At 75.1% G+C, this 228,131-nt stretch carries 198 protein-coding genes and 30 pseudogenes (2 of these 228 only partly in view); 112 read left to right on the forward strand and 116 right to left on the reverse strand.

Annotated elements, in window-relative coordinates; genetic code table 11:
• A protein-coding gene (locus REH70_RS02880) for a cation transporter (RefSeq protein WP_310752057.1) crosses the window boundary here: on the forward strand, window positions 1-119 show its 3' portion. Its footprint begins 943 nt before the window's first position; the window shows 119 of its 1,062 coding nt (coding positions 944-1,062); its start codon lies beyond the left edge, outside the window; it ends in the stop codon at window positions 117-119.
• Here the strand turns inward: REH70_RS02880 and REH70_RS02885 are convergent.
• Together REH70_RS02885 and REH70_RS02890 are read right to left on the reverse strand one after the other, a co-directional pair.
• The gene (locus REH70_RS02885; RefSeq protein WP_310752060.1) at window positions 79-1,002 is read right to left on the reverse strand and encodes an alpha/beta fold hydrolase; all 924 of its coding nucleotides are present in this window, start codon (window positions 1,000-1,002) and stop codon (window positions 79-81) included. The genes REH70_RS02880 and REH70_RS02885 overlap by 41 nt on opposite strands.
• Window positions 1,003-1,016: 14 nt before the next feature.
• Complete coding sequence (locus tag REH70_RS02890; RefSeq protein WP_310752063.1) at window positions 1,017-1,382, reverse strand: hypothetical protein; 366 nt, start codon at window positions 1,380-1,382, stop codon at window positions 1,017-1,019.
• 54 nt (window positions 1,383-1,436) lie between these two features.
• On the opposite strand from REH70_RS02890, the pseudogene REH70_RS02895 reads away from it, so the two are divergent.
• A pseudogene (locus tag REH70_RS02895) lies at window positions 1,437-1,547 on the forward strand (ArsR family transcriptional regulator); the annotation flags it as partial.
• Window positions 1,548-1,561: 14 nt separating this feature from the next.
• Here REH70_RS02895 and REH70_RS02900 read toward each other — a convergent pair.
• Complete coding sequence (locus REH70_RS02900; RefSeq protein WP_310752065.1) at window positions 1,562-3,019, reverse strand: glycoside hydrolase family 43 protein; 1,458 nt, start codon at window positions 3,017-3,019, stop codon at window positions 1,562-1,564.
• Between the two features lie 144 nt (window positions 3,020-3,163).
• Here REH70_RS02900 and REH70_RS02905 point away from each other — a divergent pair, with 144 nt between their 5' ends.
• Together REH70_RS02905 and REH70_RS02910 are read left to right on the forward strand one after the other, a co-directional pair.
• Window positions 3,164-3,637, forward strand: coding sequence for a hypothetical protein (locus REH70_RS02905; RefSeq protein ID WP_310752068.1), 474 nt, complete (start codon window positions 3,164-3,166; stop codon window positions 3,635-3,637).
• A complete protein-coding gene (locus tag REH70_RS02910; protein WP_310752071.1) occupies window positions 3,601-4,032 on the forward strand; it encodes a VOC family protein in 432 nt (143 codons plus the stop codon). The genes REH70_RS02905 and REH70_RS02910 overlap by 37 nt, the downstream gene beginning before the upstream one ends.
• A 20-nt stretch (window positions 4,033-4,052) precedes the next feature.
• Here the strand turns inward: REH70_RS02910 and REH70_RS02915 are convergent, their stop codons facing one another.
• Window positions 4,053-4,523, reverse strand: a complete 471-nt coding sequence (locus tag REH70_RS02915; RefSeq protein ID WP_310752073.1) for a GatB/YqeY domain-containing protein — start codon at window positions 4,521-4,523, stop codon at window positions 4,053-4,055.
• A 134-nt stretch (window positions 4,524-4,657) separates the two neighbouring features.
• On the opposite strand from REH70_RS02915, the gene REH70_RS02920 reads away from it, so the two are divergent.
• A complete protein-coding gene (locus REH70_RS02920) occupies window positions 4,658-5,599 on the forward strand; it encodes an alpha/beta hydrolase (protein WP_310752076.1) in 942 nt (313 codons plus the stop codon).
• Between the two features lie 21 nt (window positions 5,600-5,620).
• Here the strand turns inward: REH70_RS02920 and dinB are convergent, their stop codons facing one another.
• Window positions 5,621-6,877: a DNA polymerase IV gene (gene dinB, locus REH70_RS02925; protein WP_310752079.1), complete on the reverse strand. Its 1,257-nt coding sequence runs from the start codon at window positions 6,875-6,877 to the stop codon at window positions 5,621-5,623.
• Window positions 6,878-6,957: 80 nt separating this feature from the next.
• Between dinB and REH70_RS02930 the strand changes: the two genes are divergently transcribed.
• Entirely contained in the window at window positions 6,958-7,086 is a 129-nt protein-coding gene (locus tag REH70_RS02930; RefSeq protein ID WP_310752083.1) for a hypothetical protein, read from the forward strand.
• A 28-nt stretch (window positions 7,087-7,114) separates the two neighbouring features.
• Here REH70_RS02930 and REH70_RS02940 read toward each other — a convergent pair.
• Window positions 7,115-8,898, reverse strand: a pseudogene (locus REH70_RS02940) (SpoIIE family protein phosphatase).
• Window positions 8,899-8,942: 44 nt separating this feature from the next.
• Window positions 8,943-10,435, reverse strand: a pseudogene (locus REH70_RS02945) (aldehyde dehydrogenase family protein).
• A 128-nt stretch (window positions 10,436-10,563) separates the two neighbouring features.
• Between REH70_RS02945 and REH70_RS02950 the strand changes: the two are divergent.
• From REH70_RS02950 to REH70_RS02995, 10 genes and pseudogenes are all read left to right on the forward strand, one after another.
• Window positions 10,564-12,240, forward strand: a complete 1,677-nt coding sequence (locus tag REH70_RS02950) for a carbamoyltransferase C-terminal domain-containing protein (RefSeq protein ID WP_310752089.1) — start codon at window positions 10,564-10,566, stop codon at window positions 12,238-12,240.
• A complete protein-coding gene (locus REH70_RS02955) occupies window positions 12,237-13,814 on the forward strand; it encodes an HAD-IIIA family hydrolase (RefSeq protein ID WP_310752092.1) in 1,578 nt (525 codons plus the stop codon). The genes REH70_RS02950 and REH70_RS02955 overlap by 4 nt, the downstream gene beginning before the upstream one ends.
• Window positions 13,811-14,863, forward strand: coding sequence for a glycosyltransferase family 9 protein (locus REH70_RS02960; RefSeq protein WP_310752094.1), 1,053 nt, complete (start codon window positions 13,811-13,813; stop codon window positions 14,861-14,863). The genes REH70_RS02955 and REH70_RS02960 overlap by 4 nt, the downstream gene beginning before the upstream one ends.
• Entirely contained in the window at window positions 14,860-15,843 is a 984-nt protein-coding gene (locus tag REH70_RS02965; RefSeq protein WP_310752096.1) for a glycosyltransferase family 4 protein, read from the forward strand. Before REH70_RS02960 ends, REH70_RS02965 begins: the two co-directional genes overlap by 4 nt.
• An 8-nt stretch (window positions 15,844-15,851) precedes the next feature.
• Window positions 15,852-16,376: pseudogene (locus REH70_RS02970) on the forward strand (glycosyltransferase); the annotation flags it as partial.
• Between the two features lie 41 nt (window positions 16,377-16,417).
• Complete coding sequence (locus REH70_RS02975) at window positions 16,418-17,134, forward strand: glycosyltransferase (RefSeq protein ID WP_396134664.1); 717 nt, start codon at window positions 16,418-16,420, stop codon at window positions 17,132-17,134.
• Window positions 17,131-17,799, forward strand: a complete 669-nt coding sequence (locus REH70_RS02980; protein WP_310752102.1) for an SIS domain-containing protein — start codon at window positions 17,131-17,133, stop codon at window positions 17,797-17,799. Before REH70_RS02975 ends, REH70_RS02980 begins: the two co-directional genes overlap by 4 nt.
• The gene (locus tag REH70_RS02985; protein ID WP_310752105.1) at window positions 17,796-19,313 is read left to right on the forward strand and encodes a PfkB family carbohydrate kinase; all 1,518 of its coding nucleotides are present in this window, start codon (window positions 17,796-17,798) and stop codon (window positions 19,311-19,313) included. The genes REH70_RS02980 and REH70_RS02985 overlap by 4 nt, the downstream gene beginning before the upstream one ends.
• Before the next feature lie 69 nt (window positions 19,314-19,382).
• Entirely contained in the window at window positions 19,383-20,099 is a 717-nt protein-coding gene (locus REH70_RS02990) for an SDR family oxidoreductase (RefSeq protein ID WP_310752108.1), read from the forward strand.
• Window positions 20,096-21,088, forward strand: coding sequence for a glycosyltransferase family 9 protein (locus tag REH70_RS02995; protein ID WP_310752111.1), 993 nt, complete (start codon window positions 20,096-20,098; stop codon window positions 21,086-21,088). The genes REH70_RS02990 and REH70_RS02995 overlap by 4 nt, the downstream gene beginning before the upstream one ends.
• Window positions 21,089-21,150: 62 nt before the next feature.
• Here REH70_RS02995 and REH70_RS03000 read toward each other — a convergent pair whose 3' ends face one another.
• The 3 genes from REH70_RS03000 to REH70_RS03010 form a co-directional block, all read right to left on the reverse strand.
• Window positions 21,151-21,993 carry an alpha/beta hydrolase gene (locus REH70_RS03000; RefSeq protein WP_310752113.1) on the reverse strand — a complete coding sequence of 281 codons (843 nt, stop codon included), beginning with the start codon at window positions 21,991-21,993 and terminating at the stop codon, window positions 21,151-21,153.
• A gap of 455 nt (window positions 21,994-22,448) precedes the next feature.
• Window positions 22,449-23,291, reverse strand: a complete 843-nt coding sequence (locus REH70_RS03005) for an aminoglycoside phosphotransferase family protein (RefSeq protein WP_310752116.1) — start codon at window positions 23,289-23,291, stop codon at window positions 22,449-22,451.
• Window positions 23,288-24,103 (reverse strand): Nif3-like dinuclear metal center hexameric protein, encoded by an 816-nt coding sequence (locus REH70_RS03010; protein ID WP_310752119.1) that lies wholly within the window; start codon window positions 24,101-24,103, stop codon window positions 23,288-23,290. Before REH70_RS03010 ends, REH70_RS03005 begins: the two co-directional genes overlap by 4 nt.
• 398 nt (window positions 24,104-24,501) lie before the next feature.
• Here REH70_RS03010 and REH70_RS03015 point away from each other — a divergent pair, with 398 nt between their 5' ends.
• The 3 genes from REH70_RS03015 to REH70_RS03025 are packed head-to-tail and all read left to right on the forward strand — an operon-like array spanning window position 24,502 to window position 25,561.
• Complete coding sequence (locus tag REH70_RS03015) at window positions 24,502-24,867, forward strand: YciI family protein (protein WP_310752123.1); 366 nt, start codon at window positions 24,502-24,504, stop codon at window positions 24,865-24,867.
• A 44-nt stretch (window positions 24,868-24,911) separates the two neighbouring features.
• A complete protein-coding gene (locus tag REH70_RS03020) occupies window positions 24,912-25,202 on the forward strand; it encodes a DUF4287 domain-containing protein (protein WP_310752124.1) in 291 nt (96 codons plus the stop codon).
• Complete coding sequence (locus REH70_RS03025) at window positions 25,199-25,561, forward strand: cupin domain-containing protein (RefSeq protein WP_310752127.1); 363 nt, start codon at window positions 25,199-25,201, stop codon at window positions 25,559-25,561. The genes REH70_RS03020 and REH70_RS03025 overlap by 4 nt, the downstream gene beginning before the upstream one ends.
• 361 nt (window positions 25,562-25,922) lie before the next feature.
• Here the strand turns inward: REH70_RS03025 and REH70_RS03030 are convergent.
• From REH70_RS03030 to REH70_RS03040, 3 genes and pseudogenes are all read right to left on the reverse strand, one after another.
• Window positions 25,923-26,923, reverse strand: a pseudogene (locus tag REH70_RS03030) (UDP-glucuronic acid decarboxylase family protein).
• Between the two features lie 34 nt (window positions 26,924-26,957).
• Complete coding sequence (locus REH70_RS03035) at window positions 26,958-27,218, reverse strand: hypothetical protein (RefSeq protein WP_310752129.1); 261 nt, start codon at window positions 27,216-27,218, stop codon at window positions 26,958-26,960.
• Entirely contained in the window at window positions 27,212-27,856 is a 645-nt protein-coding gene (locus tag REH70_RS03040) for a glycosyltransferase (protein ID WP_310752131.1), read from the reverse strand. The genes REH70_RS03035 and REH70_RS03040 overlap by 7 nt, the downstream gene beginning before the upstream one ends.
• A 234-nt stretch (window positions 27,857-28,090) precedes the next feature.
• Between REH70_RS03040 and REH70_RS03045 the strand changes: the two genes are divergently transcribed.
• Window positions 28,091-29,311 carry an AGE family epimerase/isomerase gene (locus tag REH70_RS03045; RefSeq protein WP_310752133.1) on the forward strand — a complete coding sequence of 407 codons (1,221 nt, stop codon included), beginning with the start codon at window positions 28,091-28,093 and terminating at the stop codon, window positions 29,309-29,311.
• Window positions 29,312-29,338: 27 nt separating this feature from the next.
• On the opposite strand, the gene REH70_RS03050 is transcribed toward REH70_RS03045, so the two are convergent.
• Together REH70_RS03050 and REH70_RS03055 are read right to left on the reverse strand one after the other, a co-directional pair.
• Window positions 29,339-30,070 carry an MEDS domain-containing protein gene (locus REH70_RS03050; protein ID WP_310752136.1) on the reverse strand — a complete coding sequence of 244 codons (732 nt, stop codon included), beginning with the start codon at window positions 30,068-30,070 and terminating at the stop codon, window positions 29,339-29,341.
• Between the two features lie 88 nt (window positions 30,071-30,158).
• Window positions 30,159-30,365, reverse strand: coding sequence for a hypothetical protein (locus REH70_RS03055; protein WP_310752138.1), 207 nt, complete (start codon window positions 30,363-30,365; stop codon window positions 30,159-30,161).
• A gap of 478 nt (window positions 30,366-30,843) precedes the next feature.
• Between REH70_RS03055 and REH70_RS03060 the strand changes: the two genes are divergently transcribed.
• On the forward strand, window positions 30,844-31,920 hold the full coding sequence (locus tag REH70_RS03060) for an NADH:flavin oxidoreductase/NADH oxidase (RefSeq protein WP_310752141.1): 1,077 nt from the start codon (window positions 30,844-30,846) through the stop codon (window positions 31,918-31,920).
• 94 nt (window positions 31,921-32,014) lie between these two features.
• Here REH70_RS03060 and REH70_RS03065 read toward each other — a convergent pair whose 3' ends face one another.
• A complete protein-coding gene (locus REH70_RS03065) occupies window positions 32,015-33,001 on the reverse strand; it encodes a glycoside hydrolase family 2 TIM barrel-domain containing protein (RefSeq protein ID WP_310752144.1) in 987 nt (328 codons plus the stop codon).
• 325 nt (window positions 33,002-33,326) lie between these two features.
• Between REH70_RS03065 and REH70_RS20300 the strand changes: the two genes are divergently transcribed.
• From REH70_RS20300 to REH70_RS03090, 5 genes are all read left to right on the forward strand, one after another.
• Window positions 33,327-33,539, forward strand: coding sequence for a PadR family transcriptional regulator (locus REH70_RS20300; RefSeq protein ID WP_396134718.1), 213 nt, complete (start codon window positions 33,327-33,329; stop codon window positions 33,537-33,539).
• Complete coding sequence (locus REH70_RS03075) at window positions 33,536-34,351, forward strand: hypothetical protein (RefSeq protein ID WP_310752147.1); 816 nt, start codon at window positions 33,536-33,538, stop codon at window positions 34,349-34,351. Before REH70_RS20300 ends, REH70_RS03075 begins: the two co-directional genes overlap by 4 nt.
• A 98-nt stretch (window positions 34,352-34,449) precedes the next feature.
• A complete protein-coding gene (locus REH70_RS03080) occupies window positions 34,450-35,289 on the forward strand; it encodes an SDR family NAD(P)-dependent oxidoreductase (protein ID WP_310752150.1) in 840 nt (279 codons plus the stop codon).
• Between the two features lie 139 nt (window positions 35,290-35,428).
• Window positions 35,429-36,139: a copper resistance protein CopC gene (locus REH70_RS03085; RefSeq protein ID WP_310754114.1), complete on the forward strand. Its 711-nt coding sequence runs from the start codon at window positions 35,429-35,431 to the stop codon at window positions 36,137-36,139.
• Window positions 36,140-36,167: 28 nt separating this feature from the next.
• Entirely contained in the window at window positions 36,168-37,163 is a 996-nt protein-coding gene (locus REH70_RS03090; RefSeq protein ID WP_310752153.1) for an EamA family transporter, read from the forward strand.
• On the opposite strand, the gene REH70_RS03095 is transcribed toward REH70_RS03090, so the two are convergent.
• The 3 genes from REH70_RS03095 to REH70_RS03105 are packed head-to-tail and all read right to left on the reverse strand — an operon-like array spanning window position 37,160 to window position 38,792.
• On the reverse strand, window positions 37,160-37,771 hold the full coding sequence (locus tag REH70_RS03095) for an NYN domain-containing protein (RefSeq protein WP_396134665.1): 612 nt from the start codon (window positions 37,769-37,771) through the stop codon (window positions 37,160-37,162). The genes REH70_RS03090 and REH70_RS03095 overlap by 4 nt on opposite strands.
• A gap of 3 nt (window positions 37,772-37,774) precedes the next feature.
• Entirely contained in the window at window positions 37,775-38,212 is a 438-nt protein-coding gene (locus REH70_RS03100; protein ID WP_310752159.1) for a VOC family protein, read from the reverse strand.
• Between the two features lies 1 nt (window position 38,213).
• Window positions 38,214-38,792, reverse strand: coding sequence for a DinB family protein (locus REH70_RS03105; RefSeq protein WP_310752161.1), 579 nt, complete (start codon window positions 38,790-38,792; stop codon window positions 38,214-38,216).
• Between the two features lie 96 nt (window positions 38,793-38,888).
• On the opposite strand from REH70_RS03105, the pseudogene REH70_RS03110 reads away from it, so the two are divergent.
• From REH70_RS03110 to REH70_RS03125, 4 genes and pseudogenes are all read left to right on the forward strand, one after another.
• Window positions 38,889-39,452, forward strand: a pseudogene (locus REH70_RS03110) (helix-turn-helix transcriptional regulator); the annotation flags it as partial.
• A gap of 86 nt (window positions 39,453-39,538) precedes the next feature.
• Window positions 39,539-39,817 carry a WYL domain-containing protein gene (locus REH70_RS03115; protein WP_310754116.1) on the forward strand — a complete coding sequence of 93 codons (279 nt, stop codon included), beginning with the start codon at window positions 39,539-39,541 and terminating at the stop codon, window positions 39,815-39,817.
• Window positions 39,818-39,932: 115 nt separating this feature from the next.
• Window positions 39,933-40,304, forward strand: a pseudogene (locus REH70_RS03120) (PadR family transcriptional regulator); the annotation flags it as partial.
• Window positions 40,301-41,335: a hypothetical protein gene (locus REH70_RS03125; protein WP_310752163.1), complete on the forward strand. Its 1,035-nt coding sequence runs from the start codon at window positions 40,301-40,303 to the stop codon at window positions 41,333-41,335. The pseudogene REH70_RS03120 and the gene REH70_RS03125, both read left to right, overlap by 4 nt.
• A 46-nt stretch (window positions 41,336-41,381) precedes the next feature.
• Here the strand turns inward: REH70_RS03125 and REH70_RS03130 are convergent, their stop codons facing one another.
• The 3 genes from REH70_RS03130 to REH70_RS03140 all read right to left on the reverse strand — a co-directional run bounded on the left by REH70_RS03130 (window position 41,382) and on the right by REH70_RS03140 (window position 43,692).
• Window positions 41,382-41,735 carry a GntR family transcriptional regulator gene (locus tag REH70_RS03130; RefSeq protein WP_310752166.1) on the reverse strand — a complete coding sequence of 118 codons (354 nt, stop codon included), beginning with the start codon at window positions 41,733-41,735 and terminating at the stop codon, window positions 41,382-41,384.
• A complete protein-coding gene (locus REH70_RS03135) occupies window positions 41,732-42,454 on the reverse strand; it encodes a hypothetical protein (protein ID WP_310752168.1) in 723 nt (240 codons plus the stop codon). Before REH70_RS03135 ends, REH70_RS03130 begins: the two co-directional genes overlap by 4 nt.
• A gap of 350 nt (window positions 42,455-42,804) precedes the next feature.
• A complete protein-coding gene (locus REH70_RS03140; protein ID WP_310752171.1) occupies window positions 42,805-43,692 on the reverse strand; it encodes a serine/threonine-protein kinase in 888 nt (295 codons plus the stop codon).
• A gap of 270 nt (window positions 43,693-43,962) precedes the next feature.
• Here REH70_RS03140 and REH70_RS03145 point away from each other — a divergent pair, with 270 nt between their 5' ends.
• Together REH70_RS03145 and hemQ are read left to right on the forward strand one after the other, a co-directional pair.
• Window positions 43,963-45,162, forward strand: a complete 1,200-nt coding sequence (locus REH70_RS03145; protein WP_310752174.1) for a ferrochelatase — start codon at window positions 43,963-43,965, stop codon at window positions 45,160-45,162.
• Complete coding sequence (gene hemQ / locus REH70_RS03150) at window positions 45,159-45,950, forward strand: hydrogen peroxide-dependent heme synthase (RefSeq protein WP_310752177.1); 792 nt, start codon at window positions 45,159-45,161, stop codon at window positions 45,948-45,950. Before REH70_RS03145 ends, hemQ begins: the two co-directional genes overlap by 4 nt.
• Before the next feature lie 61 nt (window positions 45,951-46,011).
• Here the strand turns inward: hemQ and REH70_RS03155 are convergent, their stop codons facing one another.
• On the reverse strand, window positions 46,012-46,674 hold the full coding sequence (locus tag REH70_RS03155) for a GyrI-like domain-containing protein (RefSeq protein WP_310752179.1): 663 nt from the start codon (window positions 46,672-46,674) through the stop codon (window positions 46,012-46,014).
• 66 nt (window positions 46,675-46,740) lie between these two features.
• Here REH70_RS03155 and REH70_RS03160 point away from each other — a divergent pair.
• From REH70_RS03160 to REH70_RS03170, 3 genes and pseudogenes are all read left to right on the forward strand, one after another.
• Window positions 46,741-47,458 (forward strand): annotated as a pseudogene (locus REH70_RS03160) (MSMEG_4193 family putative phosphomutase).
• 10 nt (window positions 47,459-47,468) lie between these two features.
• The gene (locus tag REH70_RS03165; RefSeq protein ID WP_310752182.1) at window positions 47,469-48,023 is read left to right on the forward strand and encodes a DUF3090 domain-containing protein; all 555 of its coding nucleotides are present in this window, start codon (window positions 47,469-47,471) and stop codon (window positions 48,021-48,023) included.
• Window positions 48,024-48,088: 65 nt separating this feature from the next.
• Window positions 48,089-48,825: pseudogene (locus REH70_RS03170) on the forward strand (SCO1664 family protein).
• 16 nt (window positions 48,826-48,841) lie between these two features.
• On the opposite strand, the gene REH70_RS03175 reads toward REH70_RS03170, so the two are convergent.
• The 6 genes and pseudogenes from REH70_RS03175 to REH70_RS20305 form a co-directional block, all read right to left on the reverse strand.
• The gene (locus REH70_RS03175; protein ID WP_310752185.1) at window positions 48,842-49,411 is read right to left on the reverse strand and encodes an alpha/beta fold hydrolase; all 570 of its coding nucleotides are present in this window, start codon (window positions 49,409-49,411) and stop codon (window positions 48,842-48,844) included.
• Window positions 49,408-49,626 (reverse strand): hypothetical protein, encoded by a 219-nt coding sequence (locus REH70_RS03180; RefSeq protein WP_310752187.1) that lies wholly within the window; start codon window positions 49,624-49,626, stop codon window positions 49,408-49,410. The genes REH70_RS03175 and REH70_RS03180 overlap by 4 nt, the downstream gene beginning before the upstream one ends.
• Window positions 49,627-49,756: 130 nt before the next feature.
• Window positions 49,757-50,145, reverse strand: a pseudogene (locus REH70_RS03185) (VOC family protein).
• Window positions 50,142-50,432: a metalloregulator ArsR/SmtB family transcription factor gene (locus REH70_RS03190; protein ID WP_310752190.1), complete on the reverse strand. Its 291-nt coding sequence runs from the start codon at window positions 50,430-50,432 to the stop codon at window positions 50,142-50,144. The pseudogene REH70_RS03185 and the gene REH70_RS03190 overlap by 4 nt, the downstream one beginning before the upstream one ends.
• Window positions 50,433-50,487: 55 nt before the next feature.
• Window positions 50,488-51,591 (reverse strand): LLM class flavin-dependent oxidoreductase, encoded by a 1,104-nt coding sequence (locus tag REH70_RS03195; RefSeq protein ID WP_310752194.1) that lies wholly within the window; start codon window positions 51,589-51,591, stop codon window positions 50,488-50,490.
• Window positions 51,592-51,823: 232 nt separating this feature from the next.
• Window positions 51,824-52,617: pseudogene (locus REH70_RS20305) on the reverse strand (aldo/keto reductase).
• Window positions 52,618-52,712: 95 nt separating this feature from the next.
• Between REH70_RS20305 and REH70_RS03210 the strand changes: the two are divergent.
• From REH70_RS03210 to REH70_RS03225, 4 genes and pseudogenes are all read left to right on the forward strand, one after another.
• A pseudogene (locus REH70_RS03210) lies at window positions 52,713-53,930 on the forward strand (proline dehydrogenase family protein); the annotation flags it as partial.
• Between the two features lie 416 nt (window positions 53,931-54,346).
• On the forward strand, window positions 54,347-56,014 hold the full coding sequence (locus REH70_RS03215; RefSeq protein WP_310752199.1) for an aldehyde dehydrogenase family protein: 1,668 nt from the start codon (window positions 54,347-54,349) through the stop codon (window positions 56,012-56,014).
• Window positions 56,015-56,858: 844 nt separating this feature from the next.
• Window positions 56,859-57,647 (forward strand): hypothetical protein, encoded by a 789-nt coding sequence (locus tag REH70_RS03220; RefSeq protein WP_310752201.1) that lies wholly within the window; start codon window positions 56,859-56,861, stop codon window positions 57,645-57,647.
• 359 nt (window positions 57,648-58,006) lie between these two features.
• On the forward strand, window positions 58,007-58,867 hold the full coding sequence (locus REH70_RS03225; protein WP_310752203.1) for a hypothetical protein: 861 nt from the start codon (window positions 58,007-58,009) through the stop codon (window positions 58,865-58,867).
• Window positions 58,868-59,075: 208 nt separating this feature from the next.
• Here REH70_RS03225 and REH70_RS03230 read toward each other — a convergent pair whose 3' ends face one another.
• The 7 genes from REH70_RS03230 to REH70_RS03260 form a co-directional block, all read right to left on the reverse strand.
• A complete protein-coding gene (locus REH70_RS03230; RefSeq protein WP_310752205.1) occupies window positions 59,076-59,606 on the reverse strand; it encodes a TspO/MBR family protein in 531 nt (176 codons plus the stop codon).
• 83 nt (window positions 59,607-59,689) lie between these two features.
• Complete coding sequence (locus REH70_RS03235) at window positions 59,690-60,691, reverse strand: LacI family DNA-binding transcriptional regulator (protein WP_310752207.1); 1,002 nt, start codon at window positions 60,689-60,691, stop codon at window positions 59,690-59,692.
• 306 nt (window positions 60,692-60,997) lie between these two features.
• Window positions 60,998-62,545 carry a GH1 family beta-glucosidase gene (locus tag REH70_RS03240; protein WP_310752209.1) on the reverse strand — a complete coding sequence of 516 codons (1,548 nt, stop codon included), beginning with the start codon at window positions 62,543-62,545 and terminating at the stop codon, window positions 60,998-61,000.
• Entirely contained in the window at window positions 62,542-63,453 is a 912-nt protein-coding gene (locus REH70_RS03245; protein ID WP_310752211.1) for a carbohydrate ABC transporter permease, read from the reverse strand. The genes REH70_RS03240 and REH70_RS03245 overlap by 4 nt, the downstream gene beginning before the upstream one ends.
• Window positions 63,450-64,454: a sugar ABC transporter permease gene (locus REH70_RS03250; RefSeq protein ID WP_310752213.1), complete on the reverse strand. Its 1,005-nt coding sequence runs from the start codon at window positions 64,452-64,454 to the stop codon at window positions 63,450-63,452. The genes REH70_RS03245 and REH70_RS03250 overlap by 4 nt, the downstream gene beginning before the upstream one ends.
• Window positions 64,455-64,601: 147 nt before the next feature.
• Complete coding sequence (locus tag REH70_RS03255; protein WP_310752215.1) at window positions 64,602-65,927, reverse strand: ABC transporter substrate-binding protein; 1,326 nt, start codon at window positions 65,925-65,927, stop codon at window positions 64,602-64,604.
• A 334-nt stretch (window positions 65,928-66,261) separates the two neighbouring features.
• Window positions 66,262-66,762 carry a DUF2505 domain-containing protein gene (locus REH70_RS03260; RefSeq protein ID WP_310752217.1) on the reverse strand — a complete coding sequence of 167 codons (501 nt, stop codon included), beginning with the start codon at window positions 66,760-66,762 and terminating at the stop codon, window positions 66,262-66,264.
• A 138-nt stretch (window positions 66,763-66,900) separates the two neighbouring features.
• Here REH70_RS03260 and REH70_RS03265 point away from each other — a divergent pair.
• A pseudogene (locus tag REH70_RS03265) lies at window positions 66,901-68,363 on the forward strand (sensor histidine kinase).
• 40 nt (window positions 68,364-68,403) lie between these two features.
• Here REH70_RS03265 and REH70_RS03270 read toward each other — a convergent pair.
• The gene (locus REH70_RS03270) at window positions 68,404-68,652 is read right to left on the reverse strand and encodes a WhiB family transcriptional regulator (protein ID WP_146906877.1); all 249 of its coding nucleotides are present in this window, start codon (window positions 68,650-68,652) and stop codon (window positions 68,404-68,406) included.
• A gap of 382 nt (window positions 68,653-69,034) precedes the next feature.
• Between REH70_RS03270 and REH70_RS03275 the strand changes: the two genes are divergently transcribed.
• Entirely contained in the window at window positions 69,035-69,382 is a 348-nt protein-coding gene (locus tag REH70_RS03275; protein WP_310752220.1) for a hypothetical protein, read from the forward strand.
• Here REH70_RS03275 and REH70_RS03280 read toward each other — a convergent pair.
• The 6 genes and pseudogenes from REH70_RS03280 to REH70_RS03310 form a co-directional block, all read right to left on the reverse strand.
• Window positions 69,376-72,764: pseudogene (locus REH70_RS03280) on the reverse strand (FtsK/SpoIIIE domain-containing protein). The gene REH70_RS03275 and the pseudogene REH70_RS03280 overlap by 7 nt on opposite strands.
• A gap of 344 nt (window positions 72,765-73,108) precedes the next feature.
• Window positions 73,109-76,414, reverse strand: coding sequence for an FtsX-like permease family protein (locus REH70_RS03290; RefSeq protein WP_310752224.1), 3,306 nt, complete (start codon window positions 76,412-76,414; stop codon window positions 73,109-73,111).
• A complete protein-coding gene (locus REH70_RS03295; protein WP_310752226.1) occupies window positions 76,414-77,268 on the reverse strand; it encodes an ABC transporter ATP-binding protein in 855 nt (284 codons plus the stop codon). The genes REH70_RS03290 and REH70_RS03295 overlap by 1 nt, the downstream gene beginning before the upstream one ends.
• A 135-nt stretch (window positions 77,269-77,403) precedes the next feature.
• Window positions 77,404-78,141, reverse strand: a complete 738-nt coding sequence (locus REH70_RS03300; protein ID WP_310752228.1) for a response regulator transcription factor — start codon at window positions 78,139-78,141, stop codon at window positions 77,404-77,406.
• 98 nt (window positions 78,142-78,239) lie between these two features.
• Window positions 78,240-78,587: a sensor histidine kinase gene (locus tag REH70_RS03305; protein ID WP_396134719.1), complete on the reverse strand. Its 348-nt coding sequence runs from the start codon at window positions 78,585-78,587 to the stop codon at window positions 78,240-78,242.
• Window positions 78,536-79,132, reverse strand: a complete 597-nt coding sequence (locus REH70_RS03310) for a histidine kinase dimerization/phosphoacceptor domain-containing protein (protein ID WP_310752232.1) — start codon at window positions 79,130-79,132, stop codon at window positions 78,536-78,538. The genes REH70_RS03305 and REH70_RS03310 overlap by 52 nt, the downstream gene beginning before the upstream one ends.
• Before the next feature lie 516 nt (window positions 79,133-79,648).
• Here REH70_RS03310 and REH70_RS03315 point away from each other — a divergent pair.
• Both REH70_RS03315 and REH70_RS03320 read left to right on the forward strand, forming a co-directional pair.
• Entirely contained in the window at window positions 79,649-80,341 is a 693-nt protein-coding gene (locus REH70_RS03315) for a response regulator transcription factor (RefSeq protein WP_310752234.1), read from the forward strand.
• A gap of 3 nt (window positions 80,342-80,344) precedes the next feature.
• Window positions 80,345-81,676, forward strand: coding sequence for an ATP-binding protein (locus tag REH70_RS03320; protein WP_310752236.1), 1,332 nt, complete (start codon window positions 80,345-80,347; stop codon window positions 81,674-81,676).
• A 30-nt stretch (window positions 81,677-81,706) separates the two neighbouring features.
• On the opposite strand, the pseudogene REH70_RS03325 reads toward REH70_RS03320, so the two are convergent.
• Window positions 81,707-82,060 (reverse strand): annotated as a pseudogene (locus REH70_RS03325) (GtrA family protein); the annotation flags it as partial.
• A gap of 227 nt (window positions 82,061-82,287) precedes the next feature.
• Here REH70_RS03325 and REH70_RS03330 point away from each other — a divergent pair.
• Window positions 82,288-83,541 carry a 5-(carboxyamino)imidazole ribonucleotide synthase gene (locus REH70_RS03330; RefSeq protein WP_396134666.1) on the forward strand — a complete coding sequence of 418 codons (1,254 nt, stop codon included), beginning with the start codon at window positions 82,288-82,290 and terminating at the stop codon, window positions 83,539-83,541.
• Window positions 83,538-84,041: pseudogene (gene purE, locus REH70_RS03335) on the forward strand (5-(carboxyamino)imidazole ribonucleotide mutase); the annotation flags it as partial. The gene REH70_RS03330 and the pseudogene purE, both read left to right, overlap by 4 nt.
• A gap of 45 nt (window positions 84,042-84,086) precedes the next feature.
• On the opposite strand, the gene REH70_RS03340 reads toward purE, so the two are convergent.
• The 3 genes from REH70_RS03340 to REH70_RS03350 form a co-directional block, all read right to left on the reverse strand.
• Window positions 84,087-84,731, reverse strand: a complete 645-nt coding sequence (locus REH70_RS03340) for a DedA family protein (protein ID WP_310754121.1) — start codon at window positions 84,729-84,731, stop codon at window positions 84,087-84,089.
• A gap of 91 nt (window positions 84,732-84,822) precedes the next feature.
• Window positions 84,823-85,083, reverse strand: coding sequence for a helix-turn-helix transcriptional regulator (locus tag REH70_RS03345; RefSeq protein ID WP_310752237.1), 261 nt, complete (start codon window positions 85,081-85,083; stop codon window positions 84,823-84,825).
• Entirely contained in the window at window positions 85,080-85,760 is a 681-nt protein-coding gene (locus REH70_RS03350) for a DUF2975 domain-containing protein (RefSeq protein ID WP_310752240.1), read from the reverse strand. The genes REH70_RS03345 and REH70_RS03350 overlap by 4 nt, the downstream gene beginning before the upstream one ends.
• A 124-nt stretch (window positions 85,761-85,884) precedes the next feature.
• Here REH70_RS03350 and REH70_RS03355 point away from each other — a divergent pair, with 124 nt between their 5' ends.
• Window positions 85,885-87,111 carry an acyltransferase gene (locus REH70_RS03355; RefSeq protein ID WP_310752242.1) on the forward strand — a complete coding sequence of 409 codons (1,227 nt, stop codon included), beginning with the start codon at window positions 85,885-85,887 and terminating at the stop codon, window positions 87,109-87,111.
• On the opposite strand, the gene REH70_RS03360 is transcribed toward REH70_RS03355, so the two are convergent.
• From REH70_RS03360 to rfbB, 3 genes are all read right to left on the reverse strand, one after another.
• Window positions 87,059-87,985, reverse strand: coding sequence for an LCP family protein (locus tag REH70_RS03360; protein ID WP_310752244.1), 927 nt, complete (start codon window positions 87,983-87,985; stop codon window positions 87,059-87,061). The genes REH70_RS03355 and REH70_RS03360 overlap by 53 nt on opposite strands.
• 599 nt (window positions 87,986-88,584) lie before the next feature.
• Window positions 88,585-89,721 (reverse strand): LCP family protein, encoded by a 1,137-nt coding sequence (locus tag REH70_RS03365; RefSeq protein WP_310752246.1) that lies wholly within the window; start codon window positions 89,719-89,721, stop codon window positions 88,585-88,587.
• Window positions 89,722-89,889: 168 nt separating this feature from the next.
• Window positions 89,890-90,885: a dTDP-glucose 4,6-dehydratase gene (gene rfbB, locus REH70_RS03370; protein ID WP_310752248.1), complete on the reverse strand. Its 996-nt coding sequence runs from the start codon at window positions 90,883-90,885 to the stop codon at window positions 89,890-89,892.
• Window positions 90,886-91,106: 221 nt separating this feature from the next.
• On the opposite strand from rfbB, the gene REH70_RS03375 reads away from it, so the two are divergent.
• Both REH70_RS03375 and REH70_RS03380 read left to right on the forward strand, forming a co-directional pair.
• A complete protein-coding gene (locus REH70_RS03375; protein WP_310752250.1) occupies window positions 91,107-91,742 on the forward strand; it encodes a hypothetical protein in 636 nt (211 codons plus the stop codon).
• A 107-nt stretch (window positions 91,743-91,849) separates the two neighbouring features.
• Window positions 91,850-93,094, forward strand: a complete 1,245-nt coding sequence (locus REH70_RS03380; RefSeq protein ID WP_310754123.1) for a DUF4214 domain-containing protein — start codon at window positions 91,850-91,852, stop codon at window positions 93,092-93,094.
• A 38-nt stretch (window positions 93,095-93,132) separates the two neighbouring features.
• On the opposite strand, the gene REH70_RS03385 is transcribed toward REH70_RS03380, so the two are convergent.
• From REH70_RS03385 to REH70_RS03405, 5 genes are read right to left on the reverse strand one after another with little or no spacing between them, the layout of a single operon-like run.
• Entirely contained in the window at window positions 93,133-94,590 is a 1,458-nt protein-coding gene (locus REH70_RS03385) for a hypothetical protein (RefSeq protein ID WP_310752252.1), read from the reverse strand.
• Window positions 94,518-95,237, reverse strand: coding sequence for a hypothetical protein (locus REH70_RS03390; protein WP_310752254.1), 720 nt, complete (start codon window positions 95,235-95,237; stop codon window positions 94,518-94,520). The genes REH70_RS03385 and REH70_RS03390 overlap by 73 nt, the downstream gene beginning before the upstream one ends.
• Complete coding sequence (locus tag REH70_RS03395; RefSeq protein WP_310752256.1) at window positions 95,209-95,601, reverse strand: Wzt carbohydrate-binding domain-containing protein; 393 nt, start codon at window positions 95,599-95,601, stop codon at window positions 95,209-95,211. The genes REH70_RS03390 and REH70_RS03395 overlap by 29 nt, the downstream gene beginning before the upstream one ends.
• Window positions 95,559-96,434 carry an ABC transporter ATP-binding protein gene (locus tag REH70_RS03400; RefSeq protein ID WP_310752258.1) on the reverse strand — a complete coding sequence of 292 codons (876 nt, stop codon included), beginning with the start codon at window positions 96,432-96,434 and terminating at the stop codon, window positions 95,559-95,561. Before REH70_RS03400 ends, REH70_RS03395 begins: the two co-directional genes overlap by 43 nt.
• Complete coding sequence (locus REH70_RS03405) at window positions 96,434-97,336, reverse strand: ABC transporter permease (RefSeq protein ID WP_310752260.1); 903 nt, start codon at window positions 97,334-97,336, stop codon at window positions 96,434-96,436. Before REH70_RS03405 ends, REH70_RS03400 begins: the two co-directional genes overlap by 1 nt.
• 664 nt (window positions 97,337-98,000) lie before the next feature.
• On the opposite strand from REH70_RS03405, the gene REH70_RS03410 reads away from it, so the two are divergent.
• Window positions 98,001-98,951: a SpoIID/LytB domain-containing protein gene (locus tag REH70_RS03410; protein WP_310752262.1), complete on the forward strand. Its 951-nt coding sequence runs from the start codon at window positions 98,001-98,003 to the stop codon at window positions 98,949-98,951.
• Window positions 98,912-99,448, forward strand: coding sequence for a DUF4214 domain-containing protein (locus REH70_RS03415; RefSeq protein ID WP_310752264.1), 537 nt, complete (start codon window positions 98,912-98,914; stop codon window positions 99,446-99,448). Before REH70_RS03410 ends, REH70_RS03415 begins: the two co-directional genes overlap by 40 nt.
• Window positions 99,449-99,516: 68 nt before the next feature.
• On the opposite strand, the gene REH70_RS03420 is transcribed toward REH70_RS03415, so the two are convergent.
• The 5 genes from REH70_RS03420 to REH70_RS03440 all read right to left on the reverse strand — a co-directional run bounded on the left by REH70_RS03420 (window position 99,517) and on the right by REH70_RS03440 (window position 103,593).
• Entirely contained in the window at window positions 99,517-100,047 is a 531-nt protein-coding gene (locus REH70_RS03420; protein ID WP_310752266.1) for a glycosyltransferase, read from the reverse strand.
• Window positions 99,977-101,053 (reverse strand): hypothetical protein, encoded by a 1,077-nt coding sequence (locus REH70_RS03425; RefSeq protein ID WP_310752268.1) that lies wholly within the window; start codon window positions 101,051-101,053, stop codon window positions 99,977-99,979. The genes REH70_RS03420 and REH70_RS03425 overlap by 71 nt, the downstream gene beginning before the upstream one ends.
• Complete coding sequence (locus tag REH70_RS03430; protein ID WP_310752270.1) at window positions 101,050-102,000, reverse strand: glycosyltransferase family 1 protein; 951 nt, start codon at window positions 101,998-102,000, stop codon at window positions 101,050-101,052. The genes REH70_RS03425 and REH70_RS03430 overlap by 4 nt, the downstream gene beginning before the upstream one ends.
• A gap of 148 nt (window positions 102,001-102,148) precedes the next feature.
• Window positions 102,149-102,634: a hypothetical protein gene (locus REH70_RS03435; protein ID WP_310752272.1), complete on the reverse strand. Its 486-nt coding sequence runs from the start codon at window positions 102,632-102,634 to the stop codon at window positions 102,149-102,151.
• On the reverse strand, window positions 102,631-103,593 hold the full coding sequence (locus tag REH70_RS03440) for an FkbM family methyltransferase (protein ID WP_310752274.1): 963 nt from the start codon (window positions 103,591-103,593) through the stop codon (window positions 102,631-102,633). Before REH70_RS03440 ends, REH70_RS03435 begins: the two co-directional genes overlap by 4 nt.
• Before the next feature lie 117 nt (window positions 103,594-103,710).
• Here REH70_RS03440 and REH70_RS03445 point away from each other — a divergent pair, with 117 nt between their 5' ends.
• Window positions 103,711-104,697, forward strand: a complete 987-nt coding sequence (locus REH70_RS03445; RefSeq protein ID WP_310752276.1) for a GDP-mannose 4,6-dehydratase — start codon at window positions 103,711-103,713, stop codon at window positions 104,695-104,697.
• 4 nt (window positions 104,698-104,701) lie between these two features.
• Window positions 104,702-106,330: pseudogene (locus REH70_RS20310) on the forward strand (GDP-mannose 4,6-dehydratase); the annotation flags it as partial.
• 1,638 nt (window positions 106,331-107,968) lie between these two features.
• Here the strand turns inward: REH70_RS20310 and REH70_RS20315 are convergent.
• Complete coding sequence (locus REH70_RS20315; protein WP_396134720.1) at window positions 107,969-109,138, reverse strand: glycosyltransferase; 1,170 nt, start codon at window positions 109,136-109,138, stop codon at window positions 107,969-107,971.
• Between the two features lie 808 nt (window positions 109,139-109,946).
• Between REH70_RS20315 and REH70_RS03455 the strand changes: the two genes are divergently transcribed.
• Window positions 109,947-110,834 (forward strand): hypothetical protein, encoded by an 888-nt coding sequence (locus REH70_RS03455; RefSeq protein WP_310752280.1) that lies wholly within the window; start codon window positions 109,947-109,949, stop codon window positions 110,832-110,834.
• 74 nt (window positions 110,835-110,908) lie between these two features.
• A complete protein-coding gene (locus tag REH70_RS03460) occupies window positions 110,909-112,072 on the forward strand; it encodes a glycosyltransferase family 2 protein (protein ID WP_310752281.1) in 1,164 nt (387 codons plus the stop codon).
• Here the strand turns inward: REH70_RS03460 and REH70_RS03465 are convergent.
• Window positions 112,060-113,130, reverse strand: a complete 1,071-nt coding sequence (locus REH70_RS03465) for a glycosyltransferase (protein WP_310752283.1) — start codon at window positions 113,128-113,130, stop codon at window positions 112,060-112,062. The two genes, REH70_RS03460 and REH70_RS03465, sit on opposite strands and share 13 nt — an antisense overlap.
• A gap of 78 nt (window positions 113,131-113,208) precedes the next feature.
• On the reverse strand, window positions 113,209-114,309 hold the full coding sequence (locus tag REH70_RS03470; protein ID WP_310752284.1) for a glycosyltransferase family 1 protein: 1,101 nt from the start codon (window positions 114,307-114,309) through the stop codon (window positions 113,209-113,211).
• 140 nt (window positions 114,310-114,449) lie between these two features.
• Between REH70_RS03470 and REH70_RS03475 the strand changes: the two genes are divergently transcribed.
• Together REH70_RS03475 and REH70_RS03480 are read left to right on the forward strand one after the other, a co-directional pair.
• On the forward strand, window positions 114,450-115,589 hold the full coding sequence (locus REH70_RS03475) for a hypothetical protein (protein WP_310752286.1): 1,140 nt from the start codon (window positions 114,450-114,452) through the stop codon (window positions 115,587-115,589).
• Window positions 115,478-116,911, forward strand: coding sequence for a DUF4214 domain-containing protein (locus tag REH70_RS03480; protein ID WP_310752288.1), 1,434 nt, complete (start codon window positions 115,478-115,480; stop codon window positions 116,909-116,911). Before REH70_RS03475 ends, REH70_RS03480 begins: the two co-directional genes overlap by 112 nt.
• Before the next feature lie 6 nt (window positions 116,912-116,917).
• Here the strand turns inward: REH70_RS03480 and REH70_RS03485 are convergent, their stop codons facing one another.
• Complete coding sequence (locus tag REH70_RS03485; protein WP_310752290.1) at window positions 116,918-117,796, reverse strand: lysylphosphatidylglycerol synthase domain-containing protein; 879 nt, start codon at window positions 117,794-117,796, stop codon at window positions 116,918-116,920.
• Between the two features lie 895 nt (window positions 117,797-118,691).
• On the opposite strand from REH70_RS03485, the gene REH70_RS03490 reads away from it, so the two are divergent.
• From REH70_RS03490 to REH70_RS03505, 4 genes are all read left to right on the forward strand, one after another.
• A complete protein-coding gene (locus tag REH70_RS03490; RefSeq protein ID WP_310752292.1) occupies window positions 118,692-119,198 on the forward strand; it encodes a glycosyltransferase in 507 nt (168 codons plus the stop codon).
• Between the two features lie 43 nt (window positions 119,199-119,241).
• Window positions 119,242-120,369: a glycosyltransferase family 1 protein gene (locus tag REH70_RS03495; RefSeq protein WP_310752293.1), complete on the forward strand. Its 1,128-nt coding sequence runs from the start codon at window positions 119,242-119,244 to the stop codon at window positions 120,367-120,369.
• Between the two features lie 175 nt (window positions 120,370-120,544).
• Entirely contained in the window at window positions 120,545-121,876 is a 1,332-nt protein-coding gene (locus tag REH70_RS03500) for a DUF2142 domain-containing protein (RefSeq protein WP_310752295.1), read from the forward strand.
• Window positions 121,864-122,124 carry a hypothetical protein gene (locus tag REH70_RS03505; protein ID WP_310752296.1) on the forward strand — a complete coding sequence of 87 codons (261 nt, stop codon included), beginning with the start codon at window positions 121,864-121,866 and terminating at the stop codon, window positions 122,122-122,124. Before REH70_RS03500 ends, REH70_RS03505 begins: the two co-directional genes overlap by 13 nt.
• Before the next feature lie 70 nt (window positions 122,125-122,194).
• Here REH70_RS03505 and REH70_RS03510 read toward each other — a convergent pair whose 3' ends face one another.
• The 4 genes and pseudogenes from REH70_RS03510 to REH70_RS03525 all read right to left on the reverse strand — a co-directional run bounded on the left by REH70_RS03510 (window position 122,195) and on the right by REH70_RS03525 (window position 124,429).
• The gene (locus REH70_RS03510) at window positions 122,195-122,572 is read right to left on the reverse strand and encodes a GtrA family protein (protein WP_310754125.1); all 378 of its coding nucleotides are present in this window, start codon (window positions 122,570-122,572) and stop codon (window positions 122,195-122,197) included.
• Window positions 122,573-122,608: 36 nt separating this feature from the next.
• Window positions 122,609-123,004: a DUF2304 domain-containing protein gene (locus REH70_RS03515; RefSeq protein WP_310752298.1), complete on the reverse strand. Its 396-nt coding sequence runs from the start codon at window positions 123,002-123,004 to the stop codon at window positions 122,609-122,611.
• Complete coding sequence (locus REH70_RS03520) at window positions 123,001-123,738, reverse strand: glycosyltransferase family 2 protein (protein ID WP_310754126.1); 738 nt, start codon at window positions 123,736-123,738, stop codon at window positions 123,001-123,003. Before REH70_RS03520 ends, REH70_RS03515 begins: the two co-directional genes overlap by 4 nt.
• Window positions 123,739-123,809: 71 nt before the next feature.
• Window positions 123,810-124,429: pseudogene (locus REH70_RS03525) on the reverse strand (dTDP-4-dehydrorhamnose 3,5-epimerase family protein).
• Window positions 124,430-124,530: 101 nt separating this feature from the next.
• Between REH70_RS03525 and rfbD the strand changes: the two are divergent.
• Complete coding sequence (gene rfbD, locus REH70_RS03530) at window positions 124,531-125,382, forward strand: dTDP-4-dehydrorhamnose reductase (protein ID WP_310752300.1); 852 nt, start codon at window positions 124,531-124,533, stop codon at window positions 125,380-125,382.
• Window positions 125,383-125,400: 18 nt separating this feature from the next.
• Here the strand turns inward: rfbD and rfbA are convergent, their stop codons facing one another.
• Window positions 125,401-126,285 (reverse strand): glucose-1-phosphate thymidylyltransferase RfbA, encoded by an 885-nt coding sequence (gene rfbA, locus REH70_RS03535; RefSeq protein ID WP_310752303.1) that lies wholly within the window; start codon window positions 126,283-126,285, stop codon window positions 125,401-125,403.
• Window positions 126,286-126,415: 130 nt separating this feature from the next.
• On the opposite strand from rfbA, the gene manA reads away from it, so the two are divergent.
• Together manA and REH70_RS20320 are read left to right on the forward strand one after the other, a co-directional pair.
• The gene (gene manA / locus REH70_RS03540) at window positions 126,416-127,606 is read left to right on the forward strand and encodes a mannose-6-phosphate isomerase, class I (RefSeq protein ID WP_396134668.1); all 1,191 of its coding nucleotides are present in this window, start codon (window positions 126,416-126,418) and stop codon (window positions 127,604-127,606) included.
• A 334-nt stretch (window positions 127,607-127,940) separates the two neighbouring features.
• Window positions 127,941-128,375 (forward strand): class I SAM-dependent methyltransferase, encoded by a 435-nt coding sequence (locus REH70_RS20320; protein WP_396134721.1) that lies wholly within the window; start codon window positions 127,941-127,943, stop codon window positions 128,373-128,375.
• Between the two features lie 290 nt (window positions 128,376-128,665).
• Here REH70_RS20320 and REH70_RS20325 read toward each other — a convergent pair.
• Window positions 128,666-129,379 (reverse strand): annotated as a pseudogene (locus REH70_RS20325) (TIGR03089 family protein); the annotation flags it as partial.
• Window positions 129,380-129,530: 151 nt separating this feature from the next.
• On the opposite strand from REH70_RS20325, the gene REH70_RS03550 reads away from it, so the two are divergent.
• From REH70_RS03550 to REH70_RS20330, 4 genes and pseudogenes are all read left to right on the forward strand, one after another.
• Window positions 129,531-129,857, forward strand: a complete 327-nt coding sequence (locus REH70_RS03550; protein WP_310752307.1) for a WhiB family transcriptional regulator — start codon at window positions 129,531-129,533, stop codon at window positions 129,855-129,857.
• Window positions 129,858-129,890: 33 nt separating this feature from the next.
• Entirely contained in the window at window positions 129,891-131,003 is a 1,113-nt protein-coding gene (locus REH70_RS03555) for a glycosyltransferase (protein WP_310752309.1), read from the forward strand.
• Between the two features lie 1,689 nt (window positions 131,004-132,692).
• On the forward strand, window positions 132,693-133,649 hold the full coding sequence (locus REH70_RS03560; RefSeq protein WP_310752311.1) for a hypothetical protein: 957 nt from the start codon (window positions 132,693-132,695) through the stop codon (window positions 133,647-133,649).
• Window positions 133,646-135,318: pseudogene (locus REH70_RS20330) on the forward strand (DUF5719 family protein). Before REH70_RS03560 ends, REH70_RS20330 begins: the two are co-directional and overlap by 4 nt.
• A 104-nt stretch (window positions 135,319-135,422) precedes the next feature.
• On the opposite strand, the pseudogene REH70_RS20335 reads toward REH70_RS20330, so the two are convergent.
• A pseudogene (locus tag REH70_RS20335) lies at window positions 135,423-136,190 on the reverse strand (glycosyltransferase family 2 protein); the annotation flags it as partial.
• Between the two features lie 11 nt (window positions 136,191-136,201).
• The gene (locus REH70_RS03575; protein WP_310752318.1) at window positions 136,202-136,480 is read right to left on the reverse strand and encodes a metallopeptidase family protein; all 279 of its coding nucleotides are present in this window, start codon (window positions 136,478-136,480) and stop codon (window positions 136,202-136,204) included.
• Between the two features lie 309 nt (window positions 136,481-136,789).
• Here REH70_RS03575 and REH70_RS03580 point away from each other — a divergent pair, with 309 nt between their 5' ends.
• The 5 genes from REH70_RS03580 to REH70_RS03600 all read left to right on the forward strand — a co-directional run bounded on the left by REH70_RS03580 (window position 136,790) and on the right by REH70_RS03600 (window position 140,441).
• Entirely contained in the window at window positions 136,790-137,155 is a 366-nt protein-coding gene (locus REH70_RS03580; RefSeq protein ID WP_310752319.1) for a DUF3499 domain-containing protein, read from the forward strand.
• Window positions 137,156-137,165: 10 nt separating this feature from the next.
• Complete coding sequence (locus tag REH70_RS03585; protein WP_310752321.1) at window positions 137,166-137,516, forward strand: hypothetical protein; 351 nt, start codon at window positions 137,166-137,168, stop codon at window positions 137,514-137,516.
• Between the two features lie 80 nt (window positions 137,517-137,596).
• Window positions 137,597-139,156, forward strand: coding sequence for a phosphomannomutase/phosphoglucomutase (locus REH70_RS03590; protein ID WP_310752323.1), 1,560 nt, complete (start codon window positions 137,597-137,599; stop codon window positions 139,154-139,156).
• The gene (locus REH70_RS03595) at window positions 139,153-139,371 is read left to right on the forward strand and encodes a hypothetical protein (protein ID WP_310752325.1); all 219 of its coding nucleotides are present in this window, start codon (window positions 139,153-139,155) and stop codon (window positions 139,369-139,371) included. Before REH70_RS03590 ends, REH70_RS03595 begins: the two co-directional genes overlap by 4 nt.
• A gap of 122 nt (window positions 139,372-139,493) precedes the next feature.
• The gene (locus REH70_RS03600) at window positions 139,494-140,441 is read left to right on the forward strand and encodes a DUF808 domain-containing protein (RefSeq protein WP_310754128.1); all 948 of its coding nucleotides are present in this window, start codon (window positions 139,494-139,496) and stop codon (window positions 140,439-140,441) included.
• 64 nt (window positions 140,442-140,505) lie between these two features.
• Here REH70_RS03600 and REH70_RS03605 read toward each other — a convergent pair.
• From REH70_RS03605 to glmS, 10 genes and pseudogenes are all read right to left on the reverse strand, one after another.
• Window positions 140,506-142,138 (reverse strand): annotated as a pseudogene (locus tag REH70_RS03605) (ABC-F family ATP-binding cassette domain-containing protein).
• 93 nt (window positions 142,139-142,231) lie between these two features.
• On the reverse strand, window positions 142,232-143,239 hold the full coding sequence (locus REH70_RS03610; RefSeq protein ID WP_310752327.1) for an endo alpha-1,4 polygalactosaminidase: 1,008 nt from the start codon (window positions 143,237-143,239) through the stop codon (window positions 142,232-142,234).
• Entirely contained in the window at window positions 143,236-143,946 is a 711-nt protein-coding gene (locus tag REH70_RS03615) for a spherulation-specific family 4 protein (RefSeq protein WP_310752328.1), read from the reverse strand. Before REH70_RS03615 ends, REH70_RS03610 begins: the two co-directional genes overlap by 4 nt.
• The gene (locus REH70_RS03620) at window positions 143,943-144,722 is read right to left on the reverse strand and encodes a hypothetical protein (RefSeq protein ID WP_310752331.1); all 780 of its coding nucleotides are present in this window, start codon (window positions 144,720-144,722) and stop codon (window positions 143,943-143,945) included. The genes REH70_RS03615 and REH70_RS03620 overlap by 4 nt, the downstream gene beginning before the upstream one ends.
• Window positions 144,653-145,015: a hypothetical protein gene (locus REH70_RS03625; protein WP_310752333.1), complete on the reverse strand. Its 363-nt coding sequence runs from the start codon at window positions 145,013-145,015 to the stop codon at window positions 144,653-144,655. The genes REH70_RS03620 and REH70_RS03625 overlap by 70 nt, the downstream gene beginning before the upstream one ends.
• Entirely contained in the window at window positions 144,976-145,458 is a 483-nt protein-coding gene (locus REH70_RS03630; RefSeq protein ID WP_310752335.1) for a hypothetical protein, read from the reverse strand. The genes REH70_RS03625 and REH70_RS03630 overlap by 40 nt, the downstream gene beginning before the upstream one ends.
• Window positions 145,455-145,760, reverse strand: a complete 306-nt coding sequence (locus tag REH70_RS03635; RefSeq protein WP_310752337.1) for a hypothetical protein — start codon at window positions 145,758-145,760, stop codon at window positions 145,455-145,457. Before REH70_RS03635 ends, REH70_RS03630 begins: the two co-directional genes overlap by 4 nt.
• Before the next feature lie 50 nt (window positions 145,761-145,810).
• Window positions 145,811-146,953 (reverse strand): annotated as a pseudogene (pelF, locus tag REH70_RS20340) (GT4 family glycosyltransferase PelF); the annotation flags it as partial.
• Window positions 146,950-147,972 (reverse strand): UDP-glucose 4-epimerase GalE, encoded by a 1,023-nt coding sequence (galE, locus tag REH70_RS03650; RefSeq protein WP_310752343.1) that lies wholly within the window; start codon window positions 147,970-147,972, stop codon window positions 146,950-146,952. The pseudogene pelF and the gene galE, both read right to left, overlap by 4 nt.
• A 46-nt stretch (window positions 147,973-148,018) precedes the next feature.
• The gene (glmS, locus tag REH70_RS03655) at window positions 148,019-149,806 is read right to left on the reverse strand and encodes a glutamine--fructose-6-phosphate transaminase (isomerizing) (protein WP_310752345.1); all 1,788 of its coding nucleotides are present in this window, start codon (window positions 149,804-149,806) and stop codon (window positions 148,019-148,021) included.
• Window positions 149,807-150,085: 279 nt separating this feature from the next.
• Here glmS and REH70_RS03660 point away from each other — a divergent pair, with 279 nt between their 5' ends.
• From REH70_RS03660 to ahcY, 4 genes and pseudogenes are all read left to right on the forward strand, one after another.
• Window positions 150,086-150,475, forward strand: a complete 390-nt coding sequence (locus REH70_RS03660; RefSeq protein WP_310752347.1) for a hypothetical protein — start codon at window positions 150,086-150,088, stop codon at window positions 150,473-150,475.
• Window positions 150,472-150,702 carry a hypothetical protein gene (locus tag REH70_RS03665; protein ID WP_310752350.1) on the forward strand — a complete coding sequence of 77 codons (231 nt, stop codon included), beginning with the start codon at window positions 150,472-150,474 and terminating at the stop codon, window positions 150,700-150,702. Before REH70_RS03660 ends, REH70_RS03665 begins: the two co-directional genes overlap by 4 nt.
• A gap of 95 nt (window positions 150,703-150,797) precedes the next feature.
• The gene (locus REH70_RS03670) at window positions 150,798-155,117 is read left to right on the forward strand and encodes an Ig-like domain-containing protein (RefSeq protein WP_310752352.1); all 4,320 of its coding nucleotides are present in this window, start codon (window positions 150,798-150,800) and stop codon (window positions 155,115-155,117) included.
• 286 nt (window positions 155,118-155,403) lie between these two features.
• A pseudogene (gene ahcY / locus REH70_RS03675) lies at window positions 155,404-156,875 on the forward strand (adenosylhomocysteinase).
• A 100-nt stretch (window positions 156,876-156,975) separates the two neighbouring features.
• On the opposite strand, the gene REH70_RS03680 reads toward ahcY, so the two are convergent.
• Window positions 156,976-157,794: an RDD family protein gene (locus REH70_RS03680; protein WP_310752354.1), complete on the reverse strand. Its 819-nt coding sequence runs from the start codon at window positions 157,792-157,794 to the stop codon at window positions 156,976-156,978.
• Window positions 157,795-157,911: 117 nt separating this feature from the next.
• Between REH70_RS03680 and REH70_RS03685 the strand changes: the two genes are divergently transcribed.
• The gene (locus REH70_RS03685; RefSeq protein ID WP_310752356.1) at window positions 157,912-158,901 is read left to right on the forward strand and encodes a stage II sporulation protein M; all 990 of its coding nucleotides are present in this window, start codon (window positions 157,912-157,914) and stop codon (window positions 158,899-158,901) included.
• 3,101 nt (window positions 158,902-162,002) lie between these two features.
• On the opposite strand, the gene REH70_RS03690 is transcribed toward REH70_RS03685, so the two are convergent.
• A complete protein-coding gene (locus REH70_RS03690; protein WP_310752358.1) occupies window positions 162,003-163,016 on the reverse strand; it encodes a hypothetical protein in 1,014 nt (337 codons plus the stop codon).
• 542 nt (window positions 163,017-163,558) lie between these two features.
• Between REH70_RS03690 and REH70_RS03695 the strand changes: the two genes are divergently transcribed.
• The 3 genes from REH70_RS03695 (at window position 163,559) to REH70_RS03705 (ending at window position 169,015) form a co-directional block, all read left to right on the forward strand.
• The gene (locus REH70_RS03695) at window positions 163,559-164,980 is read left to right on the forward strand and encodes an IniB N-terminal domain-containing protein (protein ID WP_310752360.1); all 1,422 of its coding nucleotides are present in this window, start codon (window positions 163,559-163,561) and stop codon (window positions 164,978-164,980) included.
• Window positions 164,981-165,093: 113 nt separating this feature from the next.
• The gene (locus tag REH70_RS03700; protein ID WP_310752362.1) at window positions 165,094-166,941 is read left to right on the forward strand and encodes a dynamin family protein; all 1,848 of its coding nucleotides are present in this window, start codon (window positions 165,094-165,096) and stop codon (window positions 166,939-166,941) included.
• Between the two features lie 34 nt (window positions 166,942-166,975).
• Window positions 166,976-169,015, forward strand: coding sequence for a dynamin family protein (locus REH70_RS03705; protein WP_310752364.1), 2,040 nt, complete (start codon window positions 166,976-166,978; stop codon window positions 169,013-169,015).
• Window positions 169,016-169,090: 75 nt separating this feature from the next.
• Here REH70_RS03705 and REH70_RS03710 read toward each other — a convergent pair whose 3' ends face one another.
• The 6 genes and pseudogenes from REH70_RS03710 to REH70_RS03735 all read right to left on the reverse strand — a co-directional run bounded on the left by REH70_RS03710 (window position 169,091) and on the right by REH70_RS03735 (window position 175,561).
• Window positions 169,091-169,813, reverse strand: coding sequence for a hypothetical protein (locus REH70_RS03710; protein WP_310752366.1), 723 nt, complete (start codon window positions 169,811-169,813; stop codon window positions 169,091-169,093).
• Between the two features lie 74 nt (window positions 169,814-169,887).
• The gene (locus tag REH70_RS03715; RefSeq protein WP_310754129.1) at window positions 169,888-171,180 is read right to left on the reverse strand and encodes a DUF58 domain-containing protein; all 1,293 of its coding nucleotides are present in this window, start codon (window positions 171,178-171,180) and stop codon (window positions 169,888-169,890) included.
• 27 nt (window positions 171,181-171,207) lie between these two features.
• Window positions 171,208-172,299 (reverse strand): annotated as a pseudogene (locus tag REH70_RS03720) (AAA family ATPase); the annotation flags it as partial.
• Entirely contained in the window at window positions 172,296-173,564 is a 1,269-nt protein-coding gene (locus REH70_RS03725; protein ID WP_310752368.1) for a DUF4350 domain-containing protein, read from the reverse strand. The gene REH70_RS03725 and the pseudogene REH70_RS03720, both read right to left, overlap by 4 nt.
• The gene (locus REH70_RS03730; RefSeq protein ID WP_310752370.1) at window positions 173,561-174,202 is read right to left on the reverse strand and encodes a DUF4129 domain-containing protein; all 642 of its coding nucleotides are present in this window, start codon (window positions 174,200-174,202) and stop codon (window positions 173,561-173,563) included. Before REH70_RS03730 ends, REH70_RS03725 begins: the two co-directional genes overlap by 4 nt.
• Before the next feature lie 9 nt (window positions 174,203-174,211).
• Window positions 174,212-175,561 (reverse strand): glycerophosphoryl diester phosphodiesterase membrane domain-containing protein, encoded by a 1,350-nt coding sequence (locus tag REH70_RS03735; protein WP_310752371.1) that lies wholly within the window; start codon window positions 175,559-175,561, stop codon window positions 174,212-174,214.
• A 197-nt stretch (window positions 175,562-175,758) separates the two neighbouring features.
• On the opposite strand from REH70_RS03735, the gene mtrA reads away from it, so the two are divergent.
• The 9 genes and pseudogenes from mtrA to secA all read left to right on the forward strand — a co-directional run bounded on the left by mtrA (window position 175,759) and on the right by secA (window position 185,980).
• Entirely contained in the window at window positions 175,759-176,442 is a 684-nt protein-coding gene (mtrA, locus tag REH70_RS03740) for an MtrAB system response regulator MtrA (protein WP_310752373.1), read from the forward strand.
• On the forward strand, window positions 176,439-177,770 hold the full coding sequence (locus REH70_RS03745) for a HAMP domain-containing protein (RefSeq protein ID WP_310752375.1): 1,332 nt from the start codon (window positions 176,439-176,441) through the stop codon (window positions 177,768-177,770). Before mtrA ends, REH70_RS03745 begins: the two co-directional genes overlap by 4 nt.
• A complete protein-coding gene (locus tag REH70_RS03750) occupies window positions 177,677-177,943 on the forward strand; it encodes a sensor histidine kinase (RefSeq protein WP_310752378.1) in 267 nt (88 codons plus the stop codon). The genes REH70_RS03745 and REH70_RS03750 overlap by 94 nt, the downstream gene beginning before the upstream one ends.
• Window positions 177,907-178,101 carry a hypothetical protein gene (locus REH70_RS03755; protein ID WP_310754496.1) on the forward strand — a complete coding sequence of 65 codons (195 nt, stop codon included), beginning with the start codon at window positions 177,907-177,909 and terminating at the stop codon, window positions 178,099-178,101. The genes REH70_RS03750 and REH70_RS03755 overlap by 37 nt, the downstream gene beginning before the upstream one ends.
• A gap of 511 nt (window positions 178,102-178,612) precedes the next feature.
• Window positions 178,613-179,799: pseudogene (locus tag REH70_RS03760) on the forward strand (LpqB family beta-propeller domain-containing protein).
• Between the two features lie 191 nt (window positions 179,800-179,990).
• Window positions 179,991-180,842 (forward strand): phosphoribosyltransferase family protein, encoded by an 852-nt coding sequence (locus REH70_RS03765; protein ID WP_310752380.1) that lies wholly within the window; start codon window positions 179,991-179,993, stop codon window positions 180,840-180,842.
• A 158-nt stretch (window positions 180,843-181,000) separates the two neighbouring features.
• Window positions 181,001-181,648 (forward strand): ribosome hibernation-promoting factor, HPF/YfiA family, encoded by a 648-nt coding sequence (gene hpf, locus REH70_RS03770; protein ID WP_310752382.1) that lies wholly within the window; start codon window positions 181,001-181,003, stop codon window positions 181,646-181,648.
• Window positions 181,649-181,687: 39 nt separating this feature from the next.
• Window positions 181,688-183,091: a DNA glycosylase AlkZ-like family protein gene (locus REH70_RS03775; RefSeq protein ID WP_310752384.1), complete on the forward strand. Its 1,404-nt coding sequence runs from the start codon at window positions 181,688-181,690 to the stop codon at window positions 183,089-183,091.
• 18 nt (window positions 183,092-183,109) lie between these two features.
• Window positions 183,110-185,980 (forward strand): preprotein translocase subunit SecA, encoded by a 2,871-nt coding sequence (gene secA, locus REH70_RS03780; protein WP_310752387.1) that lies wholly within the window; start codon window positions 183,110-183,112, stop codon window positions 185,978-185,980.
• 160 nt (window positions 185,981-186,140) lie between these two features.
• Here the strand turns inward: secA and REH70_RS03785 are convergent, their stop codons facing one another.
• Both REH70_RS03785 and REH70_RS03790 read right to left on the reverse strand, forming a co-directional pair.
• Window positions 186,141-186,836, reverse strand: a complete 696-nt coding sequence (locus REH70_RS03785) for an Rv3235 family protein (RefSeq protein WP_310752389.1) — start codon at window positions 186,834-186,836, stop codon at window positions 186,141-186,143.
• Window positions 186,833-187,978, reverse strand: a complete 1,146-nt coding sequence (locus REH70_RS03790; RefSeq protein WP_310752391.1) for a LysM domain-containing protein — start codon at window positions 187,976-187,978, stop codon at window positions 186,833-186,835. The genes REH70_RS03785 and REH70_RS03790 overlap by 4 nt, the downstream gene beginning before the upstream one ends.
• Window positions 187,979-188,199: 221 nt before the next feature.
• Here REH70_RS03790 and REH70_RS03795 point away from each other — a divergent pair, with 221 nt between their 5' ends.
• Both REH70_RS03795 and REH70_RS03800 read left to right on the forward strand, forming a co-directional pair.
• Entirely contained in the window at window positions 188,200-188,352 is a 153-nt protein-coding gene (locus REH70_RS03795; protein ID WP_310752393.1) for a hypothetical protein, read from the forward strand.
• Complete coding sequence (locus REH70_RS03800) at window positions 188,349-188,738, forward strand: hypothetical protein (RefSeq protein WP_310752395.1); 390 nt, start codon at window positions 188,349-188,351, stop codon at window positions 188,736-188,738. The genes REH70_RS03795 and REH70_RS03800 overlap by 4 nt, the downstream gene beginning before the upstream one ends.
• 8 nt (window positions 188,739-188,746) lie before the next feature.
• Here REH70_RS03800 and REH70_RS03805 read toward each other — a convergent pair whose 3' ends face one another.
• Window positions 188,747-188,992 (reverse strand): helix-turn-helix domain-containing protein, encoded by a 246-nt coding sequence (locus REH70_RS03805; protein ID WP_310752398.1) that lies wholly within the window; start codon window positions 188,990-188,992, stop codon window positions 188,747-188,749.
• Between the two features lie 243 nt (window positions 188,993-189,235).
• On the opposite strand from REH70_RS03805, the gene REH70_RS03810 reads away from it, so the two are divergent.
• A complete protein-coding gene (locus tag REH70_RS03810; protein WP_310752400.1) occupies window positions 189,236-189,892 on the forward strand; it encodes a hypothetical protein in 657 nt (218 codons plus the stop codon).
• Window positions 189,893-189,930: 38 nt separating this feature from the next.
• Here the strand turns inward: REH70_RS03810 and REH70_RS03815 are convergent, their stop codons facing one another.
• Entirely contained in the window at window positions 189,931-190,380 is a 450-nt protein-coding gene (locus tag REH70_RS03815; protein ID WP_310752402.1) for a hypothetical protein, read from the reverse strand.
• A 254-nt stretch (window positions 190,381-190,634) separates the two neighbouring features.
• Between REH70_RS03815 and REH70_RS03820 the strand changes: the two genes are divergently transcribed.
• Genes REH70_RS03820 through REH70_RS03830 form a run of 3 tightly spaced genes read left to right on the forward strand, consistent with a single transcriptional unit; the run spans window position 190,635 to window position 191,853 of the window.
• The gene (locus tag REH70_RS03820; RefSeq protein ID WP_310752404.1) at window positions 190,635-190,985 is read left to right on the forward strand and encodes a hypothetical protein; all 351 of its coding nucleotides are present in this window, start codon (window positions 190,635-190,637) and stop codon (window positions 190,983-190,985) included.
• A gap of 20 nt (window positions 190,986-191,005) precedes the next feature.
• Window positions 191,006-191,380, forward strand: a complete 375-nt coding sequence (locus REH70_RS03825; RefSeq protein WP_310752406.1) for a hypothetical protein — start codon at window positions 191,006-191,008, stop codon at window positions 191,378-191,380.
• A 17-nt stretch (window positions 191,381-191,397) separates the two neighbouring features.
• Window positions 191,398-191,853 (forward strand): DUF6912 family protein, encoded by a 456-nt coding sequence (locus REH70_RS03830; RefSeq protein ID WP_310752408.1) that lies wholly within the window; start codon window positions 191,398-191,400, stop codon window positions 191,851-191,853.
• Between the two features lie 64 nt (window positions 191,854-191,917).
• On the opposite strand, the gene hisN is transcribed toward REH70_RS03830, so the two are convergent.
• From hisN to REH70_RS03855, 5 genes and pseudogenes are all read right to left on the reverse strand, one after another.
• Window positions 191,918-192,718 carry a histidinol-phosphatase gene (gene hisN / locus REH70_RS03835; protein WP_310752410.1) on the reverse strand — a complete coding sequence of 267 codons (801 nt, stop codon included), beginning with the start codon at window positions 192,716-192,718 and terminating at the stop codon, window positions 191,918-191,920.
• 82 nt (window positions 192,719-192,800) lie between these two features.
• Window positions 192,801-193,966, reverse strand: a pseudogene (locus REH70_RS03840) (ribosome small subunit-dependent GTPase A).
• 19 nt (window positions 193,967-193,985) lie between these two features.
• A complete protein-coding gene (aroA, locus tag REH70_RS03845) occupies window positions 193,986-195,302 on the reverse strand; it encodes a 3-phosphoshikimate 1-carboxyvinyltransferase (protein ID WP_310752414.1) in 1,317 nt (438 codons plus the stop codon).
• 9 nt (window positions 195,303-195,311) lie between these two features.
• Window positions 195,312-196,076: a hypothetical protein gene (locus REH70_RS03850; protein WP_310752417.1), complete on the reverse strand. Its 765-nt coding sequence runs from the start codon at window positions 196,074-196,076 to the stop codon at window positions 195,312-195,314.
• A complete protein-coding gene (locus REH70_RS03855) occupies window positions 196,049-196,285 on the reverse strand; it encodes a hypothetical protein (RefSeq protein WP_310752419.1) in 237 nt (78 codons plus the stop codon). Before REH70_RS03855 ends, REH70_RS03850 begins: the two co-directional genes overlap by 28 nt.
• A gap of 205 nt (window positions 196,286-196,490) precedes the next feature.
• Here REH70_RS03855 and REH70_RS03860 point away from each other — a divergent pair, with 205 nt between their 5' ends.
• Window positions 196,491-197,171, forward strand: a complete 681-nt coding sequence (locus REH70_RS03860) for a sigma-70 family RNA polymerase sigma factor (RefSeq protein WP_310752421.1) — start codon at window positions 196,491-196,493, stop codon at window positions 197,169-197,171.
• Window positions 197,168-197,449 carry a mycothiol system anti-sigma-R factor gene (gene rsrA, locus REH70_RS03865; RefSeq protein WP_310752423.1) on the forward strand — a complete coding sequence of 94 codons (282 nt, stop codon included), beginning with the start codon at window positions 197,168-197,170 and terminating at the stop codon, window positions 197,447-197,449. The genes REH70_RS03860 and rsrA overlap by 4 nt, the downstream gene beginning before the upstream one ends.
• A 115-nt stretch (window positions 197,450-197,564) precedes the next feature.
• On the opposite strand, the gene REH70_RS20345 is transcribed toward rsrA, so the two are convergent.
• On the reverse strand, window positions 197,565-197,639 hold the full coding sequence (locus tag REH70_RS20345; protein WP_374109490.1) for a 50S ribosomal protein bL37: 75 nt from the start codon (window positions 197,637-197,639) through the stop codon (window positions 197,565-197,567).
• Window positions 197,640-197,793: 154 nt separating this feature from the next.
• Between REH70_RS20345 and REH70_RS03870 the strand changes: the two genes are divergently transcribed.
• Window positions 197,794-198,891, forward strand: a complete 1,098-nt coding sequence (locus REH70_RS03870; protein ID WP_310752425.1) for a PilT/PilU family type 4a pilus ATPase — start codon at window positions 197,794-197,796, stop codon at window positions 198,889-198,891.
• A gap of 9 nt (window positions 198,892-198,900) precedes the next feature.
• On the opposite strand, the gene REH70_RS03875 is transcribed toward REH70_RS03870, so the two are convergent.
• The 6 genes and pseudogenes from REH70_RS03875 to REH70_RS03900 all read right to left on the reverse strand — a co-directional run bounded on the left by REH70_RS03875 (window position 198,901) and on the right by REH70_RS03900 (window position 207,641).
• Entirely contained in the window at window positions 198,901-199,485 is a 585-nt protein-coding gene (locus REH70_RS03875) for a GDSL-type esterase/lipase family protein (protein ID WP_396134722.1), read from the reverse strand.
• Window positions 199,486-199,718: 233 nt separating this feature from the next.
• A pseudogene (locus REH70_RS03880) lies at window positions 199,719-203,614 on the reverse strand (multifunctional oxoglutarate decarboxylase/oxoglutarate dehydrogenase thiamine pyrophosphate-binding subunit/dihydrolipoyllysine-residue succinyltransferase subunit).
• Between the two features lie 244 nt (window positions 203,615-203,858).
• Complete coding sequence (locus REH70_RS03885) at window positions 203,859-204,680, reverse strand: ABC transporter permease (protein WP_310752428.1); 822 nt, start codon at window positions 204,678-204,680, stop codon at window positions 203,859-203,861.
• Window positions 204,680-205,747 carry an ABC transporter ATP-binding protein gene (locus tag REH70_RS03890; RefSeq protein ID WP_310752429.1) on the reverse strand — a complete coding sequence of 356 codons (1,068 nt, stop codon included), beginning with the start codon at window positions 205,745-205,747 and terminating at the stop codon, window positions 204,680-204,682. Before REH70_RS03890 ends, REH70_RS03885 begins: the two co-directional genes overlap by 1 nt.
• Window positions 205,744-206,907, reverse strand: coding sequence for a sensor histidine kinase (locus tag REH70_RS03895; RefSeq protein WP_396134673.1), 1,164 nt, complete (start codon window positions 206,905-206,907; stop codon window positions 205,744-205,746). The genes REH70_RS03890 and REH70_RS03895 overlap by 4 nt, the downstream gene beginning before the upstream one ends.
• Window positions 206,908-206,909: 2 nt before the next feature.
• Window positions 206,910-207,641 (reverse strand): response regulator transcription factor, encoded by a 732-nt coding sequence (locus REH70_RS03900; protein ID WP_310752430.1) that lies wholly within the window; start codon window positions 207,639-207,641, stop codon window positions 206,910-206,912.
• 199 nt (window positions 207,642-207,840) lie between these two features.
• On the opposite strand from REH70_RS03900, the gene REH70_RS03905 reads away from it, so the two are divergent.
• Window positions 207,841-209,154 (forward strand): hemolysin family protein, encoded by a 1,314-nt coding sequence (locus REH70_RS03905; protein WP_310752432.1) that lies wholly within the window; start codon window positions 207,841-207,843, stop codon window positions 209,152-209,154.
• The gene (locus REH70_RS03910) at window positions 209,151-210,221 is read left to right on the forward strand and encodes a hemolysin family protein (protein WP_310752434.1); all 1,071 of its coding nucleotides are present in this window, start codon (window positions 209,151-209,153) and stop codon (window positions 210,219-210,221) included. Before REH70_RS03905 ends, REH70_RS03910 begins: the two co-directional genes overlap by 4 nt.
• A gap of 1,123 nt (window positions 210,222-211,344) precedes the next feature.
• On the opposite strand, the gene REH70_RS03915 is transcribed toward REH70_RS03910, so the two are convergent.
• Entirely contained in the window at window positions 211,345-212,256 is a 912-nt protein-coding gene (locus tag REH70_RS03915) for an aldose 1-epimerase family protein (RefSeq protein ID WP_310752436.1), read from the reverse strand.
• An 80-nt stretch (window positions 212,257-212,336) separates the two neighbouring features.
• On the opposite strand from REH70_RS03915, the gene yidD reads away from it, so the two are divergent.
• Window positions 212,337-212,615, forward strand: coding sequence for a membrane protein insertion efficiency factor YidD (gene yidD, locus REH70_RS03920; protein ID WP_310752438.1), 279 nt, complete (start codon window positions 212,337-212,339; stop codon window positions 212,613-212,615).
• A 28-nt stretch (window positions 212,616-212,643) separates the two neighbouring features.
• Here yidD and REH70_RS03925 read toward each other — a convergent pair whose 3' ends face one another.
• A complete protein-coding gene (locus REH70_RS03925; RefSeq protein WP_310752440.1) occupies window positions 212,644-213,084 on the reverse strand; it encodes a diacylglycerol kinase family protein in 441 nt (146 codons plus the stop codon).
• Between the two features lie 117 nt (window positions 213,085-213,201).
• Between REH70_RS03925 and REH70_RS03930 the strand changes: the two genes are divergently transcribed.
• The 5 genes from REH70_RS03930 (at window position 213,202) to REH70_RS03950 (ending at window position 216,704) form a co-directional block, all read left to right on the forward strand.
• Window positions 213,202-214,428 (forward strand): ATPase, T2SS/T4P/T4SS family, encoded by a 1,227-nt coding sequence (locus REH70_RS03930; RefSeq protein ID WP_310752442.1) that lies wholly within the window; start codon window positions 213,202-213,204, stop codon window positions 214,426-214,428.
• A 13-nt stretch (window positions 214,429-214,441) separates the two neighbouring features.
• A complete protein-coding gene (locus REH70_RS03935) occupies window positions 214,442-215,302 on the forward strand; it encodes a type II secretion system F family protein (protein ID WP_310752444.1) in 861 nt (286 codons plus the stop codon).
• Window positions 215,299-215,706 carry a hypothetical protein gene (locus REH70_RS03940; RefSeq protein WP_310752446.1) on the forward strand — a complete coding sequence of 136 codons (408 nt, stop codon included), beginning with the start codon at window positions 215,299-215,301 and terminating at the stop codon, window positions 215,704-215,706. Before REH70_RS03935 ends, REH70_RS03940 begins: the two co-directional genes overlap by 4 nt.
• Entirely contained in the window at window positions 215,631-216,230 is a 600-nt protein-coding gene (locus REH70_RS03945) for a type II secretion system F family protein (RefSeq protein ID WP_310752448.1), read from the forward strand. Before REH70_RS03940 ends, REH70_RS03945 begins: the two co-directional genes overlap by 76 nt.
• 288 nt (window positions 216,231-216,518) lie before the next feature.
• Window positions 216,519-216,704, forward strand: a complete 186-nt coding sequence (locus tag REH70_RS03950; protein ID WP_310754133.1) for a hypothetical protein — start codon at window positions 216,519-216,521, stop codon at window positions 216,702-216,704.
• On the opposite strand, the gene REH70_RS03955 is transcribed toward REH70_RS03950, so the two are convergent.
• Window positions 216,685-216,861: a hypothetical protein gene (locus REH70_RS03955; protein WP_310754498.1), complete on the reverse strand. Its 177-nt coding sequence runs from the start codon at window positions 216,859-216,861 to the stop codon at window positions 216,685-216,687. The two genes, REH70_RS03950 and REH70_RS03955, sit on opposite strands and share 20 nt — an antisense overlap.
• Here REH70_RS03955 and REH70_RS03960 point away from each other — a divergent pair.
• The 6 genes and pseudogenes from REH70_RS03960 (at window position 216,784) to REH70_RS03985 (ending at window position 222,723) form a co-directional block, all read left to right on the forward strand.
• Window positions 216,784-217,133 (forward strand): annotated as a pseudogene (locus tag REH70_RS03960) (TadE family protein). The gene REH70_RS03955 and the pseudogene REH70_RS03960 overlap by 78 nt on opposite strands.
• Window positions 217,130-217,687, forward strand: coding sequence for a pilus assembly protein (locus REH70_RS03965; RefSeq protein ID WP_310752450.1), 558 nt, complete (start codon window positions 217,130-217,132; stop codon window positions 217,685-217,687). The pseudogene REH70_RS03960 and the gene REH70_RS03965 overlap by 4 nt, the downstream one beginning before the upstream one ends.
• The gene (locus REH70_RS03970) at window positions 217,684-218,205 is read left to right on the forward strand and encodes a pilus assembly protein TadG-related protein (protein ID WP_310752452.1); all 522 of its coding nucleotides are present in this window, start codon (window positions 217,684-217,686) and stop codon (window positions 218,203-218,205) included. Before REH70_RS03965 ends, REH70_RS03970 begins: the two co-directional genes overlap by 4 nt.
• A 149-nt stretch (window positions 218,206-218,354) precedes the next feature.
• The gene (locus tag REH70_RS03975; RefSeq protein WP_310752454.1) at window positions 218,355-220,727 is read left to right on the forward strand and encodes an FAD-binding and (Fe-S)-binding domain-containing protein; all 2,373 of its coding nucleotides are present in this window, start codon (window positions 218,355-218,357) and stop codon (window positions 220,725-220,727) included.
• Entirely contained in the window at window positions 220,676-221,296 is a 621-nt protein-coding gene (locus REH70_RS03980; RefSeq protein ID WP_310752457.1) for a (Fe-S)-binding protein, read from the forward strand. Before REH70_RS03975 ends, REH70_RS03980 begins: the two co-directional genes overlap by 52 nt.
• 35 nt (window positions 221,297-221,331) lie before the next feature.
• Window positions 221,332-222,723 carry a threonine/serine exporter family protein gene (locus REH70_RS03985; protein ID WP_310752467.1) on the forward strand — a complete coding sequence of 464 codons (1,392 nt, stop codon included), beginning with the start codon at window positions 221,332-221,334 and terminating at the stop codon, window positions 222,721-222,723.
• On the opposite strand, the gene REH70_RS03990 is transcribed toward REH70_RS03985, so the two are convergent.
• The 7 genes and pseudogenes from REH70_RS03990 to REH70_RS04015 all read right to left on the reverse strand — a co-directional run.
• On the reverse strand, window positions 222,665-223,108 hold the full coding sequence (locus tag REH70_RS03990; protein ID WP_310752470.1) for a Rid family hydrolase: 444 nt from the start codon (window positions 223,106-223,108) through the stop codon (window positions 222,665-222,667). The two genes, REH70_RS03985 and REH70_RS03990, sit on opposite strands and share 59 nt — an antisense overlap.
• The gene (locus REH70_RS03995; protein ID WP_310752471.1) at window positions 223,105-224,808 is read right to left on the reverse strand and encodes an amidohydrolase family protein; all 1,704 of its coding nucleotides are present in this window, start codon (window positions 224,806-224,808) and stop codon (window positions 223,105-223,107) included. The genes REH70_RS03990 and REH70_RS03995 overlap by 4 nt, the downstream gene beginning before the upstream one ends.
• 2 nt (window positions 224,809-224,810) lie before the next feature.
• A complete protein-coding gene (locus REH70_RS04000; RefSeq protein ID WP_310752473.1) occupies window positions 224,811-225,029 on the reverse strand; it encodes a hypothetical protein in 219 nt (72 codons plus the stop codon).
• A 77-nt stretch (window positions 225,030-225,106) separates the two neighbouring features.
• Window positions 225,107-225,637, reverse strand: a pseudogene (locus tag REH70_RS20350) (amino acid deaminase); the annotation flags it as partial.
• Window positions 225,634-226,140 (reverse strand): hypothetical protein, encoded by a 507-nt coding sequence (locus REH70_RS04005; RefSeq protein WP_310752476.1) that lies wholly within the window; start codon window positions 226,138-226,140, stop codon window positions 225,634-225,636. The pseudogene REH70_RS20350 and the gene REH70_RS04005, both read right to left, overlap by 4 nt.
• The gene (locus REH70_RS04010; RefSeq protein WP_310752478.1) at window positions 226,137-227,348 is read right to left on the reverse strand and encodes a DUF1343 domain-containing protein; all 1,212 of its coding nucleotides are present in this window, start codon (window positions 227,346-227,348) and stop codon (window positions 226,137-226,139) included. Before REH70_RS04010 ends, REH70_RS04005 begins: the two co-directional genes overlap by 4 nt.
• Before the next feature lie 11 nt (window positions 227,349-227,359).
• Window positions 227,360-228,131, reverse strand: the 3' portion of a protein-coding gene (locus REH70_RS04015; protein ID WP_310752480.1) for a MurR/RpiR family transcriptional regulator. It continues 95 nt past the right edge of the window; only the last 772 of its 867 coding nucleotides appear in the window; its start codon lies beyond the right edge, outside the window; the stop codon is at window positions 227,360-227,362.

The following is a 228,131-nucleotide window of genomic DNA, read 5'->3' on the forward strand; positions in this document are numbered from 1 at the left end:
CGGACGAGTTCCTGCCCGGCCTGGCGGGCGGGCGTGTGAGCCCGGCCGGGCAGGCCGGCGACGGTGGACGACCCGAGGTCAGCCGACCCGCGCCACCTGCGCGGCGGCCCACCGCGTGACCAGCCCGACCACCCGCGGGTCGAGGGGCTCGCGCACCTCGCGGCGGTAACGGCTCATGGACGCGGGTCCGTCCTGCCGGCGCAGCAGGTGGCTGACGTCCGGCACCACGTGGGTCTCGACCGGTCCGGGCACTGTCCGGGCGACGGTCTCGAGGTCCGCCGCGTCGACCTGCAGGTCCTTGCCCCCGGTCACGGCGAGGACCGGGACCGTGATGCGCGCGAGGTCGTCACGCGGGTCGTACGCCATGAACTCCCGCGACCACCGCGCGTTGATGCGCGCGCCGTCGACCCGGGCGACGTCGGTCGTGGTCGCCCTGATCCGGGCGTGGTTCTTCGCGACGCGGGCGACGAGATCCGTGCGCAGCAGGCGCAGCAGCGCGCGGACCGGCGCGGGCAGGGTGGGTGCGATCTGCGCGGCCTGCCACAGCAGCAGCTCCTCGCCGCGGGTGGCGGACGGGCTGAGCAGGACGACACCGGTCGGCGGGGTCCCGGCTGCGGCCAGGGCCCCCGCGATGAGCGCTCCCTCGCTGTGCCCGACGACGAGCACCGTCGTGGGGTCGACACCCGGCGCCGCGGTGAGGGTGGCGAGCGCGCGGGCGGCGTCGGCGATGTTGTCGTGCAGGCCGGCGGCGCGCCAGTCACCCGTGCTGGCCCCGACCCCGCGCTTGTCGTAGCGGAAGGTGGCGAAGCCCGCGTCGTGCAACGCGTGGGCGAGGTGCCGGGTGATGCCCAGCGGCATCCGCTGGTGGTTCGAGTCCCGGTCGACGGGTCCCGACCCCGGGACGAGCAGCACGGCTGGCGCGGGGCCGTCGCCGTCGGGGCTGGTGAGGGTGCCGGCGAGCGTGTGGTCGCCGGAGCGGAAGGTGACGGTGGTCTCGCGCATCGGTGTCCTCCTCGTCAGGGGCGGGCGGAGTCGGGGGCGGCGGCACGCAGACGCGCGGCGACGGCGTCGGTGTCCTCGACGGCGAGCAGCAGGTCGGACCAGCGCTCGCCGGCGAGCGTGACGCGGAGCGCGGGACGGCGTCCGTGCACGGCCACCAACGACCTCCCGGTGCGGGAGCGCCAGGTGCCGATCAGGCGGATCCTCGGCAGGCCCAGCCCCGGGGACCGGATGCCCCGCGCGGCCGCGGCGCCGTCGGGCACGACCTCGATTTGCCGGACCGATGCGAGCGGCACCTGCTGGTCCCGCACGAGGCCGGCGATCTTCTCGCGAGTCGTGAAGGTGACGTCCAGGACGTCGTCGTGGAGAGTGATCGTCGTCATGATCGGTAGCATTATCGCAACTGATACCAGTGTCAAGAGTGAGAATGGTGGCGGATGAAGGCGACGGACGTGCTGCTGCACCCGGTGCGGCTGCGCATCGCCCAGGCGTTCCTGGGGGAGCGGGCGCTGACCACGGGTGACCTGCGCGCGGAGCTCCCGGACGTCGCGGCCGCGACCCTCTACCGCCAGGTCAGCGCGCTCGTCGACGGCGGTGTCCTGGAGGTCGCCGAGGAGAACAGGGTCCGGGGCGCGGTCGAGCGGACGTACCGCCTGCGCGCGGGGGCGGCCTCCGTGGACGCCGACGGCGCCACCACGATGACCGTGGAGGAGCACCGGCAGGGGTTCCTCACCTTCGTCGCCGCGCTGCTCGGCGACTTCGACCGGTACCTGGACCGCGACGACGCCCCCGACCTGGCGCGGGACGGCGTCGGGTACCGCCAGGTGGCGCTGCACCTGGGCGACGACGAGCTGCGCGAGCTCCTCGCTGACCTCGCGGCGGTGGTCGCCCCGCGTCTCGAGCACGGCCCGGGGGCGGGGCGCACCCGCCGGCTGCTCACCACCGTGCTCATGCCGGGGGATGCCGGCGCTGCCCCGCCCTCGCGGTGACCCGGGAGGGGCGACGGGCGTCGCCCCGCCCGCGGGTCAGCCGGCGTGGACGGTGCGGATCCGGCCGTCGGCGTCGTGGTGCAGCTCGACGACCTTGACGGTGCGCAGGTGCGTGCGCCCCCGGACCGCTCGGAGTCGTGGAAGAACAGGTACCAGCGGCCCTCGAGCTCGACGATCGAGTGCTGCGTGGTCCAGCCGCTCACCGGGGTGAGCACGGTGCCCACGTAGGTGAACGGTCCGTACGGGCTGTCGCCCGTCGCGTAGCCGATGAGGTGCGTGTCGCCGGTGGACCAGGACAGCACGTACCGGTCGTCGTGCTTGTGGACCCAGGCGCCCTCGAAGAACCGCCGGTCGTGGTCGCCGGCCCGCAGCGGTACGCCGTCCTCGTCGAGGATCACGACCTCGCGCGTGGCCCCCGCCAGGTGACGCATGCCGGCGTCGAGGCGCGCGACGCGCGGACCGAGGGCCGGCTCGTCGTCGGCGGGCTCGCCGTGGGCGTCGTCGTACCGGTCGTCGCGGTACTTGTGCAGCTGCCCGCCCCAGATGCCGCCGAAGTACAGATAGTGCGCGCCGTCGTCGTCGGCCAGGAGGGCCGGGTCGATGGAGTAGGTGCCGGGGATCGGCTCGGGGTCCGGGGTGAACGGGCCCTCGGGCTGGTCGCCCACGGCGACGCCGATGCGGAACAGCCCCTCGGCCGTCTTGGCCGGGAAGTAGAAGAAGTAGCGCTCACCCGAGCGGGTCGCGTCCGGCGCCCACATCTGCCGCTCGGCCCACGGGACGTCGCGGACGTGCAGGGCGACGCCGTGGTCGGTCACCGGGGCGCCGGGACGCTCCATCGACAGGACGTGGTAGTCCTCCATCGCGAAGTGGTCGCCGTCGTCGCCCGCGGTGACGCCCGAGTCGATGTCGTGCGACGGGTACACGTACAGCCGGCCGTCGAAGACCCGGGCCGAGGGGTCGGCGGTGTACATGTGCGTCACGAGGGGCTGCGCGGTGGCGATGCTCCCCGCGGCGTCGTGGATCGTCGTCATGGGGGAGGTGCCTCGTGCTCGCTCGGTGGGGGAACGGCCAGGCTACCGAGTCGTCGGCTGCTCGCTGGTCGCACAGATGGTTGACGATGCAACTATATGCGCGTACGGTGGTAGTTGCATCGTCAACTAACTGGAGGCTCGACCATGACGACGACCACAGCGACCGGCATCCTCTCCGCCGGCACCGCCATGGAGGGCGTGACCCTGCACGTCGAGGACCTCCCCGCGCAGGCGGCGTACTACCGCGAGGCCCTCGGCCTGGTGACGCTCGAGGAGGGTGACGGGACGATCGCGCTCGGCCGACCGGGCAGCACCGTGGTGGTGCTCCGGCACACCCCGGGCTGCCCCGCCCGGCCCGCAGCGGCGCCGGCCTGTTCCACACCGCGGTCCTGTTCGCCACGCCGACCGACCTCGCCGCGGCCGTCCTCACCGCGGCCCGCCACCCGCGCTCGCGGTACGTCGGCAGCGCCGACCACCTCGTCAGCGAGGCGTTCTACTTCACCGATCCCGAGGGCAACGGGATCGAGCTGTACACCGACCGGCCGCGCTCGCAGTGGGAGCACCGCGACGGTCAGATCACCATGGCGTCGCTCCCGCTCGACGCCCGGACGTACCTGAGCACCCACCTGACCGAGGACGCGGTCGACGCGATGACCGGCACCCGCGCGACGGTCGGGCACGTGCACCTGCAGGTCGGCGACCTCGCCGCGGCGGAGCGCTTCTACGTCGACGCACTCGGCTTCCGGACCACCCTGCGTGCGCCCGGTGCGCTGTTCGTCAGCGCCGGTGGGTACCACCACCACCTCGCGGTCAACACCTGGAACAGCCTGGGCGCCGGTCCGCGTGCTTCGACGCTGGGGCTCGGTGAGGTCGCGATCACCGTCCCCACCCGCGAGGAGGTCGACGCGGTCGCCGCGCGCCTGCGGGAGCGCGGCCTCGCCGTGGCCGACGACGGCGCGACCGTGCGCACGCAGGACCCGTGGCTCAACAGCATCGCGGTCACCGTCGGCTGACGGCGTCCCGCTCGGCGCCGTCAGCCGGCGGCGGGGCCGCTGAGTGCGGCGCGCACGCGGCCGGAGAGCTGCTTGCCGTCGACCCGTCCGAGGCCGGACGCAGCGGCGGTGGCCGCCTTCATGACCGCCCCCATGTCCTTCATGGTGGACGCGCCGGTGGAGGCGATGGCGTCGGCGACGACCGCGTCGAGCTGTGCCTCGGTGACGGCGGCCGGCAGGTAGGTCTCCACGAGGTCGGCCTCGGCGGTCTCGTTCGCGGCGCGGTCGTCGGCGCCGGCCCCGGCGTAGATGCCGGCGGTGTCGCGGCGCTTCTTCACCTCGGACGCCAGCACGGCCTGCACCTCGTCGTCGCTGAGCTCGCGCGCGGCCGTCCCGGACTTCTCCGCCGCCCGGACGGCGGCGATGACCTGCCGCAGCGTGTTGGTCCGGAACGCGTCCCGGGCCTTCATCGACGTGGTCAGGTCGGCGGTGAGTCTCTCCAGGGTGGTCATGGCTCCAGCGTGCCCTATCCGGGGGTGTCGGTCCGCCGACCGATGAGTCCGCACGCCCGCCGCGGTCCACCCCGGCGTCCGACCGCGGAGCACCGGGACGGACGACCAGGAACGGACGACCGATGGAGCCCGCGATGACGACCGACCACGCCACCACCACCCCCAGGACCGTGACCGCGCCCGCCGTCCACCGCGTGGACGTGCCCGGCGGGCAGCTGCACGTCGAGGTGCGCGGTGCCGGCCCGCTGCTGCTCGTCGTCGGTCAGCCCATGACGAGCGAGCCCTTCGCGCCGCTGGCCGACGCGCTCGCCGCCGACCGGACGGTCGTCACCTACGACCCCCGGGGCCTGGGTCGCAGCACCGTCGCCGACCCCACGCTCCCGGTGACCCCCGAGCGGCAGGCCGACGACCTCGCGCGCGTCGTCGAGGTGCTGGGCGGCGGACCGGCCGACGTGCTCGGCAGCAGCGGCGGTGCGGTCACCGCCCTGGCCCTGGCGGCGCGTCATCCCGGGCTCGTGGGCGTCGTCGTCGCGCACGAGCCGCCGGTCACCGAGCTGCTGCCGGACGCCGCGTGGGTGCGCGCCGTGGTGGACGGGATCGAGGACGCCTACCGGCGCGACGGCGCCGCCGCGGCGTGGGGCCTCTTCGTGGCGCTGGTCATGCACGACGGTCCGGTGCCGGCCGACGGGGTGTCCCCGGTGGCATGGCCGCCGCCGGGTGCGGGTCCCGAGGTCGACCCCGCCGCACCGGGTGGCGCGACGTCGGGGGACGCGCCCGACGACGGGTCGGCGGCGCCGCGCGGGCAGGAGGGTGAGGACAGGATGTTCTTCCTGCGCATGCTCAAGCCCTTCACGCGCTGGGTCCCGCCGACGGACGCACTCCGCGGGCCGCGACCGCGCGTGGTCGTGGCGGTCGGGGAGGACTCCGCGCAGCAGGTCGCCGCTCGTTCGGCCCGTGCGCTCGCCGACGCGCTGGGGACGGCGCCGGCGGTCTTCCCGGGTGACCACGGCGGGTTCATGCCCGATCCGGTGGGCTTCGCCGACGCCGTGCGCCGCGAGGTCGCCCGCATGCGCTGAGGGTGCCGCCGGGTGGCGGCCTCACAGGTCGTGCTCCGCGAGCTCCCGGAACGCGTCCGGCACGGCGCCCTCGCGGCCGAGCATCGCCGGCAGGTAGCCGACGGCGTCGCCGCCGAAGCGGGTGCGGATCCGGTCCATCGACCCGTCGACCGCGCGCCTCGCGGCCCCCGTCGAGGAGCCGGGGCGCCACGGCTCGTGCGGCGCGAGATCGAGCTCCAGCTGGATCGCGCGCTGGTCGGCGAGGTGGGACACCGACACCGCGAGCAGCGTGATCTCGGTGCCCGGGGCGTCGTCGATGGCCGACCACACGAGGCTCTCGGCGACCTCGGTGAGCGTCAGCGTGGTCGCGACCGGTGCGCTGAGGGTCCGGGAGCGGGTCACCGAGCGCATGCCGGCGAACCGCACCCGGACCGTGACGGTGCGGCCGGCGCGGTCCTGGGCGCGCATCCGGCGCGAGACCCGGTCCGCGAGGTGGGCCAGCACCGCGCGCACCTCCGCGCGCTCGGGGGCACGCCGACCCAGGGCGGACTGCGCGCCCACCGACCTCGCCCGGTGGGCGGTCGCGACGCGGCGCGGGTCCTCGTCGTGCGCCATCGCGCTGAGCTTGCGGCCGACGGCCTCGCCGAGGATCCGCTCCACCGCCGCTGACGGCGTCTGCGCCAGCTGCCCGATCGTGCGGATGCCGCGGTCGGCGAGGCGCTGGGTGTTCACCGGTCCCACGCCCCAGATGAGCCCGACCGGCAGCGGGTCGAGGAACTCGCGCTCGGTGCCCGGGGCGACGACGACGAGCCCGTCCGGCTTGGCGACCTGCGAGGCGATCTTCGCCAGGTGCTTGGTGCGGGCCGCGCCGACCGAGATCGGCAGGCCGACCTGCTCGCGCACGCGCCGCCGGATCAGTGCGCCGATCACGTCCGGCGGGCCGAACAGATGGGTCGCCCCCGAGACGTCGCAGAACGCCTCGTCGATCGAGATGCGCTCCACGATCGGCGTGATGTCGGCCAGGACGGCCATCACGGCGTCGCCGAGCCGCTGGTACTCGCCGAAGTGCCCGCGGACGAACCTCAGCTCGGGGCACAGCCGCGCGGCCCGCCACCCCGGCATCCCACCCTGCACACCGCGCGCCTTGGCCTCGTAGGACGCGGCGAGGACGACGCCGCCGGTCGGCCCGCCGCCCACGGCGATGGGGCGACCGCGCAGCGCGGGGTCGAGCAGCTGCTCGACCGACGCGTAGAAGGCGTCCAGGTCGGCATGCAGGATCGTCGCGCCACCGTCGGGCATGCGCACCAGCCTAGTCGAACACGTGTTCGAATCGCCAGGGTGTGGTGCGGGCCGCGCCACGCGCCCCCGGTGACGCGGACTTGGCCGCCGACCCGGCCACCGGTATTGGCCCGGGTGGCGCCCCGATGGACGACGACGCCCCGGCGGGGGACGTCGACGCCACCGCGGGCGGTGACGCGTCCGCCGACGAGCCCGGCGCCGGCGGGTAGGAGGCTGGCGAGTAGGAGCAGGGGCCCGTCAGGCCCGGGACGGTCCGGCGTCGGGCGGGCGGGGCTGGTCCTCGGGGTGGAAGCGCACCCCGAGCACGGCGACGTCGTCGTGCCGGGTGTGCCCGGTGAGGTCCGCGACGAGCACGTCGACCAAGTCGTCGAGGGGGACGGTCGCGTGCCGGGCGAGGGCGGCCCGCAGGGTCTCGAGGCCGTCCGCCAGGTGCCGGTCGCGCCGCTCGACGAGGCCGTCGGTGTAGAGCAGGAGCGTCGAGCCCTGTTCCACGAGGTGCTCGTGGTCGACCCGGACGGTGTCCGGCTGGACACCGAGGAGCGGCCCGTTCTCGATGGTGAGGAGCTCCGCCGTGCCGTCCGCGTGCAGCAGGGCCGCGGGCAGGTGCCCCGCGCTCGCCCAGCGCAGCCGCCGCAGGCCCGCGGCGGCCTCGGCGGCGCTCTGCTCGACCGTCACGAGCAGGCAGCTGGTGAGCACGTCGACGCCGAGTCCCGCCAGGGTCCGGTCCAGCCGGGTGAGGATCTCGGCGGGGAGGTGCCGTGCTCCCAGGCGAGCGCGCGCAGGATCGTGCGGACCTGACCCATGGCCGCAGCGGCGCCGATGTCGTGCCCGGTGACGTCCCCGATGACGAGCGCGGTGGCGCCCGAGGGGAGCAGGAGCGCGTCGTACCAGTCGCCGCCCACCTTCTCGTCCCGGGCGGCGGGGACGTACCGCGCGCGCAGCTCGAGGTGATCGGGCTCCGGCAGCGGCGTCAGCATCGCCTCCTGGAGCACGAGTGCCGCGTGCCGCCGCTCGGCGTACAGCCGGGCGTTGTCCAGCGCCATGCCGGCGCGCGCGGCGACCTCGCGGGCGAGGTCGAGCTCCTCGGGGTCCACGGGGCCGTGTCCACGTCCCGGTACAGGCTGAGCAGCCCCGCGACGCGGCCGCGGGCGAGACAGCGGGATGGTCACCATGGACGCCGCGCGGAGCCGCCTCAGCAGGTCGGACACGCAGGGGTCGTCGACGATCGTGCGCGCGATGAGGTCGACCGAGGCCTCGTCGCCGGCGCCGAGGGTGACCAGGGTGCCGGTGTCGATCGACTGCAGCGCGGGTGCTGCGGGCGTCAGGGCGGTGATCCGGGCCCGTGCGTACGCCTCGGCGAGCGTCTGGCGTTCGGGATCGTGGTGCGCGACCGCCATGTCGTGCAGACCGTGGTCGTCGACGAGGCTGACGATCCCCCAGTGCCCCAGCCGGGGCACGACCAGGCGGGCGAGGCGCCGGACGCCCTCCTCCGCGTCGAGGGTCGCCGTGAGCGCCTCGGTGACCTCGGTCAGGAGGCCCACGTCGGTGCGGACGGCGGCGGCACTCGTCGCCGCGGCACCCGGGACCGCGGCCGGCACGCGCTTGACCTCGGTGACGTCGGCGAAGACCACGTCGAGCCCGGTCGCGACCGGCTCGACCTCGATGCGGTACCAGCGGTCGTGCGGCGGGTAGTACTGGACGAACATCGCCGGCTCGCCGGTCTCGAGGCAGCGCCGGTAGACGGTCTCGAGCTCGGTGCCCCGGCTGGCGGGGAACAGGTCCCACTGCGTGCGGCCCAGCAGCTGTGCGCGCGGCACCCCGAGCAGTCGCTCCGCCGCGGCGTTGACGTGCGACATGCGCACCTCGGTGTCGAAGCTGATGGCGGCGACCGGGATCAGGTCGAGCAGCCGGGCCGCATGGGCCTGGCCGGCCTGACCGGGCGTGCCGTCGCCGGCTGGCCCGGTCGGAGCGACGTGGGACACGGGACCCCCTGGCAGTGGAGCGCCGCGGTCGCCGCTCACCTGCCCGCGAGCATAGGCGCTGCCGCCGGCCGGCGACCGTGTCGTCAGGCGCGCGGAGCGGGCTCCAGGTGGACCGCCTTGAGGACCGTCATCGCGGCGAGCAGGTCGGGGCCGTAGCCGGCGCCCGCGCCGCTGGACCGGCGCGGGTCGGCCGAGCCGCCGGGCGCGCCGCCGAACACCGCGTTGACCTTGACGGTGCCGACCTCGAGCTCGTCGGCGGCGCGCAGCGCGTGCGCCATGTCGGGGGTGAGCACGGTCGCGGCCAGGCCGTAGCGCCCCGAGCCGGCCAGTGCCAGGCCGTCGTCGAACGACGCCACGCGGGCGATCGCCGCGACCGGCCCGAACGTCTCCTCGGTCATGAGGTCGACGTCCGGCGGGCACCCGTCCAGGACCGTCGGGGGTACCAGGAGCCGGCCCGGTCCAGCGGGGAACCACCCGTCCGGCATCGTGCGCCCGCCGCGACGGCCTCGCGCACGTGCCGGTCGACGACGGCGAGCTGGTCGGCGTCGACCAGCGGGCCCAGCCCCGTGGCGGCGTCCGTGGGGTCGCCCACCGTCATGCCCGCCGCGATCTCGACCAGCGCGTCGACGACGGCGTCCGCGACGTCGTCGTGCAGGTAGACCCGCTCGACCGAGGTGCACAGCTGGCCGCTGTTGACGAACGCCCCGGTCGCGATCTGCTGCGCGGCCCACACCGGGTCCACCCCGGCGTCCACGAGGATCGGGTCCTTGCCGCCGTTCTCGAGCAGCACGCGCCCGCCGCGCGCGCCGACGGTCGTGGCGATGCGGCGGCCGGTCGCCGACGACCCGACCTGGGCGACCAGCGCGACGCGCTCGTCCGCCACGAGGGCGGCGCCCGTCTCGCCGTCGCCGGTGAGGACCTGCAGGACCCCCGGCGGCAGCGCCTCGGCGATCAGCCGGGCCATCTCCCAGCCGGGCGCGGCGCTGCGCTCGGACGGCTTGTGGACGACCGTGTTGCCGGTGACGAGCGCGGCGGCGAGCAGGCCGGCGGCCGCGGGGAGCGGGTCGTTCCACGGGGTGATGACCGCGACCACGCCGTGCGGCTCGCGCCGGACGACGTCCAGCGCGCCGGAGGCGCCGGCCAGGCTGCGCCCGGTGGGGCCGAGCCCGGTGACGGCGGCCTCCTCGAACAGCGACGCCGCGACGTGGGCGGACTCCGTCGACTGGCTGAGCAGACGCCCCGTGCTCGCCGTCAGCGTCGCCCCGAGCCGGTCGGCAGCGGCGGTGATCGCGGTCGCCGCGGCCCGCAGGGCGGCCGCGCGCTCGGACGGGGCGGTGCGCCGCCAGGCGTCCCTTGCCTCCCAGGCCGCCGTCACGGCGGCGTCGACCTCGGTCGCCGTCGCGGGGACGACGACGACGCCGGGCCCGCCGGTCACCGGGTCGGTGCGGTGCAGCTCGCGGTCACCGGTGGCCGCCACGACGCGGCCCCCGATGAGGTGCTGCGCCACGCGCACGGATGTCGCCGGAGGGTGGCCGTCGGTTGCGGCGCGGGTGGTGCCGAGGTCGGTCTGCGTCATCTGCCCATCCTGTCCGACAAGTGGGAACGGAACCACTTCAGGATGCGCGTGCGGGCGATGGCCGCCAGGGTGGCAGTCGGGCGATCACGCCCCTCTGCTCCCGGCCACGTGAGGAAGGTCCTGCCACCATGCGGGTGCTCGGCGTCAACGCGATCTACCACGACCCGTCCGCAGCGCTCGTGGTCGACGGCGAGGTGGTGGCGGCCGCGGAGGAGGAGCGCTTCAGCCGGCGGAAGAAGGGCAAGCGACCGGTGCCGTTCGCGGCGTGGGAGCTGCCCGAGCTCGCGATGCGCTGGTGCCTCGCCGAGGCCGGGCTCGAACCCGGCGACATCGACGCCGTCGCGTACTCGTTCGACCCCGCGCTGACGAAGCCCGCCGACGAGCTCGGCCTGCACGACCCGTGGGACCACCTGCGGATCACCTACGCCCAGCGCGCGCCAGGGTTCATCGCCACCGCCCTGCCCGGCCTCGACCCGGCCGCCGTCCAGTACGTGCCGCACCACGTCGCGCACGCCGCCTCGGCAGCGCTCGCCTCGCCGCACCGCAGCAGCAGCGTCCTCGTGCTCGACGGCCGTGGTGAGCGGGCCTCGCACCTGTCCGGTCGGTACCAGGAGGGCAAGCTCGAGATCCTCGCCCAGCAGGAGCTCCCGCACTCCCTCGGCCTGGTCTACGAGTCGCTCACCGAGCACCTGGGCTTCCTGCGGTCCAGCGACGAGTACAAGGTCATGGCTCTGGCGTCCTACGGCAAGCCGCGGTTCCTCGAAGAGCTGCGCGAGGTCATCCGGGCCACCGACGACGGCGGCTTCCAGGCCGAGGCACCCGACTGGTCGCGGTGGGCGCCCCCGCGGTCGGCCGACGCGACGCTCAGCGAGGAGTCGTGGCGCGGCCCGCACGCCGACCTCGCCTGCTCGGTGCAGCAGCGCCTCGAGGAGGTCCTCGTGGACCTCGCCACCTGGATCCACGCCCAGACCGGGGACCGCGTGCTGACGATGGCCGGTGGGACGGCGCTGAACTGCGTCGCGAACTCACGGATCTACCGCGAGTCCCCGTTCGAGGAGGTCTGGGTGCAGCCCGCGGCCGGGGACGCCGGGACCGCGCTGGGTGCGGCGCTCCAGGTCACCGCCGACGGCGGACAGGTGCCCGACCCCATGCCCGGTGCCGACCTGGGCCGCGAGTGGTCCGACGACGAGCTCGCCGCGTGGCTGCGCTCGGCCGCCGTGCCGTTCACCACGCCGGACGACCTGGGCGACGAGGTGGCCGAGATCCTGTCCCGCAACGGCGTCATCGCGTGGTTCGACGGGCGCAGCGAGTTCGGCCCGCGGGCGCTCGGCCACCGGTCGCTGCTCGCCCACCCCGGCCACGCGAAGAACCTCGAGCGCCTCAACGACGTCAAGGGCCGCGAGCAGTTCCGGCCGGTGGCGCCCATGGTCCTGCTCGAGGACGCGGCGGAGATCTTCCACGACGGCCCGATGCCCAGCCCCTACATGCTCTTCGTGCACCGGGTCGACCCCGCGTGGCGCGACCGCATCCCGGCGGCCGTGCACGTCGACGGCACCGCCCGGATCCAGACCGTCGACCCGGCCCGCCAGGTGCGGCTGGGGGCGACCCTCGAGGCGTTCCGCGCCCGCACCGGGCTGCCGGTGGTCATCAACACGAGCCTCAACACCGCCGGGCGGCCCATGGTCGACGACCCGCGGGACGCGCTCGAGCTGTTCGGGTCCGCGCCGGTCGACGCGCTCGTGCTCGGGCCGCACCTGGTCCGCCGGGCGCAGATGTTCGGCGGCGTCGCGGGGGACAGCCGGTGACGCCTGAACCCGTCTACGCCGTCGTGCTGCCGTCCATCGGGCGGCCCTCGCTCGGCGTGACGCTGCGCAGCCTCGCCGCCCAGGTCACGGACGCCGACGTGCCCGGCCCGGTCGAGGTCGTGGTCGCGGACGACCGTCCGCTCACCGCGACCGAGGCGCTGGACCCCGCCGAGATCGTCCCCGACGCGCCGTGGCCGGTGCGGGTCGTCCGCACCGGCGGGCGCGGCCCGGCCGCCGCGCGCAACGCCGGCTGGCGCTCGGTCCGGGCGCCGTGGGTCGCCTTCCTCGACGACGACGTCGTCGTCCCCGACGGCTGGGCGAAGGGCCTGGTCGCGGACCTGCGGGCCGCGGCGCCCACGGTCGGCGGCGTGCAGGGCCGGATCGAGGTCCCGCTGCCGGCCCACCGGCGCCCCACCGACTGGGAGCGCAACACCGCGGGGCTCGAGGGCGCGTTGTGGGCGACGGCCGACATGGCGTACCGCCGTGACGCCCTCGTGGCGGTCCACGGCTTCGACGAGCGCTTCCCGCGGGCGTACCGCGAGGACGCCGACCTCGCACTGCGCGTCCGCCGCGCGGGCTGGGAGCTGGTGCGGGGGACCCGCACCATCACCCACCCCGTCCGCCCGGCCGACGACCGCGTCAGCGTGCGCGTCCAGGCCGGCACCGCCGACGACGCCCTCATGCGCGCCCTGCACGGCGCCGCCTGGCGCGACGTGGCCGAGACCGGCCGGGGCCGGTTCCGCTGGCACGTCGCGACGGTCGCCGGTGCGGCCGCCGCCGTCGTCGGGACGCTGACCGGGCGCCGCCGCGTCGCCACGTGCGGCGCCCTGCTGTGGTCCGCGCTCACCGTGGACTTCGCGCGCCGTCGCATCGCCCCCGGGCCCCGACCTGGCGAGGACGGGTGGGCCGCCGAGTGGCGCCGGATGGCGTGGACGAGCGCGGTCATCCCCGTGGTCGCCGTCCGGCACCGGCTGCGCGGCGCCCTCGCGCACCGCGGCGGGGCGCCGGCCTGGCCGCCGCCGCTGCGCGCGGTGCTGTTCGACCGCGACGGCACGCTCGTGCACGACGTCCCCTACAACGGTGATCCCGCGCTCGTGCGGACCGTGGACGGCGCCCGCGAGGCGCTCGACGCGGTCCGCGCCGCGGGCCTGCGCACGGGGCTGGTGACCAACCAGTCCGGCATCGGCCGCGGCCTGCTGACCCGCGCGGACGCCGAGGCGGTCCACAACCGGCTGTCCGCCGAGCTCGGCCCGCTCGACACCGTCCAGCTGTGCCCGCACACCGACGACGACGGCTGCGCGTGCCGTAAGCCCGGGCCCGGCATGGTGCTGGCCGCCGCTGCCGCGCTCGGCGTCGCGCCGTCCGAGTGCGCCGTCGTCGGGGACATCGGGGCCGACGTCGGCGCGGCCGTCGCCGCGGGTGCACGCGCGGTCCTGGTCCCGACCGCTCAGACCCGGCCCGAGGAGGTCGTCGACGCCGAGGCCACCGCGCCCGACCTCGCCGGTGCGCTGCGCCTGCTCGGTGTGCCGGTGCCCGCGGGCGCGGCGGTGGGCCTGAGCGGGACCGCACGGTGACCGTGCCGGTCGACCGGCCGCTCGGGCGGGTCCTCGCGGTCCGCGCCGACAACGACGGCGACGTCCTGCTCACCGGGCCCGCGGTCCGCGCGCTCGCGGCGTCCGCGGACCGGGTCGACCTCCTGGTGTCCCCGGCGGGGCGCGCGGCGGCCGAGCAGTTGCCCGGCGTCGGCGACGTCCTCGTCTTCGACGCCCCGTGGAGCGGGTTCGTCCCGCCGCCGGTGGACGCCGCGGCGGTGCACGCGCTCGTCGCGGAGCTCGCCGAGCGGCGGTACGACCGCTGCGTCGTGTTCACCTCGTTCCACCAGAGCCCACTGCCGATGGCGCTGCTGGCCCGGCTCGCGGGCATCGGGCACGTCGCGGCGACCAGCGTGGACTACCCGGGCTCGCTGCTCGACGTCCGCCACCGCCGCCCCGACGGCCTGCACGAGGTCGAGGCCGCGCTGGACCTCGCCCGCGCCGCCGGTGGTGCGCCGGGCGCCGGCGACGACGGCCGCCTCGCCCTGCGCCGCCCCCTGCCGGACGTCGACCACCTCGCGCTGCCCGACGGCGCCGTCGTCCTGCACCCCGGCGCGTCCGTCCCGGCTCGCGGCCTGACGCCCGAGCACGCCGGCGCGGTCGCGCGTGCGCTCGTCGACGCCGGCCGCCCCGTGCTCGTCACCGGCGGACCCGGCGAGCGCGACCTCACCGCCGCCGTCGCCGCCGCCTCGGGTGCGCGCGACCTCGGCGGGCGCACGTCGTTCGCCGAGCTCGCCGCGGTCCTCGCACGCGCCGCGTGCGTCGTCGTCGGCAACACCGGGCCCGCGCACCTCGCCGCCGCGGTCGGGACCCCGGTCGTCTCGCTGTTCTCCCCGGTCGTGCCGGCCGAGCGGTGGGCGCCGTACGGCGTGCCGACCGTGCTCCTCGGCGACCAGGGCGCGCCGTGCCGCGGGACCCGCGCGCGCGAGTGCCCGGTGGCCGGTCACCCGTGCCTGTCGTCCGTGGCGCCGTCCGAGGTGGTCCACGCCGTCGAGGCGCTGACCGCCCGTCCCGTGGAGGTGGGGGCATGAAGGTCCTGGTGTGGCACGTGCACGGCTCGTGGATGACGTCGTTCGTGCAGGGCGTCGATCAGTACCTGATCCCCGTCGTCCCGGATCGCGGACCGCAGGGCCGGGGCCGGGCGCGCACGTGGGACTGGCCGGCCGCCGCGCGCGAGGTGACGCCGGAGGCGCTGCGGGACGAGGAGGTCGACGTCGTCGTCCTCCAGCGACCCGAGGACCTCGAGCTGCTCGAGCGCTGGACCGGGCGCCGCGCGGGCGTCGACCTGCCCGCGGTCTACGTCGAGCACAACACCCCGGCCGGGCACGCCGCCGCCACGCGGCACCCGCTCGCCGACCGGACCGACATCCCGATCGCCCACGTGACCTGGTTCAACGCGGTCATGTGGGACTGCGGCGTGGCCCCGACGACCGTCGTCGAGCACGGCATCGTCGACCCCGGCTACCGGTACACCGGCGAGCGCGCGCGGCTCGGCATCGTGGTCAACGAGCCGGTGCGCCGCTGGCGCGTGACCGGCACCGACCTGCTGCTCGAGGTCGCCGGGCACGTGCCCGCCGACGTCTACGGCATGGGCATGACCGCGCTGCGCGACGCCGCCGACGACGTCGCCCGGCGCGGGCACGCCGCCCCCGACCTCGCGCTGCACGACGACGTCCCGCAGGACGCCATGCACAGCCTGCTCGCGCGCGACCGCGTCTACCTCCACCCCTACCGGTGGACCAGCCTGGGGCTGTCGATGCTCGAGGCGATGGCGCTCGGCCTGCCGGTGCTCGGCCTGGAGACGACCGAGGCGCACCGGGCGGTGCCGGCGGAGGCCGGGCTGCTGACCAACGACGTCGACGCGCTGATCGCCACCGCGCGCCGCTGGGTCGCCGACCCCGACGAGGCCCGCGAGCGCGGGCTCGCCGCGCGCGAGCACGTCCTGCGTCGCTACGGGCTCGGGCGCTTCGTGGCCGACTGGCACGCGCTGCTCGAGGAGGTGGCGCGATGAGGATCGCGATGGTCTCGGAGCACGCGAGCCCGCTGGCCGCGCTCGGCGGGGTCGACGCGGGCGGGCAGAACGTGCACGTCGCCGCGCTCGCGACCGCGCTCGGCGCGCTCGGGCACGACGTCGCCGTCTACACGCGCCGGGACGCCCCCGACCTGCCGGAGCGGGTCGCGATGGCCCCCGGCGTGGAGGTCGTGCACGTGCCGGCGGGTCCGGCGCGTGTGGTCCCCAAGGACGACCTGCTGCCGTGGATGGGCGACTTCGGCCGGTGGCTCGTGACCGACTGGGAGCGCCACGGATCGCCCGACGTCGTCCACGCCCACTTCTGGATGTCCGGCCTCGCCGCGGTGGAGGCGGCCCGCGCGCTGCCCGAGCCGGTCCCGGTGGTGCAGACGTTCCACGCGCTCGGGTCGGTCAAGCGCCGCCACCAGGGCGACCGGGACACGAGCCCGGCCGGTCGCGTGGAGACCGAGGCGACCCTCGCGCGGTCGGTCGACCTCGTGGTCGCGACGTGCTCGGACGAGGTCGCCGAGCTGCGCGCGCTCGGTGTGCCGGCGTCGCGGGTGCGGGTCGTGCCGTGCGGTGTCGACCTCGAGCACTTCCGGCCCGAGGCCGACCCCGCCGACGCGGCGGTGGAGTCCGGGGGTTCGGGAGCGCGCCGGCCGCCCCAGACGCCCCGCAGCGGTACCGCCTGCTATCTCTCGGCCGGCTGGTCGAGCGCAAGGGCGTGGCCACCGTGGTCGAGGCGCTCCCGTCGCTGCCCGACGCCGAGCTCGTCATCGCGGGCGGGCCCGGCGCCGACGAGGTCGCCGCCGACCCCGAGGCGCGCCGGCTGCACGAGCTCGCGACCCGCCTCGGCGTCGTGCACCGGGTGCGCTTCGTCGGCAGCGTGCCGCGCGCCGACGTGCCGGCGCTCGTGCGCAGAGCGGACGTCGTGGTGGCGACCCCCTGGTACGAGCCGTTCGGGATCGTGCCGCTCGAGGCCGCCGCGTGCGGTCGTCCCCTCGTGGGGACCGCGGTCGGCGGGCTGCTGGACAGCGTCGAGGACGGTGTCACGGGCCTGCTCGTCCCGCCGCGCGACCCGGTCGCGCTCGCGGACGCGCTGGGGCGGCTGCTGGCCGACCCCGGGCTGCGGACCTCGCTCGGTGCGGCCGCCCGGCGCCGGGCGCTGGACAGGTACGGCTGGGACCGCGTGGCCGACCGGACGGTCGCCGCGTACGCGGCGGTCGGGGCCGGTGCCCGCGTCGGCCCCGACATCGGCGGCATGGTCGCCGGGAAGGTGAGTGCGCGATGAGCTGGATCGACGACCACGCCGACGAGGTGGGCGCGGCGCTGACCGGGCTGCGCGCCGACGGCCCGCGGATCGAGCGGTGGGGACGTGACCTCGCCGTGTCCCTGTGCGCGGGCGCCCGGCTGCTCGCGGTCGGCAACGGTGGCAGCGCGGCCGAGGCCCAGCACCTGACCGCGGAGCTCGTCGGCCGGTTCCTCGCCGACCGTCGCCCGCTGTCCGCGATCGCGCTGTGCGCGGAGACCTCGAGCCTCACCGCGATCGTCAACGACTACGGGATCGAGGAGATGTTCGCGCGACAGGTCGAGGCGCACGGGCGCCCCGGTGACGTGCTCGTCGTCCTGTCGACGTCCGGGCGCAGCCCCAATGTGCTGCGCGCCGCCGAGCGCGGCCGCGCCGGAGGGCTCACCGTGCTGGGGCTGACCGGCCCGGGGCCGAACCCGCTGCTCGCGCTGTGCGACGACGCGGTCGCGATCGACGCACCGTCGACCGCGGCGGTCCAGGCGCTGCACCTCGTCGCGGTGCACGCGCTGTGCGCCGCGGTCGACGCGCACCTCGCCGCGGTGGCGTCGTCCGGCACGTCGTCCAGCACAGCCGTCCACGGCGGTGCCGACGCCGACGTCGCCGCGGGGGTCGCCGACCTGCCGGCCCACGCCGAGGTCGGCGCATGAGCCGCCCGCACGTCGTCGTCGTCGGCGACGTCGTCCTGGACCGCGACGTGGACGGGCGCACCGACCGGCTGTGCCCGGACGCGCCCGTCCCGGTGCTCGACGTCACCGAACGGCGCGAGAGCCCGGGCGGTGCAGGCCTGACCGCGCTGCTCGTCGCGGCGTCCGGCGCCCGGGTGACCCTGGTCGCCCCGGTCGCCGACGACGACGCCGGGCGGTCCCTGACCGCCGACCTCACCGCGCACCTCGACCTCGTCCCGCTCGGCCACGCCGGGGCGACGCGGCGCAAGATCCGTGTGCGCAGCGCCGGGCAGTCCCTCGTGCGCATCGACGACGGCGGCCCCGGGACGCCCACGGACGTGTCCGCCGAGCGGCTGCGCGAGGTGCTCGCCGGCGCCGACGTCGTCCTCGTGTCCGACTACGGCGCCGGCACCACGCGCGACGCGACGGTGCGCGCAGCGCTGACCGAGGCCGCCCGCGACCGCCCGCTCCTCTGGGACCCGCACCCGCGAGGTGGCGGCCCCGTGCCCGGGACCACCCTGGTGACGCCCAACCTCGCCGAGGCGCGCCGCGCCGTCGCGGACGCCCCGAGCGCGGCCGACACCCCGACGGACGCGCTGGCCGGCACGGTCCGCGCGGTGTGGGACGTCCACGCGGTGTGCGTCACCGCGGGCGCGACCGGGGCGTTCCTCGCCGCCCGCGGCGCCGAGGCGGTGTTCGTCCCCGCCCCGACGGTGACCGGCGGGGACCCGTGCGGCGCGGGGGACCGGTTCGCGGCGACCGCCGCGGTCGTCGTCGCGCGCGGCGGCACCCTCGTGGCCGCGGTCGAGCGCGCCGTGGCAGACGCGTCCGCGTGGGTCGCCGACGGCGGGGCCGAGGGGTTCCGACGGCGGGACGGCGTCGCGGACCGGAGCGGCGCCCCCGAGCGTGCCGCCGGGGGCGACGCGACGGCCCCGACCGACCCGACCGACCCGACCGACCCGACCGACCCGACCGGGTCCACCGGCCCGGCCGACGCCGGCGGTGCGGACGCCGTCCCGGACCCGCTGCGCCCGGTCGCGCCGGAGGACCTCGGCCGGCTCGGCGCACGGCTGCGCGCCGGCGGCCGCACGGTCGTGGCGACCGGCGGGTGCTTCGACATCGTCCACGCCGGGCACGTCGCGACCCTGCAGGCCGCCCGCCGGCTCGGGGACTCGCTCGTCGTGCTCATCAACTCCGACGCGTCGGTCCGGCGGCTCAAGGGCCCGTCGCGCCCGGTCGTGACCGCCGCCGACCGCGCCCGCGTGCTCGAGGCGTTCGACTGCGTCGACGCCGTCGTCGTCTTCGACGAGGACGACCCCCGCGCCGCCCTCGACCGGCTGCAGCCCGACGTCTGGGCCAAGGGCGGTGACTACGGCGGGACGGAGCTGCCGGAGGCCGCCGTCGTGCGGGAGCACGGCGGCCGCGTCGTGATGCTGCCCTACCTCGGCGGCCGGTCGACGACGTCGATCATCGAGCGCTCCACCCGCTCGGCCTGACCCCCTCCAGCACGACCCCTCCACCACGACCTTGCTCACCACGACCTGATCCACCACGAAGGGACTCCCATGACGCAGGACATCACCCCGTCCGTCACGCTCCGCGAGGTCGGCACGGTGTTCATCACCGGCGGCTCGAGCGGCCTCGGTGCGGCGGTGGTCGACGCCGTCGCGGCCGCGGGCGGGACGCCGGCCGTGCTCGACCGGGTGCCCCCGCGCGACGGCGTGCCGTACGTCGAGTGCGACCTCGCGGACTCCGCCGCGACGGCCGCCGCCGTCGAGCAGCTGGTCGAGCTCGTCGGCCCGCCGGACGCCGTGGTCACCGCGGGCGGCACCGACGCGTGCGGCCCGCTGCTGGAGATCGACACGGAGACGTGGGAGCGCGTCGTGCGGGTCAACCTGTTCGGGACCGTCGCGGTCGTCCGCGCCGCCCTGCCGCACCTGGAGCGCGTGCGCGGCACCGTCGTGACCGTCGGGTCGACGCTGTCGCTGCGCGGGATGAGCGACGCGACCGCGTACAGCGCGTCGAAGTACGGCGTGCGCGGCTTCTCGCACGCGCTCGCGGCAGAGCTCAAGGGGCGGGTCGGCGTCACGCTGCTCATCCCCGGCGGCATGCGGACCGCGTTCTTCGACGGTCGCACGGAGCAGTACAAGCCGGGACCGGACGCCGACCTCAACGATCCCGCGAACACCGCGGCGACGGTCGTGCTGGCGCTCCGTCAGCCGGTCGGGTCGGAGATCCGCGAGATGCTCGTCATGGCGTCGGGCGAGTCGTCCTGGCCGTGACCGGCAGCCCTCCCGACGGCGCGGGGCACGTCCTCGTCCTGCGCGCCCTGGGGCTCGGTGACGCCCTCACCGGCGTCGCCGCGCTCCGGGGCGTGCGCCGGGCGTGGCCGGACCGCCGCGTCGTCCTCGCCGCGCCCGCCGGCGTCGGTGGGTGGCTGCGGGACCTCGGCGTGGTCGACGACGTCCTGCCGACGTCCGGCCTCGAACCGCTGCGGTGGGACGGCACCGGGCACGTCGCGGTCAACCTGCACGGACGGGGTCCGCAGAGCCATCGCGTGCTCGCCGCGACCCGTCCCGACCGGCTCGTCGCGTTCGCCTCGCCCGAGGCCGGGCACGACGACGGGCCGGTGTGGCGTCCGGACGAGCACGAGGTCGAGCGCTGGTGCCGCCTGGTCACCGCGGCGGGTGGACCGTGCGGACCGGCGGACCTGCGGCTCACGGTGCCGCCCGCCACGGACCCGGCGGACGCGGCGGACGCGCGGCACCCCGCGGACGCCGGGGAGGTGCTGCTGCACCCCGGTGCCGCGTCGGGCTCGCGCCGGTGGCCGGTCGAGCGGTTCGCCGCGGTCGCCAGGCGGCTCGTCGCGGACGGTGCGCGGGTGGTGGTGACCGGCGGACCCGCGGAGCGTGACCTCGCGGCCGCCGTCGTCGTCGGGCTGCCGCCCGACCGGGCCCGATCGACCGCGGGTGAGCTCGACCTGCCCGGTCTCGCGGCCCTCGTCGCCGGGACGCGGCTGGTGGTCTGCGGCGACACCGGCGTCGCGCACGTGGCCACCGCGGTCCGGACGCCGTCGGTCCTGCTGTTCGGCCCGACGCCGCCGCGGTGGTGGGGCCCGGCGATCGACCTCGACCGGCATGCCGTGCTCTGGCACGGCGACCCGGACCGGCCCGGGGACCCGCACGGCGACGCGGTCGACCCCGCGCTGGCAGCGGTCACGGTGGACGAGGTCGTGGACGCCGTGGTGAACCTTCTAGGGGCCGTGGCCTGAAAGCGACCTGGCCCCGCGCAGGCGCCCGGAGCCTGTCGGCCCGTCAGTCCCGTCAGCCCCCGTCAGCCCTGCACCGTCGGGGCTGCGGGATCGGTGTCGAGGAACGTCGTGACGGCGTCGAGGACCATCGTCGTGCGGCTCAGGCCGAAAAAATGGGTCGTGCCCGGGAAGACGGCGAGCTGGGAGGCCGGGACGCCCACGAAGTCGCCGTTGACGTCCCCGCCGCGCAGCCGCAGGAACCGGACGGCGTGCTCGAGCCGGACCATGTCGCAGTCGCCGACGGTGATGAGCGTGGGTGCGGCGATCCCGCGGATGTCGTCGTCCGACCACCCGGGGAAGCCCTCGTCGAAGTGGCCGATCTTGGTCAGCAGGTCCTGCAGCCGGTCCGGATGCGGTGACTTGGCGCGGTACGCCTCCTCCATCGGTGTCCCGGCGATCATGTCGACGGTCAGGTCGGCGACGGCGTCGGTGTTCTCGCCGCGGTCCCCGTCGGGGTGGAACGAGACGGACGAGACCACGAGCCGCCGCACGAGCTCGGGACGGTCGACGGCCAGCCGGAGCGCGACGGCTCCACCGATGCTGAAGCCGAACACGTCGACCTGCGCGAGGCCGAGATGCCCGAGCAGGCCCACGACGTCCGACGCGAGCCCGTGCGCGGTGAGCGGCCGGTCTACGTCGTGGGTGCGTCCGTGCCCCTGGAAGTCCGCCGCGACGACCTGCCGGTCCCGCGACAGGTGCGGCAGCAGCGCGCCGAACTGCTGGTCGATGTCGAACAGGCCCCCGTGCAGCAGCAGCAACGGCGTGCCGCCGGCTCCGTGGACCTCGTAGTACATCCGCATGCCGTTCACCGGGGCGTACCCGGTCGTCGGGTGCTGCGGCGTCGTCGTGCTGGTCGGCTGGGTCATGGTGACCTCCTCGTTCGGCTGACGGGTAGACGCTCGACCGCGCCGAACTCATCGGTGGTGTCACCGGGTGCGTGCGGGTCGGTCTCCCGCTGGACCGTCGCCGAAGCGGCCTCGTAGGTTCGAAGGATGGACGACATCCGTCAGCGTGTGCCCTCGTCACCCTTCTCCGCACCACCGGGACACGCGGTGCGCAAGGTCCAGGGCGTCGCCCTGGTCCTCTACGCGATCGCTCTCGTGCTGCACCTCACCGACCGGTCGTCGTCGGCGGTGTGGTTCACGGTGGCAGGACTCGTCCTGTTCCTGGGCGCGGCGGTGTGGGCGTACCGGCACCGACGCGAGCTCCGCAGCGAGGCGAGCGGGGGGCGCAGCGAGGCGAGCGGGGGGCGCAGCGAGGCGAGCGGGGGCCCGGCCGGCGGCGTTGACCTCCACGGCTCCGACGCAGGGCCGGACGGATGTCAGCTCCCGTCCAGCACGTCCGCGATCATGCGGTGCCCTTGCTGCTCGAACTGCTCGTCGCCGACCAGGTACGCCCAGACCGCCGTCCCGATCGCCTCGCGCAGCCGGTCGCGCCGCCAGGACCCCGGAGTGCGGGGATCGTCGCCGAGGCCCTCGAGGAAGTCGAGCAGTAGCTGGGGGCGCCCACGGAACTGCTGTGCATCGAGCCGTGCCAGGTCGGTGGCGGCGGGTCGCCAGTCGGCGCGGCCGAAGTCGATGACGGCCACCCGGCCCTGATCGACGATCCAGTTCCGCGGCTGCCAGTCGCCGTGTGTCGGTGTCAGGGGACGCGGTGGGACGGGGACGGCCAGCTCGGCGCGCAGTCGCTGCGCGATGTCGTGGGGGATGCGGTGATCGCGGTCGAGCCAGGTCAGCGCCTTGGCGTCCACCCGCCGCTCGTAGTCGTCGCCGGGCCTGGTGCCCTGGGCGTGGAGGAGGGCGAGCGCGCGCCCCGCCCGCCGGTAGGTGTCCGGCTCGGCCTCGGCTGGGGTGCCCTCGACGAGGACGCCGGGCAGGTACGTCGTCGCGAGCAGTCGCAGGGCGGGGTCGGCGTGGACCATGCGTGGCGCCAGTCCACGTGCGGCCAGCGGCTCGACCACGGTGGAGTGGGCGACGATCTCGCGGTCCATGTGGTGGTCGCCGGGGACGCCGGCCTTGACGATGTAGTGCCGATCGTCGGACCGCAGGTGCAGGACCGCTCGGCCGACAGGGTCCCAGCTGTGGTCAGCGACCAGCGTGGCGCGCGGGAACCATCCGGCGACGACGGCCCGCTGCGCAGGCCCGAGCCGGGGCAGCGACGTCACGACGACGAGGCCGCGACCGTCCGGAAGGGGTCAGCGGCCGCGACGAGCTCGACCGGGACCTCGGGCACGAGCCCCGCGAGCCAGCGACCGGCCTCGGCCATGCCCTCCTGCTCCGACGGCACATGCCCGACGACGACGACCCCGGCGCACACGCCCGCGGTGACCGCGTCGGCGGCGTACTCGCCCGTCTCCCACTCGTGGCCCTCACCCAGGACGATGACGTCGACGTCCGGCCGGGCGAGCATGTGCCGGTTCCGCTCGAACCCCTGGAACCCCGGCTGCAGGCCCACGGCCGAGACGGGCGTGCGCGGGTCACCGACGTAGCGCAGCGCACGAGCGTCCAGCGACCGGGCGACGTGCGCGGCCAGCGCGCCGAGCGTCGTCCGCGGCAGGTCGTAGATCCCCGGTGCGTCCGCACGCTCGGAGCCGAGCCAACCGAGCGCCCGTGCGATGCCGGTCAGGATGCCGTCCGGCCGGCGGTCGTGCCACGCGTCGTGCAGGTGCAGGACGACGAGGCCGTGGTCGGCGACGAACGCCGACTTCGCCGCGTACACCGGGTCGTCCTCCGTGGCGAGCACCGCGTCCGAGGCGCCCTGGTGGTCGAAGTAGAGCGGCTCGTGGGTGACGACGAGGTCGAGCCCCCGCTCGGCGGCGCGGTGCAGCACGTCGAGGGTCGCCATGACCGTCACGGCGACGCCCCGGATCGGGGCATCCGGGTCGCCGGCGAGGAATCCGTCCACCGTGCTCGCGCGCGCCGGCACGCCCACGTGCGCAGCGATCCGGTCCACGACCAGCCGGGCAGTCACCGTCATGGCGGCACCCTAACCGCGCAGGACGGCGACCTGCGCGCTGCTCCAGAGCGCGCTCCCGGGCAGGGTGGGCCGGTAGCGCCTCACCGCCGACGGAACCCGGGAGACGCGACAGGCGACAGGTCGCGCGCCTGTGTCGCACCCGCATCGACCCCTCGCGTGAGCGGCCTCTCCGCCCGCCGACCTCCGGCGCGGGCCGCCACGTCGTCGCTCGCGCCGCGACGGTCCGGACCGCACAGCAACGAAGGCGGCAGAAGCAGCCTCCGGGCATCGCCATGAACGAGTGTCGACGACCGAAAACTCGGGTCACTCGCTCCGGTGATCACGTCACGAGGCGATGAGTATGGGTGGCCTTCCGTGTCTGATGTCTTGTACCGATGACAACGCGCAAGGAGCTTCCCGTGCCGCAGTACTTCCTCACCGTCCCGCACGACTCCGCAGATGAGCCCACGATGGACTCGATGCGGGAGATGGACCCCGGGGCGCTCGAGTCGCTCGTCGCCGCCGTCGACGCCCTCAACGCGGAGCTGACCTCGTCGGGTGCGCTCGTGCACGCGGGCGGGCTGATGCCCCCGTCGACGGCCGTGACGGTCGACGCGTCCGGGGAGATCCCGGTGCGGACGCGCGCCCCGTTCGTCGAGGCACCGGGGTACGTCGGCGGATTCTGGATCCTCGACGTCGCCGACGAGGACGCCGCCGTCGGCTGGGCCGAGCGCGCGTCCGCGGTGCTGTCCTCGCGCATCGAGGTCCGCGCGCTCCAGGGCTGAGAGACCCACCGTTCCCAACCGCACCCACGACCCCCGGAGGACCCATGTCCGCACAGGCGTACCTCGACACCGTGGAAGCCCGCACCGGCCTGACCCCGCGCGAGCTCGTCGCCCGCGCCGCCGAGGCCGGGTTCTCCGGCCCGGGCGTCGCACCCGCCAAGGTCGGCGCATGGTTCAAGGAGACCTACGGCCTCGGGCACGGCCACGCGATGACGATGGCGCAGGTCGTCAAGCAGCTCGACCGCATCGACGTCCGCAACGAGGGCGTCACCGAGCCCCCGACGGGCAGCATCGGCCGCCTGTGGCTCGACGGCGCGGCGACCCGGCCGTCATGACGGACCCGCCACGCGCCCGGGTCGTCCCCGCCGACGCGCTGCGCCCGCCGGGCAGCCGCACGCTGCGTTTCGAGGGCCGCGACCACGGCTCGGGCATCAGCTTCTACCTCGTGACCAATGACGCCGGCCAGGGACCGGGCCTGCACCGCCACCCGTACACGGAGACGTGGACCGTCCTGGAGGGGACGGCGACGATCTTCATGGGAGAGGAGCAGGTCGTCGCCCGCGCCGGGGACACCGCGGTCGTCCAGCCGGGCACGTGGCACGGCTTCACGAACACAGGCGACGGCGTTCTGCGGATCATGTGCATCCATGCCTCCCCGGTGTTCGTGCAGGAGGACCACGTCCTGCCGGCCTGACGTCGGCCAGGCTGATCGGGCAGGGAACGAGCGTCACGACTCGTCGACGTCCCACGTCGTACCGGCGCGCTGGGTGCGCCTGCCGGCGGGGGTGAGGACCCGCACAGCATGTGGTCCGACGTTGCGGGCAGAGCCGTCGATGACCGCGACGCCACTGCGTTCCGGCAAGCCAAGGACCCACGTGCTGGTGCTGGCATGCCCACTGGCGCAGCCCGGCGTCGTGGGTCTGCCTCGGCGGCACCCGGGGACACCGTGGCGGTCGTCCTGCGCGGCGAGCGCTCGCAGCGGACGGTGTCCGCCGTGGTCGCCGGCGGCGACCACGCGATCTGGGTCGACGACGCGACCTCCGTGCGGCTCGCCGTCAGCGCGAGCCAGCCACCACCGCCGCGGGCTCGGCCGAAGCGTCCCGTTCGCCGGTCGCGGCGGTCTCCGCCGGTGCCGTCGCGAGCGCCTCGCGGAACCAGTCGACCGTGCGGCCGAGGCCCTCGCGCCAGTCGACCTGCGCCGACCAGCCGAGCAGCGTCTGCGCCCGGGTGGTGTCCGGACGCCGGACGGTCGGGTCGTCCACCGGCCGGTCGACGAAGGTGATCGTGGAGGTCGAGCCGGTCGCCGCGAGGACGTCCTGGGCGATCTGCAGGACCGTGCGCTCGGAGGGGTTGCCGATGTTGACCGGCCCGGGGTCGGCCGTCGCGGCCAGCGCGAGGATGCCGCGCACGAGGTCGTCGACGTAGCAGACCGAGCGGGTCTGGCTGCCGTCGCCGGCCACGGTCAGCGGCTCCCCGGCGAGCGCCTGCCGGATGAACGTCGGGATGGCGCGGCCGTCGTACGGCCGCATCCGCGGGCCGTAGGTGTTGAAGATGCGGACGATCGCGGTGTCGACGCCGTGGGTGGACCGGTACGCAGTCGTCAGGGCCTCGGCGTACCGCTTCGCCTCGTCGTACACCCCGCGCGGCCCGATCGGGTTGACGTGCCCCCAGTAGTCCTCGCGCTGCGGGTGCTCCTGCGGGTCGCCGTACACCTCGGACGTCGACGCGAGGAGGAAGCGCGCCCCTTCTCCTTCGCCAGGCCGAGGGCGTGACCGGTCCCGATCGAGCCGACCTTGAGGGTGTGGATCGGCAGCTGGAGGTAGTCCACCGGCGACGCCGGCGAGGCGAAGTGCAGCACGAGGTCGACGTCCCCGGGCACGTGGATGAAGTCGGTGACGTCGCACCGCACGAGCTGGAAGCGCGGGTCCGGCAGCAGGTGCGCGACGTTCGCGGGCGACCCCGTCAGGAAGTTGTCCAGGCAGACGACCTCGGACCCGCGGGCCAGCAGCTCGGTGCACAGGTGGCTGCCGAGGAACCCGGCCCCTCCGGTGACCACGACACGGCGGGGGTGGGTGCGGCGGGCGTCTGCGTCACGTGGGCTCCTGGGCCGTCGTCGGGGTTCGGTGGGACGGGGACGTCACGGGTGGCCCCGGAGCGGGGCCGGGTGCCCGTGCCAGCAGGTCGAGGTCCGCCAGCACCGCCGGCGGCAGCACCCGACGCCGCCGCAGCGCACCGGGAAGGCGCGGCACGGCGTCGAGCACTCCGCGACGCGAGGGGCCGTCGGCCCGCGCCGCCGCGGCGACCCGGGCGACCACCTGCGGCCACGGCAGCCGCATGGCGCCGCTCAGCACCCTCGAGCGCACCATGGCGCGCCGCCGTGCGTCGGGGGACTGGCGGCGGGGGAGGGGTGGTGGTGCACGACGGCGTCGTCCAGGTAGGCCAGCGACCACCCCGCCGCGGTGAGGTCCCACGAGAGCCGCTCCTCCTCGCCGGGGAAGCGGATCACGTCGTCGAACCCGCCGACGGCGAGGAACGCGTCCCGGCGCACCATCGCCGCGCACGCCATGAATCCCAGGATGCGCGGGCCCGGCAGGTCGTCGGCGCGCGGCAGCGGGCTGTCGGCGAGGAGCGCGCAGAAGGGGTCGAGCCGTTGGTCGGGGCCGACGAGCGTGCGGACGTCCACCAGCGCGAGGCGCGGGGTCCGCGCGAGGGCGTCCGCCGCGGTGCGCAAGGAGCCGGGGGCCCACCACGAGTCGTCGTCGGCGAAGGCCACGAACGGGGTGCGGGCACGTCGGACGCCGAGGGTGCGCCCCGCGGCGCCCGCGTTGCGCCCCAGCTCGAGCACGTCGACGTGCGGGTGCGCGTCCCGCACGGCCTGCGCGGTGCCGTCCGTCGAGCCGTTGTCCACGAGCACCACCGGGGCGCGGTGCCGGCCGAGGCTCGCGAGGAGCTCGTCGCGGCGGTTGCGGCTGGCGACCACGATCGTCACCCGGGGGTCCTCCGGCGTCCTGCCCGGCGCGTGGTCGGGGCAGGGGGCATCCATGGGGCAAGTCCTATCGCACATCGGCGCTGGTGGCGCACCGATCGCCCGGTCGCGGACGGGTCGACGCGGCGCGGGGGTCGCGTCTACGCTGGCGGCGGCCACGACGGCGGGCCTCGTCACCACCCGGTGCGCCGGCCGGTGGGCTGCGCCCGTCCGAGACACCTGTGGAGGTAGGCCCGCATGATCCCGGGAGACACCGAGTACCTCGCCGCGCAGCGCGCGGACCTGCTGCGCTTCGCCCGGGGGTCGCGCCACGACCTGGGCTTCGGCTGGCTCGACGAGGCAGGCGAGCTGGACCCGTCGCGGCCGGTCGAGCTGTGGATCACCTGCCGGATGACGCACGTGTTCGCGCTCGGTCTGCTCGCGGACGAGCCGCCGGCGCCGGGCGGCCCCGACCGTGCCGCGCTGCGCGCGCTCGTGGAGCACGGGGTCGCGGCCCTGCGCGGCCCGCTGCGGGACGCCGAGCACGGCGGGTGGTACGCCGCCGTCGGTGCCGACGGGCCCACGGACCCCACCAAGCAGGCGTACGGGCACTCCTTCGTCGTGCTCGCCGCGACGTCCGCGGTGGTCGCAGGCGTCGACGGCGCACGCGAGCTGCTCACGGAGGCCCTGGCCGTCCAGGACGCCCGGTTCTGGGACGAGCGCGCCGGGCTCGTCGTCGAGGAGTGGGACCGTACCTGGACCACGCTCGACGGCTACCGCGGCATCAACGCGAACATGCACACCGTCGAGGCGTACCTCGCCGCGGGTGACGTCACGGGCGACTCGATCTGGCACCGGCGCGCGGGGCGGATCGCCGGGACCGTCGAAGGCTGGGCCCGGGACAACGACTGGCGCATCCCCGAGCACTTCGACGCGGACTGGAACCCGCTGCTCGAGCACCATCACGACCAGCCCGCCCACCCGTTCCGGCCGTACGGCGCGACCGTGGGGCACGGGCTGGAGTGGGCGCGGCTGCTCGTGGCGGTCGACGCGACGCTCGCCGAGCCGCCGGCCGACCTCGTGGAGGCCGCTGTCTCGCTCTACGACCGCGCGGTCGGCGACGGCTGGGCCGCCGACGGCGCCGACGGATTCGTGTACACGACGGACTGGTCCGGCCGTCCGGTCGTGCGCGCCCGCATGCACTGGGTGCTCGCCGAGGCGGTGAGCACGGCCGACGTCCTGCTCCGCACCACCGGCGGTGGCCGCTTCGCCGACGACGCCGCCCGCTGGTGGGCCTATGCCGACCGCTCCCTGGTGGACCACGAGCGCGGCTCGTGGCACCACGAGCTGGACGCGTCGAACACCCCGTCGGCCGAGACGTGGCCGGGCAAGCCGGACGTCTACCACGCCTACCAGGCGGCGCTGCTGCCGAGGCTGCCGGTCACGCCGTCCTTCGCGACCGCGCTCGCCGCTCGCTGACGCGCGTGCCCGCGGCGTCGCGCGGCGTCACCGGCGGTCGGCGTCGCGCTCGTGAGCGCGCGTGACGAGGTCGCGGTCCGCGGGGTCCACGTGGTCGGTGGCGTAGGCGCACAGCAGCCGGAACCGGACCCGCTCCTGGAGGTCCGTCCACAGCCGCGCGAGCTGGAGAGCTCCGACGGAGTCGCCGCCGGCCCACAGCACGTCGACCATCTCGCCGAAGATGCGTAGCGGGGCGGCCGCGGCGTGGTCGCGGACCAGGGACCCGACGGTCCGGTCGAACAGGTCGGCGTCGGGCAGCCCGCCCCGCACGAACTGCTCCAGGGTGGCGGCCGCGTCGAGCTCGACGAGGCGGCCCTCGCCGAGCGATGCGGTCAGGCCGCGCACGGTCAGGCGGCGGCGCAGCGCCGCGCGGTGCTCCGGGGTCGCGATCACCAGGCCCGCGCCACCGGCCGCCCAGCCGGCGACCAGGTAGTCCTCGACGGAATCGAGCAGGTGGTCGTCGTCGTCGTAGAGCAGCGCGCCGGGCGTCCGCTGCATGTCGTCGGCGAGCACGGCGCGTCGGGCGGACGGGGAGGCACGCGGCGTCGGGGGACCAGGGAGCTGCGCACGGCGCTCGTCCTGCCAGCCGCACGACGAGCACCGGATGAGCCAGGCACCGGTCTCCGTCCGGATGCCGCGCAGCGCCCACGGGCGGCGGCACACGGGGCACGCATGGGCGGCGACCCGGCGTCGGGCGGCATGCGCGGGGCGGCGCTGCATCACGCCAGTGTCACCCATGGGTGCGCCGGGTCCAAGCAAACAGCGAGCAAAACGCCGGGCACGGCCACGCCGTCGGCCATGGGTCCGGTCAGGCCGAGATCGCGTAGCTGTCGCGGGTGACCGACGACGCCCCCGCGGATCGCGCGGGTGCCGGGGCGTCGTCGAGCAGCGCGACGAGCATCCCCTCGGTGTCGTCGTCCTCGACCAGGACGAACCCGCGGGCGCCGCACGGGCACAGCAGCTCAAGGTCGCCGTCGTCGAAGTAGGTGCAGGTGTGCAGGCGCGTGGTGACCATGGATCCGACGGTAACCGCGGCCACCCACACGCCCGCGCCGCCACGCCCGGCGCGTCCGCTCCGGGGGCCGGCGGAATATTTGTGGGACCTGTCGCCTTGATTCCCTCAGACTGCCTGCGTGCCCGCCGATGGGTGGGGTGTCGCGGCGAAGGCCGCGGCGCAGAGCAGTTCCCCGGTCTGCGTGGTGGTGCCAGCATCCCACCGCGAATGGATCGGCCCGGTCGTGCCGCGCACCTCTCGTGAGGGGTGGACGGGTACGGGTCGGGTGGCACGTCACCGACAGTCCCCAAGCAGGCCGGGGACGGTTCAAGCCGCGCGAGACAAGGACAAGCGGGCGCGGTGGGTGGTGACGCAGACGATGCTGGCGACTTCGGCGGCGGCCCGGTGACCTCATGGCGAGGACACCGGGCCGTCGCTCGTCCCGGTCCCCGCCGACCACCAGGGAATGGTCGCGACCCGCACCCGTGTTGGCCGGTGCGTGACCTCGAGACTCTTCAGCCCCCTCACCCTGCGCGGCACCACGTTCGCCAACCGGGTGTGGCTCGCGCCGATGTGCCAGTACTCCGCGACCGACGGCCTGCCGAACGACTGGCACCACGTCCACCTGGCCTCCCGCGCGGTCGGCGGCTTCGGCCTCGTCATCGCGGAGGCGACGGCCGTGGTCCCCGAGGGGCGGATCACTCCGCAGGACACCGGGCTGTGGAACGACGCCCAGGTCGCTGCCTGGCGCCGCATCACCGACTCCGTCCACGCCGCGGGCTCGCTCGCCGGCGTCCAGCTCGCGCACGCGGGCCGGAAGGCGTCCACGTACCGTCCGTGGTCCCCGACCCAGGGCACCGTCCCCGCCGACGACGGCGGCTGGCCCACCGTCGCGCCGTCCGCCGTCGCCTTCCCCGGGTACGACGTGCCGGCCGCGATGACGGTCGAGCAGGTGCAGCAGGTGCCCCGTGACTTCGCCGCCGCCGCGCGGCGGGCGCACGAGGCCGGCTTCGACGTGGTCGAGGTGCACGCGGCCCACGGGTACCTGCTGCACGAGTTCCTCTCGCCGCTGTCCAACGAGCGCACCGACGAGTACGGCGGGTCGCTGGAGAACCGCGCGCGACTGCTCGTCGAGACCGTCGACGCCGTCCGCGGCACCTGGCCGGACGACCGGCCGCTGCTCGTGCGCTTCTCCGCGACCGACTGGGTCGAGGGCGGCCTGACCGTCGACGAGGTCACCGAGGTCGCGAAGGACCTCGCCGGGCACGGCGTGGACCTCGTCGACATCTCGACCGGCGGGAACGTGCACGCGAGCATCCCGGTGGGGCCCGGCTACCAGGTGCCGGCCGCGCGAGCCGTGCGTGCGGGCTCGGGCCTGCCGGTCGCCGCCGTCGGCCTCATCGAGTCGCCGCAGCACGCCGAGGGCATCCTCGTCGACGAGGCCGCGGACGTCGTCCTGCTCGGCCGCGCCGCGCTGCGCGAGCCCTACTGGCCGCGGCGGGCCGCGCACGAGCTCGGCGTCCCGGTCACCGCGGTCGCGTGGCCCCCGCAGTACGACCGCGGCGCCTGGCGCTGACCCGTCGCCGGCCCGGCCCGCCGGTCGCCCCCGGGCCGGGCCGGCCGTCCGAGCCGGTCGCCCGAGCAGGCCGTCCGAGCTGGGCGACCGCCGGTCACTCCCGCGGGTCGGTCGTGCCCGGCGTGTAGTCGCCGTAGGAGAACTCGGTGATCGCGTCGCCCGGGACGGCCGCCGCGGCACGCGTGGTGACCGCCCGGATCTGCTCGACGGGCGCCTTCGGCGAGCGGTCCGCCGTCAGCAGCCCGTTGCGCTCCTGCTGGGTGTCGGTGAGCTGGGTCCAGCAGAAGCCGACGACCGCGGGGCTGTCCAGCAGGGCGGTGACCAGGTCCGTGTACCCGCGCACGAGGCCCTCGGCGTCCGGCACCCCGCCGTAGCCCCGCCAGCCGCTGCCGTCGACGTCGAGCGAGATGCCGCCGAACTCGCTGATCAGCACCGGCCGGTCCGCGCGCTCGGCGCCCGGCAGCAGGACCACGCGGTAGCCGGGCTGGGTGCGGGCGAGCGTGTGCTCGAGGGCCTCCCACGAGCCGTACCGGTGACGCAGGACGGCGCCGCGCGACGTGTAGTCGTGCACCGTGATGACGTCGGTGACGGGCTGCTCCCAGCCGTCGTTGCCGATGACGAGGCGGTCGGGGTCGACCGCCTTGGTCAGGTGGTACAGCGCACGGACGAGGTCCTGCTGCGCCGGTGAGCGCTCGAGCGCCGGGACGCCCCAGCTCTCGTTGACCGGCACCCACGCGACGACGCAGGGATGGCTGGCATCGCGCTCGAGGACCTCGAGCCACTCGCGGGTCAACCGCGAGATGGTCATGGGGGAGAACTCGTACGCCGCCGGCATCTCCGCCCACACCACCAGGCCGAGCCGGTCGCACCACGCGAGGAACCGCGGGTCCTCGACCTTCTGGTGCAGGCGGACGCCGTTGAAGCCGAGGTCCTTGACCAGCTGCACCTCCCGCCGCAACGCGTCGGAATCGGGCGCGGCGAGGTGGGACTCGGGCCAGAACCCCTGGGACAGGACGAGCCGCAGGAAGTACGGGCGCCCGTTGAGCAGCAGGTGGGACCACGAGCGGCTGCGGCGGCGCATGTTCGTCTCGCCGCTCCGGTGGGGGGACGACGGCCCGCACGTGCCGGGGTTCTGACGCGCGGCGGATCCGTGGCGCCCCCGTGGTGACTAGTCAGCCTGGCAAGGTAGACAGCCTGACTAGGTAGCCGTACTGTCTACCTCATGAACGAGACCTCCCCCTGGCCGGGGGACTGGCTCCGCGGCGTGCTCGAGGTGTGCGTGCTGCGGGTGCTGGCCGACGGCCCGACCTACGGCTACGCGATCGGCGCCCGGCTCGCCGACGCCGGCCTCGGCGCCCTCAAGGGGCACCCTCTACCCCCTGCTCGCCCGCTTCGAGACGGCCGGGCTGGTCGCGGTCGAGTGGCGGGCCGGCGAGGGCGGGCCCGGCCGGAAGTACTACGCCCTCACCGACGACGGCACCCGTGCGTGGCACGCGCAGGCGACCCGCTGGGCCTCCTTCGCGCGACTCACCACCGACCTGGTCACCTCGACCCCGGCCGCGACCGACACGCACGCCACCACGGGACCGAAGCCGGTCCGGAACGGAGCACGACCATGACGCACCCCACCTCGCAGCGCACGGACCGTCGCGTGCGGTCGTGGCCGCTCACCATGGCGCCCGTCTCCGCCCAGCTCGCCCCGGAGGTGGACCCCCGGTGGGCCGAGGACTTCATCCTCGAGCTGCGGATGCTCGACGTGCCGGGCCGGGCCATCGGCGACGCTCTCGTCGAGGTCGGCTCCCACTGCGCCGAGAGCGGCGAGACCGCGCAGGACGCGTTCGGGGACCCGGTCGCCTACGCGCGCAGCCTCGACCTGCCGAACGTCCCCTTCACCCGTGCCGACCTGGGACCGATCCTGCCGTGGGTGCTCCAGCCGATCGGGCTGCTCCTGGCGGTGGGATCGGCGTCGACCCTGCGGACGGGCGAGCCGGTCGAGATCACCACCGGCCTCCTCGCCGTCGCCACCGTGCTGGTGGTCGCCGTCGTCGCGCTGCTGAGGTGGTTCACCCCGTTCGTCCGCTTCGTCGTCCGGCGCCCGGTCGTCACCTGGGCGGTGCTCATGGCGCACTTCGCCCTGCTCGTCGTGCTCTTCCTGGTGCTCCGCGGCGTGGTGGCGACCGTGCCCGGCTCCCTCGCCCTCGGGACGGGGGTCCTCCTGCTCGCGGTCGGCACGGTCTGGGAGCTCGTGCACCTGCGCAGCGAGGCCGGCGACGACGACCCGGTCACGGCGACCGTTGACGCACCCGGGGCGCGTGCCGACGAGCGTCGGCGTACCCGCTGGGGGATGACCGCGCTGCGGTACGGCGGTGCCCTCATCGCGCCGATCGCGGCCGTGGTGCTGGTCGCGGTCGACGTGCTGCTGCTCGGCTGAGCCGGTCGCCTGAGCCGGCCGCTTGAGTCGGCCGCCTGAGTGAGCCGGCTGAGCCGGTCGGCCGAGCCGGACGGCGTCGTCGCGGGCAGCATGGACCCATGACGACCCCCTCCTCCGCTCCGCCCGTCCCACCCGTCGAGCCGCGCGTCGCCCTGGTCACCGGGGCGGGGCGCGGCATCGGCCGTGAGCTCGCCGTCGGCCTTGCCGACGCCGGCTACGCCGTCGGCCTCGTCGCCCGCAGCCGGGGCCCGCTCGAGGAGGTCGCGGCCCGGTGCGCGCAGTCCGGGGTCCGCACCGCCGTGGCGACCGCGGACCTCGCCGTGCCCGACGACGCCCGGCGCGCCGTCGCCGAGATCGAGGCCGCGCTCGGTGCCCCCGGCCTGGTGGTCAACAACGCCGGCGTCATCGAGCAGCGCGAGGTGCCGTTCGGCGAGGACGACCCGGACGACGTCTGGCGCGTCATCGAGACCAACGTGCGCGGTCCGCTCCTGGTCACCCACGCCACCCTGCCGGGGATGATCGCCCGCGGCGGCGGCCGCGTCGTCAACATCAACAGCGGGTCCGGGCACCGGGTGGCCGGCTCGTACACCGGCTACGGGATCAGCAAGGGTGCGCTCGCCCGGTTCACCGCGCTGCTCGACCACCAGTACCGCGACGCCGGGGTGCGCACGCTCGACCTCGCGCCCGGCGTCGTCGTCACCGACATGACGCAGGGCATGCCCGTGCACGACGACCGGACCGACTGGACGGACCCGGCGGACGTCGTCGCGCTGCTCCTCGGGTTCGCCGAGGGGCGGCTCGACGCGCTGTCCGGGCGGTTCGTGCGCGCCGGGACCGACACGGTGGAGTCGCTGCTCGAGCACGCGGACGCGATCCTGGCCGCGGACGCCCGGCTGCTGCGCCTCGCGCCGTACGGGCCGGGGGACCCGGTCGCCTGACGGGACGCCCGAGCCGTGGCCCGACGAGCCCCCGCGGCGGGTCGGCGCCAGCGGCGGATCGTTGCCAGCGGCGGATCGGTGCCCGCGGCGGCGGCGTCGGCGGCACGGGCGGACGCGACCTACGCTGGACGGCGTGACGATGCTCCCGGCCCCGCCCGCACCGATCCCCGCCGCGTACCCGTCCGGCTCCCGCGCACCCGTGCGGTGGACGGCGCGTGCCGCCGTCGCGGCCCTGCTCGGCGTGCTCGCCCTCGCGGGCCTGTCCGGGCCGGCGGCCGCGCACGACACCCTCACCGGGTCGACGCCCGCCGACGGCGCCAGCGTCGACGTGCCGCCCGCCGCGGTGGAGCTGACGTTCAGCAGCGCGCCGCTCGCCCTGGGCACCGAGGTGCAGGTCACCGGGCCGGACGGCGCCGTCGTGAGCGTGGGTGACCCGCAGCTCGGGGACGACACGGTGACCCAGCCGCTCACCGACGGGCTCCCGGCCGGGCAGTACGCCGTCGCCTGGCGCGTCACGTCCGCCGACGGTCACCCCATCTCCGGTGAGCTCGCCTTCACCGCGGCCGCCGCCGCGCCCGCCGCGCCCGCCGTACCCGCCGAGCCGGCGCCGACGACCACCGAGCCCGCCCCCGAGAACACGGCCGACGCCACCCCCGACGCGCCGGAGCCGTCCGCGACCGAGCCGCAGGACGCGCCCGGGGACGTCCTGCCGGAGGCCGACGCCGAGGTCGAGGAGGACGGCGAGGGCGGGGTGGCGCCGTGGGTCATCGGCGTCGCGATCGCCCTCGTGCTCGGCGGCGTCGCGGCCTGGGCGGTGCGTCGCCGTCCGGGCACGTCCGACCGGGCCTGAGCCGGCCGGCGACCGGCACCGAGCCGCGATGCCCACCCGCGACCGGCTGCTCGCGGGGGTCGTGGCCCTCGTCTGGGGGCTGAACTTCCTCGCGATCCACGCGTCCCTCGAGCAGTTCCCGCCGTACTTCCTCGTGTTCCTCCGCTTCGCGCTCCTCGCGGTGCCGACCCTGCTCCTCGTGCGGCGCCCGGCCGTCCCGTGGCGCTGGCTCGTCGGCTACGGCCTGGGGTTCGGCGTGCTGCAGTTCGTGTTCCTCTTCCTCGCGCTCACGGCGGGCATGCCGGTCGGGCTCGCGTCGCTCGTGCTGCAGTCCTCGGCGCCGTTCACCGTCCTCCTCGCGGGCCTGCTTCTGCGCGAGCGGATCACCGCGCGGCAGGGGGTCGGCATCGCGCTGGCCGTCGCGGGCCTCGGCGCGATCGTCGTCCACCGCGCCGGGCTCGACGGCGGTGCGGCGCTGCTCCCGGTCGTCCTCACGCTCGCCGGCGGGCTGGGCTGGGCGCTGGGCAACCTCTGCAACCGCCAGGCGCAGACCGACCGGCCGTTCGCCCTCATGCTGTGGATGACGGTGATCCCGCCGGTCCCGATGCTCGTCGTCGCGCTGGTGCTCGAGGGGCCGGACCGGATCGGCGCGTCGCTCACCACGCTCGGGACGCGGCAGGGCCTCCTCGCGGTCGCCGGGCTCGCGTTCACCGTGCTGATCGCGACCCTCATCGGCTCCGGCATCTGGACCGCCCTCATGAACCGCCACCCGTCGAGCACGGTGGCACCGTTCTCCATGCTCGTGCCGGTCGTCGGCATCCTGTCGGCGTGGGTCGTGCTGCGTGAGCCGACGGAGCCGGTCGAGCTCGCCGCGGGCGTCGTCGTCGTCGGCGGGGTGCTGCTCGCGAGCCGGCCGGCAGCCGGACGGCGCGGCGCGGCGGCAGGGCCGGACGACGTCGTCGTCGTCGCCCAGCCGGCCCCCGCGGAACCGGTCGCGCCGGCCCGCCCGGTCGAGGTGTCCCCGCCGGCGCGGACCTCGCCCTAGAGGTAGCGCAGCGGGTCGAACTCGGTGAGCGGGATGATCCGCAGGCGCGGCAGCTGCACGTTGAACGCCTTGACGTCGCCCTCGAGGTCGTACAGGTGCAGCCCGCGCTCGGTGAGCTGGGTGAGGCCGCTGGAGGTGAACTCGCGGAAGGCGAGCAGCCCGACGCGGCGGTCGTCGTCGTCGAGGAGACGGGCGACGTCGGCGGCGAAGTCGCCGTCGTGGCTCGCGAGGAGCACGTCACCGGCGCGGTCGGCGAGCGCGGCGAGCGTGCGCTGGATGCCGATGTCGACGACCTTCTCGTACGACTCGCCGGACAGCGGGATGGGCTGGAAGCCGATCGCCATGAGGGCCTGGACGAACGACATCGGCATGGTGCCCGACGACGCGTTGAGGAAGAACAGCCCCTTGACCGGCTGGTCCCACGTGCGGTGGGCGAAGTCGAGGATCCGCTCCCAGCGCGGGCGCTGCTCCGGGGTCGGGCGGCCCTGGAGGATCGCGGAGCCCAGGGTCGCGTCGATGTTCTCGCCGTCGACCAGGACGTAGGTGGTGCGCGGGCTGGCGGTGTCGACGGTCACGCCGGTCAGCCTAGGGGTGCGGGCGCCGCGCATGCCTCAGTCCAGGCAGAACTCGTTGCCCTCGGGATCGGCCATGACGAGGTGGCCGGCGTCGGACGGCGGACCGGGCTCCTGCCGTCGCAGCCGGGTCGCGCCGTGGGCGACGAGCCGATCGGCCTCCGCCTCGAGCGCCGCCATCCGCGCGTCACCGGTCAGCCCGGGCGCGGCGCGCACGTCGAGGTGGACCCGGTTCTTCACCTCCTTGCCCTCCGGCACGCGCTGGAAGTAGAGCCGCGGTCCGCGGCCGTCCGAGTCCACCACCGCCGAGGCGTCGTTGTGACGCTCGGGCGGCACCCCCATCGCCGTCAGGGCGGCCTCCCAGGACTCGAACCCCGCGGGTGGGTCCTGCACCCGGTAGCCGAGCGCCAGCGCCCAGAAGGTCGCCAGGCCCGCGGGGTCGGCGCAGTCGAACGTCACCTGGATCTCCTGAGCCATCTCACGGTCCTTCCGTCAGGGGGCGGGTCTGCCGGTACAGGTCGCGGAGCAAGGACACCTCGGCGAGGTGGTGGATGAGCTCGCGGTGGATGTGCAGGACGAGCATCGCGAGCGGCTCGTCGGCGAAATCCCCTTCCGCGGGGCCGCACGGCCGGGCCAGACCTGCTTCGCCGAGGGACTCGACGCCTGACAGCCAGACGGCGTACTGCTCGTCGAGCTGGCCCAGCGCGGCGTCCGCGGTCGCCGCGTAGTCCCACGCGAAGTAGTCGGTCGGCGCACCGGCGAAGTGCGCGGCGTTGCGCACCGCCAGCACCCCGACGATCACGTGACCCAGCCGCCAGGCGATCGTCGTCAGCGGCGGCGGGTCGGGCTCGGGCATCGCGAAGTCGATCGTCATCGCGCCCGACCCGGCCTGCACGGGTGCGGTGCCGGTCCCGCGCGGCCGGACGCTCCAGCACCCGGGAGCGGGTTCCCAGGCGTACTCGTCGTCGGTGAGCCCGACGAGCCGGGGCCGGACGGCGTTCGTCCAGTGCCAGTCGATCTGGTCACGGAGCAGGGGGTTCCATCCGAGTTCTGCCATGCGACCACTGTCGCGGTGGTCGCGGACAGCTCTGTTCCGTGATGTCCGGCGGCGTGCTTCGATGCGCAGGTGGCCGTCGAGGAGACCGTCGAGCGGGTGCTGCGGCTGCTCGCGCTGCTGCAGCGCCGCCCGTCCTGGACCGCGGCCGAGCTCGCGGTCGAGCTGGGCGTCACCGACAGGTGTGTGCGCCGGGACGTGGCCCGGCTGCGGGCGGTCGGCTACCCCGTGCGCGCGACGGCCGGGGTGGGCGGCGGCTATGCGCTCGGCGCCGGGACCCGGCTCCCGCCGCTCCTGCTCGACGACGAGGAGGCGATCGCGACCGCGGTGTCGCTGCGGCTCGCATCCGGGGGCACCGTCACGGGGGCCGCGGAGGCCGCCCTGCGGGCGCTGACCAAGCTCGACGCCGTCATGCCGCCCCGCCTGCGCGCCGAGGTGCGCGCGGTGCACGGCGCGACCGAGACGCTCGTCGGGCCCGGCGTCGAGATCGACGCCGACCTCCTGGTCACGCTGGCGCGCGCATGCCGCGACGGCGTCCGGGTGCGCTTCCGCTACACCGGCCGCGGCGCCCAGGAGAGCGAACGGACCGTGGAGCCGGTGCGCATGGTGACGACCGGACGCCGCTGGTACCTGATGGCGCGCGACGTCGACCGGGACGACTGGCGCACCTTCCGGCTCGACCGGATGCGCGCCGCGACCGCCACCACCTGGCGGTTCACCCCCGCGACCACCCCGACCCGGTCGCCTTCGTGCAGCGGGCCGTCACCGAGGCGCCGTACCGGCACCTCGCGCGCGTCCGGCTGCGCGCCCCGGCCGACCACGTCCGCGCGCTCGTGCCGCCGCAGGTGGGCCGGGTCGAGGACGACGGCGACGGGTGGTGCGTGCTCCTCGTCGGTGGGGATGACCTCGACAGCCTCGCTCTGCACGTCGCCGGGCTCGGCCTCGAGGCGCAGGTGGTGGACCCGCCGCAGCTGCGCGACGCGGCCCGCCGGCTCGCCCGGCGCGCCGCGGCGATGGGGGAGGGCTGAGGCGCGACTAGTTGTATGTCTGACTAGTCGCTGCGACGATAAGACGGTGACGGGCGACGAGTGGGTGCCGGAGTGGCAGCGCGGCGTGCTCGCGACGTGCGCCCTGGCCGTGCTGTCCCAGGGCGGTGCCCACGGGTACGCGGTCGCGCAACGGCTCCAGGCGGCCGGAATCGGACCGGTCAAGGGCGGCGCGCTCTACCCCGTGCTCAACCGGCTGGAGCAGGAGGGCGCGCTGACCTCGACGTGGCAGGAGGGTCAGGGCGGGCCCGGGCGCAAGGTCTTCACGCTCACCGACCAGGGCCGCACCCGCCTGGGCGCGCTGCGCGAGGGCTGGGGGCCGTTCGCCGCCGCCGTCGCGACGGTCCTGCTGCCACCCGCGGTCCTGCTGCCTCCCGGGGGCGACGCACGGCGAGCCGCCGGTCCGACCGACGAGCCCGACGCGTCCACCCGGGACCCCGACGCCGCACCCGTGAGGAGAGCACCGTGAGCACACCGGTCGACCGGCAGTGGCCGAGCGCCCAGGACCAGGCGTGGGCGGACCGGGTGCTGTGGCGCGTCGTCGTGCGCGAGGGCGCCCCGGCCGCGGTCGCCGACGTCGTCCTGGCGGAGGCCCGCGCGGCGTGCCGGGAGGCGGGGCGCCCCGCGGTCGAGCTGTTCGGGGACGCCGACGCCTACGCCGCCGCCGTCGCGCGCGACCGGGTCCCGGAAGGGGACCGCGCCGGGCTGGACCTGGACGGCTCGTCCCCCCGCGACGGGTGGACGCTGTGGCTCCTCACCACGGGGTGGACGGTGAGCGTGCTGGGCGTGGTCCTGCTGGTGGTCGACGGGTGGAGCGTCACGGTCACCGGGTGGGGGCTCGCCGTGGTCGCGGCCACCGTCGGCCTGGGCACCGGAGCGCTGTGGGGCCACCTGGAGCGCGGGGCCGGCCGGGTGCGGCGCGGCTGGGTCTGGTGGGGCGCCGGGATCGCCGCGCTCGTCGCCGCTCTGGGCGTCGGCACCCTGGTCGACGACCGTCCTGCCGTGGCGGAGCTGCCGACACCGCTGCTACTCGTGGCCGGGGTGGTCCTCGTCGTGGTGGGCTTCGCGCGCCCGGAGAGTCGCCCGGAGCCGGAGGTGCGGCCCACCTCCGTCACGCCGCAGCAGTGGTTCGACGGGCTGGCCGGACTGCTGCGGGGGCGCTACCACCTGCCCCGCGCGGAGGTGGCGCGTCAGGTGTCGGACGCGCGCGCCCACTGGCTGGACGCCGGCAGCGACCACCCCGGCGACGAGTTCGGGACGGCCGCCGCGTACGCCCTGCGCCTCATGGAGGGCTCGCCGCTGCCCCGGCAAGGGCGACGACGCCAGCGGGCATGGCTGTACACGGCGGCCACGGTGTTCTGGTGCGCGATGGTGCTCGACGCGGTGCTCACCGCGGGGATCGGGTGGCGCCTGGCGTGGACGGGCGCCGGACTCGCGGTGGTCGCTGCCGCGGCGGCGACGGAGTGGCGGGCGGTGCGCCGGGGCGACGCCCCGGTGTGAGCACGACGGCCGCCCGCGGCAGCGGCGCGGGTCGCCGCGGTGGCCGTCACCCGAAGGCGTCGCGGACCATCCGCAGGGCGCCGTCGACGTCGAACCCGAGCTCGCGCAGCCGGCGCGCGTACTGCTGCGCGGCCAGGGCGCCCTCCCGGTCCCGGTCGCGCCCGCGGGTGGCCACGAACGTCCCGTGCCGACCACGCGTCTGCACGACCCCGGCCTGCTCGAGCTCGCGGTAGGCGCGAGCGACGGTGTTCACCGCGAGCCCGAGGTCGCCGGCCAGGCGACGGACGGTGGGGAGTCGGTGCTCGGGGGCGAGGGTGCCGTCGGCGACGAGCTCCTCGATCTGCCGCTGCACCTGCTCGTACGGCGGCACGTGGGACGCGGGGTCGACGACGAGCATCATGCGCGTGTCCGCGCATCGAGGGCGTCCGCGTCGACCCGGTGGCCCGGCCCGACCGGCCCGACCGGCTCGCCCGGCTCGACCGGCTCGACGGGCTCGACGGTCAGCGGCCACAGCCGCCGACGGAAGTGCCGGTGCGGCTCGAGGATCGCGCTGACCAGCACCATGAGCATCCCGCCGCCGAGGATCACGGCGACGATCCCGCCCACGAGCCCGACCGCCGGGTTGCCGGGCCAGCCGCCCACGAGTCCGTCGCTCACCACGGAGAGCAGGGCGACCGGCAGGGCGAGGCCGATGGCGAGCGCCGCGCCGAGCATGTCCCGCAGGGTGCTCGCCCGCAGGGCGTCGTCCCACGCGAGCTCGAGGGTCGTGGTGGCTACCTGGGGGCGGTCCAGCAGCCGCGCGGCGGCGACCTCGTAGACCGCCATGACCGGCCCGGGCACGACGGCGGTCGCCACGACGAGCGCCCACGGCAGGGGGCCGACGTCGAACCCGGAGCCCGGAGCCGCGGCGATCACCACGGCGGCCGCGAGGGCCGCACCGGCGAGCACCCACGCGCCCCAGCGCTCGTGCCGGGCCACGTAGTCGCTGTGGACCGGGGTCGACGCGCGCGCGATCCGCGCGCCCGGACCGCTGGGTCGGGCGACCTCGCGCCACGCGGCGACCCCCTGACCGAGGGCCTGCCCGACGGCGGCGACCACCAGGGCGACGAGCCCACCCACCGCGAGCTCCTCCGGTCGGACGACGACGAGCCATCCCCGAGGAGGGCCAGACCGGTCAGGGCGCCTGCGGCACCGGCCCGGCGCCGACCGGCGAGCCGCCGGGCGACCGCCGCCTCGAGCTCGGCCGGCAGTGCGAGGTCGACCCGACGCGCGTAGCGGTGCGCCGCCCGTGCCGGGTGGTGCCCGGTGAGCAGTGCGCCGACGGCGGCCGCGGCGAAGAACGCGATGAAGAGGAGGGTGAGGGTCACGGCGTCTCCCGTGGTTGTCGCAACATTGTACTTAACGTAGCACGACAAACCTGCGACAAACGTGAGACGGGAAAGGGCGGCCCCCGACCCGGGTTCCTCGGTCTACCCGGCCTGCTCGACCTCGGCGCGCCGCAACGTCCGCAGGCGGTCCGCCACCGCCGCCGGCGTCGGGCGGGCGGCCGGCTCCGGGGAGAGCATCGCGGTCAGGAGAGCGGCCCAGCCGCGGCCCAGGCTGCGGGGCACCTCGACCGGCTCGATGAGGCGCGCCAGCGAGGAGGTCAGCGGTGCACCCGAGTAGGCGCGCTCCCCGGTGAGCGCCTCGAGCAGCACGAGACCGAGCGAGTAGACGTCCGACGCCGGCCCGAGCGGCTGCCCCAGGGCCTGCTCGGGGCTCAGGTAGCTGGCCGTCCCGAGCGTCGCCTCGGTCGGCCGGGCGTCGGGGTGGGCGGAGCCGCGCGCGGACTGGGCGATCCCGAAGTCGGCGAGCTTCACCGTGATCACCGGCGCCTCGGGGTCACCGCTGAGCGTCGTGTCGTCCGTGATGAGCACATTGGCGGGCTTGATGTCCCGGTGCACGACGCCGGCCGCGTGCGCGTGCCCGAGCGCATCGGCGAGCTGTCGGCCGACGTCCGCAGCCTCCCGTGCGCCCAGCGGTCCCTCGGCGATCCGTTGCTGGAGGGTCGGGCCGTCGACGAGCTCCATGACGAGGAAGGCGAGCGGCTCCTCACGCGGCCCGGTGTCCGCGCCGACGTCGTACAGCGTGACGAGGCTCGGGTGGGACAGGCCGGCGAGCACGCGCGCCTCGTCGGCGTAGCGCCGGATGTCCCGTGCGCCCGCGTCGGCGAGGGAGAAGATCTTGAGCGCGACGGGCCGACGCAGCCGGTCGTCGGTGCCGCGGAAGACGTCGCCCATCCCTCCGCTGCCGAGGTGGCTCTCGAGCCGGAAGCGGTGGCCGAGGGTCGCGCCGACGAGCACGGCACTGTCCTCCATGGCCGGTCCTCCAGGTTGTGCGACGGCCGTCGGTGACCGTGCTCGATCGCTCGGGTGAGTCGACTCGCGACCCCGGGTGCTCCGATCGACGCTAGGAGCCGACGGTCATCGACGCACCTCGGCTCGCCGAGGACCACCCGTCTGCGCGAGTTCGCCGGCGGTGAGGGAAACCGGGACGGTGGCCGGTCCGACCGTCGATGTCGACAACATCACGCGGGGGAGGGCGCTCCCACGCCTGGCGGTGTCGGTGGTCGGTGCGAGAATCGGTGCGTGTCCTCACCGACTGCGCCGCTGACGCCCAGCCCCTACGACGCCCTGCTGCTGTTCTCGTTCGGCGGGCCGAACGAGCCCGACGACGTGCTGCCGTTCCTGCGGAACGTCACCCGGGGCAAGAACATCCCCGAGGAGCGACTGGTCGCCGTCGGCGAGCACTACTACCACTTCGGTGGTCGCAGCCCGATCAACGAGCAGAACCTCGCGCTCCTGGCCGCGCTGCGGGCCGAGCTCGAGCGGCGCGGCGTCGACCTGCCGATCGCGTGGGGCAACCGCAACTGGGAGCCCTACACGACGCAGGCCCTCGCCGAGCTGCGGGACGCCGGGGCGACCCGGGTGCTCGCCGTCGTGACCAGCGCCTACGGCTCCTACTCGGGCTGCCGCCAGTACCGCGAGAACCTCGCCGCGGCGCTCGTCGATCTCGGCGCCACCACGCCGACCGGGGACGACGGCAGCGCGGGCCTGGTGGTGGACAAGCTGCGCCACTACTTCAACCACCCTGGCTTCGTGCGGGCGAACGCCGACGCCGTCGTCGAGGCGTACACCCAGCTGGCCGAGAAGACGGGCGACGACGTCGCCACGCTCGCGGGGTCCGCCCCGCTGGTGTTCGTCACCCACTCCATCCCGGACACGATGGAGGAGGCGTCGGGCGCGCAGCGCCCGAGCTACCGCACGCAGCACCTCGACGTCGGCGGCCTCATCGCCGCCGAGGTGGGCGAGCGGCTCGGGGCGCCGGTCGGGTGGAGCCTCGCGTTCTGCTCGCGGTCCGGCCCGCCGAGCCAGCCGTGGCTCGAGCCGGACATCAACGACGTGCTCGGCGAGCTGCACGAGGCGGGCACCCGCAGCGTCGTGATGTCGCCGATCGGCTTCATCTCCGACCACATGGAGGTCGCGTACGACCTCGACACCGAGGCGATGGAGACCGCGGGCGAGCTCGGCATGACGGCCGTGCGCGCCGGCACCGTCTCGACCCGGGCGCCGTTCGTCGAGGGCCTCGTCGACATGGTGCTCGAGCGCGCAGCCGCCGAGCGGGGCGAGGAGGTGGAGGCCGTGACCGTCGGGTCGCTCGGCGCCTGGCCGAGCCCGTGCCGCCCCGGCTGCTGCCGGCTGCGCGCCGGTGAGGACTCCGGCGTCCCCGCGGCGTGCGGCTCCGACCCGGTGGCCACGGTGGACGCCGCGACGGCGGTGGCCCGATGAGCGCCGCCGACCAGCGTCCCGGGGCGGGCTCGCCTGCCGCCGACCCGTCCGGTGCGGCGTCGTCCGTCGCTCCCGTCGGTGGGCACGCGCCCGACGTCGCCGACGACGTCAACAACCGCATCCGCTACGCGATGTGGTCCGTCTTCTCCCTCGAGGTCCCGCTGCCCGCCGACGACGCCGAGCGACTCGCCGTCGTCGTCCAGGCCGAGACGGCGATCGCCGAGGCCGGTGGCGACCTCGTCGTGCGCGGCTGGTACGACGTGGCCGGGCTGCGCGCGGACGCCGACCTCATGGTGTGGTGGCACGGCGAGACGGTCGAGGCCGTCCAGGGCGCCTACCAGCGGCTGCGCCGCAGCCCGATGGGCCGGTACCTCATGCCGGTGTGGTCCGTCGTCGCGCTGCACCGCCCCGCCGAGTTCAACCGCGGGCACGTCCCGGCGTTCCTGGCCGGCGAGCCGCCGCGCGACTACCTGTCGGTGTACCCGTTCGTGCGCTCGTACGACTGGTACGTCCTGCCCGAGGACGAGCGCCGGACCATGCTCATCGAGCACGGCCAGGCCGCGCGCGACTACCCGGACGTGCGCGCCAACACGCTCTCGGCGTTCGCGCTGGGCGACTACGAGTGGATCCTGGCGTTCGAGGCCGACGAGCTGCACCGCATCGTCGACCTCATGCGCGAGCTGCGGGCCACCGAGGCGCGTCGGCACGTGCGCGAGGAGATCCCGTTCTACACCGGACCGCGCGTGACGCTGCGGGAGTGGGCGGACAAGCAGCCGGTCGAGGACTGACGCCTCGGTCGGTCGCGCCCGCCTCGGTCGCGCCCGCCTCGGTCGGCCCGCCCCGGCGCAGTCAGTCGCGCTCGTCCCGGTCGGGCCCGCCCGCCCCGGTCGGGCCCGGCGGGTCCGTCCGTCGCACCGGTTGGCGCAGGATCGTCCGGAGCCGCTCCGGGGCGGTCCGGCGGGGGTCGGTCAGGTAGACCTCGTGGTGCCGGGCGGTCGGCTCCAGGCCGTGGGCGGGGAGGAACCGGTCGTGCAGGTCGGCGAGGACCGGGCCCTCGTCGTCGAAGGGCCCGACGTGCAGCGTCTGCACGCACAGCCCCTCGTCGAGCGTGTCGAGGCGGACTCGGTCGAGCGCCAGGTGGGGATGCCGGGCGGCGACCCCGGCCCGCGCCGCCGCCACGTGCTCGGCGCCGAGCCAGTCCGGCGCCAGCAGCATGAGGGTCCAGTCCCACGCGGACTTGTCCCGACGGGTCGTGAACGCGGCCATGTCCTGCGCCGACCACAGGGCCTCGAGCGGCGGGACGACGTAGTCGCGGCCGAGGTCGCGGCTGGCGAACTTCAGCGTGTACGCGATCGGGTACAGCACGCCCAGCGCCTCCGCGTACGCCGGGGTGGTGTTCGGGTCCCCGTGCCCGTCGACCATGACGTACTGCAGCGGTGGCACCTCGACCAGCCGGATCTGCCCCCGACGTGCCGCGTAGCAGTCCATGTCCTTCCTGACGTCGGTCCTCATGGGCACCGATGCTCCTCCCGCCCGGGGTGGCGACGTCAATGCTCCGTCCGTGCCTAGGCTCCGGGCATGGCCACCGTCATCCTCGTCCGGCACGGGCGCACCACCGCCAACGCGACCGGCGTCCTCGCGGGGCGCACCGCCGGGGTCAAGCTCGACGCGGTCGGGCGCGAGCAGGCGACGCGCACCGCGGAGCGACTCGCCGTCGTGCCGCTCGTCGCGGTGGTCTCCAGCCCGCTCGAACGCTGCCGGCAGACGGCGCGCGTCATCCTCGCGCGCCAGTCCGGCACGCCGGTGACGCAGGTGGAGTCCGCGCTCACCGAATGCGACTACGGGCAGTGGCAGGGAGGACGCTCGCCGAGCTCGCGCGCGAGCCGATGTGGTCGGTGGTGCAGACCCAGCCGTCGGCGGCGGTGTTCCCGGGGGCGAGTCGTTGGCCGCGATGCACGCCCGGGCGTCCGCAGCGGTCCGGCGGCACGACGCCGCGGTCGAGGCCCAGCACGGACCGCGGGCGGTGTGGGCGGCGGTCACCCACGGCGACATCATCAAGTCCGTGCTCGCCGACGCCCTCGGCATGCACCTCGACCTCTTCCAGCGCCTCAACGTCAATCCCGCCTCGGTGTCGATCGTCCGGTACGGGAGCAGCCGGCCCGACGTGGTGATGACGAACTCCGACGCGGGAGACCTCTCGTGGCTGCGGGCGGTCGCCCCCGTCGGTGACGCGGCGGTCGGCGGGGGTGCGGGCTCCGAGCCCGTCGATCAGCGGACCGACGCGACCCGCTCGTAAAGTGGGGGGCATGCCGACCCTCGTCCATGAGTTCGACTGGCCCGACCGCGTCGTCGTCGGCACCGTCGGTCGCCCCGGGGCGCGCACCTTCTACCTCCAGGTGCGCACCGGGTCCCGGACCGCCAGCGTCGCCCTGGAGAAGGAGCAGTCCGCCCTCCTCGCCGCGAAGATCGACGAGCTGCTGGACGAGCTGAGCACCCAGGGCGGCGCCACCGTCCCCGCGGACATCCCGGCCGAGCTCGTCGACGACGACCCGCTGGACCAGCCCGTCGAGGAGCAGTTCCGCACCGGCGCGATCCGCCTGGGCTGGGACCCGCGGACCGCGCAGGTGGTCATCGAGGCGTTCCCGTTCGTGGCCGCCGACGACGAGGACGACGACGCGGACGACGCCGCGGACGACCCCGGCCCGAGCGAGGTGCTGCTCGTCCGCATCCCGGTCGGCACCGCACGGGCGTTCGCGCACCGCACCCGCCAGGTCGTCCGCTCCGGGCGGCCGGCGTGCCCGCTGTGCGGGCAGCCGGTGGATCCCGACGGTCACGTGTGCGCGCTGCCCGAGGACCTGTGACCGCTCGGGGTCGCGCCGGTGACCTCGGCGGCGACCTCGACGGGGACGCGCCGGACGACGCCGAGCTGAAGATCGTCGGACGCATCCGGGTCGCGTCCAACGCGACCTTCCTCGGCCGGATCGGCGAGACGGCGGTCGTCTACAAGCCGGTGGCCGGCGAGCGTCCGCTGTGGGACTTCCCGGACGGGACCCTCGCGGCGCGGGAGGTCGCGGCGTACGCGGTCTCCGAGGCGCTGGGCTGGGGTGTCGTCCCGCGCACGTGGTTGCGCGACGGGCCGCTGGGTCCGGGCATGGTGCAGCTGTGGCAGGAGGCGGACGCCGAGCAGGACGCCGTCGACGTCGTCCCGGCGGACGCCGTGCCGGACGCGGGCTGGCGCGCCGTCGTCGAGGGAGCGGACGAGGGCGGGCGACCGGTCGCGCTCATCCATGAGGACTCTGCAGCCCTGCGGCGCATGGCCGTGTTCGACGTCGTGGTCAACAACGCCGACCGCAAGGGCGGGCACGTGCTGCCCATGTCCGGCGGCGGCCGCTTCGGCGTGGACCACGGCGTCACGTTCCACGTCGAGCCGAAGCTGCGCACCGTCCTGTGGGGTTGGGTCGGTGAGCCGTTGACCGACGACGAGCTCGCCGCGGTGCGCGGGGTCCGCGCGGCGCTCGACGGCGACCTGGGGGACGGCTCCGCGCGCTGCTGAGCGCCCCGGAGGTCGACGCCCTGAGGGCGAGGTGCGACCGGCTCCTCACCGAGCGGTGCTTCCCGGCGCCGGAGGGCGACATGCCCGCGGTGCCCTGGCCGTTGTTCTGAGGCGGCTCGCCGGCGGTCACCGGTGGGTGAGCAGGCGGTCCAGCACCTCGGTGAGGCCCGACAGCACGGACACGTGCCCGTGTCCGGGTCGTCGCCACAGCTCGGCACCGGGGACCGCGGCGGCGAGGCGATCGGCGTGCGTGGCGGGGACCATGCGGTCGTCGGCCCCGTGGACGAGCAGGACCGGTGCCCGGACGGTGGTGAGGTCGACGCCCCACGGGGTGACGAAGGCGACGTCGTCGTCCACCAGCCCGACGGCGCCGTCGGCGGCCGCCGCGTCGGTGCCGAGCGCCGCCCACGGGCCGTCGAGTGCGGCCCAGTCCGCGGCCGTGAAGACCGCCGGGTCGAAGGTCTCGGTCCGCGCGTAGCGCTCGCGTGCGTCCCGGCCTTCTATCGCGGACCGCAGGGCGCCCGGTGCGGCCATGCCGGCGAACCACGCGTCGGTGCCGTCGAAGGGTGCGGGTGACGCGACGGTCGCGGCGGCGAGCACCCGACCGCCCAGGAGCGCGGCGCAGGCGAGGGCGTGCGGGCCCCCACCGGACGCGCCGAGGACGGCGAAACGGTCCACTCCCAGGGCGTCGGTCACCGCGGCGACGTCCGCGGCGGCGGACGCCACGTCGCGCGCCGGCTGAGGGTGGAGCCGCCGTAGCCCGGGCGGGCGTAGGTGATGAGACGGATGGCGCGCTGCGCCGCCGGCGCGAGGAGCGGAGGCAGCAGCGCGCCGGTGTGCGGCGAGCCGTGGTGCCAGACGACAGTGAGCCTGGCGCCCGCGGCCGGGCGCGCGTCGTACGCGTCGAGCACCCGGCCGTCGGGGTGGGGACGACGACGCGTGCGCTCATGGGCACTCCAGAGGGTCGTCTCGCGCGGGCTGTGCCGGTGGTAGCCGGTGGTGGCCGCCGGTGGCCGGTCTCGCGCCACCGCGGCCGGGACGCTACTTCATGGCGGCGATCTGGATGAGGTTGCCGCAGGTGTCGTCGAGGACGGCGGTGACCACCGGCCCGAGGTCGGTCGCCTCCTGGGTGAACCGCACGCCCAGCGCCTTGAGCCGCTCGACCTCGGCCGGCACGTCGTCGACGGCGAACGCGGTGAACGGGATGCCGTCCGCGGCGAGCGCGTCGCGGAACGGACCGGCCGCCGGGTGTCCGGTGGGCTCGAGCAGCAGCTCGACGCCGTCCGGGTCGGCGGGGAGACCACGGTGAGCCAGCGGGCGTCGCCGGCGGGCACGTCGGTCTTGAGGACGAAGCCCAGCTTCTCGGTGTAGAAGGCGAGCGCCTTGGCCTGGTCGTCGACGAACACGCTGGTCAGGTGGATGCGGATCATGGCAGCTCCTGTCGGTCGGAGGGCCACCGGTCGGCGATCGTGCGCAGCGGACCGGTGTCCAGGTGGTGGAACTTGTACCGACCCTCCCGCCGGGTGCGCACCAGGCCGGCCCCCTCGAGCACCGCGAGGTGCTGCGAGATCGCCTGCCGGGACGACGACACGCCGTGCTTCATGGTCAGTCGGCCGCAGATCTCGAACAGCGTCTGCCCGTCCTTCTCGGTCAGCTCGTCCATGATCGTGCGCCGCGTGGCGTCGCTGAGGGCCCGGAACAGGTCGTCGGCATCCACGGGACCGTTATAGGCAAGGTGTCACTTGCATGTCAAGAGGTGCGCACGACGGTCGTCAGACCCAGGCGGTCCGTAGGCGCTCGAGCGTGTCGATGCGCGTGGCGATGTCGTGGGTCGTGGCCGTGACGAGCAGCTCGTCGGCGCGGGTCCGGTCGACCAGCCCCTGCAGCTCGGTGACGGCCTGCTCGGTCGTGGTGGCGACCTGGGTGCCGGGTAGCTGGGCGAGGACGGCCTCGAGCGGCCCGCCCTCCACCCCGGCGAGCACCTCCGCCGCCGTCGCCGGGTCGGTGATGGGGGCCAGACGCCCGGTCCGCAGGCTCAGCGACATGACCTTGCTCGGTCCGGCGAGGTAGCGGGCCTCGTCGTCGGAGTCCGCGAGGATGACCGACGCGCTGATCATCGCGTGCGGGGCGGCCAGCTGCGCGGACGGCCGGAACTCCGCGCGGTAGGCGGCCATCGCCTCCATGGTCTGGGTGGCCCCGAAGTGGTGGGCGTAGGCGAACCGGATGCCGAGGGCGGCGGCGAGCCGGGCGCTGAACGTGCTCGAGCCGAGCAGCCACACCTGCGGCGTCGACCCCTGCGCGGGGGTCGCGGAGAAGCGGCGCACGAACGGCGACGGCGGCCGTCCGGTGTCCTCCTCGTGCTGCTGGCCCAGCAGCCCGAGGACGTCGAGCAGCTCGCGGGGGAAGTCCTCGGCGCCGAGGCCATCGGTCGTGCGGCGCAGCGCGGCCGCCGTCGCGGGGTCGGTGCCCGGCGCGCGCCCGATGCCGAGGTCGATGCGCCCCGGGTGCAGCGCCTCGAGCATCGCGAACTGCTCGCCGACGACCAGCGGGGGGTGGTTGGGCAGCATGACGCCGCCCGAGCCGACCCGGATGCGGTCGGTGGACGCGGCGAGGTGCGCGATCAGCACGGCCGGCGACGTCGACGCCACCGCGGGCATGTTGTGGTGCTCCGCGACCCAGAAGCGGTCGTACCCCAGGCGGTCCGCGGCGCGGGCGAGCTCGGTCGTCGCCAGCAGCGCGTCCCGGCTCGTGGCGTCGTCGCTCACGGTGGAGAGGTCGAGCACCGACAGCGGCACCCGGGTGCGCTCGCTCGGGTCGGACGGGGCAGGGGTGGGGGCGAGCGTGGGGGCAGGGGCGGTCGGGGCGTCGGTGGTCACACCGGGGGCAACAGCCCGGGTGGCCCGTGCCTTCCCGGGTGGCCTGTGTCTTCCCCGGCGCGGCGGTGGCGGTGCCCACCTCCGCGCAGCGGGTTCGGATGCGGTGGGCCGCCTCGGCGACCCGCCGGGCGCCACCCTGTGGACGACGGACGCCGGCACCCCGCGCGTGGTGGCGCGGGGTGCCGGCGTCGGGCACCGCGGGGGCGGGACGGGCCCACCCCGGGGAGCGAGATCAGGCGACGGTGGTCAGGGCGTCGATCCGCGCGACCTCGTCCTCGGTGAGCGTGAAGTTCACGGCCCCGAGGTTGGCGTCGATCCGCTCGGGCGTCACGGACTTCGGGATGACGACGACGCCGTGCTCGATGTGCCAGCGCAGCACCACGAGCGACGCGCTGACGTCGTGCGCGGCGGCGATCTCGGTGAGCGTCGGGTCCTCGAGGTTCGTCCGCTTGAACGGGCTGTAGCCCTCGAGGGCCACGCCGCGCTCGGCGTGGGCCGCGACCAGGTCGGCGTCGAAGTCGGACGGGCTCCACGGGATCTGGTTGATCGCCGGTGCCTCACCGGTCGCCGCGATCAGCTCGTCGATCTGCTCGATCGAGTAGTTCGAGACGCCGATGGCACGCACGAGGCCCTCGTCGCGAGCGGCGATGAACTGCTTCCAGGTCTCCGGGGTGGCCTCCTTGTTCGGCGGCCAGTGCACGAGCCACAGGTCCAGCTGCTCGACGGCGAGGTCGCGCAGCGACGCCTCGAGCGTCTCGCGCTCGCGGCCCGCGTTACTCGGGGGAGCTTCGTGGTGAGGAAGACCTCGCCGCGCGGAACGCCCGACGACGCCAGCCCGCGGCCGACGAGCGCCTCGTTGCCGTAGGCGGTCGCGGTGTCGATGTGCCGGTAGCCGGCCTGCAGGGCGTGGTGGACGGCGCGCTCGGCGTCGTCGCCCTCGGACTGCCAGGTGCCCAGGCCGAGCAGCGGGATGTCCGCGCCGCGAAGCGCGAGGGTGGGTGTGGTGGGGATCGTCATGGTCCCCATCGTCACCCCGCGCGGGGGTGCGGTCGAATCGAATCGACCAGGGGTGGTCGGCTGGAGACCGCCCGCGTGTCAGACCCGGGCGGCACGATGGGTCCATGGCCACCACGACCGGGCCCGCGCTGGACGCCACGCTGACCGACGCCGCCGTCGACCTCGCCGACCGGTGGGTCGTCGCGACCACCGGCGGTCAGACCCGCGCGGAGCGGCGCACGACCGGTCGCCTGGCCGCGCTGGTCGCCGACCCGGCCGGGCTCGAGCTGGCGGTGCGCTTCGTCGACCGCGTCGCGCGCCCCGAGGACCTCGGTGTCGCCGCGCGCGAGCTGGGCGCCCTCGCCCGGACGGCGTCGGCCGCGCGCGGGTTCCTCGGTCCGGCGGACCTCGCGCTGCTGCGCGTCGGCGCCGTCGTCGCGCCGGTGCTGCCCCGCGTCGTCGTGCCCGCCGCCCGGCTGCGGCTGCGGCAGCTCGTCGGGCACCTCGTGGCCGACGCCGGCCGGGGGCTCGGCCGGCACATCGCCGCCGCGCGGGCGGACGGCTTCCGCCTCAACCTCAACCTGCTCGGCGAGGCCGTCCTCGGCGAGGCCGAGGCGACCGCGCGGCTGGAGCGGATCACCGCGCTCGTGCGCCGGCCCGACGTCGACTACGTCTCGGTCAAGGTGTCCGCCGTGGCGAGCCAGTTGTCCGCGTGGGACACCGCGGCCAGCCGGGACCGCGTCGTGGAGCGACTGCGGCCGCTGTACCGGACGGCCGCCGCGCACGGCACGTTCCTCAACCTCGACATGGAGGAGTACCGGGACCTCGAGCTCACCCTCGGGGTGTTCGAGCGGCTCGTCCTGGACCCCGATCTGCTGGGCGCCGAGGCGGGGATCGTCCTGCAGGCCTACCTCCCCGACTCGCTGCCTGCCCTGGACCGGCTCACCGACCTCGCCGCGCGGCGCCGCGCCGCGGGCGGTGCCCGGATCAAGGTGCGGCTGGTCAAGGGCGCGAACCTCGCGATGGAGCAGGTCGAGGCGCAGCTGCACGGCTGGCCGCAGGCGCCGCTGCCCACGAAGGCCGACGTCGACGCGCACTACGTCCGGCTGCTCGACCGTGCGCTGCGACCGGAGCGCACGCGTGACGTGCGGATCGGCGTCGCGAGCCACAACCTGTTCCACGTCGCCCTCGCGCACCTGCTCGCCGAGCGGCGCGGTGTCGGCGAGGCGGTCGACGTCGAGATGCTCCAGGGCATGGCGCCCGCGCAGGCGCGCGCGGTGCGCGACACCGTCGGTGACGTGCTCCTGTACACCCCGGTCGTCGCGCGGGCCGACTTCGACGTCGCGATCTCCTACCTCGTGCGGCGGCTGGAGGAGAACGCGGCGCCCCAGAACTACCTGCACGCGCTCTTCGCACCGAGCGAGGACGTCGTCCCGTCGCCTGCTCCGGGGCCGCACCGGCCCGTGATCCCGCTGCGCCGGTCGCGGGCGACGTCGGCCGTGGTGCGTCGGCGGGTCTCGACGCCCAGCGCGCGGCGTTCCGGGCGGCTGTCCGGGACAGCGGCCGGCCGCCTCCCGCGCCGCGGCGCGTGCCCCGCCCCGACCCGGTCGACCCGGTGGCCGGTGAGCCGTTCCGCAACACCCCGGACACCGACCCGGCCGTCGCCGCCTCCCGGGGCTGGGCCGACGACGTCGTCCACCGAGCGGTCGACGTCGGACCGGTGCCCGTGGTCAGGACGCCGGCCGAGGTCGACGCCGCGGTGGCCCGCGCCCTGGCCGTCGCCCCGACGTGGGCCGCGACCGAGCCCGACACCCGGGCGGCGATGCTGCGCCGTGCTGCGGTGCGACTCGAGGACGCACGCGGGGACCTGGTCGCGACGATGGTCGCCGAGGCCGGCAAGACCGTGGGCGAGGCCGACCCCGAGGTCAGCGAGGCGGTCGACTTCGCGCGCTACTACGCCGAGCGTGCCGCCGACCTCGCCGACGGCCGCGTCCCCGGAGCACGGTTCCACCCCGAGGGGCTGACCGTCGTCACCCCGCCATGGAACTTCCCGGTGGCGATCCCGGTCGGGTCGGTGCTCGCCGCGCTCGGGGCCGGGTCGCCCGTGCTCGCCAAGCCGGCCCCACCCACCCCGCGCTGTCTCGCCGTCGCCGCTGCGGCGATCCACCGCGCGATGGACGACGTCGGCGTCCCGCGCGACGTCCTGCAGGTGCTGCAGGCGCCGGAGGACGACGTCGGCCGGCGCCTCGTGACCCACCCGGCCGTCGCCCGCGTGCTCCTCACCGGGTCGATCGAGACCGCGCGGCTGTTCAGCGGCTGGCGGCCGGACCTCGAGGTCCTCGCGGAGACGTCCGGGAAGAACGCGCTGGTCGTGACGCCGTCGGCGGACCTCGACCTCGCGGTGGCGGACGCCGTGCGCTCGGCCTTCGGGCACGCGGGGCAGAAGTGCTCGGCCGCCTCGCTGCTGGTCCTGGTCGGGTCGGTCGGCCGGTCGCCGCGGTTCGCCCGTCAGCTCGTCGATGCGGTCCGGTCTTTGCGCACCGGGTGGCCGACCGACCTCGCCACGACCGTCGGCCCGCTCACCGAGCCCGCGTCCGGCAAGCTCCTGCGCGCGCTGACGGCGCTCGAGCCGGGGGAGCGGTGGGTCGTCCGGCCACGGCGGCTGGACGACGACGGGCGGCTGTGGACCCCCGGGGTCAAGGACGGCGTCGCGCCGGGGTCGTGGTTCCACCACACCGAGGTGTTCGGGCCCGTGCTCGGGATCATGCGCGCCGACAGCCTGGACGAGGCGCTCGACCTGCAGAACGCGGTCGCGTTCGGGCTCACCGGTGGGCTGCACTCGCTCGACGAGGCGGAGATCGAGCGGTGGTTGGCCCGGGTGCAGGTCGGCAACGCGTACGTCAACCGCCACATCACCGGCGCCGTCGTGCAGCGGCAGCCGTTCGGCGGGTGGAAGGCGTCCGTCGTCGGGCCGGGCGCGAAGGCAGGCGGCCCGCACTACGTCGCCGGGCTCGGCCGCTGGTCCGACGGCCCCGACGTCCCCGCCGACGACGACGGCTGGCTCGCCTGGGCCGATGCGGACGACGCGCGATGGTGGGCCGAGCGCGGTGCCGTCGAGCACGACCCGAGCGGGCTGACGGTCGAGTCGAACGTGCTGCGGTACCGGCCGGTGGACGCGCTGACGGTGCGGGTGGGCAGTGGTGCGCGCGAGCGGGAGGTCACCCGGGTGCTGCGGGCCGCGGCGCGTGCGGGGGTGCCGGTGCGCGTGAGCAGGGCGCCCGGGGTGGCGGGGGTCGACGCGGCGGTGGAAGAGGACGACGCCGCATTCGCCGCCCGTGTGCGTGACGGTGGGGTGCGGGGCCGCATCCGGGTCGTCGGACCGGTCGGGGGCTCCGTGCAGCGGCGCGGACACGCGTCGGTGAGGTGACCGTGCTCGACGCGCCCGTCCTCGCGAGCGCGGAGCGGGAGATGCTCACGGTGGTCCGGGAGCAGTCCGTGAGCCGGACGCTGCATCGTTTCGGGCACCTGCCGCCGGGGTGAGGGGGTGGAGCCTGCGTTCTCGGGGGGACTGGGCGGCAGCACGGTGTGCTCCGCTGTCGGGTACGGCTCGGCACGGTCGGGTACGGCTCGGCACGGTCGGGTAGGGCTCGGCTGGGCGGTCACCGGTTTCGATCACGCGAGGCGACGCCATACCGCGTGCCGCCTTCGGAGGTCGTGGCGGGCTCCGGGGGTGTCTGGTCTTCAATCGCGCCGAGGGGCCGGGTTCACGTCGACGTGAGCAGGAGCGGTGACAGTTGCACCGTCATCGGTACGACCCGCGTTGGGCGGGCAGCTCGCAATGGGGCTGGACCGGTGGGATCCCTCGTCCAGGACAGCAGACGTCTCGTCGTCCGTGCGCCCGATGTCGGCGGCAAGCGCCTGACGGTTCTCCATCCACAACGTCGGCCCACCCCCACCGCGTGTCAGACCCCGGCGGTAGAATTCGAACAGATGTTCGAAGCAAGGAGGTGGCGGCGATGACGACAGACACCGCTCGTGGCCCGCGCTCAGGCCTCACTGCCGGACGAGCTCTCGCATCCGTCCGCGACTCCGCCCCCACGCGCGATGTAGCGCCCAACGGCAACGGTGTCCTTCACGGTGCTGCACCGTCCACGGGCGCCGCCGTCTCGGCCGGTGACGGTCCATCTCCGGACTGCACTGTCTCGGCCCGCGCCGGTGCATCCACCGGCGTCGCCGCGTCGGAACGTGCCGGTTCGTCCACGGACGCCGCCGTGCGCACCGGTGCAACCGGTTCCTTCGACGAAGGTCTGCCCACCAGCGCCGACGCACTGGCCTCGGCCGGTGCGGTGGCCCGGTCTATGGAGGCGCTGGCCTCGGGGCGGTCCTTGGTGTCGGTGATGACGGCGTTGACCGGGCAGGTCGCCGGCGCGGCGGGGTGGACGGGCGAGGACCGGTCGGTGTTGTTGGCGGACCTGGACCGGGTGATCGACGGGCTGAGCGTGGTGCGCGGCGCTGTGCTGGTGGCTGATCGGGATGCCGGGGCGTGGCGCGGTGCCGGGGACCGGTCGTTCGAGGCGGCGCGCGGGCGCACCTGCGGTGTGGGTGTCCGGGCGGCGGGGGCGCAGGTGCGGCAGGCCGAGCAGCTGGACGCCGCCCCGGCGGCCGCGGCGGCGGTGACCGCGGGGCTGATCACGATCGGGCACGCCGCGGTGCTGGGGAAGGTCGCCGCGACCGGCACCGCGGTGCAACGCCAGGCGCTGGCGGACCCGGCGGTGCAGGAGGCCTTGGTCGAGGTGGCGCAGCGGCAGGACGCCGGAACGTTCCAGATCACCGTGGACCGGTGGGCCGCGACCGTGGACCCGGACGGGTTGGAACGCGACCACCAGGCCCGGCGCGCCGAGCGGTACCTGCACCTGACCCACGCCTCGACCGGGACGTTCCTCAAGGGTCGCCTGGACACGATCGCCGGGCACCGGCTGGCCTTGGCGTTGGAGGCGCTGACCCTCGCCCGGCGCAGGACGACGACCGTGGCCCGGGCGAGCGCTGCGCGGACGCGCTGACGGAGATGGCGGGGCGGGTCCTGGCGTCGGCGGACACCAAGCCCGGTGGGCATGTGCCGGCGCAGATCACGATGGTCATGACCCCCGAGACGTGGGCGGCAGCACGGGCCGAACGCGACCGGCGCCGCCACGCACCACAGCCCGCCACCACGGGCGCGGGCGCGGGCACCGGCGTGGGCGCAGACACGTTCGCCGGCACGGCCACGGGCACCGGCACCGGCACAGGCACCGACAGGGGCACAGGCGCGGGCACCGGTGGCGCCGGAACTGGCACGGGCACCGTGGACACCGGCGATGCGCCCTCGGGCGCGGGGGCTTCCGCCGGCGACTCGGTCACCCCATCGGCCACGACCGCCCCGGTGAGCTACCCGCCGGCGACCCTGGAGGACGGCACCCCCGTCCCGGTCACCGAGCTCGCCGCGGCGATGTGCGACTGCGACATCACCAGGGTCGTCATCGACGCCCACGGCGAGCTGCTGGACCTGGGTCGCACCCAGCGGTTGTTCACCGGGGCGCTGCGCAAGGCGATCATCGCCCGCGACCGAGAGTGCGGGTGGCCCTCGTGCCACGCACCGGGCCGGTGGTGCGAGATCCACCACATCGCCTGGTGGGACCGCGACGACGGGCCCACCTCTGCCGACAACGGCGTCCCCCTGTGCTCGTTCCACCACCACGAGACCCACCGACGCGACCTCACCATCACCCGCGTGCCCGCCGCTCCGCCGGTGGCTGCGACGGCGTTGAGCCGGCCGCCGGGTGAAGGACCGCCCCGCCCCGGTTCCCCACGCTGGGCGGGCGCTGCACCACCCCGGGCCGGCGCTGCATCACCCGGTGCTCCACCCTGCGCCGGCGCCGCACCGGCCGGTCCTCCACCCTGCGCCGGTGCCGCACCGGCCGGTCCTCCACCCTGCGCCGGTGCCGCTCCGCCGAGACCGCTCGCACGGGTGACCTACGAGTTCCGCGACCGCACCGGACGACTCGTCGGCGCGCACAACGGCGCCGCCAAGTCTGGCCCGGAGCTCGTACGAGCCGACGCCGCCTCGCCTCCCGTCGCGCGGCCCGAGCCGCCCGCCGACCCGCCACTTGCCCCCTGGGCGAGCGCGCCGACGAGGTCCTCAGCGGTGCCAAAGCACGAGTCGGAAGCGGACATCGAGTGGACGACCGACCCGTTCACGGGCGCGAGAGTGCCCTCCTTCTACCTCGGGACGGCACCGTCATGAGCAGACGGGTGAGGAGGCGGTGTCCCCGGCGGCCGCACCCGTTCGCACCCGGTCGGGGTTCGTCGCGGTCGAGGCGCGCACGCCGTCGAGGACGCGGACGAGTGCGACCGCCGCGTCGCGAGGCAGAGGGTCGGGTCACCGGCCGACCGGGAAGCGGCCGGTACGCGGACGGTGCGGGGCGCGGGGCGGGGCGGGGGAGGGCGGGGGATCAGGGTGTGTTGCGGAACCAGATGTTCTCGGTCAGCGCCGTGGCGAAGACGTTCCAGGCGAGGTACGGGACGAGGACGGCTGCGGCGGCACGGTCGTGCCGACCGACCGTGCGGATGAGGGAGATCGTCGACGCGTCGAGCGCGAGCGCCTCACCGACCGCGAGCCCCGGGCGCTCGGCGCGGAAGAAGGCCCAGGTCCAGCCTGCGTTGAGCGCGAGGTTGGTGCCGAGCGTCGTCGCGATGTCCGCTCGTCGGCTGGCGGGTGCCCGGTTCAGGGCGCGCGTCGACGACCAGGCGATCGCGCCGTACAGCGCCGTCCACACGATCGGGAACGCGGCCTGGGGTGGGTACCAGGACGGCTTGTCGAGCGAGCGGAACCACGGGCTGTTCGCCCGCACCCCGGCCGAGCCGGCTGCGGCAGCCGCAGCGACCGCAGCGCCGACGAGCACAGCGTGTCGGCGGCGCGGCCGCGCTCGGAGGCGGCGGCGTTCGGTGGTCGCGTCGGGCCTGACGTCCAGTGCGAGGTCCATGGCGAGCACGCTACGCCGGACGGCGGTGCTCGCCACCCGCGGGAGTCAGCCGGACTGCCGCACGACGAGCTCCGGGGAGAAGATCACCGGCTCGGTCGGGAGAGGGACCCGGCGAGCTGGTCGACCAGCATCTGCCCGGCCCGGCGAGCCATCGCGACGACCGGGTTCGTGATCGTGGTCAAGGGCGGCTTGGTGGACTCAGCGACGCCCAGGTTGTCGTACCCCACGACGGCGACGTCGTCGGGCACGGTCAGGCCGCGCTCGGCGAGCACGCTCAGGGCGCCGACCGCCATGAGGTCGGAGGCGGCGAACAGCGCGTCGATGTCCGGGTGGCGGTCCAGCAGCTCGGTGGCGGCGGCGGCGCCGCCGGCGACGGTGAAGTCGCCGGTGGCGACCGCGTCGTCGGGCAGCCCGGCCGCTCGGAGCGCGTCGTGCCAGCCGACGAGGCGGTCGAGACCCGCGGCCATGTCCTGCGGGCCGGCAAGGGTCCCGATGCGTCGGCGGCCATGCGACACGAGGTGCTCGGTGGCGATCCGGCCGCCGAGCCGGTTGTCGAGGTCGACGTGGCGGACCTCGCGGTCGCCCTCCAGCGGGCGACCGACGAAGACGTGGGGCAGATGCGAGTCGGCCAGCGCGCGGTCGAGGGCGTTGTCCTGGTGGTGGGACACGACGATCGCGCCGTCCACGTGCCCGTTGCGCAGGTACCGGGTGGCCCGGGCGTTGTCACCGGGACGGACGATGAGCAGCACCAGCTGCAGGTCCGTGGGTGCCAGCGCGCCGGAGAGCCCGTTGAGCGTTCCGGCGAAGAAGGGATCGGTGAGCACCCGCTCGTCGGGTTCGGGGACGACGAGCGCCACCGAGTCGCTGCGGCGCGTGACCAGGGACCGCGCGGCCCGGTTCGGGGTGAATCCGAGCTGGGCGATCGCGGCGTCGACGGACGCCTGGGCCTCCGGGGACACCCGAAGGCCACCGTTGATCGCACGCGACGCGGTCGACCGGGAGACCCCGGCGAGCTCGGCGACCTCCTCGAGCGTGGGTGCTCCGGCGCGCCGCCGGGGCGAGGTGGTGACCGTGCTGTCGGCCATGGCCGCCACCTCCGGGTCGGGCGCTGGACCGGACGTCCTGCGGGTGATCGCGAGGATACCGAAGCGCTGCGGGACGCCGTTCCTCGCGTCGGCCGTGGTCGGTCCGGTGGGTGAGCTGATGAGGGGTGCTGCGGTGAGCGGGTTGGGTGGGATCGATCCCGTGGGTGGGCTGATGGGTGGCGCTGCGGTGAGCGATCCGGGTGGGGTCGGTCCGGTGGATGAGTCGAGCGGGGCCGCACCCGTACGCCCGACGACGGACGGGAGGGGGCGGCACGTCGGCCGTGGTCGAGCACCGCCCCGCCCCCGTCAGTTCGACCCGGCAAGCACGGACGGCTCCGCGGGGCCGGACAGCCCGGGCAGCCCGGGCACGTGGGGAAGCGAAGCGAGCGACGGCAGCGCGTTGTCCCGGGCGACCTCCGCGTACCAGCGAGCACTCGCCTTGGGGGTGCGCTCGAGGGTGTCGTAGTCGACCCGCACGATGCCGAACCGCTTGTGGTAGCCCCACGCCCACTCGTAGTTGTCCATGAGGGACCACGCGAAGTAGCCGCGGACGTCGGCGCCCTCGTCGATCGCGGCGTGCACCGCGCGCAGGTGCAGGTCGAAGAAGCGCAGGCGCTCGTCGTCCTGCACGAAGCCCGTGGTGTCCGGGACGTCGTCGTAGGCGGCGCCGTTCTCCGTGACGTACAGCGCGACGCCGGCCGGGCCGGTGTAGTCGCGCTGCAGGCGCAGCAGCAACCGGGTGAGGCCCTCGGGCTGGACCTCCCAGTCCATCGACGTGACCGGCAGTCCGCGGGGGTGGTTGTGCACGCCGTCGGCCGCCGGGTACGGGCTGGACGTGGCCCGCGCGACCGGTGCGGCTCCCTGCCGCGCGCCCGGCGCGGGCTGCGAACCGACGACCTCGCCGTGGTAGTAGTTCACGCCGAGCGCGTCGATGGGGGCCGAGATGAGGGCGAGGTCCCCGTCGCGGACGTGATCCAGCAGCCCGTACGGGGCGACGTCCGCAAGGAGATCCTCGGGGTACTCCCCGCGGATGATCGGGTCGAGGAAGATCCGGTTGAACTGCGCGTCGATGCGTCGGGCGGCGTCGACGTCGGCCGGGTCCTGGGGGTCGGCGGGGTCGGCGACGGTGAAGTTGAGGGTGATGCCCAGGTCGAGGTCGGCATCGCGCGACCGCAGCGTCTCGACGGCCAGCCCGTGGGCGAGGAGCAGGTGGTGAGCCGCGGCCAGCCCGTCCTCGCGGCTCTGCCGCCCGGGGGCGTGGATCCCGCCGGTGTAGCCGAGGAACGCCGAGCACCACGGCTCGTTCAGCGTGGTCCACACGCCGACCCGGTCACCGAGGGCGTCGTGCATCGTGGCGGCGTACTCGGCGAAGTGGTAGGCGGTGTCGCGGTTGGCCCAGCCGCCGCGGTCCTCGAGGGCTTGGGGGAGGTCCCAGTGGTACAGCGTGAGCCACGGCGCGATGCCGGCCTCGAGCAGCTCGTCGACGAGCCGGGAGTAGAAGTCCAGCCCTGCGGCGTTGGGCGCGCCGCCGTCGGGGCGCACGCGGGCCCACGAGGTGGAGAACCGGTAGGAGCCGAGGTGGAGGCCCCGCATGAGCGCGACGTCGTCACGGAACCGATCGTAGTGGCCGCACGCGACCTCGCCGTCGTGGGCGTCGAGGACGGCGCCCGGCACGCGGGCGAAGGTGTCCCAGATGGAGTCGGTCCGACCGTCGCGGTGAGCCGCGCCCTCGACCTGGTAGGCCGCGGTCGCCGCGCCCCACAGGAAGCCGGGCGGGAAGGTCAGCGGGCCCGGGTCGAGCCGGACGCCGGGGCCGACCAGGAGGTCCGGCGTGGTCGCCGTGGTGGTGATCATCCCTTGACCGCTCCTTGCATGATTCCGGTCACGAGCTGCTTGCCCGCGACGATGAAGACGAGGATCAGCGGGATCGTCGAGGCGACGACGCCGGCCATGATCAACGAGTAGTCCTGGAAGTACGAGGCCTGCAGCAGCTGCAGCGCCACGGGGAGCGTCGGGTTGCTGGGGCCCAGGACGATGAAGGGCCAGAAGAAGTTGGTCCAGGACCCGACGAAGGTGAACAGCGCGAGCATCGCCGCGGCGGGCCGCGCGGCCGGCATGGCCACGTGCCAGAACGTGCGGATCATCGAGCAGCCGTCGACGCGGGCCGCCTCGATGAGTTCGTACGGCAGCGCCGACTCGAGGTACTGCGTCATCCAGAACACCCCGAACGCGGTGACCATCCCCGGGATGATCACGGCCGCGAGCTTGCCGGTGAGGTTCAGCTCGGACATCACGATGAACAGCGGGACGATGCCGAGCTGGGTCGGGACGGCCATGGTCGCGATGACGAAGACGAGCAGCGGGCCGCGACCGCGGAACCGCAGCTTGGCGAACGAGAACCCGGCGAGGGTGGAGAACACCACGACCGACAGCGCGGTCACCACCGAGACGATGACGCTGTTGATCAGCGCCGGCCAGAACCGGATGTCCGAGTTGATGACCCGGCCGATGTTGGTGAAGAAGTTGCCCTCGGGCAGCAGCGCGGGGATCGGGTTCTGCGCGATCGTCACGGCGTCCGACGACGCCAGCAGGATCGCGTAGTAGATGGGGTAGGCGCCGATGGCGAGCACCAGGCCGAGGAGGCCGTAGGTGACCCACCCCGGACGGCGGTTGGCTCCGCCGTCCAGACCGCGCTTGCGGGCGGCGGCGCGCGCGGCGCCCGCCCCGGCGGTCTGGGCGATCATGGGGACCGAGGTGGTCATCGCTTGCCTCCTGACGTGACCGGCTTGGGCGCCGAGGACGCCGACGAGATCCGGCGGGTGATGGCGAAGTTGATGAGTCCGATGACCACGATGATGAGGAACAGGATCCAGGCGACCGCGGCCGCCTTGCCGAAGCTCTTCTGCGAGCCCCACCCGAGCTCGTACAGGTACATGGTCACGGTCATCCACTGGCGGTCGGAGCCGCCCTGGCCGAGCTGGTCGAACATGCGCGGCTCGTCGAAGATCTGCAGGCCGCCGATGGTCGCGGTGATGACGATGAAGATGATCGTCGGGCGCAGCATCGGCACCGTGATGGAGAAGAACTGGCGCACGCGGCCCGCGCCGTCGAGCACCGCGGCCTCGTACAGGTCGCGCGGGATCGCCTGCATCGCGGCCAGGAAGATGAGCGCGTTGTAGCCGGTCCAGCGGAAGTTGACCATCGAGGAGATGGCGACGTGGCTGGCCAGGACGTCGGCGTGCCAGCGGATCGCGTCGATCCCCAGACCGCCGAGCACCGCGTTGATCAGGCCGGACTCGTCGGCGAAGAGCTTTGAGAAGATGAGGGAGACGGCGACGGGCGCCACCACGTAGGGGAGCAGCACGCCCATCCGCCAGAACGTCCGGGCCCGCAGGTTCGCGTCCAGGACCGCGGCGATGACGATCGCGGCGAGCACCTGCGGCACGGAGGACAGCAGGAAGATGCTGAACGTGTTGCGCAGCGCCGTCATGAACCGCGGCTGCTGGACGACGTCGGCGAAGTTGGCCATGCCGACGAAGTCGCCCTGGCCACCGATGAGGTTCCAGTCGTGGACCGACACGTACGCGGTGTACGCGAGCGGGAACAGGCCCGTGACCGCGAACAGCACGAAGAACGGTGAGATGTAGAGGTAGGGCGAGAGCTTGACGTCCCAACGGCCCGCACGCTGGCTGAAGCCGAGACGGCGTGGCTCACGGGGCGCCGGCGCGGCCCGGCTGGGCTTCGGCGGTGCGAGGACGGACATGGGTCTCCTGGGGACGGGGCGAGCGACGGTGGTCGGCCGGCTGGCGCGCACGGCGGTGCGGCCACGGGTCGCGGCCGGCGGGCCCGGTCGGACCGGGCGGATGGGCCGGACCGGGTGGGCGCCTGGCCCACCCGGTCCGGCCGTCGCTCACTCCAGGCCGAGGGCCGCGAAGTCGTCCAGGGCCTTCTGCCACGACGACGCGGCGTCGTCGGTCTTGGCGACGTCCACGCGGTCGATCGCGTCGGAGACGGTGCTGTGGATCGCGAAGTAGTTCGCACCCTTGAACGGCGAGGCGGTGATGGCCTCGGCGCGGTTGGCGAGGATCTGACCGGTCGGGGCGTCGTTGAAGAACGGGTCGGTCGTGCCCAGCAGGTCCTCGCTGTCGAGCGCGTCGACCTGGCTCGGGAACGTGCCCTTGGCCTGGAACGCCTTGATCTGCTGCTCCGGAGCCGTCAGCCACGCGGCCAGGGCCTTGGCCTCCTCCGGGTGCTCGGTCTGCGTGGGCACGGTGAGGTACGAGCCGCCCCAGTTGCCGCCGCCGCCGGGGAAGACGTCAGCGACGTCCCAGCCGGTCACGCCCGCCGAGTTGCCCTCGATGATGCCGAGCATCCACCCCGGGCAGAGCTGCGTGGCGAACGCGTTGCTCTGGAAGCCGGCCTTCCAGTCGGGCTCCCACTGCTTGAGGTTGGCGGACAGGCCGTCGTCGACCGAGGCCGACAGGACCTGCTCGTAGATGTCCTTGACGTCGGCGTGGTCGATGCCGATGACCGTGCCGTCGTCCTCCTCGTAGGGGTTCTCGACCTGGTTGATCATGCCCTGGTAGGTCGCGCCGGCCGAGTCGAACCAGGCGGCGTCGGAGTTCGCGACGAACTCGCGGCCGACTTCGAAGTAGCGGTCCCAGTCACCCTCGAGCAGGGCGGCGACCTCGTCGCGGTCGGTGGGCAGGCCGGCTGCCTCGAACAGGTCGCGCCGGTAGCAGACGCCCTCCGGGCCGGCGTCCGTGCCGTAGCCGAAGAGCTGCCCGTCCTCGCTCGTGGCCGCCTCGACCTTCCAGTCGAACCAGCGGCCGTCGAGCTCGGGGTCGGCCAGGTCGTGGAACATGTCGGGGTACTGCATGAACTCGGTCAGCCAGTCCACCTCCACACCCTCGATGTCGGACAGGCCGGAGCCGGCGGCCAGGCGGGTCGTGAGGTTCGCGCGGGCCTCGTCGGAGGTGGCCGCCCGCTTGTGCTCGACCGTGATGTTCGGGTTGAGCTCCTCGTACTCGGTGAGCAGCTCCTCGTAGCCCCACTCGTTGAAGGTCGCGATGGTCAGCGTGATGTTCTCGTCGCTGCTCGTGCTGCCGCTGCCGCCGCTGCTGCCCGCGTCCGTGCTCGTGTCGCCCGCGGCGGCGCCGCCGCATCCGGTGGTCAGGAGGGCGATGCCGGAGACCCCGGCCATGAGCGCCCACGTCTTGTTCGTGCTCTTGCGCACTGTGACTCCCTTGTCGTCGTGGGCGGCGTCCTCGCCGTGCCCGGTGCTGTGTCGAGACCGTGCTGTGTCGAGACCGCAGAGGGCGCCCGACCGGGTCGCTGGACCCGAGCAGGAAGCGCTCCCACCATGATGTGCGGGAGCGGTTCCATGCCGTGATGCGATGGTGGCGGGGCGCATGTCGACGTGTCAACCATCACACCGGGTGGTAGCGGTCCCATCGGGCGTCACTGCAGGTCAGCGCCTCGGGCAGCCGGGAGTGTTACCTGATCGTTATCGTGGAGCGACGTGTTCGGCGCGCGCGGAGGCTGGGGTCGAGCGGGTGGACGAGCCCGGGTCAGTGCGTCGCGAGCCAGCGCGCGCCGGCGTCCTGCTCCGCCTCGAGCGCCGACCGGACGGCACCCGCCGCGGCGTTCTCGACCGCCGACGCGAACAGCGGGATCGACGCCTTGAGGTCACCGTCGTACGTCAGGGTGGTGTGCCCGGCGCCGTCCGGCTCCAGGGACACGGTGCCGGTCAGCCGCACCGGCACACCGCTGATCTCGACGACGACGGTCCCCGGTCGCGGGGCACCGGACTCGGGTGCCTCCCAGGCCTCGACCTGGCGCACCTCGAGGGTCGAGCCGACGAACGAGCGGGCCTGCGCGGGGATCTGGTCGGTCGGCACCGAGCGTCGGGTGGTGACGGTGAAGGCGCCGTCGGCCCGCCCGGTGACGTCGGCCTGCTCGACCGTGGCGCCGCTGGCCTCGACCCGGGTCCGCGCGTAGGTCGGGTCGGCGAGCATCGCGGCGACGGCGGACGGCTCGGCGGCGTAGCGCAGCTGCACTCGGACGTGCACGGTGGACCTCCCCTCGGGCGCGGCCGGAGCCGGCGCCGGCATCTCTCCGGTCGCCCGAGGCTATCGTCCGCAGCCCGCGTGCGCCCCCGTGGGGGCGGTCGGCGAGCGGCGGGACGCACCGCGCCTAGGCTGGCGCGTGTGTCCACGCTGAGCGACCTCGTCACCCGCCACGCCGACCTGGCGCCCGCCGACGTCGAGTGGCTGCACCTGCTCGTGGGGGACTGGCAGGTCGTCTCCGACCTCGCCTTCGCCGACCTCGTGCTGTGGCTGCCGACCCGGGCGGGTGACTTCGTCGCGATCGCGCAGTGCCGACCCAGCACGGGCGCGACCGTGCACTACGACGACATCGTCGGGTCGAGCGCACCCGAGGGGCAGCGCCCGCAGCTCCAGGCCGCGCTGACCGAGCTGCGGCCGCAGCGCTCGCGCGAGCCGCGCTGGTTCGGCTCCTACGCCGTCCGCGAGGAGGCCATGCCGGTCGTCCGGCAGGGGCGCGCGATCGCGGTCGTCGCGCGCCAGACCAACCTCGGGGAGCGCGCACGCCGAGCCGGCTGGAGCTCAACTACATCGAGGCCGCCGACGACCTCATGGGCATGGTCGGTCGCGGCGAGTTCCCGCTCGCGAACTCCGCGACCGGCTCCCGGCGCGGTGCGCCGCGCGTGGGTGACGGCCTCATCCGCCTTAACTCCGAGGGCGAGGTCCTCTACGCGAGCCCGAACGCGCTCAGCTGCTTCCACCGCTTCGGGGTCATGGGCAGTCTGGTGGGACGGTCCCTCATCGAGGTCACCACGGACCTCGTCGAGCACCAGTCCCCGGTGGACGAGTCGATGCCGCTGGTGGTGATGGGTCGCGCGCCGTGGCGCACGGACCTGGAGGCGCACGGGGTGTGCCTGTCGCTGCGGGCGGTCCCGCTGACCGAGAACGGCCAGCGGATCGGCGCCGTCCTGCTGTGCCGCGACGTGTCCGAGCTGCGGCGCCGGGAGCGCGAGCTCATCACGAAGGACGCGACCATCCGGGAGATCCACCACCGGGTCAAGAACAACCTGCAGACGGTCGCGGCGCTGCTGCGGCTCCAGGCCCGCCGGATGACGTCGCCTGAGGCGAAGGACGCGCTCGAGGAGGCGATGCGCCGCGTGGCGACCATCGCGCTCGTGCACGAGACCCTCTCGCAGACCCTCGACGAGGCGGTGCCGTTCGACGACCTCATGGGGCGCAGCCTGCGGCTGACCGCCGACGTCGCCTCGGCGGGCGGGCACGTCCGCACCCGCAGCGCGGGCACGTTCGGGCTGGTGCCCGCGGAGGACGCGACGGCCCTGGCGCTCGTGCTCACCGAGCTCGTCACGAACGCCGTGGAGCACGGGCTGTCGAGCACCGACGGGGGGACCGTGGAGATCACCGCGACGCGCGAGGGTCAGTCGCTGTGCGTCGTGGTGGCCGACGACGGCGTGGGGCTCACGCCCGGGAGGGTGCGGGCACCGGGCTCGGCACGCAGATCGTGTCGACCCTGGTGAAGAACGAGCTGGGGGTCGATCGAGTGGCTGCCGCGCGACGGCGGCGGGACGCAGGTCGTCGTCGACGTGCGGCTGCGCACCCCGCAGACATGACGAAGGCCCGGACGACGGCGTCGTCCGGGCCTCCGAGGGTTCAGCTCGCGCGGCGCTGACGGGCCGTGCGGCGCTTGAGCGCGCGGCGCTCGTCCTCGGACAGCCCACCCCAGACGCCGGCGTCCTGCCCGGACTCCAGTGCCCACTTCAGGCACGTGTCGACGACGGGGCAACGACGGCAGACGGCCTTCGCGTCGTCGATCTGCAGCAGGGCGGGTCCGGTGTTCCCGATCGGGAAGAACAGCTCCGGGTCTTCGTCCAGGCATGCAGCGCGGTGGCGCCAATCCATGACAGCTCCTAGGCACACGTCGAGCCCGTCCCGGGGCAGGGACTGGCGGCTCGGTTTGAGGGAATGAACAAACTCTGAATAGGTTCACATCTGCCCGGCCGACGCACAAGGGGTGACGCCCAGGTTTCCGGCCGGTGAAGCCTGAGGCCTTGATCACACCGGTGACCTGTGGTTCTGCAGCGTGCGGCCACTCCTGCCCCGCGCGTACCGTCGGCTTGTGACTTCCTCAGGCCGCCCCCGCCCGACGGGCCCGCCGGCGCGTGGCGCTGTCCGGCCCGACAAGCGCCGCGAGACGACGGCGGCTCGCGGTCGGGGCGCGCGCCCGACGCCGGTCACAGCCGATGACAGCCCCCGGTCACGCCGCCCGGCCACGGTCGTCGTGGTGGGCACGCTCGTCCTGCTCGAGGCGGGCCTGCTGATCGGGCTCGCCGGCGCGTGGGTCGTCGACCTCGTGCGCGGCGCGAGCCAGCTGCCGGGCGCGACGGTCTTCCTCGCGCTGTTCGCGGCCGGCGTCGCGGCGGTGCTCGTGGCCGCGGTGCGCGGGCTGTGGTCCGGGCGGCGGTGGGCGCGGTCCCCGATCATGACGTGGCAGGTCCTCCTCGTCGTCATGTCCGTCGGCTGGCTCGGGGCCGATCCCGCCGCGTGGGTGGTCGCCGTCCTCGTCGTCGCACTCGTGGTGGCGGTCGGTCTGCTGCTGCGCCCGGTGGTGGAGTGGACGGCGGTTCAGTAGGCGACCTGCAGCGGCACGACGTCGCGTCCGCGGACGACGGCGCCCGAGCCCGGGACGTGCCGTCGCGCCGGGTCCGTGACCCACGACAGGTCGACGCCGAACGCCTCGCCGCTGCCCGGCTCACCCGGGTCGAGGACCACGCCGCAGCGGCCGGCCCGCAGCGTCGCGACGAGTCCCCGGAAGGCGACGGTGGCGGCGCCGGTCGTGACGGAGGCGACGACGGCGACCCGGGGGGCGGTGTCGTCGTCGGGCCCGGGGTTCGTGAGGTCGGCCAGGCGCTGTGAGCCACCGGGCGTGAGCTGCTCGAGGAGGTCGAGGTCGTCGACGACGACGACGGGGCGACCCGGCGCGGTGACGTCGGCCTCGTCCGGACGCAGCGCGTCGTCGAGGGCACGGTCGAGCGCGGTGCGGCTGTGCCCGCACGTCCGCGTGGGTGCGCGGAGGTCACCGAGGCGACGGACCGGTCCGTCGCGCGCGACGAGCACCACCCGACGGCCGTCGTCGAGCAGGCGCCGGGCGACCTCGGCGAGCACGGTGGAGCGCCCCGTCCCCGGCGGGCCGACCACGAGCGCTCCCCGGCCGACCGGGAGCCGGACGACCCCGGCGTCGTCGCCACCGAGCCCGACGGGCACGTCGTCGCCGGCCGTCCCGGGCGCGCCGCCGCCCTGGGCCGCCGCGTCGCCGATCGCGCGGTCGAGGCCCGCCGACGTGACGGCGGCCGGTACGGCCGCGAGGCGGGTCGGCGGCCGGGCCGCGTCCGTCGCGACGCGTGGCACGCGGCGTCTCGCGGGCGGTGCGCCCGGGAGGGCGACCTGGCACAGCGCGGCGCCGCTCCCGTCGGCGGTGTGGGTCCCGTGGGCCGGGGCCCCGGGCGGTGCGTCCGGGTGCGCGCCACCGGGGAGCCACACCCCGCGCCCGGGACCACGGCGCCCGCCGGACAGCGCCGCCGGGACGCCGGCCACCGCATCGGCGACCGCATCGCCGACCGCGAGCACCAGGCGGTCGGTGAACCGGCCGGCGAGCCCCTGCGGCACGCCGGGGCCGGCGGTCACCGCGACGGACACGCCGTGGCGTCGACCGTCGCGCAGGAGGTCGAGCAGGAGGCCCGCCCCGCGTCCCCGGGCGACCGCGCCGAGCGCAGCGAGCGCCGCCTCGACGCCGTCGACCAGGAGCAGCCGTGGTGGTCCGCCGGTGGTGGTCGTGAGGCGCTGGAGCAGGCGGGTGAGCCGCAGCGGGTCGTCGACCCCGACCGTCGTCCCGGCGCCGGGATGGCCCGGCCGGACGTCGAGGACCTCGGCACCCGACGTGACCACGTGGACGTGCCACCCCCGGTCGAGCGCGGCCGCCGCCAGGATCCGCAGCACGCCGGTACGTCCCGACGCGGCGGTCCCGAGCATGACCAGCGGACCGTGCGCCGGCCGCCAGGTGACGACCGCGCGGCGCTGCTCGGCGGGCAGGTCCGCGAGGGCGAAGGGAAGGCCGTCGACCGCCGGGGCGGTGACCTCCGTGAGCGCCTCGGCCGTGAGGTGGTCCGGCAACGGCGGGAGCCATGGCGGCTGCGGGCGCGGCAGGCCCTGCCGCTGCGCCGCCGCACACGCGGCAGCGACCCACCGGGCCGCCGTGCCCTCACCGGCCGGCGCGTCGCGCGTCGGGCTCGCCGCCGCAGGGGCCGCGGCCGGGCCCACCGCGAGGGTGACCCCGGCCGGCACCCGCCGGACCCCGACCGTGCGGGGGCGCGCGGCCGTGCCGGCGTGCGCGACCTGGACCACCTCGGGGGCGGCGGAGCCCCGCCGGACGAGTGCGCGGCCGACGAGCCGGTGCGGGATGGTCGCGGCGTCGGGGACGTCGAGGACGTCGACCGACTCGGCGGCGTCCATGACGCGCAGGGCGATCCGGACCCCGAGGTTGGCGCGCAGGTCGGGGCCGACCGCACCGCCCGGTCGCTGCGTGGCCAGCAGCAGGTGGACCCCGAGCGACCGGCCCTGCGCGGCGACCCGCAGCAGCCCCGGGACGAAGCCCGGCAGGTCGTCGACCAGCGCGCGGAACTCGTCCACCACGACCAGCAGACGGGGCGGGGCGGCGCCCGGTGCCCGGGTGCGCAGCGTGACCAGGTCGGGGACGCAGTGCTCCGCGAGCAGCCGCTCGCGCCGGCGCAGCTCGGCGCGCAGACCGGTCAGCGCCCGGGACGCACTCGCCGGGTCGAGGTCGGTGACCTGCCCGACGACGTGCGGCAGGCCGGCGCACGCCCCCAGCCCCGCTCCGCCCTTGTAGTCGACGAGCAGCACCGCGAGGTCGGCGGGGAGTGCGTCAGCGCCAGGGCCAGGACCCAGGTCTGCAGGAGCTCGCTCTTGCCGGCGCCCGTGGTGCCGGCGACCAGCCCGTGCGGACCGTCCCGGACGAGGTCGACCTCGACCTCGGCGCCGCCGGGACCGGCGCCGAGCGTGGCGCGCAGGCCCGTGCCGGAGCCCCAACGACGCAGGACGGCGTCGGGGTCGGGGGCCGGGATGCCCGGCAGGTCGGCGAGCGCCACCACCTCCGGGACGGCGCCGCCGCCCGCCCCGGACGCCGCACGACCGGCCCGGTGGTGCAGGGCGGTGAGCAGTCTCGCCTGACGCTCCGCCCACGCCGGCGACACGCCGCGCAGCGGGACCCCGGCCGCCGGGCGGGACGCGTGCGACACGACCACGGTCGGGGCGTCGTCCGGCACGTGCAGGACCGTCGTGCACCACGCCGGCACCCGGCCCGGGTCGGACTCCACGACGAGGACGGCGTCGCCCGACGACGCCGCCCGGGCGGCAGCCTCGGCCCGTCCGCCGCCACCGCGGGACCGGTCCGGAGGACCGCGCAGGCCGTCGACGACGAGCAGCCCGCGCGGCCGGTCCGGCGTCGGGGCTCCCCGGGACGGTGGACCGGGCTCTTCGGGGTCGACCCACCGGCACCACGACCACGCGTCCGGGTCGCCCGCGGCGGGCAGCACCTGCAGGCGGAGGACGTCCGGCGCCCGGGGGTGGTGGGCCGCGAGCTCGTCGCAGACCAGCAGCCGGGCCACCCCGAGCGCCGCCCCGCGCGGACCGACGACGGCGACGCCCCCGTCCGCCGCCAGGACGCCCAGGTGCCCGCTCCGGAGCCGAGGAGCGCCCCGACTTGGGTGACCCGTGCGCCCCTCGACCACCGGACCCCGCGCCGCCTCGTCGACCGCGCGCACCGCCCACGTGCGCAGGTCGGCCGGGTTGGGCAGCACGACGTCGCCAGGACCGCGGTGCCCGCGCCGACCGGTGCCGGGCCGTCGCGCGCGCCACCGGTCGGCTCGTCCGCTCGACCGGGCGGCCGTGCTGGTCAGGAGCGCGGTCAGCGGACCGACCACCGCGAGGCCGAGCAGCATCGGGTTGCCGGTCGCCGCGGCCAGGACGAGCGCGCCCGCGGCGGGGGCGACCAGGGTGGGCACCGCACCGGCGCCCAGCGCGGGCGCTCGCTGCGGTCGCGCTCCGCCGGTGCCCGGGTCGTCGGCGCCGGCCCCGGCCCCGAACCCGAACCCGGCGCCGGGTGGTACGGCTCCCCGGGCGTCCCGGCCGCCGGCTCCGGTCACGGCACCCGGGGATGCGGCCGCCCGGACCTCGATGGTCGTCCGGCCGAGCACGAGACGGTCGCCGTCCCGCAGCCTGCGTGCCCGTCCGCCGGGGCGCCGCCCGAGCCGCGCGCCACCTCGAGCACCGACCCGGTCCCGCGTCACCGCCCATCGATTCCGCAGCAACCGGGCCCGACCACGGCGCACCAGCACGGTGCCGTTGCGCGACCCGAGCTCGGTGACCACCGGGCCCCGCGCGACGTCCACCCGGACCTGCTCGGCGGACACGGCCGGGTCGGCCAGCGCGAGCCGGGCGGGACCTCGGCCCCGGCGAGCGACCGCACCGGTCCGGCCGATGACGACCGGACCGTCGAGGGCGACGAGCGCACCGGCGTCCGGGCCCGCGACGACCGCGAGGTGCCACCCGGAGCGCAGCGCCGCACGGTCCGGGTCGCGCGTACCGGGACCGACCCGCAGCACGCACCCCGCGACGAGCGGGGGCTGCCCCGTGAGCTGGTCGTCGCCCAGCACGACGTCGTCGACGGCGAGCGGCAGGGGCGACCGTCCGGCGACCGCGGCGAGCTCGCGCCGCCCGGTCGCCGGTGCGAGGTGCGGGCGCAGAGCCGCGAGCGGGACGTCGTCGGGCACCTCGAGGTCGACATCGGGCACGCCGGGGTGACCGGCGACGGTGATCCGCATGGCCCGACGCTCGCCGCCGTCGTGGCCCGGACGCGCCGATGGGCCCGTGGGGTGGGGATCGCTCCCCGCTCCACAGGCCCACCGGTCGGACGCTCGGTCGCGACCCGCTCAGTCGACGGCGAGTGCCGCCACGGGGAGGTGCGGGCCGCGGACCGGCCCGGCAGCACCGAGGCGATGAGCCCGGCGGCGACCGAGACGCCCAGCACGAGGAGGAGCTGACCCCACGGCACGTCCAGGCGCACGTCGCCGATCACCCCGAGCACGGTCACCGCCCCGGCCCAGCCGTAGGCGACCCCGAGCACGATGCCCAGCACGGCACCCACGCCGGCGATCAGCGTGCCCTCGAGGGCGAGGGTCCCGCGCAGCTGCCGCTTGGACAGCCCGATGACCCGCAGCGTCGCCGACTCCCGGCGGCGCTCCAGGACGGACAGCGAGAGCGTGTTGGCCACCCCGATGAGGGCGATGACCACGGCCACCGCGAGCAGGCCGACCACGACGGCGAGCAGGGTGTCGATGATCGTCGCGTACATGGCGCGCTCCACGGCCGCGCCGGTCACCATCACCGGGGAGTCGACCAGCGCGTCCTGGATCGCCGGGACGACCGTCGCCGGGTCGGCCGAGTCCGCGAGACGGGCCCATGCGGTCACCGACCGCTCGGTGGCGCCCACCGCGTCGGCGGTGGCGGGGGTGACGATCAGGCCGCCGCTCAGCGTGGTCACCACGACCGTGCGCTGGACGCCGGTGCCCACCGTGGACTCCAGCCCCGTGTCGGGGTCGGTGCGCGTGGCGACGAGCGTGACGGTGTCGCCGTCGACGACGCCTGCCGTCTCGGCCGCCCACGGGGCCATGACGACCGTGGAGTCGGCGAGCCCGGCCGCCATCTGGGGGGTGCGGCTGAGCGTGTCGACCTGGGTCGGCTCCAGGATCCGGGCCCCGAGCGTGGTCGCGTCCTGCGCGCCACCCTCCGGCCCGACGAGCAGCACGGCCTCCTCGACCAGAGAGCCGGTCTCGACCCCGTCGACGCCGGTCACCGTGCGCAGGACGGACTCGGTCACGGGCGGCGTCCCGGCGTCGGTGCGGTCCGAGAGCCCGCCGACCATGACGTCGACCGGGAACTCGGCGTTCAGCTCGTCGTTCAGCGTGACGCGGGCGCTCGCGGCGCCGGTGCTCATCATGGTCACGAGCGTGACGCCGATGAGCAGCGCGGTGCTCGTGGCGGCGGTGCGCCGCGGGTTGCGGACCGTGTTGGCCGCGGCGAGCCGGGCGGCCGGACCGGTGCGCCCGAACGCGCGGCCGGTCAGGGCGACCACCCGCGGCAGCCAGAACACCGACCCGACGACGACCCCGACGAAGGACATCGCTCCGCCGAGCACGCCGAGCGCCAGGGCGATGAGCGGGTCGGTGACCCGGCCCAGGACGACCGCCGCGGCCAGCAGGCCGAACCCGCCGAGCGTGGCGAGCGTCGACAGCACGAGCCGGGGTCGGTTGCGTCGATGGGTGACGGTCGGGGCGTCCGCCGGTCGCAGCGCGGCGAGCGGGGCGACGCGGGTCGCGGCGCGGGCCGGGGCGAACGAGGCGAGCAGGGTGACGAGCGTGCCGACCACGAGCGGCACGAGCACGACCGCCGGGGTGAGGGACACGACCGCCGGCAGGGGGACGTCGAGCTCCATGCGACCCAGGACGGTGAGTGCGACCTGACCGACGCCGGTCCCGAGCAGCAGCCCGGCCAGCGACGAGGCGAGCCCGAGCAGGGTCGCCTCGAGGAGCACGGAGCGGCGCAGCTGGGCGGCGTTCGCCCCGACGCAGCGCAGCAGCGCCAGGGTGCGGGTGCGCTGGGCGATGAGCACCTGGAAGGTGTTGGCGATGACGAGCGCCGCCACGAGCAGGGCGACGGCGGCGAAGCCGAGGACCACCGTGGTGAGGACGTTGGAGCCGTCGGTCAGGGAGGCCGCCATGGCCTGCGCCTGCTCGTCCTTGGTCCGCACGGTCGAGTCGGGCGCCACGCCGGCGAGCGCGCTGCGGGTCGCCTCGACGTCCGCACCCTCGGCGAGCACGACGACGACGGCGTCGTAGAGGACCTCGCCGTCGATCATGTCGTCCTGCGCCCACTGCGCGAGCTCGGCGTCGGAGAGGACCGCGGCGCCGCCGGACTGCGCGAACGCACCGGCCGGGTCGCTGCTCAGGCCGACGACCGCGAGCTCCTCGGGTCGCTCGACCCAGCGGGCCGACGACTCCTCGGTGGCCGCGTCGCCCGCGGCGACGTCGCCGGAGGGCTCCTCGCCGGCGTCGGCGGGCGTCGCGGTGACCCACTCGCCGCGGTACGCGGTGAGCGTGTCACCCACCGTGACCTCGAGCCGCTCGGCGAGCGGACCCGGGAGTGCGATCTCGCCGGTGCGCTCCGGCGGCCGGCCGTCGGTGACCGTCTGCGCATCGAGGCGCGGGTCGGCGGCGACCGCGGTGACCGGGGTGACCACGGTCCGTGAGCCGTTGCCCAGCTCGACGTAGAAGCTGAGCTGCCCTTGGGCGGCCGCGACGCCGTCGGTGTCCCGGACGGCGTCGAGCACGTCCGGGGTGAGCGTGTCCCGCCCGGTGACGACGAGGTCGGAGTCGGCGTAGGACGCGGCGAGCGCGTCATAGCTCGTGCGGGTGATGACGGCGCCGGCGATGAGGGTCGCGGCGACGAAGGCGGTGCCGATCGCGATCGCGATGCCGGCGGCGGCGAGGCGGCCGATGCTGCGCCGCATCTGGGCGAGGGTGAGCCGCAGCATCAGCGGGTCACCCGACCCGTGCCGTCGGCCGGTGCCACGGGCGCGTCGAGCGCCCGCAGCGCGTCGAGCCCGGCCAGCACGGACTCGGGGGTGGGGTCCACGATGTCGCCCGCGATCCGGCCGTCGGCCAGCAGGACGACGCGATCGGCGTAGGCGGCCGCGGCGGGGTCGTGCGTGACCATGATGATCGTGCGGCCGAGCTCGCGGACGGACTGGCGCAGGAAGCTGAGCACCTCGGCCCCGGAGCGCGAGTCAAGGTTCCCGGTGGGCTCGTCGGCGAAGACGACCTCGGGCCGGGCGATGAGGGCACGGGCGATGGCGACGCGCTGCTGCTGGCCGCCGGAGAGCTCGGCGGGCCGGTGGGTCAGCCGCTGGCTGAGACCAAGCGTGGTGACCAGGGTGTCGAACCAGGCGCGGACACCGCCGTCGACCTTGGTCCCGGCGAGCTCGAGCGGCAGCAGGATGTTCTGCTCCGCGGTGAACATCGGCAGCAGGTTGAACGACTGGAACACGAAGCCGATCCGGTCGCGGCGCAGGCGGGTGAGCTCGGAGTCGCCCAGCCGCGTCGTCTCGGTCGAGCCGAGGAACGCGCTGCCGGACGTCGCGCTGTCCAGCCCGGCCAGCAGGTGCATGAGCGTGGACTTGCCGGACCCGGACGGGCCCATGATCGCGGTGAAGGCTCCGGCCGCGAAGTCGACGTCGACGGCGTCCAGCGCGTGCACGGCCGAGCCGCCGGCGCCGTACACCTTGCTCAGCGAGCGGGCCCGGACGGCGGGCTCGGCGGCCGAGCCGGAGCCGGACGTGCTGCGTCCGTCGGTCGTTCGGTCGAGGGGTACGTACACGGTGGTGTCCACGAGGATGCTCCTGCAGGTCGGGGTCGGGCGACGACGACGACGCTACGGACGGGCCACCCCGGGGCGGATCGGGCTGGGGGCGGGTCGTGGTGTCATCCCCGGGGGACACCACGCCCCCGGGGGTCAGCCCGACGGTCAGCCGCCGGGCTGCACCAGCCCGGTCTCGTACGCCGTGACCACGGCCTGCACGCGGTCGCGTGCCCCGAGCTTGGCCAGGATCCGTCCGACGTGCGTCTTGACGGTCGCCTCGGCGACGAACAGGTCCTGCCCGATCTCGGTGTTCGACCGGCCCCGCGCCATGAGCACGAGCACCTCGCGCTCGCGGTCGGTGAGCTCGGCGAGCGCCGCCCGCGCGGTCGCGCCGGCGCCGTCGTCGTGGGCCTCGTCCGGCAGCACGGTGACGAGGTGCTCGAGCAGGCGGCGCGTGCTCGACGGCGCGATGACCGCGTCGCCGGCGTGGACGGTCCGGATGGCCGCGAGCATGTCCTCAGGCTGGGCGTCCTTGAGCAGGAAGCCGCTCGCACCGGCGCGGATCGCGGCGAGCACGTACTCGTCGAGGTCGAAGGTGGTGAGCACGATGACCCGCGGCCCGCCCGCGCCGGCGCCGGCGGTCAGCTGCGCGGTCGCCGCGAGCCCGTCCATCCGCGGCATCCGGACGTCCATGAGGACGACGTCGACGTCCGCGCCCGGCGCGGTGAGCATCCGCAGCGCCTCCTGGCCGTCCCCGGCCTCCATGACGACCTCGAGGTCGGGCTGGGAGTCGATGACCATCCGGAAGCCGGCGCGCACGAGCCCCTGGTCGTCGACGAGGGCGATCCGGACCGGTCCGGGGGCGCGGGCGGCGTCGGGCTCGGTCGGGTACGGCGTGGTCACGGCGGGCTCCTGCGGGTCGGGGATCGCCGCCATGGTGGCAGACGCCGTCCGGCCGGCCCCGGTTCGGCCGGCGACCCGGCGACCCGGCGACCCGGCGATCACCCGGTCGGCGACCCGGCGACGGGCTCGGCCGGGGGCGAGGCCGGCGGCAGGGCCGCCGGCAGCGGCAGCCTGGCGCGCACGCGGAACCCGCCGCCGGGGCGCGGGCCGGCGGTGACGGTCCCGCCGAACATCGCCGCCCGCTCGTGCATGCCGGTCAGGCCGTGCCCGGCGCCGTCGCTCACGGCGGCCGCGCCCCGGCCGTCGTCGGTCACCTCGAGCACGAGCGCCGACGGCGACCACTGCACCAGCACCGTCACCGACGGGTCCGGCCCGGCGTGCTTGAGGACGTTGGTCAGCGACTCCTGGCAGATCCGGTACGCGGTGAGCCCGGCGCCGGGCGGCAGGGTCCGGGGGTCCCCATCCGGACGAGCGACACGGTCATCCCGCTGTCCCGCATGGTCTCCACGAGGCGCTCGACGTCCTGGTCGGCGGGCTGCGGCACGAGCACGGCCGCGCCCCCGTCGTCGGCGTCGCCGTCGTCGTCGGTGCGCAGGACGCCGAGCAGCCGCCGCATGTCCGCGAGCGCCGCGCGCCCGGTCTCCGCGATGGTCCCCAGCGCGCGACCGGCGGCGTCGGGGTCGGCCTGGGCGGCGTACCGCCCGCCGTCCGCCTGCGCGACGACGACCGAAAGCGAGTGGGCGACGATGTCGTGCATCTCCCGGGCGATCCGGGCCCGCTCGGCGGCGGTCGCGATCCGCGCCTGCTGGTCCCGCTCGACCTCGAGCCGCTCGGCGCGGTCCCGCCAGGCCAGCAGCGTCTCCCGGCGCGCACGTTTGGCCAGCCCCGAGGCCCAGACCGCGACGACGGTGACGCCGGCGAACATGGCGATCCCGGCCGCCGCGACGATGTCGTAGTACCCGGTGAGGCCGGAGATCACGGCAGCCAGCACGAGCGCTCCCAGCAGCCCCCGGCCGCCGCCACGCGGTGTGCCCAGCGGGGCCCGTACACCGTGACGGAGTACAGCGCGACCAGCACGGCGAGGTCGGTGGGGAACAGGAACGGGTACCCCAGGACGGTGTGCAGGAGCCCGACCGTGTAGACCGCGACGGCGGACGCGAGGGTCGGGACCGGCGCCAGGCCAGCGGCACGACCGTGGCGATCGCCCAGATCGCGCCCCAGGGGCCGGGCCGGAGGGCGAACGTGTCGTGCCCGGCCGCGGAGACGGCCAGCAGTCCGAGCACGGCGGTGCCGGCGGTGTCGAGCAGCAGGGGGTGGTCGTCACGCCACGTGTTCGTCCGCTCCCACCAGCCCATGGGCGCCAGCCTAGGCAGGCCGCCGGACACCGTTCGTCGGCCCGCGGGGGACCGGCACGGCGCCGGGTCCGTCCCCGGGGGACGCTCGTACGGTGGGATGATCACACCGCAGGTCGCCCCCGCGTGGCTGGCCCGTGACCTAGCATGGCGGAATGACGCAGGTACTGCTGGCCGAGGACGACCCCGCGATTGCCGAGCCTTTGGCGCGCGCGCTGTCCCGTGAAGGCTATGACGTGATCGTGCAAGGGACCGGTCAAGGCGCCGTCGACCATGCCGCGACCGCGGACCTCGTGGTGCTCGACCTGGGCCTGCCGGACATGGACGGGCTCGACGTCGCCCGCGCGATCCGCAACCAGGGCCTGACCACCCCGGTGCTCGTGCTCACCGCACGCGCCGACGAGGTCGACCTGGTCGTCGGGCTCGACGCCGGCGCCGACGACTACGTGACCAAGCCGTTCCGGCTCGCCGAGCTGCTCGCCCGGGTCCGCGCGCTGCTGCGGCGCACCCACGAGGAGCCGGTCGACGAGGACGAGCTGCACGCGCAGGACGTCCGGGTCGACGTCGCCGCGCACCGTGCGTTCCAGTCGGACCGCGAGCTGCACCTGACCGCCAAGGAGTTCGACCTCCTGCGGGTGCTCGTCGCCGCCGCCGGGACGGTCGTGGCCCGCGAGACGCTCATGCGCGAGGTGTGGGGGACCGACCCGACCGGGTCGACGAAGACCCTGGACATGCATGTGTCCTGGCTGCGTCGCAAGCTCGGGGACGACGCCAACGCCCCCCGCTACGTGACGACGGTCCGGGGGATGGGCTTCCGGTTCGAGACCGGCGACCACGCGGCAGCCTGACCCGTGCGCCGCCGCGTCCTGCAGGCGACCATCGCGGCGGTGACCGTCGCCGTCGTGCTGCTCGGGTTCCCGCTCGCCTTCTTCGGTGCCCAGTTCGCCCGGGACAACGAGCTGCGCAACCTGCAGACCCGCGCCGACCAGCTCGCGTCGGCGATCGACTTCCGCGCCACGCGGGAGCCGCCCATCGAGGTCACCACCACGACCCTCGAGGGGTACGTCGGCGGCACCAACGGGCCGGCGGCCGCGGTCACCGTGCTGCTGCCGGACGGCACCCAGCTGCGCGCCGGTGAGCCGGTCGAGGGCCGCACGCTGTCCGCCCTGGCGACCGCGGAGTCCGGCGCGACCGTCGTCCTGGTGATCTCGTGGTGGGACGTCTTCTTCCTCAGCGCCCGGGTGGTCGCGGCCGTGGTGGCCGCGGCGGTGGTCGCGTTCGGCGCGGGCATCATCATGGCGATGTGGCAGGCGAACCGGCTGGCCGCACCGCTGGTGTACCTCGCCGCGTCCGCCGAGCAGCTGGGCTCGGGGCAGGTGCGCCCGCAGGTGGAGGCGTCCGGCGTCGAGGAGATCGACCTCGTCGCCGCCGAGCTCGCGCGCAGCGCCGACCGGATGGCGGGCCGGCTCGCGGCGGAGCGGCAGTTCGCCGCGGACGCCTCCCACCAGCTCCGCACCCCGCTCACCGCCCTGTCGATGCGGCTCGAGGAGATCATGCTCGCGACCGAGAAGTCCGAGGTCCGCGAGGAGGCCCGCATCTCCCTGGAGCAGGTCGAGCGGCTGGTCACCGTGGTCGACGACCTGCTCCAGCGCTCGCGGCGGGCCCAGGGCGGCACGACCGAGGCGCTGCGGCTGCTCGAGGTGGTGCACCAGCAGGAGGAGGAGTGGGCGCCCACGTTCGCCCAGGCGGGGCGCCGGCTGCGGATCGAGGTCTCCCCGGCCGCGCAGGTGCTCGCGACCCCGGGGGCGCTCGCCCAGGTGCTGGCCACCCTGCTGGAGAACTCGTTGCGGCACGGCGGCGGCACCACGACCGTGCGGTCGCGCACGAGCGGGCCGAGCGGCGCCGTCGTCGTCGAGGTCGCCGACGAGGGGCCCGGCGTGCCGGACGAGCTGGCCCCGCGGATCTTCGAGCGCGGGGCGACGTCAGGGGCGGGGACCGGCCTGGGCCTCGCGCTCGCCCGGGACCTCGTCGCGGCCGACGGCGGGCGGCTCGAGCTCGCCCAGCGCCGCCCGGCGGTCTTCGCGGTGTTCCTCGCCGGGGTGCCGCGGTCCCTGTCGCCCGACGTCGTCCTGCCCAAGGGGTCGCTCATCTCCGTGCGGCGCATGCGCCGCGGCGTCCGCTAGGTCCGCCGGCGGCCCGGTGAACACGAGCCGCCGGTAGAGCACGTAGCGGAACGCGGTCCCCAGCACGAGGCCGACGCCGTTCGCGGCGATGTTGTCGGCGAGCGGTGAGCGCAGCCCGAGCACGTAGTGGGAGAACGCCAGGCAGCCGACGCCGATGAGCAGCCCACCGACGTTGACCACGGCGAACGCCACCAGCTCGCGACCGCGGGTCGGGGTGCGGCGGTGGGCGAACGTCCAGTACCGGTTGCCGAGCCACGCGACGACGGTGGCGACCGTGACCGAGACCGCCTTCGCGGTCAACGGCTTCTCCCCGAGCAGCTCGCCCGGGCCGAAGCGCAGGAGGTTGAACACCCCGAGGTCGACGACGTACGCGATCGCGCCCACGGACCCGAACCGGCCGAGCTCGGCGACCCGGGCGGCCCGCCGGGCGCGGGCGGCGACGGACCCGAGCGACCGGCGCCCGGGTCGGGCAGCGGGTCGCGCGGCCGGGCGGGCAGCCGGGCCGGCAGCAGGGCTGGCCCGGCGGGGCGCGGGGGACGGGCGGGGACCCGTCGGGGCGACGGCACGCCCGCGAGCGTAACCGGGCGACCGCCGACGCTAGGCTCACCCCTGTGGCAGCACCCGTGGTGGCAGTGGTCGGTGGTGGGCAGCTCGCCCGCATGATGGCGCCCGCGGCGACCGCGCTCGGCGTGCACCTGCGGGTCCTGGTGGAGAGCCCGACGTCGTCGGCGGCGCAGGTCGTCCCCGACGCGCCGGTCGGTGCCGCGTCCGACGACGACGCGATCCGCGCGCTGGTCACGACCGCTCCCGCCGCCGACGTCCTGACCTTCGAGCACGAGCACGTGCCGAACGCGCTGCTCGAGGAGCTCGTCGCCGACGGCCACCCGGTGCACCCCGGTGCGCGGGCCCTCGTGCACGCCCAGGACAAGATCGTCATGCGGCACCGGCTGACCGCGCTGGACGTCCCGTGCCCGCGGTGGGCCGAGCTGCCCGACGCCGCCGCGCTCGAGTCGTTCCTCGCCGACGTCGGCGGGACGGCCGTCGTGAAGACCGCGCGCGGCGGCTACGACGGCAAGGGCGTGCGGGTGGTGCGGTCCGCCGCCGACGTCGCCGACTGGTTCGCCGCCCACGCCGACGGCGGCGTCCCGCTGCTGGCCGAGGAGCGGGTGCCGTTCACCCGCGAGCTCGCGGTCCTGGTGGCCCGACGGCCGTCCGGTGAGGTGCGCGCGTGGCCGGTCGTGGAGTCGGTGCAGGCCGACGGCGTGTGCAGCGAGGTCGTCGCCCCTGCCCCCGGCCTGGACCCCCGGCTCGCCCGGGACGCGACCGCGCTCGCCGTCCGGGTCGCCGAGGGGCTCGGGGTCACCGGGGTGCTCGCGGTCGAGATGTTCGAGGTCGTCGGTCCGGACGGCAGGGCCGCCGTGCTGGTCAACGAGCTCGCGATGCGCCCGCACAACTCGGGGCACTGGACGATCGACGGCTCGGTCACCGGCCAGTTCGAGCAGCACCTGCGTGCCGTGCTCGACCTGCCGCTCGGCGAGACCCGGGCGCGCGAGCCGTGGTCGGTGATGGCCAACGTGCTGGGCAGCGCGCACGCCGACCTCGCCGACGCGCTCGCCGCCGTCACCGCGCTCGACCCGGGCGCCAAGGTGCACCTGTACGGCAAAGACGTGCGCCCGGGGCGCAAGCTCGGCCACGTCACGGTGACCGGGGACGACCTCGCCGACGTCCGCGCCCGCGCCGTCGCGGCAGCCGCGGTGCTGCGCGGCGAGGCGCCGGCGCCCACCACGCACGACACGCACGACACGCACGACACGCACGACACGCACGACACGCACGACACGCACGACACCGAGGGGAACGCATGAGCACGGACGCGCACGGCCAGCCCGCACCGCAGGTCGGCATCGTCATGGGATCGGACTCCGACTGGCCGGTCATGCAGGCCGCCGCCGACGTCCTGGCCGAGTTCGGCGTGCCGGTCGAGGTCGACGTCGTCTCCGCGCACCGCATGCCCGAGGCGATGATCGCCTACGGCCGCGAGGCCGCCGACCGCGGGCTGCGCGTCGTCGTCGCCGGGGCCGGGGGCGCGGCGCACCTGCCCGGGATGCTCGCGGCGGTGACCCCGCTGCCGGTCATCGGCGTGCCGGTCCCACTGAAGCACCTCGACGGCATGGACTCGCTGCTGTCCATCGTCCAGATGCCCGCCGGCGTGCCGGTGGCCACGGTGTCGATCGGCGGTGCCCGCAACGCGGGGCTGCTCGCCGTGCGGGTCCTCGCGGCCGGCGCCGGTGCGGAGGCCGCGCGGCTGCGCGCGGCCATGGTGACCTTCCAGGACGACCTGCGCGCGCAGGCGACCGCGAAGGGGAGCGGCTGCGGACGGCGCGAGCCGGCGGCGCCGCCTGACCGTCGGTCAGTCCTGCGCCTCTGCCCGCCGTTCCCGCAGCCGGCGTCGGACGAACACCGCGACCGCCAGGGCGAACCCGGCGAGGATGGTGTAGTTCAGGACGTCGCTGTACGTGCCGATCTCGGTCCACCGGCTACCGAGGAGGTAGCCGGCGCCGACGAGAGCGGCGTTGTACACCGCGCTGCCCAGGGCGGTCCACGTGACGAACCGGACGAGCGGCATCCGCTCGACCCCCGCCGGGATCGACACGAGGCTGCGCACCACCGGCACGCACCGACCGATGAGCACCGACGTGCCGCCGTGCCGGTCGAACCACCGTTCCGAGCGCTCGACGTCCGCCCGGTCGACGAGCGGCAGCCGGTCCGCGACCCGACGCAGCCGATCGGCGCCCAGCGCGGCGCCCGCCCGGAACAGGACGAGTGCACCGACCACGGACCCCACCGTGGCGCCCACCACCGCGAGGACCACGGACATCCGGCCCTGCCCGGCGAGCAGACCGGCGACGGGCAGGACCACCTCGCTGGGGATCGGCGGGAACACCGTCTCGAGCGCCACGAGCGCGCCGACACCGATGGGGCCGAGCGCCTCGATGGTGTCGACCACCCAGCCGGCGAGGCCCGTGAGCTCGGCGGGGTCGCGCTGCGCGGACATGGCGCTCACGCAAGCATGCTGCGGCGGGGGTCGCATCTCATGCGCGTGCCAGCGTGGTGCGTGTCAGCAGGCGCGTGCCGGTGCTGCCCGCTCAGCGTGGGGTCCGTGGCGCCACGCTCAGGAGGTCGCCGGGCTGGCACCCCAGGACGTCGCACACCGCGGTGAGCGTGGAGAACCGCACCGCCCGGGCGCGGTCGTTCTTGAGCACCGAGAGGTTGACCACGGTGACGCCGGCGCGGGCCGCGAGCTCGGTGAGGGTCATCCCGCGCGTCGCGAGCAGCGCGTCGAGGTGGCACACGACCCGGTGGCCGCCGGCTGCGGACCCGTCGTCGTCGGCGCTTGACCGGCTCACACCAGCCCCGCGGCGTCGTCGGCGATCTGGGTGCCGCGCCGGAAGGCCTCCGCGACGACGAACAGCAGCGCGGAGAAGGCGATCGGTGCGAGGTCGACGCCGAACCCGAGCACGAACGGGTCGTCGGCGACCCCCAGGCCGAGGTCGTCGAGCACGGCGAGGCCGGCGATCTCCGGCAGCACCGGGGCGAACAGACCGGCGATCAGGACGGTCCCGGCCGTCCCCCCGATCCGTGCGGCGTTGCCCCGGCGGAACGGCTCGCCGACGGCGATCGAGCGCACCACGGGCGCGAGCAGGACGGCGCACAGCCCGACGGCAAGCCCGCCGAGGGCGGCGTCCCCGCGGGCGAGGAAGCCGATCCACCGGCTCGCCCCGGTGTCGTCGACGAGCACGAGCCCGTCCCCGACCGACCGCAGGGACGTCCGGTCGGGGAGCTCGACGCCGTCCACCTCGACGTACACCGGGCCGCTGTGCCCGCTGCCCGGCCACTCCTCGATCCCGACCGGGACGGACACCGTCGCGGGCGCCTGCGTCGCGCCGTCGATGGCGTAGCCCAGTCCGCCGATGGCGGCGACCGCACCGAAGACCAGCAGCAGCGCCGCGATCAGCCGGGTCGTCCGCGGCCCGACGTAGACCTCGTTCGCGGTCAGCGCCCGCCACCTCTGCTTCGCGTCCATCGCCCGCTCCGTTCACCCGCATATCGACGGTCGATATGACTCGGCCGACGCTAGTTATCGACACTCGATATGTCAACGGATCGCTCGACGGGCGGGTCCGGGGCGGGCGACCTAGCGTGGCCGGGTGGCTGCCCCGACCGTGACGACCGCCGCCCCGTGGGTGCCGACCCCGTCCCGCCGCGCGACGACGTCCGCGCCGCGCCCCGGCGCTCCGGCCGCGGCCCCCGCGACGCGCGACCGCCCCCGGCTCGTCGCGCTCGACGGCCTGCGGTTCGCCGCGGCCGTGGGCGTGCTGCTCTACCACTACGCGGTGCGCGACTCCCAGGCCTGGGGGCGCCCGCCGTCGGAGGTCTTCCCCGGACTGGGGGAGTGGCTGGTGTACGCGGCGCTGGGCCCCGAGCTGTTCTTCGTCATCAGCGGGTTCGTCATCCTCATGACGGCGTGGGGGCGCAGCGTCCCGCAGGTCGCCGCGTCGCGCGTCGCGCGCCTCTACCCGGCGTACTGGGCGTCGGTCCTGCTCACCGGGGCGCTCCTGCTGTGGCTGTGGCCGGACGGCAAGGACGTCACCCCGGGGCAGGTGGCGGTCAACCTCACGATGCTGCAGAGCCTGGTCGACGTCGGCAACGTGGACGGCGTCTACTGGACGCTGTGGACCGAGCTGCGGTTCTACGCCCTCGTCCTCGTGCTCGTCGCGATCGGGATCACCCGGCGGCGCGTGCTCGCCTTCGCGGTGCTGTGGCCGACCGCCGCGCTCCTCGCGGACGCCGCCGGCCCGCCCTGGCTGCGCGAGGTGCTGATCTCGGGGTACGCGCCGCTGTTCGCGGCCGGGATGGTGCTCTACGTCATCCTCCGCGACGGCCACTCCCGAGGGGCGTGGTGGCTCGTGGCGGCCAACACCGCCGCGTCGGTGTGGCTCGTGGTGCCCCACCAGCTCGCCCAGCAGGCGCGCAACACCGCCCAGAGCCCGTCACCGGTCGTCCTCGGTGCCCTCGTCGTGGTGTGCGTGGCGCTCGTCGCCGTGGTCACCCTGACGCCGGTCGCCCGGCTGCGCTGGCGCTGGCTGACGACGGTCGGCGCACTCACCTACCCGCTGTACCTGCTGCACGAGCACTGGGGCTGGTGGGTCATCGCGCACGTGCGCGACGTCGTCCCGGTGCCGGTGGCCTTCGCCCTGGCGACCGCGTTCTCCGTCGCGCTCGCGGTGGCGGTGCACCACGTCGTCGAACGGCGGCTGGGGCCACCGCTGCGGTCCGGGGTGCAGCGCGGCCTCGAGCGCCTGAGCGCGCGGGCCGGCGCGGTCAGCCGGTCGGCAGCCCGCCGACCGGCCCCGCGGGCAGCGACCCGGTCATGACGTCGGCGAAGAAGCGGGGCGTCGTCGCCGGGTCGAGCAGCACGGTCGACCCGAGGTTGCCCGGGCGGTGGTCGGGGTTCGCGATCGGCGGCGTGCCGCGGATGCCGTCGGGCCCCGTCGCGCTGCGGAACGCGAGCGCGAGCCGGCCCAGGTCGAGCACCCCGGTGCCGTCGCTCACGGTCAGCGCGCCGACCCCGGCGCCGAGGAGCCCGACCTGCCGGGCCGGGTTCACGGCCAGCGACGGCGACGCCGCGGTCGACGCCAGCGCGGCGATCAGCTGCTGCTGACGCTTGCCGCGGCCGATGTCGCCCTCGTGGTCGGCCTTGCGCATCCGCGCGAACGCGAGCGACGTGCTGCCGTCGACGACCTGGCAGCCGGGCTCGGCCCACTGGAGTCCCGAGTCCGGGTCGTCCACCGGGAACGTCATCTTGTTGACCGCCGGGTCCAGGCACAGCTCGACGCCACCCAGGGCGTCGACCACCTGGGCGACGCCGCCGAGCCCGATCTCGACGTAGTGGTCCATGTGCATGCCGGTCAGTCCCTCGACCGTCTCCACCAGCAGCGGTGCCCCGCCCCAGGAGTAGGCGGCGTTGAGCTTGCCGGGGCCCTGCCCGGGGATCTCGACGTAGGTGTCGCGCGGCAGGGAGATGAGCGCGGACGGTCCGCTCGGCGGCACGTGCAGGACCATGATCGTGTCCGTCCGTGCGCCCTCGGTGCCGTCCTCGGCGATGCCGCCCTCGCCACCGCGCGAGTCCGAGCCGGCCAGCAGGTAGGTCAGGCCGGGGGTGTCCGCGGTCGCGGCGAGCGCGTCGACGTGCTGGAGCCGGGCGTTCGCCCACACCATCAGGCCGAGGGGCCACGCCAGGAGCAGCACCAGGACGACCGCGACGGCCGTCGCCGCGCGTCGACGACGCGGGCGACCGGCACCCGTCCGGACGGCCGTGGCGGTCCCGAGGTGCGGCGCGGGACCGTCGGGCCGGCGGCCCGACCGGTCGGCGACGGGGCCGCGGCCACCGGCACCGCCACCGGCCCACGCGCCGTGACCGCCCTGCGGCGCCGGGGTGCGACCAGCCGGGGTCAGCGAGCGCGGCGGGACGGAGGACGCGGACCCCGCGCGCGACGGGTCCCCGGAGCGAGCGGGGGAGTGGAGGCGCTCGGGACGGGCGGCTGGGGGACGAGCGGGTGGGGGAGCGTCGCCGGACCGGGGTGCCGTCGGGCGCCCCACCGGGACGGCGTCGTCGACGGACGGACGCGAGCCCCCGCGGGCGCGAAGCTCGGCGGGACGCCGCCGGCCCGCGTACCCGCAGCGCCCGCACCTCCAGGGGTGCCCCGGCCGGGGTTGCCGGGGCGGCGGGGGCGGCGGCGCGAGCCGCGTCACCCCCGGGGCCGTCGTCGCCGAGCGGGCGGGCCGAGCCGCCCGCACGGGCGCGGCTGCCGCCCGTGGGTCGGGTGGGCTCACGACGTCCCGGACGCTCAGGCACAGACGGTCGAGACGTCGTCGGCGGTGATCGCGTCCTGGCCCGGGGTGGGCGTGGGTGCGGGCTCGACCGGGGCGTCGGTCCCCGCACCGGGCGGGGCGGGCGTCCGCTCCGGCTGGGTCAGCGCGGGCAGGTCGGCCGAGAGGTTCGCCCACACCTGATCGGCCTCCGGCGTCATCACGACCCGGTTCGGGTCGGACGGCGCCGCGGCGATCGGGATCGTCATGAAGGCGATGTTGCCACCGAGTGTGCCGCGCACGCTCCAGGCGAGGCCGCTGAGGTCGGGGATCGACGCGAGCCCCGGGCTCGCGGTGACGGACGACGTCGCGGCGTTGAGGAACCGCAGCAGCTCCGGGACGTCGGTGAGCAGGTTCTTGGACTGGACCGTCTGCACGGTCGCGGCGAGCAGCTGCTGCTGGCGGCCGAGGCGGTCGATGTCCGACCCGTTGCCGACGCCCTCCCCGGTGCGGGCGCGCGCGAAGGCCAGCGCGGTGGTGCCGTCGAGCACGTGCGTCCCGGCGGCGAGCTCGAGGCCGGCCTTGGGCGAGCGCATGTCGTTCGGGATGCACATCGGCACGCCACCGAGCGCGTCGATCATGCGGATGAACCCGGCGAAGTCGATGACGACGTAGTCGTCGATGAAGACCCCGGTGTTCTCCTCGACGGTGAGGATCGTGCACACCGCGGCGTCCGACACCTCACCGCTCTCGGACCCGATCGAGAACGCGGCGTTGAACTGCCCGGCCTGCGGGCGCGAGGTGGTCCCGTCGGAGCGCGGGCACGCCGGGATGTCCACCAGGGTGTCGCGCGGGATGGAGACGAGCTCGACCCGGCTGCGGTCGGCCGCGACGTGCATGACGATCGTGGTGTCGGACCGCATGCCCTCGACCTCGCCGCCGAGGTCGGCGTTCTCGCCGTCACGCACGTCCGAGCCGATGAGCAGGATGTTGAGCGCCTGACCGGCGTGCGGGTCGTCCGGGTCCGGGGTCCGGGTGGGGGTCGGGCGGTCCTCGCCGAGCAGGGCCGTGACGTCGACGGACTCGATGTTCGTCTGCAGCCGGGTGTATGCCGCGGCGACGCCGGTCGCCCCGAACGCGAGCACGGCGGTCAGCCCGAGCGCCGCGCCGCGCATGACGCGGTGGGACCTCGCGCGGCGGGCGTGGCGGGCGACGCGCGGAGGCGAGGCATGACGAGATGGCACGTGGAGGATCCTAGGCGCGCCTACGGGCGACCAGGAGCGAGCGTCGGGCCGATCGGGTGGAGGGTTTGTGAACCCCGGTCCCCGCCGTGACGACGCCGGTCAGCGGCCGAGCTGGGCGTACTTCGCCTCGGTGGCGTCCTTCTGCGGGCGCCACCACGCCTCGTTGGCGCGGTACCAGTCGATCGTCGCGGCCAGGCCGTCGCGGAAGCCGGGGTACCGCGGCTCCCAGCCGAGCTCCGTGCGCAGCTTGCTCGAGTCGATCGCGTACCGCAGGTCGTGGCCCGGGCGGTCGCTGACGAGGTCGTAGGCGTCGCGCGGCTGACCGGTGAGCTCGAGGATGAGCTCGACGACGGCCTTGTTGTTCTCCTCGCCGTCCGCCCCGATGAGGTACGTCTCGCCGATGCGGCCGCGCTCGATGATCGTCCAGACCGCGGAGTTGTGGTCCTCGACGTGGATCCAGTCCCGGACGTTCTCGCCGCTGCCGTACAGCTTGGGCCGCACGCCGTCGATCACGTTGGTGACCTGCCGCGGGATGAACTTCTCCACGTGCTGGTAGGGGCCGTAGTTGTTCGAGCAGTTCGAGATGGTCGCCTGCACACCGAAGGAGCGGACCCACGCACGCACCAGCAGGTCGCTCGCCGCCTTGGTGGAGGAGTAGGGGCTGGACGGGTTGTACGGGGTCTCGGGCGTGAACTTCGCCGGGTCGTCCAGCTCGAGGTCGCCGTAGACCTCGTCGGTGGAGATGTGGTGGAAGCGCGTCGAGTGCCGCCGGACGGCCTCGAGCAGCGTGTACGTGCCCACGACGTTCGTCTGCACGAACGGCCACGGGTTCGTGAGCGAGTTGTCGTTGTGGGACTCCGCCGCGAAGTGCACGACGACGTCGGCGTCCGCCACGAGGCCGTCCACCAGGTCGGCGTCGGCGATGTCACCGCGGACCAGGGTCACGGCCTCGGCCACCGGGGCCAGCGACGCCTCGTCGCCCGCGTAGGTCAGCGCGTCCAGCACGGTGACGCGCACGTCGGGACGCTCGCGGACCGTCTGGTGGACGAAGTTGGAGCCGATGAAGCCGGCTCCGCCGGTGACGAGCAGACGCACGGGGGATTCCTCCAGGTGGTGACGGCGGGACGTCCCGAGCGTAGTGGGCCGACGGGCGGGTGCCGGGCGGGTGCCGGGTGCCGGGCAGGCGATTTGTCCGGACCGCTCACGGCGTGCCGGCCCCTGCCGATGGGACCCGGCGTGGGAGGCGCCCGGCAGCGCTCGACCGATGCCGACGGCCTCCACGCAGTGCAGAGCCCCGGACCGACGTCAGGACACCCATGAATCTCCCTCTCGTGCTCGCCACGCTGCTGAGCCTGACCGCGCCGCTCGTCGTGGCCGGCGGGCCGCCGGCCACCACCGACACCGCCGCCCCGGTGGTCGCAGCCCCCGCCGCCGACGGCGTCGTGCGTGACGTGGCGCAGGCGACGGACGAGGACGGCGTCCGCCTCGCCGAGGTGGACCTCGCCGTGCCGGCGGCCGACGACGTCGTGGACGGCGCGACGGTGCTCGGCCCGTTCCCGGCGACGGCACCCGACGCGGCCGGTGCGCCGATCGAGAGCGAGGCGCCCGAGGAGGCCCCGGTGGCCCCGACCAAGGGGACGACCGTGGTCGCGGACGAGGTCGCGGGCTCGGGTCTCGTCGAGACGGCACCCGTCGACACCGAGGGCTACCAGACCCTCGGCATCACCTGGCCCGCCGACGTCGACCCCGCTGGGCTCGGCGCGCACGTGCGGACCAGCTCCGACGGGCAGTGGGGGAGTGGGTGGCCCTCGACGCGAGCGACTCGCCCGACCCCGGCACCGCGGACGCCGCGAACGAGCTCCGCGGCGGCACCGACCCGCTGTGGATCGGCGATGCGGACGCCGTCCAGCTCGCGTTCGCCGCGACCGACGACGGCGGGCCGGACGGGCTGAGCCTGGCGCTCGTCGGCTCCGAGGCCGAGCCGGCCGGGACGACGACCGCCGCCGCGGTGGAGACGGTCGCCGCTACCGACGCCGCGACCACGGCCGACGTCGTGTTCATGGCCGCCGCTCAGACCGCCCCGCGGATCATCTCGCGCGGTCAGTGGGGTGCTCCTGCTCCCACCTGCCGTACCGATTCGGCGGCCAAGCTGGTGGGCGCCGTCGTGCACCACACCGCGGGCAGCAACAGCTACAGCAGCGTGGCCCAGGCCATGCAGCAGATCCGCAACGACGCGAAGTACCACATGACGGGTCGCGGCTGGTGCGACCTCGGTTACAACTTCGTCGTCGACAAGTGGGGGAACATCTACGAGGGTCGCGCGGGGAGCATGACGAAGGCGGTCATCGGCGTGCACGCCGGTGGCTTCAACACCGGCACGGTCGGCGTGTCCATGCTCGGGACGTACACCGCGGCGCCGTCGGCGGCGACGCAGCGCGCGGTCGGTGAGGTCATCGGCTGGCGGCTCGGTGCCTACGGCGTCGACCCGCGCGGCTCGATGACCTACTGGACCGGCGCGGGGCAGAACTCCAAGTACAGCAACCGGAACGTGACCCTGCCCCGCATCTTCGGTCACCGGGACGTCGCCTACACGGCGTGCCCGGGGCCGGGCGGGTACTCCGCGCTGCCGGCCATCCGAGAGATCGCGGCGGACGCGGGGGCGAGCGAGCGCTTCGCCCAGGCACGATCGGTCGTCACGGCGCTGTACCACGACCTCCTCGGCCGGGCCCCGGACGCCTCCGGGCTCGCCATGTGGACGGGGAAGCTCGCCGCCGGTGTCGACCAGTCCGAGCTCGTCTATCTGCTCACCCGCAGTGACGAGTACATCGCCCTGCGTGTCGCGCAGGCCTACCAGACGGTCCTGGGGCGCGCACCGGAGCCCGCCGGCGCCCGGCACTGGCTCACGGAGATCCGTGGCGGCACCGCCTCGGTCGACGACGTCCAGCGCAGGTTCTTCGACAGCGACGAGTTCGCGATCCGTGCCGGCGGGACGTTCGACTCGTACGCGTCCGCCGTGTACCGCGCGGCACTCGGGCGTTCGATCAGCTCGATGGAGCGGCCCGCCCGTGCGGCGCAGGTCGCCTCCAACGGGCGCGGCTGGGTCATCGACGACGTCTGGTTCTCGACGGAGGCGGCCGCCCGCCGCGCCGGTACCTACTACGAGGTCTTCCTCCAGCGTGCGCCCGACTCCGTGGGCGTCGCCCACTGGGCGGGAGTGCTGCTGAACCAGTCGGAGAGCGCCGTCCGGACGGGGATCGCGGGCAGCGCCGAGTACCGCGACCGTGCCGTCGCGCGGTACCCGTGAGGGTGGACTGGCGACGTCGGTGAGGGTCGGCGCCTCGGTCAGCCGGTTGTGGCGGCCGAGGCGCCAGGACGTCCCGACGGCCCGACCGGGTTCAGGGTGCCGTCGGGGGTCACCTCGGCGACCCAGACCTGCGAGTCGGACCGGGTCCCGTCCGTCGGGAGGTGTGACAGCGCGTAGGCCCAGCCCGTGATCGTCGAGCTCAGGACGGGCTGCGGAGCGGCGCCTGCCGGCCACGGGAGCGCGGAGTCGCTGAAGGTCACGACGGACAGCGGCCGGTCGTCCCAGGCTCCGCTCAGGTCCGCGAGGTGCCGGGTCGTCGGGGCCTGCGCGACCTCGACGACCTCGACGTCGCAGACGCTCCGCAACGACGGCAGGTAGTCCGGTCCGCCGTCCCGGACGTAGACCACCCGGTCATGGGGCAGCGCCGCGCAGACCGCCTCCAGCTGCCCCCAACGGCCGCCCTGCTCGACCACCGTGAACAGCGACCCCCACGTGGTCAGCGGGAACGCGGCGACGACGGCTGCGAGCGCGAGGGATCCCGCACGGACCCACCCCCGGCGCGAGGACCACAGGGACGCCAGGGCGATCGTCGCGGCGAGCAGGAACCCCGGGATCGCGATGGGGAGCAGGCGACGCACCGCCCACACCTGGTCCGGGGAGATGCTCACCCGCCACAGGTACAGCAGGGTGGGAGCGGCGATCACCGCGAGGAGCACCAGCAGGCGGGAGTCCCGGCGGCGTACGGCGCAGTAGGCCATCAGGCTGAGCCCCGCGAAGGCGAGCACGACCATCGGCCAGCCGTGGTACCAGGCGATCCACGCCACCGACATCTCGTCGTAGCTGCGGGTGGGGTCGACCTCGAGCCCTTCGCGGGCCTGCAGTCCGCCGACGAGCTGCGAGTAGTTCGTCCCCAACGGGGTCCGGTGGCCCACCAGCCACAGCGGCCGGCTCACCAGCACCACGGCGATCAGCGGTACCGCGGCCGCGAGGACCCGGCCCGCGGTGCGTCGGTGGACGAGCAACCAGCGGCGCGCCGGGTCCCACCACGGCGGGACCACGAGTCCGAGGCCGACGACGATGGACCCGATGAGCGCCGCGACCAGCAGGGTGAACTGGTTCCCCAGGTCGTTGAGGTAGCCCGGGCTGTGCCACCACAGGTCGAGGTAGCCGAGGCCCACCATGAGCAAGGCGGACAGCGTCGCCCCGAGCAGCCAGACCTGCAGCCTGCTGCGGGATCGGGCGCGTAACGGGGCCGCGGCGACGAGGGCCAGCCCGACCACGAACCCGATCACGGAGGCGGCGCCGTCGATCCGGACCAGGGCCGGCGAGCCGACGAGCGCACCTGCCAGCAGCAGACGCCACCCGCTGCGCGTCTCGAACGCGGACCAGGCCATGGTCAGCCCGCCGAACGCGAGCGCGATGGTCAGGGGTTCGGTGTAGGCGGCGCGGGAGAAGGCGGCCAGAGGGACCGCCGTCGCGAGCGCCGTGGTGGGCACCAGACCCCACCACGGGCCGACCACGCGCCGGGCGGTGCCGTACAGAGCCAGGAGCGCCAAGGAGCCGACGAGGAGGTTCCCGGCCAGCACGGCCTGGTCGCCCCCCACCCAGGCGAGCAGGCCGAGCAGGCCGGGCAGGAGCTTCGCGCCCTGAGCATGGAGATCACCGTCGAGGGGAAGAAGGCGCTGGTCGACGCCTGCGCACCGGGTACGGCCTCGGCCACGGCCCGGGCTCGACCCTGCGGGATCTCGGGCGTCGCGTGGTCGGCGAGCCACAAGCCCTCGAGCGTGAGGAACCCGGGGTCACGGGTGACGGTGACGTACTCGGACGCGTACGGCAGGTGGACCAGCGCCCAGGCCGCGCACAGCCCCAGGCACACCGCCGCCCCGGCAGCGGTGTTCCGTGTGGCGGGGAGCGGCGCGGGGACCGCGCGCCAGGTCGCGACGAGGACGACCGCGAGCAGCGGTCCCACGAGCCACGGCGAGAAGCGCCCCACCAGCACGGTGACGGCGACGACCAGGCAGGTCCAGAACAGCGCCAGCACGAGCCGGTCCGGCAGCGAGACGAGCAGCCGCGCCCACGGCGACCCCGGCGCGGTCGCGCGGCGGTCGCCGTGCTCACCGGGAGACCGATCGGAACTCCACATCCGCCCAGACGTGGCCGACGGTGGCGCCGTCGGCCCGCACCGCGAAGCTCGCCGCGTCCCGGAGACGGTGCAGCTCGATGCCCGCCTGGTCCGCGACGGCGCCGTGCACCATGTACGACCCCTCGCCGAGCCGGAGGTCGTTCAAGCGGAAGTGGAACGTCGCCCGGCCGTGGACGGGCGGGAGCCGCTGCCCGAGCAGCTTGGTGTTGGTCCCGAAGATGCTCTGCCCGAGCGGTGTGTCGATGCCGACGCCGAGGACGGGGTCCGCCAGGGGCTCGTCGGCATCCAGGGTGACGGCGAGGGTCAAGGAGGTGCCCGGCTTCATCTCGTGCGCGGGACTGCCCTGCTCGTCGAGCAGTGCCACGGACCGGATCCGCACCTTCTCCGGGGTGCGCTCGCGCCCGCACCGGGCTCCACCTCCGCGGCGGTCTCCTGGGCCCGCTCCATCTCCTCCTGGCGCACGTGGTCGAACTCGTCGCGCAGTGCCCGCAGGGCGTCGCGCGGGGCGCCGTCCGCGATGATGTGCCCGCTCTCGAGCACCACCGCGCGATCGCAGAGGTCGGCGACCTGGTCGAGGGAGTGCGTCACCAGGATGATCGTGCGGCCCTCCCGCTGGAAGCCACGGATCCGGTCCATGCACTTGCGCTGGAACGGCTCGTCACCGACCGCGAGCACCTCGTCCACGAGCAGGATGTCCGGGTCGACGTGCACGGCCACCGCGAACGCGAGCCGGACGTACATGCCCGACGAGTAGAACTTCACCTGGGTGTCGATGAACCGCTCGATGCCCGAGAAGTCGACGATCGCGTCGAAGTGCTTGTCCGTCTGCGCCTGGCTCAGGCCGAGGATGGCCGCGTTGAGGTAGACGTTCTCCCGTCCGGTCAGGTCGGGGTGGAAGCCGGCGCCCAGCTCGAGCAGCGCCGCGAGCCGGCCCCGCAGGTGCACCGTCCCGCTCGTGGGCTGCAGGATGCCGCCGATCGTCTTCAGCAGGGTGCTCTTGCCGGAGCCGTTCGGACCGATCAGGCCGACGGTCGAGCCCGAGGTGATGTCGAGGTCGATGTCGCGCAGCGCCCAGAAGTCCTCCTTGTGGAGGTTGGACCGGCCGAAGTTGACGACGCGCTCCTTGAGCGACTTCTCCTTGCGGATGACGAAGCGCTTGGAGACGCCCTGGACGCGGACCACGGTGGGGGATGTCATCACAGCTCCTGCGCGAAGTTGCTCTGCAAGCGGGCGAACACGCGCTGGCACAACCACAGCAGCACGACGCCGACCGCGAACGCCACACCCAGTCTCTGCAGCAGGTCGTCCGGCCGGAGCTGGTCGTCACCCGCGACCCAGAAGGCCTCCTGGAAGCCCATGATCACGAGCGTCATGGGATTGGTCAGGTAGAGGTCGGCGGCCCAGGCCGGGACCTCGCCGACGACGAGCGCCCACGAGTACACGATCGGCGACGCCCAGAAGGCGATCATCAGCGCGATGTCGACCAGGTACTGCACATCGCGCAGGTAGACGTTGACCGCGGACAGCAGGAACGACAGGGCGGTGGCGAACAGCAGGAGCACGACCAAGGAGAGCGGGAGGTACAGCCACCGCGCTCCGGTGGGGAAGCCGCCCGCCACGACCGTCGCCGCGACGAGGATGGTCAGCTGGATGCCGAAGTTGAACAGGCCGGATCCCACCACGCTGAGGGGGAACACCTCGCGGGGCAGGTACACCTTCTTGATCAGGCCGGAGTTCACCACGATCGAGGCCGTGCCCGCGGTCACGATCTCGGAGAAGAGGGTCCACGCGGTCAGACCGGTGTAGATGAAGATCGCGAAGTCGGGGATGTCCCGGGCCGCGCCGAGGAACCTGCCGATCGCGACGTAGTAGATGCCGAGCAGCGCCAGCGGACGCAGCAGGCTCCACAGGAACCCCAGCGTGCTGTCCTTGTACTTCGCCTTGAGCTCACGGCGGACGAGCATGCCGAGCAGCTCACGCTGGGCCACGATGTCCCGCACCGACTGCAGCGTGCCGGCGGCGAAGCCGGGCCGGGGGCCGGCGATCCGCATCGGTTCTGCCGCGAGCCGCGCGGAACGAGCCTCACCGACGTTCGTCATCTGCTCCCTGTCCATCACGAGTGACCACGGCACGCCCAGCGGGCCATCGGACCTGGTCCCGCCTCCGGGCGCCTCGACGGCCGCCGGCGACCGACCTACACCCTACCGGCGCGGCGCCGCCCCTCGTCGGGCGGTCGACTGGGTGCCGCCCGGGGCTGCGGGATGAGGCCGGTTCCGTGATGCAATGGCCGGACCGTCGTCCACCGGAGCCCGACATGAACCACACCCGCAGCCACACCCGCACGGCGAGCCGGCTCGCCACGCTCCTGCTGAGCGTCCTCCTGATCGGCGGTGCGGTGCCCGGCGCGACGGTCGCCGTCGCCGCAGACGGCGACCGCTTCACCTTCACGGGGCAGGGCTGGGGGCACGGCCGTGGCATGGGGCAGTACGGCGCCCTCGGCTACGCCATCGACCACGGCTGGGGCTACGGGCCGATCCTCGACCACTTCTACGGTGGCACCCGTCGTGGCTCGGTGGGTGACCGGCAGATCTCCGTCGAGCTCACCGCGCTCACCGGCAACGAGCTGCGGGCGGTCGGGCGTGGGCTCACCGTCAACGGGGTGGCACGGACCGACGCGAACGCGGCCGGCAGCGCAGTGCGAGTGACCCGGCAGCCCGACGGTCGCTTCCGCGCGGAGGTGGGTGCCGGCTGCTCGGGCCCGTCATGGACGTCCCTCGGCGTGTTCGACACGGTCAGCGTCGGGACGACGTCGCAGGCATCCGTCGACCGACTCGTGCGCGTGTGCGAGAGCGCGGGGGAGCGGGCGTACCGCGGGTCGCTGAGCGTCCAGCGTCATGCCGGCACGGGGGTGCAGACCACGTTCAACCGGGTGTCGGCCGAGGGGTACCTGCGGGGGTCGTCCCTCGCGAGTCCCCCGCGAGCTGGGGATCGCTCGCCGGTGGGCGCGGGATGGAGGCGCTCAAGGCGCAGGCGGTGGCCGCCCGCTCCTACGCGCTGTCGGGATCCCGGCCCTCGGGCGCCACCACCTGCGACACCACCGCGTGCCAGGTGTACCGGGGCGCGGCCTTCCAGCCGTTCGGCCAGCCCCGGGAGAGCCTCGAGGCCGCCAACACCGACACCGCGATCGCTGCGACGTCCGGCGAGGTGCGGGTGCGGGCCAACGGCGCGGTCGTCCGGACGGAGTTCAGCTCCTCGACGGGCGGCTGGACCGCGGGCGGCGAGTTCCCGGCGGTCGTCGACGAGGGTGACGACACCAGCCGCAACCCCAACCACCGCTGGGTCACGACGCAGGCCGGCTCGGCGGCGACCTTCAGCGCCGCCGACGTCGCGGCACGCCTCGGTGTCCAGGGCATCCGGTCGATGACGGTGACGGGGCGCAACGGGCTCGGCGCGGGCGGTGGCCGGGTCACCGAGGTCACCGTGGTCGACGGGGCAGGTCGCTCCCGGACGTACACCGGCAACCAGGTGCGGGTCGCCCTCAACCTCCGCAGTGACTGGTTCAGCATCTCGGCGTTCGTCCGTGCCGAGGCCGAGGCCGTCGTCAAGGCTCTCTACCAGGACCTGCTCGGGAGGGGACCGACCCCACCGGGCTCGCGACCTGGAGCGACCGGCTCATGGCCGGGGTCAGCCAGGACGAGCTCGTCGGCACGCTGACCCGCAGCGACGAGTACATCCGTCTCCGCGTGGCTCAGGCGTACCGCGAGGTGCTCGGGCGCGAGCCGGAGCCCGCCGGCGCCGCCGGCTGGCTCGCTGCCATCCGCGCGGGGCACGCGACGGTCGACGACGCGCAGCGCCGCTTCCTCGACAGCGCGGAGTTCTTCCAGCGGTCCGGTGGAACGCCGCAGGGATACGTGTCCCGTCTCTACGCCACCGTCCTGGGCCGGACGGCGGGTGCTGCGGAGGTGAGGCACTGGACCGACCAGATGGCTCGCATCGGGCGCGGTGGCGTCGCCGACTCGATCTGGTTCTCGGTCGAGGCGGCCCGCATCCGCGCCGGGGCGTACTACGGGACGTTCCTGCAGCGGCAGCCCGACCCCGCTGGGCGGGACGGCTGGGCCCGCGTCCTGCTGACGCGGGGCGAGGGTGCGGTCCGGCAGGGGATCGCCGGGAGCGCCGAGTACCGCCAGCGGGCGATCGCACGCTTCCCCTGACTGGTCCCCGGTGGCCCGCCCGGGCATCCCGCGGTCGACCCGGGAGGGTCGCCCGCGGGACTCGGCGGTCAGCCGGCGTCGTTCCTCCCGGTCAGGGCCGACCAGGTCTCCCGTGCGTACATGTCCCAGGTGCGCACGGACCGCTGCGAGGCCTGCTCGCGCAGCCGGGCGTGGACGCGGTCGTCGGTCACGAGGGTCCGGATGGCGGCGGCCAGGGCGTGGTCGTCGTGCGGGTCCACGGTGAGGGCCCCGCCGTCGTCCGCCAGCTCGAGCATGCTGCCGAATGACGAGGTGACCGCCGGGGTCCCGACGGCGAGGGACTCGGCGACGGGGAGCCCGAAGCCCTCGTTGAACGAGGGGAACACGGTGCAGCGGGCGAGCCGGTACGCCGCCCACAGCACGTCGTCGGGGAGCCGGCTCACGGTCTGCAGCGGGCGTCCGGCGCTCTGCAGCTCGGCGCACCTCGCCGTGAAGGCGTCGCTCCCCCAGGAGTTGCCGCCGATGAACGAGAGGCTGAACTCGATCCCCTCACGCCACAGGAGCTCGGCGGCGTGCAGGACGGCCAGGTGGTTCTTGCGGGGCTCGTGGCTGCCGACCACCAGGACCAGCGGCAGCCGTCCGACCAGGAACAGGTCGCGGGCCGCCTCGAGGATCAGCGGGTGTGGACGTGGGCGCCTCGACCGGCAGGGGCACCGAGGTGACGGTGGGGCCGTCGACGCCGATGGCGTCGAGCATCCGGGTCCACCCGCTGTACTCGACGCGGGCGGCCTCCGAGATGGTGGCCACGTGCTCGAAGTGCCGGACGGCGGCGAGGTTCCCGGCGAAGACGCCGCTGAAGCCGAGCTGCGTGGTCTCGGCCGAGGTGAGCGGTACGCAGTCGAAGCCCAGGACTCCGGTCCGGTTCGGTGAGAACCGCGCGAGGGCGAGCAGCCGTGCACTGCGCGCCGGCTCGGCGGCCAGCTCGGGCAGGAGGTAGGTGCTGCGCCACGGCACGACGACGGCGGCCTCGGGTCGTGCCCGGGTGTCCTCCTCGGCCGCGCCCTGCTGGATCCGCTGACGCTCCGCGGTGGTCAGCTCCCGGATCGACTGGAAGTCCGTGGACCACGAGACGGCGACGCAGTCATGGTCGGCGAACCACCGGCGCGCGGTCTCCCGGGCCACCCGCTGGATACCCGTGGTGAGCCCGGTGGAGACGGTGTGGGCGAGATCGACCAGCACCTCGCCGTCGGCCACACGGACCGTCCAGCCGGCACTCTGGGACGTGGTGTGCACGGACAGGGCGTCCCACAGGGCGGTGGGCGCGTCGAACCAGGCGTCCCGGGCGAGCTCCACCACCGTGGTCTCGTCGGGCAGGCGGCCGGTGAGCACCGCGAGCAGCAGCCACAGGTGCCCGCGGTCGCGGGTGTCCAGGCTCGTCCCGAGCGCGTCCGACAGGTCGTCCGCGCAGGTGAGCGGGACCGGCGTGACCGTACGTCCGGTGAGGGCGTGCACGAGCACGGGCAGCCGACGCGACCACGCCTCCTGGAAGACGTCCGGCAGGCCGGGCTCGTCCGCGTCCGCTCGGCGCGAGCGCGCCACCGCATGGGTGAGCGGTCCGAGTCTCATGGTGCTGCCTCCTGCGCCGGGGACTGGTCGGTGGTCGTGGCGCCGGGCGATCGGACGTCCACCTGCGTCGAGACGTCGTCGGCCACCAGCGCCGCCCACAGGTCGTCGGCGTACTCGTCCCACGTGCGCCGCGGCCGGGCGAGCGCCTCGCGGCGCAGCCGCGCCAGCCGTTCCGGGTCCGTGAGCAGGGACCGCATGGCCGCGGTCACGTCGTCGTCGTCCCGCGGGTCGACCGTCAGGCAGCCGCCCAGCTCCGCGATCTCCTGCTGGCTGCCGAAGTTCGACGTGATCACGGGGGTGCCGGACGCGAGCGACTCGGCGACCGGAAGCCCGTACCCCTCGTGCAGGGAGACGAAGACGGTGAAGTCCGCGCGCCGCAGCTCGCGCCACAGCTCGCTGTCGCTCACCCGGCCGACGTCGTGCACGGGGAGACCGGCCTGCTGCAGGCGCTCGAGCGCCGGACGCAGGACGGCGTCCGACCAGCCGGGGCCGCCGACGAGTCGAACGTCGAAGTCGAGGCCCTCGCGCCAGAGTCGTTCGGCCGCGTGCAGGACCGTGCGGTGGTTCTTGTGCGGCTCCCGGCTGCCGACGCAGAGCACGACGGGACGGCTGGGCCGCGGTGCGGGCTCCTCGACCACCGGTGGGGCGTCCTCGGTGAGCTGGACCTCGGTGACCCGCGGGCCCGGCAGGCCTTGCGCCTGCACGGCCTCGGCGAAGCCGGTGAACTCCGCGGTGGCGGAGCGGCTGATCCCGGCGACACGGTGGGCGTGCTTGACCACGGTGAGGTACTGGGCGAACGTCACCGCGTCCGAGGCGGGGCGGGTGTCCGCGCTCGTGATGGGGATCATGTCGTACCCGATCATGGAGAGCGTGTTGCCGGACGTCGCGGCGAGCGCGGCGAGCTCGGCGGTCGACCCAGGGTTGGGGACGTCCGGCAGCACGACCACGCTCTGCCAGGGGACGACGAGCCGGGGGTGTACCCCGCCTCGTCCGCCGGGTCGATGTCGAGGTCGAGGCCGTAGGCGGTGACCCGGGCCTGCTCGCGAGGGGCCAGAGCGCGCAGCGCGGTGTACTCGTCGATCCACGCCGCCGTCGTCACCGGCCCCGACCGCTGCCAGCGGGGATGGTCTCGCGGACCACCCGGTGGATGCCGGTATGGGTGTCGAAGCGCGCGCAGTGGTCGACGTCGACGACGACGCCGGACTGGACCACCGTCATCTCCAGGTCCACCCGGCCGTGGTCGAGGTGGTCCAGCACCCACCGCAGGATCGTCGACTGCACCTCGTGCGCGGGGACGAGCTCCAGGAGGCGGGAGAAGGCGCGCAGGCCGTCCAGCGTCGGGAAGGCGCCGGTCGTGGCGACGAGCAGCAGCCAGCGGACGTCGGACCGTCCCGGCTCGCGGGCCAGCGCGACGAGCCCGGGCAGGAGCAGGGCGGCGAGGGTGCCAGGCGGTCGCTCGCCGGCCGGGTGACCGCCTGCGGCCGCAGCGACCTCCGGGTCCGGGAGGGCGGCGGCCGCGGCGGCCCCCACCCGCTGGTCGAGCGCCGCGAGCAGCGTCGCGCCGTCCGGTGCCACCGTCATCGAGCGGCCCGGGCAGCGGCGCCCGCCACGCGACGCACCAGCCGCAGCGGTCCGGTGAGCCGCCAGGACACGGTGCGGCGCATGGCGTCGAGCTCGGCGAGCGCCCGGCGCTCGCCCTCGCGGTCCTCCACGACGACCGGGGCCCGCGTCGCGAGGGCCTTGGCGGCCGTCTCGCCCCAGGCGGTGATCGCCGTCGTGCGCCAGTGGACGATCTGCTGCAGGAGCGTCTGCCGCTCCTGCAGCAGGTCGTGGACGGAGGCGGCGACGTGGCGGTCCAACACGCAGGCCGGGTAGCTGAGCGCGGGGGCGAGCGCCTCGGCGTGCTCCTCCGCGACGTAGAAGCGCGACAGGCCGTCGAACAGGCAGAAGCGGTACCCGGCCGCCAGGACGTCGGGCTCCCAGACCTCGTGGGTCTGCACCGAGGAGTTCGGCGCCGTCGACTCGATGACCAGCACCCACGGGCGGGACTGCCGCAGGTCGAGGCTCGCCAGCACCTGGGGCTCCGCGCCCTCGGTGTCGACGACGAGGAAGTGGACGGTCTGGTCGGTCCCGCCGTGGTCGGCCAGCACCTGGGACAGGCGCGTGGCCGGGACCGCGTGGTCGACGACCTCCTCGCCGCGGTCGCGGTAGGACGACCCGACGGAGTCGACGATCGACGAGAGCCCCGTCCCGGGCACCTCGTGGAGCACCACGTGGTCGGACTCCTCGTCGGTCACCACCGCCTGGATGAGCGTGTCGGCCGGCCGCTGCGCGCGGTGCGCGTCGGCGAACTCCTGGACCGGCTCGACGGTGATGCCCGTCCACCCGCGGTCGTAGAACGCGCGCGTGATCGAGTCCGTCGTCGGGTCGTTCGCGCCCACCTCGACGTACCGGCCGCGCGGCACGTGCCCGAGGGCCCGCCACAGCACGACGTCCTCGCGGTTCTGGGCATAGGAGATGAACGGGGCGTCGGAAGGCACCTCGGAAGCATAGGGCGGCTCACCGCAGCGACGCTCCGTACCGTGCCGCACGCCCGTACCGTCCCGGACGCCGCGGCTACGCTGTCCCGGTTACCGACCACCGAGCTTCGAGGGACCATGCCGCGCGCACTCATCACCGGGATCACCGGCCAGGACGGCCTCTACCTGTCGGAGCTGCTGCTCTCCAAGGGCTACGAGGTGTACGGACTCATCCGGGGCCAGAACAACCCCAAGCTCGACCTGGTGCGCGAGACCGTGCCCGACGTGAAGCTCCTCACCGGTGACCTCACCGACCTGTCGAGCCTGCTGCGCGCGCTGGAGTCGTCGAAGCCGGACGAGGTCTACAACCTCGGGGCGATCTCGTTCGTGGCGTACTCGTGGGAGAACGCCATGCTCACCACGGACGTCACCGGCAAGGGCGTGCTCAACATGCTCGAGGCCGTCCGCCTGTACTCGCACGACGACCCCACCCGCGTCCGCTTCTACCAGGCGTCCAGCTCGGAGATGTTCGGCAAGGTGCAGGAGGTCCCGCAGCGCGAGTCCACGCTGCTGTGGCCCCGCTCGCCGTACGGCGTCGCGAAGGTGTTCGGCCACTACATGACGATCAACTACCGCGAGTCCTACGGGATGCACGCGTCCTCGGGGATCCTGTTCAACCACGAGTCGCCGCGCCGTGGCCCGGAGTTCGTGACCCGCAAGGTCAGCCAGGCCGTCGCCCGCATCAAGCTCGGCCTGCAGGACGAGATCGTCATGGGCAACCTGGACGCCAAGCGGGACTGGGGCTTCGCCGGGGACTACGTCGACGCGATGTGGCGGATGCTCCAGCAGGACACCGCGGACGACTACGTCGTGGCGACGGGCGAGACCCACTCCATCGGCGAGCTTCTCGACCTCGCGTTCCGGGCCGTCGACATCGACGACTGGGCGCCGTACGTCCGGCAGGACGAGCGGTTCATGCGGCCGGCCGAGGTCGACCTGCTCATCGGGGACCCCGCGAAGGCCCGCTCCGTGCTCGGCTGGGAGCCCAAGGTGGACTTCGGCGAGCTGGTCGCGATGATGGTCGAGAACGACCTGCGCGAGCAGCGCGCGCTGTCGGGACGGTAGGCGCGTGCGACGCGTTCTCGTCACGGGGGTCACCGGGCAGGACGGCGGCTACCTGGTCGAGCGGCTCGCCGCGGAGGGTGCCGAGGTGCACGGCCTGGTGCAGAGCCGGGACGGTGCGACTGCCCGGTTCGCCGCGGCGCACCCCGAGGTCCGGCTGCACCCGGGCGACCTCGCCGACCACGACGGGCTGACGCGACTGGTCCACGAGGTCGCACCCGACGAGCTGTACAACCTCGGCGGCATCTCCTCGGTGGCGCTCTCCTGGCAGGAGCCGGTGCGCACCGCCGAGCTCAGCGGCGTCGCCGCGGCGGTGCTCTTCGCCGCCGCGCTCGAGGTCCAGCGGGTCACCGGCAGCCCGGTCCGGTGCGTGCAGGCGTCGTCGGCGGAGATCTTCGGCGACCCGGCGGTCTCCCCGCAGGACGAGTCGACCCCGGTGCGGCCGGTGTCGCCGTACGGCGCCGCCAAGGCGTACGCCCACCACATGGCGCGGGTCTACCGCGGGCGCGGGCTGCACGTGGCGAGCTGCATCCTGTTCAACCACGAGTCCCCGCGGCGGCCGACGACGTTCGTCACGCGCAAGATCACCGCCGCCGCTGCCCGCATCGCGCGGGACGGCGGCACACTCACGCTCGGCAACCTCGACGCCCGGCGGGACTGGGGCTGGGCCCCGGACTACGTCGACGCGATGGTGCGGGCGGCCCGGCACGGCGAGCCCGACGACTTCGTCGTGGCGACCGGCACGCCGCACTCCGTCGCCGACTTCGTCGAGACCGCGTTCCGGCGGGCCGGCGTCGACCGGTGGCGCGAGCACGTCGAGACCGACCCCGCCTTCGTCCGGCCGGCGGACGCGGCCCAGCAGGCCGGTGACGCCGGCAAGGCCCGGGCGGTGCTCGGCTGGGAGCCCACGGTGGACTTCACCGGGCTCGTCCACCGCATGGTCGACCACGACATCGAGCTCCAGGGGAGACAGCATGAGCACCACGGGTCCCGGCGAGCAGGACGCCGCCCGCGAGCCGGTCGTCCGCGCGGGCGTCGTCTCGGTCGTCCTGGTGAACTATCGCGGCGCGGAGGACACCATCACGTGCCTGCGGGCGTTCGCCGACGTCGACTGGCCCGCCGACCAGCTCGAGCTCGTCGTCGTCGACAACGACTCGGGCGACGGCAGCGCCGAGCGCATCCGGGCCGCCGTCCCGCACGCCGTCGTGGTGGACGCCGGCGCGAACACCGGCTTCGCGGGGGCTGCAACCTCGGCGTGGCGCACGCCACCGGGGAGTTCGTCGGGTTCCTCAACAACGACGCCCGCCCGGACGCCGGCTGGGTGCGCGCCGCCGTGGACACGTTGCGTGCCGACCGCACCATCGGGGCGGTCGCGAGCAAGGTCCTGGACTGGGACGGTGAGCTCGTCGACTACGTCGACGGGTCCCTCACCTGGTTCGGCATGGGCTACAAGCGCGAGGTGGAGAAGCCCGACTCCCCGGAGTACGACGAGCCCAAGGACGTCCTGTTCGGCACGGGCGCCGCGATGTTCATGCGGACCGACGTCTACCGGGAGGTCGGCGGCTTCGACGAGCGCTTCTTCATGTTCTACGAGGACGTCGACCTCGGGTGGCGGCTGAACCTGCTCGGCTGGCGGGTCCGGTACGAGCCGCGCTCCGTCGCGTTCCACAAGCACCACGTGACGATGAAGAAGTTCGGCAACTTCCGCGAGAGCTACCTGCTCGAGCGCAACGCGCTGATGTCGATGTACAAGAACCTCGACGACGAGTCCCTCGCCAAGGCGCTGCCGGCCGCACTCGCGCTCGCCGTGCGCCGGTCCCTCGCACGCACGGGGACGGACGCCACCGCGCTGGACCTCCAGCGCTCGCCGGGCGGCGACGACGTCGGCACGCTCGAGATCGACAAGATGGCGCTCACCGGTCCGTACGCGATCGACTACCTCGTGGAGCAGATGCCCACGCTCCTGCAGACCCGGCGTGAGCTGCAGGGCCGCCGTCGCCGCAGCGACCGGGAGCTGTTCCCGCTCTTCCGGCACGCCATCGAGCCCGCGTACGCGGTGGACAGCTACCTCGAGGCCCACGCCGTGCTCGTGGAGGCCTTCGGAATCGCCGAGCACTTCGTCTCGCGGCAGCGGGTGCTCGTCGTGACCGGTGAGCCCCTGCTCGAGCGGATGGCCGGGCCGGCGATCCGCGCCTGGGAGATCGCGACGGCGCTGTCCGGCGAGCACGACGTGCGCCTGCTGTCGACGGCCGGCGCGCAGGTCGCGGGCCGCGGGTTCGAGGTCCTCCACGCGTCCGGCCACGCGTTGCGTGCCGCGACGGACTGGGCCGACGTCATCATCTTCCAGGGCTTCCTCCTCGAGGGGGCTCCGTGGCTCGTCGACAGCGCGAAGATCCTGGTCGCCGACGTCTACGACCCGATGCACCTCGAGCAGCTGGAGCAGGCCCGGGACCTCGGCCCCGGCGGCCGGGCGCTCGCGGTCAAGGAGACGACCCGGGTGCTCAACGACCAGCTGCGCCGCGCCGACTTCCTGCTGTGCGCCTCGGACAAGCAGCGCGACTTCTGGCTGGGGCAGCTCGCCGGTCAGGGGCGCGTGAACGCCGCCGTGTACGACGAGGACGAGAGCCTCGACGCGCTCATCGCCGTCGTCCCCTTCGGCATCCCGGACACCGCGCCGGTCCAGGCACGCCACGCGATCAAGGGCGCGGTCCCCGGGATCGGCCCGGACGACAAGGTCATCCTGTGGGGTGGCGGGATCTACAACTGGTTCGACCCGCTCAGCCTCATCCACGCGGTGGACCGCCTGCGGCACCGGCACCCGGACGTGCGGCTGTACTTCCTCGGGCTCAAGCACCCGAACCCGGGGGTGCCGGACATGCGGATCGCCTGGGAGACCCAGCAGCTGGCCCAGCGGCTCGGGCTGGTCGGCAGCCACGTCTTCTTCAACGAGGGCTGGGTGCCCTACGCCGAGCGGGCCGACTACCTCATGGACGCCGACGTCGGCGTCTCGACGCACTTCCACCACATCGAGACCGCGTACAGCTTCCGCACCCGGATCCTGGACTACCTGTGGACGTCGCTGCCGATCGTGGCTACCGGGGTGACACGTTCGGGACGCTCATCGCCGAGCACGGGCTCGGGCGCACCGTCCCGGCCGAGGACGTCGACGCCCTGGAGCGGGCGCTCGAGGAGATGCTGTACGACGACGCGGCGGCAGCTGTGGCGCGCGAGAACGTCCGCGCGTTCGCCGCGGGCTACACCTGGCCGCGTGTGCTCACCCCGCTGGTCGAGTTCTGCCGGTTCCCGCGGCGCGCCGCCGACCTCCAGTACGTGCTCGGCGACCCGGGGACGACGGCGCACCCGTTCGAGCGGCGCACCTCGCTGCGCAGCGACGCGGCCCTGGCGCTGCGCTACCTGCAGGCGGGCGGCGTCGGCGAGGTCGCCCGGCGGGCCACCGGCCGGGCCCGTCGCGTGCTCGGCATCGGCTGACGCGGCACTCGGCGCGTCCGTCAGTGGCTGCGGGGGCGTAGCCGGGCCTGCAGGCGCGACCTCGCCGAGCTCGCTGCCGGCGTCGCTGCGGCACGCTCCGCGCGGATCTGCTCGATGCGCGCGGCCATCCGTGCGCCGGCGACCGCGGGGAGTGCAGTGCCCGGATGTCCTCGGCGGCCCGACGGCCGACCGCGGCTGCCGCGTCGGGGGCATCCACCACCCGGCGCAGGAGCGCGGCGGCGGCGTCGAGGTCGGGGTCGGCCCACGTCGACCCGGCGGGGTACGGCGGGTGGCCGGGCGGGATCGGCGTCGGGGTCCACGGGACGAGGTAGCTGTTGTCCTCGGTCATGAACTGAAGGTTGCCGCTGTAGCCGGTGGCGACGACGGGCTTGCCGGCGGCCATCGCCTCGGCGAGCGTCAGCCCGAGGCCCTCCGCCCGGTGCAGCGAGACGTACACCGTGCACGCGGCCATGAGGCCGTCGCGGTCCTGCGCGCTGAGGTACTCCTCGAGGAGCACGACGTCGGGCTCGTCCCGCACGAGCAGCCGGAGCCGTTCCGCGTCGGCGACCGCACGGTCGGCGTTGATCGACTTGAGCACCAGCACGGGCCCCTCACCGGGGGCGAAGGCGCGACGGAACGCGGTGACGACGCCTGCCGGGTTCTTCCGCTCGGTCGTGCTGAGGTGGTCGAACGCGAAGAGGACGACGGGGCGGTCCGTGGGGACACGGGCCAGGGCGGGACCACGCCCGTCCGGTCCGGTGGTGCCGGGGGTGGCGTCGCCCGAGCGTCCGCGGGGACGGACCTGCGGGAGGGGTGGCGGCATGGTGAGGACCGGCACGGGCGAGTGCGGCGCGACGGCGTCCCGCACGAAGTCGGTCGCCACCCAGACCTCGTCGACGTGCGCGAACCCGACGTGCTGCTCCGACGGGAACGCCTCCACCTCCCAGTACCACATGCCGATCCGGTGGGTCGTGGACAGGTGCGGCAGCGCGCCGGCGACCCGGGGCGTCTGATCGGCGTTGACGCACAGCAGGGTGACGTCGTGGAGGTCGGTCGACGCGCTCGGCACGAAGGCCGCCTGCTGGCGGCTCTGGAGCTGCAGGGACACCGGCACCGTCGTCACGGAGGCACCGGTGGTCTCGAGAGCCGACCGGACGAGGCGGGCCGACTCGCCGACGCCGAGCTCCCCGGTGAGGTAACCCACGACGTTGACCCCGGGGGTCGGGGGCTTGGCAGGGTCGACGCGGACCGCGGTCGTGGCGCCCCGGGTCGCCGCCACCGCGGCGTCCAGCAGGGCGGCGTCGTGGCCTGGCTCATGGCGGCCGTACGCCTCGGCCCATGCGGCGAGGTCCAGGGAGTGCGGGCCCGGGACGAGGGGGAACGCGGCCTGCAGGTCGGGCCGGGACGACCAGATCGAGGCCAGGTAGCGCGCGACGGGCGCCGTGTGGGCCACCGGCAGCGGCTCGACGAGCCAGGCCCGCAGTGCCTGGGCGGCGGCCGGGTCGAACGGGTCGGGGCCGATGGGCCTGGCGTCCCCGGACCCGGGCGGCGCCGGCTCGGCCCGCAGGAGGGTCCGCAGCTGCGGGTGGACCGGCGTGCCGGTGCTGAGCGCCGTGAGGGCGGCGGCGTCGTGCCCACCGTCGCGGCACGGGTCGCCGTCCGCGGCGCGCTCTGCAGCGGCGTCCGCGCACGCGCGCGAGCACGGGGTGCTCGCTGAGCAGGAGGCGCGGCCGGTCGAGCGACGCCGCGAGGACCCACGGCCGGTGCGGGTCCAGGTCGCAGAGGTCGACGGCGATCACCTCCTCGCCGTCCACGAGGAGGCCGCCGTCGGCGCCGTCCTCGATCCGGACGTCGGGGGCGCTCCAGGCCGAGAGGAGGGCGGCCGGGGCGCGCACCGTGTCGTGCGGCACCTGGCTCGCGACGACGTCGAGCACGGCGGCGTCCGAGCGCCAGTCGCCGAGGGCCTCGACGTACGCCTCGACAGCGGGTGCCCCGTCCGGGCCGAAGGCGAGCAGGTGCGGGGTGTGACCGCCCCCGGCGACGAGATCGGCGAGGCCGGGTCGGCGGTCGTCCGCCACGACCGTCGCCCGGGTGCGGGCCACCAGGCACAGCCCTGCGTCGGTGGCACGCCGTGCCAGGTCGGTGGGCGTGGCCTGGAGCTCGACACCGGCTCGTACGGCGACGACCGGCTCGCCGTCGTCGAGCAGCGACGCGACGAGCGACGCGAGGAGGAGCTGGTGGAAGGCCTCCGGGTCGAGCGTGATCGCGGCCCGGTGGAGATCACGCGTGGTGAGCTGGAGGTCACCGAGGGCCCGCACCTCCTCGTCGTCGACCGGCCGGTAGCCGGGGCACGCCGCGAGGACGACGACGGCGCGGTGGTCCGGCACGTGGCGCAGGGCGGCGCGGACCGACGAACGCGCCGCGGCCGTCGACCCGTGCGGCGCCACCACAGCGATGCGCATGGTCTCCCCGGGGAACGATCGGCACACCCAGCGGCGGGCTCGGACCGGTGGACTCTACTCATCGGTCCCCACCGGCTCGCCTCAGCACGGCACCGGCGCGCCGGTGCGGTGCGCCCGGGCACCCGTGCGCACGGCGCTCTGCGCGGCGGCGACGGCTCGGAGGGGCGGGAGCGGGCTCCGCTAGCATGAGGTGGATCCCCGATGCTTCGCGGTGGCATCGCGTCATACCGACGCTGCCTCGCCCCCGGCAGTAAAGAGTGTGCATGAAGGTCTTCATCCAGGTCCCCTGCCTCAACGAGGAGGAGACCCTGGCCTCGGTGCTCGAGTCCATCCCGACGCAGATCCCCGGGGTGGACGAGATCGAGGTGCTCGTCATCGACGACGGCTCCACCGACCGCACGCTCGAGGTGGCCCGCGCGCACGGCGTCACGCACTTCGTCCACCACACCCGGAACATGGGGCTGGCACGGTCGTTCCGGGACGGCATCGACTACGCGCTCGCGCACGGGGCCGACGTCGTGGTCAACACCGACGGGGACAACCAGTACCCGCAGGACCGCATCGGCGACCTGGTGCGCCCCATCCTGCTCGGTGAGGCGGACATCGTCATCGCCGACCGTCAGACCCACACGATCGAGCACTTCTCGGCGTTCAAGAAGCTCATGCAGCGGTTCGGCAGCCACATCGTCAACCGCGCGGCCAGCACCGAGCTGCCGGACGCGGCGAGCGGGTTCCGCGCCTACTCCCGGGCGTCGCTGCTGCGTCTGAACCTCGTCACGCAGTTCAGCTACACCATGGAGACGATCATCCAGGCCGGCAACATGCGCCTGCAGATCGCCAGCGTGCCCGTGGTCACGAACCCCAAGACCCGGGATTCCCGGCTGTTCAAGAACATCTTCCACCACATGGCGAAGTCGGGCTCCGCCATCGTCCGCAGCTTCCTCATGTTCAAGCCGTACGTCATCTTCGCGAGCCTCACGCTGCTGTTCGGCGTGCTGGCCGCGATCCCGCTCGTGCGCTTCCTGCTGCTGTGGGTCACGGGCGGGGACACCTCCGGCAACGTCCAGTCGCTCATCTACGGCGCGATCATGGCCGTCGCGGCCCTCCTGTCGATCGCGCTCGGCGTCCTGTCGGACCTGCAGCGCACCAACCGCGTGCTGCTGGAGGACCAGCTCGAGCGGGTCAAGGAGATGCAGTACCGGCGAGAGCCCGCGGTCCACGCCCGCGTGGTGGTCGACGGCGGTGCGTCGGGGCGCGTGCTGCCCGACGGGTTCGACCTGGACCGGACGCTCCCGCGGTCCGCGGTGCCCGGTCCCGCCTCGAGCCGCGCGGACTCCAGCCCCACGGACGGCCGCCGCGTGGTCGGTCGGGCGGACGACGTCGCCGAGGACCTCACCCGCGCGCCGGGGGCGCGTCAGACCAGGTAGCGCGCGACCTCGGCGCGCCCCACGGCGGCCGACCGCCACATCGCCCGGCGCTCGGCCAGCGTGCGCGGGCTGCGCCGTGCGACGTGCAGCAGGGCGCGCACGCGCGCGACCCGCACGGGCCGTGGCTCGCTGCGGCGCAGCCACGCGAGCGCCGTCCCGGCCACCTGGCGGGCGGCGGAGGTCGCGACGACAGCGAGCGAGGCGTGCCGCCCGGCGACCACGAGGGAGTTGCGGGTGTTGTAGTACCGGAACAGCGGGCTGGCCGCGTCCGAGCTGGCGGCGTGGCGGTGGCGCGCGACCGCGCCGGCCTCGTACCGGACGGTCCAGCCGGCCGCCCGCATCCGCCAGGAGACGTCGGTGTCCTCGTAGTACAGGAACAGGTCGGGGTCGAAGCCGCCGACCTGCGCGAGGGCCGACGTGCGGAGCAGGGCGGCGCCGCCGCAGAAGCCCAAGACGTCCGCGTCGGTCGACTCGGTGCCGTCGACCGCGAGCCAGTCGCGGTCCACCCCCGCGCCGGCACGGGTCACCACGTTGCCGGTCGAGTTGACGACCCGGACGGCACCCGGCTCGTCCGGGTCGGCGGGCACGAGGTCCACGTCGCCACGGCGGAACGCCCCGGCGGGGACGGTGCCGCGGGCGGGGCGCTCCCGGTACCAGCCGTCGAGCAGGATCTTCGCCGTCACCGCGCCCACGCGCTCGTTCCCCGGAGCGTCGAGCGTCGCCAGGAGTCGCTCCAGCCCGTCCGGGTCGAGCGTCGCGTCGTTGTTCAGGAGCAGCACGGCGTCCGCGGTCACGTCGCGGGTGCCGGCCACGACGCCGCCCGCGAACCCGAGGTTCACGGGATTGGTCACGAGACGCACACCGGGGTACCGGCTGCGCAGCAGCTCCGGGGTGCCGTCCTGCGAGGCGTTGTCGACCACGACGACCTCGAGCCGGTCGGCGACCGTCTGCCCCAGGAGCGAGTCGAGGCACGCGGGGAGCAGGTGTGCCCCGTTCCACGTCACGACGACGGCGCGGGCCGTCGGCCGTGCGCTCTCCGTCCTCAGGCGATCCCCCATGGTGCCGCGACAGTATCGCGACCCGCCGCGCCGCCCGCGCCGCCCGTCGAAGGGCTCCTGCCTGACCGATCGAGCCGCTCAGCCCAGCGCGGCCCGGTAGGCCGCGACGTGCCCCTCGGCGCTCGCCGCCCAGGTGTACCGCGCGGCGTTGGCCCGGGCGCCCGTGGCCAGCTCGGCGTGCTGCGGCCCGGCCGCCTCGCCGATCGCACCGGCCAGCGCATCGGCGTCGAGCGGGTCCACGAGCAGCGCGCCCGCGCCGGCGATCTCGGCCATCGACGTCCCCGCGGACGTGACGACCGGCACGCCGTGTGCCATCGCCTCGAGCGCCGGCATCCCGAACCCCTCCCACAGCGACGGGAACGCGAACACCCGCGCACCCGCGTAGGCGCGGTGCAGGTCCACCTCGGCGAGCCGGCCGAGCGTGTGCACGCGGCCCTCGGGCAGCGCGGCGGCGAGCCGGGCGACGTCGGCGGCGGTGCCGCCCCAGCCGGCCGGACCGACCAGGACGAGGTCCAGGCCCGGGTCGTCGCGCAGCAGCCCACGGAACGCGGCGAGCAGCGTCGCCGCGTTCTTGCGCGGCTCGAAGGTGCCGCACCACAGCACGTACGGCCGCGTCAGGCCGTGGCCACGGCGGAAGCCGTCCACCTCCGCGTCGCTCACCGGCAGGGCGCGCACACCGTGGTGCACCACGTGCACCCGGCCCGGCTCGAGCCCCTCGGCGACGCAGTCCGACGCGGTGGTCGCGGACGGCACGACGACGGCGTCCGCCTCGCGCCGCACGAGGTCCAGCGCACGACGGAAGAACACGTTCCCGCGCGCGGTGAAGTGCCCCGGGTCGCGCAGGAACGCGAGGTCGTGGACGGTCACCACGAGCGGACCCGTGCGCGGCGGGATCGCCCAGGTGGTGGCGTGCAGCACCCGGGCGACGCGGTCCCCGGCGGAGCGGGAGGGCCGCGGCAGGAGGAGCGCGCCGGCCCGGCCGCGCGCGCGGGACCATGCCTCGTACAGGAGCGGCCGCGGCAGCGGCGAGTGGTGGACCGGCATCGTCGGGGGCAGCGCGTGGGACGGCTCACCGGTCCGGCGTGCCGCGAGCCCGTCGACCGACGTCCCGGGTCGTGCGGCGAGGGCGCGCGCGAGCTCGGCGACGTACGTGCCCGAGCCCCCGGGACCGGCTGCCACAGCTGCTCGACGGTCAGCGTCACGGCGAGGTCCGGCGGGGGAGTGCCACCCGACGAGCCTAGGCCTTCTGCTCAGCTCGGCCCCGCGGCGGTCGATGGGTCCCGCGGACCCGTCCGTCCCGTCGACCCTCCTGGAGCACCATGCGCCCCTCCGCCGCCCGTCCGCCGCGGGTCGACGTCCTGCGCCGTCCCGCAGCCGCCCCTCCGGGTGGCGGTCCCGCCCGGCAGCGCACCGCGCCCTCGGTGGTGACCTCCGTGCTGGCCGGTGGTCTGGTCGGCGCCCTCGTCGTCGGGCTCGGGGCGGGCGCGGCGGCAGCCGCGGCGCCTGACTCGACGCTCACGGTCACCGGGACGGTCCGCGTCGTGCTGCCCGAGGTCACCGGCGACGGGCCCGCGGCCGAGGTCCGGACGCTGGTCGAGGCCGACGGCGTGCTCCACGACCTGACCGGGCACCCGGCGGTGGCCGACGTGGCCACCGGCAGCGACGTCGTCCTCACCCTCGAGGCCGACCGTGGCCGGACGCCGGCCGATGCGCTGGCCGCGGTCGCCGAGGCGACCGGGACCGACACCCGGGCCCCCGACGGCACCGCCGAGCTCGTCCGGGTGGCGCCCGTCCACGAGGCGGGCACGACGGCGGTCCGCGACGCGGTCGTCACCGGGCGACACACGCTCACCGTGCTCCCCGTCTACGGCAGCAGGCCGGACGGGCAGACGAGGCAGACCCTCACGGCCCGTGTGGAGGGTGTGGCCCGGTACTGGTCGGACCAGACCGGCGGCCGGATCACGTTCGGCACGAGCGTGCGGGAGTGGGCGAGGTACGACGAGCCCGCGACCTGCGAGCCCGACGCCATCTGGAACAACGCGATGGCGGCTCACGGCAACCCGCCGGTCTCCGCGACGCAGCACGTCCTCGTCTACTTCCCGTACCGGGACTGCCGCGGCTGGGACGGGCTCGCGACGGTCGGCGGGGGTCAGATCTGGCTCAACGGCAGCGCGACGGAGGACGTCGTCGCGCACGAGCTCGGGCACAACCTCGGTCTCGGTCACGCGAACACCCTGACCTGCGGCCCGAGCGCCGCGCGGGCGAGCCTCGCCGGGGAGTACACCGGGAGCTACCCGCCGGTCTTCTCGCGCTGCACGCCGGGGAGTACCAGGACCGCGCCGACGTCATGGGCTTCGGCACCTCCCTGCCGACCGGCAACCTCACCAGCGCCGGTGCCGACGTCATCGGGATGCTCACGGCGCACCGGATCACCGCCACGTCCGTCACCGAGCCGGTGACCGTCGACCTCGCGCCGCTCGCGAGCGTGGGTGCCCGTCGTGCGGTCGTGCTGCCCGCACCCGGGATCGCGGGTGGGCAGCTGTACGTGGACTTCCGCCCGGCGGTCGGCCGGGACGTGCGCATGACGGGGTGGGCCGGTGTCCAGGTCCATCTGCGCGCGCCCGACAGTCGCGGTGTGCCCCAGACGTACCTGCTCGACATGGCGCCCACGACGCACCAGCCGTTCAGCTCGCCGGCGTTCCCGGCCGGGCGGAGCTGGACCGTCCCCGGCACCCAGCTGACGGTCACGGTCGAGTCGGTGGGGACCACGGCGCGCGTCACGGTCGCCTCGGGCGAGGCGGAGGGCACCCCCGGCACCCCGTCGCCCAAGCCCTCACCGACCCCCTCGCCGAGCCCCTCACCGACCGCACCGCCCCCCAGCGGCGACACCGTGGCGCCCACGCGCGCCGTCGTGACGTCCCCCGCGGAGCGGGCGGTCGTGACCGGGGGCGCCGTCGTGCGCTGGCAGCCGAGCACCGACGCGGTGGGCGTCACGGCCTACGACGTCGTCGTCGACGGCAAGGTCACGCGGCGGGTCGGCGCGGGCGCCGTGTCCGCGGACCTCGGCGCGCTGCCCGTGGGTCCGCACAGCGTCGCGGTCGACGCGGTGGACGCCGCCGGCAACCGTGCCCGTGGTGCCGCCGTGCGCTTCACCGTGGTCGCCGACGCGACGCAGCGGTACGTCGCACGCGTCTACGGGGACCTGTTCCGGCGCACGCCCGACCGTGCCGGCCTGCTCGACTGGTCCTCGGCGCTCGGCGCGGGCACCCCGAGGATCGCCGTCGCCAACGCCATCACGTCCTCCGACGAGTACCGCGGTCGACTCATCCAGAACGCGTACGTGACCTACCTGGGGCGGAGCGCGGAGAGCGCCGGTCTGGCCTCGTGGCTCGGGGCGATGCGGCGAGGCCTGAACATCCAGGGCATGGAGGCCGGCTTCGTCGCCTCGGCCGAGTACTACGCGCAGTCCGGCTCCGACGACGCCCGGTGGGTGACCCGGCTCTACCAGCACGTCCTGGACCGTACTCCCGCGCCCGCCGAGGTGCGGCACTGGACGCGCGAGCTGGCGGTCGGCGCCGGGCGCGAGTCCGTCGCCCGCGGGTTCCTGCTGTCGACCGAGCACCTGACCACGGTGGTCGACGGGCACTATCGCGAGCTGCTGGGGCGTGGCATCGACCGGACGGGCGCCGCGCACTGGGTCACCCAGATCCAGCGCGGGGTGCGCGTGGAGGCCATCGTCGGCGGGATCATCGCGAGCGCGGAGTACGGCGCTCGAGGGTGACGTCGGTCACGGCGCGACGTCCCGGGCCGGGGACTCGTCCGACGCCGGCAGGTCGTCGGGGCCGAGGTCGTCGGGGCGTGGCCCACGACGCGCGAAGACCAGTGCGCCGGCGGCGACCAACCCGTCACCGAGCGTCGTCACGACCCTGCTGATGATGGCCAGCGCCAAGGCGTCGGCAGGGTCGAGCGTCCCGCTGAGGGCCAGCACGAGGGCCGCCTCCCGAGCGCCGAGGCCGGCCGGCGCCAGCACGACGACGAACCCGACGACCCAGGCCAGCGCGAAGGCGCCGGTCGCCAGCCAGTAGCCGACGGCCCCCGCCCCGTCGAGGTCCCTGGCGATGAGCCACGCCTGGAAGCCGAAGCACATCCACATGCCGGACGACCATGCGGCGGACCGGACGAGGTCCCGGCCGCGCAGGTCCGTCACGGGCGTCGCCCTTCGTGCCGCACGTGCGACCACCGCGAGCAGCCGGCTGAGCACGGACGGCACGAGGACCGTTGCCGCGAGCGGGACGCCGAGGAGGAGCCACCAGTACGTGCGCCGGACCTCGGCGTCCGGCAGGACGAGGAGCGCACACGCGAAGGCGCCGCTCGTCACCACGCCGACAGCCATGCCGACGAGCGCGCCGGTCGCGCTACGTGCCCGGGAGATCCCTGAGTCCCGGGTCAGCTCCATCTGTGCCACCACGGGCCACACGCTGCCCGGCACGTACTTGCCCAGCTGCGACAGGAAGAAGGCCCGGGCGGCCGGACGCACGCGCAGGCCGCCACCCACGGCTGCCATGGCGGCGCGCCACGACAGCATGTTGAGGCACAGCGCCGCGAGCGTCGACAGCAGGGCCAGCAGGAGGGTGGTCGGCGCCAGCGACGTGAACGCCGCGCTCACCCTCCCGCTGGCGGTAGACGGCGACGCCCAGGAGCGCCAGCGCGACCACCACGAAGGCGACTCGCAGCAGAGTGCCCACCGACGGGCGGGTACGCGGGACGTCGCTCATGTGGCAGGGTCGGCGACGACGACGGTGCCGGACCGAGCGCGACCGAGGCGGCCGCCCCGGTGGTCGGCCCTCTCGCACGAGGTGCTGTTCACGTCGGCGCTCCGTCCGGGCGGACGGGGAGGTGGCTGCAGGACGCGAGGCATCCCGAGAGCCTAGCCGCGGGCCGGCGCGCACCCCCGACGCGTCGGCCGTCGCGTATCGTGCGGTGATGCCCGACGCGACCCTCTTCGTCACGCGGAAGTTCCCGCCGTCGGTCGGCGGCATGGAGACGCTCGCGAACGACGTCTGGGCCACGATGTCCGCGGGGCGGCCCGGCCGGGACGTGCTCGTGGCCCACGGAGGCACCAACGCTCGCATGCCGCTGTGGCTGGTGCCGGCGGCGTGGACGGTGGCGGCCGCGGTGCTGCGTCGGCGGGTGTCCAGAGTGCTGGTCGGGGACGTGGTGCTCTACCAGCTCCTGCGACCGCTGCTGCTCCTGCTGCGCGTCCCGCACGCGACCATGGCGATGGGCAAGGACGTCGTGTGGACGCAGCCCCTGTACCAGTGGTGCCTGCGTCGAGTGCTGCCGCATGCCCCGCTGGTGCTGGCGATCAGCAGGGCGACCGCGGACTCGGTGGTCGCCGCTGGTGTGGACCGCTCGCGCGTGCACATCGTGCGGTTGGGTGCCGAGCAGCCGGCCGCCTCACCGGGCACCGTCGAAGCACGCGCTGCGGTGCGCGACCGGTACGCCGTACCCGATTCGTCGCTGGTCGTCCTCACGCTGGGCCGTCTCGTGCGTCGCAAGGGGTGCGGTGGTTCGTGCACGAGGTGCTCCCCGACGTCGACGGGGTCGTGTACCTCGTCGCTGGGGAAGGCCCCGAGGCAGCGGACATCGAGGACGCCGCCCGCCGGCGAGGGGTGGTGGATCGCGTGCGCCTGCTCGGCGCCGTCAGCGCGCAGGACAAGGAGCTCCTCATGCGCGGCTCGGACGTGTTCGTGCAGCCGAACGTGCCCGTCCCGGGTGACATGGAGGGCTTCGGGCTGGTCGCGGTGGAGGCCGCGATGCGCGGCGCCCTGGTCCTCGCCGCCGACCTGGAGGGCCTCCGAGATGCGGTGGTGCACGAGCAGACCGGCCTGCTCCTCCCGGCGCAGGACGCAGGCGCGTGGCGACGTCGTCTCCGGGGGCTGACCGGTGACCGTCGGCAGGCGCACACGCTCGCGGAGCGCTACTCCACGCAGGCCCGTCGTCGCTACGACCGGGAGCTGATGGGCCAGCAGCTGCACGACGTGCTCGCCAAGCACGAGGCCGACTGACCGGGTCGCTCACGAGCGGGTGGCACCGCCCTACGATCGCCCGATGCGCATCCTCCTCGACGCGACCGCCATCCCCGCCGACCGCGGGGGCGTGGGCCGGTACGTCGACGAGCTGCTGCCGGCGCTCACCGGGCTCGGCGCGGACCTCGTGGTCGCGTGCCAGCCCCGTGACGCCGCCACGATGTCGGCGCTCGTCCCGGGCGGCGAGGTGGTCCCCGCCCCCGCCGCGGTCGGGCGACGGCCGGTGCGGATGGCGTGGGAGCAGGTCGGTCTGCCCCGGCTCGTGCGGGCTGTCCGGGCGGACGTGCTGCACAGCCCGCACTACACGATGCCGCAGGTGGCCGGGTGCCCCGTCGTGGTGACCCTGCACGACGCGACGTTCTTCAGCCATCCGGAGCTGCACTCCCCGGTCAAGGCGCGCTTCTTCCGCGCCGCGACCCGGCTGGCGGTCCGGCGCGCCGCGGGCCTCGTGGTGCCCTCGGCCGCGACCCGCGACGAGGTGCTGCGGTTCACCGGCGGGGACGCCGGCCGCTTCCACGTCGCGCACCACGGCGTGGACGCCGGCGTCTTCCATCCCGTCGACGACGCCGAGCGCGCGCGGGTACGGCGGTCGCTGGGGCTGGGCACGCGCGACTACGTCGGCTTCCTCGGCACGCTCGAGCCCCGTAAGAACGTCCCCGCGCTCATCCGGGGCTGGGCCAGGTCGGTCGAGGGGCTCCCCGACCCGCCCGCGCTCGTGCTGGCCGGCGGGCGCGGATGGGACGACGCCGTCGACCCGGCCGTCGCCGCGGTGCCCGACCACCTGCAGGTGGTGCGCCCGGGCTACCTGCCGCTGGCCGACCTGCCGGGATTCCTCTCCGGCGCGATCGTGCTCGCGTACCCGAGCCTCGGCGAGGGCTTCGGCCTGCCCGTGCTCGAGGCGATGGCATGCGGGGCGGCGGTGCTCACCACCCGCGAGCTGTCCCTGCCCGAGGTCGGTGGCGACGCGGTCGCCTACTGCGGGGTCGAGGAGACGGCCATCGCGGCCGGGCTCGCCGAGCTGCTGGCCGACCCGGTCGGGCGCGCGCGACTCTCGGCTGCGGCCGTCGTACGCGCAGCGAGCTTCACCTGGACCGCGGCAGCCGAGGTGCACCTGCGCGCGTACGAGCGCGCGGCTCGTTCGCGCCGCTGAGGTGGCGCCCGACTGAGGTGGCGCACGACGAGATCCGGCGAGTGCGGCCGGGTCCCCGCCGGGGTGCGTGCGGGGCCGCCACGTGCCGCGGGACGACGGCGGCGCGCACCTATACTTCAGGCGCTCGGCGGCCGCTCCGGCCATGGAACCCGTACGACGAGGAGCCCCACGCACCATGGCGCAGAGCCCGACCGGCAGCCGCACCGACTCCCGGGTCGGGGCGACCTGGCCGTGGGTGGGCGTGGCAGCCCTGCTCATGGGGATCGTCGCGCTGTGGTCCCTGGCCATGCCGCTGATGGCGTCCCCGGACGAGGGCAGCCACGTGGTCAAGGCCGCCGCCGTCGCCCGCGGCCAGTGGAGCGGCACCCTCGGGCCGCCGCCGACGGACACGTCGCGACCGGGCGCGGCCACGGTCGTCGAGCTGCCGAACGACATCGCCCAGACGCTGGTGCTGCCGAACTGCTACGCGTTCCAGCCCGACCAGCCCGCAGACTGCGCGCCGGACCTTCCCGGGCGGACCGGGCAGACCGTCGCCGTGGAGACCTTCGCCGGGCAGTACCCCCCGCTGTACTACCTGCTCGTGGGCTGGCCCTCGCTCCTGCTGACGGGTGAGGCAGCCGTGTACGGCATGCGGCTGGCGTCGGCGCTCATCTCCGTGGTGATGGTGACGTGGGGTGCGTACCGGCTCCGTCAGGTCCTGCCCCGGCACGTGGCCACCTGGGGGTGCGTGGCGGCGCTGACGCCGATGTGCTTCTTCCTGTTCGGCACGGTCAACCCGAACGGCTGGGAGATCGCGACGGCGTTCAGCTTCTGGACCGCCTGCCTCGCGCTCGTGGTCCCGCGCGGCCGCATCACGACGGGCGCGCTCGTGCACGCCGGTGTCGCGGGCGCACTCCTGGTGAACATCCGCGACAGCTCTCCGTTCTGGGCGCTCGCGGTCGTCGTGGTCGTCGCCGTCGTCGCGCCCGCTGGTCGTCTGCGACAGCTGGTGCGTCACAGGCTGGCTCCCTGGGTCGCTGGTCTGGCGGTGCTGTCCGGCCTCGCCATGGCGGCGTGGACGGCCACGCACGGTGGGGCTGTGTCCGCGCGGGGACTGCACCCGCGCCTCGCCGACCAGGCGGTGGCACTCCTGGAGATCTCGGGCAGCAGCTACAACTACCTCCAGCAGATGATCGGGAACTTCGGGTGGCTCGACACCCCTCGCCGCCCGTCACGTTCATCGGCTGGTACGCCGCGCTGGGTGTGCTCGTCCTGCTCGCGTTCGCCGCGAGCACCCGGCTCCGGACCCGGCTCGCGCTCGGGCTGGTCCTGCTCGGGGTCGCCGCGGCGCCGTTCCTCCAGCTGCCGACCGCGCCCGACGCCGGCCTCATCTGGCAGGGGCGCTATGCGCTGCCCCTCGCCGTCGGGGTGGCCCTGGTGGCGGCGACGGCGATCGGCATGTCGGACGGGACGACGGACGACGCGCCCGCCGCGGACGTCGACGTGGCGAGGCGGGTGTTCGCGGTGACCCTGCCGGTGCTGGTCGTGGCGCACGTCGCCGGCTTCTACTGGGCGCTGCGGCGCTACAGCGAGGGCGCGACCGGCGACCTCGTGACGGATGCGCCGGACTGGCAGTCCCCGGTCGGGTTCCTCACCGGGGCCGCCGCGTACGCCGTGCTCTGGCTGGTGCTGGCGCTCGTCTGCCGCAGGGACGGCCGTGCGCAGGTCCGCGAGCAGCCGGCCGCCCCGCGACCCGTGCTCGACCGGTCCTCGTAGTCTCGGCGCCGCGCGTGCAGCACGCGCCGCACGTGCCGCCCGTGCGTGCGGGACGGGACGGGCGGACCGGTCAGCGGAAGACCCAGGCGCGGTACAGGACGAAGTTCCAGCCCGTGGTCAGCACGACCGCCAGCGTCTTGGAGACCAGCACGGGCAGGCCCAGCCGGGAGCCGACCTCGAGGATGATCAGCGTGACGACGAAGTTCGCCAGGAGGAGCGCGCCGTAGCGGAGCGCGTGCCGGTGCACCCCGGCACCGGCCGGGGAGCTGAACCTCGGACGGTTGAGCAGGAAGTTGGCCACGACGCTGGTCCAGAACCCCACGGTGGCGGCTGCCCACACGGGCATCCCGGCGCGCGACAGGACGTGGAGCAGTCCGGCGTCGATCACGTAGCTGACGCCGCCGATGACGAGGTAGGCGACGACCCGGCTCCGGCGCGCCGCGGCCAGTGCCGCCTCGAGGCGCGACGACTCGGCGACGACGACTCAGCCCTCGTGGCCGGGAGACGGCCGAGCCGCGGGTGCGTCAGGCTGCGGGTGGCGGTTCTCGACCTCGCGCACCCGGGCCTCCAGCAGCGCGTGCTCCTCGGCGAGCGTGCGCATCTCCTCCTCCATGGTGGAGAGCTCGCCGCTGATCTGGAGGCACACGGCGAGCAGGACGCTCATCGCGAGCGCGAAGAGGAGGTTCGCCGGAACCTGCACGCCCGTCACGTCCGTGAGCCAGAAGACGACGCTGGGGAAGGCGGCGAGCAGGCACACGCCGAGCCCCAGGACGATCCAGATCGCCGCGTACTTCTCCTTCACCCTGCGGGTGAGCAGCAGGCCGAAGAGCAGCGCCAGGAAGACGAGCGACAGCGTGATCGACAGCGCGTACCCGCTCACGCCGCCGCCACCTGGTCGAAGACCTCTCGCGGACGCACCAGCGCCAGGAGGAGCGCGAGGACCGCCCGGCCGAGGAAGAGAGCGGCCTTCGCCGGCGACTGGGACGGGGTGCCCGCAGCCCGGGCGCGCATCGTCACGCCGACCTGGCGCACGACCAGCCCGGCACGTGCGGCGGTCACCAGCGCCTCCACGGTGTCTCCGAGGTACTCGGCGGGGTAGTTGCGCGCGTAGATGGCGATCGCCCGAGGACCGCACGCCTTGAACCCCGATGTGGTGTCGGTGAGCCGTGTCCCGGTCACCCGCGACAGCGCGCGCGACAGGAGTGTCATCGCCCAGCGTCGGGGGCCCCGGACGGCGTACGTGCCGGTGCCCGCGAACCGCGCACCGATGACCACGTCGGCCGCCTCGTCGTGCAGGACGGCCAGCAGTCGGGGGACGTCCTTGGGGTCGTGCTGCCCGTCGGCGTCGAGCTGGACCATGACGCCGTACCCGTGCCGCTCCGCGTACTTGTAGCCGGCTCGCATGGCCCCTCCGACGCCCAGGTTGATGGGGAGCTCGAGGACCGCGACACCGGCCGTCCGGGCGATCTCCGCGGTGCGGTCGGTCGATCCGTCGCTGACCACCAGCACGTCGACGTGCGGCAGCCCGTCGGCGAGCTCCTGCAGGACTCCGCCGAGCGAGCCCTCCTCGTTCCACGCGGGCAGCACGACGAGCTCGGGTGAGCGTCCAGGCACATGCACCGGTCGATCCTAGCGGCCGGCGAGGTGGCGAACCCGGCCGGCGGGCCGAGGTCGGCGCGCCGCCGTCATCGCCCGCCGAGGGACGCCACGTAGGCCACGACGTCGTCGTGCACCGGCAGGAGGCCGGATCCGACGGCCTGCGCCAGGCTGGGCGCCGCCGCGTCCTTGTCGGAGAGCTGCGGGGTGAGGGTCCGGCCGTCGCGGCCCGTGGTCGGCCAGGCGATGCCGACCTCGGGGTCGAGCGGGTGGATGCCGTGCTCGCGTCCGGGTGCGTACCCGGTGGAGCACAGGTACAGCACCGTCGAGTCGTCCTCGAGGGACATGAACGCGTGACCGAGGCCCTCGCTGAGGTAGATCGCGCGTCGGTCCACGTCGTCGAGCAGGACGGCGTCCCAGCGGCCGAACGTCGGCGAGCCCACCCGCAGGTCCACCGCGACATCGAGGACGGCGCCCTTGGCGCAGGTGACGTACTTCGCCTGCCCCGGGGGACGTCGGCGAAGTGGATTCCCCGCAGCACGCCGGCCGCGGACACCGAGCAGTTCGCCTGCTGCAGGTCGAAGGCATGCCCCACCGCCTCGGTGAACGGACCGCCCTGGAAGTACTCGAGGAAGACCCCGCGGGGGTCTCCGTGCTGCTTCGGGGTGATCTCCCACGCCCCGGGGACCTCGAGCTCGCGGTACGTCATGGTGGTCCTCTCGGCGTTGGCTGCGTCGGTCGTCGACGGCGGTCCAGCGTAGTCAGCCCCTAGTCTGGGCGGGCTGACGAGACGACGTGGGGAGACGCGCTGTGCGCTGGGTGGTGGTGGGGGCAGGGGGCATGCTCGGCCGGGAGATGACGGCGCTGCTCGAGCGCGGCGGGCACGAGGTGCGGGCGGTGGACCGCTCGTCGGTCGACATCACCGCCCCGGCGGCGACCGCCGGGCTGGCCGAGGGGGCCGACGTGGTGGTCAACTGCGCCGCCTACACCGCTGTGGACCCGGCCGAGGAGCACGAGCCGGAGGCCTTCGCGGTCAACGCCGTGGGTGCGGCGAACGTGGCCCGGGCCGCGCGCGTCGCCGGTGCCCGCCTCGTGCACGTCTCGACCGACTACGTCTTCGACGGGCACGCGTCCAGCCCGTACGCCGAGGACGCCCCGATCGACCCGCGCTCCGCGTACGGCCGCACCAAGGCCGCGGGGGAGTGGGCGGTGCGGGCCGAGTGCCCCGACCATCTCCTCGTGCGCACGGCGTGGCTGTACGGCGCGCACGGCGGGTGCTTCCCGAAGACCATCGCGCGGGTGGCGCGCGAGCGCGGCGGCCTGGACGTCGTCGACGACCAGGTGGGGCAGCCGACCTGGACCGGCGACCTCGCCGACCTCGTGCTGCGGCTGGTGACCGCCGGGGCGCCGGCGGGGACCTACCACGGGACGTCGTCGGGCGAGGTGTCCTGGCACGGCTTCGCGCAGGCGGTCGTGGCGAGCGCCGGGCTGGACCCCGCGGTGGTGGCCCGCACCTCGAGCGCGGCGTTCGTCCGCCCGGCAGCCCGACCGGCGTACTCCGTGCTGGGGCACGAGCGACTGCGGGCGGCCGGGGTGGCGCCGATCGGCGACTGGGCCGAGCGCTGGGCGGCCGCGGCGGACGGCGTGCTCGCCGCCGGTTGACGGCGGCGCCGGACGAGGTCAGGCGAGCGGGTCGTTCTCCCGCAGCTCCAGCAGCTCCAGCAGGTAGGTGCCGTACCCCGACTTCACGAGGCGCTCGGCCCGCTGACGCAGCTCGTCGTCGGTGAGGAAGCCACGGCGCCACGCCACCTCCTCCGGCGACCCCACCTTCAGGCCCTGCCGGTGCTCGACCGTCCGCACGTAGTCCGACGCCTCGAGTAGCGAGTCGAACGTGCCGGTGTCGAGCCACGCGGTCCCGCGGGGCAGCACCTCGACCTGCAGGCGGCCCTGCTCGAGGTAGGTGCGGTTCACGTCGGTGATCTCGTACTCGCCGCGCGCGGACGGCTCGAGGTCGCGGGCGATCGCCAGCACGTCGTTGTCGTAGAAGTACAGCCCGGGCACGGCATAGCTGGACTTGGGCTGTGCGGGCTTCTCCTCCAGGGACAGCGCGATGCCGTCTGCGCCGAACTCGACCACGCCGTAGCTGGTCGGGTCCGCGACGCGGTAGGCGAAGACGGCGGCGCCGTCGATGTCCGCGAAGCGCTCCAGGCGCGAGCCGAGGCCGGGACCGTAGAAGATGTTGTCGCCGAGCACGAGCGCCGCGGCGTCGGAGCCGACGAAGTCGGCCCCGAGGACGAAGGCCTGCGCGAGGCCGTTCGGCTGCTCCTGGACGGTGTACGTGATGGAGATCCCGAACTGCGAGCCGTCGCCCAGCAGGCGCTGGAACTGCTCCGCGTCGTGCGGCGTCGTGATCACCAGGACGTCACGGATGCCCGCGAGGATCAGGGTCGACAGGGGGTAGTAGATCATCGGCTTGTCGTACACCGGGACGAGCTGCTTGCTGACGCCCAACGTGATCGGGTGCAGTCGTGTCCCCGAGCCTCCGGCCAAGATGATCCCGCGCATGGCCCCTAGTGTGCCGCACGAGTCCGTGGGTGACCGCCGGGCTGCCGCCGCGTCGCACCGGCACGGCCGGGACCCTGTCATGGGCCGCCGGACGGCCGATTAGCCTGGGCGACGACGAGAGGACGTGCGGGTGTACACGATGCGAGGAGTCACGCGGGACTACGCGTGGGGCTCGAAGGACGCCATCCCCGAGCTGCTCGGTACGCCGGCGGACGGGTCGCCGGTCGCCGAGATGTGGTTCGGCGCCCACCGGAGCGCACCGGCGGCGCTGGACGACCAGGTCCACGGCGACCTCGCCGCGCTGATCGCCTCGGACCCGAGCACGATGCTCGGTGACGACGTCCGGGCGCGCTTCGGCGACTGCCTGCCGTACCTGCTCAAGCTCATCGCCCCCGCGCAGCCGCTGTCCCTGCAGGTGCACCCGCACGTCGAGCGCGCCCGGGCCGGGTTCGACGCGGAGGAGCGCGCGGGCATCCCGGTCGACGCGCCGCACCGGAGCTATCGCGACCGCAACCACAAGCCGGAGCTGGTCTACGCGTTGACGCCCTTCGAGGCCCTGTGCGGCTTCCGGGCGCCACGTCGCGCCGCCGAGCTGTTCGCCGGGCTCGGGTCACCCGTCGCCGAGAAGCTGCGCAGCCAGCTGCGGGCGGACCCGTCGCCCGGTGGGGTCCGGGCCGCCTTCACGAGCCTGTTCGCCCCGGCCAGCCGCCCGTCGCCGGAGGACGTCGCCGAGCTCGTCGCCGCGTGCCGGGACCGCCTGGCCGCCGGGTCGACGTCGCCCCGGGCCGACACCACGGTCCTCACGCTCGCCGACGCCCACCCCGGAGACCCGGGGATCGTGGCCTCGTTGCTGCTCAACCCGGTCTCGCTCCAGCCGGGAGAGGCGCTCTTCGTCCCCGCCGGTGGCGTCCACGCCTACCTGGAAGGGCTCGGTGTCGAGGTCATGGCGAACTCCGACAACGTGCTCCGTGCGGGGCTGACGGCCAAGCACGTCGACGTGGAGGAGCTCCTGGAGGTGGTCGACTACGTCGCCGCCCCACCGATCCGCACCGCACCCGAGGTGTTCCACGGCGCGACCCGCGTCTTCTACGCCCCCGTCGACGACTTCGAGCTGTCCGTCACCGAGCTGCTCGACGAGGCCGTCCACCCGCTGCCCGGGCGCGGGCCCCGCATCCTGCTGTGCCTCGACGGCTCGGTCACCGTGGCGTCCGGCGGCGACGAGGTGCGCCTGGAGCCGGGGCGGTCCGTCTTCGTGCCGGCGTCCGAGGGAGTGCTCACGGCTTGCGGGACGGGCACCCTGGTGCAGGCCGACGTGCCGTGAGACGGCGGTCCCGGGGTCGCTGAACGCCCGTGACATGGCCGGCGCCGCCCTGCCGCGGCCGGGGTGCCGGTGGTGCCTGTGGCGCGGCCGACGCCCCATGCCTCGCCGGTAGGGTGTCGGGCGTGCCCGCCCCCGTCTGCTGCGTCTGCCTCACCCCGATGAGCTCGATGGCGACCACGTGGCAGTTCCGGTGTGCCGAGTGCGGCACGCAGGCGTCCGACCTCGACGTCACGATCAACGACAGGGTCGACCTCGTGGACGAGGACGCCCGCGCGACGGGACTGCACGAGCTGCGCAGGCGGAACAACGCGACGGTCGTGGCGCGGGTCACGGCATGGGGGCACCACCCGGGGCGAGGCTGCTCGACGTGGGCAGCGCGCACGGCTGGCTGCTCCGGCAGGCGACCGACGCGGGGCTGCGAGCCGTGGGCGTCGAGCCGGACGTCGCCGTCGCGCGCCGTGCCATCGACGACGGCGCCGACGTGCGGGTGGGCTTCTTCCCCGACGCTCTGCGGCCGGACGACCGCTTCGACGTCATCACGTTCAACGACGTGCTCGAGCACCTGCCGGACCCGCGCGCTGCCGTCGAGGAGAGCGCGAGCCGGCTCGTGCCGGGCGGGCTCCTGGTCGTCAACATCCCGGACCGCCGGGGGTCGTCTACCGTGCCGCCGAGGTGCTGCGCCGGATGGGCGTGCCGGGCGTGTCCGACCGCCTGTGGCAGCGCGGGCTGCCGTCTCCGCACCTGTGGTACTTCGACGCGGACGGCCTGACCCGACTGGGACGGTCGCTCGGCCTGGAGGTGGTCGACGTGGCGCACCTGCCGAGCATGAGCCGGCGGGGACTGTGGTCGCGGGCGCACTTCGACCGCCGCCCGTCGCCGGTCACCGTGGCCTCCGTCGTCGTGGGGTGGCTGGCCGCGCCGCTGCTCAACTCCCGACGGCTGAGCGACATCATGCTGGTCGCCTTCCGCAAGCCGGACGCGTCCTGACGTCACCGCGGCGGGAGCCGGGCCGGCGGCTCTCGCCGCCGCGCCGTCAGCGGGGGCGCTGATGCGCTCCGTGGCGACGAGGCGCTCGCGGCGGGGCGGGTCGGCGGCGAGGTCCGCCGCGACGGGCTCGGCGACCAGGACGAGCGAGCCGTCGGCGGACAGCACCGCGAGCGTCGAGCGCAGCAGCTCGAGCACCGCGTCGTACCGGTCGCCACCGGTCGCCAGGAGCACGCGGGCGCCCGGAGCGGTGGGGGTCGTGGCCGGGGCCAGCAGCTCCGCGTGCGTCACCGCGACGCCGGCGGCGGTCTCGAGCGCGGGACGGTCGGGCTCGGTGCCCGGCACCCACCCGAGGACGTCCCCGTAGGTCATGACGGCCGACGCGGCGTCGATGGCGCCGGGCGGGAGGTCGCCGTCGACGGCCCGCGCGAGCGCCGGGAGCGCCACGGCGACGAGCTGGCCCGCGTCGGAGTGGGTGTCGACCCGGTCGGTGACGACGACGTCGGCCGGCGCCCCGTCGCCACCGACGACGACCGTCGCTCCGCAGCGCCATGCGGACAGCGCCCACAGCACGGTCCGCCAGTGCGGCGGCAGGTCCAGACGGATCCGGGTGCCCGGGCCGGCGTCGAGCTCCTCGACCAGGAGGTTCGTCGTCTTGGACACCCAGTTCGCCAGGACGGCCCCGGAGAGCTCGACCCGCTCACCGCCGTCCCCGTACCAGGTCAGCCGGGGCCGCCCCGGCTCCCGGGTGACGAGGTCGAGCACCTGGGCCACGGACGCGGGAGTCATGGCTCCCAGGGTAGGGCAGCCGCCCGTGCGGTCCCGTCACGGTCGGACCGTCCACCGCCTACCACCTGCCCGCTTGACTATCGGGAACGACACGCGTGTAATTCCCCCAGCGAAATCAACTTCCCGTCGCATTCGAGCCGGAGGCACCTGCATGTGGAATCTGCTCGACGAGGACGGCCCGTTCCCCTCGGACCACGACCGTCCGGTCACCGCGGTGGCCCCCGTGCTGCCCATCTTCGGCACCCCGCAGGACGACCCTGCCATGGGGTGGCAGGAGCGTGCACTGTGCGCCCAGACCGACCCGGAGGCGTTCTTCCCGGAGAAGGGCGGCTCGACGCGCGAGGCGAAGCGCGTGTGCACGGGCTGCGACGTGCGCTCGGAGTGCCTGGAGTACGCGCTCGAGCACGACGAGCGGTTCGGCATCTGGGGCGGCCTGTCGGAGCGGGAGCGGCGCAAGCTCAAGCGTCGCGTGGTCTGACCACCGCCCGTGACGGGCGCACCATAGGGACAGATGACTGACTCACTGGCACCCGTCACCGGACAGATCCCGCTGCGCCGCGGCCCCCGCGTGACCGCGGTGGTCGTGACGCGTGGACCCACCCGCTACCTGGGGACGACGCTGCGTGCGCTCGCGGACCAGAGCCGGCCACCGGACGCCGTCCTCGTCGTGGACGCCAAGGCGCCGTCGACCGACGACTCCGCGGTCGACCCCGCGCGCGTCGACGACCTCGTCCAGGCCACGCTCGGCGGAGCCGACGCGCAGCCGCGCACGGTGCCCGCCCCGGGGGCGCGCACGTTCGGCGACGCCGTGCGCACGGCCCTGGGCGCCCCCGCCGCCAGCCCCGCCACCGCACCCGCCACGGGCACCGCCACGGGCACGCCGGTCGACGCCGACGACGCCGCGGCGGCGTGGCTGTGGCTGCTGCACGACGACTCCGCCCCCGCGCCGGACGCGCTCGCCGAGCTCGTCCGCGTGATCGAGCACGCGCCGTCGGTCGCGGTCGCCGGCGTCAAGCAGCGCGGCTGGTACACCCCGGACCGCCTGCTCGAAGTCGGGCTCACCACCTCGCGGCTGGGTCGGCGCGTGACCGGCGTCGAGGACGGCGAGGTGGACCAGGGCCAGCACGACGGCCGGGAGGACGTGCTGGCCGTCGGGCTCGCGGGGGCGCTGGTGCGCCACGACGTCTGGGACGAGCTGGGGGACCGGACCCGGCGCTCGGCCCGTTCGGTGACGGGCTGGACCTGTGCCGCCGTGCCCGCCTGGCCGGGCACCGCGTGGTCGTGGTCCCGCGTGCCGTGGTCCGGCACGCGCGGGCGTCGTACGCCGGCCTGCGCGACGACGACCTGCTGCACGTCCTCACCGGAGCGGCCGTCCACGACCCCCATCCGCACGTCGCGCCCGACGCCGCCGGCGGACCGCCGCCGCACGACCACCGCCGGTCGTTCGCGACCCGACGGCGGGCGCACGTGCACGCGCAGCTCGCCGCGGTGCCGCTGCCGCTGCTGCCCGTGCTCACGGTCGTCTTCCTCATCGCTGCGGCCTTGCGGTCGCTGTACCGCGTCGCCACGAAGGACGCCGTCCTCGCGACCGCCGAGCTCGCGGCCCCGGTCGTCGCGGTGCTGAACCCGGCGCGGATGGCGCGCTCCCGTGCCCTGGCCCGGAGTACCCGCCGACTGCCGCGACGCTCCCTGCGGCCCCTGCAGGCGTCCTGGCGCGACGTGCTGCGCGAGGAGCGCGACCGGGTGCTCGCGCGCCGTGAGGCGAGCCGCGTCCGGCAGGCGCCCAGCGAGCTCGAGCTCGCCGAGCTCGACGCCCTGGCGACCCGGCGCCGCCTGGGGTTCGCAGCTCTCGGTGTCGCCCTGGTGGCGCTGACCGTGGCCCGGCTCGGGCCGCTGATCGCGGCGGCCGTGGGTGGCCAGTGGCTCGTGGGCGGCGGACTGCTGCCGGCCGGGGCCGACCTCGGCGAGGTGTGGCGGATCGTGACGTCGGGCTGGGTGCCCGGAGGACTGGGGTACCCCGGTCCGGCCGACCCGCTGCTCACCCTCCTCGTGCCGGTCACCGCGCTGACCGGGGGCAGCGCGCAGGCCGCGGTCGCGGTGCTGCACCTCACCGGCCTGCTCGTCGCCGGCGCGGGCGCCTGGTTCGCCGCGGGCGCCGCCACTCGCTCGGTGGGGCTGCGCTGGTGGGCCGCCGTGGTGTGGGTGGCCGTCCCGGCGCTCCACCAGGCCCTGGACGAAGGCCGGCTGGGCGCCGTCGTCGCGCACGCCGCGCTGCCGTGGGTCGCGCTCGGGGTCGCCCGCGCGCTCGGGGTCCACCGCCGCGACGTCGTCGCCTCCGGGCTCGTCGGCGCGCGCTCCCCGCACGACGACGACGCCCCGGACGACGCCCCGGACGCCGGCCCCGACGACCGTGCCGCCCGCACGGCTGCGGACGCCGACGAGCACCCCGTCGAGGCGCCGGTCGCGCGTGGGGCGACGGCGCTCGCCGTGCCCGACCCGACCCGGCCGCCGCCCGTGCCGGGCGTGCCGCCGCGTGACCCGAGCCGCGCACGGGCCGGGTCGATCACCGCCGCCGCCGCGGGCGGGCTCGCGTTCGCGGCGTCCGTCGCCGGTGCACCGGTGCTCCTCCCGGCCGGGCTCCTCGTGCTGCTCGCCGTCGCCGTCGTCGCCCGTGCGCACCGCTGGCGCCTGGTTCTCGTGGCCCTGCCCGCGCTGGTCGTCGCCGGACCGCTCGTCCAGGACGCCCTGAGCCGGTGGGACGCGGGTGGGTGGCGCGCGCTGCTCGCCGAGCCCGGGCTCCCGGTCGCCTCCACCGCGGGACCCGCGTGGCAGGCGCTGCTCGCCCTGCCGACACCGCCCGGCGACCGGGGCGCCGGGCTGGCGCGGTGGGTGGGCGACGACCTGGCCGCGGTGCTGCCGTACGTGCTCGGTGCGGTCCTCGTCCTGCTCGCGCTCCTCGCGCTGCTGCGCGGTGCACCGGTCACCCGGGGGTGCGGGTGGGATGGCTGACCGCCGTGTGCGGGCTCGGCGCCGCGGTGGTCGCGGGCCGGGTCGGGACCGCCGTGGTCGGCGGCGAGGTGGTGCGCGGGTGGCCGGGCGCGGGGGTCTCGCTCGCCGTGCTCGGGCTGCTCGCCGCCGCGGTGCTCGGCGCCGACGGGGTGCGCGCCCGGGTGGTCCCGCACGTGTTCGGCCGCCGCCAGGTCGCCGCCGGCGCCCTGGCGGTCGCCGCGGCCCTCGCCCCCTCGCGCCGCTCGCGGCCTGGTTCGGCGCCGCGCCCTCGGTCGGGACCCCCGACGGGGACGGGCCCGTCGCCGTGTCCGGCGTCCGGGCGCCCGTCGTGCCGGCGGTGGGGCGGCAGGCCCAGACGTCCGAGGCCCGCTCCCGGGTGCTGGCTCTCGCGGCGGCCGACGACGGCGGCGTCGCCTTCACCCTGCTGCGCGGCGACGGCCCGCAGCTCACCGACAGGTCCGCCGCCGTGCGGGCGAGGGACCTGACCGGCGGTGGCGGTCGGCCGGAGGTCGTCGACCCCGCCGCCGACACCGCGACGCGCGAGGTGGAGCGGCTCGTCGCGCGGCTCGCCTCCGGTGCGGTGGGGGACGTCTCGGCCGACCTCGCACGCCTCGCCGTCGGTGCGGTGCTCGTGCCGCCGGCCCCGCAGCCGTCGACCGGGACCACCACCGCCGCCGACCCGGACGCCGACGCCGCGCCCGCCGCCGCTCGCGGCGAGCTCGTCGGTCGGCTCGACGCGACCGCCGGGCTCGAGCGGATCACCGAGAGCGAGACCGGCGTCATCTGGCGCGTGGTCACGCCCGCCGCACCCGCCGCCGGTGCCGCACCCGACGAGGACGGCCCCGACGACGCCGCCCCCGACGACGCCGGCCCCGCCGACGCCGACGGCGCCGACCCGGGGGCCGCCGCCACCCCCGTGACCGCGTGGGCCCGACTCGTGGAGCCCGGGTCCGAGGCGACCGCCCTCCCGGCGCAGACGCTCGTGGTCGAGACGCGCGTGCCGTCCGGTGCGGACGGCCGGACCGTCGTGCTCGCCGAGCGCGCCGACCCGGGCTGGCGCGCCACGTTGGACGGCCGCAGGCTGACCGCCGCGCCGGACGGCTGGCGCCAGGCGTGGCAGCTCGGCGCGTCCGGCGGTGAGCTGCGGATCGCCTACGCGCCGACCGACCAGCGGGTGTGGTCGGTCGTCCAGGCCGTGGTGCTGGGCCTCACCGCCCTGCTGGCGCTGCCGCTGCGCCGCCGACGCGGAGGTGCCCGATGAGGCGCCGTACCGCGCGGGTCACCCGACTGGTGACCGGGGTCGCCGTCGTCGTGGCCGCCGCCGGCGTGGCCGTGGCGGGCTCGGTCCCGGCCGGTCCGCCACGCGTCGAGGCGACCGCGTCGGTCGTCCAGGTGCCGCCCACCGCGACGACCCTCGTGTGCCCCGGCCCGCTCGTGCAGCCGGACGGCGGCGCGTCCGGCGACGCCGCGTTCGACCCCACCCCGGTAGACACCCTCACCACGCAGCGGGTGGTCACGACCGCCCCGCCGGGAGCGGCGGTCGCCGCGCCGGTCACGCTGTCGCCGCTCGGGGGCGGGCCGGCGCTGCTCGACCTGTCCGCGTCGGGGTCTCCCGCTGCACGGGTCGGTGGCGTGGCCGGCGTCGACGGGCCGACGCTCCTGCGGGCCGAACCCGCCGGTCCGGTGGCCGCACCGGCCGGTGGCGCGAGCGCCTCGGTGACCACCGAGGGCGACCTGCGGGGTCTGGCCGCGGCCTCGTGCCAGCTGCCCACCGCGAGCAGCTGGCTGGTCGGCGGCAGCACCGAGGTCGGCAGCAGCGCGCTGCTCGTCGTCGTGAACCCCGGGCGCACCCCGCCGAGGTGTCCCTGCGGGTGTGGGGCCCGAGCGGCCCGGTGGAGGCCGTCGGCGGCGGCACGTTCCTCGTCGCACCGGGCGCCGAGCGCGCGGTGCTCCTCGAGGGCGTCGCGGCGGAGCAGCGTCGCGTCACGGTGCACGTGACGGCGGCCGGTGGCCTGGTGTCGGCGCACGTGCAGGACAACCGGCTCGACGGGTTCACGCCGGCGGGTACGGACCTCGTCACGGCCGGCGCCGCGCCCGCGACCCGCCAGGTGGTCGGCGGGATCGTCGTCCCGGCGAGCGAGACCGGTGCCCCCGACACCGCCCAGCTGCGACTCCTCGCGCCCGGGGAGGAGCGGGCGGCCGTCCGGCTCACGCTGCTCGGGCCCGACGGGCCGGTGTCGCTGCCCGGCGCCGAGCGGCTCGTCCTGGGCCCCGGCGAGGTGACCGACGTGTCCCTGGCCGGGCTGCCGACGGGCGCCTACACGGCCGTCGTCGACGCCTCCACACCGGTCGTCGCGGGCGCGATGATCACGCGCCAGGGCCCGCCGGTCGAGCTCGACGACATCCCGACGCTCGAGCGCGCCTGGGTGCCCTCCGGTGAGGTGGGGGCGGCCGGTGCGGTCGCGGTGCCCGACGGCGTGAGCGGGACGGTCGTCGTCGGCTCGGTCGCGCCCCTGGGGTGGACGCCGACGACGACGGCCTGGCACCGGCCGGTGGGGTGCTGCGGGCGCTGGACGCGGAGGGTCGCGTGCTCACCGAGCGGAGCCTGCAGGTGCCCGCCGGGACGACCCTGCGGGTCGACGCGGCCGAGCTCGGGGCCGGTCAGCCCGTCGCCGCGGTCGAGCTCGTGCCGGACGGCGCCCGGTCGGGCTCGGCGGACGACGCCGACGACGCGGACGACGCGGCCGACGCCGACGACGCGGCCGACGCCGACGACGCCCGCGCGTCCCTGGCGTGGTGGGTCCTCGCGACGGCCGGCAGCGGACCCGACGAGCTGGTCTCCGTCCTCGCCCCCGTCCCGGGGCCGCAGGCGCCGCCGGCGGTCCGGGTGCACCGCGCGGAGCGGCTCGGCCTGCCCTGAGCCGCGGTGAGGTGGTGCCCGGTCAGCGCGACCGGCGCACCTCGACCGCCTCCCGCAGCGCCAGGCCCAGCGTGATCGCCGCCCGCAGGGGGCGTGGTACCAGCGGTGGTAGCGACGGTGCAGGTAGCGGCGGGCGCTCGCGTGGTGGGCGGCGATCATGCGGGCCGGGCGGTCCCGCCACGACGTCCCACCGACGTGGGTGACCTGGGCGGACGGCACGTACACGTTGCGCCAGCCGGCCAGACCGAGCCGCTCACCGAGGTCGACGTCCTCGAAGAACATGAAGTAGCCGGGGTCGAAGCCCCCGACGGCCTCGAACGCCTCCCGGCGCACCAGCAGGCACGCACCGGACAGCCAGCCGGCCTCGCGCTCGGTGCGCTCGGCGGACTCCTGGCGGCGCTGGTAGGCGCGCGTCCACGGGTTGCGCGGCCACAGCCGCGCGAACACCGCGTGCCCGACGCCCTGGGTCAGCGACGGCAGCGCACGCGCCGACGGGTACACCGAGCCGTCCGGGTTGAGCAGCGTCGGTCCGAACGCGCCGCCGGACGGGTGCCGGTCCGCGGCGTCGAGCAGCGCGTCCAACGACCCCGGCGACCACACGATGTCAGGGTTCACCACGACGAGCCACGGCTCGGTGCCGCCCTCGGCGCCGCGGTTCGCCGCGCGTCCGTACCCGACGTTCTCGCCGATCCGCAGCACCTGGCCGCCGTGGGCGGCCGCGACCCGCTCGGGGCGGTCGTCGGTCGACCCGTTGTCCGCCAGCACGAGGGTCACCGGGCTCGTGGTCGCGGTCGCGAGCGAGGTCGCGAGGTCCTCCAGCTCGGGACCGGGTCGGTACGTCACGCAGACGACGCGGACCGGCGGGCGTGAGGAGGGGCTCATCGCGCCACAGGCTAGTGCCCGCCGCTGTACTCGGGGTCCACCTCGTCCGGGCTGCGGGCCAGCAGGTGCGCGACCTGCTCGACGACGACGTCGCGCACCAGGTCCTCGAGCTCGTCGGCGTCCAGGGCCCGCGTCTCGACGGGCCGCCGGTAGACGACGATCCGGGCGGGCAGGCCCGCGTCGGCGGGGAAGTACCGGCCGAGCGGGACACCACCGTGCTCCCATGGGGCGGGCTGCGACGGGGGACGTCCTCGACCGCGAACTCCGCGCCGTCGAGCTGGCGCGACCACCGCTTCTCGAGCCGCTCGACCGCGGCCAGCACGACGTCGTCGAACCGCTCGGCGCGGGTGCGGTAGGCGGGCAAGGACGGGGGCACCATGGGCCCGCGCAGTCCGCGACCCCGACGGTCACGGCGCCGCACCGGCTGGACGGGCTCACGGGGAGCGGGCGCTCTGCTCACGTCAGCACCCTAGTCCGCGTGCTGCGGGGTCCGGCGGGCCGGCGGATCCGGCGGGTCCGGCAGGCGGCATGCGCCGGTTCACCCGCTCGCGCCGCGTGCCGGTGCCTGCGCCCGCGCGGCGGGCAGGTACCGTTCGCGTGTGAGATCGGTCCGTCAGTGCACGCGCACCGCCTGCGACAGCGGGGCGGTGGCGACCCTGACGTACGTGTACTCCGACCAGACGGCGGTCCTCGGGCCGCTGGCGAACCACGCCGAGCCGCACTCCTACGACCTGTGCGCCGAGCACGCGGAGCGTCTCACCGCACCGCGCGGCTGGGAGGTCGTGCGGCTCACGCCGGACTTCGAGCAGTCGGGCCCGAGCCCCGACGACCTCCTGGCGCTCGCGGACGCGGTGCGCGAGGCGGGACGCCCGCGTCGCCAGCCCGGGCCCGAGCCGCTCCCGGTCGCCGAGGTCGGCCGTCGAGGACATCTCCGCGTGCTCCGCGGAGAAGGACGTCAGGGTTAGGGTGGTCACGATGAAGCGAACCGACGCCGCGGCGCTCCCGACGACGTTCCCCACTCCTGCTGGTGCCGTGACGGCCGCCCGCACGAGCGCGCGACGCACCTCGTCGGTACCCACGCAGCGCCGCCGCCCGGCCGAGGCGCCGCTCCCGCTCGGCTCGCTCCTCACCGACCCGGCCGCCACCCGCACCGCGCCGTGCGCCCAGTGCTCGGGCACGTCGCTGACCCGGCTGCCCATGGTGCTCACGGACGGCAGCGCGGTGACGTTCGTCTCCTGCCACGACTGCGAGACCCGGGCGTGGGTCGCCGCCGACGGCGCCGCGGTGGAGCTCGACGCGGTGCTCAGCAGCGCGACCAAGGGCTGACGCCCCGCCCGACCCGGCGGCGGACCCGTGTGGACCAGCCCGGCGCGAGTGTGCCACCCGGCACTGACTAGGCTGTCGGGGTGCCCCAGAACAGCTCTCTGCCCGTCGACCCGCCCGTCGACCTGTCCGCTCTGATCAAGGCCTACGACGTCCGGGGCGTCGTCCCGGACCAGTTCGACGCGCGCGTCGCCCGGGCGATCGGTGCCGCGTTCGCCGACGCCGTCGTGCTCCCGGACGCCACCGGTGCCGGCACCGCCGGGCGCCCCACGGTGGTCATCGGCAACGACATGCGGCCCTCCGGGCCCGAGCTCGTGGGCGCGTTCGCCGACGGCCTCGCCGCGCGTGGGGTGGACGTCGTGCGCATCGGGCTGTGCTCGACCGACGGGCTCTACTACGCGTCGGGCTCGCTCGCGATGCCGGGGGCGATGTTCACCGCGAGCCACAACCCGGCCGAGTACAACGGGATCAAGCTGTGCCGGTCCGGCGCCCGTCCGGTCGGCCAGGACACCGGCCTCACGCAGGTCCGCGACCTCGCCGGGGCCTACCTGACCGACGGCGTCCCCGAGGTGGACGACGCCGCCCGCGGGCAGGTCACGGACCGCGACCTCCTCGCCGACTACGCCGCCTTCCTGCGCGGGCTCGTCGACCTGTCCGGGATCCGCCGCCTGAAGGTCGTCGTCGACGCCGGCAACGGCATGGGCGGGCACACCGCCCCCGCGGTCCTGGGCACCGGTGCCGGGCTGCCCGAGCTGCCCCTCGACGTCGTCCCGCTGTACTTCGAGCTCGACGGCACCTTCCCCAACCACGAGGCCAACCCGCTCGAGCCGGAGAACCTGCGCGACCTGCAGGCGGCCGTCGTCGAGCACGGCGCCGACCTCGGGCTGGCCTTCGACGGCGACGCCGACCGCTGCTTCGTCATCGACGAGAACGGCGACCCGGTCAGCCCGTCCGCGATCACCGCGCTGGTCGGGCTGCGGGAGGTCGAGCGCGAGCGGGCCGCCGGCCGCGACGCGATCATCATCCACAACCTCATCACCTCCCAGGTCGTCCCCGACCTGGTGACCGCCGCCGGCGCCACCGCGGTGCGTACCCGGGTCGGCCACTCCTTCATCAAGGCGCAGATGGCCGAGCACGGCGCCGTCTTCGGCGGCGAGCACAGCGCGCACTACTACTTCCGGGACTTCTTCTTCGCGGACACCGGCATGCTCGCCGCGATGCACGTGCTCGCGGCCCTGGGCAGCCAGGACGCCCCGCTGTCGGCGCTGTCGGAGGCGTACCAGCCCTACGTCGCCTCGGGGGAGATCAACTCCCGCGTCGAGGACGTGCCGGCCGCCCGGGCACGGGTCGTCAAGGCGTACGTCACCGACCAGGGCGCCGGCCCGGTCGAGGTCGACGAGCTCGACGGGCTGACGGTCTCCCACTGGGAGAGCCACCCGCGCTGGTGGTTCAACCTGCGCGCGTCGAACACCGAGCCCCTCCTGCGGCTCAACGTCGAGGCCGCCGACGAGGACATCATGGAGAAGGTCCGCGACGACGTCCTCGCGCTGGTCCGGCAGGACACCCCGCCCGCCGCCGCGGCCGGCGTCACCGGCGCGACCGGCGTGTCCGGTGCGGACGTCGCCGCCGAGGGCGACCGATGAGCACCGGCCAGCGACCCGCGCCCCCCGCGCTGGAGCCGTGGCTGCGGGACATCCTGCGGTGCCCGGTGACGGGTGCGACGCTCGTCGACGGCGTCGGGCCCGACGGGACGCCGGAGCTCGTGTCGACCGACCCGGAGCAGCCGCTGGCGTACCCGGTGCGCGACGGGATCCCGGTGCTCCTCGCCGGCGACGCCCGGCGGGTGGACGACACCTGAGCGCTGGTCGCGCACCGGTGACCGCCCGGGCCTAGCCTTGCCGCGTGCCGGCGCCCACGGGGGCCCGGCGGGCGGTCGGCCGGGTGGCGGACGGCCCGGACGCATCGACGGAGGGGACCCCCATGGCCGGCGGCCTGGCAGCGCTCTTGGACGACATCGCGGCGCTGGCGAAGGTCGCCGCGGCGTCGGTGGACGACGTCGCGGGAGCCGCCGGCCGGGCCAGCGCGAAGGCCGCGGGCGTCGTCATCGACGACACCGCCGTGACGCCGCGCTACGTCCACGGGTTCGCGGCGGAGCGCGAGCTGCCGATCATCCGGCGCATCGCGGTCGGGTCGCTGCGCAACAAGCTGCTGCTCATCCTCCCGGCGCTGCTGCTGCTCAGCCAGTTCCTGCCGTGGCTGCTCACGCCGATCCTCATGGTGGGGGGCACCTACCTCGCGTTCGAGGGGGCCGAGAAGATCTGGGAGCTCGTCACGGGGAAGGCGAAGCACGAGACCGCCACCCCGGTCGCCGTCCAGGGCGAGGACGTCGAGAAGACCATGGTGTCCGGCGCGATCCGCACCGACTTCATCCTCTCCGCGGAGATCATGGTGATCTCCCTCAACGAGGTCGCCGACGAGCCGCTGCTGTCCCGCGCCGTCATCCTCGTCGTGGTCGCCCTCGGGATCACGCTGCTGGTCTACGGCGTGGTCGCGCTCATCGTGAAGATGGACGACATCGGGCTCCGGCTCGCCGCGACGAAGCAGGGCGCGGTCGCCGCGTCCGGGCGCTTCCTCGTCCGCGCGATGCCCAAGGTCCTCGCGGTGCTCTCCACCGTCGGCATCGTGGCGATGCTGTGGGTGGGTGGCCACATCCTGCTCGTGGGCGCCGACGAGCTCGGCTGGCACGCGCCCTACGACCTCGTGCACCACGCGGAGGAGGCCGTGCACGGCGTCGCCGGGATCGGCGGCTTCCTCGGGTGGCTGGCGAACACGCTCGCCTCGGCGCTGGCCGGTCTCGTGGTGGGCGCCGTCGTCGTGGCGGTCATGCACCTCGTGCCGCACCGCAAGCACGCCGCCGCGGCGCACTGACGCCGCCTGCCGCCGACGGCGGCGACCGTCCGGCTGCCGCGCCGGCTGACGCACTGGCCAGGCGTCACTCCTCGCGGACGGTCCCCGCCTGGACGACCCACCGCCGACCGACCCGCACCGCGTCGAGCATGCGGCGGTCGTGCGTGACCAGCAGCAGCGTGCCGGTGTAGGACTCCAGGGCCGCCTCGAGCTGCTCGATCGCCGGCAGGTCGAGGTGGTTGCTCGGCTCGTCGAGCACCAGCAGGTTGACCCCGCGGGCCTGGAGCAGCGCGAGGGCGGCGCGCGTCCGCTCCCCGGGGGACAGCGACGCCGTCGGGCGCAGGACGTGCGCCGCGCGCAGCCCGAACTTGGCCAGCAGCGTCCGGACCTCGGCGTCCGGCCAGTCGGGCACCTGGGCGGCGAACGCGTCACGCAGCGGCGCAGGGAGTCCAGCACCGCCCGCGCCTGGTCCACCTCGCCGACGGCGACGCTCGCACCGAGGGACGCCGTGCCGGCGTCGAGCGGGACGCGGCCCAGGAGCGCGCGGAGCAACGTCGTCTTGCCCGCCCCGTTGGGCCCCGTGACGGCGACCCGGTCGCCGGCGTCGAGCTGCAGGTCGACGGGGCCCAGCGTGAAGCCACCCCGCCGCACCACCGCACCGCGCAGCGTGGCGGCCACCGAGCTGCCACGGGGTGCGGCGGCGATCTCGTACCGCAGCTCCCACTCCTTGCGCGGCTCGGCCACCTCCTCGAGCCGTTCGATCATCCGGTCGGTCTGCCGGGCCTTGGCGGCCTGCTTCTCCGACCCCTCGCGCATGTGGTGGCGGATGTTCTTGTCCGGGTCGCCCTTGCGCACGGCGTTGCGCACACCCTTGTCCATCCAGCCGCGCTGCGTCCGGCCGCGCTCCTCCAGGCCCGCGCGCCGGTCGGCGTACTGGTCGTAGGCCTCGCGGGCGTGGCGGCGCGCGGTCTCGCGCTCCTCGAGGTAGGCGTCGTAGCCGCCGCCGTAGACCGCGACCTGCTGCTGGGCGAGGTCGAGCTCGACGACGCTGGTCACGCACCGGGCGAGGAACTCCCGGTCGTGCGAGACGACGACGACGCCGGCGCGCTGCCCCTGCACGAACGCCTCCAGGCGGGCCAGCCCGTCCAGGTCGAGGTCGTTGGTCGGCTCGTCGAGGAGCAGCACGTCGAACCGGGACAGCAGCAGCGCGGCGAGCCCGACCCGTGCCGCCTGCCCACCGGACAGGCCGGTCATGGGGTGCTCGAGGTCCAGGCGCAGCCCGAGGTCGGCGAGCACCTGGGCCGTGCGCTCCTCGAGGTCCGCCGCGCCCAGCGCCATCCACCGGTCGAACGCGCGCGCGTAGGCGTCGTCGGACCCGGGCTCGCCGGTGGCCAGCCCCTGGGCGGCGTCGTCGAGCGCGGCCTGGGCGTCGGCGACGCCGGTCCGGCGGGCGAGGTGCTCGGCCACGCTCTCCCCGGCCCGGCGCTCGACCTCCTGGGGGAGCCAGCCCACGAGGGCGTCCGCGGGGACGTCGTCACCGAGCCGGTCGCCGGGGCGTCGATCCCGGCCAGGATGCGCAGCAGGGTCGACTTGCCCGCGCCGTTGGCACCCACGAGGCCGACGACGTCACCGGGGCCGACGGTCAGCGACAGGTCGTCGAAGAGCGTGCGGTCGGCGTACGCGGCACCCACGCCGCGGGCCAGGAGGGTGGCGGTCATGCCCCGAGTCTCCCAGTGCCCGGCCTCGGCGGTGACGACGGGAGCCGCTCGCCCCGGTCACGGGGAGCGGCTCCGGTCGTGCTCGGTCGGGGGTCAGCAGGGCGTGCGCGGCACGTCCAGGTCCCAGCCCTTGAGCATCGAGCTGAAGCCGAGCGACCGCGTGAGGTCGCAGAACTGCGCGGGCTCGAGCTCGTACTCGACGTGCAGGACGGGCTTGCCGGCGCGCACGAACGGCAGCAGCGCCTCGCACTCGTCGTACATCGCGCACTCCTCGTTGACGGCGAAGTCGAAGTGCGGCTCGAGGAGTGCGACCTGCTCGACGTCGTTCTTGAGCCCCACGGCGAGACCGCGCTCGTGGGCCAGCCGCGCGAGCTCGCGGTTGTACGTGGCCTGGTCCTCGCCGGTCAGCGGGAACCCGGAGCGGTTGACCCAGGCGTCGACGTTGTCCGGTTCGACGGCGTCGAAGCCCTTCTCGGCGCACAGGTCCATCCGCGCGGCCATGATCGGCAGCAGGACGTCCAGGCGCCGGACGTCGACCCACCGCTCGTCCGGCCAGTCCTCGAGCGGCTCGCCGAGGACCTCGTCCGGGAAGGTGGCGCTGTCCGGCCGCCACGGCTCGTACGTGCCCGCACTGACGTAGCAGATCACGCGGCGGTCCAGTGCGTGCAGCGCCTCGACCTGCGCCGCCGAGGTGTCGAAGAGGTCCACGTCGTACACCTGCGCGTCCACGCTCGGGTCCAGCACGCCGGTGAGCTGCCACTGCCAGGTGACCTGGGCCGGCGGCACCCACCGATCGGGCGTGGGGGTGGGTGACGGGTCCGGTGTCGGCGCCGGGGTGGGGTCCGGTGTCGGGCTCGGGGTCGGGGTCGGGGTCGGGCTCGGCGTCGGCATGGTGGGGCTCGGTGGCGGGGGCGGCTGCGGTGCGGGGAACGCGGGCATCGGCGGCAGGGCGGGCCAGGGGATCGACGGCGGCATCGGCTCGGTCGGCGTCGGGATCGGCGGGACGCTGGGCCAGGGGACGGGCCACCACGGCCCCAGCCAGCCACCGACGCCCACGACGAGTACGCCCACCCAGGCGACCAGCGCCTGCCGGGCGTTCATCGTGCTGCCGTCTGCGACGTGGTGGCGCGCACGGCGTCCAGGAGCTGGTCGGGCAGGTGGTCCCAGGGGTTCTCGCCGCGCCCGTCGGTGAGGAAGACGCTGCGGGCGTGCCGGTCGGCGGCCAGGGCGAGGCCCGGGCCGAACTCCTCGTCCGGCACGGTGTGGACGAGGTGGCAGAAGCGGCTCGCGGGGAACCGGGTGACCCACGTGGGCACCTTCAGCCCGACGTACTGCGACCACGTGCCCTCGAACGTCACGGTGACGTTCGCCAGGTCGAGGTACCCCGGGTGCGGGTGGGTCCCGGGGTTGAGGACGACGAACCGCGCCTTGGCGGTGCGCGCGGCGAGCACGGCCTGCGCGTAGTGCTCGAGCTTCTCCAGCCCGGGGCTCACCTGGTCCATGAAGACGCCCTCGATCCCGTACCGCCGGTGGTAGGCGGCGACCTCCTGGGCGATCTCGGGGATCGGACGGCGACCGTAGTCGGTGTCCACGTACCCGATGATCCGCACCCCGGCGGCGATGAGCGCGTCCACGATGGCCTTGTAGGACGGGTCCGGCTCCGCCCCCGCACCGTTGTAGACGTTCATCACCACGAACCGCAGGCGGTGCGGGATCTCGGTGAGGCGCTGCCAGTCGAAGGGCTGCGCCGCCGGGTGGAAGTAGGCCGGGACGCCCAGCGTCAGAGCGGCGATCGGGTCGGGTGTCATCGGTGCATCCCTACGCTTCGGTACTGCGATGCGGTCGTCGGAACCAGGAGGAGCAGCAGCCCGGTGAAGACGACGAGGTGCGTGACCTCGAGCGTCCCCACCGACGCGGACGTGAGCGGCCAGCGCAGCGCGGTGTCGATCACAAGCGCCGTCGTCGCGAGCCCCAGCGCCAGGCCGTGACGGCCGAGCGACAGCAGGAGGGTCTGCAGGAGGAACGCCACGCCGAGCACGGCGTAGGCGATCGTGCCGTACACGAAGAGCCGGCGGTCGATGTCGTCCGTGTCGTAGAGCGTCACCACGACGAGCACGAGCACGGCGAGCAGCGCCGCGTAACCCAGCACGTTGAGCAGCAGGGCGGAGACGGCGCGGGAGCGGAAGGAGGCGGCCGACGTCGTCTCGTGCAGGACGGCGGCTCCGCGGCTGCGCAGCCGGTGCACCAGCCACTCCACCACACCGAGGCTCGCCACGAGCGGGAGCATCATCAGCACGATGGCCCCGCTGTGGACGTCCTGGCGGCGGGTGAGGACGTCCACCACCGCGAAGGACACCAGTCCGGCGGTGACGGCGCCGTACGCGAAGTAGAGCAGGCCCATCGACCGCAGCGTGGCGTTGCCAGCCAACGTGCTGCGCAGCGACCGGCCCACGCCGGCCGCGTTGGCGTTGAGCTGGGTGACGGCCGCCCACACGGCGCCGACGGGGCACAGCGTCAGGAGCGCCAGCACGAGCGGTCGGTCGAGCGCGTCGGCCGGCAGGAGCAGGGCGACGGAGGCCAGCACGACACCGGGGAGAGGACGAGTAGCAGCAGGCGGTCGGCGTGGAGCACGAGCAGCACGGTCGCGGCGGCCATGTACACGAGCTGCACACCGGCCAGGACCCCGGCGGCCAGGAACGTCGGCGCGACCACGCCCACCACGATGAGGACCGCGAGCATGCCGCCGGCCGCCACGAGCGACGTCCGGAACAGCGACGTCGCGGCCCGGTGCTCACCCCACCCGATCAGCATGTTGCCGACGACGGAGACGCCCTGGCTCAGACCGCAGGCGGCGATGGTGGCGCCGAGCAGCAGCACGGGACCGGCGCCGGGGGCAGGCTGCCGAACGCCACCGCGTAGAGGAGGCCGGGCAGGCCGTACAGCAGGCCACGCATCAGGTGGCGCAGGATCGGCCCCCGCCACCGGTCGGTGGGTGTGCCGAGGTCGATGGGGCGGCGGGGCACCATGGCGTACAGCGTGTCGGCGAGGTCGAAGACGCTCGCCGAGTTGTAGACCATCCGCGCGATCCGGTCGTTGATGCCTGCGGCCTCGAGGCCGGCCGCGATCTCGAACGAATCCACCGCCTGCGTGCAGAGCTCGTTGTACGTGCGGCTGAGCTGGGCCACGCTTGAGGTCAGGTCGCGCCGGTCGTCCTCGACCGGCAACGGCGTGACCGTCCCGTTGGCCAGGGACGGCGGGTCGACGTGCCACGCGAGGCCTTCGGTGACCGCGCCCTGGTCGACCGCGGTCGGGGCGCTCATGAGCGGGCCGGGCGCAGGTGACGACCCGCCCGTTTAGGTCGGGCGTGGGCGCCGTGCGTCCGCCGGACGGGGGCCGCCCGGGGCATCTCGCGGGGTGCGTTGGCCAGCGTGCTGGTGTAGATCCCGCGGAAGGCCTGCAGCATCTGGTCGATCTGGAACAGGTCCAGCGCACGCTCCCGCGCGTCGGCGGCCATCTGCAGGCGCAGGTCGTCGTCCGCGAGCAGCCGCTCGCAGGCGGCGGCGAACGCGGCGGGGTCCCGGGGCGGGACGAGGAGCCCGGCGTCGCCGACCACCTCCGGCACACCCCCACCTCGGTGGACACCGTCGCGCGGCCGCACATCATGGCCTCCATCACGGTGTACGGCAGGCCCTCGGAGATGCTGGAGAGGGCGACGATCGTGGAGGACTGGTACGCGGTGGTGACGGGCCGCACGGGCCCCTCGAAGGTGACGGCGTCGCCGAGGGCGAGCTCGTCGGCCACCCGCCGCACGTTCGCCTCGTAGGCCTGGTTGCCCTCGGGCGTCGGCCCGAACAGGCGGAGCACGACGTCCGGCCGCTTCTCGCGCACGAGGGCGAAGGCCCGCAGGAGGGTCTCCAGGTCCTTGAGGGGATCGATCCGGCCGACCCAGCCGATGGTCGGGACCTGCGGCTCCTGCACCAGGGCGGGGTAGTCCGCGGCGTGCACGCCGTTGAAGGCGGTGGCGATGGTGTCCGGGTCGGCGCCGTGCCGGGTCTCCCAGCGGTGGTTGTAGAAGTTGACCGGCACGATCTGGTCCGACGACGCGTACCCAGTGGCGCAGATCCGGCGGAAGATCGCCAGCAGGATGGCCTTCACGGGCCAGCGGTAGCGCACGGTCCGGAACGACAGGTACCGCTCCCGGAGATACACACCGTGCTCCGACATCACCAGCGGGGTGCCGTTCGTCCACTTCGCCGCGAGGGCGAGCAGCACGGGGATGCCGTTGGAGACGGCGTGGCACAGGTCGGCCTGCACGACCGGCGCCGAGAGCGGCCGCAGGAAGTGCTCGATGAGCTCGGTGGCCTCGACGGCCTCACGCATGCGCAGCGGCGCCTCGTCGTGGACGCGTCCCCAGAGCTCGGCGAGCAGGCTCACGGCCTCGTCCGTCTGCAGTGCGGCGGTGAGGTCGTACCGCTGCGCGAAGTGGAACAGCTCGCGCAGCGCCCGCGTGAACTCCTCCTGGCGCGGCTCGCCGGACAGGGCGGCCCACAGGAACGGCCGGTACAGGGACATGAAGAGCGCGCGGGTCGCGGGGTTGGGCCGCGACGGCTGCGACCCCCAGGCCCAGAGCGGGACGACCACGAGCTTGCCGACGTTGCGCGGCATGTCGAAGACCGCGCGGTCGGCCGTCCCCCCGGTCACCGCGACGACGTCGAAGTCCACCTCGTCCAGCCCACGGATGAGCTGGTCGCACCACGTGCTCACCCCGCCGGTCACGAACGGGTAGCACCCCTCCGCCAAGAGCGCCACCTTCATGTCAACAGCCCCCACTCGTGCACGTCATCTGTCCTGACCGTTGGTACTCGGCTCCAGGGAGCCGACCGCTGTGCGCCGTCCCAGGCGCTCTCGACCATCGCGGTCAGGTCCCGCTGCGCCGTCCAGCCCAGCAGCCGCCGGGCCAGGGACGCGTCGGCGACCATCCCCGCCGGGTCCCCGGGCCGCCGCGGCAGGATCGCCGGCGTCGTGTCGCGTCCGGTGACCCGGCCGATGGTCGTCAGCACCTCGCGGACGGTGTACCCCCGGCCGCAGCCGATGTTCACGACCTCGTGCCGGGGCCCGGAGGTGTCGAGCAGGCGTGCCGCCGCGACGTGCGCCTCGGCGAGGTCCTGGACGTGGATGTAGTCACGCACGCACGTGCCGTCGCGGGTCGGGTAGTCGTCGCCGAACACCACGGGCCGCTCCCCGGCAGCCAGCGCCCGGAACACGAGGGGGAACAGGTTGGTGCCCCCGGTGTCGGCGAGCTCGGGGTCGGCGCACCCGACGACGTTGAAGTACCGCAGGCACACCGTGGCCAGGCCGAGCGCCTCGGCGGCGTCCTCGACCATCCACTCGCTCATGAGCTTCGTGCGGCCGTACGGGCTCTGCGGACGCGCCGGCGCGTCCTCGCCGACGCTGTCGTCGTCCGGGCTGCCGTAGACGGCAGCGCTCGACGAGAACACCAGGCGCGAGACCCCCTCGGCCGCCATCGCGTCGAGCAGGGTCAGGGTCCCCACGACGTTCTCGCGGTGGTAGTGGAGCGGCTGCGCCACGGACTCGGCCACCGACTTCTTCGCGGCCAGGTGCACGACCCCGGTGACTGCGCTCCCACGCAGCGCCGCACGCACCCCGGCGCCGTCGAGCACCGAACCCTGCACGAGCGGCACGGACGACGGCACGCGGTCGGCGTCACCGGTGGACAGGTCGTCCAGGACGACGACGCCCTGCCCGGCGTCGATGAGCGAACGGACGACGTGGCTGCCGATGTAGCCGGCTCCACCTGTCACTAGCCATGTCATGCGAGGTGCCCCCAGAGTGTCTGCGTGGTGCGGCCGGTTCGTGGGTCTACAGGACCGTGACCGACTTGGCGAGGTTGCGTGGCTTGTCGGCGTCGCGCCCGAGCGCGATGGCGAGCGAGCGAGCCAGGTGCTGGAGCGCCACGACGCTCTCCAACGGACCCCACGGGTGGTCACCGGTCGCGAGCACGGGGAAGGCCGAGTCCGGCCGGGAGCCGATCCGGATGATCCGCCCGCCCCGCGCGCTCATCTCCGCGGCCGCGGAGGCGAGCCGGGCCGGTGCGCCGCTCTCGATCACGACGACCGGTGTGCCCTCCTCGATGAGGGCGATGGGGCCGTGCTTCAGCTCGCCGGCGGCGATCGCGTCCGCCCACCGGTAGGTGATCTCCTTGAGCTTGAGCGCCCCCTCGGCGGCGTACGGCAGGCCGGCGCCCCGCGACACGAAGAACCACCCCGCGGCCGCGGCGATCTCGCCGGCGAGCGCGTCGGCGATGGGGAAGGCCGTCAGGTGGGCGTGCTCGAGGCGGTCCGGCATGGCGCGCAGGGCTGCCACGTGCCGGCGGATCTCGGCGACCGGGGCGGAGCGCGTGGCCGCGGCGTGCGCGAGCGCGAGCGCCGAGCCGGTGAGGACCTGGGCGGTGAAGGTCTTGGTCGCGGCCACCCCGATCTCGGGGCCGGCGCTGCAGTCGACGACGGCGTCCGCCTGCCGCGACAGCGTGGAGTACGGGTTGTTGGTGATCGCGAGGACGGGACCGTCCACGGCATCCACCGCTGAGAGCACGTCCGCGGTCTCGCCCGACTGCGACACGGCGACCGTCAGCGTCCCCGGAGGCGGCGAGGCCTCGTGCTCCGACGCGGTCACGAGGCTCGTGGGGAGCCCCGAGACGGTGCGGAAGACCCGCGCCGCGGCCGCCGAGGCGTACAGCGAGGAGCCGCAGGCCACGAACTCGACCGCGCGAACCTCGGGCAGCGCCAGGTCCGACCACAGCGCGCCGCCGTCCACGCCCGGCAGGACCCGGTTCAGCAGCCGTGCGGCCGCCGCGGGCTGCTCGGAGATCTCCTTCTCCATGAAGTCCTGGAAGACGCCCATCTCCGCGTCCTCGGCCGCCCAGTCCACGGTCACGGCCGCGCGGGCAGGGATCTCGGCGCCGGTCGCGTCGTACCAGTGCATCGTGTCGTCGAGCTCGACGACGTCACCGTCCTCCATGGCGTGCACGTGCGCGACGGTCCCGACCAGCGCGGCGACGTCGGACGCCGCGAAGTGGCCGTCGTCGGACGAGCCGACGACCAGCGGCGACCGGCGGCAGGCGAGGACCACTGTCCCGGTGCCGGCGCCCGTGACGGCCAGCGCCCACGTGCCGCGGAGGTCCGCGACGGCGGCCTGCACCGCGTCGACCAGCCGCACGCCCCGGGACAGCCCCTCCTCGACCAGGTGTGCGACGACCTCCGTGTCCACCTGGGAGCGGAACGCGTGGCCACGGCGCTCGAGGCGGGCACGCAGCTCGTCGGCGTTGTCGATGATGCCGTTGTGGACGACCGCGACGCTGCCCGCGCAGTCGACGTGCGGGTGTGCGTTCTCCTCCGAGACGCGTCCGTGCGTCGCCCAGCGCGTGTGTCCGATGCCCGTCCCGCAGTCGTCGGGCAGCCCGTCGTCCATGACCCGGCTCGTGAGCGCGCACAGCCGACCGACGGACCGGACGGTGAGCGGTGTCGCCCGACCGGGTGAGGTGACCGTCACCCCTGCGGAGTCGTAGCCGCGGTACTCCAGGCGGCGCAGCGCCGGGAGCAGGAAGTCCTGGGCGCGGTCACCCCGGCGACAGGCAACGATTCCGCACATCGGCAGTCCTCCCCCAAGGAAGCCCGGTGACGGCCTGGACCGTGCGCCACGACGAGTGGGCACGGTGCCGTTCTGTACGCCGGTCGACCGGCCGGGCGGCGCGAACGCCGTGGCAAGTAGTACCACCGGAGAGCGGGGCAAAGCCATCAAAAACGGACATACCTACCTAAATCACCCCGATGCTCGTACAGTCGCAACGCGAGGCGGCCCGTACCGGAGGTTGCCCGTCCGTGCCACCGCACGCCGAGGTACAGCGCCTCCCCACACCCGAGGATCTCCATGCACCAGTCGACCCAGTCCCGCGTGGCAGCAGCATGGCGGGCGATCGCCTTCACCGTGGCCGCCGTGCTCATCTCGGTTCTCCTGCCGGTGACCGCAGCCCAGGCGGCGACGTCGCGGGTGGACCTCCGGGTCCTCGTGATCAGCAACGGGGACGTCTCGGTCGAGGCCATCGCGGCCCAGATGGATCGGGAGGGCGTGCCGTACACGAAGGTCACGGCGAACCCGACGGGTCGTCCCGCGATCGACGCGGACTTCCTCGCCGACGCCGGAGCCGGCCGGGCCAAGTTCCAGGGCGTCGTCCTGCCCAACCAGTCCGGCGGAGGGCTGCCGGCCGCCGAGAGGACGCTCTCGTCGCCTACGAGCGGACCTACGGGATCCGGCAGGTGAACGCGTACGACTACCCGGGCGCGACGATGGGCTTCTCGGCACCGACCTTCGCCGGTGAGCTCGACGGCTCCCCGGCGTCCGTGACCGCCGCGGGCCGGGCCGGGCCGTTCGCGTACCTCGACGGCCCGCTCACCATCGACGACTTCGACCCGGGCCTCGAGGTGTACGGCTACCTCGCCGAGCCGGCGGCGACGCTGCCGGCGGGGAGTCGTTCACGCCGCTGCTGACCGCCACGACCGGGGACCACACCGGCGTCCTGGCCGGCGTCTACGCGCACGACGGTCGGGAGGAGCTCACCCTCACCGCCGCCTACAACCCGTACATGCAGTGGTACAACGCGGTCGCGCCGGGCATCGTCACGTGGCTGACGCGCGGGATCCACCTGGGCCACCAGCGGAACTACTTCGCCGTGCATGTCGACGACGTCTTCATGAGCACCAGCCGGTGGAGCATCACCGGGAACTGCACGCCGGGCGACCACTGCGACGACCCGGAGCTGACCGCCCCGGACATCCGGATGACCGCCGAGGACGTCACCCGCCTGACGCAGTGGCAGGACGCGAACGACTTCGCGATGGACATGGCCTACAACGCCGCCGGCAGCGTCGAGTGGAAGGCCGGGCACGGCGGCGCCGACCCGCTCACCGACGCGTTCCTCGCCGCGCAGAGCGAGTTCCCGTGGATCAACCACACCTACTCCCACCCGTACCTCGGGTGCATCCAGATCGTGCCGACGTCGCCGGGCCAGAGCTGGCGCTGCGCGACGAGCGAAGGTGACGGCCCCCGCGAGGACCCGGAGATCGAGGCGGAGATGAGCGGGGGCACCCTGTGGATGTCCGCCGGCCGCCTGCGCCAGGAGATCGCCGACAACCTCGCCTGGGGGGCGGCGAACGGGCTGACGGACCTCGACCCCGCCGAGCTGGTCACGGGCGAGCACTCGGGTCTGCGGACGCTCCCGCAGCAGCCGGACGACAACCCGTTCTTCGGGCCGGTCCTCAGCGAGCTGGGCATCGCCCAGATCGCGGGCGACGCGTCGCGCGAGACGGTGGCACGGACCGTCGGGTCCGCGGTCACCGTGCCGCGCCACCCGATGAACATCTTCTACAACACGGCCACGTTCCAGGAGCTCATCGACGAGTACAACTGGATCTACAACTCCCGGGCAGACGGCGGCAGCGGCATCTGCGAGGACAACCCGGCGACCAGCACGTGCATCGACCCGCTGCCGGCCGGCACCTCGGACGAGGCGAAGGTCAGCTTCGACACCTACCTGCGGCCCCTCGAGGTCCGCAACGCGTTGAGCTTCATCCTCGACAACGACCCGGCGCCGTTCTACTCGCACCAGGGCAACCTGGCCGAGGACGGCGTGCTGTACCCCGTCGTGGAGGGCATCCTGACGAAGTACCGGTCGCTGTACGCCGACAACGCCCCGATCGTCCGGACGGACATGGCCGGGCAGGAGCTCGCGCTGGATCGGCTCACCTCCTGGGGCGCGATCAACGACGACGTCATCGCGTACATCGACGCGGACGGCCTCCACGTCCCCGACGCGGACGCCGACGTCCCGGTCACGGTGCCGAACGGGACCTCCACGAGCGGGATGCAGCTCCAGTCCTACGCCGGGGAGCTGTCCGGCTGGACGAGCGGGGCGGCGAGCGCCGTGCTGCCGACCCCCATGGGCGGCTACCTCGGCTGGCAGGACACGCCCGGCGCACCGACCATCGGTCAGGCCACCGCCGGGGACGCCTCGGCCACGGTGTCGTGGACCGCGCCCGCCGTGAGCGGGAACGGTCCGATCACGGGGTACACGATCCGCGCCTACACCCAGGCCGCGCCCGACGTCGTCGCCACCACGGCGACCGTCGCCGGGGACGCGACCGCAGGAACGGTCACGGGCCTGACCAACGGCACGGCGTACACGTTCCGCGTCGTCGCGACCAACGCGGCGGGTGCGGGTCCGGAGTCCGAGCGGTCGAACGAGGTGCAGCCGCTCGCGCCCGCCGTCCCGCCGACGGTGGTCGAGCGGACGCCGGCCGTCGACGGCACCGAGGTGTCGCCGATGACCGACGTGATCGTCCGGTTCAGCGAGCCGGTGACGGGGGTCGACGCGTCGACGATCATGCTCGCCCGCGCCGGCACCCCGATCCCGGCGACGGTGGAGTACGACCCCGACACGCTGGTGGCGACGCTCGACCCGGACGTCGAGCTCGCGGGCGGGACGGCGTACACCGTCAGCCTGTCCTCCGGGGTCCGGGACACCCGCGGCGTCGCCCTCGCCCCGGTGTCGTGGTCCTTCACCACCGGTGCCGGGATCGCCCCCGTGGTGACCGACCGGACGCCGGACGTGGCTGCCGTCGGCGCCGCGATCTCGGGCAACGTCTGGGCGATGTTCAGCGAGCCCGTCACCGGGGTGAGCGGCACGTCCTTCACCGTGCGTCCCGACGGAGGCAGCGCGGTGCCGGCCGCGGTGACGTACGACGAGACGACCCGCTCGGCCGCCCTCGACCCGGACGCCGACCTCGCGCCGAACACGCGGTACACCGTGACGCTCACCGGGGCCATCCAGGACGCCGTCGGGAACAGTCTCGTGGAGACGACGTGGACCTTCACGACCGGGGACGGGCAGGACCCGACGGCCGTCGTCAGCCCGGCGCCGGACTCCTCCGGGATCCCGACGACGGTCAGCGTCTCCGCGAAGTTCAGCGAGGCGATGGCGGGCGTGGGCGGGGAGTCGTTCACGCTGCGCCTCGCCGAGGCCCCGGGCGATCTCGTGCCGGCGGCGGTGTCCTACGACGCCGCCAGCTCCACGGCGGTCCTCGACCCGGACGGCGACCTCGCGGCCGGCACCCGGTACACCGTGACCTTCACGACCGACGTACGCGACCTCGCCGGCAACCCGGTGGTTACGGCCCAGCGTACGTGGAGCTTCACCACGGCGGGGGCACCGACGGTCACCGTGTCCCCGGCGTCCGGTGCCACCGGAGTGCCGGCGGACTCCACCGTGACAGCGACCTTCGACGTGCCGGTCACCGGGGTTGACCCGACGTCCTTCACGCTCGAGGCCGACGCGGGACCCGTGCCGGCGACGGTGACGTACGACGACGCCACCCGGGTCGCCACCCTGGACCCGGACGCCGACCTCGAGGCGGGCGCGGCGTACACCGTCCGGCTGAGCTCGACGATCGTCAACGCGGCCGGCATCCCGCTGTCCGCCACCACGTCGACGTTCACCACGCAGCAGGCGGGCGCCACCCTCACCGGTGTGGTGAGCACCGGGTCTGGTCCGTTGTCGGGGGTGTCGGTGAATGCGTACACCGCGGACGGTCGGGTGTGGGTGAAGAATGCGACGACCGGTGCGGATGGTCGGTACAGCCTCACCGGGCTGCCGGCGGGGTCGTACAAGCTCTACGTGCAGCCGAACGAGCCGGGGTTCGCCAACCGGTGGCTGGGTGGTGCGGCGTTCGAGTCCGCGACGGTGGTGCAGGTGTCGGGTCCGACGACGGTGGACGTCGCGCTGACGGCTGCGGGGAGCGTGTCGGGTGTGGTGAGCACCGGGTCTGGTCCGTTGTCGGGGGTGTCGGTGAATGCGTACACCGCGGACGGTCGGGTGTGGGTGAAGAATGCGACGACCGGTGCGGATGGTCGGTACAGCCTCACCGGGCTGCCGGCGGGGTCGTACAAGCTCTACGTGCAGCCGAACGAGCCGGGGTTCGCCAACCGGTGGCTGGGTGGTGCGGCGTTCGAGTCCGCGACGGTGGTGCAGGTGTCGGGTCCGACGACGGTGGACGTCGCGCTGACGGCTGCGGGGAGCGTGTCGGGTGTGGTGAGCACCGGGTCTGGTCCGTTGTCGGGGGTGTCGGTGAATGCGTACACCGCGGACGGTCGGGTGTGGGTGAAGAATGCGACGACCGGTGCGGATGGTCGGTACAGCCTCACCGGGCTGCCGGCGGGGTCGTACAAGCTCTACGTGCAGCCGAACGAGCCGGGGTTCGCCAACCGGTGGCTGGGTGGTGCGGCGTTCGAGTCCGCGACGGTGGTGCAGGTGTCGGGTCCGACGACGGTGGACGTCGCGCTGACGGCTGCGGGGAGCGTGTCGGGTGTGGTGAGCACCGGGTCTGGTCCGTTGTCGGGGGTGTCGGTGAATGCGTACACCGCGGACGGTCGGGTGTGGGTGAAGAATGCGACGACCGGTGCGGATGGTCGGTACAGCCTCACCGGGCTGCCGGCGGGGTCGTACAAGCTCTACGTGCAGCCGAACGAGCCGGGGTTCGCCAACCGGTGGCTGGGTGGTGCGGCGTTCGAGTCCGCGACGGTGGTGCAGGTGTCGGGTCCGACGACGGTGGACGTCGCGCTGACGGCTGCGGGGAGCGTGTCGGGTGTGGTGAGCACCGGGTCTGGTCCGTTGTCGGGGGTGTCGGTGAATGCGTACACCGCGGACGGTCGGGTGTGGGTGAAGAATGCGACGACCGGTGCGGATGGTCGGTACAGCCTCACCGGGCTGCCGGCGGGGTCGTACAAGCTCTACGTGCAGCCGAACGAGCCGGGGTTCGCCAACCGGTGGCTGGGTGGTGCGGCGTTCGAGTCCGCGACGGTGGTGCAGGTGTCGGGTCCGACGACGGTGGACGTCGCGCTGGGCGGCTGACACGTCCGCCACGGTGACGGCGGATCATCGCCGGCATCGGTGCGGCGCCCCTCGGTTGCGGACACGACCGGGGGCGCCGCGCCGCCGCGTCCGGGGCGGTCGCGCCGCTGCCCCCCGACCGACCCACGGGCGGGAACAGCGGCGATGGGCGCGACGTTACGATGGTCGCGCGCGGCGTCGGTGATGCCCACGGCCCAGACGGGCTGCGCCGGGCGAGATCGTGAGGCGACGGCTCCGGCCGAGGTCTCGCCGTGCCCACCACCTCGTCCAGCAGCATCGGAGTGCCATGACCACCCTGTCCACGTTCCACGAGGTCCCCGGCCGGTACAAGGTCCGCGACCTGTCCCTGGCCGCCGCGGGCCGCCACCAGATCCGGCTCGCCGAGCACGAGATGCCGGGCCTGATGGCTCTGCGCGAGGAGTACGCCGCGTCGCAGCCGCTGGCCGGCGCCCGCATCGCCGGGTCGATCCACATGACGGTCCAGACCGCCGTGCTCATCGAGACCCTCACCGCGCTCGGCGCGGAGGTCCGCTGGGCGTCGTGCAACATCTTCTCCACCCAGGACGAGGCCGCGGCCGCCGTCGTCGTCGGCGGTGGAACCCCCGAGGCGCCCTCGGGTGTCCCGGTCTTCGCCTGGAAGGGCGAGTCGCTCGAGGAGTACTGGGAGTGCACGGAGCAGATCCTGGTGTGGCCCGGTGACCAGCGGCCCAACATGATCCTGGACGACGGCGGCGACGCCACGCTCCTCGTCCACAAGGGCGCCGAGTTCGAGGGCCTGGGCGCGGTGCCGTCCGACGGCACCCCGGGTGATGCCGGTTACTCCGAGGAGTACAACCTCATCCTCGGCGTGCTGCGCCGGTCGCTCGCGGTCGACCCGCAGCGGTGGACCCGCATCGCGGCCGAGATCCAGGGCGTCACCGAGGAGACCACGACCGGGGTGCACCGGCTGTACCAGCTGTTCGAGGCCGGTCAGCTGCTGTTCCCGGCGATCAACGTCAACGACTCGGTCACCAAGTCGAAGTTCGACAACAAGTACGGCATCCGGCACTCCCTGCCGGACGGCATCAACCGCGCCACGGATGTCCTCATGGGCGGCAAGGTCGCGTTCGTCGCCGGCTACGGCGACGTCGGCAAGGGGCGGCCGAGGCGCTGCGCGGGCAGGGCGCACGCGTCGTCGTCTCCGAGGTCGACCCGATCTGCGCGCTCCAGGCCGCGATGGACGGCTACCAGGTCGTGCGCATCGAGGACGTCCTGGACCAGGCGGACTTCTTCATCACCACGACCGGCAACCGCGACGTCATCACGGCCGAGCACATGCAGGGCATGAAGAACAAGGCGATCGTCGGCAACATCGGCCACTTCGACAACGAGATCGAGATGGCCGGGCTCGCCGCGCTGCCCGGCGTCGAGCGGGTCGAGATCAAGCCGCAGGTCCACGAGTGGACCTTCCCCGACGGCCACTCGATCATCGTGCTGTCCGAGGGGCGCCTGCTGAACCTGGGCAACGCGACCGGCCACCCCTCGTTCGTCATGAGCAGCTCGTTCACCAACCAGGTGATCGCCCAGATCGAGCTCTTCACGAAGCAGGACGAGTACCCGGTGGGCGTGTACCGCCTGCCCAAGGTGCTCGACGAGAAGGTCGCGCGCCTGCACCTGGACGCCCTCGGCGCCCGGCTCACCGAGCTGTCCAAGACGCAGGCCGAGTACCTCGGGATCGACGCGGCGGGGCCGTACAAGCCCGAGCACTACCGGTACTGACCGCGACGCACCACCCGCGCACGACCGCGGCGCACCACCGACGACGCCCGGCCGGTTTTCCGGCCGGGCGTCGTCGTGTCACCGGCCGGGCACCGGCGCCCTAGTCGACCGGGTCGGGCACGGAGTGCGGGAGCCGCTGCAGGGCCTGCGCCTCGGCGCGCGCCGCCTCGGCGGCTCGGCTGGCCGACGCGTACTCGCGGTCGCGCCGCTCGACGAGCACCGCGGCCAGGAACGCCTCCGGCGGTGCCCCGGGTGGCGGCGGCGGGGCGACGTACCGTGCCACCTCCGCGGTCAGCCGGTCCCGCATCGCCACCCGCGACGCCGGGTGCAGGGTCGCGGCCCGCCCGAGGAACTGCCGCACCGACAGCGCCAGACCGTCCGGCAGGCGGCCCATGTCCGCCGACCGCGCCCAGCCGGCGAGCGGGGGCGGCATGGTCAGCGGCGGGAGCGTGCGCACCGCTCCGCGCACCCGGACGGCGTAGGTCCCGGCCAGGATGTCGCCGACCCGCTTGCCCTGGTCGTTGACCATCGACGTGATGAGCGCGACCGACGCGAGGGTGAGCCACAGCTCACCGACCCCCGTGAGCGCCCGGACGAAGGCCTGCCGGAAGCGCACCGGACCGCCGTCGTCGCGCACGATCCGGATGCCGGCGGCGAGCTTGCCCAGCGACCGGCCGCGGGTGAGCGTCTCGACGGCGGTCGGCACCACGACCATGACCAGGACGAGCGCGACCACCAGCAGGGCCTGGCCCGTCTGCTCGTCCAGCTCCGGGGCCACCACCCCGAGGACGACCACGATCCCGATCACCACGGTGCCCAGCACGAGGACGTCGAGCAGTCCCGCGAGCAGCCGGCTCGCGAAGGACGCCGGCCGCGAGTCGAGCAGCACGCCCTCGCCGGTCAGGATCCCCTCGGTCATCCACCGCTCCGTCCGTCCGTCGTCACCGGTCCGCGCCCCGTCGTCACCGGTCGCGCCGCCGGGCCGGCGGGCGGGGCGACGCCGGCCGCGCACGGGCGCTGTGGCAGGGTATCCGGCGTGGACCTCGACGCCTTCGTGGCCGTGCGCACCGGGCAGTGGACGCGCCTGGAGGAGCTGACCCGGCGACGACGGCTCGACGGCGCGGAGGCGGACGAGCTGGTCCGCCTCTACCAGGCGGTGGCGACCGACCTGTCCACCGTCCGGTCGGCCGCGCCGGACGCCGCGACGGTCGCCCACCTGTCGGACGTCCTGGGCCGCGCACGCAGCGCGATCGCCGGCGCGCACGAGCCCGCCTGGGGCGACGTCACCCGGTTCGTGGTCCTGTCGCTGCCCGCGGCCCTCTACCGGATCCGGTGGTGGACGGTGACGGTCACGGCCGCGTGCCTGCTCGTCGGGGTCGTCGCGGGGTTCTGGGTCGCGACCGACCCGGATGCACTGGCGGCGATGGGCACGCCGAGCGAACGTCGCAGTTACGCCGAGGACGCCTTCGCCCAGTACTACGACCCCTCCGCCGGCTTCGCTGCGATGGTGTGGACCAACAACGCCTGGATCGCGGCGCAGTGCGTCGGTCTGGGCATCAGCGGGGTCTGGCCGCTGTACGTCCTGGCGAGCAACGCCGTGATGGTCGGTGCGACCGGCGGGATGATGGCCGACGAGGGACGGCTCGACATCTTCCTGTCCCTCATCGCTCCGCACGGCCTGCTCGAGCTCACCGCGGTGTTCGTCGCCGGCGCCGCCGGGCTCCGCCTGTTCTGGACCTGGGTCGACCCCGGTCGTCGCCCCCGGGCGCGTGCGCTCGCCGAGGAGGGCCGCGCGCTGTTCACGGTCGCGATCGGGCTGGTCGGTGTGCTGGCGGTCTCCGGGCTCATCGAGGGCTTCATCACCGGGTCGTCCCTGCCATGGGGGGTCAAGATCACGGTCGGCGCCGCCGCGCTGGCGGCCTTCTGGGTCTACACGATCGTGCTGGGACGGCGTGCCGTCGCGGCCGGTCACACCGGCGACCTCGACCCGGACCGCGCGGGTCACGTGCTCCCCGTCGCCGGCTAGCCCGCACGGGCCGTGGCCCCTCCGGACGGACGGCTGGGCGTCCTCAGCGCGGCAGGTCGGGAGCCAGCCGCACCCGCAGGTGCGCCAGCAGGGCCGCTCGGGAGTCCAGGCCGAGCCGCTGGCGCATGCGCGCGACGTGGTGCTCGATCGTCCGGGGGAGATGTAGAGCCGCTCGGAGATCTCCCGGTAGGTGTGTCCGGCCACCACGAGCCGCGCGACCTCGATCTCGCGATCGGAGAGGTGGATCGCCGGCTCGGGTGCCGCGGAGCCACCGGTCCGGGCGCGCGCAGCCCCACCACGCGCCGTCCTCGGCGGCGAGGCCGTCGACGCCGCGCCACGCCCGGCGGGCACGGTCGCCGCGTCGGGCTCCCACCGGGCCGGCGAGCCGGACGACGCCGCCGACGTCGCCGGTCGCGACGGGTCCGCCGCGTCCGCGGGGCCTGGCGGCGGATCGGCCCGTCGCGTGACCGACGGCCCCGGCAGGGCAGGTGCCTGCACCGCCGCCTGCACCGCCGCATGCACCGTGGCCGTGGCCGTCACCGCGGCGGCAGCGGCCACCGCCGCACCCGTCGGACCCGTCGCCGTGGACAGGCCGTCCCGAGCAGCGGGTCCGACGGCGGACGGTGCGCCGACCGGAGGGGACGACGTCCGCAGCACCGGGTCGTCACCCGGTGCGGCGGCGCGGTCGGCCCCGCGGTGCAGATCCCGGGCGAGCTGCATGAGCTGGCCGCCGCTGCGCTGGTCGTCGGTCCGGGTGGCTGCGTGCGCGGCCAGGCGCGCCCCGTCCCAGCCGAGTCCGGCCGCGTGCAGCCGGCGGGCGGCGCGTTCGACGGCGGTCGTCTCGATCCGCCCGGCCAGCACCTGCACCCACACCCGGCCCGCGTCCGCGAGCATCGCCGCGTACCGGCTGACCGCCGCGCCCTGGACGAGCGCCGCGGCATGGGGACCCACCGCCTCGGGCCGCTCGGCGACGATCGCGGCACGCACACCGGCCCAGTGCAGCGGCGCCGCCCACAGCGCCGGCTCCCTGAGCCGGGCGAGGAGGTCGCGCGCGTCCTGCAGCTGGGGCGCCACCGCGTGGCTCCGGTCGAGCCGTGCGGCGGCGACGACGAGCTCGCCGAGCGGCTGCAGCGCGGTGAGGTCCACGCCGTGGCGCAGCAGCGCCTCCCAGGCCACCGGCCACTCACGTGCCAGCGCGCCGAGGTCGTGCGATCGTCTCGCGAGGCCCACGGTCACTGCGTGCCGCATCAGGTCGTCGCGCTCGGCACCGGGCATCCCGGTCGACGCCGCACGGGCGAGGTGCTCGCGTGACTCGTCGCCCCGGCCGCCGAGCATCGCGGTCCAGGCCAGGAGCAGGTGGTGGCGCGGCTGGGCGACGGGGCCGCCCTCGCCGGTCACCAGCGCCTGGTGCAGCACACGCTCGGCGTGCCCGGGCTCGCCGGCCCCGAGCGCGGCGAGGGCGCCGAGCGCCGCCGGCGTCTCGGGGAGCAGCGTGGAGCGGGCGTCGTCGCCGAGCAGGACCGAAGCCTGGGCGAGGGTGGCCAGGCACCGTCGACCGTCGCCGACCACGGACTCCCGCACGCCCTGCGCGAGCAGGCCCGAGGCGGCGTCGTGCACCGTCGTCCCCTGCGCCGCGCCCGTGTCCCGCGCCGCCGGCGACCCGGGACCGGTCGCCGTGGTCCCGGTGCCCCCGGCCGCCACGACCACGACGGCGGCGGCGCCGTCGCTCGTCGTGGCATCGCGGACGCCGATCCCCGCGTAGAGGGTCGCGGCGGTCCGCAGCCGTCCCCGGTGGGCGAGCACGGCGGCCGCCACACCGACGGCGGGGGCGGATGCGGGCCCCGTCCCGGCGCGCAGGACGGCGTCGGCGGTGGCGAGCGCGCCGGTGAGGTCCCCGGCGAGCCCCGCGCACTCGGCCTGCCGGACGGCGGTCCGCGGGTCGGGGTCGCCGGCGTCCACGGCCGCCCCCAGGAGGGCGGCGGCGCGTGCCGGGTCCGTCGCGCGGAGCGCCTCGCCCGCCTCGCGGAGCGCGGTGGCGAGGGCGGCGGACCGCACCGGTGCGCCACCGAAGCGCCGGACGACCTCCGTCGGGCCGTGACCGCGGTCCGTCTCGGCGCGGAGCAGCGCCTCGAGCACCGACCGCACGCCGTCCGCCGGGCACGCCGCGAGCACCGCCTCGCCGACGACCGGGACCACCGTCCCGTCGTCGCGCAGCAGCCCCGCCGCACGGGCGCCCTGCAGCGCGTCGGCCACCTCGTCCGGGGACAGCCCCAGGGCGGGGGACAGGACGGCGGGGAGGGCCGAGCCGCCGAGCGCGAGCGCCAGCACGACGCTGCGCCCGGGCGCCCGGGCGGGGCCGAGATCGGCGTCGAGCCGGGCGAGCAGTGCCGGCGGCAGCGGTGTGCCGGACGCCGCCGTCACCCGCTCGGTCGACCCGCCGCTCAGCACGAGCTCGACGAGCCGGGGCTGCCCCGCCGTCAGGTGCGTCAGGTGGTCGACCAGCGACGACGGCGGGGTGCGCCCGAGCCGATGCGTCGCGAGCGCCGCCACCCCGGACCGGTCCAGCGGACCGAGCTCGACCACCGCGGCGCGGGCGTCGGCCTCGTGGACGAGGTCGTCCAGCCCGGTGGGTCGCGGCCACGGCCGCGTCGCCAGGACGAGCCGCCCGGTGGGGTCGTCGGCCCGGTCGGTCAACCACGCGAGGACGTCGGCGGGCAGGAGGTGCGCGTCGTCGACCAGCACCGGTCGGTCGCCGGCCTGCTGCAGGTCGGCGAGGCGGACTCCCGCCCGCCCCCGCACGGTCACCACCGTCGTCCCGGTCGAGCGGTAGGCCGCTCGCAGGGCGATCAGCGCGGCGGACTTGCCGGTCCCGCCGGGCCCGCACACCACGAGCAGCAGCGGGGCGTCGGGGGCGTCCGTCACCCACGTCAGGGTCCGCCGGAGCACCGGGTGGGCGCAGACCGGGTCGGTGGCGCCCGGCGTGGACGGCGGCGACGGCGTCGTCGGTCGACCGGGATCGACCGCCGTGGGTGCCAGCCCGGCGTGGCCACTCACGGCGGCCCCGGACGGCGCCGGTCGCTGGTCGTTGCCCACCGTCGTGGTCATCCGCCGACCGCTCCCGTCCGCGGACGCTCGTCGGTCACCTCGTGCGCCGGCCGCCGGGACGCGTCGTCGGCCGCGGACGCGTCGTCGGAGACGGCGACCGCGAGCACCCCGAGGGCGACGACGCCCAGGCCGGCCACCGCGGTGGCCGGGCGCCGTCGGCCGCGGCGGCTGCCCGGCGCGCGCCGGCGGCTGTGGCGCGGCTCGTCGCTGTCCGCCGCCCCGGCGCGGTGTCGCGCCCGGCGGCTCGCGCTGGGCTGGGCGGTGGTGCCGGGCGGCGTCGCGGCTGCGCCCAGGGCTGCCGCCTCGGCGTCCCCGGGCAGGGCCGTGATCGGGGCGTCGAACCGCTGCGCGACGAGCTCGGTCAGCAGCGGCAGTGCCGCGGGCCGCCCGGTGAGCAGGACGGCGTCGACACCGGCCGGGACGAGCGCCGCCACGGCGGCCGCAGCGCCACCGGCGGTGCGGGTGCCACGTGGTCGCAGTCGTGCGTCCAGGTCGGCGGGCACGACGCGCACGTCACGCGGGCCCTCCGGTGCGGGGTACCGGACCACCGCCGCGGCGCCGTCGAGGAGTGCGTCCGCCGCGCGCCGGCACGCCTGCCGCAGCGCTGCGGCGGAGTCCCGGTCCAGCCGCGGGGCGTCGTCGGCCTCGCCGGCGCCGGCCACGCGGCGTACGTGCCCGAGCACGGCGTCGTCGAGGTCGGCGGCGCCGAGATCCGCCAGGAGGCGGGGGGCGCCCACCAGCACGGGTCCGTCCCCGGACGCTGCACCACGGGCGGCGACGGGCGCGGCCACCGGCACGGCGACGACGGCGACCGACGTGTGCTCCTCGCGGACGTCCAGGACGGCGACGTGAGCCGGTCCGGGCAGGCGCAGCCGCCCGGACGCGACGGCGTGCCGGACGATCGCGCATGCGTCCGCGACGAGGGAGAACGGCGGCAGGTGGCGGTCCGCGAGGGCGCCGGCGAGGAGGTCGGTGCGGTAGGGGCCCCACTCCGCGGGGTGGCTGACCACGACGGCGTCGGGGCGTGCACCCCGGGTCCGGGTCGCGGCGCGGGTGCACTGCTCGACCAGGTCGGCGAGCTCGACGTGCGGGGAGTCCGGCCGCCGTGCTGGAGGTCCAGGCCCCCCACGCGTTCGAGCAGGTCGGGGAGCGCGTCGTGCGACGGGGCGTCCGCGTCGGGGGCAGGGGGTCGGCGACGGGGGCTGCAGAGGCGTCGAGGTGCCCGGGTGGTGCCGGCACGACGCCGGGGCGGGTCCCGTCGGTGCGCTCGGGGACGGGCTGGGTGCCGGGATCGCCGAACGCCAGGACGGGGCGGGTGCCGGCGAGGTCGACGCCGAGCGTGAACCCCATGCTGGCCCTCCCCCTGAGCAGACCACCTCGGTTGCGACGTCGCGGCCGGGTGCGGCGCCCATGATGCCCCGGCGGGCACGCTCACGACCAGCCGGTTCGTCCCTTTCACCCGGTTCGGTCACCTGCCGCATCCCCTAACGGCACGCCGGAAGTGGGGGAGGTCCCCGATACCCCCGGCGATGGCGGTCCCTAGCGTCCCTGGGTGGGCAGCACGCCCGACATCACCGCGAGAGGGATCGACATGCCGCACGTAGCCAGCACGCTCCTCGACTTCATCCTCGGCCTGCTCCGCGACCCGGAGGCCGCTCAGGCGTTCTCCGACGACCCCCAGGGCGCCCTCGAGGACGCCGGCCTGGGAGACATCACGTCCGCCGACCTCGACGACGTCATCCCGGTCGTCCTCGACCAGTCGCCGGTGAGCATGGACCGCGCGTACGACACCGGAGGGAACACCGCCTCGGCGACGCTGAGCGGCTCGGGCGGCAGCTCCGGCGGCGGCGGGACGGTCAGCGCGGCCCCCGCCGTGGCGGCACCGGTGGCGGCTGCCCCGGCCGCGGTCGCCCCGGCGACGTCGACCGGGGGCGGGGACGACGTCGTCCCGCAGCTGCAGAACCTCATCACCACCTACACCTACAACTCCACGGTCATCGACGACCGCGACACCATCGTCGATGCCTCGGTGAACCAGAACATCTGGGCCGAGGGTGACGTGGACCAGATGTTCGACATCCACCCCGTGGTGTCCAACGGCGGCATCGCCGCCGGCGGCGACGTCAGCGGCCCCGCGGTCGTCGGGACCGGCAACGTGCTGGGTGAGGGCAACGTCGTCGGCAACACCGACAGCTCCGACCACAGCGACAACTCCGACAGCTCGGACAACTCCGACAACAGCGACAACTCGGTGCACGACAGCTCGGACAACAGCGACAACTCCGACAACAGCGACAACTCGGTGGTCGACAACTCCGACAACTCCGACAACTCCGTCCGCGACTCCTCGGACAACTCCGACAACTCGGTGGTCGACAACAGCGACAACTCGGACAACTCGGTCGTCGACAACTCCGACAACAGCGACAACTCCGATAACTCGGACAACAGCGACAACTCCGTGGTCGACAACTCGATCGTCGACAACTCGGACAACAGCGACAACTCTGACAACAGAGACAACTCGGACAACAGCGACAACTCCGTGGTCGACAACTCGATCGTCGACAACTCGGACAACAGCGACAACTCCGTGGTCGACAACTCCCTCGTCGACAACTCCGACAACTCCGACAACTCGGTGGCCGACAGCTCCGACAACTCGGACAACTCGGTGGTCGACAACTCTGACAACTCGGACAACTCGGTGGTGGACAGCTCCGACAACTCCGACAACTCGGTGGTCGACAACTCTGACAACTCGGACAACTCGGTGGCCGACAGCTCGGACAACTCCGACAACTCGGTGGTCGACAACTCGGTCGTCGACAACAGCGACAACTCCGACGACGACGGCTACGACGACGTCGTCATCGACGACAACAGCGACAACAGCGACAACTCGGACAACTCCGACAACTCGGTCGACCTGGACGCGCAGGTCCCGGTCGGTGAGGATGAGCCGCTGATCTGAGGCCGCACCGGCCGCACGGTTCGCACGACCGGTCCCGCACCACCCCGCCCGGGGGTGTTGCGGGACCGGCCTGTGCAGTGCGTTACTCGGGTCCGACACACCGGGAGCTGCACGTGGAACCTCTTGCCGACCTGCTCGACCGCGCCGCCGACGTGACGGCGGACGCCGGACGACCCGACCTGCTCGCACGGCTGGACGCCGCCCGGCGCCGCCTGCGCGACCCGCACGTACGCGTCCTCGTGGTCGGCGAGTTCAAGCAGGGCAAGAGCCAGCTGGTCAACGCGCTGGTCAACGCGCCCGTCTGCCCGGTCGACGACGACGTCGCGACGTCGGTCCCCACCGTCGTGGCCCACGGCGAGACGCCGTCGGCCACCCTCGTCCTGGCGCCGCCGGACGCCCCCGAGGACCCCGGCACGCCGACGGCCCCGGCGACCCGGGTCGAGGTCCCGCTGGAGTCGTTACCCGAGCACGTGTCCGAGCTCGGGAACCCCGGGAACGCGCGCCGGCTCGCGTACGCCGAGGTGACGCTGCCGCGGCGGCTGCTCGCGGACGGGCTCGTGCTCGTCGACACCCCGGGGGTGGGGGGTCTGGGGTCGACGCACGCGGCGAACACGATGGCGGCGCTGCCGAGCGCGGACGCCGTGCTGCTGGTCTCGGACGCCGCGCAGGAGTACTCCGAGCCCGAGCTGGAGTTCCTCGACCAGGCGATGCGGCTGTGCCCCAACGTCGCGTGCGTGCTGACCAAGATCGACCTGTACCCCCACTGGCGCCAGGTCGCGGAGCTCGACCGCGGCCACCTGGCGGCGGCCGGGGCACGTGTGCGGCTGATGCCGGTGTCGTCCACGCTCCGCCTGCACGCCGCGCGCACGAAGGACGCCGAGCTGCACGAGGAGTCGGGGTTCGGCGACCTCGTGCGCCACCTGCGTGACGACGTCGTCGGCCACGCCGGCACGCTGGCGCGGCGGTCCACCACGCACGACGTCCTCGCGGTGACCGACCACCTGCTGATGTCGGCGCGCGCGGAGCTCGGTGCGCTCCAGGATCCGGCGGGCAGCACGGCGATGATCGAGGACCTCGTCGCCGCGCGCGAGGCCACCGGTGAGCTGCGTCGCCGCTCGGCACGGTGGCAGCAGACCCTCGGCGACGGCGTCGCCGACCTCGCCGCCGACATCGACTACGACCTGCGGGACCGGCTGCGCAAGATCACCCGCGAGGCCGAGGAGGCCATCGACACCGCCGATCCCGGCATGGTCTGGGAGGACTTCGACGACTGGCTCGTGCAGCGGATCGCCTCGGCCGTCGCAGCGAACTTCGTGTGGGCCCACGAGCGCGCGCAGTGGCTCGCCAAGCAGGTCGGCGAGCACTTCGACCGGCAGGGCGACGTCGCGCTGCCCGAGCTCGTGCACGGCGACAGCCAGGAGGCGCTGGACCTCGTCGCACGGCTCGAGCGCGTCGAGGTCGAGCGGGTCGGACCGACGCAGAAGGCGCTGATCGCCCTGCGGGGGTCCTACGGCGGGATCCTCATGTTCGGCATGGTGACGCTGGTCGCCTTCGGCATGTCGATCATCAACCCGTTCTCCGTGGGCATCGGCGTGATCATGGGCGGCAAGGCGTATCGGGACGACAAGAAGGCGCGCGTCAAGCGACGTCAGGCGGAGGCCAAGGCGGCGGTCCGGCGCCACGTCGACGAGGTCGTGTTCCAGGTGGGCAAGGACTCCAAGGACCGGCTGCGCGCCATGCAGCGGGTCCTGCGTGACCACTTCACGACCACCGCCGAGGAGCTGTACCGCTCGCTCGACGACTCGGTGCGCACGGCACGCGAGGCGGCGAGCGCGGGCGAGGCGGACCGGTCCGGCCGCGTCGCCGCTGCCCGCGCGGCGGTCGCCCGGATCGAGGACGTCCGCGCCGCCGCGCTGCGGTTGGGCGAGCACCGGGTCGAGCCCGTCGGGGTCCCGGCGTGACCCCGAGCCGGACGGCGGGGAGGTCCACGACCTGGTGCGCCGCGCCCAGAGGGCGTACGCGGAGGTCCCGGACGCCGTCGCCGCGCTCGAGCGCGAGGTGGAGCGGATGGACGCGCCGCTCCAGGTGGCGCTCGCAGGGAAGCTCAAGGCGGGCAAGTCGACCCTGCTCAACGCGCTGCTCGGCGTGGAGCTCGCGGCGAGCGACCACGCCGAGTGCACCCGGGTGCTCACCTGGTACCGGTGGGCCGCCACGCCCGCGGTGACCGTGCACCCCGTCCGGGGTGAGCCGTGGTCGAGCCCTCCGCGGCGCGGACCGCAGGGCCTCCAGATCGACCTCCGGGGACGCAGCGCCGCGGACGTGGATCGCATCGAGGTGGCGTGGCCCGCGCCCGGGCTGGTCCGGACCACGCTCGTGGACACCCCCGGGCTGGACTCGCTGTCCCGTGACGTCTCCGAGCGCACCCGGGAGTTCCTGACCCGCGCCGACGCGGAGTCCGCCGTCGACGCCGTCGTCTACCTCATGCGCCACCTGCACGCCACGGACGTGCGGTTCCTCGAGTCCTTCGGGGCCGGACGGTCCGGGCGTGGTGCCGCGCCCGGCACCGTCGCCGTCCTCTCCCGCGCGGACGAGGTCGGCGTCGGCCGGATCGACGCGATGATCGCCGCCGGACGGGTCGCGGAGCGGTACCGCAGTGACCCCGCCCTGCGGCCGGTGTGCCAGACGGTGGTCCCGGTCGCCGGCCTCCTCGGGCTCACCGGTCAGACCCTGCGGGAGGAGGAGGTCGCCGACCTGCGCGCGCTGGCCGCGCTCGACCGGTCGGTGACCGACGGGCTCATGCTCTCGGTGGACCGCTTCCGCCGGCCGTCCCTGGGACTGCCCGTGGCCGCCCCGGCGCGCGCCGGCCTCCTCGCGCGGTTCGGGCTCTTCGGCGTCCGGCTCGCACTGACCCTGCTGCGCAACCGTGGCCTGCCCGCGGCCGCACTGGCCGCCGAGCTCGAGCGTCGCAGCGGGCTCACCGAGCTGCGCCGCGTGCTGGACGCCCAGCTCACCGCCCGGCGCGACACGCTGCGGGCACAGGGGGCGCTGCGCACGCTGACCCGCCTCCTGGCCGAGCACCCCGTGCCGGACGCGCGCGCCCTGGCCGCCGACTGCGAGCGCCTCACGCTCGCCGCGCACGGCGCGCGGGAGCTCGACGGGCTCGGCATGCTGCGCAGCCAGGGGCTGGACCTCGCACCGGACGTCCTGGTCGCCGCCGAGCGGCTGCTCGGCGCCCAGGGGGACCGGCCGACCGACCGGCTGGGCCTCCCGCCGGACACCACCCCGGGGAGGTCGCGCAGGCGGCGCGGCGGGCCAGGGACGAGTGGCTCGACCGAGGTGCCGACCCCTGGCGGACCGCGACACGCGGCGCACGTGCCGGCTGGTGGTGCGCACGTGCGAGGTGCTCCTCGACGAGGTCAGCGGCGCACGGCCCGTGCCCGCCTGAGCCAGCGGGTCGCCCCGGGCGCAAACATCGCGACGCCGGCCGCGAGCACGAGCGCCGCGTGCGCGACGAGCGCGAGGCGTGCCGGGTCGGCGGTCAGCGTCCGCGCCGGGTCGGCGACCAGGTCCTGCACCGCGATCGCGACCACGACCCCCACCGCCCCGGCCAGCACGAGGGCGGGCCGCGCCCAGGTCCGGCCCGTGCGCAGCACGAGGGCGAGGACGACGAGCACGACGGCGACCACGGCCACCGCACCGGCCCCGGCGAGGAACGCGTACCGGGCGCTCTGCTCGACGACGTCGGCGGCGACCGACGGGTCCTGCTCGACGGCGACCGCGGCGAGGCGCGCTCGGACGCCCACCTGCTCCTGCCACAGGACGACCACGGCGCTCGCGGCGGCGACGGCGGCGGCCAGCCACAGCGCGACGGACGCGACCAGAGGGGCGGGCGGGCCGCCCACGTCGAGGGCCGCTGCGAACCCCTGCCCGCCGAGGTCCGGCCGTGCCGGTGCGGCCGGTCGCCGGTCCACGCGCCGGACCCGCGGCGCGTCGTCCCCGCGCCCGCCCACGTCGGCCTCCGGTGTCATGGCGTGACCGTACCGGGCGTGCGGTCGGCGTCCCCGGCATGCGCCACGGAGTGGTCCGACGGCGCCGTCGGCAGCGGCGGCGTCAGCCGCCGACCGTGTCGTCCCCCGCGGCGCCCTGCGCGCGCCGGACGAGCAGGTCGCGGTACTCGGTGACCGTCACCTCGCCGACGACGTCGGTGCGCGGCGGGGACAGCAGGGACCGGACGCGGTCCTCGGTGACGAGCAGCCAGTCGGACCGGTCGCGGACCAACGTCGCCGTGGCGCCGGCACCCTCCTGCGTGGCAGGCGTGGCAGGCGTGGCAGGCGTGGCGGGCATGGCAGGCGTGGCAGGCGTGGCAGGCGTGGCAGGCGTGGCAGGCGTGGCAGGCATGGCGGGCATGGTGAGCGTGGCGAGGGCGGCGGCGAGCGTGGCGTCGTCGTCGGTGGCCGCGTGCGTCACCTCACCGTCGCCGGCCGGGTCCTGCCAGGCCGTGACCGTGCCGCCCGGGGTGCGCGGGTCGCCCGTGGTGGCGACCCACTCGGCGGCGCGGTGCAGGGGCTCCGCGCCCGGGTCGCCGTCGACCCACCGCGGGTTCCACACCCACACCTCGTGCGCCGGTCCGGTCGCGCCCGCGGTCCGCAGCACGCGGTCGACCTCGGTCTGCGACGGCGGCGCGAGCGGCGTGGGCCCGCCGGGTCGAGGTGCGGGCGCGCACGCCGCGACGACGGCCCCGGCCGCGACGGCGACCGCGGTGACCGTGAGCAGGGCACGGCTCGCCGCGAGCGCGGCGATGCGGGCGTCGTCGGTCCGGTCGTGGCGCGTCATGCCCCGATCGTCGCGTGCCGCGCGGTGGCCCACAAGGCTCGCCACCCGGACGAGACCGGACCGCGCATCGGCGCTCAGAGCCGGCCGGCCGCCTTGAGGGCGAGGTAGGCGTCGGCGAGCCGCGGGGCGAGGTCGTCCGGCAGGGCGTCGACGACCTCCGCGCCGCGCTGGCGCAGGCGCACCCCGACGGCGGACCGCTCGAGCTGGGCGCGCTCGGCCGCGGCGGCGTCGAACACCTCCGACGCGCTGCCCCGGCCGGTCCGCAGGGCGTCGGACTCGGGGTCACGCACGGAGGCGAGGACGACGGTGTGGTCGCCGGCGAGACGGCCGATGACCCCGAGCAGACCCGACTGCACCGTCGCCGGCTCCAGGGCGGACAGCAGCACGACGAGCGACCGCTGCGACAGCCGTGCCCGGACCTCCCGGACGACGCCGGGCCAGTCGGTCTCGACGAGTGCGGGCTCGATCGGGGCCAGCGCGTCGGCCAGGGCCGGCATGAGGCGTGGGCCCTGCGCCCCGGCGACCCTGGCCCGCACCCGACGGTCGAACGCCACGAGCTCGACCCGGTCACCCGCCCGGCCGGCGAGCGCCCCCAGCAGCAGGGCGGCCTCGATCGACGCGTCCAGACGCGGTGCGTCGCCGATCCGGGCGGCCGACGTGCGGGAGGTGTCCACCACGAGCAGGACGCGCCGGTCCCGCTCCGGCCGCCACGTGCGGACGACGACCTCGGACCGACGTGCGGTGGCGCGCCAGTCGATGGACCGGACGTCGTCGCCGATGACGTACTCGCGCAGGGAGTCGAACTCGGTGCCCTGGCCGCGGACCTGCACGGCGGCGCGGCCGTCCATCTCGCGCAGTCGCGCGAGGCGGCTGGGCAGGTGGCGGCGGGACGCGAACTCCGGCAGCACCCGCAGCACGGCCGGGACGGGGATCGACACCTGCCGCGCGGCGAGCCCGAGCGGTCCGAACGAGCGGATCGTCACGAGGTCGGCGTGCCGGTCCCCGCGGCGGGTCGGGACCAGGGCGGTGACGACCCGCCGCGACTCGCCCGGCGGCAGGTCGACCGCGTGCCGGTTGGCCTGGGCGCCGGCGGAGGGCTGCCAGGCGTCGCGCACCAGGGCGCGCAGGCGTCGCGTGCTCGTGTTCGTCACGGTGAGCACGGACCGGGTCTGCTCGGTGAGCCGGACCGACCCGGGCAGCACCCGGGAGACCGCCACGAGCCGCGGCGACGCGGCCAGGCCGGCGTCGACCCCGCACAGGACGACGACGAGCAGCGCCCACAGCAGCACGGCCCCCGGCACCGGCACGAGCAGCACCGGCAGCAGGCCGGCCGCGGCGAGCGCCACGGCACGCCAGGTCAGCGCCATGTCGGTCCCTCGCCCAGCGCGGTCAGCGGGGACCGGCACGGCGGCGAGCACGGTGTCGAGCACGCTCTCCGTCGTGACGCCCTCGAGCTCGGCCTCGGCGCGCAGCTGGACGCGGTGCCGCAGCGTCGGGTGCGCCAGCGCCTTGATGTCGTCCGGGGTGACGTACCCGCGTCCGGACAGCCACGCCCAGGCGCGGGCCGTCGCGAGCAGCGCGGTGGCACCGCGCGGGGACACCCCGAGCGACAGCGACGGGGACTGACGGGTCGCCCGGCACACGTCGACGGCGTACCCCAGGACCTCGCGCGCGATCTGCACCCGGGCGACCTCCGCACGGGCCGCCGCGAGCACGTCGGCGCCCGCGACCGGCCGGACGCCCGCGGCGTGCAGGTCACGCGGGTCGAACCCGGCGGCGTGGCGCGCGAGGACCTCGACCTCCTGCTCGCGCTCGGGCAGCGGGAGCACGAGCTTGAGCAGGAAGCGGTCGAGCTGTGCCTCGGGCAGCGCGTAGGTGCCCTCGTACTCGACCGGGTTCTGGGTGGCGATGACGAGGAACGGGTCCGGCAGCGGCCGCGGGATGCCGTCCACGCTGACCTGCCGCTCCTCCATCGCCTCGAGCAGGGACGCCTGGGTCTTGGGGGGCGTGCGGTTGATCTCGTCCGCGAGGAGCAGGTTGGTGAACACCGGGCCCTCGCGGAAGGAGAACTCGGCGGTCCGGGCGTCGTACACCAGCGACCCGGTGACGTCACCGGGCATGAGGTCCGGCGTGAACTGCACGCGCTTGGTGTCCAGGTCCAGCGCCGCGGACAGCGTGCGCACCAGCAGGGTCTTGGCCACCCCGGGCACGCCCTCGAGCAGCACGTGACCGCGGCACAGCAGCGCGATCACGAGCCCGGTGACGGCGGCGTCCTGCCCGACGACGGCCTTGGCCACCTCGGCGCGGACGAGCCCGAGCCGGTCGCGCAGCTCGGCGGACGGCGACGGGGCGGTCGCCGCGACGGCGGCGACCGCGGCCGACGGGGCCGTGGGCTCCGCGGTGGCGCCGGCCGGCGACGGCGGGGCGGGATCCCGCGGGGCGGGGGCGGGGGCGGGGGCGGCGCCGGTGGGGTGTGCCTCGGTCACGGTCGGTGAACCTCGCTCTCCAGGTCGTCGAGCATGCGTGCGAGCCGGGTCAGGCCGGCGTCGTCGGTCGGGGGCGGTCCGTACAGCAGCCCGGCGACCTCGTCGGAGGGCCGGCCGGTCGCCCGGGCCAGCGCGTCGATGACCGCCGGTGCGCCGGCCGAGCGCGGCAGCCCGAGGCGGGCGGCGGCGCGGCTCGCGGTGCCGGCGCGCAGGGCGGCGGACGCGTGACCGAAGGCGCGGGCCCGACGGTACAGGCGCCCCCGGCCACGGGTGGTCTCCGCCGCGCGCACCGTGACCGGCAGCGGCTCGGTGACCAGTCGGCCCAGGCGGCGTCCGCGCCAGACGGCGGCGACCAGCGCGACGAGCAGCGCCTGGAGCGCGAGGACGGCCGCCCACGGGGGGACGAGGTCCGACAGGGCCGGCGCGGCGGGGCCGGTGAGCTCGCCGAAGTCGTCGAACGAGGGCACGTACCAGACCAGCCGGTCGTCGCGCCCCAGCAGGCGCAGGGTGAGGGCGGCGTTGCCGTCCTCGGCGAGGCGGTCGTTGGTGAGCAGGGACGAGTCGGCGAGTGCGGTGACGCGGCGGTCGCCGTCGTCGACGACGAGGAGCGCACCCTCGTCCGGCTGGTCGGCGGGGTAGCAGACGGTGGCGGCGTCGGTCAGCGCCCGGTAGCCGCCGCCACCGACCGATACCGCCCCGGCGGCCTGGGCGTCCGGGTCCTCGCACGACGCGTCCCGCAGGCCGGGCTCGGCCGCCTGGGCGACCACCTCGGCGGCCTCGGTCGCGGCGAACAGCATGGACGGGTCCGGCTGCAGCAGGACGAGGTCGTTGGGCACCGCGGCGAGCGCCTCGACCTGGTCGAACGTGAGCAGGGCCGAGCCGGTGACCAGGAGCGTGCCACCGCGTCCGGCGGCCGCGAGGGCGTCGGCGCTGCGGCGGACGTACTCGATCTCGACGCCCTCGCGCTCGAGGACCTGCGCGAGCGCCCGGGCCCCGGTCGGCTGGGGGTTGTCGGGTGCGAGCGCGGTCGTCGAGCGCGGCGGCTCGGGCAGCGCGGCGGCCAGGCCGACGAGGATGACGAGCAGCAGGACACCGAGCGGCCACCGCCACCGGGTCCAGCGGCGGCGGGCACGCTGGCCGGTGGTGGTGCCGTCGCCGACGACGGGTGCACCGCGTCCATCACCGCCGGATGGCGCGCCGCCGGGTGACGCGCCGCCCGGCCCGGCCGTCGACGCGCCCGGTCGCAGGCCGGCCGCGGCGCTCACGACCCGCTCCCGACGCTCGCCGCGCGGTCCGTGCCGGGGCGGGTGGCCGCGATCTCGCTGTCCAGTCCTCGCAGCCACGCGTCCACCGCCGCGTCCACGGTGACGTGGCCGTAGCAGACGTCGTCGAAGACCCGGGCCGCACGGGCCAGCTCACCGGTGCGCGCGGGCAGCCGGGCACCGGCTGCGTCGGCGGCCTCGTGCGCGGTGCGGCCGGGGCGCTCGTCGAGCAGGGCGCGCTCCTCGAGCGCGCGCACGATCGCCCGGAAGCGGTCGAGCACCGCCGCGGACCAGTCGCCGCGCGCGGCGGCGGCGTCGGCGGCGGCCCGCAGGTCGTCCGCGCTGCGCGTGTCGTCACCGAGCACGACGACGGACTGCCGGGTGCGCCGGGAGGCGCGGACCGGACCGGCGACCCACAGCGCGACCGCGACGGCGAGCCCGAGCACGACCACGACGACCGACCCCACCAGGGCCGGGGACAGCCCGAAGCCGGGCACCGCGCCGTCGAACAGCGAGAAGAACCACTCGAGGAACCGGTCGAGCAGGCTCGGCCCCTCGTGGTAGATCGGGTCGGCCAGCTCCTCGGTCGCCCACCGCCGCGCGGTCTCGGCGTCCGGGACGACGGGCACGTCGGTCCGCATGCGCCGGACCTACGCCTCGCCCGCCGCGCGGGCGAGCTCGACGTCGAGCCCCTCCTTGCGCATCCGGACGTCGACGTAGAGCAGCGCGAGCACCGCGGCCATGAACGACGTCGTCAGGGTGTACGCGATGATGTTCGCGATCGACGTGACGGCGATGCCCCCGAAGGACGTGAGCAGCGGGTCGTCGAGCACGAAGCCCGCGACGGTCGCGGCGGGCGTCACGATGATCGAGGTGACGACGGTGACCATGATCGTCGTCAGCAGGTAGATGCCGAGCAGCCGCCAGAACGTGCCACGCGTCAGCCGCCAGCCGCGGCGGATCGCCGTCCACACCGCGGTGCCCTCGAGCACGAGCGACGCCGGGATCAGCAGGATCCGGACCGCGAACCACGCGGTGGCGGCCAGCAGTGCGAGCCCGCCGAGGAGGGCGACCGCGGCCATCGCTCCCCACGACTCGGTCGAGGCGAGCAGCGCCAGGAGCGCGCCCCACCCCGCCCACGCGGCGATCACGAGCAGCGTGGTGACGAACGAGAACACGACCAGCAGCAGGACCCGCCGCCACGCCTGCGACCACACCTCGCCGACCGAGATCTTCTGCCCGATGACCGACCGGCTCACGGACACGATGAGCAGGCCGGTCAGGACGGTCACCGAGATCGACACCAGGGGCGTCGTCGCCGCGGCGGCCAGCGTGGGCGCGAACGTCTCGGCCAGGCCGAACTCACCGGTCGGGTCGACCGTCGATGCGAACCGGGACAGCTCGCCGACGAGCAGGCCCGTCACGTACCACTGGAGGACCGCCTGGATCGCGACCGTGATCGCGACCACGACGGCGCTGAGCCCGAACATCACGCGCGGGTTGGCCCGGATCGCCCGGAAGGCGCCGTCGAGGATCTCGCCGAGGCCCAGCGGGCGCAGCGGGATGATGCCCGGCCGCGGCGCCGGCGGTGCGTAGCCGTACGGCGGCCGTCCACCGGCAGCGCCGGGGTACCCGCCCGGCGGCGGCGGGGGACCGGCCGGTCCGGGCAGCGGTGGCGCCGAGCCCGGGCCGTACCCGGGCGGCCCCGCGGTCGGCGAGGTGTACCCCGGACCCCAGCCGCCCGGCGGCACGGGGGCGGGACGGGCGCGGCCGACGACCCCGACGCGACCGGCGGGCCCGCCGGCGTGGCGGCGTCGGGCCCGGAGCCGGAGGGGCTCGCGGGCGAGGACCAGCCCGGGGTCGTCGGATCGCTGGGCGTCGTCATGGGCGGCTGCTCCCTCGATGGCGGCCCGGGGACCGCGCGGTGGCGCGGGTGGGCACAGGTCGGCACGGGTCGGCACGGGTGCCGCCGAGCGCGTCACCGCCCCCGGCGCGGTCATCCTTCCACGCCCACCGCGTGCGCCGGCCGGTCGCCGCGCGGGACCCGTGCACCGTCGCCGACCCGGCGGATCGGCGACCGGTGCCGGGTGGTCCCGGCCGGCCCCGACCGGCCACCGGCAGCCGGGCGGACCGGCCGCTCGAGCGTTTCGCCCGTCCGTGCGACCGGTGCGGGCGCGGAGGGTGACACGATGGGGTCATGAAGGGTCGTGTGCTGGTGGTCGACGACGACGTCGCTCTCGCCGAGATGATCGGGATCGTGCTGCGCTCGGAGGGGTTCGAGCCGGTGATCTGCGCCCACGGCGACGAGGCGCTGGGCATGTTCCGCTCCGTGCAGCCGGACCTGGTGCTGCTCGACCTCATGCTCCCGGGCAAGGACGGCACCGAGGTGTGCCGCCTCATCCGCGCGGAGTCCGGCGTCCCCATCGTCATGCTCACCGCCAAGAGCGACACGGTCGACGTCGTCCTGGGCCTGGAGTCGGGGGCCGACGACTACGTCTCCAAGCCGTTCAAGCCCAAGGAGCTCGTCGCGCGGGTGCGGGCCCGGCTGCGGCGCAGCGACGAGCCCACGCCCGAGCACCTGACCATCGGCGACCTGGAGATCGACGTCACCGGTCACCGCGTCACCCGCGACGGCGTGGCGATCCCGCTCACCCCGCTCGAGTTCGACCTGCTCGTCGCCCTGGCCCGCAAGCCCTGGCAGGTGTTCACCCGCGAGGTGCTCCTGGAGAAGGTCTGGGGCTACCGGCACGCCGCCGACACGCGGCTGGTCAACGTCCACGTGCAGCGGCTGCGCTCCAAGATCGAGGCCGACCCCGAGCGACCCGAGATCGTCGTGACCGTGCGCGGCGTCGGGTACAGGGCGGGCGCGACGGCGCGGTGAAGCGGTTCTGGCGGCACACCCGCGTCCGCCTGCTCGTCCTCTCGCGCCGGACGCTGCGCCGGTGGCGGACCTCGCTGCAGGTCCGGGTCATCACCTCGACGCTCGCGATCGGTTTGATGACGATGCTGGTCGTGGGCGGGTTCTTGTCCGACTCCATCCGCGACGGCCTGTTCGAGCAGCGGCTCGAGGAGGTGCTCAACGAGAGCTCCCGCTCGACCCGGCAGGCGCAGGACAACTTCGACGCCGCGCCGGCGAACGCCCAGCTGCAGCTGCTGTTCTTCGACCTCGTACGCGCGCTGCAGGTCGGTGGCGCGGCGCAGCGCGACGTCATCCTCCAGCAGCCCCTCGGGCAGGGACCAGGGCTCGTGCAGCCGGTCGCGTCGGACGACCTCCGGGTGCCGCTGATCACCACCGACCTGCGCGAGGCGGTGGGCGAGGGGGACGGGCAGCGGTGGCAGTCGGTCGCGATCCCCACCGCGGGCGGCACGGAGCCGGGCGTCATGGTCGGCTCGCAGGTCGAGCTGCCCGGCACCGGTCGGTACGAGCTGTACTTCCTGTACTCCTTCGACGCGGAGCAGCAGACCCTGCGCTTCGTGCAGGGCGTCCTCGCGGCCGGCGCGGTCGCGCTCGTCGCGCTGCTCGGGGCCATGACGTGGTTGGTGACGCGGCAGACGGTGAGCCCCGTGCGCAGCGCCGCCCGGGTCGCCGAGCGACTCGCCGACGGCCACCTCACCGAGCGGATGACCGTCCGCGGGCAGGACGAGATGGCCACGCTCGCGCGGTCGTTCAACGAGATGGCCGAGTCGCTGCAGGAGCAGATCCGGCGCATGGAGGAGCTCTCCACGCTGCAGCGACGGTTCGTCTCCGACGTGTCGCACGAGCTGCGCACCCCGCTGACCACCATCCGGATGGCGGGGAGGTGCTCCACGCCGTGCGCGAGGAGTTCCCGCCCGCCGCCAAGCGCTCCGCCGAGCTCCTCACCCAGCAGCTCGACCGGTTCGAGGACCTGCTGGCCGACCTGCTGGAGATCAGCCGCTTCGACGCGGGCGCCGCGATGCTGGACGCGGAGCGGCGCGACGTGCGCGACGTCGTCGCGGCCGCCGTCGAGCAGGCGATGCCCCTCGCGCAGTCCAAGGGCACCTGGCTGCGGGTCCACCTCCCCGAGGCGCCGTGCACCGCCGACGTCGACCCGCGGCGGGTCGAGCGCATCCTGCGCAACCTCCTGGTCAACGCCGTGGAGCACGCCGAGGGCAGTGCGGTCGAGGTCACCGCCGCCGCGGACACGCACGCCGTCGCGGTCGTCGTGCGGGACAGCGGGGTGGGCATGACCACCGAGGAGGCCGCGCACGTCTTCGACCGGTTCTGGCGCGCCGACCCGGCCCGGGCCCGGACCACCGGCGGCACCGGTCTCGGGCTGGCGATCTCGCTCGAGGACGCGCACCTGCACGGCGGCTGGCTGGAGGCGTGGGGGCGCCCCGGCCAGGGGCGAGCTTCCGCCTGACGCTGCCGCGCCGGGCCGGGATCGTGCTGACCGCGTCGCCGCTGCCGCTCGCCCCTCCCCGGGAGGAGAGCGCCGAGACCGAGCCCGCCGCGTCCGCGGAGCGGTCCACCGCCGACCCCGCCTCGGTCCCCGACCTCGACCACCTGGACGTCCGATGACCCGCCACCGCCGACGCCCCCGGCCCCGCGCGGCCGCCGTGGCGCTCGCGGCCGTCGTGGCCCTCGTGCTCGGGGGTGCGTGTCGATCCCGTCGCGGGGTCCGGTCGAGGTCGGTGACGGCCGCATCGACGAGCCCGGCACGGTGTTCCCGCTCGCCTACAGCCCGCCCGCCGACGCCGAGCCGGTGCCCCTCGTGCAGGGCTTCCTCGCTGCGGCCGCCGCCGGCCTCGGGGACAGCTACGTCGTCGCACGCCAGTACCTCACCTTCGCGGCGCGCACCGAGTGGGTGCCGGACGAGGGCGTCGTCGTCTACTCCAGCGCCGGCGCGCCGGAGTTCCGCGCGTCGCAGGACGGCACCCAGGTCAGCGTGAGCCTGCCGGTCGTGGCGACCGTCGACGCTGACGGCCGGTACTGGGAGAGCCCGCCGGGGGCCCAGCAGGACGCCGTCTTCGACCTGGCGCGGGACCCGTCCGGGCAGTGGCGCATCACCGCGCTCGACAACGGCGTGCTCATGTCCGAGCCGGTCTTCGAGTCGGTCTACCGGGCCGCGCCGCTGTACTTCCTGACCCCCGAGCTCGACGAGCTCGTGCCCGAGGTCCGCTGGTTCCCGGCCCGGAACACCGCGACCTACGCGGTGCGCGAGCTGCTCGAGGGCCCGTCCCCCTGGTTGCGGGACGCGGTGCGCACGGCGTTCCCCGAGGGCACGCAGCTCGCGGTGGAGTCGGTCCCGGTGGACGCCGACGGCACCGCGACCGTGGACCTCACCGCCGCGGTCGCCGCGGCCGACGGGCGTGACCGGGCGCTGCTCAAGGCGCAGCTCGAGGAAGTCCTCCAGCTGCCCAGGATCCGGGACGTCGAGGTCACGATCGCGGGTCTGCCCATGGTCGAGCCCGCCCCCGCGGACCTCGAGCGGGACCCGTCCCCGGGGTCGGACCTGCGCGTGCTCGCCGACGGCCGAGTCCAGGTGGTCGACGGCGACGACCTCGTCCCCGCCGAGGACGTCGGTGTGCTCGGCCTCGCGGACCCGCGCGGGCTGGCGTGGTCGGCCGACGGCGCGCCCACGGTGCTGCTCGACGGCCCGGACACCCTGCTCCTGGCACCCGAGCCCGGCGGGGCACCGCGGGTGCTGCTCACCGGTCCGGCGCTGGTCGAGCCGTCGGTGGACCCGGCCGACTGGGTGTGGTCGGGTCGCTCGGTGTCCGACGGGCAGCTCGCAGCGCTGCGCGCCGACGGGACCACGGTCGACGTCGTCGCGGGCTGGCTCGACGACCGCGTCGTGCGGTCGCTGCAGGTGGCCCGGGACGGCACCCGGATCGCGGTGGTCTCCGTCGGCGCCGACGGCGTGACGGTCGACGTCGCCGGGGTCGTGCGGGACGACTCCGGAACCCCCAGCGGCTGGGGGACCGGCTGCGGGTCGGGGCCCGGCTCCTCGACGCGACCGACGTGGTGTGGGCGGACGAGTCGACCCTCGTCGTGCTCGGTACGAGCGGCACGATGACCGGCCCCACCGCGCACCTCGTGCCCGTCTCCGGCGAGACGCAGGCGATGCCGTCGCTCGACGGCGTCGTCGGCGTGGCCGCGGGGCGCGGGGAGCGGGCGGTGTACGCGGTGACGCGCGCGGGATCGCTGTGGAGCCTGCGGGGCACGTCGTGGGTCGACTCGGTGGACGGCGTCCGGTCGCCGGCGTTCCCGGGGTAGGGCGCCGGCGTCCCTGCGGACGGGGCGTCCGTCGTCCACGCCGATGCGGGCGCCGGCGCCGGCGAGGGCGGTCGCGGGGCGCCGGCGGGTCGGCGACAGGTCGCCGACCCCGGGCGTCCGTCGCCCCGGTCCGTCCCCGGTGGTGCGGCGCGGGCCCGCTCGCGGGGGATCGCGGGCGTTAGGCACCGAGCATGACCACCGACCCACGGACCACCCGGCACCCGGCGGCCCCGGCACCGACCACCGCGCCGGCGGGCCACCGTCCGGTCGTGCGCGCGATCCGGGACCTCGCCGGGCTCGTGGTCCCGGTGGAGTGCGCCGGCTGCGGCGAGCTCGACGTCGCCCTGTGCGACGACTGCCGGGCGCGGCTGGCCGGTCCGACGTGGCGGTGCGAGGCGGCGGCGCCGCGCCTGGACCGGGTCGGGCGCGCGGCGCTCCCGGTGTGGACGCTCGCGGCGTACTCCGGTCCGGTCCGCGAGCTCGTGGTCGCGTGGAAGGACCGCGGCCGGGTCGACCTCACCCCGACGCTCGCGGGAGCGCTCGCGGCCGCGGGGCGGGACGTCGCCCTGGTGCTGCGGGCGGCCGGGGCCGCCACGACCGGCGCCGGGCCGCTGCCCGTGGTGCCCGTGCCGTCGTCCCCCGCGGCCCGGCGTCGTCGCGGCACCGACCTCGTCGGGGCGCTCGCGGCCGGTCTCGCGTGCGGTCTGACCGACGCGGGTGTCCCCGCCGTCGCGGCGCCGGTCCTGGCACAGCGTCGCGGCGCCCGCGACCAGGTCGGGCTGACCGCGCGCGCCCGCCGCAGCAACGTCGGCGAGCGGATCCGCTGGCGGCGGCGCGTGCCACTGCCCCCACCGGGGCATCCCGTGCTCCTGGTCGACGACGTCCTGACCACGGGCGCGACGCTCGCCGCCTGCGACGAGGCGATCCGGGCCGCGGGCGCGTGCGTCGTGGGCGCGGTGACGCTCGCGGCGACGCCACCACCGGACCTTGGTCGCGTGGAGGACCTGCGGCGGCAGGGTTACGGTGGGCCGAGAGCCGGGTGACCCGCTCGGCGGCGTCCCGGCCTGTGCCCGGACGCCCGACGGGCGCCGTGGCTCGGCAGGCAGGGGAGGGAGGTGGTGCGGTCCGACCGCCCCGCGGGGTGGGTCAGCACGTGCACCGGGCGGGCCAGCCCCGCCCATCGAACGATCCGGAGGTCCCCATGGACATTGTCGTCGTCGGCCGGCACGCCGAGCTCCCCGAGAAGTTCCGTCGTCATGTGGAGGAGAAGCTCGCCAAGGTCGAGCAGCTCGCGCCCCACGCGCAGCGCATCGACGTCGAGGTGACCCACGAGAACAACCCGCGCGTCGCCGCCACCCGCGAGCGCGTGGAGCTGACGGTCGTGGACAGCGGGCCCGTCGTGCGGGCCGAGGCCATGGCCGACGACCGGTACGCCGCGCTCGACCTGGCGACCGGCCGTCTGCTGGAGCGGCTGCGCCGCACCCGGGACCGGCGCAAGGACCACCGCAACAACACGGTGCTCGCCCCCGTCGACGTGCGCCCACCGGCGCCGGTCGACCAGACGCCGCCCGCGCCCCCGGCGCCCGGTGAGGCGGTCGAGCACGTGCTCGGCGACTCGCCGGTCGTCATCCGGGAGAAGACCCACGAGGCCCACCCGATGACCGTGGACGACGCCCTCTACGAGATGGAGCTGGTCGGTCACGACTTCTACCTGTTCATCGACGCCGAGACCGCGCAGCCGTCCGTCGCCTACCGGCGTCACGGCTGGTCGTACGGCGTGATCAAGCTCGACACGCCCGTGGTCCGTGCGTCCGCCGCCGCCGACGACGGAGCGCGCGCCGCCGTCTGACGAGCGCGGCATGTGGGTGCGGGGCGGGAGGATGGGCGCATGCCCTCCTCCCGCCCCGTCGACGTCCTGACCCTCGCGCAGGCCCGCCGGGTCGCGCTCGCCGCCCAGGGGCTCGACCGGGGCCGGCCCGCGCCCGGCACCCGGATCACGATGCGCCACCTCGAGGCCGTCGTCGGGCGCCTGGGCCTGCTGCAGATCGACTCGGTCAACGTGCTCGCCCGGGCGCACCTCGTCCCGCTGTACTCGCGCCTCGGTCCGTACGACGTCGGCCTGCTGGACCGGGCGGCGGGCGTCGCCCCGCGCCGGCTCGTCGAGTACTGGGCGCACGTCGCCTCCTACGTCCCGCCCACCACCTACCGGCTCCTCGAGTGGCGGCAGCGCCGCTACCGCACCGAGGCGTGGGGGTCGATCAGCGGGGTCGCGCTCACCCACTCCGGGGTCGTCTCGGAGATCCGCGAGCTCATCGCCGAGCGCGGACCCCTCACCGCCAGCGAGGTGCACGAGCGGTACGCCGTCGAGCACCCGCGCACCCGCACCGACTGGGGCTGGAACTGGACCGTCGCCAAGCGCGCCCTGGAGTTCCTGTTCTTCACCGGCGAGGTGACGTCGGCGCGCCGCAACGCCGCGTTCGAGCGCCTCTACGACCTCACCGACCGCGTCCTGCCGCCCGAGGTGCTCGCGGCGCCCGCCGTCCCCGAGGACGATGCCGTGCGCGCCCTGGTCGAGATCTCCGCCCGCGCGCACGGGATCGGCACGATGCGATGCCTGGCCGACTACTTCCGCCTGCGGCAGGCGCCCACCCGGCGCGCGGTCGACGATCTCGTGGAGGAGGGCGTGCTGCTGCCGGTCACGGTGCGCGGATGGGACCGCCCGGCGTTCCTGCACGCCGACGCGCGCCGCCCACGCGGCTCGGCGGCGCGCACCCTGCTCAGCCCGTTCGACCCGCTGGTCTTCGAGCGCCGGCGGCTCGAGGAGCTGTTCGGGATGCACTACCGGATCGAGATCTACGTGCCGGCCGCCCAGCGGCAGCACGGCTACTACGTGCTGCCGTTCCTGCTCGGGGAGCACCTCGTCGCGCGCGTCGACCTCAAGGCCGACCGCGCCGCCCGCGTGCTGCGCGTGCTCGCCGCGCACCCCGAGGCGGACGCCCCGCCCGCCACGGTCCCCGCCCTCGCGGCCGAGCTGCGGGAGATGGCCACCTGGCTCGGGCTCGACGACGTCGTCGTCGAGCCCGAGCGGGGCGACCTCGCCGCGCCGCTCGCGCAGGCGCTGCGGGGGCCCGCCGTCCCGATGCTGCCGGCCGTCCCCCGGACGAGGCTCGGGCCGGGCAGGGCCTCGCCTAGAATGGCGTGCATCTGTCGACGCGGTGTGGCACGGACGGGTGCGCGCACGTCGAACCAGGTGCTGTTGGGTCCGTCCGGCCGCCCGGTCGCGGACGAGTGAAGACCATGGGAGTCATGCGTGCCTGCGATCCTCGAGAAGGTCCTGCGCTTCGGTGAGGGACGGATCGTCAAGAAGCTGTCCGGACTCGCCGACCAGGTGAACGCGCTGGAGGACGACTTCACGGCGCTGTCGGACACCGAGCTGCGCGAGGAGACCGACCGCTTCAAGGCGCGCCTCGCCGAGGGGGAGACCCTCGACGACCTGCTGCCCGAGGCGTTCGCGGCCGTCCGTGAGGCGGCCCGGCGGACGCTGGGCCAGCGGCACTTCGACGTGCAGCTCATGGGTGGTGCCGCCCTGCACCTGGGCAACATCGCCGAGATGAAGACCGGTGAGGGCAAGACGCTCGTCGCGACCGCGCCCGCGTACCTCAACGCGCTCGCCGGCAAGGGCGTGCACGTCGTCACGGTCAACGACTACCTCGCGAGCTACCAGGCCGAGCTCATGGGCCGCGTCTACCGGTTCCTCGGCCTGACCAGCGGCGTCATCCTGTCCGGGCAGACGCCGGCGCAGCGCCGCGAGCAGTACGCGTGCGACATCACCTACGGCACCAACAACGAGTTCGGGTTCGACTACCTGCGCGACAACATGGCGTGGTCCACCGAGGAGCTCGTCCAGCGCGGCCACAACTTCGCCATCGTCGACGAGGTCGACTCGATCCTCATCGACGAGGCCCGGACGCCGCTGATCATCTCCGGGCCCGCGTCCGGCGACACCAACCGCTGGTACGCCGAGTTCGCCAAGGTCGCCCGCCGGCTGCAGGCCGACCGCGACTACGAGGTGGACGAGAAGAAGCGCACCGTCGGGGTGCTCGAGGCCGGGATCGAGCGGGTCGAGGACTACCTCGGCATCGACAACCTCTACGAGTCGCTCAACACCCCGCTGATCGGGTTCCTCAACAACGCCATCAAGGCCAAGGAGCTGTTCAAGCGCGACAAGGACTACGTCGTGATGAACGGCGAGGTTCTCATCGTCGACGAGCACACCGGCCGCATCCTGGCCGGGCGCCGCTACAACGAGGGCATGCACCAGGCGATCGAGGCGAAGGAGGGTGTGGCCATCAAGGCCGAGAACCAGACCCTCGCGACGATCACGCTGCAGAACTACTTCCGCCTGTACGACAAGCTCGCCGGGATGACCGGTACGGCCGAGACCGAGGCGGCCGAGTTCAACGGCACCTACAAGCTCGGCGTCGTGCCGATCCCGACGAACCGCACGATGCAGCGCATCGACCAGGGCGACCTCGTCTACAAGGCGGAGGACGGCAAGTTCGACGCCGTCGTCGCCGACATCGTCGAGCGTCACGCCGCCGGTCAGCCCGTCCTCGTCGGCACCACGAGCGTGGAGAAGAGCGAGCTGCTCTCCGCCAAGCTCAAGAAGCAGGGCGTCCCGCACGAGGTGCTCAACGCCAAGCAGCACGCGCGGGAGGCGTCGATCGTGGCGCAGGCCGGCCGCAAGGGCGCGGTCACCGTGGCGACCAACATGGCCGGCCGCGGGACCGACATCATGCTCGGTGGCAACGCCGAGTTCATGGCGATCGCCGACCTCGCCGCGCGCGGGCTGAACCCGGCCGAGACGCCCGAGGAGTACGAGGCCGCGTGGCCGTCGGCGCTGGAGAAGGCGCACGAGGCGGTCAAGGCGGAGCACGAGGAGGTCGTCGAGCTCGGCGGGCTGTACGTGCTCGGCACCGAGCGGCACGAGTCGCGGCGCATCGACAACCAGCTGCGCGGCCGGTCCGGACGTCAGGGCGACCCGGGCGAGTCCCGGTTCTACCTGTCGCTGCAGGACGACCTCATGCGGCTGTTCAACTCCCAGATGGCCGAGTCCCTGATGACCCGGGCCGGGTTCCCCGACGACCTGCCGCTGGAGTCCAAGATCGTCACGCGCGGCATCGCCAGCGCGCAGTCGCAGGTGGAGTCTCGCAACTTCGAGATCCGCAAGAACGTCCTGAAGTACGACGACGTCCTGTCCCGGCAGCGGTCGGTCATCTACGCCGAGCGCCGCCGCGTGCTCGAGGGCGAGGACATGGCCGAGCAGATCCAGCACTTCATGACCGACGTCATCACCGCGTACGTGACGGCGGCGACGTCCGAGGGCTCGCCGGAGATGTGGGACCTCGAGGCGCTGTGGACCGCGCTGAAGGCCGTCTACCCCGTCTCCATCACGGTTGAGGAGGTCGTCGAGGACGCGGGCGGCCCGACCCGCGTCTCGAGCGAGCGGCTCCTCGCCGAGCTCCTCAGCGACGCCCGGCACGCCTACGCCGACCGCGAGGAGCAGATCGGCGCGCCGAACATGCGCCAGCTCGAGCGGCGCGTCGTGCTCAGCGTTCTCGACCGCAAGTGGCGCGAGCACCTGTACGAGATGGACTACCTCAAGGAGGGCATCGGCCTGCGGGCGATGGCGCAGCGCGACCCGCTCATCGAGTACCAGCGCGAGGGCTTCCAGCTCTTCGGGGCGATGACCGAGGCCATCAAGGAGGAGTCGGTCGGGTTCCTGTTCAACCTCGAGGTCAAGGTCGCCGAGCCTCCCGCCGGGCCGACGATCACCGCGGCCTCCGCGGCGCAGGCCGCCACCGGTGCGGGCGCCGCCGCGGCCCGGCCCCGTCCGGGCACGGACGCGGGGACCGACGGCTCCGCCGGCGAGGGTGCTGCCACCGCGGACGGTTCGACCGACGCGGTGCCCGCGCCGACCGGCACGCTCATCGCCAAGGGCCTCGACGGCCCCGACCGCAGCGCGCCGCTGCAGTACACGGCGCCGACGGTCGACGGTGACGCCGGGGTGCGCACCGTGACCGCGCGGGACGGTGCGTCGGAGCCCGCCGACGGCGAGGGCGGTGCGGGCAACCGCGAGGACCGTCGTCGGGCCGAGCGCCAGGCGCGCAAGCGCGGCTGACGCCGTGCGCAGGCGCGGCTGACGCCGCGCGCAGGCGCAGCACGTGCGACGGGCCCCGGCGATCGCCGGGGCCCGTCGCACGTCCGCCCGCCCTCACCGACCGCGGTGGCGCATCCTCGCCGGACGGACGGACGGACGGACGGTCGTGGCCGTGGTCCGCTCAGCCGATCTCGAGCGCCGTCGCGCGCCACCGTCCGCGATGGGCCTCGAGGCGCACCGCGACCGCCCGCACCCGCGGGCCGTCGTCGACCACCACCGCGGCCTCGGCGGCCCCGTCACCGATCCGGCACACGCGGATGCGTCGGATGCCGGCGCGCCCGGGCGTGGTGGGCATCCCGGAGTGCAGGACGAGCTCGGCGCGCAGGGCCAGGTGCTCGTAGACCTCCGGCGTGACCCACCGCACGAGCTGGGCGAGCGGCCGCGCGCCACGCAGCCCTTCGACCGCCGCCTGGACCATCGCGCAGCACAGCGGCGTGGGGTCAGGCAGCGGGCCGGCCACGGTGCCCACGGCGCCCGGTGGCGACGTGCCCGCACCGGCGACCTCGCGGTCACGTCGCCACCGGCCGTCGCGGGCGAGCGCCTCCGGTGATCCGAGGAGCGGTGCGGCACCCGGCAGCACGGGTTCGGCCATCGGACGCTCGGCCGGCTGCTCGACCCGCGGAGCGAGCCGCATGCGCGGACCGGGCGTGCGGTCGGCCGGAGGCGGGTCGGTGCCGTCGGGGTCGTCCTCGCCGACGACGGCGTTGTCGACCGCCAGTCGCAGGGGGAGTCGGTCGGTGGGGCCACCGCGGCCGACCGCGTGCGTCCCGGGGCCGCCCGGGTGCGCGGGCAGGGCGGCGTGAGCCGCGGCGCTCACCGGAGCACCTCGTCCGCCGAGCCGTCCGCCGAGCCGTCCGCCGAGCCGTCCGACGCGGCCGGCGTCGGCACGGGCGGTCGCAGCACCTGACCGGGCACGATGAGTCCCGGGTCGGCGCCGATGACGTCGACGTTGACGGCGTACCAGGCGGGCCACGCGGCGGCGATGTCGGCAGCGGTCGCCCCGGTGGGCAGGTGGTCGGCGGCGATGTCCCACAGGGTGTCGCCGCGGCGCACGGTCACCGGTGCCGCGCCCGGGTCCTCTGCTGTGCCGGCGCTCGCCGCCGGACCGGCCGTGCGTACGGCGTCGGACCGGGGCGGTGGGGCTGCGGCGGCCGTGGGCGTCGTCGCGGCGTCGGCCGCGGGTGGTGCCGGGTGAGCAGGGGGCGACGGGTCGGCGGACGGCGACGGGTCGGCGGACGGCGACGACCCGGCGGACGGCGACGACCCGGCGGGTGACGTGGCCGAGGGCGGAGGTCCCGACTGCGACGCGCCCGGCGGTGGGCTCGGCGGCTCCGGGCTGTCCGCTCCGGCCTCGGACGGCGGGGTGGGCGCCGTCGGAGTGGGCGCGGCGGTGGCGGTTGTGGGGGTCGGCGTCGGGATCGGGGCGGGGCTGGAGGCAGGGGTCTGCGTCGCCGCCGGCGTCGGCGGTCCCGCGGTCCCGCCGGATGGACCCGCATCGCTCGGCGCTCCGACCCGCGGCGTGGTGGCGGCGGGCGTCGACCACGGGGCGGCACTCACGGTGGGGGACCAGCCGAGGTCGGTGGGCGGCGGGGTGGGCGCCGCGCTCGCGGGCAGCCCGGCGCCCGCGAGGGCGACGCCGGTCCCGGCAGCGAGCAGGAGCAGGCGACGGACGACGGCCGGGGCGGTCGCCGCGACGAGCCGCTCACCGGTGGCCCAGTGGTGTCCGACCGCGCGGGCCCCGAAGCACAGCACCGCGGCGACGAGGCTCACGGCGAACCACAGCGCGAGCAGCGTCCCCACGAGCAGTGCGGTCACCTCGACGGAGTCCTCCACCCGCGCGGTACGCAGCACGGCGTCCATGCCCGGCGCGTCCGGACCGAACGCCGGGCGCACCCGCGCGACGGCGCGCGCGCCCAGCGCCACGGTCGCGGCGAGCGCGAGCGCCGTCGCGACGAGCAACGGCGCCGTCCGCACCGGGGTTACCCGGGAGGGCGGGGAAAGAGGGGAGCGACGACGTCCATGGTGGTCCTCCGTGCAGTTTGATGCCGTTTGACGTTGTTCGGAGGTGACAGGTGTACGCCGGTCCGACCGAGGTGTCCAGGGATCTGGGCCATCTGGGGACCCGGCTCCAGGGATCGGTCCCTGCGGCGCGGAGCCGGACGGCGCCCTAGCGTGAGGTCATGCGCTGGGAGGCACTCTTCGCCGACATGGAGGCCCAGATGGCCGCCGCCGAGGCCGCCGAGCTGGCTGCGCAGGTGGCGGACGTGACGCGGGCGGAGCGTGCGACGGTCACGCTCGTCGCACGGCTGCGGTCGGCACGGGGGCGAGCGTGACGGTGCGGGTCCGTGGCGGGGAGCAGGCGGCCGGCGTGGTGCTCGACGTCGCCGACCAGTGGGTCCTGCTCGGCGACGGCCCACGCCGGGTGCTCGTCCCCCTCACGGCCGTCGACGGCGTCGCGGGCCTCTCAGCGGTCGCCTCGCCGGACGGCGGCGTGGTCGCCCGAGGGCTCGGGCTCGCGCACGCCCTGCGGGCGCTCGCCCGGGACCGGGTCCCGGTCCGGGTGTCGACCGACGGCGGTCAGGTCGTCGGCCGGGTCGAGCGGGTCGGGGCCGACCACGCCGACCTGACGGTCACCGACGACCCGTCGAGCGCACGCGGGCCGGGCGGCGCCGTCTGGTCCGTGCCGTTCGCGGCGCTGCGGCTGGTCCGCTCCGGGTGAGCGCGCGGTCAGGGCTCGCCGACGCCGCCGGGCGGTGCCTGACCGGCGACCGGGTCACCCTCGAGGCGGGCGCGGGTCTCGGCGTACATCCGCTCGATGTACGCCTCGAGCTGGGACGCCTCGACCCGCCACTGCAGCCGGCCGCCGATCTGGATCGCGGGCAGCTCTCCGGACCGGACCAGCGCGTAGGCCTGCGCGGTGGAGATGTTGAGGATCTCCGTCACGTCGGCGAGCGTGAGGAAGCGCGGTGGCATGCTCGCGAGTCTCCCACCCCGCCCGGGGTGCCGGCGTGCCGTGCACAGCCGTCCGCGCGTCGTCGGATGGCCACCACGCCGACGGCGGGGACGGCGACGCGGGGACGGTCGTGAGGCGGTCGTCGGGCGGTCCCGGGTCACCCGGTCGGGGGACCCCGACGGCCCGGTGCACAGGTCACCCCGCCGGCCGTCGTCCCCGGGCATGATGTGCGCAGCCCGTACCCGGCCCGAGGGGGACGCCGCATGGACGCGTCGAACAGCCTGGCCGGCCCGGTCGCCGCGCGCCTGCGGCGCCCCGGCTGGCGTGACCCGAAGCTGCTGGTCGGCGTGCTGATGATCGCGGGCGCCGTCGCCCTCGGGGCGTGGGCGGTGTCCGCCGCGGAGGCCAGCACACCGGTCTACGTCGCGCGGGGGACGCTGACACCCGGCGAGCCGATCGGTGCCGAGCAGGTCTCGGTCGCCGAGGTGCGGCTCGGAGCCGCGGAGGCGGACCACTACCTGCCGGCCACGGACCCGCTACCCGCCGGCGTCGTCGCCGTCCGGGCCGTCGGCGAGGGCGAGCTCCTGCCGCGGGCGGCGGTCGCGACCGCCACCGACCTCGACGTCCGTCCGGTGGCGGTCCCGGTCACCGACCCGCCGTCGACCGGGGTGGCCGAAGGGGCGCTCGTGGACGTCTGGGTCACCCCGGAGGTCACGGACGACGAGCCACCGACCCCGCGTCTGCTCGCGGAGCGGCTCACGGTCGCCGAGGTCGCGCGTCCCACCGGTGGCTTCGCCGTCGGGGCGGCGACCGTGGTGCACGTCCTGGTGCCGACGGACGCGCTGCCCGAGGTGCTCGGGGCGCTCGCGGCCCGCCAGGCCGTCCAGGTCGTCCTCGTGCCGGGGGCCGCGGCCCCGTGACGCTCCCCGTGCTGTGCGCCCTGCGAGGCCACCGCGAGTCAGCGGTCGTCACCGCGCTCGAGGGTGCCGGTGGCCGCATCGCGGTGACCCGGCGGTGCGCGGACCTCGCCGAGCTGCTCGGCGCCGCGGACGCCGGGCTCGGGCGGGTGGCGCTCGTCTCCGACGACCTCCCGCTCCTCGACCGGGAGACGGTCGGCCGACTGCGCGCCGCGGGTGTACGGGTCGCCGCGCTCACCGCGGACGGGGCGCGCGGTGCCGAGCGCATGGTCGCCCTCGGCGCCGACGTCGTCGTCGACGCCGCGGCGCCGCTCGACGAGCTCGTCGCCACGGTGATCGGGCTCGCCGAGTCGACCGGCGGTGGGCGCGGGCGCGGCACCGACCCGATCGGCCCGGACGACGACGGGCCGACCAGGGACCGGGCCGTGCCGGGGCCCGCTGCGGAGCGGCGCACCGTCCCGGCGGACCCGGTCCCCACGGACCCGGCGCACCCGGATCCCGCGACCTCGGACGTCGACGCGCCGCCCGGGCGCGTGGTCGCCGTCTGGGGACCGACCGGAGCCCCCGGGCGCACGACGGTCGCGGTCAACCTCGCGGCGGAGCTGGCCGCCCTGCCGGTCCCCGGCCGGCCGCCACGTGCCGCACCCGGGCCCGCGGCCGGGTCTCCGCGTGCGACGGCACCCGGGCCCGCGCCTGGGCCCGCGGCCGGGCCCGCGCGTGGGACGGCACCCGGGGCGGGGCGCTCGTGGTCGACGCCGACACCTACGGCGGCACCGTGGCCCAGGTCCTCGGGCTGCTGGACGAGGCCCCGGGCATCGCGGCCGCCGCACGTGCCGCCGGGCAGGGCGGCCTCGACGTCGCCGCGCTGGCCCGGCTGACCCCCGAGGTCGGGGACGGTCTGCGCGTGCTGACCGGCATCTCGCGCGCCGACCGCTGGCCCGAGCTGCCGGGGTCCTCGCTGGACGTCGTCTGGCAGACCGCCCGCGGGCTCACGCCGTGGGTCGTCGTGGACTGCGGGTTCTGCCTCGAGCAGGACGAGGTGCTCAGCTACGACACCCACGCCCCCGGCGCAACGCCGCGACGCTGTCCGCGCTGACCGCCGCCGACGTCGTCGTCGTGGTCGGCTCGGGCGACGCGGTGGGGATGCAGCGCCTCGTGCGGGCGATCGCCGAGCTCGCCGACACCGGCGCCGCCGCGACCGCCGAGCACGTCGTGGTGGTGAACCGGGTGCGCGCGTCGGCGGCCGGGCGGCGTCCGGAGCACGCGGTGCGGGAGGCGTTGGCCCGGTACGCCGGCGTCGAGCACCCGCACCTCGTCCCGGACGACCGCGCGGCCCTGGACGCCGCGCTCCTGCAGGGCGCCACGCTGCGCGAGGCGGCCCCGCGGTCGCCGGCGCACGCGTCGCTCGCCGCGCTCGCCGTCCGGCTGGCGGGGGTCGACCGACCGGCGGACCGTCCTCGACGGCGCCTGCGGGCGAGCGCACGCGCCTGAGGGGGCACACTGGGCGGGTGCGCCTCTACCTCCCGGTGACCCTGCTCGACGTCGACTTCGCGCCCGCCTCCGGCGTGGTCGAGGCGCCACGCGCCCACGCGGTGACGCCCGCGCTGCGCGCGCTGTTCCCCGACGAGGACGACGAGGGCCTGGAGTACGCCGCGCAGCTGGCCGCTGCGGACGACTCGCTCGAGCGCGTGGGTGCGGCCGCGGGAGCGCCGCGGCTGCGCGTGGTGCTGTCCGCCGACGTCGACGACGCCGCGGTGGACCCCCTCGACGACGCAGTGCCGAGCGCGGTGCGGGTGCGCGAGCCGGTGCCGTGGTCCGCGGTGGTGTGCGCGCACGTCGACGAGCCCGAGGCGGCCGGCGACGTGACGGACGCCCTCACCGGCGACGACGACGCGGTGGAGCGCCTCGACGAGCGTGACCTGCTCTGGTACGACCGCACCGAGCTGGGCGCCGTCCCGCGCTGACCCGGCGCCCGCGCCGCCGTCCGTGCACCGTGCACCGTGCGCGTCGGCCCGGAGCCGGCCGAGGTCAGCCCGCGTCCGGCGGCTCCAGGATGCCCAGCGCGGCGTCGTGCAGCAGTCCGTTGCTGACCAGCGCGGACCCGCCGAACGGACCGGGCTCGCCGGTCAGGGACGTGAAGCGCCCACCGGCCTCGGTCACGATCGGGACGAGCGCGGCCATGTCGTGCAGCGCGAGCTCGGGTTCGCACGACACGTCGACCGCGCCCTCGGCGACCATGACGTGCGACCAGAAGTCGCCGTAGGCGCGCGTGCGCCACACCGACCGGGTCAGGCGCAGGAAGTGGTCCAGCCGGCCCCGCTCCTCCCAGCCGCTCAGGCTCGAGTACGACAGCGACGCGTCCGCGAGGTCGCCGACCCCGGAGACGTGCAGCCGGGTCGCGGCGGACAGCGACCGCCCGGTCCACGCCCCCGAGCCCTGCGCGGCCCACCACCGCCGGCCCAGCGCGGGGGCGCTCACCACGCCGAGGACGGGCCGGCCGCCGTCGAGCAGGGCGATGAGCGTGGCCCACACCGGCACGCCGCGGACGAAGTTCTTGGTGCCGTCGATCGGGTCGACCACCCACTGCCGCGGCCCGTGACCGGTGTCCGGCATCTCCTCGCCGTGGACGGCGTCCCGCGGCCGGGTGCGGCCGAGCTGGGAGCGGATCATCGCCTCGGCGCTGCGGTCGGCGTCGGTCACCGGGGTGGTGTCGGGCTTGGTCTCGACCCGCAGGTCGAGCGCGCGGAAGCGCGCCATCGTCAGCGAGTCGACCTGGTCCGCGATGACGTGGGCCAGGCGCAGGTCGTCGTCGTACCCGGACCGGATCATGCCCTCACCGTATCGGCGCACCGGGCCGCCGCCGTCGACCGCCTCGCCGCCCCCGACGACGACGACCGGCGGCCACCGGTCCCTACCTGGTCTCGCGGTCCCCGGACCCGTCGGTCGAGCTCATCGACCCGGTGCGGCTGGCCAGCAGCCGGCGGAAGGACTCCAGGCGCGCCGAGCGTGCCGCCCGCACGTCGTCGTCCGGGGCGGCGGCGACCCATTCGTCGAGCTCGCAGTCCGGGGCGTCGTCGGCGTGCGTGCAGCCGCGCGGGCACTCCTCGGCGACCGTCGCGAGGTCACCGAACGGCGCCAGGAGGTGCTCGACCTGCACGTGCGCGAGCCCGAACGACCGCACCCGGGGGTGTCGATCACCCACGCGCCGGGCAGCTCCTCGCTGTCGGTTCCGCCGTCCCCACCGACCCCGCCGTCAGCGCCAGCAGCGCCGGCAGTGCCCGCGGAGCCGACGCCGGACGCCGGGCCGGCGGGCATCCGCAGCGCCACGGCCGACGTCGAGGTGTGCCGCCCGCGCCCGGTCGTGTCGTTCACCACACCCACGGACCGGTGGGCGTCCGGCACGAGCGCGTTGACCAGCGTGGACTTGCCGACCCCGGAGTGCCCCACCAGGACCGACGTGCGTCCGGCGAGCGCGCGCCGGACGTCGTCCAGCCCGACCCACCGTCCGTCCGGGTCACGCCTGGTCACCACGACGTCCACGCCGATCGGGGCGTACATCGCGACGAGCTCGGCCGGGTCGGCCAGGTCGGCCTTCGTCAGCGCGAGCAGCACGTCCATGCCGGCGTCGTACCCGGCGACGACGCACCGGTCGATCATCCGGGTGCGCGGCTCGGGCTCGGCGAGCGCGGTGACGATGACGAGCTGGTCGGCGTTGGCGACGATGACCCGCTCGACCGGGTCGGTGTCGTCAGCGGTGCGGCGCAGCACGGTGGTGCGTTCGGTGATCCGGACGATGCGGCCCAGGCTGCCGGCCTCGCCCGAGGTGTCGCCGACGACGTCGACCAGGTCACCGGGCACGACGCGCTCGCGGCCGAGCTCGCGCGCCTTCATCGCGATCGCCCGCCGCTCGCCGGGGCCACCGGCGTCGACCAGGAGCGTGTACCGGCCCCGGTCCACGCCGGTGACCATCGCGCTGGTCGCGTCGGCGTGCTCGGGTCGCTGCTTGGTGCGTGGGCGCGAGCTGCGCTTGCCGGGGCGGATCCGGACGTCGGACTCGTCCGGCCGGCGCGGGCTCACCGGGCGCCTCCCCGTGGCCTCATGCCGGCGCCCCCAGCATGCGCTGCCACATCGCGACGAAGTCGGGGAGCGTCTTGCTGGTGGTCGCGACGTCCTCGACGCGGACCCCGGGCACGCGCAGACCGAGCAGCGCGGCCGCGGTGGCCATCCGGTGGTCGTGGTAGGTGCGCACGACGCCGCCGCGCAGCGGGCGCGGGGTGATCACCAGGCCGTCGGAGGTCTGCTCGGCCTGTCCACCGAGCCGCGTGATCTCGGTGGCGAGCGCGAGCAGCCGGTCGGTCTCGTGCCCACGCAGGTGCGCGATGCCCCGCAGGCGGGTGGGGGAGTCCGCGAGGGCGGCGAGGGCCGCGATCGTGGGGGTCAGCTCGCCGGCCTCGTGCAGGTCGAGGTCGACACCGCGGACCGTCCCATCCCCGGTCACCGCGAGCACGTCGCCGTCCAGCCGCGTCGTCGCCCCCATCTGCTCGAGGATGCCGGGGAGCAGCGCACCGGGCTGCGTGGTCTCGGTCGGCCAGCCGGGCACCCGCACGGTCCCGCCCGCCACCAGGGCGGCGGCGAGGAACGCCCCGGCGTTCGACAGGTCGGGCTCGACGCGCACGTCGCGCCCGGCGATCGGCCCGGGCCGGACCGCCCACAGCGCCGGGCGCGAGTCGTCGACCTCGACCCCGGCCTCGCGGAGCACCGCCACGGTCATCTCGATGTGCGGCAGGCTCGGCAGGGTGCGGCCGGTGTGGCGCAGCAGCAAGCCGCGCTCGAACCGGGCGCCCGCGAGCAGGAGCGCGGACACGAACTGGCTCGAGGCGCTCGCGTCCACGTCCACCGCGCCACCGGCGACCGTGCCGCGTCCGGTCACCGTGACCGGCAGGTAGCCCGGCTCGCCGTGGTGGGCGACCTCGACGTCGAGGGCGTGCAGAGCCCCCAGCACCGGTCCCATCGGCCGGGTGCGCGCGCCCGCGTCGCCGTCGAACCGCACGGGGCCGTCGGCGAGCGCGGCCAGCGCCGGCACGAACCGCATGACCGTCCCGGCGAGACCGCAGTCGACCTGCGCACCGCCGCGCAGCGGGGCCGGGGTGACGACCCAGTCCGCGCCGTCGTCGTCGATCGTCACGCCCAGCGTGCGCAGCGCCTGCGCCATGAGGAGCGTGTCGCGTGAGCGCAGCGCGCCGCGCAGCCGCCCGGGGGCGTCGGCCAGGGCCGCCAGCACGAGGTAGCGGTTGGTCAGCGACTTCGACCCCGGGACGTCGACGAGGGCGTCCAGCGGGGTGGTGGCCGTCGGGGCGGCCCAGGCGTCGTCCGGACCGGGCGCGTGGGGGCCCGGACCGGGCGACGTCGTCATGGCGTCAGGTTAGCCGGGGACGACGACGTCCTCGGTCGACCGCCGCGACCGCTTGCTCGCCTTCGCCGCCTGCTTCTCGGCGACACGCGCGGCCTTGTCGGCGGCGGCGGCCTCCTTCGCGGCGAGCTTGGCGGCGGTGGCGCCCGCGACAGCGGCGCGCTGGGACGCCTTCGCGTCGGCGGCTGCGGCGGCCTTGTGCGCCTGCTTCTCGGCGCGCTTGCTGGCTGTGCCCACGGTTGCGACCGCCCCCGCCTTCGCCGCCTTCCGGTCCTTCTTCGCCTTGGCCACCTTGCCGGCCTTGGCTGCCTTGCCGGCCTTGCCCGCGGCGGCGACCGGCACGGCGTGCTTCGCGGCCTTCGCGCCGGCCTTGACGGCCTTCTTCTCCGCCCGCTTGGTCGCCTTGACGGTGTCGGCAGCCCCGTGGGCGGCGGCGGACCCGGCGTCCTTGGTGGCCTTGGCGGCGGTCACCGCGCCGGCCGCGCTCGCGGCCTTCTTCAGCGTCCCGCGCTTGCCCGACCCCTTCTTCGCCCCCGCGACGGTGGCGGTCGCGCCAGCCGCGGCGAGCTTGCGGGCCCGGGACACCTTCCACGCCAGCCCCGGGCGGCCCTCACGGTCGGCGGCGGCGATGAGAGCGGCGCCGCTGAAGGACACCGCCCGGATCGCGCGGTCCCGGCGCTCGGCCTTCGCGGCGGCGGACACACCACCGCGGCGGGTCGCCAGCAGGTTGGCGACCGCGGACGGCAGGGTCAGCGCGGCGAGGACGAGCGCCGCCACGCGGGGGCCTTGCCGATGGCCAGGGCTGCGCCGGCACCGATCATGGCCGCGCCGTGCACCTTCACGATGGTGCGCAGCTGCTCGTCGGTGGGTCGGGTGATCCCGAACCGCTCGACCACGGCGTCGGCGCCGGCACGGGCGGGCTCGAGGTGGGCGGCCGACCCGCGGACCGCGGCGGAGCCCTCGGTCACGAACCAGGCGGCCAGCATCGGACGTGCGATCCGGCGCAGCATCATCAGTCGTCACTTCTCTCGGTCGCAGGTGGGGCGGGGTCGCCGACGGTCGGTACGAACGACGCTAGTCGGTCCGGGTCCGGTCGGCAGAGGGAACCGGGAGACATCGGGCGCAGCGGGAATGGAGCACGGCTGCCGCGTCGTTGGGACGGTCGTGACCTGCCTGCTCGAGGAGCGACCGATGACGTCGTCGGCGACCGCCTGGGGCGGCCCGGCGCGCACGGGGCTACGCTCGCGGGTGATGAGCGAGGACACGAACCGAGCCCCCGAGGCCGAGGACGCATCCGCCCGAGCGGAGCGCTTCGAGGCCGAAGCACTGGTGTACCTGGACCAGCTGTACGCCGCCGCCCTGCGGATGACGCGCAATCCGACCGACGCCGAGGACCTCGTGCAGGAGGCGTTCGCGAAGGCGTTCGCCGCCTTCCACCAGTACCGGCCGGGGACGAACCTCAAGGCGTGGCTGTACCGCATCCTGACGAACACCTTCATCAACAGCTACCGCAAGAAGCAGCGCGAGCCGCTGCAGTCGGCCGGCGAGGACGTCGAGGACTGGCAGATCGCGCGCGCCGCGTCGCACACGTCCACGGGCCTGCGATCGGCCGAGGCCGAGGCGCTCGACCACCTGCCGGACTCCGACGTCAAGGACGCCCTCCAGCAGATCCCCGAGGACTTCCGCATCGCGGTGTACCTCGCGGACGTCGAGGGCTTCGCCTACAAGGAGATCGCGGAGATCATGGGAACGCCGATCGGGACCGTGATGTCGCGGCTCCATCGGGGAAGGCACCAGCTGCGTGAGCTGTTGAGTGACTATGCCCGTGGGCGCGGGCTGGTCGGGGCGACGGACAAGGGGAACGGGTCATGAGCGTGCAGGACAACGCGGAGGCGTCAGGGGCCACGGCCCCGGTCGACTGCGAGCAGGCCCTGGGCAAGCTGTTCGAGTTCCTGGACTCCGAGCTGCCCGAGGCCGACGGGGACCGCATCCGTGCGCACCTCGAGTACTGCGAGCCGTGCCTCGCCGAGTACGACGTCGAGGAGCACGTCCGGGCACTGGTGCGCCGCTCGTGCTCCGAGTGCGCGCCGGTCGAGCTGCACGTGCGGATCCGCGAGCACCTGACCGTCCTGCGGACCCAACTCACCTGACGCGGCGCCACCCGCCTGACGCGGCCGCCACGCTCGGCGGGACCGGGGTCCCGCGGGCGGACGAAGGGCCCGGTGCGAGGTCGCACCGGGCCCTTCGTCGTGCTCACCGCACGGCTCAGGCGTTGGGCCGCTTGCCGTGGTTCGCTGCGCTGCCCTTGCGGGCGCGACGCTTGCGTCCTCGCTTGCTCATGTGTGCTCTCCTCTGCCGCTCGCCGTGTGCCACGGCGGGCACGGCGTGATCTCGGGTCGTCTCCATCGTCCCACAGGTCCGTGGGTGCCCGCGGTCCGGCGGTGTCGCCCGTCCGCGCGCGCCCGGCGGCTCACACCCGCACCCCATCCGGTCGATGGTGGGGCGTGACCGATGCTCCGCTCTCCGTCCTGCCGCTGCTGCACGCCCTCGCGGGCTCCGGTGGGTCGGACCTGCACGTCAAGGTCGGGTCGGGTCCGCGGGTGCGGGTGGAGGGCGTCCTGCGCCGTCTCGGCGTCCGGGACCTGACCCCGGCGGACACCGCCCACATGGTCGGCGAGGTGCTCCCCGCCGACCTCGTCGAGACCTTCGCCACGACGCACGAGGCGGACTTCGCCTACTCCGTCCCGGGGTCGGCCGGTTCCGCGTCAACGCCTACCGCGCCCGCGGTGCGCACGCGCTCGTCTTCCGTCGGGTCGCCGTCGGCGCGGTGCCGCTCGCCGACCTGGGTCTGCCGGACATCGTCGGGCAGCTCGCGCTCGAGCCCCGCGGCCTCGTGCTCGTCACCGGACCGACCGGCGTGGGCAAGACGACGACGCTCGCGTCGATGGTCGACCTCGTCAACACGTTCCGTGAGGTCAACATCGTCACGATCGAGGACCCCATCGAGGTCCTCCACCAGGACAAGAAGGCGATCGTGTCCCAGCGCGAGGTGCGTCAGGACACCCTCGACTTCACGTCGGCGCTGCGCGCGGCGATGCGCCAGGACCCGGACGTCATCCTCGTCGGCGAGATGCGCGACAGCGAGACCGTGCGGGCGGCGCTCTCCGCCGCCGAGACCGGGCACCTCGTGCTGTCGACGCTGCACACGATCGACGCGGGGGAGACGGTCAACCGCATCGTCGACTTCTTCCCGCCGTACGAGCAGAAGCAGATCCGCAACGCCCTCGCGCAGTCGCTGCGCGGCATCGTGTCGCAGCGGCTCGTGCGCCGGGCCGACGGCACGGGACGGCGTCCCGCGGTCGAGGTCATGGTCAACACCGGCCGGACCGCCGCGGCGATCGTCGACCCCCTGGACTCCCCGCCGTTGCTCAGCCTCATCCGGGACGGCGGCTTCTCCGGCATGCAGACCTTCGACCAGCACCTGCTCGCGCTGGTCCGGGACGGCGAGATCACCTACGCCGAGGCGTGCGCGGTCGCGTCGAACCCCCAGGACCTCACGGTCGAGCTGCGCGGGGCCGGCCTGCTCGGCTGAGCCCGGCGGCTACGCGGCGTCGTCGGGCAGGCCGAGCCACGCGTGCCAGCCGGTGTGCAGGACGAGCCAGGCGATCATGCCGTAGCCGGCCTGGCCGGGCAGGAGCCCGTCGCCCGCGGCGAGGTCACCGAGCCACTGCTCGTGCGTGACCAGCGGGGAGAACGTGTCGACGTAGGGGATGCGGCGCCGGGTCGCGACGTCGGCGTACGCGGCCGAGAGGTCCTCGATGCGATCGCTGTCCTCCGGGCGGCCGGGCGGCGGGCCGACGACGAAGGTGCCGATCCGCCGGGACTCGGCGACGTCGAGGATGTTGGCGAGGTTGAGCCGGCTGCGCGCGATCGACAGACCGGCCGCGAGGTCCGCCCGACCGAGCGCGACCACGAGCCGGTTGTCGGTGTCCGCGGTGAAGCGGCGGGCGGCCTCCTCGTCCCAGCGGGCTCCGAGCGCGGTGCTCGTCTCCCCGGGGACGGCCAGGGTGAGGAACGTCGCGGCGGTCGGTGCGTGGGTCCGTGCGGCCACCCGGCCGACCCACCCGAGCCCCTTCGGGTCCCCGGCGCCGGCCGCCAGCTCGTCACCGACCACCACCAGGCGCATCGGCAGCTCGCTCACACGCTCACCTCTCGTCCGTCCTCGGTCGCATCCGCGCCGACGTCGGCGCTCGGCACAGTCTCGCAGGCCCGGCGCCTCGCACCGCCCGACGCGCGGGCGACCCGCGGGCGGTCCACCTCACACCTGCCCGCAGAGCGCGCGGGCCGGGCCGCCACCCACGGTGACGGCCCTGCCCGCGTGCCGCTGCTGGCCGCCGCCCTGCTACGGCGAACCGCGGGTCAGCGCGCGAACGCCTGCCGGATGAGCTCGGCCTGCTCGGCCTGGTGCGTCTTCGCCGACCCGGCCGCCGGGGAGGCGGACGCGGGCCGCGACGCCACCCCGATGGGCCGCCCGACCAGCGGGGTCAGGTTCATCGCGACGTGGCTCCAGGCGCCCTGGTTGGCCGGCTCCTCCTGGACCCACACGACCTCCGCGTCCCCGAACGGCGCGAGCGCCTCGCGGACGGTGTCGCCGTCGAGCGGGTAGAGCTGCTCGAAGCGGACGATCGCGGTGCCCGTGTCGCCGGACTTCTCCCGGTGCGCGAGCAGGTCCCAGTAGACCTTCCCCGAGCACAGGAGCACCCGGTCCACGCCACCGCGCTGCGCCGCGGCGTCGTCGGTGATGACTTCGCGGAAGGTGCCACCGGTGAACTCCTCGACCGGGGACGACGCCGCCTTGAGGCGCAGCATCGACTTCGGGGTGAGGACGACCAGCGGGCGGCGCGGCCGGGCATACGCCTGACGGCGCAGCAGGTGGAAGTACGACGCCGGCGTCGACGGCGCGGCGACCGTCATGTTGTTCTCCGCGCACATCTGCAGGAACCGCTCCACGCGGGCGGAGGAGTGGTCCGGCCCCTGGCCCTCGAAGCCGTGCGGCAGCAGCAGGACGACGCTCGAGCGCTGGCCCCACTTCTGCTCGGCGGAGGTGATGAACTCGTCGATGATGGTCTGCGCGCCGTTGACGAAGTCGCCGAACTGCGCCTCCCACAGCACGAGCGCGTCGGGCCGCTCGACGGAGTAGCCGTACTCGAACCCGACGGCCGCGTACTCCGACAGCGAGGAGTCGTACACCCAGAACTTCGCCTGGTCCGCGGACAGGTAGAGCAGCGGGGTCCACTCCGCGCCGGTCTGCCGGTCGTGCATGACGGCGTGCCGCTGGACGAACGTCCCGCGCCGCGAGTCCTGGCCCGCGAGGCGCACCGGGGTGCCCTCGACGAGCAGCGAGCCGAAGGCCAGCACCTCGCCGTAGCCCCAGTCGATCCCGCCCTCGCGGGACATCTGCTCGCGCCGGGTGAGGAGCTGCGCCAGCTTCGGGTGGACGGTGAAGCCCTCCGGAGCCCGCGTGTGCGCCCGCCCGATGCGCTCGAGCACGGCCTGGTCGACCGCGGTGCGCCAGCCGATCATCGCGCCGGCGTCCTCGCGCTGCGCCTCGGGGCGCTCGAGCCCGGCGACCGGCTCGGACTCGGCCGGTGCGGTGTAGCCGCCCTCGCGGGTCTCGGTGAACACCCGCTCGAGCTGGGCCTGGTAGTCCTGCAGCACCTGCTCGGCCTCGTCGACCGTGATGTCCCCGCGGGAGACGAGGGCCTCGGTGTACAGCTTGCGCACCGACCGCTTGGCCTCGATGAGGTTGTACATGAGCGGCTGGGTCATCGACGGGTCGTCGCCCTCGTTGTGGCCGCGGCGGCGGTAGCAGACCATGTCGATGATGACGTCACGGTCGAACTGCTCGCGGTAGTCGAACGCGAGCTCGGCGACGCGCACGCACGCCTCGGGGTCGTCCCCGTTGACGTGGAAGATCGGGATCTGCAGACCCTTGGCGACGTCGGTCGCGTACAGCGTCGAGCGCGACGAGCTCGGGCCGGTGGTGAACCCGACCTGGTTGTTGATGATCACGTGCACGGTGCCGCCGGTGCGGTAGCCGCGCAACTGGGACAGGTTGAGGGTCTCGGTCACCACGCCCTGGCCGGCGAACGCCGCGTCGCCGTGGATGAGGATCGGCAGCACGGAGAAGCCGTCACCACCCAGGTCGATGCGGTCCTGCTTGGCGCGCACGATGCCCTCGAGGACCGGGTCGACCGCCTCGAGGTGGGACGGGTTGGCGGCCAGGTACACCTTCGTGGTGGCGCCGGACTCGGCCGTGAAGGTGCCCTCGGTGCCGAGGTGGTACTTCACGTCGCCGGACCCCTGGACCGAGCGCGGGTCCTGGTTGCCCTCGAACTCGCTGAAGATCTGGCCGTAGCTCTTGCCGGCGATGTTCGCGAGCACGTTGAGCCGCCCGCGGTGGGCCATGCCGATGCCGACCTCGTCGAGGCCGTTGTCGGCGGCCTTGGACAGCACGGCGTCGAGCAGCGGGATCACGGACTCGCCGCCCTCGAGCGAGAACCGCTTCTGGCCGACGTACTTGGTCTGCAGGAAGGTCTCGAACGCCTCGGCCGCGTTGAGCCGGCGCAGCACGCGCAGCTGGTCCTCGCGCGGGGTGCGGGTGTACCCCGACTCGAGGCGCTCCTGGAGCCACCGCCGCTGGCGCGGGTCGGCGAGGTGCATGTACTCGATGCCGATGGAGCGGCAGTAGGAGTCGCGCAGCAGCCCGAGGATGTCGCGCAGCTTGGCGCGCTGCGTCCCGCCGAACCCGCCGGTGGGGAAGGTCCGGTCCAGGTCCCACAGCGTCAGGCCGTGCGTCTGGACGTCCAGGTCCGGGTGCTTGCGCTGCCGGTACGCCAGCGGGTCGGTGTCGGCCATGAGGTGGCCGCGCGAGCGGTAGGCGTGGATGAGGTCCGCGATGCGGGCCGGCTTGTCCTGGTCGGCCTCGGGGTCGGACGGGTCGCGCACCCAGCGCACCGGCTCGTAGGGGATCCGCAGCGAGGCGAACACCCGGTCGTAGAAGCCGTCCTGGCCGAGGAGCTTGTTCGCGACGATCCGCAGGAAGTCCCCGGACTGCGCGCCCTGGATGATGCGGTGGTCGTAGGTCGACGTCAGGGTGAGCACCTTGGAGATGCCCATCTTGTTGAGCCGCTCCTCGGACGTCCCGGCGAACTCCGCGGGGTAGTCCATGGCCCCGACGCCGATGATCGTGCCCTGGCCGGCCATGAGGCGCGGCACCGAGTGCACGGTGCCGATCGTGCCCGGGTTGGTCAGGGTGATCGTGGTGCCGGCGAAGTCGGCGACCGCGAGCTTGTTGTTGCGCGCGCGCCGCACGACGTCCTCGTACGCCGCCCAGAACTGGGCGAAGTCCATCGTGTCCGCGCCCTTGACGCTGGGCACGAGGAGCTGACGGGTCCCGTCCGGCTTGGCGAGGTCGATCGCGAGACCGAAGTTGACGTGCGCCGGGGTGACGACGGCGGGCTTGCCGCCCTCAAGGGTGTACCCGGTGTTCATCGCCGGCACGTCCGCCAGCGCCTCGACGACCGCGAAGCCGATGAGGTGGGTGAACGAGATCTTGCCGCCGCGCCCGCGCAGGAGGTGGTTGTTGATGACGATGCGGTTGTCGACCATGAGCTTGGCCGGGACCGCGCGGACCGACGTCGCCGTGGGGACCTCGAGCGACGACTCCATGTTGGTCACCACGCGCGCGGCCGGACCGCGCAGGCGCGTCACCTCGTCGGTGGCGTCCTCGCCGTCGGCGTTCTTCGTGGTGGTCGCGACCGTCTGCGCGTACGGCGCGGTCGCGGGCTGGGCGGTGGCGACCGGCGGTGCCGCCGGGGCGACGGCGTCCGGGGTCGGCTCCTCGGCGTCCGGGGCGACCTGCTTCGGCGTGCTCGGCGCGGGGGCCGGGCTGTCCTGCGGGGCCGCGGCGACCGCCGGGGTCGGCGTGCTGCCGCGCGGGGCCGGCACGGCGGTGGGGGCGGTCGACCGGGGGTGGGTGCCGGCGACGGCACGGCCTCGGTCGGCGCGGGGGCCGGCTTCTGCGGCGCCGGGACCGACTGCTCGGCGGCCTCGGCGGGGATCGTGCCCGGCCGGAAGTTGGCGCCCTCGCCGCGACCGTCCGGCGCGTCGGCCGGCGACCCGTTGCCCGTGTCGCTCGGCGTGTAGTCCTCGAAGAACTCCCACCACGCGGGGTCCACCGCGTTCTTGTCCTTGAGGTACTGCTCGTACAGCTCGTCGACAAGCCATTCGTTGGCGCCGAACGCGGCGCGGATCGAGTCTGGCTCAGCCTTCTGGGACACGCGAAGTTCGCCCACTTCCGCCGCGGCCGATGACCGCTTCGTTGGAGATCAGGTTTCGCACAACCCTATGCCCTGTCCCCGCGGGGGCACGACCGGAGCGGCGCGCGGCGCGGCCGCCGGCCGGGTGAAGTGGACCACCCCGCCGGCGGGCGCCAACGAACGGCAAACCGCAGGTGAGAGCCGCGCCAAGCGCGGGTCGTGCGTCGTCGGGCACGGCTCAGGTGATGTCCCGGCGCAGCGCGATCAGCCGGCCCAGGACGGCGAACACCAGGGCGTACGCCAACAGCACCAGGCCGCCCTGCCACGACGTGAGCAGGTCCGGGCCGAGGCCGCTGTCGGCGTAGAACGAGGCCCCGGTGATCGACTCGCCGGCGGCGCCGGGCAGCCACTTCGCGATGCCCTCGCCCCACGACATCTGGCCCAGGAAGACCCGCAGGATCGGCTCGACGAACTGGGTGAAGGCCAGCAGCACGACGATGACGGCGACCTGGTTGGTGATGAGGGTGCCGAAGCCCACGCCCACCACGGCCCAGATCGTCAGCGCGAGCACCGACAGGGCCGCGCTGCGCAGCACGATGGGCTCGGTCAGCCCGCTCTCCTCGCCCCGCAGCGCGAGCGTCCCGGCGCCGGCGGCGACGGTCGCGAGCGTCCCGACGACGCCGAAGATCAGCCCGACGGCCACGCTCGAGATCATCTTGGCCGCGAGCACCACGGTCCGCCGCGGCTCGGCGAGCAGGGTCGGCGTGATGGTCTGGTGGCGGAACTCCCCGGTCATCGCCAGGGCGCCGACGATCACCGGGAACACGTACCCGAGCGAGGTGGCGAGGGTGTAGATCGTCTGGGCGAGCTCCTCCGGCGACAGCGGCGGCGTCTGCTGCGCGGCGTCGACGCCGCTGCTCACGGTCATGCCCCCGGCGGTCAGCGCGAACGCCATCACGGCCGCGAGGAAGGCCATGTACACGGCCATGACCAGCAGGAGGATCCACCACACCTGGGTCGTGACGAGCTTGCGGTACTCGGTCCTCAGTGCGGCGCCCATCACGCGTCCCCGTCCTGCGTCGTCGTCGGCGTGATCGTCTGCGTGGTCGTCTCGGTCTGCTCACGGGGTGGTGGGCCACCGCCGTCGACCAGGCGCAGGAAGATCCCCTCGAGGCCGACCTCGCGGGTGGCGAGCTCGTGCAGCTCGAGGCCGGCGGAGAAGGCGCGGGCACCGACCTCGGCGGCGCGCACCTGGCGCAGGACGAGCGTGCCGGGTCGGGCGTCGGGGACCGGCTCGACGTTCGGCCCCCAGTCGGCGGCGGCGACCAGGGCGTGCAGCCCGGCGGTGTCGGGCGAGGTGACCCGGACGGTCGGCTCGGCCAGCGCGGCGAGCTCGGGGAGCGACGACGCGTGCACGAGACGCCCGCGGGCGATGATCACGACGTCGTCGACGGTCTGCTCGACCTCGGAGAGCACGTGGCTGGACACCAGGACGGTCCGGCCCTCGCCGGCGAGGTGGCGCAGGAACGCCCGCAGCCACGCGATGCCCTCGGGGTCCAGCCCGTTGGCGGGCTCGTCGAGCAGCAGCACACCGGGGTCCCCGAGCAGCGTGGTCGCCAGCGCGAGCCGCTGGCGCATGCCCAGCGAGAAGCCGGACACCCGTCGCTTGGCGACGCCGTCGAGCCCGACGAGGGCGAGCACCTCGTGGCAGCGGGAGTCCGGCACACCGGCCTGCGGCGCGTAGACCCGCAGGTGGTCCAGCGCGCTGCGGCCGGGGTGGAAGCTGGCCGCCTCCAGTGCGGCGCCGACGCGGTGCATGGGCCGGTCGAGGTCGGCGTAGGTGCGCCCGCCGATCGTCGCGGTGCCGGACGTCGGCCGCACGAGCCCCAGCAGCATGCGCAGCGTGGTGGTCTTGCCGGCGCCGTTGGGCCCGAGGAACCCGGTGACCCGCCCGGGCTGGACCGTGAAGGACAGGTCGTCGACGGCGCGCACGGCGCCGAACGTCTTCGACAGGTGCGAGATCTCGATCGTGCGGTCGCCGCCACCACCGGCCGGGCCGGCGGATCTGCCGGCTGGTCCGCCGGCTGAGCGGCGGGTCGTCGGGACGGGGGTGGTGGGCCCGCTCATCGGGGAACCTCCTGGGGTCGTGGGTGCGTGCCGGTGCTGGCGTCGGGTCCCGCCCGGTGGGCGGGCGGGTGGGCAGAGGGGTGGGCGGGCAGGTGCGCGGACCGGTGGGCCGGGAGGGTCAGGCGCATCGTGCAGCCGCTGGGGGTGTCGGCGACCTCCACCGTGCCGCCGTGCAGGCTCACCGCCCAGCGCACGATGGCCAGGCCGATGCCGGTGCCACCGGTGGGGATCTGGCCGGTCTGCGCCGGGCTGTTGCCGCGGGCGAACCGCTCGAACACCAGGGCCCGCTGCTCCCGGGCGATGCCCGGACCGTGGTCGACGACGTCGATCACCACCCGGTCGCCCTGACGGGTCGCCTCGAGCCGCACCTCCTCGTCGCGCGGGGAGTGCCGGACGGCGTTCTGCAGCAGGTTGGCCAGCACCTGGTGCAGCCGTTCGGCGTCGGCCGGCACGGTGAGGTCGGGCGGCTCGACGACCACGGGGAAGCGCAGGCCCTTGTCCGCGCCGACCAGCGAGGCGGCGTCGGCGGCGTCTTGCAGGAAGTCCGCGAGGGCGACGTCGCGCACGTCGAGGCCGACCGCCCCGGCCTCGACGCGGGAGAGGTCCAGCAGGTAGGTCACCAGCCGCCCGAGCCGCTCGGTCTGCGCGAGCGCGGTCTGCATGGTCGCCGGGTCGGGCTCGGAGACGCCGTCGACGATGTTCTCCAGCTGGGCCCGCAGCGCCGTGACCGGCGTACGCAGCTCGTGGGAGACGTTGGCGACCATCTCCCGGCGCAGCAGGTCGGTCGACGCGAGGTCCTCCGCCATCGTGTTGAAGGCGTGCGCGAGCTGGCCGACCTCGTCGCGGCTGGTGGACCGCACACGCTGGGAGAGGTCGCCGTTCGCCATCGCCCGGGCCGCGGCCGTCATCTCGCGCAGCGGCGACGTCATGCCCCGGGCCAGGACCTGGGTGACGACGAGGGACAGGACGATCGCCAGCGGGAGCGTCCGGGTCGGGCCCAGGTGGTAGTGCAGCCCGATCCAGGTGAGGAAGGCGGCGAGGCTGACCGTCGCCGCGACGAGCACGCCGAGCTTGATCTTGATGGAGCGGAACCGGTCGAGCGGACGGACGTCGGGCAGCAGGGCGCGGTGCGGCCCCCGGGCGTGCCGTGGGGTGGGCACGCTCAGGCCTCCGCCGACCGTTCGGCCGGCGGGTCGAACGCGTAGCCGACGCCGTGGACGGTGCGCACGAGGTCCGGGCCGAGCTTGCGGCGCAGCGCCTTGACGTGGGAGTCGACGGTCCGGGTGCCGCTCGCGTCGACCCAGTCCCACACCTCGGCGAGCAGGCGCTCGCGGGTGTGGACGGTGCGCGGGCTGCTGGCCAGCGTGACGAGGAGGTCGAACTCCGTCGGCGTCAGGTGCACCGGCTCGCCGCCGCGGGACACCCGCCGCTGGGCGCGGTCGACGACGACGTCCCCGACCGTGATCGGCGGCTCCTCGCGGTCGGTGCCCGCGAGCCGGGCCGCCTGGACGGCGCGCTCGTTGCGGCGCAGCAGGGCCTTGCACCGGGCGACGAGCTCGCGCATCGAGAACGGCTTGGTCATGTAGTCGTCCGCGCCCACGCCCAGCCCGACGAGCATGTCGGTCTCGTCGTCGCGCGCGGTCAGCATGAGCACCGGGACGGCGCGCTCGGCCTGGATCCGGCGGCACACCTCCAGGCCGTCGATGCCGGGGAGCATGACGTCGAGCACGACGAGCTGCGGCTTGAGCCGCGCGGCCGCCTCGACCCCGGCATGCCCGTCCCCGGCGACCTCGACCGTCCACCCCTCGGCGGCGAGCCGGTTCGCGACGGCGGTGGCGATCGCGGGCTCGTCCTCGACGACGAGCACGACGGGGGAGACGGGCGTCACGACCATGGCGTCAGCCTGGCACACGCCACCCACGTCGCGGACGACGCGTCGCCCCGCTCCGCGTATCATCACGTCCACCATGACCAGCTCAAGTAGCGGCCGGCGGCATGCCCTCAGGGTGTGCAGTGCCGGCCCCTCCACTGTCACCCCCGCTCTCGCCGATGTCGCGGCGACCGCACCACCGGGCTCCTGTCCGTGGTCGTGCATGCTGACCGAGTGGCTGCTGATCGGTCTGGGCGTCCTGCTGACCGCCGGGACAGCGGTCTTCGTCGCCAGTGAGTTCTCCCTGGTCACGCTGGACACCGCGATCGTCGAGAAGAGCACCGTCCCCGGCGACCGCCGCGGTGAGTCCGTGCTCAAGGCCCTGCGGCACCTGTCGACCGAGCTCTCCGGGGCGCAGGTCGGGATCACGCTGACCACCATCCTGCTCGGGTACACGACCCAGCCCGCGGTGCTCACGCTGATCGGCGGTCCGCTGCAGAGCTCGCCGCTGGGGGCGGCCGTCGGTGGCGCGATCGCCGTGGTGCTCGCGGGCGTGCTGGTCAACGGGTTCTCCATGCTGTTCGGGGAGCTCGTGCCGAAGAACTTCGCGCTCAGCCGCCCGCTGGGCACCGCCCGGAACGTGGCGCCGCTGCAGCGCGGCTTCACCCGGGCGCTGCGTCCGGTGATCGCGTTCTTCAACGGCAGCGCCAACGCGCTGCTGCGCCGCGTCGGCGTCGAGCCGCGCGAGGAGCTGTCCGGTGGGCGCTCGGCGCAGGAGCTCGCGGCCCTGGTGCGGCGCTCGGCGGAGGTCGGGACCCTCGACGAGGGCACCGCGACCCTCCTGGCGAACACGATCCAGCTGGACGAGCTGACCGCCGTCGACGTCATGACCGACCGCATGCGCATGGTCGTGGTGGAGCGCGAGGAGACCGCGGCCGACGTCGTCGCGAAGGCCCGGCAGACCGGCCACTCCCGCTTCCCCGTCATCGACGACTCGCGCGATGACATCATCGGGCTGGTCAACCTGCGCCGCGCCGTCGCCGTCCCCTACGAGCGACGCGGCGAGGTCCCGGCCGCGGCGCTCATGGTCGAGGCGCCGCGCGTGCCGGAGACCGTCCGGCTCGGACCGCTCCTGGTCGAGCTGCGCGAGCTCGGGCTGCAGATGGCCGTCGTCGTCGACGAGTACGGCGGCACCGCCGGCGTGGTGACGTTCGAGGACGTCGTCGAGGAGATCGTCGGCGAGGTGTCCGACGAGCACGACCGGCGACGCACCGGCACCGCCCGCCTCGTGGACGGCTCCTGGAGCCTGCCCGGTGGCCTGCGACCCGACGAGGTCGAGGAGGTGACCACCCTGCGCGTCCCCGAGGACGGCCCGTACGAGACCATCGGCGGGCTGGTCATGGCCCGCCTGGGCCGGATCCCCGCGGTCGGTGACGAGGTCGACGTGCCGGGTGTGCGCATCGTCGTCGACCAGATGGCCGGGCGGCGCGTGGAGCGCGTCCGGGTCGCCCCGCTCACCGAGGACGCCGACGCATGAGCAGCACCACCGCCCTCCTCCTCGGCGTGCTCCTGCTCGCCGGGAACGCTTTCTTCGTCGGTGCCGAGTTCGCGGTCCTGTCGGCCCGACGCTCCGCCATCGAGCCCCTCGCCGAGGCCGGCGACCGGCGCGCGATCACCGTGATGTGGGCCATGGAGCACGTGTCGCTCATGCTCGCGTGCGCACAGCTCGGCGTCACCGTGTGCTCCACCAGCCTCGGGGTCATCGCCGAGCCCGCGCTGGCGCACCTCATCGAGGGGCCGCTGCACGCGCTGGGGGCGAGCCCCGCGCTGACCCACCCGATCGCGTTCGTCATCGCGCTGGTCGTCGTGGTGTACCTGCATGTCGTGCTGGGCGAGATGGTCCCCAAGAACCTCGCCGTGGCCGGGCCGGACCGGGCGGTCATGTGGTTCGGTCCGCCGCTGGTGTGGCTGTCGAAGGTCCTCAGGCCGATCATCACCGCGCTCAACTGGTTGGCCAACCACGTGCTGCGCACGTTCGGCGTCGAGCCCAAGGACGAGGTCGCCTCCGCGTTCACCGCCCAGGAGGTGCAGTCGATCGTCGAGGCGTCCCAGGCGGAGGGGCTGCTGGACGACTCCCAGGGCCTGCTCGCCGGCGCGCTGGAGTTCTCCGACCGGACCGCGGCCGACGTCATGGTGCCGATCGAGCGGCTGCTCACGCTGCCGCCGGACGCCACCCCGGAGGACGTCGAGCACCTCGTCGCGCGCACGGGGTACAGCCGCTTCCCGGTGGCCAGCGCGCCGGCCCCGGACGGCCTACCCGTGCCGGACGTCGCCGGCTACCTGCACCTCAAGGACGTCCTGTACGCCGACGCCGAGGAGCGGGCGCTGCCCGTCCCGCGGTGGCGGGTGCGGGCGCTCGCGTCCGTCGCCCCGGAGGCGGAGGTCGAGGACGCGCTCGGCGCCATGCAGCGCAGCGGCGTCCACCTGGCCCGGGTCGCGGTCGGCGACCGGTGCGTCGGCGTGGTCTTCCTCGAGGACATCCTCGAGGAGCTCGTCGGCGAGGTGCGCGACGTCATGCAGCGCGGACCCGCGCAGCGCGCCTGATCCGCCCGTCGGGCGCCGCCGGTGACCGGCGGTCGCGCGCAGGACGGCGCCGTCCACGGACGGGGACGGACCCGGCCTTGGACGCGTGGGGTCGGTCCGTTATGGTTCCGTGACCGTCTGTCCCGGGGGCTCGGGTGACACCCGAGCGGCGAGCGGCGGTGTCCCTTCTTCTCTGCGGGTCCTCTCCGCAGGTCCACAGGCGAGCGTCCCCGGAGGTGTGGTGGGTCCCCAGCGCGTGCAGGCACCGGCTCCGGACTCCCGCCGCGCCCGCCGGGAGGCGGAGCGCACAGCAGCGCGCGGGGCCGGCCGCTCCCGGCGCGCGGGGTCGTCCGCTCCCGGGCGCTGGCTCGTCCGCGGCGGGGTGCTCGCCGCGCTGGCCGGCATCACGATCGTCCTGCCGGTCACCGGCACCGTGTCCCCGGGCCCCGGCCATGGCCCGGGCCTGGACGCAGCGAGCGCCGCGCCGGCGCCCGCGCCACCCGCCGTCGACCCCGACCTGCCCAGCACCGTCGAGGCGCTGACGTCCGCCGTCGTCGACGTGACCCCGCCCACGGCGATCGCCGCCACGTCGGTCCCGACCGGTCGATCGGCGTTCCCGGCGGCGAGCCGGTCCGACGACCGCGGGCCGCTGCCGGGCTGCGACGGCGTCACCCGGCCGTCCGGCGCGAACGGCGAGCTGAGCACCGACGACCTGTGCACGCTGTGGAACGGCGAGGACCAGCTGCGGGCCGACGCCGCCGCGGCGCTGGCCGAGATGAACCTCGCCTTCCGCGCCCGTTTCGGGCGCGACCTGTGCGTGAGCGACGGCTACCGCACGCTCATCGAGCAGCACACCGTGAAGCGGCAGCGGGGGCGCCTCGCCGCGGTCCCCGGCCGCAACAACCACGGCTGGGGCCTGGCGATCGACCTGTGCCCCACGGACACCCGTGGCGAGCCGTGGGGCTGGATCGTCCAGAACGGCGCGGTCTACGGCTGGGAGAACCCGGCGTGGGCCCAGCGTGGTGGCAGCGGCCCTTCGAGCCGTGGCACTGGGAGTACACCCGCGGCGTCCTGGAGTCCGGGGAGCACGACAGCTCCTGAGCAATGCCCGGCCCGGGCGCCGGTGGACCGAGCGCGCGCGCCCCTACAGCAGCGTCGCGCCCCAGGTCACCTCGTGCCGGGCGCCCGGCGCCAGGTGCACGAGGCGCTCGCCGGTGTTGAACGCCTCCGCGATGCAGCTCATCGGCTCCGCCGCGAGCCCGGTCCGGTTCGCCGCCGGGACCAGCTCGTCGCCGGTGCACACCTGGAACGTGTCCATCGACCCGTCCATCCACACCGCCGCGGTGCGCCCGTCCGGCGCCGCGAGCTGGATCCAGGCGAGCCCCTGCTCGTCCCGGACGACGTCGACGTAGGCGTCGTCGAGCGCGACGCCGCGCAGGGTCGACGGCGTCCGGAAGTCCAGCGGGCCCGACGCGGGCTCGGTGCCCGTGGGCAGCAGGCGGTCGTCGACGGTCACGCGCGTCGCGGCGTCGAGCCGCAGGGTGCAGTCGTCGAGGTCCGCACCGCCGGGGGACAGCCACGGGTGGAAGCCGACACCGTAGGGCGCCGTCCGGTCGCCGTCGTTGGTCGCGACCAGATGCACGCGCAGGCCGTCGTCGGACAGCGCGTAGGTGATGGTGAAGCGCACGGGGAACGGGTAACCCGGCGTGGGGACGAGGCGCAGCTCGAGGGTCACCGCGGACTCGGACTGCTCGACGGCGGTCCAGCGCTGCCACAGCGCGAGGCCGTGCAGCGCGGTCCCGCGCTCGGGCTCGGTCACCGGCAGCTGGTAGCTCACGCCGTCATAGGTGTACTGCCCGTCGCGCAGCCGGTTCGGCCAGGGGACGAGGACGGCGCCGTTGCCGGCCGGCGGCATCGCGTCCTCGGCGAACGGGTGGACGACGTCGCGCGTCCCCACCCGGTACTCGCGCAGGTACGCGCCGACCTCCGTGATCGTGGCGGCGTGCTCGCCGTGACGGATGCGGAACGGGGTGCCGGTCGGGGCTGTCGTGGTCACCTGGACACGGTAGTGGGGGTCGACTGGGAGGGACGAGCCGTGCTCGCGCGGCGCGGACCCGGCGCGCCTAGCGTGGCGGCATGAGCCCCTTGAGCCGCGCCGTCGACGTCGCCATCCAGCGGTACCAGCAGCGCATCTCGCCGCGGAAGGGGTGGAGCTGTGCGCACCGCGTCGCGCACGGTGGGACGTCGTGCTCGGCGGAGGTGCGCGACATCGTCCGGCGCCGCGGCGTGGTGCGAGGAGTGCGTCCCACGGTCCGGCGGTTCGTCGCGTGCTACGGGGCCGCGCAGCTGCTGATGGCCTCGGACGTGCAGGGCGTGTGCTGCTGCGGGCCGATCCCGATCCCGTTCAAGTTCTGAGGTCGTTCCCGGCCATCCCTTAGGAGTGCTACCGGCCGATCCACGCGAGGAGCGGCGGTCCGAGCACGGCGAGCCCCACCCCTGCCGACGCGAACGCCGCCACCAGCACCGCGGCCGCGGCGACGTCCTTGACCCGCCCGGCCAGCGGGTGGTGACCGGGGTGGACGAGGTCGACGAGCGTCTCCAGGGCGGTGTTGACCAGCTCCGCGACCCACACCAGCCCGATCGCGAGCACGAGCGCCGCGCGCTCCCACGCGGCCAACGGCAGGGCGATCCCGAGCGCGACGACGACGACGGTCGCCGCGGCGTGGAACCGCAGGTGCGGCTCGGTCGCGAGCGCGGACCGCAGGCCGCGCAGCGCCCAGCCGAAGGCCGCGACCTCTCGCCGGACCGTGCCGGGAGGGGAGCGGGGTCGCCGTCGGGCATCGCGGGCTCCAGGGATCGGCGGAAGGGTGGATCGCCTCGCCACCGTGCCACAGCGTCGGTGCCGTCACCGGTCCGGGTGACTATCCACAACCACGCCCGGGCGGGTAGACCCGTCCTCTACTGTCGGCCCGTCCGCGGGTGCAGTCGCCAGGGGGGCCACATGGACGGTGTCGCCATCCTCGAGTCCGAGGTACGTGAGCTCATCCGCCGCCGTGGCCTGGATCCGGTGCGTGACCACCAGGGCGTGCGCGACCTGGTCTCCGCGGTCGTCGCCGACTACGACGAGCGGTCGCTCCTGGGGGCGGTTCCCCCGCTGGTGGACGTCACCGCCGCCTCCAAGGCCGTGGTCGACGCCGTCGCCGGGCTCGGCCCGCTGCAGCGGTACCTCGACGACGACGAGGTGGAGGAGATCTGGATCAACGCGCCGGCGCAGGTGTTCGTCGCCCGGCACGGTCATGCCGAGCTGACGTCGACGATCCTCACCGAGGCGCAGGTGCGTGACCTCGTGGAGCAGATGCTCAAGGCATCGGGGAGGCGCCTGGACCTGTCGAGCCCGTTCGTCGACGCGTGCCTGCCGGGCGGCGAGCGGCTGCACGTGGTGATCCCGGACGTCACGCGCCGCCACTGGGCGGTCAACATCCGCAAGCACGTCGTCCGGGCGAGCCGGCTGTCCGACCTGGTCGCGCTCGGGTCGCTGACCGCGCACGCGGCGTCGTTCCTCGACGCGGCGGTGGCCGTCGGGCTCAACGTGCTCGTCGCCGGTGCGACCCAGAGCGGGAAGACGACGATGCTCAACGCGCTCGCCGGCTCGATCCCGGCGCGGGAGCGGATCATCACGTGCGAGGAGGTCTTCGAGCTCCGGATCGACCACCGCGACGTCATCGCGCTGCAGTGCCGCCAGCCGAGCCTGGAGGGCACCGGCGAGATCACCCTGCGCCGGCTGGTCAAGGAGGCGCTGAGGATGCGTCCCGACCGCATCCTCGTCGGGGAGGTGCGCGAGGCGGAGAGCCTCGACATGCTCGTCGCCCTCAACGCCGGCGTCCCGGGCATGTCGACACTGCACGCCAACAGCGCGCGCGAGGCGCTCACCAAGATCTGCACGCTCCCGCTGCTGGCCGGGGAGAACATCTCCGACCGCTTCGTGGTGCCCACCGTCGCCGCCGCGATCGACGTCGTCGTGCACCTCGGCGTGGATCACCGCGGACGCCGCCGGGTCCGCGAGATCATCGGCGTGCCCGGCCGCGCCGAGGGCGGCGTCGTCGAGACGGCCGACCTGTTCCACCTCAGCGGAGACCACCTCGTCCGTGGCGACGGGTACCCGCCGCACCCCGAGCGGTTCGCCCGTTCCGGCATCGACCTCCCCGGCCTGCTGCGGGCCGGAGGCTGACGCAGGCGGCGTCGTGGGGGTCGTGGCGGGGCTGCTGCTGGGCGCCGGTCTGTTCTGCGTCTGGTGGGCGTGCTGGCCTCCCGCGCTACCCCGGGCACGGCGAAGGGACGGCTGGTCGGAGCGGGTGCAGGACGCGCTCGTGCAGGCCGGCGCCCCGACCGTCACGCCGACCGCACTCATCGGTGCGTGCACGGTGGTCGCGCTCGGTGTCGGGACGACCGTCTCCGCCCTCACTCGGGCGCCCGCGGTCGCCGGGTGCTTCGCGATCATCGCCGGCGCGGCCCCGGTGGCCCTCGTGCGCGCCCGGGCCCGACGACGTCGCACCGCCCTGCGCGAGGTGTGGCCGGAGGTCGTCGACCATCTCGCCTCCGGCGTGCGCGCGGGGCTGTCGCTGCCCGAGGCGGTGGGCCAGCTCGGTGAGCGGGGGCCGGTCGAGCTCCGGGACGCGTTCCGGGCCTTCGCCGAGGACTACCGCGCGACCGGCCGCTTCGGCGACTGCCTCGACGCGCTCAAGGAGCGGCTCGCGGACCCGGTCGCCGACCGCATCGTCGAGGCGCTGCGGATCACGCGCGACGTCGGCGGCACCGACCTCGGCCGCCTGCTGCGGACGCTGTCCTCGTTCCTGCGGGAGGACGCCCGCACCCGCGGTGAGCTCGAGGCCCGGCAGAGCTGGACCGTCAACGCCGCCCGCCTCGCCGTGGCGGCACCGTGGATCGTGCTCGCGCTGCTGGCCACCCGACCGGAGGCGGCCGACGCGTTCAACTCCCTGGCCGGCACGGTCGTCCTGCTGGGTGGCGGGGCGTGCTCGGTGTTCGCGTACGCGGTCATGCTCCGCGTCGGCCGGCTCCCCGACGAGGCGCGGGTGCTGCGATGACCCCCGCGGCGACCGGCGCACTGATCGGGGCCCTGGGCGGCACGGGGCTGCTGCTCGTCGTGTGGCGGCTGTCCGCGCGGCGGGTGACCTTGGACGACCGGCTCGCGCCGTACCTGAGAGTCCAACGGCCGATGTCGGCACTGCTGCGCGAGCCCGCGGGGCGCACCCCGTTCCCCGCGCTCGCCCGCCTCCTCGCGCCGGTCATGACCGACGCCGTCCGCGTGGTCGAGCGGCTCGGGTCACCGACCGCGGACGTCCGCCGCCGGCTCGCCCGCGCCGGGCGGACCGAGACGGTCGAGCAGGTGCGCGCGGCCCAGGTGCTCTGGGGGTGCTCGGGCTCCTCGCCGGGCTGCTCGTGGCGCTGCTGCTGGCGTCGGCGCGCGGGTCCTCGCCGGTGGTGCTGACCGGGCTGGTGGCGCTGTCCGGTGTCGGCGGCGTGCTCGCGCGCGACGCGCTGCTGAGCCGCCAGGTGCGTCAGCGCGAGGAGCGTCTGCTCGCCGAGCTGCCCACGGTCGCCGAGCTGCTCGCGCTGTCCGTCGTCGCCGGTGAGGGGCCGGTCGGGGCGCTGGAGCGGGTCGTGCGCTCGACGCGCGGGGCGCTCGCGGAGGAGCTGGCTCGTACGCTCGCCGACGCGCGCGCCGGGACCCCGCTGACCCAGGCGCTGGAGCGGCTCGCCGACCGCACCGGGCTGCCACCGCTGACCCGGTTCGCCGAGGGGGTCGCGGTGGCCGTCGAACGCGGGACGCCGCTGGCCGACGTCCTGCGGGCCCAGGCGCAGGACGTCCGGGAGGCCGGGCGGCGTGCGCTCATGGAGGAGGGCGGGCGCAAGGAGGTCCTCATGATGGTGCCCGTCGTCTTCCTCATCCTGCCGGTCACCGTGGCGTTCGCGGTGTTCCCGAGCATCGCCGTCCTGCGGCTGTCGCCATGACCCGCGCTCGGCGCAGCCGCGCCCCGGCCCTGCGACCCCAGCGCCGTCAGCACAGCTCGACACCGCGTCAGCACAGCCCGACACCGCGTCAGTGCAGCCCGACACCACCGAGAGGAACGACCGATGAGCACCGTGCAGAGGTTCCGCCCGCCGATGTCACCGACCCACCGCACCGCCGACCACCTCGGCGCGGTCCGGGGCGCGCGGGGTCGCCCGGGAACCGGGTCACGACCACGCGTGGTGGGCCCGTGGTCCGCCGTCGCCCCGGCCCGCCTCCGCTCGCGTGCGGTGCACTGGTGGCTCACCGTGCGCTCGCGGCTGGCCACGGACCCGCAGCGCGGCGACGTGCCGGGCTGGGTGCTGGTCACGCTCATGACCGCGGGCCTGGTGCTGGCGCTGTGGGCCCTGGCCGGTCCGGCGCTCACGACCGTGTTCTCCGACGCGATCTCGCGGGTCACGGGTGAGATCGGCTGACACGCTCGCCCGTCGGGTCCACCGGGCCACCGGCCGAGCGTCCGGTGACCGCGTCGAGCACCGCGAGCGCGGCGCCGCCATCGTCGACTTCGCGCTCGTGTCCGGACTCGTCGCGCTCCTGTTCGCCGGTGTCGTGCAGCTCACGCTCGCGGTGCACGTGCGGAACACCCTCGTCGACTGCGCCGCGGAGGGGCCCGGTACGCGGCCCTCGCCGACCGGACGCCGCAGGACGGCGTCGAGCGCACGCGCGCGCTCATCACCGCGTCGCTCGCACCGGGCTACGCGCGCGACGTCACCGCGGTGAGCACGGAGCTGGAGGGGCTCCCGGTCGTCGAGGTGCGGGTCAGCGCCCCGCTCCCGGTCGCCGGGCTGCTCGGGCCCGGGGGCGGGCTCACGGTCACCGGGCACGCGCTCAGGGAGGGGGCGTGACGGCGGACGCGATTGCGCGGCCCGGGACGGCGCGGCTCGCGACGGCGCGGCCCGGGAGCAAGGAGCGGCCCGCGCCGCACCGGCGGGAGCGGTGGCGGACCGGTGCGGTACCGAACGGGGACCACGGCAACGCGGTCGTCGAGTTCCTCGCGGCTGCACTGCTCCTGCTGCTTCCGGTCCTGTACCTCGTGCTCGTCCTGGGGCGGCTGCAGGCGGCGACCTTCGCCGCCGAGGGGGCGGCGCGGGAGGCGGGTCGCTCGTTCACGACCGCGACGTCGGTCCAGGGTGCGCCCGAGCGCGCCGTCGCGTCGGTGCGGATCGCGCTGGACGACCAGGGCTTCGAGGCCGTCGACGCCCGCTCGGCGCTGGCGGTCACCTGCTCGAGCGAGCCCTGCCTGGTCCCGGGCAGCGACGTGCAGGTGCGGGTGGCGTTCGACGTCGTGCTCCCCGGGGTGCCGTCGTTCGTGCACGGCGTCGTGCCGCTGGCGATCCCCGTGACCGCCGAGCACGTGGCCCCCGTCGACACCTTCGCGGTCACCCCGGCGACCCGATGAGGCGCGCTCTCACCGCCGTCCGGCAGCGCATCGACCGCGGCGACCGCACCGGCTGCGGCGGTCACGGCACCGGGCGCGAGGCAGGCAACGTCACGCTGCTGTCCATCGCCTTCGGTGCGCTCGCGCTCCTGCTGGTCACGGCGGTGGTGTCGGCGACGAGCGTGCACCTGGAGCGCAAGCGCCTGGTCGCGCTCGCGGACGAGCTCGCGCTCGAGGCCGCCGACGCCCTCGACCTCGTGACGTTCTACGGCGGGCACGCGCCGCCGCCCACGGCCGACGGCGCCGTCCCTCTCACCGACGCCGACGTCCGCCGTGCGGTCGAGGAGTACCTCACCGAGCACCGGGGCGCGGCGGCGTCGCTCGACGGCCTCGTCGTCACCGAAGCGGTGTCCGACGACGGCCGGACCGCCCGGGTGGGTCTCGCGGCGCTCGCGCGCCCGCCGCTGATCAGCTGGATCACCGCACCGTGGTCGGACGGGATCACGGTGCGCGCCACCGCGAGCGCGCGGGCGTGGTGAGCCGGAGGTCGCACGCGGCACGGCGGGGGACGGTCGACGGCTGATGGGCCCGCCCCGCACCGACGGCGCCCGCGGGCTTGGTAGCGTCCGATCCCGATGCACCCCCACCCCACAGCACCCGGTCCCACCGCCGACATCGGGCCCGCGCGATGACGCCCACCACCATCGACCGCGACGCCGACCGCGACACCGACCCCGCCGCCGGGGTCCTCGACGCCCTGCGGTCGGCGCTCTCGCCCGAGCAGGTCCGGACCGGTGCGCTGGACGTCGCGGCCATGGCCCACGACGCCTCGCACTACGGGTTCACGCCGCGCGCCGTCGTGACCCCGCACAGCGCCGACGACGTCGCCCGGGTCCTGCGCGCCGCGACCGCGGCCCGGACGCCGGTCACCTTCCGCTCCGGCGGCACCAGCCTGTCCGGGCAGGCGTCCACCGACGGGCTGCTCGTCGACACGCGCCGCCGCTTCACCGGCGTCGAGGTGCTCGACGGCGGCCTGCGGGTGCGGTGCCAGCCCGGCATCACGCTGCGCCAGGTCAACACCCGCCTCGCCCGGTACGGGCGGCGCCTGGGGCCGGACCCGGCCAGCGAGCTGGCCTGCACCATCGGCGGGGTGGTGGCCAACAACTCCAGCGGGATGGCTGCCGGGACCACCCAGACCGCCTACCGGACGCTGGAGTCGATGGTGCTCGTCCTGCCCAGCGGGACGACGCTCGACACCGGCGCCCCGGACGCCGACGCGCGGCTGCGCGCGCTCGAGCCGGAGCTGCACGCGGGCCTGGCCCGGCTGCGGGACCGCGTGCGCGGCGACGAGCGGCTGCGCCGGGTCGTCGAGCAGCAGTTCTCGATGAAGAACACGATGGGGTACGGCGTCAACGCGTTCCTGGACCACGACGACCCGGTCGAGCTCCTCGCGCACCTGGTGATCGGCAGCGAGGGCACGCTCGCGTTCGTCGCCGAGGTCACCCTGCGGACCGTCCCGGCGCTGCCGTTCGCCGCCACCGGCCTGCTCGTGTTCGACGACGTCACCGCAGCGACCCACGCGCTCGCCCCGCTCGTGCGGTCGGGAGCCGGGGCGGTCGAGCTGCTCGACGCCGCCTCGCTGCGGGTCGCCCAGGCCGACCCGCAGGCCGCGGACGTCACGCGGGCGATCGACGTCGACCGGCACACCGCTCTGCTCGTCGAGTACGCCGCCGGGTCGGCGGACGAGCTGGCCGGGGTCGTCGCCGCCGCGGACCCCGTGCTGGCCGGGCTGGGCACGAGCGTCCCGGTCGCCCCGCTGACCCGCGACGCGGCGGCCCGGGCGCGGCTGTGGCGCACCCGCAAGGGTCTGTACACCGCGGTCGCCGGGGCGCGGGCGCCGGGCACCACCGCGCTGCTCGAGGACGTCGTCGTGCCGCTCGACGTGCTCCCCGGGACGGTCGCCGACCTCACCCGGCTGCTGGACCGGCACGGGTACGACGAGGCGGTCGTCTTCGGGCACGCGAAGGACGCGAACCTGCACTTCATGATCACCCCGCGCCTGGACGACCGGCGCGAGCTCGACACCTACGCGCGGTTCACCGACGACCTCGTCGACCTCGTGCTCGGCCGCGGCGGGTCGCTCAAGGCCGAGCACGGCACCGGGCGCATCATGGCGCCGTTCGTGCGGCGGCAGTACGGCGACGACCTGTACGACGTCATGGTCGAGGTCAAGCGGCTGTGCGACCCGCACGGGGTGCTGAACCCCGGGGTGGTGCTGGACGAGGACCCCGAGGCCCACCTGCGCAACCTCAAGGTCAGCCCGCCGGTGCACCCCGAGCTGGACCGGTGCGTCGAGTGCGGCTACTGCGAGCCGTCCTGCCCGAGCCGGGACGTGACCACCACGCCGCGGCAGCGGATCGTCGTGCTCCGCGAGATCGCCGTCGCGACCCCCGAGCGCCGGGCCGAGCTGGTCCGCGACTACGACTACGCCGCGGTCCAGACGTGCGCCGCCGACTCGCTGTGCGTCACCGCGTGCCCGGTCGGCATCGACACCGGGCGGGTCATGAAGGGCTTCCGCGCGGACGGGCACGGTCCGGCGGCGCAGGCGGGCGGCGCGGCGGTCGCCCGGCACTGGGGGACGGTCTCCACCGGGCTGCGGGCCGGGCTCGGGGTGGCGACGGCCCTCCCGCCGGCGGTGACGGCGGCCGCCTCCCGTGCGGCGCGGGCCGTGCTCGGCACGGACACCGTCCCGCTGGTCGGCGCCGACCTGCCCGGGCCGGGGTCCCGCCGCGGGGCGGTCGCGAGCGGGGCGTCGCCCGACGACGCCGCCGTCGTCCTCTTCGCGTCGTGCACGGGGTCGCTGTTCGGGCCGGCCGAGACGCCGGCCGAGGCGCCGAACGAGAAGCCCAGCGCCACCGGCGCTGCGGGTCTCGGGGCGTCCCGGGCGTTCCTGGCCCTGTGCGAGCGCGCCGGGCTCCCGGTCGCGATCCCGGACGGCATCGACGGCCTGTGCTGCGGGACGCCGTGGAGCTCAAGGGCTACACCGCCGGTCACGACGTGATGGCGTCGCGCACGTTCGACGCCGTGTGGGCCGCGAGCCGCGGCGGGGAGCTGCCGGTCGTGTGCGACGCGTCGTCGTGCAGCCACGGGCTGCGCGAGCTGCGCGCGCACCTGCCGGCCGGGTCCCGCGCCCGGTTCGACGCGCTGGAGATCCTGGACGCCGTCACCTACGTCCGCCGGGCGGTGCTGCCGGCGCTGCCGGACGGACGACGCCTGGGCACGATGGCGGTGCACCCCACCTGCTCGACCGTGCACCTGGACGCGATGGACGACCTGCTCGTGGTGGCCGCGGCCGCCGCGGAGGAGGTGACCGTGCCCGCGGACTGGGGCTGCTGCGGGTTCGCGGGGGACCGCGGGATGCTCCATCCCGAGCTGACCGCGGCCGCGACCGCACCCGAGGCCGCCGGCCTCGCCGGCCGGACGTTCGACGCGTACACGTCGGTCAACCGCACCTGCGAGATGGGCATGTCGCGGGCGACCGGGCACGCGTACCGGCACGTCCTGGAGCTCCTCGAGGAGACCACCCGCCCGCCGTCCGGCCCGTCCGGAGCACCCGCCGTGCGCCGTTAGGCTCGACGGGTGCGAGGCGGGGAGTGGTGCGGCGCGTGGCCCGCCGGACCGCGGGGTCCCCGCCCACGGTGCAGGTCGGGCGCCGGTCCCGCGGTGGGGGGCTGGGCGAGGAGACCGTCCGCAGCGTGCTGCAGCTCGCGGTGCGCATCGGCGAGGCGATGCTGTCCCTCGGCGCGGCGGCGGCAGACGTCACAGACTCCATCAAGCGGGTCGTGCGGTCCTTCGGCCTCGAGTGCGAGGTCGACCTCACCTTCACCGCGATCCTCGTCTCCCACGACCCGGGCCCCGGCGCCTCGCCGGTGACCGTGCTGCGGGTCGTGGAGAGCCGCAGCGCCGACTACGGCCGCCTGACCGGGGTGCTTGAGCTCGCCGGGGACCTCACCGCCGGGGTCGCCGACGACCCGGAGGACGCGCAGTCGTCGTCCCTCGGCCCGGCCGCCGTCGACCGCCGCGTCGAGCGCGCGCACGACCGGCTCGACGAGATCGTCAGCGCACCGCACCCGTACCGCCGATCCCTGGTCACCGCGGTGCTGTCCGCGATGGCGGCCGGGGTCGCCGTCCTGCTCGGCGGGGGCATCTGGGTCGTGCTCGTCGCCGCCGCGACCACCGCGGTGATCGACGTCGTCATCAGCAAGCTCGGCCGGTGGGGGCTGCCGCCGTTCTTCCTGCAGGTCGCCGGCGCCGCGATCGCGACCACGGTCGCGGTGCTCTTGCTGGTGCTGATCCCGTTGCTGCCGGTCGACCTGCAGACGCTGCCGCCGTCGCTCGTCGTCGCGTCCGGCATCGTCGTGCTGCTCGCCGGGCTGTCCCTCGTCGGCGCCGCGGAGGACGCGATCAGCGGGTTTCCGGTGACCGCGTCCGCGCGCGTGTTCGAGGTCATCCTGCTGACCCTGGGGATCGTGGTGGGGATCGGTGCGGTGCTCGACGTCGCCCGCCGGCTCGGGGTGCCGTTCGCGCTCGTCGACGTCCGCGCCGACCCGGCCCCGCTCGCGCTGCAGGCCCTGGGGGCCGCGGTCGTCGCCGGGGCGTGGGCGATGGCGTCCTACGCCCGGCCGCGGGCGGCGCTCGTCGCGGCGACGGTCGGCGGGGCCGGCTTCCTGCTGTTCACCGCGCTGCGGGAGATCGGTGGCGGGCCGGCGGTCGCCAGCGCCGGCGCGGCGGTCGCGATCGGCTTCGCGGCCGAGACCCTCAGCCGGCGCCTGGGCGTCCCGGCCATCGTCACCTCGGTGTGCGGCATCGTGCCGCTGCTGCCCGGGCTGACCATCTACCGCGGCCTGTTCCGGCTCATCGACGAGTCCAGCGGTGTCTCGCCCGGGCTGCAGATCCTGCTGCAGGCGGCCACGGTCGGGCTCGGCCTGGCGGCCGGGGTCACGCTCGGTGAGCTGCTCGCCCGGCCCGTCCGCGCCCGCCTGCAGCGGATCCGGTAGCCCTACCGGGGTCGCGCAGCGCGGCCACCACGTCGATCTCCACGAGGATGTCCGCGAGGTCGGAGCCGACGGTCGTCCGGACCGGGTAGGGCTGCGGGACCATCTCGGCGTAGACCTCGTTGAAGCCGGCGACGTCGCGGTGCAGGTGCTGCAGGTGCGCGGTCACCTTGACGACGTCGCCCAGGTCGAGGCCGGCCTCCTCGAGCACCGCAGCCACGTTGCGCAGGACCTGCCGGGTCTGGTCGCGCACCCCCTCGGGCACCTCGCCGGTCTGCGGGTCGGCCGGGCCGAACCCGGCCGTCCACAGCAGGCCCTGGGCGACGACGCCCTGGGTGTAGGGGCCGGCGGGTCGAGGGGCTCGGGTGGTCGAGACGGTCTGCTTCATGGTGCTCCTCGGTCGGTGCGTTGGGTGCGTTGGGTGCGTTCGGTGCGGTCGGTGCGGTCGGTGCGGTCGGTGGGATCGGTGCGGTCGGTGGGATCCGCCCGGTGGGAGTCGGTGGCGACGGGGGCGGGCGCCCGGCGCAGCACCCGGCCGGCCAGCGCGGGGGTGAGCCGGCCGCCGGCCAGGACCGGCACGCCCCGCACGACGACGTCGTCGATGCCGGACGCGAGCGCCGTCGGGGAGTCGTAGTCCGCGTGGTCGGTGACGGCCGACGCGTCGACGAGGGCGAGGTCGGCGACGGCGCCCGGGGCGACGCGGCCCCGGCCCCCGAGACCGAAGCGCCGGGCCGGCCGCTCGGCGAGCAGCCGGACGGCGCCCGGCCAGTCCAGGTCGCCGCGCTCGCGGACGAACACCGCGAGCAGGCGCGCGGCGGCACCCCAGGCGCGGGGGTGCGGGTGGGCACCGAGGTAGATGCCGTCGGACCCGCACATCGCGGCCGGGTGGCGCAGGACGTCGGCGAGCTCGGCGTCCGTGCGGGTCCGGGGCAGGTCGGTGACCACGGTGACCTGCAGACCGGAGGCGCCGAGCATCGCCAGCGCCAGGTCCAGCGGGTCCCGCCCGGACGCGTCCGCGGCGGCGGCCAGCGTCCGCCCCTCGGTCCAGGCGAAGTCCGCGGAGCCGGCCGACGCCACGACGAGGCGCTCGGGCCATCCCGGCGCCCCGTGGTCGTCGTCGCGCGGGTCCCGCACGAGCCGCGCCCGCACCCGGTCACGTCCGACGGGGTCCCGCAGCGTCGCCGCGACCGCGTCCGCGCCGCCGGCCAGCAGCGCGGGTGGCAGCAGCAGCATGCTGAGGATGGTGAAGCCGCGGGCGTAGGGGTAGGCGTCGAACGTCACGTCCAGGTCGCGCGCCGCGGCCCCCGCGAGCAGCTCGTGGACGAGCCCGGCGCGCGCGTGGAAGTGCGAGACGTGGGCGGCGACCCCGCTGCGGGCGCAGATCTCGGACACCTCGGCGAACCCGCGCGGGGACGACTCCTCGTACCCGCGCATGTGGGTCACGTACACCGCACCCGCTTCGGCGACCGGCGCGCACAGGGCCGCGAGCTCTGCGGCGTCGGCGAAGCTGCCGGGGACGTAGTCCAGACCGGACGACAGCCCGAGCGCGCCCTCGGCCAGCCCGGTCCGGACGGCGGCGACCATGGCGGCGAGCTGCTCGGTGGTCGGCCGTCCGGGGTCGGACCCCATGACCTCGTGCCGGACGGTCCCGGCCGGGACGAGGTAGCCGACGTTGACCCGCGTCGTGCCGTCGTAGCCCCGCAGCAGGTCCGCGACGCCGCCGCCGGCGTACGTGGGGTGCGTGCCGTTGAGCGCGCCGAAGTACGCCGTGGCGTACCGGCCGTCGCCCGGGGCGAAGGAGACGCCGTCCTGCCCGACGACGACCGAGGTGACGCCCTGGCGCAGCAGCGCGAGCTGGACGTCGTCGTCGAGGACCCGGGCGTCGGCGTGGGAGTGCGTGTCCACGGACCCCGGCAGGACGAGCCGCCCGGCGGCGTCCAGGACGCGCGCGCCGGCCGGGGTGTCGGTGAGGCGCAGGTCCGGCTCGACGCGGACGACCCGGCCGTCGCGGACCTCGACGTCGGCTCGCCGCTCGCCGTCGACGGGGTCGACGACGACCCCGCCGCGGATCAGGAGGCTCGCCGTCACGGTCAGAAGGCGGTCCGCAGGGCGCCGTGCACCGTCGGGACCCCGTCGCCGGCGCCGGGCTCCACGAGCAGGACGGCGCGCCACTTGTCGAACATCGTGCACGGGTGGGACAGCCCGAGCCGGACCATGTCCCCGACGGCGAGCGCGTGCGGCTCGTCGAGGCGCACGTACGTGTGCTGGTCGTTCGTGCCGGTGACCGTCGCGCCGGGCGCGGGGACCACCCGGGGGCGCCCGTGGCGTCGTGCCGGACGACGGCCTGGACCTCGGGCAGCCCGGCGTCGTACGGGACGTCGCGCTTGCCGGCGTCCAGCAGCGCGAGGTGCGGCTCAGGGACCGACAGCACGCGGCTCCACACGTGGGCGGCCGCCGTGAGCGCCGGGCCGGAGCGGGTCGCCGCGGGGGTGCTGGCGCGGTACAGGCCGTCGTCGTGCACGAGGTACGCACCCGACCGCAGGACGAGGCGGGCGCCGGGGTGGCGGGCCGCCGCCGGGGCGAGCCCCTCCACCACGAGGTCGAACAGCGCGCTGCCGCCGCCGGTCAGGATCGGCTCCGTCGTCTCGTACAGGTCGGACAGCGCCGCGAAGGTGCGGGCCGTGCGGGCGAGGAAGGACCGCACGGCCGCGAGGCGGTCGGCGTCGTCCGTGCCGGGGACGCTGCCCTCGTAGACGGCCACGCCGCGCAGCTCGAGGCGGTCGGAGTCGCGCGCGGCGGCCGCGACCCGGCGGGCGAGGTCGTCGGTGCGCGCCCCGGTGCGTCCGCCGGCCGCGCCGAGCTCGACGCACACGCCGAGCCGGCGCCGGGCACCCGCGGCGGCGAGGGCGCGGGTCATCGCGTCGACCCCTCGAGCGAGTCCACCCAGCACGTGACGTCGAGGTCGGGGTCGGCGTCCAGCTCCCCGGCCAGCCACCGGAGCCCGGACGGGGAGACGAGCTGGTTGGCCACGACGACCCGCCGGACGCCGGCGGTGCGGGCGACCCGCAGCTGGGCCTCGGTGGCGACGGTGATCGCCCACGCCCCCGCGCCGAGCTGCCAGTGCCACAGGCCCGGGGTCATCGTCGTCTTGCCGTGCGGGGCGAGCAGGGCGCCGCGGTCCGACGCCCACGCCTGCATGGTGAGCAGGTTCCGCTCGGCGGCGGCGACGTCCAGGGCGAGGACGGGCGTGGACGCGTCGGTCAGCGGGACACCCGCGGCGTCGGGCCCGGCGGCGGCGAGTGCCGGGCCCCAGCCCTTGTCCGTGACGTCCAGTGCGGCGAGGTGCGGGGCGAGCGCCCGCCACGCCGCCGGTGAGGCGCCCGCGGGGTCGGCGGCGCCCACCGGCGCAGCGGCGCTCATCGGTACAGCAGGGAGTCGGAGACGGCCTCGGCCCACTGCGGCACGGCGAACCGCTCCGGGTCGTCCCACGCCCCCGTGGTGATCTCGGTGAAGGCGTCCACCCGGCCGAAGAGCTTCTCCAGCGCGGTGCGCGGCGACTCCCCGGGCATGTGCGGCGCGGTCCGCTCCTCGAGGCGGTCCCCGTGCAGCTCGGCGACGAGGGACAGGATCCGGACCATCGACCGCACCGGGCGCAGCGCGGCGACGTCGGTCACCGCGAGCAGCACGCCCGCGCACGGCTCACCGGCGTGGTCGCGGACCAGCGGCGTGAACGGGTACGGCGTGGCGCGCAGCCCCGGGAGGTCGAGCTCGCGGATCCGGCCGGCCAGTGCCTCGGCGTCGAGCCACGGCGCGCCGAGCACCCGGAACGGGACCGCGGTGCTGCGCCCCTCGGAGAGGTTGACGCCCTCGAGCAGGCAGGTGCCCGGGTACAGCAGCGCGGTGAGCGCGCTGGGCATCGCGGGGGACGGCGGGGTCCAGTGCGCGGCGCCGTCGACGGCGGTCACGTCGCGCGTCCAGCCCTCGGCCGCGACGACGTCGAGCTCGACGTCCAGCCCGCGCGAGCGGACCCACCAGCGGGCCAGTTCCCCGATCGTCAGCGAGTGCCGGACCGGCATCGACCAGCGCCCGACGAAGGAGTGGCACCGCTCCTCGTCGAGCATCGGGCCCTCGGCCACGGCGAGGTCGCCGCCCAGCGGGTTGGGCCGGTCGAGCACCACGAGCCGGGTCCCGGCGGCGGCGCACGCCTCGAGCACGTGGCTGAGCGTCCACATGTAGGTGTAGAAGCGCGCGCCGATGTCCGGCAGGTCGTACAGCACGGCGTCCAGCCCGGCGAGGTCCGCCGCGGCCGGCGCGAGCGTGTCGCCGTACAGGGACCGCACCGGCAGCCCGGTCACGGGGTCGACGTCGTCGCCGATGAGGGCGCCCTCGCGCGCCATCCCGGTGAGGCCGTGCTCGGGGGTGAACAGCAGGCGCAGGTCGAGCCCCGCGGCGACGACGGCCTCCCGCCCCCGCCGGAAGTCCGTGGTGAGGGCGACGTCGTTGGTGACCATGCCGAGCCGCAGGCCGCGCAGGTCGGGGCCCCGGCCGGCGGCGACGAGGTCGATCCCGGTGCGCGGGACCGCCGTCCGGGTGGAGGAGGACGCGTCGGACGCGGTGGCGAGCGGCATGGCGGTGCCCTTCAGTCGATGCGGTGGCCGCGGACGGCGTCGAACGTGAGGCGCAGGTTCGTCGCCATGCGGTCGTAGAGGCGCTGGGAGACCCGGACGAAGATGAAGTCCACGACCGCCAGCTGTGCGATCCGGCTCGACATCGCGCCGGACCGGTACTTCGTCTCGTTCGCCGAGGTGGTCAGCACGATGTCGGCGCCGGCGGCGAGCGGGGAGTCCGGGACGTTGGTGATGGCGACCGTGGTCGCGCCCGTCCCGCGGGCGACGGCGAGCGCCTGGACCACCTCGAGCGTGCGGCCGGAGTGCGAGAAGGCGATCGCGACGTCGGCGGGCGACAGCAGCGAGGCGCTCGTCAGCGCCAGGTGCTGGTCGGTCCAGGCCTGGCTGAACAGGCCGATGCGGTGCAGCTTGAGGTGCAGGTCCTGGCCGGCGAGGCCGCTGGAGGCCGTGCCGTAGAGGTCGATGCGCCGGGCCGTGGCTACGCGGTCGACGACGGCGTCCAGCGCGACGAGGTCGAGGTCGCGGGCGGTCTGCTCGATGGTCGCGGCCTCGTGGTAGGCGATCTTGGAGACGACGTCGGCGGCGCCGTCGGCCGGGTCGACGTCGCCGTCGCTGATCTGGAAGCGCTCGCGGGACTGGGCCTCGCGGGCGAGGTCGGCGGCGAGCGACATGCGGAAGTCGGGGTAGCCCTCGAACCCGAGCGTCCGGCAGAAGCGCGCGATGGACGACGTCGAGACCCCGGCCGCCTGGGCGAGGTCCGTGATGGTCAGGGCCTGGATCTCG

This window comes from Cellulomonas sp. ATA003, assembly GCF_031582905.1.
In the GTDB taxonomy this organism is placed as follows: domain Bacteria; phylum Actinomycetota; class Actinomycetes; order Actinomycetales; family Cellulomonadaceae; genus Pengzhenrongella.

Coding starts and splice junctions, on each gene's coding strand:
- REH70_RS03390 (WP_310752254.1), bottom strand. CDS start 95,237: ATGTGGAGTTCCGATCGGTCTCCCGGTGAGCACGGCGACCGCCGCGCG.
- REH70_RS03990 (WP_310752470.1), bottom strand. CDS start 223,108: ATGAAGCAGACCGTCTCGACCACCCGAGCCCCTCGACCCGCCGGCCCC.
- REH70_RS02920 (WP_310752076.1), top strand. CDS start 4,658: ATGACGACCGACCACGCCACCACCACCCCCAGGACCGTGACCGCGCCC.
- REH70_RS03550 (WP_310752307.1), top strand. CDS start 129,531: ATGTGGAATCTGCTCGACGAGGACGGCCCGTTCCCCTCGGACCACGAC.
- REH70_RS03810 (WP_310752400.1), top strand. CDS start 189,236: ATGGACGCGTCGAACAGCCTGGCCGGCCCGGTCGCCGCGCGCCTGCGG.
- REH70_RS03860 (WP_310752421.1), top strand. CDS start 196,491: ATGACGTCGTCGGCGACCGCCTGGGGCGGCCCGGCGCGCACGGGGCTA.
- REH70_RS03930 (WP_310752442.1), top strand. CDS start 213,202: ATGGACGGTGTCGCCATCCTCGAGTCCGAGGTACGTGAGCTCATCCGC.
- hpf (WP_310752382.1), top strand. CDS start 181,001: ATGGACATTGTCGTCGTCGGCCGGCACGCCGAGCTCCCCGAGAAGTTC.
- REH70_RS03765 (WP_310752380.1), top strand. CDS start 179,991: ATGACCACCGACCCACGGACCACCCGGCACCCGGCGGCCCCGGCACCG.
- REH70_RS03775 (WP_310752384.1), top strand. CDS start 181,688: ATGCCCTCCTCCCGCCCCGTCGACGTCCTGACCCTCGCGCAGGCCCGC.
- REH70_RS02915 (WP_310752073.1), bottom strand. CDS start 4,523: ATGACCACCCTGGAGAGACTCACCGCCGACCTGACCACGTCGATGAAG.
- REH70_RS03870 (WP_310752425.1), top strand. CDS start 197,794: ATGGTGGGGCGTGACCGATGCTCCGCTCTCCGTCCTGCCGCTGCTGCA.
- REH70_RS03130 (WP_310752166.1), bottom strand. CDS start 41,735: ATGATGCTCGTCGTCGACCCCGCGTCCCACGTGCCGCCGTACGAGCAG.
- REH70_RS02950 (WP_310752089.1), top strand. CDS start 10,564: ATGCGGGTGCTCGGCGTCAACGCGATCTACCACGACCCGTCCGCAGCG.
- REH70_RS03000 (WP_310752113.1), bottom strand. CDS start 21,993: ATGACCCAGCCGACCAGCACGACGACGCCGCAGCACCCGACGACCGGG.
- REH70_RS02910 (WP_310752071.1), top strand. CDS start 3,601: ATGGCGTCGCTCCCGCTCGACGCCCGGACGTACCTGAGCACCCACCTG.
- REH70_RS03475 (WP_310752286.1), top strand. CDS start 114,450: ATGCGCCCCTCCGCCGCCCGTCCGCCGCGGGTCGACGTCCTGCGCCGT.
- REH70_RS03105 (WP_310752161.1), bottom strand. CDS start 38,792: ATGGCAGAACTCGGATGGAACCCCCTGCTCCGTGACCAGATCGACTGG.
- hemQ (WP_310752177.1), top strand. CDS start 45,159: ATGAGCGCCGCCGACCAGCGTCCCGGGGCGGGCTCGCCTGCCGCCGAC.
- REH70_RS03445 (WP_310752276.1), top strand. CDS start 103,711: ATGCCGCGCGCACTCATCACCGGGATCACCGGCCAGGACGGCCTCTAC.
- REH70_RS03500 (WP_310752295.1), top strand. CDS start 120,545: ATGGCGCAGAGCCCGACCGGCAGCCGCACCGACTCCCGGGTCGGGGCG.
- REH70_RS03290 (WP_310752224.1), bottom strand. CDS start 76,414: ATGCTGCGGCTCACCCTCGCCCAGATGCGGCGCAGCATCGGCCGCCTC.
- REH70_RS02885 (WP_310752060.1), bottom strand. CDS start 1,002: ATGCGCGAGACCACCGTCACCTTCCGCTCCGGCGACCACACGCTCGCC.
- REH70_RS03735 (WP_310752371.1), bottom strand. CDS start 175,561: ATGACCGCGCCGGGGGCGGTGACGCGCTCGGCGGCACCCGTGCCGACC.
- aroA (WP_310752414.1), bottom strand. CDS start 195,302: ATGACGACGTCGCCCGGTCCGGGCCCCCACGCGCCCGGTCCGGACGAC.
- REH70_RS03100 (WP_310752159.1), bottom strand. CDS start 38,212: ATGGCTCAGGAGATCCAGGTGACGTTCGACTGCGCCGACCCCGCGGGC.
- REH70_RS03230 (WP_310752205.1), bottom strand. CDS start 59,606: ATGGACCTCGCACTGGACGTCAGGCCCGACGCGACCACCGAACGCCGC.
- REH70_RS03085 (WP_310754114.1), top strand. CDS start 35,429: ATGCTCCCGGCCCCGCCCGCACCGATCCCCGCCGCGTACCCGTCCGGC.
- dinB (WP_310752079.1), bottom strand. CDS start 6,877: ATGCCCGACGGTGGCGCGACGATCCTGCATGCCGACCTGGACGCCTTC.
- REH70_RS03600 (WP_310754128.1), top strand. CDS start 139,494: ATGGCCGGCGGCCTGGCAGCGCTCTTGGACGACATCGCGGCGCTGGCG.
- REH70_RS03025 (WP_310752127.1), top strand. CDS start 25,199: ATGACGGACCCGCCACGCGCCCGGGTCGTCCCCGCCGACGCGCTGCGC.
- REH70_RS03480 (WP_310752288.1), top strand. CDS start 115,478: ATGGGCTTCGGCACCTCCCTGCCGACCGGCAACCTCACCAGCGCCGGT.
- REH70_RS03020 (WP_310752124.1), top strand. CDS start 24,912: ATGTCCGCACAGGCGTACCTCGACACCGTGGAAGCCCGCACCGGCCTG.
- REH70_RS03465 (WP_310752283.1), bottom strand. CDS start 113,130: ATGGGGGATCGCCTGAGGACGGAGAGCGCACGGCCGACGGCCCGCGCC.
- REH70_RS03380 (WP_310754123.1), top strand. CDS start 91,850: ATGGCCGCCGCTCAGACCGCCCCGCGGATCATCTCGCGCGGTCAGTGG.
- REH70_RS03405 (WP_310752260.1), bottom strand. CDS start 97,336: ATGACGAACGTCGGTGAGGCTCGTTCCGCGCGGCTCGCGGCAGAACCG.
- REH70_RS02980 (WP_310752102.1), top strand. CDS start 17,131: ATGAGCTGGATCGACGACCACGCCGACGAGGTGGGCGCGGCGCTGACC.
- mtrA (WP_310752373.1), top strand. CDS start 175,759: ATGAAGGGTCGTGTGCTGGTGGTCGACGACGACGTCGCTCTCGCCGAG.
- REH70_RS03715 (WP_310754129.1), bottom strand. CDS start 171,180: ATGGCGCTGACCTGGCGTGCCGTGGCGCTCGCCGCGGCCGGCCTGCTG.
- REH70_RS02900 (WP_310752065.1), bottom strand. CDS start 3,019: ATGACGACGATCCACGACGCCGCGGGGAGCATCGCCACCGCGCAGCCC.
- REH70_RS03670 (WP_310752352.1), top strand. CDS start 150,798: ATGCAGTGGTACAACGCGGTCGCGCCGGGCATCGTCACGTGGCTGACG.
- REH70_RS03350 (WP_310752240.1), bottom strand. CDS start 85,760: ATGGACGCGAAGCAGAGGTGGCGGGCGCTGACCGCGAACGAGGTCTAC.
- REH70_RS02905 (WP_310752068.1), top strand. CDS start 3,164: ATGACGACGACCACAGCGACCGGCATCCTCTCCGCCGGCACCGCCATG.
- REH70_RS20315 (WP_396134720.1), bottom strand. CDS start 109,138: ATGTGGTACTGGGAGGTGGAGGCGTTCCCGTCGGAGCAGCACGTCGGG.
- REH70_RS03680 (WP_310752354.1), bottom strand. CDS start 157,794: ATGACCGAGGGGATCCTGACCGGCGAGGGCGTGCTGCTCGACTCGCGG.
- REH70_RS03890 (WP_310752429.1), bottom strand. CDS start 205,747: ATGAGCGGGCCCACCACCCCCGTCCCGACGACCCGCCGCTCAGCCGGC.
- REH70_RS03050 (WP_310752136.1), bottom strand. CDS start 30,070: ATGCAGCGCCGCCCCGCGCATGCCGCCCGACGCCGGGTCGCCGCCCAT.
- REH70_RS03240 (WP_310752209.1), bottom strand. CDS start 62,545: ATGATCACCACCACGGCGACCACGCCGGACCTCCTGGTCGGCCCCGGC.
- REH70_RS03415 (WP_310752264.1), top strand. CDS start 98,912: ATGGCCGGGGTCAGCCAGGACGAGCTCGTCGGCACGCTGACCCGCAGC.
- REH70_RS03595 (WP_310752325.1), top strand. CDS start 139,153: ATGAGCACCGGCCAGCGACCCGCGCCCCCCGCGCTGGAGCCGTGGCTG.
- REH70_RS03660 (WP_310752347.1), top strand. CDS start 150,086: ATGCACCAGTCGACCCAGTCCCGCGTGGCAGCAGCATGGCGGGCGATC.
- REH70_RS02990 (WP_310752108.1), top strand. CDS start 19,383: ATGACGCAGGACATCACCCCGTCCGTCACGCTCCGCGAGGTCGGCACG.
- REH70_RS02985 (WP_310752105.1), top strand. CDS start 17,796: ATGAGCCGCCCGCACGTCGTCGTCGTCGGCGACGTCGTCCTGGACCGC.
- REH70_RS03910 (WP_310752434.1), top strand. CDS start 209,151: ATGAGCAGCACCACCGCCCTCCTCCTCGGCGTGCTCCTGCTCGCCGGG.
- REH70_RS03900 (WP_310752430.1), bottom strand. CDS start 207,641: ATGGTCGTGACGCCCGTCTCCCCCGTCGTGCTCGTCGTCGAGGACGAG.
- REH70_RS03235 (WP_310752207.1), bottom strand. CDS start 60,691: ATGGCCGACAGCACGGTCACCACCTCGCCCCGGCGGCGCGCCGGAGCA.
- REH70_RS03795 (WP_310752393.1), top strand. CDS start 188,200: ATGCGCTGGGAGGCACTCTTCGCCGACATGGAGGCCCAGATGGCCGCC.
- REH70_RS03245 (WP_310752211.1), bottom strand. CDS start 63,453: ATGACCACCTCGGTCCCCATGATCGCCCAGACCGCCGGGGCGGGCGCC.
- yidD (WP_310752438.1), top strand. CDS start 212,337: ATGAGCCCCTTGAGCCGCGCCGTCGACGTCGCCATCCAGCGGTACCAG.
- REH70_RS03905 (WP_310752432.1), top strand. CDS start 207,841: ATGCTGACCGAGTGGCTGCTGATCGGTCTGGGCGTCCTGCTGACCGCC.
- REH70_RS03425 (WP_310752268.1), bottom strand. CDS start 101,053: ATGAGACTCGGACCGCTCACCCATGCGGTGGCGCGCTCGCGCCGAGCG.
- REH70_RS03365 (WP_310752246.1), bottom strand. CDS start 89,721: ATGCGCGGCGCGGCGCTCGGGCTGACCGCCGTGCTCGCGTTCGGGGCG.
- REH70_RS04010 (WP_310752478.1), bottom strand. CDS start 227,348: ATGCCGCTCGCCACCGCGTCCGACGCGTCCTCCTCCACCCGGACGGCG.
- REH70_RS03045 (WP_310752133.1), top strand. CDS start 28,091: ATGATCCCGGGAGACACCGAGTACCTCGCCGCGCAGCGCGCGGACCTG.
- rfbA (WP_310752303.1), bottom strand. CDS start 126,285: ATGCGCGGGATCATCTTGGCCGGAGGCTCGGGGACACGACTGCACCCG.
- REH70_RS03435 (WP_310752272.1), bottom strand. CDS start 102,634: ATGACGGTGGCACCGGACGGCGCGACGCTGCTCGCGGCGCTCGACCAG.
- hisN (WP_310752410.1), bottom strand. CDS start 192,718: ATGATCCGGTCCGGGTACGACGACGACCTGCGCCTGGCCCACGTCATC.
- galE (WP_310752343.1), bottom strand. CDS start 147,972: ATGACATGGCTAGTGACAGGTGGAGCCGGCTACATCGGCAGCCACGTC.
- REH70_RS03940 (WP_310752446.1), top strand. CDS start 215,299: ATGACCCCCGCGGCGACCGGCGCACTGATCGGGGCCCTGGGCGGCACG.
- rsrA (WP_310752423.1), top strand. CDS start 197,168: ATGAGCGTGCAGGACAACGCGGAGGCGTCAGGGGCCACGGCCCCGGTC.
- REH70_RS03340 (WP_310754121.1), bottom strand. CDS start 84,731: ATGTCCGCGCAGCGCGACCCCGCCGAGCTCACGGGCCTCGCCGGCTGG.
- REH70_RS03630 (WP_310752335.1), bottom strand. CDS start 145,458: ATGAGCGCCCCGACCGCGGTCGACCAGGGCGCGGTCACCGAAGGCCTC.
- REH70_RS03805 (WP_310752398.1), bottom strand. CDS start 188,992: ATGCCACCGCGCTTCCTCACGCTCGCCGACGTGACGGAGATCCTCAAC.
- REH70_RS03140 (WP_310752171.1), bottom strand. CDS start 43,692: ATGGAGGACAGTGCCGTGCTCGTCGGCGCGACCCTCGGCCACCGCTTC.
- REH70_RS03710 (WP_310752366.1), bottom strand. CDS start 169,813: ATGACGCGCCACGACCGGACCGACGACGCCCGCATCGCCGCGCTCGCG.
- REH70_RS03615 (WP_310752328.1), bottom strand. CDS start 143,946: ATGACACCCGACCCGATCGCCGCTCTGACGCTGGGCGTCCCGGCCTAC.
- REH70_RS03095 (WP_396134665.1), bottom strand. CDS start 37,771: ATGCGCGGCGCCCGCACCCCTAGGCTGACCGGCGTGACCGTCGACACC.
- REH70_RS03855 (WP_310752419.1), bottom strand. CDS start 196,285: ATGCTGGCCGCCTGGTTCGTGACCGAGGGCTCCGCCGCGGTCCGCGGG.
- REH70_RS03975 (WP_310752454.1), top strand. CDS start 218,355: ATGACGCCCACCACCATCGACCGCGACGCCGACCGCGACACCGACCCC.
- REH70_RS03495 (WP_310752293.1), top strand. CDS start 119,242: ATGCGCATCCTCCTCGACGCGACCGCCATCCCCGCCGACCGCGGGGGC.
- REH70_RS03610 (WP_310752327.1), bottom strand. CDS start 143,239: ATGAACGCCCGGCAGGCGCTGGTCGCCTGGGTGGGCGTACTCGTCGTG.
- REH70_RS03875 (WP_396134722.1), bottom strand. CDS start 199,485: ATGCGCCTGGTGGTGGTCGGTGACGAGCTGGCGGCCGGCGCCGGGGAC.
- REH70_RS20320 (WP_396134721.1), top strand. CDS start 127,941: ATGGGGGCACCACCCGGGGCGAGGCTGCTCGACGTGGGCAGCGCGCAC.
- REH70_RS02965 (WP_310752096.1), top strand. CDS start 14,860: ATGAAGGTCCTGGTGTGGCACGTGCACGGCTCGTGGATGACGTCGTTC.
- REH70_RS04005 (WP_310752476.1), bottom strand. CDS start 226,140: ATGAGCGCCGCTGCGCCGGTGGGCGCCGCCGACCCCGCGGGCGCCTCA.
- REH70_RS03250 (WP_310752213.1), bottom strand. CDS start 64,454: ATGTCCGTCCTCGCACCGCCGAAGCCCAGCCGGGCCGCGCCGGCGCCC.
- REH70_RS03075 (WP_310752147.1), top strand. CDS start 33,536: ATGACGCACCCCACCTCGCAGCGCACGGACCGTCGCGTGCGGTCGTGG.
- REH70_RS03080 (WP_310752150.1), top strand. CDS start 34,450: ATGACGACCCCCTCCTCCGCTCCGCCCGTCCCACCCGTCGAGCCGCGC.
- REH70_RS03410 (WP_310752262.1), top strand. CDS start 98,001: ATGGACGTCCCTCGGCGTGTTCGACACGGTCAGCGTCGGGACGACGTC.
- REH70_RS03055 (WP_310752138.1), bottom strand. CDS start 30,365: ATGGTCACCACGCGCCTGCACACCTGCACCTACTTCGACGACGGCGAC.
- REH70_RS03585 (WP_310752321.1), top strand. CDS start 137,166: ATGAAGCGAACCGACGCCGCGGCGCTCCCGACGACGTTCCCCACTCCT.
- REH70_RS03555 (WP_310752309.1), top strand. CDS start 129,891: ATGACTGACTCACTGGCACCCGTCACCGGACAGATCCCGCTGCGCCGC.
- REH70_RS03375 (WP_310752250.1), top strand. CDS start 91,107: ATGAATCTCCCTCTCGTGCTCGCCACGCTGCTGAGCCTGACCGCGCCG.
- REH70_RS03730 (WP_310752370.1), bottom strand. CDS start 174,202: ATGCGGACCGACGTGCCCGTCGTCCCGGACGCCGAGACCGCGCGGCGG.
- REH70_RS03155 (WP_310752179.1), bottom strand. CDS start 46,674: ATGAGGACCGACGTCAGGAAGGACATGGACTGCTACGCGGCACGTCGG.
- REH70_RS02890 (WP_310752063.1), bottom strand. CDS start 1,382: ATGACGACGATCACTCTCCACGACGACGTCCTGGACGTCACCTTCACG.
- glmS (WP_310752345.1), bottom strand. CDS start 149,806: ATGTGCGGAATCGTTGCCTGTCGCCGGGGTGACCGCGCCCAGGACTTC.
- REH70_RS03065 (WP_310752144.1), bottom strand. CDS start 33,001: ATGCGCCGCCGCAGCCGCTCGTGGTCCCACCTGCTGCTCAACGGGCGC.
- REH70_RS03090 (WP_310752153.1), top strand. CDS start 36,168: ATGCCCACCCGCGACCGGCTGCTCGCGGGGGTCGTGGCCCTCGTCTGG.
- REH70_RS03315 (WP_310752234.1), top strand. CDS start 79,649: ATGACGCAGGTACTGCTGGCCGAGGACGACCCCGCGATTGCCGAGCCT.
- REH70_RS03165 (WP_310752182.1), top strand. CDS start 47,469: ATGCCGACCCTCGTCCATGAGTTCGACTGGCCCGACCGCGTCGTCGTC.
- REH70_RS03400 (WP_310752258.1), bottom strand. CDS start 96,434: ATGACATCCCCCACCGTGGTCCGCGTCCAGGGCGTCTCCAAGCGCTTC.
- REH70_RS03270 (WP_146906877.1), bottom strand. CDS start 68,652: ATGGATTGGCGCCACCGCGCTGCATGCCTGGACGAAGACCCGGAGCTG.
- REH70_RS03460 (WP_310752281.1), top strand. CDS start 110,909: ATGAAGGTCTTCATCCAGGTCCCCTGCCTCAACGAGGAGGAGACCCTG.
- REH70_RS03970 (WP_310752452.1), top strand. CDS start 217,684: ATGAGGCGCGCTCTCACCGCCGTCCGGCAGCGCATCGACCGCGGCGAC.
- REH70_RS03885 (WP_310752428.1), bottom strand. CDS start 204,680: ATGGGCGCCGCACTGAGGACCGAGTACCGCAAGCTCGTCACGACCCAG.
- REH70_RS03010 (WP_310752119.1), bottom strand. CDS start 24,103: ATGACGGTGACTGCCCGGCTGGTCGTGGACCGGATCGCTGCGCACGTG.